Source organism: Mycobacterium sp. NGS54 (assembly GCF_059812465.1).
Window position 1 is genome coordinate 339,110 of the sequence record NZ_JCALCS010000006.1, and the last position, 226,974, is coordinate 566,083.

Genomic DNA, 226,974 nt, shown 5'->3' on the forward strand with positions numbered 1-226,974 from the left:
TTGGAGCCGGGCTGGGCCAGCAGACCGGTCCGTGCCCCGCGCACGATCGCCGGCAGGTCGGCCAGCAGCCCCGGCACCCGAGACGCGATGTCGGTCAGCCTGACGGCCGTGCGGGCTCCCCCGTCGTGGTCGGACACGTCATCCTCGATTCCCCTAGGTGCAGATCCGCAAACTCAGGCGGGTGCGCACGCCTCCACTGCGGCCCCCACCTTATCCACCAGCACCAACCGGTCCATCGCCGCTTGCGTGATGTACCCCCTGTCGAGCAGCCCGCACAACCACAGCCACAGCCCCTCGTAGTGCCCGAAGGGGTCCAGCAACACGATGGGCTTGTCGTGCACCCCGAGATAACCCGTGGTCCACGCGTCGAACAGCTCGTCCAGGGTGCCCACCCCGCCGGGCAGCACGATGAACGCGTCGGCGCGGGCCTCCATGATCTCCTTGCGCTCGTGCATGGTGTCACTGACGATCAGCTCGTCGGCGTGGCGGTCGGCGACCTCGAGGCGCATCAGGTGCTGCGGAATGACGCCGACGGTCCGCCCGCCGCGGGCCCGCGCCGCGCTCGCCACCGCGCCCATCGCCGAAACCCGGCCCCCGCCCCACACCAGGGTCCAGCCGCGCTCCGCGATCGCATCACCGAGTTCCGAAGCCAGCTCAAGCAATTCGGCATGCTCGGGACCGGAGGCGCAGTAAACGCACACCGCCCAGTCGGAGCTCATACAACGAAAGGTAGACCACGCCCGGTGCGGCCCGCACACCGCGCGCAATAAACTCCGGCGGGTGCCGATTCGTTGGAACGTCCCCCAACACGCGGCGGCGTTGGAGCGGCTGAACGACGCGCTCGGGAACGGGCGCGGGGCCGTCGCGCTCGGGCCCGACGGCTGCGGCAAATCCACCCTGGCCCGGCTGGCCGCCGAAGGCTACGACCGCGAACACCCGGGCACGCTCACCCGCTGGGTCACCGGCACCCCGACCGAGCGCGCCGTCCCGTTCGGGGCGTTCAGCCACCTGGTGGCGATCTCCGACCTCGGCAAGCCGGCCGCGCTCCTGCGGGCGGCCCGGGCCTCGCTGGGTGACCCAGACCGCCCGGAAGATCTGCTGCTCGTCGTCGACGACGCCCACGAGCTCGACGTCCTGTCGGCCACGTTGGTGTACCAGCTGGCGCTGGCCGGCACGGCCCGGATGGTCGTCACCGCCCGCGCCGAGGCCGCGCCCGAGGCCATCGCGGCGCTGTGGACCGACGGCCTGTTGGAGCGGATCGACGTCGAGGCGCCCGGGGGCGCGACCACGCCCGCCCAAGTCGACGCGTTCCTCGCCGAGTTGCCCGCCGCGGCGCGGGCGGTGCTGGACTACCTCGCCGTCGCCGAGCCGCTGTCGCTGGCCGACCTGACCGCCCTCGCCGGCGCGGGCGCGGTCGGCGCGGCGGAGGACGCCGGCGCGGCCGAAACCCGGGCGCGCGGCGGCAGTTCGGATGTTCCTGACGAGCCGGTCGTGTACACCGCGCACCCGCTGTTCGCCGAGCGGGCGCGCGCCGCGCTCGGTCCCGACGACGCGCGACGACGGCGCAGCGAGGTCGTCGAGCTGCTGTCCCAATGCGCCTCGGACCACCTCAGCGACCGGCTGCGGCTGGCTTCCCTGGCGCTGGACAGCGACACCCCCCAGCGCGTCGCCGACGTCGCCGCCGCCGCGCAGCAGGCGCTGCGCCTGGGCGACCTCGCGCTCGGCGAGCGGCTGGCCCGCTGGGCGCTGGAGCGGTCCGGGAGCCTGGTCGCGCGGCTCTCGCTGGCGCACGCCCTGGCGTGGCAGGGCCGCGGCCGCGAGGCCGACGCGCTGCTCGCCGAGGTCGACTCCGCCGCACTGGCCGAGCCGGCGCTCATGGACTGGGCGCTGCTGCGGGCCGCCAACCAGTTCTGGATGCTCAGCGAGCCCGAGCGGGCCACCGCGTTCCTGCGGACCGTCCGCAACCGGATCGCGGATCCCGGCCCGCGCACCACGCTCGACGCGCTGAGCGCCACCTTCGCGATGAACGCCGGCAACGTCGGATACGCCGTCAAGGTCGCCGGCGAGGTGCTGGACTCGCCGTCGGCCGACGACCAGGCCGTGGCCTGGGCCGCCAGCGCCGCCGCGCTGTGCGCGGCCCGGCAGGGCCGGTTCGGCGACGTCGAACCGCTGGCGCAGCGCGCCCTGTCCGCCGAGCACCCCGGCCTGCTGCGGTTCACCATCGGGCTGGGCCAGACCACCGCGTTGTTGATGGCCGGCGAGCACGCCCGGGCGCGCGAATTGGCCCAGCAGTTCACCGATTTCGCTGAGCTGCAGCAGCCCGGCCGCGCGATCGGCGAGGTGCTGCTGGCACACGTGCTGATCGCCGACGGCGAGTTCGCCCAAGCCGCGGCGCTGCTCGGCCCGGCCGCCGCGACCCTGGAACGCACCGGCTACTCGTGGGGGCCGCTGTCGCTGACGCTGCTGGCCACCGCGCTGGCCCAGCAGGGCGACATCGCCGCCACGGCGAAGGCGCTGAGCCGAGCCGAGTCTCGGCATGGAACGAAGTCGGCGCTGTTCGGTCCGGAGCTCGGCATTGCGCGGGCCTGGCGGCTGGCGGCCACCCGCGACGGGCCCGGCGCCGTCGCGGCCGCCCGCGAGGCCGCCCGGATGGCCGAACGCGGCGGGCAGTCGGCGGTGGCGCTGCGCGCCTGGCACGAGGCCGTCCGCCTGGGCGACACCCGCGCGGTGGACCCGCTGACCCGGCTGTGCGGCGAGGTCGACTGCGCGGCGGGCGGCCTGGCGCTCGCCCACGCGCGCGCCTTGGCGGCCGGCGACGCGGCGGCGCTGCGGGCCGTGGCGGACGAGCTGGCGGCCGTCGGGATGCACGCCGCGGCTGACGATGCCGCCGCGCAGGCGCGCCGCATTGTGCGCCAACCGTGACTCCCCCGAGTTACCACAGTGACTATTGCGCCTCACTGTTTCCCAGAGTGACTTCGCTCGGGGCTTGGAGGCTGCATGCGTATCCGCCCTTCGCGCGCGGCCAGGCTGCTCGCGGCCGGTTTGCTGATCGCCGCGCTGACGACTGACGCGTCGTCGGTCGTCGCCCCGCTACGCGCCCTGGCGGCGCCCACCGGGCCGACGCTACCGCTCGGCCACGCCGGCCGGTGGATGACCGACGCCGACGGGCGCGTCGTCATCCTGCACGGGCTCAACCAGGTGTACAAGGTGCCGCCCTATACGCCGTCGGCCGACGGGTTCGGCGACGACGACGCGGCCTTCCTGCAGGCCAACGGCTTCAACGCGATGCGGGTCGGCGTCATCTGGGCCGCCGTGGAACCCCAGCCGCTCACCTACGACGACAACTACCTCACCTCGATCGCGCAGACCGTGGCCACGCTGGCGTCGCACGGCATCGTCAGCCTGCTCGACTTCCACCAGGACCTCTACAACGAGGCGTTCCAGGGCGAGGGCGCCCCGGCGTGGGCGGTGGCGCAGGCGGGCCTGCCCAACCCGCAGCTGGGCTTTCCGGGCAACTACTTCCTCAACCCCGCGGAGGAGTTCGCCTGGAACGCCTTCTGGCGCGACGCCCCGGCGCCCGACGGGATCGGGCTGCAGGACCACTACGCGCGCGCGTGGGCGCACGTCGCGGGCTTCTTCCACGGCAACCCGGGCGTCTTCGGCTACGAAATCCTGAACGAGCCGTGGCCCGGCTTCATCTGGGAGGGCTGCTTCAACTTCGTGCTGGGCTGCCCGATCCAGGACCACAAGCTGACCGTGTTCTATCGGAAGGTGGTGCCGGTCATCCGCACGGCCGACCCCACCACGCTGGTGTTCTTCGAGCCGAACACGCTGTCCGACGAGGGCGTCCACACCGACATCGGCGGGGTGGCCGACCCGAACACCGGGTTCTCGTTCCACGACTACTGCGCCATCGAATCGGTGCTGCACAAGAACATCACCTGCCGCTTCGAGGACGGCCTCACGATCACCAACGCCAACCTCTACTCGGGCTTCCACCACGTCCCGCCGCTGCTGACGGAGTTCGGCGCCACCAACGACCTGAACAACCTCGCCGAGGTGACGCGCCACACCGACCACCAGCGGATGGGCTGGCTGGAGTGGGCCTACACCGGCAACGACAAGACGAGCTCGTCGCCGACGGACCAGGCGCTGGTCTTCGACCCGAGCCAGCCGCCGACGGGAGCCAACGTGAACGCGGCCAAGCTCGCGGTGCTCGCCGCGCCGTACCCGCAGGTGGTGGCGGGCACGCCGAGGGGGTGGTCGTTCCGATCGGGCGTCTTCCGGCTGTGCTACACGATCGAGCGGGCCGACCATGCGGGCAATTTCGCCCCCGGCGCGCAGACCTTCATCTCGGTACCGCCCGTCGAGTATCCGAACGGCTACCAGGTGAGTATCACTGGCGGACAAGTGGTTTCGGCACCCAACGCACCCGTGCTGGCCGTCGTGGCCAGCCCGGGCGCGGCCAGGGTCGACGTGGCCGTGGCGCCGGCGTGACGCCCCGACGTTCCGCCGAACGTCGCGCTAGCGCGGCCGTCGGCGCCGAACGCCACGCCGGCGCGCGACTCGGCCACGTCAGCCGCTCAGATACCGCCGCAGCGTCTCCACCGCGGCGGTGATGTTGGCGACCGGCACACGTTCGTCGCGGGTGTGCGCCAGGTTGGGATCGCCCGGCCCGAAGTTGACGGCCGGGATGCCCAGCGCGGCGAACCTCGCCACGTCGGTCCAGCCGTATTTCGCGCGCACGCGCCCGCCGGCGGCCTCGACCAGCGCCTTGGCCGCGGGCTGGGACAGGCCGGGCAGCGCGCCGGCCGCCGAGTCGGTCATCTCGATCCGGACGTCCAGCCCGTCGAACACCTCGTGCACGTGCCGCAGCGCCGCCTGGACCGACCGGTCCGGGGCGAACCGGAAGTTGACCGTCACCGCGGCCGCGTCGGGGATCACGTTGCCGGCCACGCCGCCGTCGATGCGCACCGCCGACAGGCCCTCGCGGTACTCACAGCCGTCGATGTCGACGCTGCGCGCCCGGTAGGAGGCCAGCCGGTCCAGCACCGCGCCGAGCTTGTGAATTGCGTTGTCGCCCAACCAGGATCGCGCCGAATGCGCGCGCGTCCCCGCGGCGCTGACCACCACGCGCAGCGTGCCCTGGCAGCCGGCCTCGATGTAGCCGCCGGTCGGCTCGCCCAGGATCGCGACGTCGGCCGTCAACCACTCCGGCAGCTCGCGCTCGATGCGGCCCAAACCGTTTGCCGCCGCGTCGATTTCCTCGCAGTCGTAGAAGACCAGCGTCAGGTCGTGCACCGGCTCGGCGACGGTGGCGGCCAGGTGCAGGAAGACGGCGTCACCGGATTTCATGTCCGCGGTGCCGCAACCCCACAGGTCGCCGCCCTCCAAGCGACTCGGCAGGTTGTCCGCCACCGGCACGGTGTCGAGGTGCCCGGCCAGCAGCACCCGCGACGGCCTGCCCCGCGAAGTACGCGCCAGCACGGCGTTGCCGTTACGGACGATCTCGAACCCGTCGGTCTGGGCGCGCAGCGCTGCCTCCACCTCGTCGGCGAGGCGCGCCTCGTCGCGCGATTCGCTGGGGATGTCGACCAGCGCCGCGGTCAGCTCGACGGGGTCCCCGCATAGGTCCAGCACGCCCCCAAGGGTAATGGGTCGCCTTCATTCGGCGAGCAGACGCAGAATCGCACTATCCGCCTTGGGATGCGATTCTGCGTCTGCTCGGCGGCACAAGTAACCTGGCCGCCGTGACTGGAGCTGCAGGCATTGGGTTGGCGACGCTGGCCTCCGACGGGTCGGTGCTCGACACGTGGTTTCCCGCACCGGAACTGACGGAATCGGGCGCCGGCGGCACGTCGCGGCTGGCGTTGTCCGACGTTCCGCCGGAACTGGTCACCCTGGTCGGCCGCGACGACGAGCGCGGCACCGAGACCGTCGCCGTGCGCACGGTCATCGGTTCGCTGGACGACGTGGCCGCCGACGCCTACGACGCCTACCTGCGGCTGCATCTGCTGTCGCACCGGTTGGTGGCGCCGCACGGGCTGAACGCCGGCGGCTTGTTCGGGGTATTGACCAACGTCGTGTGGACTAACCGCGGTCCGTGCGCGATCGAGGGTTTCGAGGCCGTGCGCGCGCGGCTGCGCCGCCACGGGCCGGTGACGGTCTACGGCGTCGACAAGTTCCCGCGGATGGTCGACTACGTCCTGCCCACCGGCGTGCGCATCGCCGACGCCGACCGGGTCCGCCTGGGCGCGCACCTGGCGCCGGGCACGACGGTGATGCACGAGGGCTTCGTCAACTACAACGCCGGCACCCTGGGCGCGTCGATGGTCGAGGGGCGCATCTCGGCCGGGGTCGTGGTGGGCGACGGGTCGGACATCGGCGGCGGGGCGTCGATCATGGGCACGCTGTCCGGCGGTGGCACCGAAGTGATTTCGATCGGCAAGCGCTGTCTGCTCGGCGCCAACGCGGGCCTGGGCATCTCGCTGGGCGACGACTGCGTCGTCGAGGCCGGCCTGTACGTCACCGCGGGCACCAAGGTCACCATGCCCGACGGCAAAGCGGTCAAGGCCCGCGAGCTCTCCGGCGCCAACAACCTGTTGTTCCGGCGCAATTCGGTCACCGGGGCGGTCGAGGTGGTGGCCCGCGACGGTCAGGGCATCGCGCTCAACGAGGACCTGCACGCCAACTGAGTCAGCGGGGCGCATCCTCCAAACCCAGTGCGGTGCCGTTGGTTTCCGGCAGCAGGTAGGTGCAAAGAAGGCCGACCGTCGTCAGCGCGGCCAGCATGGCGCCGATCGCCCAGCTGCCGTACGTCGCGACCAGCGTCCCGGCCAGCAGCGGCGGCAGGGCACCGCCGACGACTCCGGCGAGGTTGAGGGCCAGCGCCGACCCGCTGTAGCGGTAACGCGTGGCGAACAGCTCCGGGATGAAGGCCGCGGTGGGCCCGGCGCCGATCGCCCCGCCGACGGCCATGCCGACGACGGCGACCACGTACAGCGCCGGGTTGCGGGTGTTCAGCAACGGCATCACCACGAACGCCCACGGCAGCAGCAGGGACCAGCCCAGCAGCATCAGGCGGCGGCGCCCGACCAGGTCGGAGAGGGTGGCCGACGCCGCGACCGTGGCGATGCTGACAAGCCCGGTCAGAGCGCCCACCGACCAGATGAAGCCGCGCGTATACCCGAGGTGCGAATTGGCGTAGATGAGCAGATAGGTGTGACCCAGGTAGCCGAAACCGAACCCGCCCAGCAAGCTGCCGCCGGCCAGCAGGATCTCGCGGCGCTGCAGGCGCCACACCTCCCCGAGCGGCGCCTTGGGCACCAGGTCGCGCGCCTTCTCCTCGGCGAACACGGGGGTCTCGTCGATGTTGAGCCGCACGTAGAGCGCGATCCCGATCAGCGCGGCGCTGAACAGGAACGGCAGCCGCCATCCCCACTGCATGAACGCGGCGCTGCGTTCCCCGATGCTGAAGTTGACGCCCAAGAAGGTCAGGCTGGCCAGGACGGCCGCGGTGCCGGCGCCGAGCAGGGTGAACATGCCGTAACGGCCCCGCCTGCCGGGCGGCGCGTACTCGGCGCTCAGCAGCGCCGACCCCGCCCATTCGCCGCCGACGGCGAACCCCTGCATGAGCCGCAACACGATCAGGATCAAGGGGGCGGCCACCCCGATGGCGGCTGTGCTGGGCACCAGCCCGACGCTGACGGTCGAGACGGCCATGATCAGCAGCGTGGCGATCAGCGTCTTCTTGCGGCCCAGCCGGTCGCCGAAGTACCCGAACACCGCGGCGCCCAGCGGCCGGGACAGGAAGGCCGTCGCGAACGTCGCCAGCGAGGCGATGACGCCCAGCGTCGAACCGAGCCGCGGGAAGAACACCGTCGGGAACACCAGCGCGGCCGCGGTGCCGTAGATCAGGAAGTCGTAGTACTCGATCGCCGAGCCGACGAGGCAGGCGGCCGCCACCCGCCGCATGGGGGTGCGGGCGGGTGCGGGCGCGACCGTCGGCAGTTCCGTCACGCCTACGACGGTAGGTGAAGGTTCACCGTCCCGCTCGATGGAAAACCTGGCAAAACGCTGCGTGTCGCCTAAGCGCTCAGCGCTCAGCCCTCGGACAGCAGCTGCTTCTTGAGGACCTTGCCCATGGCGTTGCGCGGCAGCGCCGCCACCAGGCGGACCTCCCGCGGCCGCTTATGGATCGACAGCTCCTTGGCGACGTGCTCGATCAGCTCGTCGGCGCGCAGCTCGGACGAGCCGACGACGTAGGCGACGATGCGCTGGCCCAGGTCCTCGTCGGGCAGGCCGACGACGGCGGCCTCGGCCACGCCGGGGTGCCCCAGCAGCGACGTCTCGATCTCGCCCGCGCCGACGCGGTATCCGCCGGACTTGATCAGGTCGACCGACTCGCGCCCGACGATGCGGTGCATGCCGTCGCCGTCGATCACCGCGACGTCGCCGGTGCGGTAGAAACCGTCCGGCGCGAACGCCTCCGCGGTGGCCTCGGGCCGGTTCAGGTAGCCGTCGAACATCATCGGCCCGCGAACCTGAAGGCGCCCAACGGTTTCCCCGTCCTGCGGCACCGGGTTGTCGTCGTCGTCGAGCAGCCGGGTTTGTACGCCGGCGACGGGCAGGCCCACCCAGCCCGCGCGGCGCTCGCCGTCGGCGCGCGTCGAGATGGTGATCAGCGATTCCGAGGCGCCGTAGCGTTCGATGGGCTGATGCCCGGTGAGCCCGGCCAGCCGGTCGAACACCGGGACCGGCAGCGGCGCGCTGCCGGACACCAGCAGCCGCGCCGGGCGCAGCGCCTCGGCCGCCGAGCCGTCGGCGACCACCCGCGACCACACGGTGGGGACCGCGAAAAACAGCGATCCGCCCCATTCCGCGGCCGCCTGCGCGTAGCCGGCCGGTGTCGGTCTTCCGGTGTGCACGAAGCGATTCCCGATCCGCAGCGACCCGAGCAGGCCCAGCACCAGCCCGTGCACGTGGAACAGCGGCAGGCCGTGCACCAGCACGTCGTCGGCCGTCCACTGCCAGGCCTCGGCCAGCGCGTCGAGGTCGGCGGCGACGGCGCGGCGGCTCAGCTGCACGCCCTTGGGCAGCCCGGTGGTGCCCGACGTGTAGATGATCATCGCGGTCGCGTCCGGCGGGGGCTCGGGGTAGCGGTGCCAGGAGCGGGCGTGCAGGCGCACCGGGATGTGCGGCAGCCCGTCGCGGTCGTCCGGCTCGGGGCCCAGCCAGGCTTCCGCGCCGAAGTCGGTGAGCATGTGCCGGCGCTCGGCCACGCCCACGTCGGACGGCACCGGCACGAAGGGCACGCCGGCGATCAGGCAGCCGGTGACCGCCAGCACGGTGGCCGCGCTCGGCGTGGCCAGGACCGCGACCCGGTTGGCGCCGGCGACCCGCTCGGCCACCGACGTTGCGGCGCCGACCAAGTCGCTGCGGCTGAGCGTGGCGCCGTCGATGCGCACCGCGTCGGCGATGTCGGTGGTGGTAACGGCCGAGGGGTCCAGCGACGCGAGCAGCACGTCTGCAGGTTACCCGGCAGCGTCAGGGCTGCTCGTCCCAGATCTTCGTCAGGGTGGCCAAGATCTCCTCGCCGCGGCCCAGCCCGGCGAGGTGGCTTTCGCCGGGCAGCACGATGAGCTCGGCGTCGGGCAGCAGGGACACCACGTGCTCGCCGTGGGCGAACGGAACGATGTGGTCGCTGTCGCCGTGCCACCAGCGGACCGGGACTTTGACCTCGTCGAGCCGAAAGCCCCAGTCCCGGGTGAACAGGATGACATCGTTGAAGGGTGCCGCCAGTTGCTTGCGGCTGCCGTTGAGCAGGTCGTCGAGGAACATCGCGGCGAACTCCGGCCGGGTGAGCAGTCGCCGGTCGCCTTCCGGCGACACCGCTGCATACAGATACAGCGCGGGATTCGCGACGGGACGGATCATCCGGATCACCAGGCTCGCCCCGATTCGCAGCGGGTCACCCCCCAGTTTCAGCAGCGGCGCGGCCCGCTTGCCCAGGTTCATCAGGCCGCTGGTGATCCCCTCGTCGCCGAGGAACGGCGCGACGCCGCCCAGCACGCCGGCCGCCACCACGCGGTCGGACAGCACCGCGGCGGACGCGAGCGCGTACGGGCCGCCGCCGGACAGGCCGATGACCGCCATCTTGTCGATGCCCAGGGTGTCGGCGATGGTCCGCAGGTCGTCGCCGAATGCCCGGATGTTCTTGTACCGATGCGGCGTCGACGACCCGATGCCCGGCCGGTCGATGCCGATCAGGCGGATGTCGTGCTCTTCGGCGTAGACCCGGGCCTCGATGGGGATCTGCCGACGGGCGCCGGGAGTTCCGTGGAACCAGAAGAACGCGCGACCCCAGGGGGCGCCGAACTCGGCGAAGCCGATCTGGCGATCCTCCCCGACCGCGATGTTGCCTTCGAGCTTGGGGCGGGCGATCTGGATGACCATGCCAGCAGCTTTGCATGTGACGGGCCGTTTACCAAAGGCTCACGACCTACCCGTTGAGCGGCCGCTCCCCGATGACCCGTTCGGCCCGCAGGGCGGCCAGCTCGTCGGCGGAAAGGCCAAGCCCTGACAGGATCTCGTCGTTGTGCTGGCCCAGCGTCGGCGTGGCGCCGCGGTGGTGGCGTGCCGGCCCAGGGGTGATACGAAACGGCCAGCCGGGATAGCGGTGCGATCCGGTGACGGGGTGCGCGAGCTCCTCGTAGAACCCGCGCGCGTCGAGCTGGACTATGTCGTACATCTTCTCGCCGGTCATCACTTGCTCGACCGGGATGCCCTGGACCCGAAGGGTTTCGACGATCGCCTCCGGCGGCTGGGTGCGGGTCCACGCGGCGACCAGTTCGTCGAACGCGTCATGGTCGATTCCCGGGTCCCCGGGTAGCGACAGCGCCACCCACGCGTCGTCGACGTTCGTCGGGTAGACGCCCTGCAGGTAGCCGCGCCGGCGGTTGCCTTGCCGCGCCTGCACGACGCCGTTCATCGAGTACTCGATCACCGGTTCGGCGGTCACGGCGGCCGCGACCTCGATCTGTGCGATTTCGATGAGCTGACCTTCCCCCGTGCGGCGCCGATGCTCGAGCGCGGCCAGCAGCGCGACGCCGGCATGCACGCCGACGATCGGGTCGGCCGGTCCCTGCGGGTTGCACGGCGGCCCGTCCGGATATCCGGTGACGGCCGACATCCCCGCGGTCTGCTCGAAGTTCAACGCCCACCCGACGTAGTCGCGCCAAGGGCCCTGCAAGCCGAAACCCGGCATCCGGATCATGATCACGTCGGGTTTCAGCTCCACCAGCGACTCGTAGCCCAGGCCGAACTGCTCCACCACCCGCGGTGAGAAGTTCTCCACGACGACGTCGGCCCGCGCGGCCAGCCGCCGGACGATTTCCCGGCCGCGCCGCGAGGTCAGGTCCAGCGTGAGGTCCTTCTTGTTGAGGTTGGTGGCCTGCCACAGGCCGCTGCGCTCGTACCAGTCGTCGCCCTCGAAGGGAAACGCGCCCGAGTAGCGAAAACCGTCGGGCCGCTGGATCGACTCGACCTTGATGATGTCGGCGCCGAACGCGCCCAGGTAGCAGGTCAGGTAGGCGCCCGCCCAGAAGGTGCTCAGGTCGAGCACCTTCAGCCCCGCGAACGGCAGGGTCGCCGGCTTCCGGGGTAGCTCCGAATACCGCTGTACCGCAGGGCCTTTCGTCAGCCGAAACGCCTTCCCTGGGCGTCGGAAGCCGGCCTGTTGGACGAAGAACTCGCGCTTGACGTATTGCGGACACTCCAAGACGGTGGCGCCGTCGTTGACCGGGGTGGCCGGAATGCGCATCGCCTGGGCGAGTTCAACGATCTCGGCGACGGTTTGCTCGGCGAGCAATGGCTCTGTGCGAGCATAGAATTCGGCGCGTTCGGGGCCGCCCAGCATGATCGCGATCTGCTGCTCGCCGAACTCGGGCAGGCCCAGCATCGCGCACACGTCCAGCCAGTGCTGGCCCGTCAGGCAGTTGATGCCCACCCAGCCATCGGCGGCGCGGACCACCCCCAGCATGGGAGCGCTCCGGGCGTTGGCGGGTAGGCCCAGGCCGACCATCTTCTGCGCCATCAGCATGGGATACGGCAGCGTCGACAGCAAGGATTCGAATTCCGAAACATCCACCCGCACAACTTCATCGGACGCGCACCGCAGCGCGGTCAACGCGCCCAGTGCGCCGTAGCCACCCGCGACGTACTCGGCGATGCGCGCGCCGACCTGCACCGGCGGGCGGTCGGGATCGCGGGCGCTGACCCAGCCCGACGCCGCCTGCAACGTCAGTGACGTGGCCGGCCGGTCGCGCCACGGCCCGGACTGCCCGAACGCGGAAATGCGCAGCAGCACCACGCTGTCGAGATCGAAGCCCAACGCTTCCAGCTCTCCCGGGCCGAGGTTCTCCACCAGCACGTCCGCTTGCGCGATCAGGTCCGGGGCGTCCTCCAGTGCCACAATTCGCTTGCCCGCGTTGAGGTATTCGAACAACCCACCGCTGCCCCAGTGGCGCAGCGGATCCCCGCCCGGCGGCTCGATCTTGGTGACCTCGGCACCGAGGTCGGCCAAAAGCTTTGCCGCATAAGGGCCGGAGATTTCCTTGGTGATTTCGACGACGGACAGCCCCGCGAGGGGTCCGCTCACGCGGGAACCCCGATCGCCATGGCCTCCATGTACTGGTGCAGGCCGCTGAGGCCGCCGCCCTCGCGCCCCAACCCGCTCAGCTTGAACCCGCCGAACGGCGCGCCGCCGGGACCGACCCCGTTGACCGCGACCTGTCCGGTGCGGATGCGTCGCGCGACACCGACGGCGCGGTCCACGTCGCCGCCCCATACCGCCCCGGAAAGTCCGTACTGGGAGTTGTTCGCGATGGCGACCGCGTCGTCGTCGTCGCGGTAGCGCAGCACCGTCAGCACCGGCCCGAACACCTCCTCCTGGGCGATGGTCGAATCCGGATCGACGCCGGTGAGAATCGTTGGCTCGAAATAGAATCCGACGTCCAGGCCGGCCGGGCGGCCACCGCCGGTCGCCAGCCGGGCTCCGTCGTGGACCGCGCCGTCGACGTGCGCCTGGACCCGGTCCCGCTGCGCCGCGCTGATCAGCGGCCCCATCTGCACGTCGGGGTCGGCGGGATCGCCGACTTTGACGTCGCGGGCTAGGGCCACCAGCCGGTCGACGACGTCGTCGTGCAGCGAATCGGGGAGCAGCATCCGGCTGTGCAGGATGCAGGCCTGCCCGGCGTGCAGCGAGCACGACTCGAACAGCATCTGCCGCAACATCTCGTCGGTGACCGTGGTGTCGTCCAGGACGATGCTGGCCGACTTGCCGCCCAGTTCCAGCAGGATCCGCTTCATGGTGTCGCCCGCCGCGGACATGACCTGGCGCCCGACGACCGAACTGCCGGTGAAGCTCACCATGTCGATGCGCGGGTCGGTGGTGAGCAGCCGGGCGGCCTCCACGCCCGACGGTGTGACGACGTTGACCACGCCGGGCGGGATGTCGGTCTCCTCGTCGATGATCCGCGCGAGCGCCAGCCCCGCGAGCGGGGTCAGCGGCGAGGGCTTGAGCACGACGGTGTTGCCCGCGGCCAGCGCGTGGTTGAGCTTCATGACGTTGAGGCAATGCGGGAAGTTCCACGGCGTCAGGACCGATACGACGCCCAGCGGCTGGTGGCGCAGCAGCGTGGTGCCGGCGCTCATTCCGGTCACCGCTTCCTCGCCCAGCTGCGCGGCGAGCTGGGCCGCGACCATCGACATGTAGCCGGCCCCGTCGATCTGCATCATCCGCTCGTTCGACACACAGCCCCACTCCGCCTGCGACAGCGCGAAGAATTCGTCGGCGTGCTTCAGCAGCGCCGTGCCGAGCTGGTTGAGGCAGGCGGCCCGCTCGTCGGGACCCGTGCGGCCCCACGGCCCGCTGTCGAAGGCCCGGCGCGCGGCGTCGATCGCCGCGCCGACCTGGGCGATGCTGGCGTCGGGCGCGGTGCCGATCGATTGTTCGGTGGCCGGATTGATGTCGTCGTAGCGACCGTCCTCGGCGTCGACCCAGCCGCCGTCGATGTAGAGCTGGTAGGTGTCGACAAGAGATCCCGGAGTCTGTAGCTCGGTCATGCGCGCTTCCTCACCCGAACGTCGGTCATCTAGTCAGCCAGTGTTCACCCACGGCCCCCCGGCGTCAATCACCAATTGAACGAATTCCGCGCTACTGCACGGCGTTGGCGGCGCATTGACAGACACGGCCGCACCGGAGTAGACACAACGTCGCAAGACACATCGGTGTGATGTGTCGGATCGCCTGCCGAGGGAGGCCCGCCATGCGGACCGCTGTTCCACTGCATTCCCCGGACTTCTACGCGGGCGACCCGTACCCGGCGTACCGGGAGCTGCGCGCGTCGTCGCCGGTGTGCTGGAACGACGTGACGAACTTCTGGGCGTTGCTGAAGTACGAGGACATCCGCTTCGTGTCGAGCAACCCGGCGCTGTTCAGCTCCACCGAGGGCATCACCATCCCCGATCCCGCCCAGCCGAGCCCGGTCCAGCAGGGCAGCCTGATCTTCACCGACCCGCCGCGGCACCGGCAGATGCGCAAGCTGATCAACTCCGGGTTCACCCGGCGCCGGGTGGCCGTCCTCGAGCCGAAGATCCGCGAGATCGTGCGGGGCATCCTCGACGACGTCCGACCCGACTCCGTCCACGAGTTCGCCGAAGAGATCGCCGCGCCGCTGCCCACCCGGATGATCGCCGAGCTCATCGGCGCCCCGCCCGACGACTGGGAGCAGTTCCGGGCGTGGTCGGACGCCGCCACCGGCAGCGCCGACCCAGAGATCGAACTCGATCCCTTCGTGGCCATCGGGCAGCTCTTCGAGTACTTCCAGAAGCTGATCGCCCAGCGGCGCGTCGAGGCGCACGACGACCTGTTGTCGGTACTGGCGGGCGCGGAGATCGACGGGGTCCGCCTCACCGACGAAGACCTGCTCAACTTCGCGTTCCTGTTGTTGGTCGCCGGCAACGAAACCACCCGCAATCTCATCGCTTTGGGCACGTGCGCGCTGATCACCCACCCCGACCAGTGCCGGCTGCTGGTCGAGGACCCCTCGCTGATCCCGGGCGCCGTCGAGGAGATGCTGCGCTGGAACAGCCCGGTGACGCACATGGCGCGTACCGCGACGGCCGACGTCGAGATCCGGGGGCAGCGGATCGCCGAGGGCGACTCGGTGGTGATGCTGTACGGGTCGGCCAACCGCGACGAGGACATCTTCGGCGCCGACTCGGAGGAGTTCAGAGTGACCCGCCATCCGAACCCGCACATCGCGTTCGGATGCGGTGAACACTCTTGCGTCGGTGCACAATTGGCGCGCCTGGAGGCCGCGGTGATGTTCGACGAGCTGCTGCGGCGCTTCCCCAGGCTGGAGCTGGTCGGGGAGGTGGATCGGATGCGGGCCACGATGGTGCCCGGCGTGAAGCGGATGCCGGTGCGGCTCGGGACGGCCCGGTGATGGAGCTCGACTACACGCCTGAGCAGCAGCAGCTGCGCGCCGAGATCCGCGCCGCGCTGGAAGAGGTGATGACGCCCGAACGCACCATGGCCCTCAGCGAGCGCATGGAGGGCGGCCCCGAGGTGCGCGAATGCGTGCGCGCCCTGGCGGCGGCCAAGCTGCTGGGCGTCGGCTGGCCCAAAGAATATGGCGGACGCGGTTTCTCGGAGATCGAGCAATTCATCTTCGCCCAGGAGGCGCAGCGGGTCGGCGCACCGATCCCGCTGGTGACGCTCAACACGGTCGGCCCCACCCTGATGCAATGCGGCACCGAGGAGCAGAAGCGGAAATTCCTGCCGGCCATCCTCGACGGCAGCGTCGAGTTCGCGATCGGCTACTCCGAGCCGGGAGCGGGCAGCGACCTGGCGTCGCTGCGCACCACCGCGGTGCGCGACGGCGCGGATTACGTGATCAACGGCCAGAAGATGTTCACCAGCGGCGCCGCCTACGCCGACTACATCTGGCTGGCCGCCCGAACCGACCCGAACGTCAAGAAGCACAAGGGCATTTCGATTTTCATCGTGCCCACCTCGTCGCCCGGGTTCTCCTGGCAGCCGCTGCACACCATGCCGGGCATCTCCACCTTCTACACGTTCTACGATGACGTCCGGGTCCCCGCCAGCGCCATCGTGGCCGGCGAGAACCAGGGCTGGCAGCTGATCACCACCCAGTTGAACTTCGAACGCGCCGCCCTGGGCAACCTCGGCGCGCTCGAGCCGCTGTTCGAGAAGACCCTGGACTGGGCCACCACCACCGAGCTCGACGGCGGACGCGTCATCGACCAGCCGTGGGTGCGGCTCGCGCTGGCCAGGGTGGAGGCCCAGGTCGCCGCGTACAAACTCGTCAACACGCGGATCAACGCCGCGATGACGAAGGGCGTGCTCAGCATGGGAGAAGCGTCGGCCGCCAAGGTCTTCGGCACCGAGCTCACGCAGCAAGTCGCCCGCGAGCTGCTGGAGGTGCTCGACGGCAACGGGGTGCGCCGCGGCGACGACGCGCCGTTGCGCGGCGCCCTGGAAACCGCGTATCGCTGGGCCGTCATCAACACGTTCGGTGGTGGCGCCAACGAGATTCAGCGTGACATCATCGCCATGGCCGGGTTGGGGATGCCGAGAGCGCCCCGCGACCTTCGCCCCCAGGAAACAGGAGGATCATGACCGACCAAGATTCCGAGGTGCTTGCGAAGCTGCGGGCGCTCGTCGGCCAACCCACCGGCGGCACCGGACTGCCCACGGTGGCACCGGATCCGGTCAACCAGCCGATGATCCGGCACTGGGCCTACGCGCTCGACGACATGAACCCGGTCTACCTCGACCCGGAGTTCGCGGCGTCGTCGCGGTTCGGCGGCATCGTGTCGCCGCCGGTGATGCTGCAAACCTGGACCATGCCGTCCCCGAAGCTGGAGGGAATCCGCGAGCGGGGCGGCGCCCCCGTCGAGATCCTCAGCAACCCAACGGCATTCCTGGACGAGGCCGGGTACACCAGCACGGTGGCGACCAACTCGGAATTCGAGATCGAACGCTATCCGCGGCTGGGTGACGTCATCAGCGCGACATCGGTGTTCGAGGACGTCTCCGACGAGAAGAAGACGGCGCTGGGCACCGGCTTCTTTTTGACCTGGTTGATCACCTACACCGACGAGACCGGTGAGGTACTGGGGCGACAGCGATTCCGCGTCCTGCGATTCAGGCCGGCAGCCTGATGGCCCCCCGGCTGGCGCCGGCGATCAGCCCGGACACCGAGTTCTTCTGGAACGGCCTGCGCGAGCACAAGCTGTTGATCCAGCGCTGCGGCGGATGCGGCGCGCTGCGCCACCCGCCTCGCCCCATGTGTCCGAACTGCCGGTCCCTGCAGTGGGAGCCGATCGAATCCTCGGGCCGCGGCACCGTGTACAGCTATGTGATGCCGCACGAACCCCGGTTCCCGTTCTTCGAATATCCCTACATCGTGGCGCTGGTGCAGCTCGACGAAGGGGTGCGGGTAGTGTCGAACCTGTGTGGCATCGACCCCGCCGACGTGACGGTCGGAATGCCGGTCGAGGTCTACTACCAGGCCTTCGATGACGACCTGGTGCTGCACCAGTTTCGGCCCGTCCGGTAGGTGGGGCGATGGATTTCACGTTCACCGAAGAGCAGGAGACGATCGCCAAACTCGCCCGGGATATCTTCGAGCGCCGGGCCACCCCCGAACGGCTGACCGAACTGGAGGCCGGCGAAACCCGTTATGACGCCGCGCTTTGGAGCGAGCTCGCGGCCGCCGACCTGTTGGGCACCGCGCTGCCCGAGGCGGTCGGCGGCAACGGCGGCGGGTTCCTCGAGCTGGGCGTGCTGCTGGCCGAGGTGGGTTGGAGCGTCGCCCCGGTGCCCGCCTACGCGACGCTGGTGCTCGGCGCCGACCCGATCGCCCGACACGGATCCCCCGAGCAACGGCAACGGTTCCTGCCCGGCGTCGTCGCCGGAACCCGCGTCCTGAGCGCGGGCCTGCAGGAGCCCGGCCGATCCGATCCGGCTAGCCCGGCCACCAAAGCCTCTCGCGACGGGGCGAATTGGCGGCTGGACGGGGCCAAGGAGCTGGTCCCGGCCGCCCAGCTCGCCGACACCGTCCTGATCCCCGCCGCTACGGACGACGGTGAGGTCGGCCTGTTTTTGCTGCCCACCGACGCCCACGGCGTCGAGATCCGGCCGGTCGCGACCACCAACCGCGAACCGCATGCCGACGTATTCCTCGATGGTGCAACGGTTTCCGCGCGGGACCGGCTGGACGGACCGATCGAATCGCTGCACATGCGGGCGCTGGTCGGCCTGTGCGCGATCCAGCTCGGCGTCTGTGAGCGAGCCTTGCGCATCGCGGCCGACTACACCAGCGGCCGTGAGCAATTCGGGCGGCCCATCGGCAGCTTCCAGGCGGTGCAGCAGCGGATGGCCGACGCCTTCATCGACGTCGAAGCGATCCGATGGACCACCTGGCATGCGGCCTGGCTGATCGCGCGGGAACGAGCTGCGGACCGGGCGGCTCGCATCGCGAAGTTCTGGGCCGCCGACGCCGGCGCCCGGGTCGCCGCCACCACCCAACACGTCCACGGCGGCATCGGGATCGACGTCACCTATCCCCTGCACCGCTATTTCCTGTGGGCCAAGCACAACGAGCTCGCCCTCGGTCCCGCCACTGCGCAGCTGGCCAGTATCGGCAGCACCTATCCGAAAGGAAACCGATGACCAGCCGCACCACCCTCAAGTGGGTCGACATCAACGTCGGCGACGAGGCGACCCCGCTCGAAATCCCCATCACCACCACGATGATCGTCGCCGGCGCCATCGCGTCGCGGGATTTCATGCCGGTGCACCACGACCGCGACTTCGCCAACAAGCAGGGCTCGCCGAACCTGTTCATGAACATCCTGACCACCAACGGATACTGCGTGCGCTTCCTGACCGACTGGGCCGGTCCCGAGGCGATGGTGAAGAACCTGTCGATCCGCCTCGGCGTGCCGTGCTTCCCCGACGACCCGCTGCGCTTCACCGGCAGCGTGACGTCCAAAACCGAGGGCTCCGACGGCGAGAACTTCGTCGAGGTGACCTTCAAGGGCTCCAACAGCCTGGGCGATCACGTCTCCGGCACCGCGGTGCTGAGCCTGCTCGACGGGGCCCGCGCATGAGCTCCTCGCTGCCCGGCAGCTGCGCCATCGTCGGGATCGGCCAGACCGAGTTCTCCAAGGAATCCGGGCGCAGCGAGCTCCAATTGGCCTGCGAGGCGGTCAGCGCCGCTCTCGACGACGCCGGCCTGACGCCCGCCGACGTCGACGGCATGGTCACCTTCACCATGGACTCCAGCGACGAGATCGACATCGCCCGCAACGTGGGCATCGGCGACCTGAGCTTTTTCTCCCGCGTCCATCACGGCGGCGGCGCGGCGGCCGGCACGGTCGTGCACGCGGCGATGGCCGTCGCGACGGGGGTCGCCGACGTGGTGGTCTGCTGGCGCGCGTTCAACGAACGGTCCGGCTTCCGGTTCGGCGGCAGCGGGCGCGACATGACCGCGACCCCGCTGTTCATGGCGCACTACGCCCCGTTCGGATTGCTCACCCCCGCGGCGTGGGTCGCGATGCACGCCCAGCGTTACATGTCGACGTACGGGGTGACCAACGAGGACTTCGGCCGCATCGCCGTCGTCGACCGCGCGCACGCGGCGACCAACCCCGACGCCTGGTTCTACCAGCGCCCCATCACGCTCGAGGATCACCAGAAGTCGCGCTGGATCGTCGAACCCGTGCTGCGCCTGCTGGATTGCTGCCAGGAAAGCGACGGCGGGGTCGCCCTGGTGGTCACCAGCGCCGAACGCGCGCGCGACCTGAGGCAGCCGCCGGCCATCATCACCGCGGCCGCCCAGGGCGCGGCCGCCAACGGCGAGATGATGACCAGTTACTACCGCGACGACATCACCGGGCTCCCGGAGATGGGGGTGGTCGCCAACCGGCTGTGGCGCGACTCGGGCCTCAAGCCCCAGGACATCCAAACCGCGTTCATCTATGACCATTTCACGCCGTTCGTGTTCACGCAGCTCGAGGAGCTCGGCTTCTGCGGGCGCGGCGAGGCCAAAGACTTCGCCACCGTCGAACGGCTGTCGCTGGGCGGGGAATTTCCGATCAACACCAACGGCGGGCTGCTCGGCGAGGCCTACATCCACGGCATGAACGGCATCACCGAGGGCGTGCGACAGGTGCGCGGCACCTCGCATAACCAGGTCGACAACGTAGAGCACGTACTCGTCACGTCGGGAACCGGCGTGCCGACCAGCGGGCTGATCCTCGCGCCCGCCGACTAAGGGGAAGCTCATGCCCAAGATCGCGGTGTTGACCGCACCGGGGGGGCCGATCGAGCTGGCCGAATTCCCGCTCACCGCGCCCGCGCCGGGGACCGCGGCGCTCAAGCTGCGGATGGCGGGCATCTGCGGATCCGACCTGCACATCTTCCGCGGCGAGCTGCCGTTGCCGTGCCCCTTTGCCCTGGGCCACGAAATGGTCGGCAAGATAGCCGAACTCGGCGAGGGGCTGACCTCCGACGCGACCGGCAAGCCGCTCGCCGTCGGCGACCGCGTCGTCACACCGTACTTTTGGACCTGCGGGCAGTGTCATGCGTGCGCGCGGGGCCGGTCGTATGCGTGCCAGAACCTGATGGCCGGCGAATACCGCACCCACGAGCAGGCCCCGCACTTCGTGGCCGCGCACGGCGAGTACTACTACACCAGTCGGCGACAACCGGTCTACAAGGTGCCCGAGGAGCTCTCCGACGAGGCCGTCACGCCGCTCAATTGTGCGCTGGCACAGGTGCTTTTCGCGCTGCGCGACGTGCGACTGGGCGACACCGTCGTCATCCAGGGCGCGGGCGGGCTGGGCATCAACGCCGCCGCCGTGGCCCGCACCGCGGGCGCGGCGGCCGTCATCGTCATCGACAAGATCGCCGAACGACTCGACGTCGCATCCGATTTCGGTGCGACCCATTGCATCGACGCCAGCGACATCTCCTCCTACGAGGTGACGGAGCGGGTCCGCCAACATACCGACGGCATCGGCGCCGACTGGGTGCTCGAGGTCGTCGGCGTGCCCGGCGTCATTCCCGAAGGCATCGGCTTTCTGAACAACGGCGGCACGCTGCTCGAGGTCGGCAACGTCGGGATGGGACGCACCTTCGAGCTCGATCCCAGTGCCCTGGTCTACGGCAACAAGTCGGTGCGCGGCGTGATGCTCTACGACCCGGTCACGCTGGCGATCGGGTTGTCCTTCCTGCGGCACACCAATTTTCCTTTCGGCCGGCTGATGCCCAAACCGTTCCGCCTGGACGACGTCAACGACGCCTTCGCCGCCGCCGACGCCGGGCTGGTGCCGAGGGGGGCGTTGGTGCCGTGACGACCCAGGCGGCGCAGACCACCGACACGCGCGAACTCATCGTCGAGTCCGCGTTCATTTGTTTCGGCAGACAGGGATTGGACAAGGCGACCATCGTCGACATCGCCAAGCAGGCCGGCGTTTCGCGCAGCACCATCTACGAGTACTTCAGCGACAAGGGCGCGATCGTCGAGGCGTGCGCCGAACACGCGTCCGAACGCTTCTACCGCGAGATGTCCAGGGCGATGGAGGCGGGCAGCTCGCTCGAGGACAAGCTGAGCCGCGCGGCGGTGTTCGTCACCCAGGCGCGGCAGGTCCTGGCCTCCGAGAAGTACTTTGACGAGGACGCCACCAGCCTGCTGCTGACCAAGGACGCCGCGGTGTTGTTGCGCGAGTGCGTCGAGTTCTTCGCGCCCTACCTTTCCGCCGCCAGGCTCACCGGCGAGGTCCGCAAGGACCTCGACGTCGAGGCCGCCGGGGAATGGTTTGCCCGCATGCTCTTTTCGCTCTTCAGCACGCCGTCGTCGACGCTGGACATGAACGACCCCGAGGTGGTGGCGGAGTTCGTACGCGCGCACGTGGTGCGGGGATTCGCCGGCGATCGCCCGCGGCCCCGGCGCGGCTAGGGCTCAGCGCCGCTGTTGCGGCCAAACGGTTTCGGGGGCGTGAACCGGTCGGCCGTGGCCAGGCAGGAGGTGGGCGACCGGCAGCTCCTCGAGGCGCCGGCGGGTGGCGGCGGCACTCGACGCGTCGACGATTTCCGGTGTGTGCCAGGCCTTGCCGCGCACGGTCAGCACGGCATCACCGGACAGCAGCGTCCGGGTGCTCGGATTCCACAGCGCGATGCTGTCGTCGGTGTGACCGTAAGCATTGACCACGGTCCACTGCGACGCGCCGGGCAGCGGCCGGCCGTCGCCGAGCCCGCCGGCCGGCGAGGGACCCCTCCAGCGCATGCCGAGCGGGGTGCCATATCCGGCCACCCGGGCGCCGCCCAGCAGCCCCGCCACGCCGACCCGATCGAGCGGCTGGTCGATCATGGTGGGCCAGATGCTTGCGGCCTTGGCCGGCGTCGGCGTCCGCGGCTTCACCCCTTCGAGGTAAGTGAGCGTCGCCTCGGGCAGCCAGATCGGCGCGCGGTGGCGTGCCGCCAGTTCCACCGCGCCGGCGACGTGGTCGCTGTGGCCGTGCGTCGCCACCACAGCCTGCAGGGTCCCGCCGCGGCCCAGCACGGCCGCGAGGTCGCCGGCGACCCGCGGCAGTCCGGCGTCGACCACCACCATGCCGTCGTCGCCCCGCAACACGTAACAGTTGAAGATCCAGCGCGACACCCGCGTGATGCCAAGCTCGGGCATCTCGTCGACAACCAGGCTCATAGCGCAGAGGCTACGCCCTAGTGCGTCAGCGCCCGCAGGAAGAACGCCAGGTTGGCCGGCCGCTCGGCGAGCCGCCGCAGGAAGTATCCGTACCACTGCGTGCCGAACGGTACGTACACCCGCACGCGGTTGTCCGCGTCGGCCAACCGCCGCTGTTCGCGGTCGCGGATGCCGTACAGCATCTGGTATTCGAAATCGCCGGCGCCACGACACAATTCCCCGGCGATGCCGGGAACCGCCTCGATGATCGCCGGGTCGTGCGACGCTACCATCGGATAGCCCGACCCGGCCATCAGCACCCGAAGGCAGGCCAGATAGGACTCGGTGACCTCGGCGGCGCCACGGTAGGCCACCGACGCGGGCTCGTCGTAGGCGCCCTTGCACAACCGAATCCGGGCCCCGGAAGCGGCGAATTCCTCGCAGTCGCCGAGCGTGCGCCGCAGATAGGCCTGCAAAACCGCGCCAAGCCAGGGGAATTCGGCCCGCAGGTCGCGCACGATCGACAGCGTCGAGTCGGTCGTGGTGTGGTCCTCGGCGTCCACCGTCACCCAAATCCCGGCCCGCCGCGCGGCGGAGCAGATCGACCAGGCGTTCTCCCGCGCGATCTTCTCGCCATCGCGCTCCAGCGACTGCCCCAGCGCCGACAGCTTCAGCGACACCTCCAGCGGCCGGATGCCGTCATCACCGAGATCGCCGGACCGGCTCAGCACCTCGATCAGATCCAGGTAGGTTTGCGTCGCCGCGTCGGCGTCGTCAACGTCGGTGACGTCCTCGCCGAGGTAGTCGACGCTGACGCATCGACCCGATTCACGCAGCGCGGCAACGCTGTTCAGCGCCGAATCGATGGTCTCCCCCGGCACGAACCGGCGCACCACCCGCCGGGTGATCGGCAGCCGCTCAGCGGCCCGGCGCAACCCCTCGCGTCGCCGGGCCGCCATGATCGCCGGACGAACCGTGCGCGCAAAGACGCCGGCCATCAGTCGCCCTGCATGTGCGGGTAGGTGTGGTCGGTGGCCGGGATAAATGTTTCCTTGATGGTGCGGGCCGACGTCCAGCGCAACAGGTTCAGCACCGATCCGGCCTTGTCGTTGGTGCCAGATCCGCGCGAACCCCCGAACGGCTGGCGCCCGACCACCGCCCCGGTCGGCTTGTCGTTGACGTAGAAGTTCCCGGCGGCGAACCGAAGCCGGTCCTGCGCGGTCAACACGGCCGCACGGTCGTCGGCGATGACGGCGCCGGTCAGCGCGTAGCGGGAACCGGTGTCGACGACGTCGAGAATCCGTTCGTACTGGTCGTCGGGATAGACGTGGACCGACAGCAGCGGGCCGAAGTACTCGGTCGCGAAGGCCTGGTCGGTGGGGTCGTCGGACAGCAGCACGGTGGGCCGCACGAAATAGCCGTCGCTGTCGTCGTATTCGCCGCCGACGGCGATCGTCATTCCGGGCGCGCCCTTCGCCCGCTCGATGGCGTCGACGTTCTTGATGAAGCCCCGCCGGTCGATCAGCGCGCCGCCGTAGTTGGTCAGGTCGGTGATGTCGCCGTAGCGCAGCGCGGCGGTCCGGCCCAGGAAGTCGTCGCCCATGCGCTGCCACACCGAGTGCGCCACGAACGCCCGCGACGCGGCCGAGCACTTCTGCCCCTGGTAGTCGAACGCGCCGCGAATAAGCGCCGTGGTCAACACATCCGGGCGCGCCGAGGCATGCGCGACGACGAAGTCCTTGCCGCCGGTCTCCCCGACCAGCCGCGGATAGCTGTGGTAGCGGCCGATGTTGGCGCCAACCCGCCGCCAAAGTTGTTGGAAGGTGGCCGTCGACCCGGTGAAGTGAATGCCGGACAGCCGCGGATCGTCCAGCGCCACATCGGAAACTGCGAACCCGTCGCCGGTGACCAGGTTGATCACACCGGGTGGCAGGCCGGCCGCCTCGAGCAGTTGCATTGTCAGGTAGGCCGACAGGGTTTGGGTGATGGACGGCTTCCACACCACGGTGTTTCCCATCAACGCGGGTGCGGTCGGCAGGTTGCCGGCAATCGAGGTGAAGTTGAACGGCGTGATCGCGTAGACGAAGCCGTCCAACGGCCGGTAGTCGCTGCGGTTCCACTCGCCGGGCCCGCTGATCGGCTGCTGCGCCAGGATCTGGCGGGCGAACGCCACGTTGAACCGCCAGAAGTCGACCTGCTCACAGGGCGAGTCGATCTCGGCCTGATAAGCCGACTTGGATTGGCCGAGCATCGTTGCGGCGGCGATCTTTTCGCGCCACGGCCCGGCCAGCAGGTCGGCCGCACGCAGGAACACCGCAGCGCGCTCGTCGAAAGGCATTGCCGCCCAGTCTTTCTTGGCGGCCATCGCGGCCTCGATGGCCGCAGCCGCGTCGGCGTGCGCGGCGTTGGTGAGGGTACCCAGCTTCGCGGCGTGCCGGTGCGGCTGCACGACGTCGATCCGCTCGCCGTCGCCCATCCGGTGCTCGCCACCGATGACGTGCGGCAGGTCGATCGGGTTGCCGGCCTGGGCGCTCAACTCGGCGAACAGGCGGATTCGTTCCGGGGATTTCGGGGCGTAGTCGTGGACCGGCTCGTTGGCCGGGGCGGGCGGTTGGGTGATCGCGTCCATGCCGCTAAGGGTCCCCCGGGCGGGGCGCGATCCTGTTAGCCGATTGGACAGGATCCACCGCGTTTAGTAGTAAGATCGGACAATATGCAATCGCCGCCGGTCGGCCTCGGCCAGCTGCTGCTCGCGCTGGACGCGACGCTGGTCAGGCTGGTCGACGCCCCCCGGGGCCTCGACCTTCCGGTGGGATCCGCGGCGCTCATCGACTCCGACGACGTGCGGCTGGGCCTGGCGGCCGCGGCCGGTTCGGCCGACGTCTTCTTCCTGCTCGGGGTCGCCGAGGACGAGGCCGTGCGATGGCTCGCCGGGCAGGCGCGCGCGCCGGTGGCGGTCTTCGCCAAAGAGCCGTCGAACGCGCTGGTGACCAAGGCGGTCGCGGCCGGATCGGCGGTGGTGGCCGTCGAGCCGCGGGCGCGCTGGGAGCGGCTCTACCAGTTGGTCAACCACGTCCTGGAACACCATGGGGACCGCGGTGAGCCGGTCGACGATTCGGGCACCGACCTGTTCGGCCTGGCCCAGTCGCTGGCCGACCGCATCCACGGCATGGTCAGCATCGAAGACGCGCAGTCGCACGTGCTCGCCTATTCGGCCTCCAACGACGAGGCCGACGAACTGCGCCGCCTTTCCATCCTGGGCCGCGCCGGCCCGCCCGAGCATTTGCAGTGGATCGGCCAATGGGGCATCTTCGACGCGCTGCGAGCCAGCGGCGAGGTGGTGCGCGTCGCCGAACGCCCGGAGCTGGGGCTTCGGCCGCGGCTGGCGATCGGGGTCCACCAACCGCCGGCCGGTGCCCGCCGGCCGCCGGTGTTCGCCGGCACGATCTGGGTGCAGCAAGGGTCGCAGCCCCTGGCCGACGACGCCGACGAGATGTTGCGCGGCGCAGCGGTATTGGCTGCCCGGATAATGGCCCGCCTGGCCGCCCGGCCGTCCACGCAGGCGCGGCGGGTGCAGCAACTTCTGGGTCTGACGGACGAGCCGGCCGACGTGGGCGCCATCGCGCGCGACCTCGGCCTCGCCGCCGATGGCGCCGCCGCGCTGATCGGGTGGAATACCATCGGGGACCCCCATCCACGGCTGCCCGAGGTTCTGGCCCTGAGCGCCAGCGCTTTTCGCCGGGACGCCCAAATCGCGTCGCACGATTCGCGAATCTACGTGCTGTTGCCCCAGACCCAGATGCGGTCGGTCGCCTCCTGGGTCCGTGGCACGATCGCCGCGCTGCGCGCCGAGATCGGCGTAGAGCTTCGCGCCGCCATCGCCGCGCCGGTCGCCGGCTTGGCGGCGGTCGCCGCCGCGCGCGCCGAACTGGACCGCGTGCTCGATAGCGCTGAGCGACACCCGGTTTCGATCGGACGTGTGACATCGGTGGCCGAAGCGCGCACCACCGTCCTGCTCGACGAGATCGTCACGCTGGTCGGCGCCAACGAGCGGCTGGTCGACACGCGCATACGCGACCTGCGCGCGCGCGACCCCGTGCTGGCGGAGACCCTTCGGGCGTACCTGGACAGCTTCGGCGACGTCGCCGCCGCCGCCGAGTGGCTGCAGGTGCACCCCAACACCGTCCGCTACCGGGTGCGGCGGATCGAGAAGCTGCTTGGCACCTCGCTGTCGGACCCCGAGGTGCGGTTGGTGTTTTCGCTGGGATTGCGGGCGGCCGAGCGCTCGGCCTAGTTATCCACAGTTGGCGGTTTGTCCACAATTGCGGTTCTCGCTAATGGCTCACGTCAGCGGGCATCACTAGGTTCGAAAGTATGTTCGATGCCCAGACGCCCGACGCCGACGTGGTGGACGCGATCACCGACGGCGCCCGCGCCGAGGCGGCCGCCGCGGCGCGCCGGCTGGCGGCGATCGCCGAGTTGGTGACCCGGCGAGCCGACGGCCCGACGGATCGCGCGCACTGGTCGTGCGACAACTGGGACGCGATGGCCGCCGAAGTCGCTGCCGCCCAGGGCATCAGCCACGCCATGGCCTCGGGGCAGATGTATTTGGCGGTGACGCTGCGCAACCGGCTGCCCATGGTCGCGGCCCTGTTCGCCGAGGGCACGATCAGCGCGCGGCTGACGTCGGCACTGGTGTGGCACACCGACCTGATCAAGGACCCCGACACGCTGCGGTTGGTCGACGAGACGCTGGCCGCCGACGCCAAGCACTTCGGTCCGATGTCGGTGAGCCGGACCGCCCAGGCCATCGACGCCATCGTGGATCGCCACGACCCCGCGGCCCTGCGCCGCGCCCGCACCGGCGCGCGCGGGCGCCACGTCACGATCAGTCCCGCAGACGACCAGTCCGGCACCGCATCCCTTTGGGGTTCGTTGTTGGCCACCGACGCGGCCCTGCTGGAGCGCCAACTGACCCACATGGCCGAGCAGGTCTGCCCAGACGACCCGCGCACCCTCGACCAGCGTCGCGCCGACGCGCTGGGCGCCCTGGCCGCGGGAAGCCAGCACTTGGCCTGCGGCTGTGGGAGCGACGAGTGCCCCGCCGCGGTGGAGATCGACCCGCGCGCCGGCGCGGTCGTCGTCCACGTCATCGCCCGCGAGGACACGTTGGAGGCCCAGCCCGATCCGCACACCTCCGGGGAGCGCGCGTCGCGGCCCGTCACCCCGGGGATGCCCCTGGCCGAGGCCCTGGCCCCCGATCCCGAACCCGACCTGCCGCCCGGACCGCGGCCCCCGGCCGCGCATCTGCTCGGCGGCGGCACGCTGCCTGCGTCGATGGTCGCCGAGCTGATTCGCGGTGGGGCCAAGGTCAGGCCCGTGCGCTTTCCCGCCGATGCCCCACCCGAACCGGGCTATCGGCCCTCGGCCCAGCTACAGCGATTCATCCGCTGCCGCGACATGACATGTCGCTTCCCGGGCTGTGATCGTCCCGCCGAATGCGCCGACATCGACCACACCATCCCCTATCCGCTGGGGCCCACCCATCCGTCCAACCTCAAATGCCTGTGCCGAAAACATCACCTGCTCAAGACGTTTTGGCCCGGCTGGCGCGACCGACAGTGGCCGGATGGCACCATCGTGTGGACCTCACCTGCCGGGCGCGAGTACGTCACCCGGCCGGGCAGCCGGCTGCTGTTTCCCGCCCTATGCCTGCCCACCGGCGAATTGCCCAGTGCCCCAACCGCATACCCGCCCCTCGGCGGTCGCGGCATCATGATGCCCACCCGGCGCCGCACCCGCGAACAAGACCGCAACCGTCGCATCGACGCCGAACGCGCCCTCAATGACGACCGCGTCGCCGAACGCAACAAGCCCCCGCCGTTCTAGACGGCGGCAACTGGGGTGGCCCTACTGCCAGTCGACCGGCAGATCGCCGGCGTGGTTGGGGCACACGTCAATCGTGGCGGCCTTGAGCACGTGCGCCGCATCCAATGGCGGCATTTCGTGGGACAGCACCACGAAGGCGTACTGCCCCGCGTACGACGAGTACCCGTTGATCATCGCGCTGGAGTGGTCGTCCATCAGTGCGCACGCCTCGCGTTCCCGATTGGTGTCGGCGTGCGCAATTCCGGAACCAAACCAGGCGGCCAGGCAGACGGTCGCCGTGGCGGTGAGCAATTTATAGTGGCGTGTGTGCAATTTCCCGAGGGGCATGTGGAATTTTACCCAAACATGCCCGGCATTAAACCGGTTAAACGAGCCGAATATCTTTAAATAATTGTCGCTCGCGCCAATTAACGCGTATTAATACAGGCGTCAAATAACTGCCTCAACCCAATTCATACGACTCGCGCGATACCCGGAAGAAATGCCCGGTCCCGGCGTCGGTGCACGTCACCCCGGCGGGCTCGCTGCTGCAGGTGAGCGTGCCCAGCGATCTCGTCTGGCCGAAGCCGAGCGCCGGCCACGCGCCGGCCCCCGAACCGAGCGCCGAGTAAGTGCACGTGACATAGGGCGCCTGGCCCTGGTCGAGACGAAAATCGCGACCCAGATCCGATCCGGGCGGACACGGCCCCCCATTCTTGTCCCGGCCCAATCCCGGTGGGACCGGGTAAGTGTGGTCCCCGATCTGACACATGACTATCGGCAGCGGAGCGTCTTGGCCGTTGAGAATGCACCGTATGTTTCTCGATGCCGACGCGAACTGCTGGTAATTGTCGTCGGCGTGCGCACCCGCCGCACCGAAAAGCAAGACCGCGGGGGCGGCGACCCCGACCGCCGCACCCAATGCCGAGATGGTGTTCATTCGATGCTCCTTTCTTTTTCTACCGCGATCTCGTCGGGCGGCCGGTCACCCCGGCGCCCCGCTCGGCCCGCCAGATGTTCCGGCGGGCCGCCTCTTTGGCGGAGTTTTGCACGCCGGTCATCATCGCATCACCGTGCCGCAACCGCGAAAGAGCGGCCGCCGCCCGCAATGGTTAGGCTCAGTGTGAAGCCAATTCAAAGTGTTGCAGCGGATTTTCGGCCGGATAGGCTTCCTTGGTGACAGAAAAGCCGTCGTCGTATTTGGTGCTGGCTTCCCAGCGCAGCGGCAGCACGCTGCTCGTGGAATCGCTGCGCGCGACCGGCGTCGCGGGCGAGCCGCAGGAGTTCTTCCAGTACCTGCCGAGCACCAGCCAGGCCCCACAGCCGCGCCAGTGGTTCGCCGACGTGGACGACGAGTCGGTCCTGCGGTTACTCGATCCCCTGGACGAGGGGACGCCCGACCTCGCGCCGGCCGAGATCTGGCGCGACTACATCCGCACGGTCGGGCGTACGCCCAACGGCGTGTGGGGCGGCAAGCTGATGTGGAACCAAACACCGCTGCTGTTGAACCGGGCGAAAGATCTGCCGAATCGATCGGGCGACGGCCTGCGGGCGGCGATCCGCGACGTCATCGGCGAGGAACCGCTCCTCATCCACGTGCATCGCCCCGATGTGGTGTCGCAGGCGGTCTCGTTCTGGCGAGCGGTGCAGACGCGGGTGTGGCGGGGCAGGCCCGATCCGGCGCGCGACGCGCGCGCCACCTATCACGCCGAGGCGATCGCACACGTCGTCCGCATGCTGCGCGCACAGGAGGAGGGCTGGCGGACCTGGTTCGCCGAGGAAGACATCGAGCGGATGGAAGTTCCGTATCCGGTGTTGTGGCGCAACCTGACTCAGGTGGTCGCCAGCATCCTCGAGGCGTTGGGGCTCGACCCGCGGCTGGCGCCCGAGCCGGCCCTGGAGCGCCAGGCCGACCAACGCTCCGACGAATGGGTGGAGCGCTACCGAACGGACGCCGAACGGGACGGGTTACCCACCTAGATTCAGCGCGAGCCAATCGCTTGGTCGCGGTCGCCGGCCGGACAACGATGTCATCGTGAGCGAAAAGGATTCCAAGCCGCCCGGTTGGCGCGAACGGGTCAGCTCGGTGTCGGTGGACTGGTGGGCGACCCTGCTCGCCGGTGCGATCGCGGCATTGGCGGTAGCCAATGTGCTGCCGAAGATTCCCTGGTGATCGCGTGAGTACCACCGAGGTGCGGTCCACCGAGCACGACGAGGCGCTCGACGAGCCCGCCTTCACCAGCGGGCAACCGCTGGACTACCTACCGGGCATCCTGTTGCTGATCGGCGTGGGTCTGCTCGGCAAATACGCGCAGACCTGGTGGAACACGCTGGCCAAACACGAACACTGGCGAGTGCCCGACATCGAATACGTGTTGTGGGCCATCGTGATTGGGCTGTTGATCACCAACATCGTCGGCCTGCATCGGATATTCCGTCCCGGCGTTCAAACCTACGAGTTCTGGCTCAAAGTCGGAATCGTCTTGCTGGGGGCCCGATTCGTGCTCGGTGACGTCGCCAAACTCGGTGGGCTCAGTCTGGTCCAGATTCTGGTCGACATGGCGGTCGCCGGCACCATCGTCATCGTCGCCGCCCGCGCGTTCGGGTTGTCCGGCAAACTCGGCTCGCTCCTGGCGATCGGCACCTCGATCTGCGGGGTGTCGGCAATCATCGCCGCCAAGGGCGCGATCCGGGCCCGCAACTCCGACGTCGGCTACGCGATCGCCGCGATCCTGGCGCTGGGCGCGGTGGCGCTGTTCGTGCTGCCGCCGTTGGGGCATTCGATCGGCCTCACCGATCGCGAATTCGGCATCTGGGTGGGGCTCGCCGTGGACAACACCGCCGAAACCACCGCCACGGGCTATCTGTTCTCCGACCACGCCGGCAAGATCGCCGTGCTGGTCAAGTCGACCCGCAACGCGCTGATCGGGTTCGTCGTCCTGGGCTTCGCGCTGTATTGGGCCGCGCGGGGGCAGGCCGACGAGATCGCGCCGGGCGCAAAGGCCAAGGCCGCGTTCGTCTGGAAGAAGTTCCCGAAATTCGTGCTCGGCTTCCTGGCCGTCTCGGCGATCGCCACCGCGCACTGGCTGACCAAAGGCCAGAGCGCCAACCTCGCCAACGTGTCGAAATGGGCGTTTCTGCTCACCTTCGCCGGGGTCGGGCTCAACACCGACATCCGCCAAATCGCCCGCACCGGATGGCGGCCGCTGGTCGTCGCGGTCATCGGGCTCACCGTCGCGTCGGTATCGCTCGGCATCGTCCTGCTCACCTCACGCGTGTTGCATTGGGGCGTAACGGCCTAGCGCATAGGCCAGCCGGTAACCTGGCCGGCAATGTGGATCACCATCCTGGTGATGGCCATCGCCGTCAGCCTCGAGCCCTTCCGGGTCGGCATGACGGTTCTGATGCTTAACCGGCCACGGCCCATGCTGCAACTGCTCGCCTTTTTGTGCGGTGGCTTCGCGATGGGCCTGACCGTGGGCCTGGTGGTGTTGTTCGTGCTGCGCCGCAGGCTGCTGGGGTCGACGTACTTCACGTTGCCCAGGGTGCAGATCGCCATCGGCGCGCTGGCGCTGGTGGTCGCCGCCGCGGTGCTCGTGCGACCCGACGCGAGCCGCGCCGCCGTGCACCAACGATTGGCGACACACGCCCGGCGCCTGTTGAAGGGGCGCTCGTTGTGGGTGGCGGGAGCCGCCGGGCTGGGGATCGCGCTGCCGTCGGTGGACTACCTGGCCGCGCTGGCCGTCATCCTGGCGTCGGGCGCCGCGGCGGCGACGCAGGTCGGCGCGCTGCTGATGTTCAACGCCGTGGCCTTCGCGCTGGTGGAGCTCCCACTGCTCGCCTATCTCCTGGCGCCGCGAAAAACGCGCACGGCGATGGGCGCGCTGCACGACTGGATCCGCTCGCGACGCCGCGTCGAGGTCGCCGCCCTGCTGGCCGCGGTCGGCAGCGTTCTGCTCGTGGCCGGGGTGGCCGGCGCGTAAAAGGCTAGGCGGGCGTCGGCGCTTGCGGTGTCGCCACCTCCACGGGTTCGCTCGCGTCGTCCGACTTCAGTAGCGGCCAACCCTTGCGCAACACGTGGTCGAGCCATGCGCCGGCGAGCTGCGACGTGAGCACCGCCGCGACCACCAGCGTGGTGTAGAACTTCGAGCTGATGATGCCGGCGTCGAAGGCGACACTGGCCAGGACGATGCCCGGACCGCCGCGGGCGTTGGTGGTGATTCCGAGGTTGACCAGTTCGAGGCCCCTGAAGCCGGCGAACCGCCCGGCCAGCGCGACCGACGCCATTTTGACCGCGCACGTGCCGACGATGAAGATGACCATCATCGGCAGCGAGACGCCGCGGATGAGGTCGAGCTTCAGCCCCACGATCGCGAAGTACACCGGAATGAAGAACGCGAAGGACACTTTGCTGATCGCGTCGATCGAGTCGTCGAAGATCCTGCGCTTCCGATGCACCAGGGCGAAACCTGCAAGGAACGCGGCGAAGACGAGGTTGACGTCGAGCGCGCCGGCGACCGCACAGTACGCCAGCAGGACCGCGATCGCGTAGCCGGTCGGCGAGTGGCGCGCCAGGGCATTCCAGCGAGCCGTGTTGATGCGCTTGATGAGTCGCGGCACCACCGTGAGCCCCAGCCCGAAGTAGACCACCGTCACCAAGAGGTGCAACGACATCTGCCACGGACTCAGATGGGATTTCGCGGCGATCGACGTGGCGATCGCGAGCGCGAGCCACAGGACGATGTCCTCGAGCACGGCGACGCCGAGGATCAGCCGCGCGAACCGCGTGTCCAGGATCTTGAGGTCGGCGAAGATCTTCGACACCACCGGCACCGACGTCACCGCGACGCCGACCGCGAGAATGATGATCAACGACGCCGGATTACCGTGCGGTCCAGCCAGACTCGGGGTGATCAGGTGGGGCGCGAAGATCAGGCCGAGGAGAAACGGGATGCCGGTCCCGACGATGACGAGCCAACTCACGGTGCGCCGGTCGCCCCTGCCGAACAGCTGCTGCACCTCGGCGCCGGACACGAACATCAGCAGCAGCAGCCCGAGCCAGTAGACGAAGCTGAGGATCTGCGTGTTGTGCCTGGCGGTGCTCACGACGTGCTCGACGAACGGGAATCGGCCGAGCAGCGCCGGGCCCAGCACCACGCCGGCCAGGATTTCGCCGACTACCTTCGGTTGCCGCATCTTCACGAATACGTAGCCCAGCAATTGCGCGAGACCGACGAGCGCCAGTAAGACGAATATCACGGCGGTCAATTGGTTGTTTGACATCACGCACTCCTCAAGTTATCGGTCATGTTTCGGCCGGCGTGGCTCTGGCGGACGACCCACCGGCGGTACAGCTTGAAAGTGAGCGTCAGTGCTCCTGTCCCGATGGCCACGGACACTGGGTATGTGACTTCGGGGGAATGGATGACGAGGGGAAGAAGCCCTACGGCCAGCGCTGGTGCCATGTGCAGCCTCAACAGCCGAAGCACGATGACGCCCAACGCCATTGCGCATGCCGCCGCAATACCGCCGTTTCCGAGGAGGTCGACGGCGACGCACCCCGCGGTCGCCGTCAGAAAGCACGCAACGGGCAGGGTCGCCGGCTTTCTCGCCCACGGACACACCGTGGGGTGGGCGAACATCTCGTAAGCGATGACGATCAGCGGAGGGAACAGGACGAGCCGCAGTCCCGAGGTCGCCGCGAACAAAGCCATGGCCGCGACGAACGCGAAAAACGCTAGAAACCAGGAACTTCCGCTGGGCCGCGCTTCCAAGCCGTCGTCAAGGTCCTGAGACGTCGGTCGGCAACGCCTTCGCCAGGGCAGCAAAATGACGACCAACACCACCAGGCTGACCCCTATCGACGCCGGATACACCCAGGTCTTGATGCCAAGGAAGAGTGGCAGCAACCCCGCCGCGATCCCCGGGGCGATATTCGACCTGAGCGCAACGATCAGCAGCACGCACAGCGCAACGACGAGTAGAACGCTCAGGACGCCGTACGGCAACGTCGCGGTGACCAGCGTGCCGATGGCGGCGCCCAGAACCGGCGTCACGATGAGCCGCCCCGGTTGACTCGCCCACTTGCCCCACGGGCGGGTCAACACGTCGTGCGAAAGTGCCGTCAGCCCTGGGAAGAACAGGTAATGCCAGCCGTTGCACTGCGCCGCCACCGCGACGTAAGCCAATGCAACGGCCTGCATCAGCCATGGGCTCGGCGAAGCCGCACTTCGCCCGAAGGGGAACCGGCTCAGGGCCTTTGCCCGGTTTCCAGCCAGTGGGCGCATTCGCTGCCAAGCTTTTCCAGGGCCACCCGGTCGAAGCGCTCGACCTGCGCCGGCGTCAACTCATTGCGGTGATCACGCTTGAGCCCCTTGTGGAAAAAGGCCTTCGCGCTCGACATGTGCGATCCGCCGAACGGCGCCATCTTTTCCGCCCGGGCGCTCATGTAATCGAACGAGCAATGCTCGACGATGGCGTCCATGCGCAGCGAGGCGGGATCGATGGAGAAGAACTCCGCCAGTCGCGCGACCTGGCCGCGTAGGTCCCTCTTGAGCTGCGCGTAGTGCAGGAGAAGGATATTCGGCTCGTCCCGCAGCTCCCACCACGACTTCATGATGTCGAGGAGGTCGCAGCACTGGTACCCATCGTTGTCGAGCCACAGGTCGAAGAACTCCTGCATGTCCTCAGGGATCACCAGCGGCGTGGGGTCGCCGGACCACTTGGCGTGGATCCGATTGATCTGCGACATCGTGGCTTCGGAGAAGTTGTAGAGATAGTTGTGGAAGCTGATCCCAAGGTCTTTGCCGTTGCGGCCGACGAACACGTAGCGCGCCTCCGGGGCGATCGGCAGAGCGTCCGCGGGCAGGTGCGACTTCATCACCCGCCGCATTCCCGACTCACGCTGCTCTCCAAGCACTTTGAGCATGCCGGCATGATCACCCCAGCTCGAGTCGAGCCAGGGCGACGTGTCCGACAACCCCCCTTCCGGCTCCTCGCCGTTGTGAAGGATCTGCTGGACGATCCTTTGGGTCCACGTCGTGCCGGCCTTGAATGGATCCGCAACGACGATGTCTCCCTCGACGAAGCCGCCCTGGGCGAGAAAGTCTTCCCACACCATCGAATTGGAGAGGTAGTCGCGCAGGACTCTCGTCGGAGCGAGCAGCTGCTTTTCCATAAACTAAATGCCTTCCGTCAGCTCGGTCGCGCATGGCGCGAACGAGGGCTTTGCAAGAAAAATTGAGGTCGGTTTAGAAAAGAATCTTTCTAAACGCAGCCCTCCCTTCCCATAATCTCGGCAAGCGGTAGCGATAGCCCGCGCGGCGGTCGGTTATAAGCCGCCTTCGCGGCCCGCAAAAGTCCGCCTGAGCTGGAGCTTTCTATCGCGATCGGCGCGTACCCGAAGTACCGACCACATCGCCGTGCGTATTTTACTCAGCATGATTCTTATTATGGTGACGCAAGCTTATGACTGGCTGTGTTTAAGTTGGACGCTTCCTGTTGCTTGGGCGGATCAACCGCGTTTCGGATATACCGGAGTTCCTTGGCTGAATTGCTCAGATTTGTTTATCCGGGGACACCAAAACTGGCCCCTTCCGCGAAGGGGCCGTTTTATCCGAAACTTAGGAGCCCGCTTTTGCCGCGGTGGCTTCCTCCGAAATGATCGGGATGCCCGAATCCAACGCTTCCAGGTGTTGGGCAATGTGGCGATGCGCCGCCAAGTCGGCGTCGGTGACCGGGGAGGAGTCCGCTTTGGTGGCGACGACGGGGCGCCGTTGATGTTCGAGGATCAGCTTTCCGGCGTCGACCGCTATCACGATTACGTTGTCCAACAGCTCACCGGTCGAATCCTCGGTTTTCAACGCGGTCATGTCTTGACGACCTCCTCCGCGTCAGCTCGTGTCGATTCCGGCATTGCGGTGTCGTCGGCGCCGGGTCGCACGTAGCGGTACCAGACCAGCGCCCCGGCAGCGATGTAGCACACCAAGAAGGTCCACAAGGCCGGCGTCTCCGTGCCGGTGGTGTCATAGGACTGCCGCAACGCCAGGTCGATCCCCACGCCGCCGAGCGCCCCAAAGGCGCCGGCTACCCCGATCAGCGCCCCCGACCGGACGCGGGCCCAGTGACCGCGCTCGGTCGCGCTGATCCCCAGGGCGCGGGCGCGCTCCTCGAAGACAGATGGGATCAGCTTGTACACGGCGGCTTTGGCCGCGCCGCAGAAGATAAACAACGCGATGAACCCGACGATGTAGCCGACCATCGTAAAGCCGGTGACCGCAGCGCCCCGGTCCTCGGCGGCATCGGCGCGCATGCTGACGCCCACCAGGAACCCGCCCGCCACGATCGATGCGGTGAACACCGCGAGCGTCACCTGGCTGCCGCCGAACCGGTCGCTGACTTTTCCACCGACGATCCGCGCCAACGAACCCAGCAGAGGACCGATGAAGGCAACCTCCGCGGCATGCAGGGACGCCTGTCCATGGCTTTCCCCGGCGGCGATGAAGTTGTGCTGCAAAATCTGACCGAAGGCGAACGCGAAACCGAGAAACGAGCCGGAGGCGCACAGGTACAAAAACGAGATCGACCACGTATCGGGAACCGCGACGATGGCCCGCAAGTTGTGCAGCGACAAGCCGGTCCGGTGCGCGACGACGTTGTCCATGAAGAAAGCGGCGCCGACACCTCCGATGGCCAGCAGCACCAAGTAGATCGCGCAAATCCAGTACGGCGCCTCGTGGCCCGCGGTGGCCACCGCCACCAGTCCGACCGCCTGGATGCCCGCCGACCCCAGGTTGGCCATCCCGCCGGTGAGGCCCAACGTAAAGCCCTTGAGCCGCTGCGGAAATAGCCCGTCGACCTTGGCCAGCGACGCCGAGTAGTTGCCGCCGCCCAGGCCGGTCAATGCAGCACACACCAGATACGGCCACAGCGGCAGGCCGGGGTGGGCCAGGAGAAAGATGGCCCCGGCCGTCGGAAACAGCAGCACCGCGGCGGAGAACATTGTCCAGTTGCGGCCGCCGAACCAGTTGGCCGCCATGGAATAAGGGATTCGTGCGAGCGCCCCGACCAGCGACGCTGTGGCGCCCACCAGCAACTTGTCACCGGTCGAGAAGCCGTAGACGGACTGGGGCATGAACAGCACCATCACCGACCACAGGTACCAGATCGAAAACGCGACATGCACGTTGACGACCTGCCAGACCAGGTTGCGGCGGGCAATGGCGTGGTTACCGGCTTGCCAGGCCACCGCGTCTTCCGGATCCCAAACGACGATGCGATGCGAACGGCGCACGCGATATCTACCTTTCACCGGCGACGGAGACACGGCCGTCGAGCCACCCCGTGTGCATACGGAGTCAGATTCCGTTGGGCCTCTGTACAATTCAGAAACCGCCGGCATCAATCACGATATCGAGCGAATATCGAACCGCCACTTACGATCCTCCGCGTCACATAAGGCTGCACAATCGGCCAGCCGACCACTTGGTGTCTGTTCCGCAGGGACCGTTGGCCGTCATCAGCGACGCGCGGTTATTGGCGAGCCCCACCGCCATCGTGCGTCGACAACCCGGTACCCCGCCCCGCCAACGCACGTCGTAGATCATTGGAGCCGAACGGAAAACGCTCGACAAGTTAACTTGGCTGATTTACAGGAGATTTCCAGCCAATTCGGTTATTACGTCCAGCCGGCTGTGACGAATTCGTGCTCCCGCGGCGGCGCTCGACTTTGAGCATCTTCACAGATTGCTGGGATTTTCCGCCCAAGCATCTCGCTGTACAGTGCTGCCACTGTGGAACCTCGGCTCGCCGGTGCGACTCGGCGATGGCGGCTAGCCATCGCGATCGTCGCCGCGCTGAGCGTGTTCGTCGCCCTGATCGCGGGATCGTCGTTGCGTCCCCAGTTCTCCGCGGCCGCACCGCCCGAGCCGGCCGCCTGGACCCATGCGGCCCCGGATGTCCAAGCCGATGCCGGCCAGGACGAGCTTCGCGTTGCCGCCCACGATTTTTCACCCGGCTCCACGCCGACAAACAAGAAGCCCTTCCACAGCATGTGGATGACGCGCGACCGGCCGGCCACGGTGACCCACTTGTCGCCACAATCGGCCTGGTTCGCCCTACCGGCGTCGTTTGGCGCGTCTGTGGTGCCGCCGGATCGCGTCCGATGGGACGCATCGGCGAAAGCGCCTGACGAAAGAGACGTGTTGACGCGACTCTGCATCGCACGCTGCTGACGGGCCGTTAAGGCCCGCACACATCAAAGCACGGCACTCGGCCCGTTCATGCCGAATTACCCGCGGCTGCTTCGGGACAGGCCGTCGACCCCTCTCGAGGAAGCACCCATGGATTCCGTTGCGCAACAAATAAATTCCACACCTGGCTACCCTGTCCTCGGCGGCAACCAGCCACCCGCCTTCCACCTGCCCCGGCTGGAGCATTCCACCTTACCTTTGGCCGCCGACCGCGGCGTCGGATGGAAGGCGTTGCGGGACGCCGGGCCGGTCGTGTTCATGAACGGCGCCTATTACCTCACGCGCCGCGAGGACGTGCTGAGGGCACTATGCGAACCCAACCTGTTCTCGGCTCATCTGGCGCTTCAGCCCCCTGGCAGCCCGGTGCCGGTGCTGCCATCGGCGTTCGACCCCCCCGAGCACACCCGATACCGCAAGATCCTGCAGCCCCATTTCAGCCCGCACGCCCTGGCCAAGTCCCGACCCGTGATGAGGCGCCACGCGGTCGAGATGATCGCCGCCCTCGCGGCGGAGAGCGAGTGCGAGGTGATGTCGGCCTTCGGCCGCCTCTACCCGTATCAGGTCTTCATGGACCTCTACGGGCTGCCGCTCGAGGACCGCGACCGCGTGATCGCCTGGAAGGACGCCGCGGTGGACGGCAGCCCCGAGGGCAACGATCTGCTGACGTATTTCACCGAGGTCATCCGCCAACGCCGGGAGAGCCCGGGTGAGGACATGTTGTCCGAAGTGATGACAGGTCCGGGCGATCTCACCGACCTGGAGTTGCTCGGCATGAGCCACCTGTTGATTCTGTCCGGTCTGGACACGGTGGCCGCGGCGATCGGTTTTTCGCTCTTCGAATTGGCGCGCCGACCGCAATTGCGCAAGGACCTTCGCCGCGATCCGGAGCAGATCAAGATCTTCATCGAGGAGATCGTCCGGCTCGAGCCCGCGGCGCCGCTGGCGGCCCGGGTCACCACCGACTTCGTCAAGGTCGGCGGCATGACGCTGCCCCCGGGCACGCCGGTGCGGTTGTGCACCGCCGCGATCAACCGCGACGCCAGCGACGAGATCTCCACCGACGAATTGGTCATGGACGAAAAAGTGCACCGTCACTGGGGATTCGGCGGTGGGCCACACCGTTGCATCGGTTCCCACCTGGCACGGATAGAACTGGCCATCGTCATCGACGAGTGGCTCACCCAGATCCCCGACTTCGAATTGCCGGAGGGCTATACGCCCGAAATCAGGTTTCCGTCGAAGAGTTTCGCGCTCAAGTCGCTACCACTGAGCTGGGGGCGCTCTGGCTAGCCCCCCGCCCATGGTGCGGAGTTGCGTAGGTCTCGGCGAGGAACTGTTCGACGGCCACCGCGGCGTGCGCCGCGCGCGCGGAGCCGAAGATGTCGAAAGCGTGCTGTGCGCATGGCAATTCGGCGTACACCACGGGCTCACGGCTGACCTCGCGCAGCCGCGCCGTGAAACTGCGGGCCTGCTCGACGGGGATCAGCGAATCGTTGGTGCCGTGCAGCACGAAAAACGGTGGTGCGTCCGCAGACACGTGGGTGATCGGCGAGGCCATCCGGAACGGCTCGGTCACGTCGGCGTGCCTCAGCTTGAACACGCGCTTCGCCACGATCGGCGCCATCAGCGGATGCATCTGGTCGTTCGAGGTGAAGTCGTAGACGCCGTAGAACGGGACCGCCGCCTGCACGCGGGTGTCGGCCTCCTCGAAACCCGGCTGGAAGTGCGGATGGTTCGGCGTCAGCGCGGCCAGCGAGGACAGGTGCCCGCCGGCCGAGCCCCCGGTGATCGCGATCCAGTCCGGGTCGCCGCCGTATTCGGCGATGTGCTCCTTCGTCCACGCGATCGCGCGCTTGACGTCGACGATGTGATCGGGCCAGGTGGAGCGCGGGCTGAGCCGGTAGTTGATCGCGACGCAGATCCAGCCGAGCTCGGCGAGATGGCTCATCAGCGGATGTGCCTGTCCCCGTTTGTTTCCCACCATCCAGGCGCCGCCGGGAACCTGCAGGAGCACCGGGGCCCGCCCACCGCGGTCCAAATCTGGCCGGCGCCAGATGTCGAGATGGTTGCGCGAGCCGCACTCCCCGTAGGCGATGTCGCCGTCGTGGGCGTAGTCGCGGTAGATCCGTAGCATGCGTGCGGGGCCGGGTTTCTTCACGGTCGCGCCGCCCGGCGCGGGTCGCCGCCAGAGGTCGCCGGATTCGGTGCGCCGGGCGGGGCCCAGGCCGGCGTCCAGCGCCGCGGACAGCGGCTGGTGCGCGCCGTGCCCCACGCGGCGCAGGCCCAACAGCCCCAGCCAGGACGCCGCCGCCGCCAGCCAGCTGAGACGGCGCAGCCGCGGCGGCAGCAGGCGCGACACCACCGCTTGCGCTGCCACCTGGACGGCGAGGGTCTGCATCGGGAGCTCCGACGCGAACAAACCGTGGGCGAACGCGAAACCCGACCCGACGCGATCCCGCGTCAACGGCCGGTAGCCGTTGGCCGTGTACGCCAAGCCCGACGCCGAAACCAACACGGCCGCCGCTCGTTTCACGACCCGGCGGCCTTCGCGGGGTCCTCGACGACGTGATACGCGGGGTCGACCAACACCATCGGCTGGGTGCCGCTCTGCCGGGGCTTGCCGGTGATCCGCAGCAGCTGGCCGGGCTGGATGTCGGCGCCGCCGCGCCCGTGCCGGAACGTCACGCAGATCTCGCCGCTGCTGTCGCCGACGACAACCCGCCGGACGGTGCGCCGGCGTTCGTTGATGTCCTGGACCTCGTTGACCCGCCCCTCGAAGGTGGCGCGCTGCCCGGGGATCAGGCCGCCGACCGTGATCACCGACGCCGACCGGTCGGGGTGTTCGTAGGCCTCGACCTCTTGTTCCTCGTCCCTCGAAACCCAGGCCTCGATCTTGTCGAGTTCGCGGGAGATTCGTTGCTCGAACCCCTCGGGATACGCCTCCTTGATGCGGGACTCCACGTCATACGGAACTATCGTCGCCGCGGCGTCCGGGATCAGGCTGACCGCCTGGGCCACCTTGTCCGCGGTGCGGTCGTGCAGCAGGCGGCCCAGCAGCGGAGCGTAGGTCCGGCGCGGCAGCAGCACGGTCACGTTGGTGTTCTTGTGTTCGTCGCGCGCCTTGGCGACCAGCACCTGCGCGGCCCGAGTGACCCTGCGGTCCGGGCAGTCGACCACCCGCAGCGGGGTGTCGAGATCGAAGGCGTCCCAACGCTTTCGCAACGCCTTCGCATGGGCTTCGTCGACCATGAAATGCACCGCGACCAATTCGTCGGCCCGCAACCCCCGGCCGTAGCGCAGCGCCTCGATGACCGCGAGGTCGAGCGAGTTCACGAACACGAACACCTTGTGCCGGGCGTACTTCACCAACTCGGGGCGGTCGGTGCGGAACATCTCGAGGATGGCCGCCTCGGCGCGGTACTCCCGGTTCAGGCGCATCAGCACGAACACCAGCACCGGAAAGACCACGACCACCAGCCACGCACCCTCGGTGAACTTCGCCACCGCGAAGATGCCCACCACGATGGTCGACAGGATCGCCGAGGACAGGTTGATCGCGAGGCGACGTCGCCAGCCCGGCTCCCGATGGGTGAGATGGTGTTTGGTCATCCCGTAGCCGGCCATCGAGAAGCCCGTGAACACGCCGATCGCGTAGAACGGGACCAGCGCGGTGACCGAGCCGCCCGTCGTCACCAGCAGCACCACCGACAGCGCGGTGAGCGCGATGATGCCGTTCGAAAACACCAGCCGGTGACCGCGTTTCATCAGCTGACGCGGCAGGAAGCGGTCTTCGGCGACGAAACTCGCCAGCGCCGGGAAGCCGTTGAAGCTGGTGTTGGCGCCGGTGTACAGGATGGCGGCCGTCGACGCCTGGACGACGATGTACAGGACGTTGCCGATTGTCCCGTGGCCGAACACAGTTCGGGCGACCTGCGACAACACCGACGGGTATCCGGCCTCGAACGGCGTCGCGTGGGTGACGAACGTCAGGTAGGCGACGCCGGCCAGCAGGAACCCGAGGATGCAGGCCATGATCGTGAGCACCCGGCGGGCGTTGCGGCCCTGCGGCTTCTCGAAGACGTTGACCGTGTTGGAGATCGCCTCGACCCCCGTCAGCGACGAACCGCCGTTGGCGAACGCGCGCAGCAGCACCAGCACCGTCGCGCCCATCACCAGGCCGTCGCCTTGATGAACCGGCACCGCTCCAGCGATGTGTTGGGCATCGTAAACCGGTAATCCCCAAAAGATTTCGCGGATGACGCCGACCACGATCGTCAACGCGATCATGCTGACGAAAAAGTAAGTCGGCAGCGCGAATTGCACGCCCGCTTCCCGCAATCCGCGCAGGTTCGCGTAGCAAATGAGCAGCACCACGGCGACGGTGACCGCCAGGCTGTAGGGGCCGACGGCCGGGATCGCCGACGCCACCGCCACCGTCCCGGCCGCCGCCTGCACCGCCACGGTGACCACGTAGTCGATCAGCAGCGCCGCGGCGGCGACCTGCGCCACCTTGGGTCCGAAATTCTCCCGCGCCACGATGTAGGAGCCGCCCGCCCGCGTGTAGGCCATGACGACCTGCCGGTACGACGCGGCCACCAACACCAGAATCACCAGGATCGCGGCGTTGATGGGCAGCAGCAACGCGAAGGCCGCCAGGCCGGCGTTGGGCAGCAGCTCGATCAAGATCTGCTCAGAGCCATAGGCCGTGGAGGAGATCGCATCGGGCGAAAGCGCCCCAAGCGCAATCCCGTTGGACAACTTCTCGTGCGACAGGTTCTCTGTGATCAACGGCTTGCCCAGAAACACCCGCCTGGCGATGTCGCCGACGGACGTCGGGATGGGAACCTTGCCCGTCGAAGTTGTCACGACCTGCATTCTGCCGCCCCGCCATTCCACGCGGCAGGCGGACGGGCTAAGTCAGCCGCTCGACCGCGGCGGCGACGCGCTCGTCTGTGGCGGTCAGCGCGACCCGGATGTGCCGGGCACCGCCCGGGCCGTAGAAGTCGCCGGGCGCCACCAAGATGCCGAGGGAGGCAAGCCAGGAGACGCTGTCCTGGCACGGCTCGCCGCGGGTGGCCCAGAGATAGAGGCCGGCCTCGGAATGGTCGACGGCGAAACCGGCCGAGCGCAGTGCGGGCAGGAGGGCGGCCCGCCGCCGTTCGTACCGCTCGCGCTGCTCCCGCTCGTGGGCGTCGTCGTCGAAGGCGGCCACCATGGCGGCCTGCACCGGTGTCGGCACGATCATGCCGGCGTGCTTGCGCACGGCGAGCAGCTCGCCGACCAGCGCCGGGTCCCCGGCGACCAGGCCGGCCCGATAACCGGCCAGCGACGAGCTCTTCGACAGCGAGTGGATCGCGAGCAGCCCGGTATGGTCGCCGTCGCAGACCGAGGGATGCAGCACCGACAGGGGCGCGGCCTCCCAACTCAGGCCCAGGTAACACTCGTCGGAGGCGACGATCACCCCCCGCTCGCGCGCCCATCCGACGACCTTGCGCAGATGGTCGACGCCCAGCACCCGCCCGGTCGGGTTGCTCGGCGAGTTCAGGTAGAACAGCGCCGGGGATTGCGGGCCCACCTGGGTCAGCGAATCCGCGCGCAGCACCGGGGCGCCGGCCAGCCGCGCGCCGACGTCATAGGTCGGATAGGCCAGCTCCGGCACCACGATCAGGTCCGCGGAGCCCATGCCGAGCAGCGTCGGCAGCCACGCGATCAGCTCTTTGCTGCCGATCACCGGCAGCACGGCCGCCTCGGTCAGCCCGTTGATGCCGAAACGGCGGGCCAGCGCGGCCACCGCCGATTCGCGCAACCGCGCGGTTCCGGCGGTGGCCGGGTATCCCGGCGCGGCGCTGGCCGCGGCCAGCGCCTCACGGATAAGCGGCGCGACCGGGTCGACCGGGGTCCCGACGGACAGGTCGACGATCCCGTCCGGATGAGCCGCGGCCCGCGCCTTGGCGTCGGCCAGCGTGTCCCAGGGAAACTCCGGCAGGGACGCCGACACTCGCTCGCTCAGTCGCCTTCGCCCTGGGGCGGCAGGTCCTTGACGACTTGTGGGTCGTTCTCGGTCATGCCAACCTTCGCGGCACCACCCGGCGACCCCAGCTCAGCAAAGAAGTCGGCGTTGATCTGTGTGTACTGGCTCCACTGCTCGGGCACGTCGTCTTCGTAATAGATCGCTTCGACGGGGCAGACCGGCTCACAGGCCCCACAGTCGACGCACTCATCGGGGTGGATGTACAGCATCCGGGCACCCTCATAGATGCAGTCGACCGGGCACTCCTCGATGCAAGCCTTGTCCTTGATGTCGACGCAGGGTTCGGCGATCGTGTACGTCACAGACATCTCCTCCATGTACTGCGTGTGGGCTGCGGTTCGGCTCGCCGCGGCGCTCCGGCCGCGACAGCGCAAGCATTCGGTTACTGATACTAGACGTTGCACATACACGTCAACCACCCGGCACGGGTGCGCCGGGCCGGGCCGCATTTCACCGTGGGCGAACAGGCGCGCAAAACGCCCTGACCTGCGCATAGTTACGATTAGAAGATCCTGTGCGATAACCGTTCCGATAGATGAATGCTCACGGGGCCTGGTAACCTCGACCGCAGACGGCAACCGTTGGGCAGATGTCGTCGCCGTTAACCGACGGTGCATTGAATTGGGGAAGGTGTCCACAGATGGTGAAGCTGTCGTTGACCAAATTGGCTGCTGCCGCAGGGGGCGTTGCTTTTGCGTTGACCGCCGGCGCCGGGATCGCGTCCGCCGATCCGCTGGATCCGGTCGTCAACACGACCTGCAACTACGGACAGGTGATGGCAGCGTTGAACGCGACGGACCCGGCGGCTGCCGCGCAGCTCACCGCGTCGCCGATCGCGACGAGCTACCTGCGCCAGTTCCTGGCCTCGCCGCCGCCGAAGCGGATGCAGATGGCCCAGCAGATCCAGGCCATGCCGCAGGCCGCGCCGTACTTCAACGACGTGTTGTCGGTGGCCGGGAGCTGCAACAGCTACTGAGCGTTCAGTAGCCGCTGAGCAGCCGGCGCACCTGGCCCAGGAGTTTCGGCCCGGCGTCGCTGCAAATTCGCGACGGGTTTCCGGGTCGGCGACCCCAGAGCAGCAAAACCCTTGCGGCGGAATCGGTTTCGAGAGTGGCCGGGCCTTCGGGCCCGGCCATTCCGATCGAGGTCCGCTCCGCGTCCGCGGTGATCACCACGTCGTCGCTGCCGAAGACCCGCAACCGCGCCTCGATTCGCTCACCGGGCCCCAGCGACTTGGCGCCCTTGGCGAGCAGCGGCCGTCCCACCGCGACGACGCTGTGCGTCGTCATCCAGGGTTCGGCGAGGCGGGCCTGGGCCGCCCCGTCATCGCCGGTGACGTCCCAGCCGTGCAGGACGAGTTCCTCTCGCATGTGCTCGGCGAACCAGGGCACCTTCATGATGCGCCCGGTCCACGCCACGTCGGTATCGGCGGGGACGCTTTCGGCCGCGGCAGCAACCTCGTTGAGGGTGGCCATCCGGTCGTGCAGCGCATCCCAGAGGTCCGCGTCGTTCATGGCGCGCAGCGGAGCCTCCCGTTCCTCGAAGCCGCGCGTGCCGACGGGTTCGCCCTCCAGATGCGCCGCCAGCACCCGGGCGAGCTCCTCGGCGTTTCCGGCTTGATGGATGACGATGTCGCGGACCGTCCACGCTTCGCACCAGGTGCCGGCCTCAGGTGGGCGCTGCTGCACGGCGTCCACAAAAGGACGCCATTCGGGGAACCGGTCGTCGTCGATATGTCGCTTCACGGCCTCGGGTGTACCCGCGGCCGGTGACGATTACGCGGCGAGCGGGGCGTACGTGGTGGTGCGCTGGCGCGCCGGGCGGCCGATGCCCTCGGCGATCGCGGCCAGCTCCGCGGCGGTCTTCGACGACCCGTGTTCGGACCCGGCCATCCGCGAGATGGTCTCCTCCATCAGCGTCCCACCCAGGTCGTTGGCGCCGCCGTTGAGCATCACCCGCGTGCGCTCGACGCCGAGCTTGACCCAGCTGGTCTGGATGTGGGAAATGCGGCCGTGCAGCATGATCCGCGCCAGCGCGTGCACCGCCCGGTTGTCCCGATGGCTGGGGCCCGGGCGCGCCGCGCCGGCCAGGTACAGCGGCGAGTTCTGGTGCACGAAGGGCAGCGGCACGAACTCAGTGAAGCCGCCGGTGCGGTCCTGGATGTCGCGCAGCACGTTCAGGTGGGCCACCCAGTGCCGCGGGGTGTCGACGTGGCCGTACATCATCGTCGAGCTCGACCGCAGGCCCACCTCGTGCGCGGTGCTGACGACCTCGATCCACATCGAGGTGGGCAGCTTGCCCTTGGTGAGCACCCAGCGCACCTCGTCGTCCAGAATCTCCGCGGCGGTGCCCGGGATGGTGTCCAGGCCGGCCTCGCGCAGGCTGATCAGCCACTCGCGAACGCTCAACCCGCTCTTGGTCACCCCGTTGGCGATCTCCATCGGGGAAAACGCGTGCACGTGCATCGACGGCACCCGGGCCTTGACGGCGCGCACCAGCTCGGCGTACCCGGTCACCGGCAACTCGGGGTCGATCCCGCCCTGCATGCACACCTCGGTGGCGCCCTCGACGTGCGCCTCCCACGCGCGGTCGGCCACCTCCTCGGTGGACAGCGAGTACGCGTCGGCGTCGCCCTTGCGCTGCGCGAACGCGCAGAAGCGGCACCCGGTGTAGCAGATGTTGGTGAAGTTGATGTTGCGGTTCACCACGAAGGTCACGTCGTCGCCGACGGCGTCGCGTCGCAGCGAATCCGCCAGCGCGGCAACGGCTTCCAGCGCAGGGCCCTCGGCGGTCGCCAAGGCCAGATACTCGTCGTCGGTGCAGCCGGCGGGGTCGCGTTCGGCCGAACGCAGCGCGGCGAGCACGTCGGTGTCTAGGCGTGCCGGCGCTTTGGCGCCCTGCGCCGCCAGCTCAAGCACGTGCGCGCGGATCGATTCCCAATCACCGAACGCGCTGTCCAGGTCGCTGCGGGCCGCGGTGTTGCGGCCCTCGGTGTCGATCGCCGCATTGAGGTCGACCCGGCCGGCCGACTCCACGTCGTCGGGCTCCTGCCAGGGCATGCCCACCGGGTTGACGTCGCGGGCCAGGCCGGTCGCCGGATCGGCCAGCGCCAGCACGTGTCCCCGCACCCGCGGGTCGATCCACGCGGCGCCGGCCTGGACGTATTTGGGTTGCGCGGTCAGCCGCTGCACCAGGTCGTATCCGCCTTCGGCGGTGACGGCGGCCAGCTCGTCCAGCGCGGGCCAGGGCCGCTCCGGGTTGACGTGGTCGGGCGTCAACGGCGAGACGCCGCCCCAGTCGTCCACCCCGGCGCGGATCAGGGCCAGGCACTCGTCACGCGACACCAGGTTGGGCGGCGCCTGGATGCGCATGCCGGGGCCGAGCACCAGGCGCGCGACCGCCACCGTCGCCAGGTAGTCCTCGATCCCGGCGTCGGGGTACGCCGCCATCGCGGTGTGTTCCTTGGCCCGGAAGTTCTGCACGATCACCTCTTGGACGTGCCCGAACTCCTTGTGCGACTTGCGAATCGCATGCAAGGTGTCCGCGCGTTCGGCCAGCGTCTCGCCGATGCCGACCAGCAGCCCGGTGGTGAACGGAATCGACAACCGGCCGGCGTCGGTGAGAGTGCGCAGCCGCACCGCCGGGTCCTTGTCCGGGCTGCCGTAGTGCGCAAGCCCTTTCGTCTCGAAGAGCCGCCGCGACGTCGTCTCGAGCATCATGCCCATCGACGGCGCCACCGGCTTGAGCCGCGACATCTCCGACCAGCTCATCACGCCGGGGTTCAGGTGCGGCAACAGCCCGGTTTCCTCCAATACCCGGATCGCCATCGCCCGCACGTAGGACAGCGTCGAGTCGTAGCCCCGTTCGGCGAGCCAGTCCTGCGCCTCCGGCCACCGGTCCTCAGGCCGGTCACCGAGGGTGAATAGCGCTTCCTTGCAACCGAGTTCGGCGCCGCGGCGGGCCAGGTCGAGTATCTCGTCCGGCTCCAGGTACATGCCGGCGCCTTGCGCGCGCAGCTTGCCCGGAACGGTGACGAACGTGCAGTAATGGCAGCTGTCGCGGCAGAGGTGGGTGACAGGCACGAACACCTTGCGCGAATAGCTGATCGGCAGCCGGCCGCCCGCGCCGCGCCGGCCCGCCGACTCGAGGCCCGCGTCGCGCACCCGCGCCGCGCTCGCGGACAGATCCGCCAGGTCCCCCCCGCGCGCGGTCATGGCGACGGCCGCCTCTTCGACGTTGAGCGCGACCCCGTCCCGGGCCCGCCGCAGTACGCGCCGCAACGCCGACGCGCTGGCCTTAGGCGGAACGACAGGGCTAGGCAGAGCGCTGGGCGCCGGAGGCTCCGGTGTCAGTGGCACGTTGGTGTAACTTCCCCACGATCGAATTTCATCCGCCAGCCTGTGCAGCTCTGGGCAGCGGTGCCATACGCGCAACAGTAGCGCCAGGCTCCCGCCGGCCTGCGGTCGACATCCCGGCCTCGCGCCCGCCCGCGGAGCCGCAAGTTAAGTGTTTGCCCAACTTGCCCGCCAGCCAGCGGCGATCGAGATAGCATCCGTCGTATCCAGGGAGGTACCGAATGTCGTTCCTATTCGCCACCCCGGAGGCGCTGGCGGCAGCGGCTTCGGATTTGGCTGGCATTGGTTCGACCATCAACAGCGCCAGTGCGGCGGCGGCGGCCCCGACCTCCGCGGTGGCGGCCTCGGCGGCCGACGCAGTGTCGGCCCAGGTCGCGGCCTTCCTGTCCGAGCACGGGCTGGGATATCAGCAGTTCAGCGCGCAAATCGCGCAGTTCCATGAGCAATTTGTCGAGAGTTTGAGCTCCGGCGCGAACGCGTTCGCGGCGGCCGAGTCCAGTGCGGCGCAGAACCTCGCCAGCGCCGCGGCGCCGGCCGCGGCGCTGCCCGGCGCCGCGCAGAACCTCGCCAGCGCGGTGAACGCGCCCGCCGCCACGCTGCTCGGCGGCGGGGGCGGCGGCGTCGCGGGCGTGGTCGGCGGCGCGGTGTCCAACGTGGTGAGCCGCGTCGAGAGCGCCGTGGCCGGCTCCAGTTTCCTGGGCGGTGCCGGGCTGGTGGGCGGCGGCGGCGGCGCGGTCATGGTCGGCGGCCTGTCCGGCGCGGTGACCCAGGTCGAGAGCGCCGTGGCCGCCTCCAATTTCCTCGGCGGCGCCGGGCTGCTGGGGGCCGGCTTCCCGGGTGGTCTTTCGGCGCTCGCCAGTGAGGCCGGCGCGCTGGTGCCGACCGGCGGGATCCGCGCCCTGACCGCGGCCAGCTCGCTCGTCACACCGGCGGCCATGACCAACGCCGCGGTCGTGCCGGCGGCAACCGGGTCGATCGGCGATGCCATCAAGGCCGGGTACCTGCTCGTCGAGCCCTACGTCCAGTACGGTTTCGACCTCGCCGCGTACGTGGCCGGTTACCTGCCGTATATCAGCTGGGTGGCCCCCCAGATTTACTTCTTCTACGACCTTTTCGAGCCCATGGTGCAGGCCGCCCTGTTCAACACGATCGACTGGCTGCAGGGCAGCATCAACTTCGCCCAGGGGCTGGCCGACTTCTGGGATGCCACCACGGCGTCGATCAACCAGTTCATCAACACCGAGGTCTACTGGGCGCTCAGCTTCCTCCCCCCGCTGCCGCCGCTGCCGCCCTTCTTCCCCTAACCCGGGCCGTCAGCCCCGCTGGCCGCGCCGCCACAGCACCCAGACCGGGGGCGCGACGCCCAGTGCGATCAAGACCAGTGCCCCGTACGCCATCAGTCCGCGGCCGCCCAGGATCACGTCGTCGCCGGGACCGCCCATGCTCAGCACGGCGACCGTCAGCAGCCACGTCCACAACGGCAGCGCTGCCACCCGCGCGGAGCGGGTCCACAGGCCGGCCGCCCACACCAGCGCCGCGTTGACCAGACCGCTGGCCAGTGCGCTGATGGGGAAGGGAGTCGCGCCTATATAGGAAGGAAGCAGCAGCGCGCCGGCCAGGGCCGAGAGAATCCCGTCTACGGCCAGCAGCGCCAAAACGACGAAACGAATCGCGGGATCCGTCGCGCCGCCGTCCTGGATGGACGCGGCGCGTGGCTTGGTTTCGGTCAGGTCGGGACGCTGTCGACGTTCGCGAGTATCGAGCCGATGACCCACTGCAGGCTGTCGAGCCGGTCCTGCCAGTGCTGCATATTAGGGTCCAGGTCGGGGTCCATTCGAATTCCTTCCGTGGCTGCCTGTTTGGCAGCCTACCGCGTCGCGGCGGCGGTCAAACCGAGTCCCGCGAGCAGATCCGTCTCCCAGCCGCGCGCGTCGCGCTCCCCCGCGGAACCGGCGACCAGGACGTAGTGCTCCTCGGCGAGGATGGGCAACGCCAGGTTGTTCGACAGCGCGAGGGCCCGGCCCGTCGGGCCGACGACGAGCTGGGTTTCGTGCGCGGCCAGGGCGGCGATCTTCGCCGCGAGCGCATCCGGGGCGGCCTGCACGACGGCGTCGATGTCGGAATCCGCGTATCCGAAGTCGAATTCGTCTTGCGGCGGGACCATCCAGTCGAGCAGCAGGTCGTCGCGATCCAGCTGCTGCCAGCCCGCCTGGAACGCGCTGGTGGCCAGGACCGTCCAGTAGAACTTCGGCACCGCCCAGGGCCGGCCCGGGTAATCGTCGGTGGGGGCGGCGGCGACCGCGGCCGTCGTGACGGTGTGGGTGTGGATGTGGTCAGGGTGCCCGTAACCGCCGTTGGGGTCGTAGGTCACGACGACGTGGGGGCGCTGCTCGCGGATGATGTCGACCAGCGCGCCGACGGCCTCGCGTTCGTCGGCGTCGATGAACCTCTGGCGGCCCCGCCTCGGGGTGCCCTCCATGCCCGAGTCACGCCAGCGGCCCGCGCCCCCGAGGTAGCGGGGCGCGTCGACGCCCAGCTCTCGCAACGCGGCCGTGAGCTCACCGATCCGGTAGCCGCCGAGTTGGTCCGCGCGGTCGACGGCGAGCTCGGCCCACCGGTCGCCGATCACCTCGCCCTCCTCGCCGAGCGTGCAGGTGACGACGCGCACCTCCGCCCCGCGGGCGGTGTAGTGGGCGATGGTGGCGCCGTTGGCGAGGCTCTCGTCGTCGGGATGCGCATGGACGAACAGCAGCCGTGGAGTCTCGGGCATGGAGGCACCCTACCTCCGCGTCGCCGACCCGCAGCGAATAGGAACGCGGGCGGCTACTATCGAGAAATGCCGCAGCTAACCCAGGATCGGAGCAGCACCCGGCGCCGCCGACGTGGCGAGGTGCTCGAACGTGCGCTCTACGAGGCGACGCTGGCGGAGTTGGCCGAAGTCGGCTACGGCGGGCTGACGATGGAAGGCATCGCGGCGCGCGCGCACACCGGCAAGGCGGCGCTGTACCGGCGCTGGTGCAGCAAGCATGATTTGGTGCACGCCACCCTGGTGTACGCGCTGCCGCCGGTGCCCGAGCTGCGACCCGGCCGGTCGCCGAGGGAGAACCTGCTGACGCTGTTCACCGCGCACCGCGACATGCTGGCCGGTAAGACCACGTTCCCCGGCCTCTACGTCGTCCAGCAGCTGCTGCACGAACCGGAGATGCGCACCATCTTCGCCGATGCCGTGGTCGCCCCTCGCCTCAAGATCGTCGAGTCGATCCTGCAGGCCGCCGTCGAGTGCGGCGACCTGGATCCGGCCACGATCACGCCGCTGACCGCCCGGGTCGGACCGGCGTTGCTCAACCACCACTTCCTGCTCACCGGCGAGCCGCCGAACCGGCGGGAACTGGCGCTGGTGGTCGACACCGTGATACCGCCGCGGTCGCCCGCGGCGGCCGGCAGCTAGGCCACGAACAGGCCGGCGAAGTCGGCACCCGCGGCCAGGGTCTGGTCGAAGATGCCCTCGATGCCGCCGATGTTGCCGCCGTTGAAGACCTGCGCACCGGTGCCGGTCAGGACCGTGCCGACCGCCGGGAACTGCACACCGCCCAGGAAGCTGTTGAGCGTTTGCTCGCCGGTGAGCACGAACAGGTTGGGGATGTTGAAGAGCCGGTTCAATCCGCCGTTGAGAGCGGTGTTGCTCCCGAAGGTGGCTGTCTCCCAAGCCAATTCGTTGTTCATCAGGTTGGCGTTGAAGCCGAGCTCCGCGGGGATCAGGTTGGACAGGAAGTTGAGCTGACCCGAGGCCAGGCCCTGCAACCCCGCGGTGGGCGCCGCCACCAGCGCCACCCCGAGGTTGGGCGCCCCAGCGAGCAGCGACCCGTTCAGGCCCCCGTTCAGTGAGGCCTGCAAGCCTGCCGCGTTGATCCCCGCCGTCAACGCGGCTTGAAGGGACCCATTGCCGGTCGCCGAGGTCGCGACTGCGCTGATGGCGTTGAGGTCCCATAGGAACTTGGTGTCCAGGGCGCCCAAGAACCCGCCGAGGGTGCCGCCGGCGATCAGGTTGGCCGGGGTGCCGACGGCAAGGCTGGCCAGGATGGCGCCGCCGGTGGGCAGCTGCGCGCCCAGCAGGCTGTCGAAGGTCACCTCTCCGGTGCCCAGCACCGTGTTCCAGAAGTTGAAGAAGCTGTCGATCGAGCCGCCCAAGGCGCCGGTGCCGCCGAAGAGCGCAGTCTCGAGCGCGGTCTCCTGGGCGACCAGGGCCGTGTTGAGGCCGAGCTCGTTGGTGATCAGCGCCGTGTTGAAGCCGACCTCCATCGCCTGCAGCTGGGTGAGGAACGCGGGCACGTTCGGCGCCGTCAACAGCACCTGCCAGGGCGCGACCAGGTTGGCGAACAGCGTGGGAAGCCCGGCGATCCCGACGCTGATGCCCCCGTTCAATGCGGCGTTCAGCTGGGCGCTGAGCCCGTTGAGCCCGGCCATGATGTTCACGCCCAGGCTGGGGCTCAAGCCGAGGGCGCCGCCCAGCATGTTCAGCGCGGCGGTCAGGTTGGCCGGCAGGGTGATGCCGCCCGACAGGGCCGGCAGGCCGGCGGTCAGGTTGCCGATCAGCGACCCACCGGTCTGCAACGCACCGGACAGTGCCGCGCCGAGGCCGGACAGGCTGCCACCGAAGCCGCCCGAGAGCGCGCCGTTGATCGCACCGTTCAGCCCGGCGAGCCCACCGGTGAGGCTGGCCTGCAGCCCCGGGAACCCGGCGGTCAGGCTTGTCACCAGCGCATTACCGGTCTGGGCCAATCCCGACAGCCCGCTGCTGATGTCCGCCGCCAGGGTGGCGCCGAGGGGCCCCAACCCCGAAAGGCTGCCGCCGAGGCCGCCCGACAGCGCGGCATTGATCGAGGCGCTCAGGCCCCCGAGGCCGCCGCTGAGGCTGGCGGCGAGGCCCGGCAACGCGAGGCTCAGTCCGCCGGCCAGCCCGGCGCCGAGGTTCGCAGCGAGCGTGTTGGCGGCCTGGATGAAGCCGCCCAACTCATTGCCGAAGTCGGTGGCGAACGTCGCCACGAGGGGCCCGAACCCGCCAAAGCCGGCACCCAAGGTGCCCGACAGCGCGCCGTTGAGGGAGGCGTTCAGCCCCGACAGCCCGCCGCTCAGGCTGCCCTGCAGGCCTGGCAGCGCGGCGTTGAAGCCGCCCGCCAGCCCGGACAGCCCGGTGCCGATGTTCGTGGCGATCGCCCCGCCGGTCTGGGCCAGGCCCGTCAGCCCGCTGTTCACGTTCGTCGCGATCGACGCACCGAGCGGCGCCAGCCCGAGGACGTTGGCGCCAAGGCTCCCCGATACCGCGGCGTTGAGCGAAACCCCGATCGCGTTGAGGTCGGCGCTCAGGCTGGCCGCCAGCCCCGAGATCCCGCCGCTCAGGTCGATGCCGAGCGCGGGCACCGCGCTCGCCAGTGTCTGCACGACGTTTACCTCGGCGGCCGCGTAGCTGCCCGCGCCAGCGCTCAAAGTTTGAACGAACTGCTGATGAAATAGCGCGGCCTGCGCGCTGAGTTGCTGGTAGCCCGAGGCGTGCGAGGAAAACAATGCGGCAATTTCCGCCGAAACCTCATCGGCGGCGGCGGGCAGCAGGCCCATGGTCGCGACGGCCGCTGCGCTGTTGGCCGAACCGATAACGGCAGCAAGGTTCGCCAAATCCGTTGCCGCGTCGGCAATCAGCTCTGGCGCTGCAATGAGAAACGACACTATGACCTCCCCGGTTCACCCCACGACGATCGCTATCCGACTGTTTCCCGCGCAGTCGCTTCGCGATGGCCGGAGCGTATCGAAATGGCGCAGCGAAAACGCGTGTTTGCACTAATGAATTTTGTGGGTATTGACACCGATTGATTCGTAGTGAATTCGTTACTTTTGGTTCGCCCGGGGCGGCGTCGCGACCATTTCTAGAAAATGGTCGTTTTCATTATCTGGAACGGGCGCTTACGGCCCTGTTTTGATCCATTGGCCGGCGTCTCCGACGATGCCGACGGGGACCGCGCCCGTCATGCTGACGTTTTGCACGCTCGGCCCGGCCGCGACGATCGTCGTGTCCTGCAAGATCGGCAACACCGTGGACATGTTCCACAGCCGCGGTTCGACCGCGGTGATCACGTCGTTGATGCTCTTGGCGCCGTTGAGCGCGGCATCGATGTTCGACTGAATGCTGCGGTCGCAGATTCCGGTGAGGTTCGACGGCGCCTGCACCAGGGCGCCGGGCTCGGGCGGGCGGCTGGGCGGCGTCTGGGTGGGCGTCGTCGTGGCGGTGGCGGCCGGCCCGGTGGACGGTGTGGGCCCGGCCGTGGGGGTCGTCGTTGCCACGTTCGAGGTCGGGACCGTCGTCGTCTGCAGCGCGGGGCAGCCGTAGCGCGAGGCCAGCAGCGTCGCCAGGTTTCCTCCGGCCCGATGCCAGCCGACGATCGCGTCCACCTGGTTGTTGGCCAGCGCGTCGCGATACAGCGTCACCGGGTCCAGCGCCAGCACGGTCGCGCCGATGCCGACGTTGCGCAGCTGGTCGGCGGCGGTGTTGGCCACCGCGACCGAGGTCGGGTCGTTCGTCGCCACCCCGATGACCAGCGACAGCTGCTGGCCGTCCTTGCTGATGCGGCCGCGGGTGACTTCCGGCGGCCCGGTGCTCGCGGGGGTCGGCGTCGGCGACGCCGTCGTGTTGGGTTCGACCTTGTATCCGGAGCTCTCCAGCAACGCCAGCGCTGCGGGCGTCGTCATCGCGGGCGGCGCGGTCGGCTCGTAGCCCGGGTCGCTGGGCGCGCGGATCTGGGCCTGGTCCAGCGTGACCGTGTTGTCGCTGCCCGCGCCCACGGCCGCCAGCAGGTCGACGTCGAGCAGGCCCAGGATCGCCTTGCGGACCTGGGAGTCGGACAGCTTGGACTCGTTGGCACGCAGCGTGAGCTGCATGACCCGCGGCGTCACGATCCGCGCGGTGCGCACGTCCGGGATGGCCGACAGCTGCGCGAAGGCCGCGGAGCCGCCGTGCACCTGGGCCACCTGGGTGTCGCCGTTGCGCACCGAATCCGCCAGCGCGGCCGGCGCGCCGGCCCGGCGGAAGAGGATCAGGGCGGGTTTGGCGGGCGGGCCCCAGTAACGGTCGTTGCGGGCGATCAGGATCTCGTCGCGCTGCGGGTCGATGCTCTCCACCCGGAACTGGCCGCCGGTGACCGGCAGGGCCCGCGCCAGCCCGGCCCCGAATCCGCCCGGCACGTCCTTGACGATGTGGGCCGGCAATATGTTGCTGAACAGCTCTTTCCACGCCGGATACGGTTGCGCGAAGGTGACGACCGCCTGCTTGCCACCCTCGAGCGACTGCACCCCGGTGATCAGGTCGTAGCCGGCCGGATCGACCACGCCGGGCTGGCTGACCATCTGCCGCCACAAGTACCAGAAGTCGTCGGCGGCGATCGGCGCGTTGTCGGTCCACTGCGCCTCGGGCCGGATCTTGTAGGTCACCGTGAACGGATTTTGGTTGGTCACGTCCGCGGACACCAACAGGGTGGGATCCATCTCCCAGCGCGAACCCGTCGGCGTGGCGGGGTCCGGCACCGGCCGGAACGCGCTGGGCAACACCAGCGCGCTGATCGCCGCGTTCACCGGCGACAGGTCCGACAGCAGGTGCGGGTTGAACCCGGCGCCGATCGAGTCGATGCCCATGATGATCTGGGTGGGCCGCTGCGGCGGCGGCGCCGAGTTGTGCGGCGTGTCGGTGCTCTGCGGCGCCGGCGGCGGGTTGACCGTGCACGCCGCCAGCACCAGCCCCACCAGCGAGACCAGCACGCCGACCCTCAGGAACAGGCGGCTGGCTCGTCTCGGCACGCCCATCAGGGTATCGAGCAGCCGCTCAGCAGCCCGCCCAACCACGCCCTCGACGCGGCCCGGCGCCAAGCCACTAGCCCCGGGCCTTGGCCCGCGCCCGGCTGCGGGCCCGGGAGGTGGCGTCGAGCTCGACCTTGCGCACTCGCACGATCTCGGGGGTCACCTCGACGCATTCGTCCTGCGCGCAGAACTCCATCGCCTGTTCCAGGTCGAGCTCGAGCGGCTTGGCCAGCGTCTCGATGACGTCCGCGGTCGACGACCGCATGTTGGTCAGCTTCTTCTCGCGGGTCACGTTGACGTCGAGATCCTCTGCGCGCGGGTTGATTCCGACGACCATGCCCTCGTAGGTGTCCTGTCCGGGCTCGACGAAGAACTGGCCCCGGTCGGCGAGCTGGATGAGGGCGAACGGCGTGATGGCGCCCGACCGGTCGGAAACCAGCGAGCCGGTGTGGCGGGCCCGGATCTCCCCCGCCCACGGGCGGTAGCCGTCGAACACGGCGTTGGCGATGCCGGTCCCGCGCGTGATCGTGAGGAAGTCGGTGCGGAAACCGATCAGGCCGCGGCTGGGCACGACGAAATCCATCCGAACCCAGCCGGCCGCGTGGTTGGCCATCTCCTCCATGCGGCCCTTGCGGCCGGCCATCAATTGGGTGATCGCGCCGACGAATTCCTCGGGGCAGTCGATGGTCATCGCCTCGAACGGCTCGTGCAGCTGGCCGTCGATGGTCTTGGTGACCACCTGCGGCTTGCCGACGGTCAATTCGAAGCCCTCGCGGCGCATCTGTTCGACCAGCACGGCCAGGGCGAGCTCGCCGCGGCCCTGCACCTCCCAGGCGTCGGGCCGGCCGATGTCGACCACCCGGATCGACACGTTGCCGACCAGCTCGGTGTCCAGCCGGCTGCGGACCATTCGCGCGGTCAGCTTGTGACCGGACACCTTGCCCGCCAGCGGCGACGTGTTGGTGCCGACCGTCACCGAGATCGCCGGCTCGTCGACGGTGATGCGCGGCAGCGCGTGGGCGTGGTCGGGGTCGGCCAGCGTGTCACCGATCATGATCTCGGGGATGCCCGCCACCGCCACGATGTCCCCGGCGACCGCCTCGTCGGTGGGACTGCGCTCGACGCCCTCGGTGGCGAGCAGCTCGGTGATCTTGGCGCTGGTGATCACCGGCACCCCGTCGACCTCGCGCATCCAGGCGACCTGCTGGCCCTTGCGCAGCTTGCCGTTGTAGATGCGGATCAGCGCGAGCCGCCCGAGGAAGGCCGACGCGTCGAGGTTGGTCACCAGCGCCTGCAGCGGGGCCTCGGGGTCGCCCGAGGGCGGCGGGATGTGCTCCATCAACACGTCGAACAGCGGGTCGAGGTTGTCGCCGGCGGGCACCTCGCCGTCGGCCGGCTGTTCGGTGCTCGCGATGCCCGCCCGCCCGGACGCGTACAGCGTCGGCAGGCCCAGGGCATGCTCGGCGGCCTTGGCCGCCTCGTCGTCGAGGTCCGACGCGACGTCGAGCAGCAGGTCGTGGCTGGCGTCCACGACCTCGGCGATGCGCGCGTCGGGCCGGTCCGTCTTGTTGACGACCAGGATGACCGGAAGATGGGCGGTCAGCGCCTTGCGCAGGACGAACCGGGTCTGCGGCAACGGGCCCTCGGAGGCGTCGACCAGCAGCAGCACCCCGTCCACCATGGACAGTCCGCGCTCGACCTCCCCACCGAAGTCGGCGTGGCCCGGGGTGTCGATGACGTTGATCACGGTCACCGTCCCGTCCGGGTGATGGCGGTGCACGGCGGTGTTCTTGGCCAGGATGGTGATGCCCTTTTCCTTTTCCAGGTCACCGCTGTCCATGATGCGTTCCTGGGTGTCGTCGCCCCGGTGCGTCAGGGCGCCGGACTGCCGCAGCATCGCGTCGACCAGGGTCGTCTTGCCGTGGTCGACGTGGGCGACGATGGCGACATTGCGGAATGGCACGTCGGTGATTCTGGCAGCGGGGGCCTCAGATAGCGAACCGGGCTACCAGCCGCGACGGCGCGGCGCCGACCCGATCAACTCGTGGGTGTCCACCGCGTCACGGGTGCGGTACACGATGTACGGCCGGAACAGGTAGCCGATCGGGGCGCTGAACGCGTGCACCAGCCGCGTGAACGGCCACAGGGCGAACAGCGCCAGCGCGATCGCCACGTGAATCTGGTAGTAGAACGCCGCGTGCGCCATCAGGTCGCCCCGCGGGTCGAGGATCCAGATCGACCGGAACCAGACCGACACCCTCTGGCGGTAGTCGTGCAGCTCGCCGAAGTGGGTGGCGCCCGCCAGGGTGCAGCACAGCCCCGCCACCAGCGCGCACCCCAGCACCGCGTACATCAGCTTGTCGTTGCGGGTGGTGGCCGCGAAGACCGGCCCGTGGGTGCGCCGCCGGTAGATCAGCAGCCCGATGCCGACGATGGTGGCGAAGCCGGCCGGCACGCCCAGCAGCAGCGCCTGCAGGTGATAGAGGTGGTCGCTCATGCCGAGCGCCCGCGTCCAGGATTCCGGGACGAACAGGCCCATGACGTGGCCCATGATGACCAGCAGGCTGCCGAAGTGGAACAGCGGGCTGCCGATCGAGAGCAGTTTCGACTCGTAGAGCTGCGACGACCGCGTGGTCCAGCCGAACTTGTCGTAGCGGTACCGCCACCAGGTGCCCACGGCGGCGGATGCCAGCACGACGTAGGGCACGTCGTCCCAGAAGATCTCGATCAGCTTCATGTGAACCATCGTCAGGCCCCCTTGCTGCGCTTCGGCGGGACGGTCAGGGTGAACGGTTGCAGCCCAACGGCTTCCGTCGGGGGGCCGGCCTGCGCGAGGCGTTCGGTCCGGCGCGCCTCCTGGTCGGTCGCGGCCGGCAGCGTCGCGCAGACCGCCGCGACGGCGTGTTCGTAGGGCGACTCGATCTCCGCCAGGGCGCCGCGCAGCACATCGATCGGAATCCGGTGTGCCGTCAGCAATCTGCGCCCGGCGTCGGGGTCGACGGTAGCGGCGAATTCGAGCACGACGGGCAGGTGATCCGGCGCCTCGGAGCGGGGCGGGTCGACGCCCGCGTCGCGGTAGGCGGTGGCGAACGCCAACATCTCCCGGCCGCGGTTGCGGGTGTCCCCGGCGGTCCAGTACGTCAGGTACATGGTGGTGCGCCGGCGCATGTCGAAGGTCTCGACGTAGCGCGTGGCGGCGGACATCGGCTCGAGGGCGCGCAGGGCCGCGACCGTCCCACCGAGCAGCGCGGCCGCCGGTTCGCCGATGTGGCTCAACAATTCGTCGACGGTGTCCAGCCGATCGGCCAGGCCGTCATCCGGGTAAGCCAGCAGCAGCGACGCCGCCTGCCACACCAGCCGGTCGGCCATCACCCGATCGCTCGACCGTTCCCGGACCCGGGCCAGCAGCCTCATCGCTGCTGCCCCTCGGGAAACATCCCGGCCAGCGCCTGGCGGCCGTCCCAGTTGAGCAAGTTCACCCGACCGTTCCCGTTGCTGCTCTCGCCGCGCTGCCGCTGTTTGAGGGCGTGAAAGGTCTCCACGGCCACCGGGACCGGGTGAGCGCCGCTGCCCTCGCCGAACGGACCGGATTCGTACATTCCCGGGCCGCCCTCGCCCGACAACGAGCAGCCCATCTCCTCGAGATCACGCGCCTGAGCGCTGACGGCGGACGGAATGACATACCGCTCTTCGTATTTCGCGATGGCGAGCAGCCGGTACATCTCGTAGATCTGCTCCTCGGTCATCCCGACGGACTGCGGGATGTGCGGCTGCGTCTCGCGCCCGAGGTTGATGTCGCGCATGTAGGAACGCATCGCCGCCAGCCGCCGCAGCACGCCCTCGACGACGTTCGTGTCGCCGGCGGTGAACAACTCGGCCAGGTATTGCATGGGGATGCGCAGCGCGTCCAGCGCGCCGAACAGGTTGCCCAGGTCCTCGCCGTCGTGACCATCGCGGCTGACCGCGTCGACGACCGGCGACAGCGGCGGGATGTACCAGACCATCGGCATCGTCCGGTATTCCGGGTGCAGCGGCAGCGCCACCCGGTAGGTGTTGATCAGCGCGTACACCGGTGATCGTTGCGCCGCGTCGATCCACTCGTCGGAGATCCCGTCGGCCCGCGCGGCGGCGATCACGTCGGGGTCGTTGGGATCCAACAGGATCCGGCGCTGCGCCTCGTAGAGGTCGGTGTCGTTTTCCACCGACGCCGCCTCCAGCACGCGGTCGACGTCGTAGAGCACCAGCCCGAGGTAGCGCAGCCGGCCCACGCACGTCTCCGAGCAGATCGTCGGCAGGCCGACCTCGATGCGCGGGTAGCACAGCGTGCACTTTTCGGCCTTGCCCGTCTGGTGGTTGAAATAGACCTTCTTGTAAGGGCATCCGGACACACACATCCGCCAGCCGCGGCAGCGGTCCTGGTCGACCAGCACGATGCCGTCCTCGCTGCGCTTGTACATCGCGCCGGACGGGCACGACGCCACGCAGGACGGGTTGAGGCAGTGCTCGCAGATGCGGGGCAGGTAGAACATGAAGGTCTCTTCGAGCTTCAGCTTGATCTCGTCGCTGACCTTCTTCAATATCGGGTCGCCGGAAAGGATCTCGGGTGACCCGGCCAGGTTGTCGTCCCAGTTCGGTCCCCACGACACCTTCATCGGCTCGCCGCTGATCATGCTCCTCGGCGCGGCCGTGGGGAACGTGTCACCCGCCGGCGCCGTGGTCAGGTTCTCGTAGTCGTAGGTCCACGGCTCGTAGTACTCGTCGATGGTGGGCAGCTTGGGGTTGGCGAAGATCCGCAACAACTTGCGGATGCGGCCGCCATCACGCAGCCGCAGCCGCCCCTTCGTGTCGCGGATCCAGCCGCCGCGCCAGCGCTCCTGGTCCTCGTAGGTGCGCGGATAGCCTTGTCCCGGGCGGGTTTCGACGTTGTTGAACCACACGTACTCGGTGCCGCTGCGGTTGGTCCAGGCCTGCTTGCAGGTGACCGAGCAGGTGTGGCAGCCGATGCACTTGTCGAGGTTCATCACCATCGCGAGCTGCGCCATGACTTTCATCGCCTCAGTACGTCACTTCCTGGTTGCGGCGGCGCACCACCGTCACCTCGTCGCGTTGGTTGCCGGTCGGGCCCAGGTAGTTGAACGCGAAGGCGTGCTGGCCGTAGCCGCCGGCCAGGTGGCTGGGCTTGATCCGCACCCGGGTCAGCGCGTTGTGGTTTCCGCCGCGCTTGTTGTTGGTCTCGGTGCGCGGGGTGTCCACCGTGCGCTCCTGGACGTGATAGACGTACACCACGCCGTCGGGCATCCGGTGCGACACGATCGCCCGGCACACGTAGATGCCGTTGGCGTTGACCGCCTCGACCCAATCGTTGTCGTGCACCCCGATTTTCGCCGCGTCCCCGGGGCTCATCCACATCGTCGGGCCGCCGCGGGACAGCGACAGCATGTACAGGTTGTCCTGATAGGTGGAATGGAACGACCACTTCGAGTGCGGCGTCAGATACCGGACGGTGAGCCCGATGCCGTCCCCCGTCGGGCCGAGCTCCGGCTGGCCGAACAGCCGCGTCATGTCCAGCGGCGGACGGAAGACCGGCAGGTGCTCGCCGAGCTCCTCGACCCAGTCATGGGCCAGGTAGAAGTGCATCCGCCCGGTCAGCGTGTGGAACGGTTTGAGGTTCTCGATGTTGATGGTGAACGGGGCGTAGCGCCGCCCGCCGGTTTCGCTGCCCGACCATTCCGGGCTGGTGATCACCGGCACCGGACGCGCCTGGGTGTCGGCATAGGAGATGCGGCGCTCCTCGCTGCCCTCGGCCAGGTGTGCCAGCCGCTGGCCGGTGCGCTTTTCCAGCTCTCGGAAGCCCTCGACGGCGAGCCGGCCGTTCGTCGTCCCGGACAGCAGCAACAGCACGTCCGCCATCCGCTCCGCGCTGGTGACGGCCGGACGGCCGGCCGCCACACCGGAATTCATCACGCCGAACTTGGCGGCCAGTTCCTCCACCTCACGGAACGGCTGCACCGTGATGCCCTTGGCGGTCACGCCGAACGTGTCGACGAGCGGACCCAGGGTCAGCCACTTGTCGTAGACGGCGGCGTAGTCGCGTTCCACCACGGTGACTTTGGCCATCGTCCGCCCCGGCACGGGAGTGCCGCCGTCGTGCAGCCAATCCCGTTCGGTGCCATCGGGATACACCATCGCGTCGGGGGTGTCGTGCTGCAGCGCGGTGAGCACCACGTCGCTGCGAGTGCCCAGGTGGTCCTTGGCCATCGCGCTGAAGGCGCGGGCGATGGCGCCGAAAGCGTCGAAGTCCGAACGGGTTTCCCAGGGCGGGTCGGTGGCGGCGCTGAAGGCGTGCACGTACGGGTGCATGTCGGTGCTGGACAGGTCGGCCTTCTCGTACCAAGTGGCCGCCGGAAGCACCACGTCGGACACCAATGTGGTGGAGGTCATCCGGAAGTCGATCGACATCAGCAGGTCGAGCTTGCCTTCCGGGATGTCGCCGTGGCTCGCCGGCTCGGCCTGCGCGTTGGAGTCCGTGCCCAGCAGATGCCGGAGGAAATACTCGCCGCCCTTGCCCGACGAGCCAATCAGGTTGGCACGCCAAACGCTTAGCACCCGCGGCCAGTTGGCCGGGTTGTCCGGGTCGGTCACGGCCAGCTTGAGCGTGCGCTGCCCCAGCTGCTCGGCGACGTACTCGGCGACGTCGCGACCGGCGGCGCGGGCCTCGTCGGCGACCTCGAGGCTGGATCGGTCGAACTGGGGATAGAACGGGCTCCACCCCATCGCCACCGACGAGGCCAGCAGGTCCATCGTGTGCCTGCCCGCGAACCTGCCCCGCCCCACCGGGCTGGCCAGCTTGTCGGCGCCGTGGCCGTCGTAGCGCCATTGGTCGGTGTGGGCGTACCAGTAGGAGGCGCCGGGCACCTGCCGCGGCGGGCGCGACCAGTCGGTGGCCATCGCCATCGTCTGAAATCCGGTGAGCGGACGCACCTTTTCCTGGCCAACGTAGTGCGCCCATCCCCCGCCGTTGCGGCCCATCGACCCGGTCAGCATCAGCAGCGCCAGCACTGCGCGGTAGATGGCGTCGCTGTGGAACCAGTGGCAGATGCCGCCGCCCATGATGATCATCGATCGGCCACCGGATTCCTCCGCGCTGCGGGCGAATTCCCGGGCCACCCGGATCGCCTGTGCCGCGGACACTCCGGTGATCGGCTCCTGCCATGCCGGGGTGTTCGGCCGGCTCGGGTCGTCGTAACCGGTGGGCCAGTCGCCGGGCAGCCCCGGGCGGGCCACTCCGTAGTGGGCGAGCATCAGGTCGAACACCGTGCACACCAGGTTGTCACCGACGCGGCGCACCGGCACGCCGCGCGCCACCGTGCTGCCCTCGCCGTTCACGGTGTCGAAGCTGGGCAGGTGCACCAGCGCGGTGTCGCCCGACCCCAGGACGGTGAGCGCCGGCTTCAGCTCGCCGAGATCCAGGTTCCACTTCCCGACGCCGTCCTCCCCGTACCGGAATCCCAGCGAGCCCTGGGGCACCGCAACGGAATTCGTCGCCTCGTCGAACACCGTGGGCTTGAGCGCGGCGTTTTCGACGACGTCTCCGATGTCGGCCGCGGTCAGGTTCTTGCCCGGCACCAGCATCTCGCCGCGCCGTTCCAGCTTGATCAGGAACGGCAGGTCGGTGTAGCGGCGCGCGAAGTCGACGAAGAACGGAACCGGCTTGCGCACATAGCATTCCGACAGGATCACGTGGCCCATCGCCATGGCCAGCGCCCCGTCGGTGCCGGCGGCGCACGGCATCCACTCGTCGGCGAACTTCGTGTTGTCGGCGTAGTCGGGGCTGACGGTCACCACCTTGGTGCCGCGGTAGCGGGCCTCCGCCATCCAGTGCGCGTCGGGGGTCCGGGTGATGGGGACGTTGGAGCCCCACATCATCAGGTACGCCGCGTCCCACCAGTCGCCCGACTCCGGCACGTCGGTCTGGTCGCCGAACACCTGCGGCGAGGCCACCGGCAGGTCGGCGTACCAGTCGTAGAACGACGTCATCGCGCCGCCGATCAGCTCGACGAACCGCGAACCGGCCGCGTACGACACCATCGACATCGCCGGGATCGGCGAGAACCCGGCGACCCGGTCCGGTCCATAGGCCTTGATGGTGTGCACGTGGGCGGCCGCGATCAGTTCGGTCGCTTCGGCCCAGCCGATCCGCACCAGACCGCCCCTGCCCCGCGCCCGCTGGTAGCGGCGCCGGCGCTCGGGGTCGGCCTGGATGTCGGCCCACGCCAGCACCGGGTCACCGAGGCGCGCCTTGGCCTCGCGGAACATCTCGACCAGCACGCCGCGGGCGTACGGGTAGCGCACCCGGGTGGGCGAGTAGCTATACCAGGAGAACGACGCACCCCGCGGGCACCCGCGCGGCTCGTATTCGGGCCGGTCCGGGCCCACCGAGGGGTAGTCGGTCTGCTGGGTTTCCCAGGTGATGATCCCGTCCTTGACGTAGATCTTCCAGGAGCAGGACCCGGTGCAGTTCACCCCGTGGGTGGAGCGCACCACCTTGTCGTGGCTCCACCGGTCCCGGTAAAAGACGTCGCCTTCGCGGCCGCCCCGCCGGGTGACGGTGCGCAGATCGGCGGAGAACTCGCCCGGGGTGAAAAATCGCCCACTGCGTTCCAGTAGCTCCTCGAGCGGTCCACCAACGTGAGGTGTCACGGTCAAGAGAAAAGCCTCCTAGTAGATCCACGTTGTACTTCGCCGTCGGGTTCGAATGCCGGCCGGGCGATGACGGGCATGTTAGCGAAATCCATTGTGGCAAAGTGATTTACAGGATAAAAATTCGTCGAGACCCGGCGTGGCAGGTGCGGCCACACCGTTCGAACAACCATCGGGATCGCTACTGGCATGCAAATCGCAGGTTACGGTGTTTCGGGACTATTACCTTCCGATTTCACGCGTGTCAGCTGCGATAGCGCTGTACGTTGCCTGCATGCAGGCTGTGGGCTTGTTATGAGCCTGCTCACAGCGCCCGGGTCAGGTCCGGCAGCCAGCCGCGATCGGCCGGCACCCAGTCGACGTCGGGCAGTTCGGCGGCGGTCACCCAACGCAGCGCCCGATGGTCGCGCGGGTGCGGCTCGCCGTCGAGCAGTCGCACGCGATACGCCCGCAGCGTCATCGTTTCGTTCAGCGGAATGTCGGCGCCGAGCCGGTCACCCACCTCGATGTCGTTCGCCACCAGGCCGAGCTCTTCGGCCAGCTCGCGGGCGAGCGCTGCGCGCTCGGTTTCGCCGGGAGCGACCTTCCCGCCGGGCAGCTCCCAGCGGCCGGCCAATTCCGGCGGCCGGACCCGCTGCGCGACCAAGACCCTGGAGCCCGAGATGACCGCTGCGGCGACGACGATCTGGGTCGGCATGGCCAGGACGGTATACCGTCGGTGCGCGGCTCGCCGGGGGTGGCCATCGTCCCGAGAACGGTTTCATGCATCAGGGGAGCCGCTCGGCATCGAATTCCATTGGGGCACAATGCCTCTATTACAGTTTGAGCGTCATCGTGGAATACTTGACTCTGTCGGTCACGACCTCTACCGGGCACTTTCTGAGAATCGGGGTTGGCAATGATCACCGAATCCGCAACGACGTTCTCCCGCACGTTCAGGGGCTACGACACGGCCGCGGTCGATGCCTACATCGAGATGTTGTTCGCCAAGCAGAAATTGCTGATCGACGAGGTTCAGAACCTAAGAGCCGAGCGCAAGGAATGCAGCGACGAGGCAGCCGCGCTGCGGATCGAAGTCGCCTGCCTCAGTGATGAGGTCGCCATGCTGTCGGACACCTCGCCGTCGCCCTACGCGATGCAACACCGGATGGCGAAGATGCTGCGGCGGGCGCTCGATGAGGCGTCCCGGATGCAGGTCGAGGCGCGAGCCGAGGCCGACACCCTGGTCGCGGCGGCGGAGGCCGGGGCCGAGGCCGCGCAGCGAGAGCACCGAGAACTGTTGGCGGACATAGCCTTACAGCAAAAGGCGCTGGAAACGCAGTGTGCGGAAACCAAGAGAAATGTCGACGCCGAGATCGCCGGGAGGCGCGCTGAAGCCCAATCGTCGATCGATCGCGCGTGGGAGGAAGCCCAGCACCAGCGTGAGCAGCTCCTCGCCGACGCAAAGCAGCAAGCTCGGCTATTCCATGAGCAGGCCCGGCAAGCGGTGGCCGAGGCGAACCAGCAGCGCATCATGATCCTCGAAGAACTGATGGGTGTTGCCCGCGACCTGCAAGCGGTTCCGGCCAGCCTTGAGTCCGCATACCAGCAACTGAAGAACCTGCCGGAGGCGAGCGTCGTGGTGCCCCTGGACCAGAGAAGTCAAGCGCCGGCCGGTCCCGCCGTAGCCTCGTAGGTGACCGCCTATCCCAGATGAGAGGATGCCTTCGGCATGGCTGTGTTAACGGATGAGCAAGTGGACGCCGCACTGCCCGAACTCAACGGATGGGAGCGTGTCGACGGCACCCTGCGCCGGTCGATCAAGTTCCCCGCGTTTCTCGACGGCATCGACGCCGTGCGGCGGGTGGGCGAGCACGCCGAGAGCAAGGATCATCACCCCGACATCGACATCCGTTGGCGGACGGTGACTTTCGCGTTGGTCACCCATTCCGAGGGCGGCATCACCCAGAACGACGTCGACATGGCGCGCGACATCGACGGGATCGTCGGGGGCTAGACCCTCGAGGCGTCCCGTCGCCCGGCGACCGCCATCCAGATCAGCGTCGCCATCGCCGCCACGATGTAGATCAGCCCGGCCCAGGCCAGGTACCACGGTCGGCCGATCTGCCAGATCGTCGGTTGCGCGAAGCTCAGCAACCAGGGCACGCCGACGATCGTAAGGGCCAACCAGCCCCAGCCGACGAGACGGGCGCCGGGCCACCCGCGCGGCGGCCCGTGAATCGCCCAGATCATCAGCGGCACCAGCCACACCCAGTGGTGGGTCCACGAGATCGGCGAGAGCAGCAGCCCGAACAGCTCGACCACCAGCAACCTGCCCAGAAGGTCGGTCGGGCCCAGCGCCCGCCAGGCCAGGATGGCCAGCGCCGCCGTCACCGCGAGGGCGACCACCACCAGCGGACCGAAGCCGGCGTCGTGGCCGAGGATCCGCGAGATGCCGCCGCGCCAGGATTGATTGAACGACGTGGCGATCGGCCCGACTCGGTGCGCGTCGCCCAGCAGGTCGGTGAAGTAGTAGCGGGCCTGATCGCCGACGACCAGGACCGACACGCCGACGGTGGCCAGGAACACCGCCGCCGAGAACACGGCGGCACCCCAGCGCCGCGCGCCGAGCAGGTAGACCCCGGCGATCGCCGGCGTCAGCTTGATCCCGGCCGCCACGCCGACCAGCAGCCCCGATAACCACCAGCGCGTCGACCAGGCCGCCCACAGCACCATCAGCATGAGCAGGACATTCACCTGGCCGTAGTCGAAGGTGCTGCGCAGCGGCTCGATCCAGATGGTGATCGCCGTCCACAGCATCGCGACGCGGTGACCGGCCCCGGCCGGCACGCCCATCAGGCGCTGGGCGATCCGGATCGCGCCGTACAGCGCGGCCATCGTCGCGACCTGCCACAGGAACGCCACCAGCCCAAACGGCAGCAGATGCAGCGGGTAGAACACGACCGCCGCGAACGGCGGATACGTGAACGGCAGCGGGAAGTCCGGCGTCTGGTCGGCGTAGACGTAGCTGTACAGGGTGCCCGGATGGTCGATCGCGGCGGCGCCGCCGAGGTAGACGTGCAGGTCGACGAAGTTCGCGCCGTTCGGCGCCAGGTAGGTCCAGGCGAGCCGCGCGGCGACGCTCGCGATCAGCAGTGCCGGGGCGGCCGCCTGAAGCGGGCTGGCCAGCCGCCGGGTGCGGGGCGCCGCCGGGGCGGCGGGGATGGTGTCTATCCGCCCGACTTTAGCCATCACCCCGGGTTCTGTGGCCGCTCGGTCACCGCCGTCACTCGTATCGGTAACGATCGAATAAATGCCACACGTGTCACTTGAGTCACACCAGCATCAAAGTAACTTCGGCCCCGGACCCGTCATCGACAACCAGGGAGAGTCATGCCAACCATCTGGACCTATTTGCGAGCGGCCGCCGTCGTGGTCGGTTCGTCCGCAGCGCTACTGACGGGCGGTATCGCCCACGCCGACCCCGTGCCCGCCCCGCCGGTGCCGAACATTCCGCAGCAGCTGATCGCCTCTGCGGCCAACGCGCCTCAAATCCTGCAGAACCTCGCTACCGCGCTCGGCGCCACGCCGCCCGCGGCGCCGGCGTCGCCCGGCATCACCTTCCCGGGAATGCCCTCGGCGGGCTCGCCGGTCTCGCCTTCGGCGGGCATCCCGTCCATTCCGGGGCTCACCCCGCCCGCTGCGGCCACGGCCCCGGCGGCGACGCCGACCATCCCGGGCCTTGGCCAGATCCCGGGCCTCGCCCAGGCGCCGGCGGCACCCGCCGTCCCGACCGCGCCGTCGATTCCGGGGCTGCCCGCCATCCCGGGCCTGTCCTCGCCGGCGGCTCCGGCCGCGCCGGCCACCCCGCAGATCCCGCAGGCGAAGGTGGACATGCCGGCGCTGCCGTCGGGCCTGCCGATCAACGTGCCCGCGCAGCTGACGATTCCGCAGGATCTGCAGGCGCTGGCCGCGGGACAGGCTCCGGCGGCACCGGCCGCACCGGCCGCACCGGCGCCGGTCAGCCCGATGTCGCCGCTGCTTTCGGCCCTGCCCTGAGCAGTTCGTTAGCCGACTAAACCGCCACCAACGACCGGAGGACATCGTGGCAACCACTCGGAATCTGTCCAAGGGTTTGGCCGCTCTCGTCACGGCGTCGGCTGCCGCGTTCGGGTTCTGCCCGAGCGCGGTGGCCGACCCGGCGGCGCCGCAGCCGACACCGCAGGCGAACTCGACCCAGCAGCTGCCCGGCCTGCCGGCGCTGTCGGAGCTGAGCCCGATAATCCAGCAGGCGGCCAGCAATCCCGGGCAGGCTACGCAGCTGCTGATGGCGGCCGCTCAAGCTTTCACGCACAACCCGACGGCGCCCGACGAATCCAAAAACGTTGCGGCGTCCGTGAATAAGTTCGTGGCCGAGCCGGGTGCGCCGGTTTCCGGGGCACCGGTGCAGCACGTGCCGCCCTTGGGCATCGAGCCCGGGCTGCAGTCGCACCTGCCGCCGGGAATCGATCCGGCTCGCGCGGCGGGCCCGGGGCCCGTTACGGCACCCCAGGCCGCCCCCTCCGCGGCCACGCCGCCGGCCGCCACGCCGGGCACCGAGCCCGTCGCGGCCGCCGTGCCGCCACCGGCACCCGCCGCGGCACCGGCACCCGCGCCGGCTCCCGCCCCGGACGCCGCACCCGCGTCCGCGCCGGCTCCCGCGCCGGGTCTGGGCCCTGACGCCCCGCCCACGCAGGACTTCATGTATCCCTCGATCGGCACGAATTGCCTTGCCGACGGCAGTAGTTCGATCGCGACCGCGCTATCGGTGGCGGGGCCGGCCAAGATCCCGACGCCGGGACCCGGGCCGGGCCAGACCGCCTACGTGTTCACCGCGGTCGGCACGCCGGGGCCCGCCGAGGTGCAGAAGCTGCCGTTGAACGTCACCTGGGTCAACCTGACCACGGGCAAGTCGGGGACGGTGGCGCTCAAGCCGCGCACCGACATCAACGGGGACGGGCCGACGACGCTGACGGCGATCGTCGACACCGGCTCGGGCAGCATCATGTCGACGATCTTCGGCCAGGTCACCACCAAAGAAAAGCAGTGCCAGTTCATGCCCACCATCGGCTCGACTGTGGTGCCCTAGAGTTTCCAGCCGGGCGAGCGACCGAGATGGCTGACAATGCGGTCGAGGTCGCTCGCGCCGTCGGGCGCGGTGAGGGCCGGGCCGAACGGGGCACCCTGCGTCGTGCGGTACTCCCCGTCCGGAACGACGAACACCAGCGGTAGCACGGCGGCCACCACGTCGTCCGAAAGCGCAAGGGGCGCACCGATGCTCCGCGCGACGTCCCAGCCGTGCACCACGTAGTCCACGAAGTGGAAGCCGATCGCGATCGCGCCGGGGAACGCCGCCCCGGGGCCGAATTCGGGCAACGAAAAACTCGCCTCGAGCACCCCGTCGGCGGCGAACGCGTCGAGCACGTCGGCCGCCGCCGCGGCGTAGCTGCCGCCCGGATCGGCCGCGACGGCGTCGACCACGCGGTCGGTCGCCCAAACCGTCTCGCTGGCGCCGCCGCCACGCGCCGCGGCGGCGAACCCGTGATGCTGCGCGGTCATGTGGGCGAGCAGGTCGAGCAGGTTCCAGCCCGCGCAGGGTGTGGGCCGATTCAGATCGTCGCGGGTAACGGCCGCGACGATCTCGACGGACGCCTGCACGGCCGCGCGGTGGAACGGTCGAACGTCAGATATCGTATGCATGGGCAGATCGTATGCATGCGCATATCGTCTGTCAACGCTACGCTTCCAGCATGGCGACCAGGCGTCCCGATCTCGCGGCGATGATGGCGCCGCTGGTTCGCGAGATGATGGCGGCCGAGGTCCCCGTGCTGCAGGCGCACGGATTGTCGATGTGGGGCTACGTGGTGCTGAGCGCGCTGGATCGCTCGCCGGTACGCAGCCAGGCTGCCCTCGCGGAGGCGATCGGCGCCGACAAGACCCGCATCATCCCCACCCTCGACGACTTGCAGGAGCGGGGCTACATCGAACGCCGGCCCGACCCGGACGACCGGCGCGTGCGGCTACTGGCGCTCACCGAGGCGGGCCGTGCCGCGAAAGATGGTGCGCAGGAAGACATCCAGCGCGGCGAAGAGCGCTGGCTGGGGCGGCTGTCGGCCGACGATCGCCGCGCGTTCCTGCGCGTCCTTCGTCAGCTGTCGGCCGCCGGGGGTGGCGTGTAGCTAGTACGCCATGAAGAGGATGGCGTCGCGGTCGTACTCGAGGCCCGGATGGGCGCTGGCGAGGTGAGCCTGGGTGAGCTCGACCAGCTCGTCCTCGTCCTTGCCCGTGATGGCTTCGCCGCAGGGACACGTTATGTGTGTCTTCACGTTGCCGCCTTTCCCTTCGCTGCTGCCTTCATCTGCTTTTTATACGATCGCACCTTCCCGAGGGACTGCGCGTCGACGATGTCGGCGACGGACAGGTGCGCGCCCGCCTTGCCGAAGTCGCCGGCCGCCGCCCGCCAGCCCGTCGGCGTCACGCCGTACTGCTTGCCGAGCAGCGCCAGGAAGATCTTCGCCTTCTGCTCGCCGAAACCGGGTAGCCCCTTGAGCCGGCGCAGCAGCTCTTGCCCGTCGGGCTTGCCGGCCTTCCACAACCCGGCGGCGTCGCCGTCGTAGCGGTCCACGATGATCTGCGCCAGGGCCTGGATGCGCTTGGCCATCGATCCCGGGAAGCGGTGCACCGCAGGCCTTTCCGAGCACAAGGCGGCGAACTTGTCCGGGTCGTAGTCGGCGATCTTGGCCGCGTCCAGGCCGCCCATCCGGTCCGCGATCTTCTTCGGGCCGGCGAAGGCCGTCTCGAACGGCACCTGTTGGTCCAGGAGCATGCCGACCAGCAACGCGAACGGGTCATCTTCCAGCAGCGCATCGGCCCCGGGCTCCTGCGCCAGGCAGAGCTTCGACATACGCCGACTCTAGCGCCCGGGCTATCGTGGCGTGGTGGTGGATGAGGCCAAGTTGGAACTGATGCTGGCCCGGGACGAGTTGCATCAGCTCGTCACCGCCTACTGCCGGGCCGTCGACCGCGCTGACTATGCAGCGCTGCGGAACCTGTACCACCCCGACGCGACCGACTCGCACGGCTCGTTCTCCAGCGGCGGCGTCGAACAGTTCATCGGACAACTACGGGTTGCCGAGCCCTATGTGCGCGTCTCCCAACACAACGTCACCACAACGAATTTCGTGATCGACGGCGACACGGCCCGCGGTGAGATCTACTGCCTGGTGTTTCACACGTTCGCCGGTCCCGAGCACGACATCGACGTCATCATCGGCGGCCGGTATCTGGACCGGTACCTCAAACACGACGGCGCCTGGAAGTTCAGCCACCGCACGATCGTGGCGGATTGGGCGTACCAGAAGGACCCGTCGGAATTGAACTTCGGACACCCGAGCACCCGGGGCAGCCTGCGCGGCCAACCCGGCCAGGCCGACCCGTCGATCGGCCTATTCACAGTCGACTGAACCGGTGACATCCTTTCGGGATGAGCGTGCGGGACGAGTCGACCGCCGGGCGGCAGTTCGTGGCCAAGCTCCCGTTCCCGATGTCCAAGGCGATATCCCGAATGATCACCGACGAGGCGCGCCCCAACTGGATCTACTTCATCGTCATGGGGGTGGCGCTGGCGGCGGTCTACGGCGGCTTCTATGTGGCGGAGCACGCCCCGGCGGGCTGGGAACACAGCACCGCGACCGTCGTGGTCGGGATCGTCCTTGTCGTGATGGCGCTCGCCTACGTCGGGTGGCGCGCCACCGGGGAGATCCCGATTACGGTCGCGGCCGACGGGCTGACCGTCAATAAGGGGCACGCGGTGGTGTTCTCGTTCAGCGATGCGACGCTCGGCCTCTGGGCCTACGGTGGCAGGACCAAAACGATGGGCAGCGCGCTGCACCTGCGCTCCGGTGCCCATCACTTTGTGCTCGGCGGACGGGATCATCGCGTTGGTGCCGGGACCCTGCTCGACGAATCGCCCCAGGGCTACGTCGACGCGTGGTTGTGGGCCTCGGATTTCGACGAGCTGCTCGCCATGGTCGGCCGCCGAAGTCGCCTGGATGCGCACCGACTAGGGGCGGCGGAACTGACTCGCTGCCTGCTGTATCCCAACATGGAATTGGCGCAGCAGATGTCGACGTGGTCCGTCGCGGGCAAGCAACGACTCTTCGCATCGTCGTCGCAACCACTGGTGGCCCTGGAGCTGGGCGCGGATTGGATCCGCGTGGTCGACGCGAGCAACGGGGCCGTCATCGCCACGGCGCCGTGCGCGCAGGTGAGCGCGACGCCGGAAACCTACAGGTGCCGGCGGTGGCGAAACGGCCCGCCCTACAAGCAACCCGAGCCGTCGCCCGTTGTCGTGCTGTGCGTTCCCGGCGTGGAGCCCATGCCCATCGGATGTCAGGAGTACCGCGGCCTCCTGGACTACTCAGCGCGGTTCGCGTGGCGCGGCACCGTTCCGGATCGGGTGAACCGGCCGGCCGACTACTCCGTCGCCGCCGGCGATTGGTTGTTGCTCGTCGACAAATTCGGCTTGACCCCGCAGCTGGTGGACAGGGCCCACACGAATTAACCGCTCTTGCGGCGGAATTCGCGGCGGCTCTCCACCGGACCGTGTGCCCGCGAGTGCTTGTCGCCGCCGTCTTTGTGATCGGATGCGCCCGCCGACTTGGCCTTCTTGCGGTCGAGGGCTTCGCGGAACTTGCGCTTCGTGTCGTCCTCGTGTTCGGAGTTCGATTCGGCCATACCGGCAGCCTAGCCTGGACGGGCGCGCGTGGCTCCTGGTTTTACCGCTTACCCGGCGGCATGCCGTAGACGTGCGAGATCCGCAGCGTCATCAGCACCCGCCGGTCGGTGACCATCGCCTCCCGGAATTCATCCCAGTCCGGGTGCTCCCCGGCGATGTTGCGATACAAGGCAATCAGCGCCTCGACGGTGTCGTCGCCGGGCGCTGCGGCCGGGGGCGTCAGCTCGGCCGTCCCCTCGGCGACGGCATACGACCATCCGTCGTCGGCGTCGACCAGGATCGAGGCACGCGGATCGCGGCGCAGGTTGCGCGTCTTTGCCCGCGGCTCGGTGATCGACACGCGCACCACCAACTCGCGCGGGTCGAAGTGATAGCTCACGTTCGACAGTTGGGGCCGCCCGTCGCGCTTGATGGTGGCCAGCACTCCGAGGGAGTTCCCGCTGATCACGGCCAACAGCTTGTCGTCGAAGACTTGGCGTCCCATGCACCGAGCCTACGTCGTGGTGAAATCGAGGTATGACCACATGCGCGGCGTTCCTGCGCGGGGTCAACGTCGGCGGCGTCAACCTCAAAATGGCCGAGGTGGCCGCCGCGTTGACCGGAGCCGGGTTCGCCAATGTCCGCACGATCTTGGCCAGCGGCAACGTGCTGCTGGAGTCGTCCGGCGGGGCGGCCGCGGTGCGCAAGAAGGCCGAGGCCACGCTGCGCGAGCGGTTCGGCTATGACGCGTGGGTGCTGGTGTACGACATCGATACGGTGCGTGCCGTCGTCGACGCCTACCCCTTCGAGCGCGAGGTCGAGGGGTACCAGTCCTACGTCACGTTCGTCGCCGACGAGGCGGTGCTCGACGAGCTGGCCAAGCTGCGCGCGGGCCCCGACGAGAAGATCAGCCGCGGCGACGGCGTCGTCTACTGGCAGGTTCGGAAGGGCAGCACGCTGGACAGCACGATCGGCAAAACGATGGGCAAGCCCCGCTACAAGTCCTCGACAACCACCCGCAACCTGCGCACCCTGGACAAAGTGTTGCGTTGATTGCCTTGCGCGCCAACGTCAGTCGTCGGGCACGTTGGTCAGGTAGCGCATCGCGTCGGACTTGTTCAGGCCCAGCGCCTTGGCCACCTCCACGTACTCCTTGGCGGCCGCGGCCATCGCGGCGTCGGTCGGATCGAAGCGGGAGATGAAAGTGCCGAAGCGCCCGCGCGTTTCGACGATCGCCGCCGACTCGAGCTCGCGGTAGGCCCGCGCCACGGTGTTTGCCGCGACCCCGAGCTGGCCCGCCAGGTCACGCACCGTCGGGAGCCGGGAACCAGGAGGCAACGCACCCGCCCGGACCCCGTCGATGACCTGGGTTCTGAGCTGGTCGAACAGCGGTTTGCCCGCCTTGACATCGACCTTCAGCCAATCCCGCAGCTCCACTTCTTCAGTATGTCCCAAGCACGACTATCTTTGTGGGATGCGAGTAACTGTGCTCAGCGGCGCGGGGATCTCCGCGGAGAGCGGCGTGCCGACATTCCGGGACGACAAGAACGGATTGTGGGCCCGCTTCGATCCCTACGAGCTGTCCAGCACGCAAGGGTGGCGCAAGAACCCCGAACGGGTGTGGGGCTGGTATCTGTGGCGCCACTACCTGGTCGCCGACGTCGAACCCAACGCCGGGCACCTCGCCATCGCCGCGTGGCAGGATCACGCCGAGGTCACCGTGGTCACCCAGAACGTCGACGACCTGCACGAGCGCGCCGGCAGCACACCGGTCCACCATTTGCACGGAAGCCTCTTTGAATTCCGTTGCGACCGTTGCGATATGGACTACACCGGGCCGCTGCCCCGAATGGCCGAACCGGCGGTCGAGGTCGAGCCTCCGGTGTGCCACTGCGGCGGCCTGATCCGGCCGGACATCGTCTGGTTCGGCGAGCCGCTACCCGATGAGCCGTGGCAGCGGGCGGTCGACGCGACGCAGTCCGCCGACGTGATGGTGGTGGTGGGTACCTCGGCGATCGTCTACCCGGCGGCCGGGCTGCCGGACCTGGCGCTGTCCCGCGGCACCGTCGTCGTGGAGGTCAACCCCGAGCCGACGCCGCTCACCCGGAACGCCACGATCAGCATCCGCGAGAGTGCGAGCCAGGCGTTGCCGGAGCTGCTGCAGCGGCTGCCTGCCCTGCTGAATTCTCCTTAGCCCATCGAGACTGCGCACAGATCGCGGTTTGTCCACAAAATCGCGCACTGAGCGCAGTCTCGATGCGTCTCTGTCCGCCTGATCGGCGAGCGTGCGCTCATGACGCGCGGCGAACCTTTTGTAGGTAGCGAGGCGGTGAAGGCCGGGACGCTGCGGAAGCACCAGCTGCGCTCTGGATTCCGCGCGGTGTTTCCCGACGTCTACGTGCGACGGGATCGACAGTTGACACTGCGCGACCGCGCCGTGGCGGCTTGGCTGTGGTCGCACCGGCAGGGCGTGCTCGCCGGGCTGACCGCAGCTGCGTGGCACGGGGCGAAGTGGGTGGACGAGGACCTACCCGTTGAGTTGGTGTGGTCGAACGCGCGGTCGCCACGCGGCCTGCATACGTTCGACTTCGAGCTACCTCCGGAAGAGATCCGGGTGATCGCGGGCATTCCCGTTACCACGCCTGAGCGCACGGCATTCGACATCGGTCGGCGCAAGGCCACGGGAATGGGAATCGCATATTTGGACGCCCTCATGCGGGCGACCGGCACCAAGACGAGCAAAATCCTCGAAATCGCGGGCCGACATCGCGGCGCGCGGGGACTCAGGCGGCTCCAAAGAGCGCTGGCGCTAGTCGATCCCGGTTCGCAGTCACCGAAAGAGACGTGGCTCCGCCTGCTGTTGATCCGCGCGGGCCTGCCGCGGCCCACGACCCAGATCCCTGTAATCGCTGGGCGCAGCTGTATTACCTCGATATGGGATGGGACGACGTCATGGTTGCCGTCGAGTATGACGGCGAGCAGCATCGCATAGACCGTTGGCAGTACACCAAAGACATTCGGCGCAGTGAGGCGCTGGAGCGGCTCGGCTGGATCGTCATCCGGGTGACGGCATCGGACCGTCCCACCGACATCATCGGCCGGGTTAGAGACGCGTTGGCTTTTCGCGAATGCGCCGAGACTGCGCACAGATCGCGATTTAACCCCCGACCCACGCGCTGAGCGCAGTCTCGGCGAAAAGACCTACGGCCGCCGCGCCCGGCCCAGCGCCAGCTCCGACACCGGCAACGGGGCCCACACCGGCAACGTCCACTCCCGCCGCGACGTGTCCACCTCGAAACCGCCGTCGACGATCGCGCGCTCGGTGTCGCGATGCGTGTGGCAGTTGCCGAACAGCCTGGGCCACAGCGTCGCGTCGGCGAACCGCTGCAGCCGGCCGCGCCCGCCGGCGCTGGCCACATGCTCGAGATACCGCAGCTCCCCACCGGGCCGCAGGAGCGAATACATGCGCCGCAGTACGCCGGGGACGTCGCGCACCGAGCACAACACCAGCGAGCACACCACGGCATCGAAGAGCTCGCCGTCGCTGAACGCCTCGGCGGTCTCCCCGATCACGACGACGGGCACGGGCGCCGCCTCGGCCGCGGCAAGGGCATGGGTCCTCAGCCGCGGCTCGGGCTCGACCGCGACCACCTGCTCGACCCCCGGCGGGTAGTTGGCGAAGTTTGTCCCGACGCCCGCGCCGATTTCCAGCACCCGGCCCGACAGGCCGGCCACGTTCTCCCGGCGCAGCGCCCGAACCGCCTCGGCCTCGTGGGCGGCGACGACGGGCCAAACACGCGCGAAGAACGGGTTGTCGATCGCGCGCTCGGCTGCCTGCGTCATCTCCGCGACTCCTCCTGCGGCCGATGCGCCGCCACCCATGACGCCAGCATCTGGGGTGTGGCGTCCCGGCCGCAGTATCCCATTACCAATTGTCCGCAGAACACCGAGGACAGCACCCGGTCGGCGAACGCCTCGGCGTCGCCGAACGGCAGGTGCGGCTTGGCGATCAACATGGCCGCGACGCCGTGCAGCGCGGTCCACAACTCCAGCGCGAGGGTGGTCGGGTCGACGGGGCGGTAGGTGCCGTCGTCCATCAGCCGCTGCACGGTGGCGCGGATGTGCTCGAACGCGGAGTTGCTCAGCGTGGCGTCGACGCTGCTCCCGGACCGCCACTCACCCATCGTGGCGATCCGGTACAACTCCGGGGTCTGGACCGCGAGCCGGACATAGGCCAGCCCCTGCGCACGCAGCACCGCCACCGGGGAGGTGTGTTCGGCCGCAAGGCGCCGCATTTCGGGGTCCAGCTTTTCGAAGTAGCGCGCGCACACCGCGTCGAGCAGGGCGTCCTTGTCGGAGAAATGCAGATAGATCGACGGCGGCGTGACGCCGACGCGTTGTGCCACCGAACGGATCGACACCGAGCGGGCGTGCCCGGTTTCCAACAGCAGCTCGGTAGTGGCGTCCAGGATCTCGTCGCGCAGGCGCTCGCCGGAGCCGCGAGGCGCCCTCGCGCGACGCAGACCTTCGGCCGATACGTCAACCACTGTGGGTCACCGACTCCTCGATCGGGCGCCCGTTGTGCTGCACCGGCCCCTCGGTCGGCTCGGCGTGCAGCGCGATCTCCGACGGCGCCTCGCTGATGCCGAACCGCTCGTGCAGCCACACCAAAGGCCTTGGCGCCCACCAGTTCCAGCGGCCCATCACGTGCATGAACGCGGGGACCAGGACCATCCGCACCAGCGTCGCGTCCGCGAACACGGCGAGCACCAGCCCGAGACCGAACATCCGCATGAACGACACGTGCGCGGCGATCAGCGCGGCGAACGACATCGACATCACCAGCGCGGCCGCGGTGATCACCCGTCCGGTGCGGGCGACGCCGTGCGCCACCGCTTCGTCGTTGGCGGCGTGCGCCTCTCTTGCGGTCGGATTCGCCGGTCGGTACTCGAGCCAGTACTCCCGGATGCGGGAGATCAGGAACACCTCGTAATCCATCGACAACCCAAAGGCTATGCAGAACAACAGCACTGGCATGTTGGCCACCAGCGTTCCGCTGGGGGTGGTGCCGAGCGCGCCGAGGTGGCCGTCCTGGAAAATCCACACCAGCGCCCCGAACGCCGCACTAAGCGACAGCACGTTGCACACCAATGCCTTCAGCGGCAGCACCACGCTTCCGGTGAGCAAGAACAGCAACACGAACGTGACGGCGGCCATCAGTCCCAGCACCAGCGGGAGCCGGTCGGTCACCGCGTCGACGCTGTCCCGGTTGATTTGTGCGACACCGCCCATTTCGACGGCTCGGCCGCCCGGCCCGGGCACCTCGTGCAACCGTTTGAGCTGAGTGTCATTGGCCTGGGTGAACAGCGGGGCCGTGCTGTTGACCGTCAGGAAGGCGCTGCCGTCGACCAGCCCGGTGGCCGCGGCGGGCGGCCCCACCGGGTTTCCGTTCACGAAGGTCCCGCCCGGCGCCGATACGCCCGACACTTCGGGCACCCGGGAGAGGTCGGCGGCGTACTTGTCCAGATCCGCCGGGTTGAGCCCGCGGACGTCACGGACGACGACGGGCACCGCCGTCGCGGAGTCGTGCGCGAACCCGGTGCGCAACTCGTCGCCGACCTGATGCGACGACGCCGAACGCGGCAGCACCCGGTCGTCGGGGAAGCCCCACTTCACCGAGAAGAACGGCAGCCCCAGCAACAGCAGCAACGCCATGACGGACAGGCCGACCGGCGCCCAGCGCCGCATCACGAACTTGCTCGACCGGTACCAGAACCACTGCTCGACCGGCCGGTGCAGCGGGTCAGGCCGGCGCAGGGCGTGGCGGATCAGCCGGCGCACGTCCAGCGCGTCCAGCCGGTCCCCCAGCAGCACGATCGCGGCCGGGGTCACCACGATGGACGCGGTGGCGACGAAGGCCACGGTGGCCACACCGGCGTACGCGAACGACTTGAGGAAGTACATCGGGAACGCCACCGTCGCCGACATCGACAACGCCACGGTGACGGCGGAGAACAGCACGGTGCGGCCGGAGGTGGCCATCGTTCGGATCAGCGCGTCGTTGCGGTCGCTGCCCTCGGCCAGTTCGTCGCGGTATCGGCTGACGATCAGCAAGGTGTAGTCGATCGCCAGCGCGAGGCCCAGCGCGGTGCTGAGGTTCAGGGCGAAGATCGACACCTCGGTGGTGAAGGTGATGAGCCGCAACACCGTCATCGAACCGACCACCGCCAGCGCGCCGAGGGCCATCGGCAGCGCCGCCGCGAGCAGCCCACCGAACACCCAGATCAGCACCAGGAAGCTCAGCGGCAGCGCGATGATCTCCATGACGACGAGGTCTTCCTGGTTCTGCTTGTTGATCTGGGCGTACTGCATCGCCGGGCCGCCGGCGCGGACGGTGACACCGTCACGGTCGTGGACGAATTGGTCCGCCAGGGTTTGGGCGTTGCTCTGCGCGAAGTTCTCGCCGCCCTTGAGGTTGATGACGATCAGCCCCGACTTGCCGTCCTTGCTGACCAGATCGGCGGCCGCCTGCGGCGGCGCGGTCCAGGCCGAGGTCACGTTGTAGACCAACGTCGAACCCCGCAGATCGCGGACCAGGTCGGTGCCCACCTTGCGCGCCTGGTCGCTCTGGGCGCCCGCGGGCGAGGTCACCATGACCAGCATCTGCTGGCCGCTCTGCCCGAACTTGTCGGTGAGGATTTGGATGGCGTGCGCTGATTCCGAGTTCGGATCCTGGAAGCCCCCGGGTGCCAGGCTCTTGGCGACGGGGATGCCGAAGACCGCCGCGCCGATGAAGACCAGGACTGCGATCGCGATTATTCGTCGTGGTGCCGCTATGGCCAATCGAGCGATCGCTTGCAGCATGTCCCCGGTCCTCCCGCCGCCGTGCCGGTCACGCTGGACCGCAACTGACCCGGCGGTAACTTATCAGCGATAACTAACAGGTGTCAAACAACACTATCGATAAATACGGCTCCCCGCGGGCGGATGGTTCAAACCCTCTGGAACCGGTTCCAACCGGCACCTACCCACCGGAAACCTACCCGTCGGTAAATTGCCATTATTTTCCGAATCGTGACTCACCGATTCCTTAGAGGTGACCCATACGCTCATAGTCATGTGGATCGACGACTCGAGTGCCGATGTCATCAAGGCTGACTTCGAGGCTCTCTACCACGGCGACGTGCTGGTGGAAGGCGAGACCTCCGAGCAGTTCGAAGACCAGCACACGCTGCCTACGGCAAGCTGACCGCCCATGAGCGTGCTAGCACGGCTGCTGATGGCCGAACCCGCCATCACCCGATGGTTCCGTCGATAGCGATCGATCTTGCTTGAGACGAAAACCCCCCGCGCACCGCGGGGGGTTTTCGTTTCCCCGCCTTAGCGGGGCGCCATGCGAATGGCACCGTCCAGGCGGATGACCTCCCCGTTGAGCATCGGGTTCTCGATGATGTGCACCGCGAGCGCCCCATACTCGTCGGGGTCACCGAGCCGGGCCGGGTGCGGCACCTGCTTGCCCAGCGACTTCTGCGCCTCCTCGGGCAAGGATCCCAGCAGCGGGGTCTTGAACAGCCCGGGCGCGATGGTCACCACGCGGATGAGCTCGCGGGCCAGGTCGCGCGCGATCGGCAGCGTCATGCCGACCACGCCGCCCTTGGACGCCGAGTAGGCGGCCTGGCCGATCTGGCCGTCGAACGCGGCGACGGAGGCGGTGTTGACGATGACGCCGCGCTCCTCACCGAGGGGTTCGGTTTTCGCGATGCGCTCGGCGGCGAGCCGCAACACATTGAAGGTGCCGATCAGGTTGACCTCGACCACCTTCTTGAAGCCGGCCAGCGGGAACGGGCCGTCCTTGGACAGCGTCTTGATGGCGTTGCCGATGCCGGCACAGTTGACGTTGATGCGCAGCGGCCCAAGCGATTCGGCCACATCGAGCACCTTGGCGACGGCGGCCTCGTCGGTGACGTCGGCCTCCACGAATCGGGCGCGCTCCCCCAGCTCGCGGACGGCCTCCTCGCCCCGCAGGTCCAGCACCACCACCTGCGCCCCGGCGTCGAGCAGCCGCTTGGTGGTCGCCAGGCCCAGCCCCGACGCTCCCCCGGTGACGACGGCTACGGCGTCCTTGATCTCCATGCGAGTCCTTCCAATCGTCCAGCCAACCAGTTGGTTGGCGACTATACCCAGTCCCTGAGCACCGATTCGATGTCGGCCGTCGGCTCCGCCGGGCGGGGGGTGTCCGGCGACGTGCGGGAGAACCGCGGCGCCGGCAACGGCTGCAAGCCCCCGTTCACCTCGTAGAAGGTGTTGCGCTCGGTGATGTGCGGCTCGGTCTGCACCTCCCCGAAGGCCAGCACCGGCGTCACGCAGGCGTCCGAGTCGGCGAACACCTTGGCCCAGTGGTCACGGTCCCGGCTGGCGAACGTCTCGGTCAGCACCGCCCGCAGCTCGGGCCAGCGGGCGGCGTCGTTCTGCGGCGGCAGGTTGGCGGCGTCCAGGCCCAGCCCGGCCAGCATCGCCGCGTAGAACTGGGGCTCGATGGCGCCGACGGCGACGTAGCGGCCGTCGGCGCACTCGTAGGTGTCGTAATAGGGAGCGCCGCCGTCGAGCATGTTGGTGCCGCGCACGTCGGTCCACATGCCCGAGGAGCGCATCTGCCACATCATCTGGATCAGCACGCTGGACCCGTCGACCATGGCGGCGTCGACGACCTGCCCCTTGCCGGAGCTCTGCCGCTCCCACAGCGCGGAGAGGATGCCGACCAGCAGGAACATCGAGCCACCGCCGAAGTCGCCGACCAGGTTGAGCGGCGGCACCGGCCGCTCGCCAGCCCGGCCGATGGCGTGCAGGATCCCGTTCAGCGAGATGTAGTTGATGTCGTGGCCCGCCTGCTGGCTGCGGGGGCCGGCCTGGCCCCAGCCGGTCATGCGGGCGTAGACCAGGCGGTCATTGACCTTCGCGCAGTCCTCGGGGCCCAGGCCGAGCCGCTCGGTGACCCCGGGCCGGTAGCCCTCGATCAGCACGTCGGCCTTGGCGACGAGCCGCAGCACCAGGTCGCGTCCCTCGTCGGACTTGAGGTCGGCCGTGACCACGCGCCGATTGCGACTCATGGAGTCCTTCACTGAGTCCCTGCCGCCATCCGCGGCATTACCCGACGGCCGGTCGATGCGCACCACATCCGCACCGAGATCCCCCAGAATCATCGCGGCATGCGGGCCGGGCCCGATGCCGGACAACTCGACAACACGCAATCCCCGCAGCGGTCCCGCCATTGGCGCACCGACCTTTCGTCGTCGAACAACCGGTTGTTCGCATCTTCGCAGCCGCGCCGAACGCCCGCGCAGCCCGGTCACCTAGTCTGGGGCCCATGCCGGATTCTGGGATCGCCACGCTCGCACCCGTCGCGGGTCTCGACGTCACGCTGACCGACGGGGTGCTGTCGGTGACCATCAACCGCCCCGACAGCCTGAATTCCCTGACGATCCCGGTGATCACCGGCATCGCCGACGCGATGGAACGGGCGGCCACCGACCCCGACGTCCGGGTCGTGCGCCTCGGCGGAGCCGGCCGCGGCTTCTGCTCCGGGGCGGGCATCAGCGCCGACGACATGTCGGGCAGCGGCGGGGTCCCGCCGGACGAAATCGTCCTGGAGATCAACCGGCTGGTGCGGGCCGTCGTCGCGGTGCCGCACCCGGTGGTCGCCGTCGTCCAGGGTCCGGCGGCCGGCGTGGGCGTGTCCCTCGCGCTGGCATGTGACGTCGTATTGGCTTCCGAGAAAGCGTTTTTCATGCTCGCGTTCACCAAGATCGGGTTGATGCCCGACGGCGGCGCGTCGGCGCTGATCGCGGCCGCGATCGGCCGGACCCGGGCGATGCAGATGGCGTTGCTGCCCGAACGATTGCCGGCCACCGAGGCCTTGTCCTGGGGACTGGTCACCGCGGTCTATCCCGCGGACGACTTCGACGCCGAGGCGGACAAGGTGATCGAGAGGCTGCTGGCGGGCCCGGCGGTCGCGTTCGCCAAGACCAAGCAGGCGATCAACGCGGCCACGCTCACCGAGCTGGACCCCGCCCTGCAGCTCGAATACGAGGGGCAGTCGCGCCTGCTGGTGTCGCACGACTTCAAGGAGGGCACAACGGCTTTCCAGGAGCGCCGCGCGCCCGGCTTCACCGACCGCTGAAGCGCTTACTCCCGGCCAGAACCGGCAATCCTCCCTCGCGTTGGTTCCGAATACACAGGCGAGGAACGGAGAGACGATGGCGCGCTGCCTGGTCACCGGGGCGACCGGCTACATCGGGGCCCGGCTGGTGCCCCGACTGCTGGACGACGGCCACCACGTTCGCGCCCTGGCCCGCGACCCGGGCAAGCTGGCCGGCGTGCCGTGGCGCGACCGGGCGGAGGTGGCGCGCGGCGATCTCGGCGACGTCGAGTCGCTGACCGCGGCGTTCGACGGCATCGACGTGGTCTACTACCTGGTCCATTCGATGGGCACGTCGAAGAATTTCGCCGCCGAGGAAGACCGCGCCGCACGCAACGTGGTGACCGCCGCCCGCCGCGCCGGCGTGCGCCGGGTGGTGTACCTGAGCGGGCTGCATCCCGAGGGCCGCAAGCTGTCCGAGCACCTCGAGTCCCGTGCGGCCGTGGGCGAAGCCCTGATCGACTCCGGCATCGAGACTTTGGTACTGCAGGCAGGGGTGGTCGTCGGGTCGGGCTCCGCGTCGTTCGAGCTGATCCGGCACCTCACCGACCGCTTGCCGATGATGACCACGCCGAAGTGGGTGCACAACAAGATTCAGCCCATCGCAGTCCGCGACGTGCTCCACTACCTCGTCGCGGCGGCGACGGCGCCGGTGCCGGAGTCTCGGACGTGGGACATCGGCGGACCCGACGTCCTCGAGTACGGCGACATGATGCGCGGCTACGCCGAGGTCGCGGGGTTGGGCAGGCGCTACCTGATCGTGCTGCCGTTTCTGACGCCGACGATCGCCAGCCTCTGGATCGGTACCGTCACGCCGATCCCCCCCGGGCTGGCGCGCCCGCTGATCGAATCGCTGGAATGCGATGCGGTGATGCGCAATTCGGACATCGACGGCATCATCGGGCCACCGCCGGGCGGCCTGACCGGCTACCGGCACGCCGTGGAACTCGCGCTCGATCGCGGGACCCGCGGCCTGACCGACGCCACCTGGGCCTCGCTGGGCTCGGACCCCGCCGAGCCGCTGCCCAGCGACCCGGACTGGGCCGGCGAGATCATCCACTCCGAGGTTCGGACCGCCGAGATCCCCGCCGAGCCCGGCGAGGTTTGGCGCGCGATCGAGGAGGGGATCGCCCGGCGCCGGCCGTTCAAGGGTTGGGTCGTGGAGCACCGCGAGCCCGGCGGCGCGCTGCGGTTGCGCTCCCGGGCGCGCGCGGTGGGTCAGGAGTGGCTGGAGATCGGCGTCGCGCCCGGGGACGGCGGGGGCAGCCGCTACACGCTGCGGGCGATCTTCGTGCCGCGCGGCCTACCGGGACGGCTGTATTGGATCGGGTTGCGGCCGTTGCGGATTGCCGCGTTACGCGCGTTGGCGCGCGATGCGTCGGGACGCCTCAGACGCCGAACAGCGGGGGCAGAGCGAGCACCATGATCAGGCCCCACACGAAGTGGGTCAGCACCGGCGCCAGCACCCCGCCGCTGGCCCGGCGTTCCAGCGCGCACACCGTGCCCAGGATGACCGCGGCGAACCCCAGCATCGGGTTGCCGCTGACCAGGGTGGCGCAGGTGTAGAGCAGCGTCGAGATGACCACCGGGCGGCGGCGGCCCAGCGCGGTGTAAAGCGCGCCGCGAAAGAAGATCTCCTCGGCGATGCCGTTGATCACGGTGATCGCCACGATAAACGGCAGGTACCCGTGATGGGCGAACAGCAACACCCGGGTGATCAAGTCCGCCACGGGCGGTATCTCCCGGACGATCAGCCCGCCCGCCAGGAAAACACCACCCAGCAGCAGGCCGACGGTCGTGCCGGTGATGACGGGCCGCTGGTTACGCCCGCGCCAGCAGATGCCGCCCAGATGCAATGGGCCCGAGAGCAATCCGCCGGCGATCCACACCGCGGCCAGCACCAGGGTCAGCCAGTAGAAGCTCGACTCGCCCGGATGGCGGCGCAGGGAGAATCCGAGCACCACGGCGCCGATTGCCAGCGTGATCGCGACGACGACGCGCCGGCGTCGCACCACACCGGGCGGTTCGTTATGGGGCACAGCGACATTGGTGATCGCCCGGCGCAATTCGGCGGCGACGCTGGCGTGGTACGGAGCGGTCGACTGGCTCATGCGGGGCGAACCTTCGCGTTGAGGGCGAACAGGATGTCGAGGCCGGTGCGCAGCGCACCGGCCAGCGGGCCGGGCACGCGGTTGACCAACCGCAGCGTGGGTCGCGCGATGGGCGGCGTGATCGCGCGGGCGACCCGCCGGATGCGCAGGGCGTCGCCGCCGGCCCAGGCGGGGTCGCTGTCGGCCAGCTGATGGGGATCGGTCAGCGCGTTGACGGGTTTGGGCCGGCGGTTGGACCGGTCCGCCAACGCCAGGGCAATGGCGTCTTCGACCCCGAGCAGTCCCCCCGGCGGGTCGGGCACCCGATCGCGCAGGCCGCTGACCGACGCGACCATCGGATGGTCCAGCGACTCGACCAGGTCCGCCGCCAGCCCGGGGGGCACCGGCAGCGCGACCCCGGTGACCAGCGACGCCAGCCCGGTGTCGACCCTGCCAACGGGTACGGCCGCGTGCCACCTGCCGGAGATGCGCGCATACGTCTTGAGCAACTCCCGGTAGGAGGTGGTGGTGGGCCCGGAGATGTCGTAGGCGCCCGCGGACACCGCGTCCGGGTCCGCCGCGGCGACGAGATAGTGCAGGACATCGCGGATGGAGATCGGGTCGATCGGGTTGTCCATCCAGTTCGGTATCGGCATGAGCGGGAATCGGTCGCCGACGTAGCGCATCATCTCGAACGAGGTCGAGCCGGCCCCGATGATCATCGCCGCGCCCAGCCACACCAATTCCGGGCCGCCCTCGACCGTCAGGGCCTCGGCGACCTCGGCGCGGCTGGTCAGGTGCTCCGATAGCGCCTCGTCGGCCGGCACGAAACCGCCGAGATAGACGATGCGCGGCACACCCGCGTCCCGGGCGGCCACCGCGACGTTGGTGGCCGCGGCCTCGTCGGCGTCACGGAAGCCGGGCTGACCGATGGCGTGCACCAGGTAATACAGCACGTCGATCGGGCCGGCGGCGGCCAGACCCGCCCGCACCGACTCCGGGTCCGACGCGTCGAGGGTGACCGGCGTGACGTCGTCGAACCACCCTAAACGCTTGAGACGCTCCGGGTTTCGGGTGGCGGTCACGACCTGATGCCCACCCGGCAGCAGCGCCGTGACCAGGCGCGAGCCGACATAACCGGTGGCGCCGGTGACCAGAATCCGCATACTCCCGACACTACCGACGATGCGGGCCGGCCCGGGAACACGCACGCGACGGTCAGTCGCGGCGATCCCGCTTTCTGCCGAATGGTTGGTCTCGAAATGAAACTCGCCTGTCGGCCGAAAACCCGCGTCGGTATTTCCAATGCCGGCACCCTTATTCGACTCGGGTATAACGCGCTATTCGACTCGGGTATAAAAGGCCGGGATTACAACAATGGTTCCGTTGGCTTCAACACCGGGTCTCGGCAACGTAGAACCGTTGCGCAACTGTCTCTTTGGAGCCCGAGGCGAACCTCGGCCCTCGTTTTCACAGAGCCGCGTCGATGCCGGCGCGGGCCTCGATCACCTGCCATCCCGGCGCTGTGGCGCACCACACATTGAACCTGCCAGGCGGCGGTGACGTAACCCCCCACATGGAGGAAATAATCGGGGGTAATTCCGCACGGTTAGCGTCGAGAACAACCACAGCCGCCGCGGATCCGTCAGTCGCAGCAGTTTCGGTCAAGTTCCCGCCAAACCGGTACAGCCAGGATGAGACCATCGGGGCGCTGACCGAGTTCGCCGGGCCGGAATTTCAGAAGTTCGCCCGCACCAGCGGCGTCGAATTCCGGAACATCGCGCTGCCGGTCTCGCGATACGGCGAGCTGAGCAGCTTCACCGAGGCGAACGACGCCTACCTCGAAATCGCCCTTGACCTGGCCGAACAGGCGCTGCGCGCGGCGCTTGACCAGGCGAAGGTCGAGCCGTCGGATGTCGACGTGGTGTTTTCCACGACGGTCACCGGGCTCGCGGTGCCGTCCCTCGAGGCCCGGCTGGCCTCGCGGGTCGGGTTGCGCCAGGACGTCAAGCGCGTCCCGCTGTTCGGCCTGGGCTGTGTGGCGGGCGCGGCCGGCCTGGCGCGGGTGTACGACTACCTGCGGGCCTACCCCGATCAGGTGGCGGTGCTGCTGGCGGTCGAACTGTGCTCGCTGACCGTTCAGCGGGAGGATCATTCGATCCCAAACCTGGTGGCGTCCAGCCTGTTTGGCGATGCGGCCGGGGTCGTCGTCGCCACGGGCGCCGACCGGGCTTCCGGATCGGGGGCCGGGCCGAGGCTGCTGGCGACCCGCAGCCGGACCTACCCGGACACCGAAGACGTGCTGGGCTGGAACATCGGCAGCAGCGGGTTTCGGATCGTCCTGTCCGTCGAGATCTCGGACATCGTCGAGAAGTACCTCGGCGACGATATCCGCGATTTCCTCGCCGACCACGGGTTGAGCACCACCGACGTCTCGACCTGGCTGTTGCACGCCGCGGGACCGAGGGTGATCGACGCCGTCGGAAAAGCCTTGGACCTACCGGCGGATGCGTTCGACAGCACCAGAAACTCGTTGCGCGACAACGGAAACCTCTCGTCGGTTTCGGTCCTTGATATACTGCACGCCACCATGGCCGACCCACCGCCGCCAGGTTCCATCGGGCTGATGATCGCGATGGGGCCGGGCTTCTCCGCCGAACTCGTCCTGCTGAGCTGGTAGGGCGCGATATGGCTATGTATTACTTGCTGATTCTCGCTGTAGGCGTCGAACGGCTCGCCGAACTGGTGGTGGCGAAACGGAACGCGCGATGGGCTTTTGCCCAGGGCGGCAAGGAGTTTGGCCACGACCACTATCCGGTGATGGTGACGCTGCACACCGCGCTGCTGCTTGGTTGCCTCATCGAACCCTGGGCGCTGCACCGGCCGTTCATCCCGTGGCTGGGCTGGCCGATGGTGGCCGTGGCGGCCCTGAGCCAGATACTGCGCTGGTGGTGCATCACGACTCTCGGTAAGCGATGGAATACCCGGGTGATCGTGTTGCCTTACGCGCCGCTGGTGGTCAAGGGCCCCTACCGCTGGTTCCACCACCCCAACTACGTCGCAGTGGTGGCCGAGGGGTTTGCGCTGCCGTTGGTGCACACCGCGTGGCTGACGGCGATCACCTTCACGCTCGCCAACGCGGCGTTGCTGCGGGTGCGGCTGCGGGTGGAGAACTCGGCATTGGGATACAACACGACCCCGGGATACGCATGACCGACTACGACGCCGACCTGCTGGTCGTCGGCGGCGGCCCGGGCGGCCTCGCCACGGCATTACACGCTCGACGTCTTGGGCTTTCGGTGATCGTGGCCGAGCCACGCGAGGGCCCGATCGACAAGGCGTGCGGCGAGGGGCTGATGCCCGGGGGGTTGGCCGAACTGACGTCGCTCGGCGTCGACCCGGCCGGCATGCCCTTCCGCGGGATCGCCTACGTGAACGAACAACGCCGGGCGGAGGCGCGGTTTCGCACCGGGCCGGGCAGGGGCGTGCGCCGCACGACGCTGCACGCGGCGCTGGCCGCGCGGGCCAAAGAGGAAGACACCGATTGGATTCGGGCCCGCGTGACGAGCCTCCAGCAGGACGCGCACGGCGTGACGGCCGCGGGGGTGCGCGCGAAATGGCTGGTGGCCGCCGACGGGCTGCATTCGCCGGTGCGCCGCGCCGTCGGGATCAAGGCCACGGCCGGAACGCCGCGGCGCCACGGCGTGCGGTGGCACTTCAAGGTGCCGGCGTGGTCGGAGTTCGTCGAGGTGCACTGGTCCCGGTGGGGCGAGGCGTACGTGACGCCGGTCGAGCCGGACCTGGTCGGCGTGGCGATCCTGTCCGGTGGGCGGCCCGACCTGGGCTGGTTCCCGTGGCTGGCCCGTCAGCTGGAGGGCGCCGAGCGCGGGCACGCCCGCGGCTGCGGCCCGCTGCGCCAGGTGGTCTCCCGCCGCGTCGCGGGGCGGGTGTTGCTGGTCGGCGACGCCGCGGGCTACGAGGACGCCCTGACCGGCGAGGGCATCAGCCTCGCGGTCAAGCAGGCGGGCGCGGCGGTCGAGGCCGTCGCCAACGACGCCCCGTCGTCCTACGAGGCCGCCTGGCACCGGGTCACCCGCAACTACCGGCTGCTCACCCGGGCGCTGGTGCTGGGCAGCGCGCCCCGCGTGGCCCGCCGCGCCATCGTGCCGGCATGCACGCTGCTGCCGGGGGTATTCGAACGCGCGGTGAACACCCTCGCGCGGTAGCTAGCGCGCCTTCCAGACGGGCTCTCGCTTCTCGGCGAACGCCAAGGGTCCTTCCTTGGCGTCCTCGGATCGGATCAGGGTTCGCATCTCGCGGATGGTGCGCTCCCAACCGGGTTCGTCGCCGACAATGACACCGTCGTCGACCCCGCAGGCGATGCGCTTGCTGGCCTGCACGGACAGCGGCGCGTTGGCGGTCACCCGCGCCGCCAGGGCCAGCGCGGCCTGCAACACCGTGCCCTCGGCGACCACCTGGTTGATCAGACCCCAGTCCAATGCGTCGGCCGCGGTGATCGGTTCGCCGGTCAGCAGCAGCTCCATCGCCACCTTGCGGGGCAACTGGTCCATGATCCGGAAGACGCCGCCGGCGGCCGCGATCAGCCCGCGCTTGACCTCCGGCAACCCGAATTTGGCCCTCTCGTCTGCCACCACCAGGTCGCTGGCCAACGCGAGCTCGGTGCCACCGCCGAACGCGGTGCCGTTGACCGCGGCGATCGTGGGCTTGTCGATGAAGTGGTGCACGTAGCCGGCGAAGCCCCACTCGGGGTGGTCGGGGTGATACAGGTTCTCCCGGCGCGAGATCGCCTTGAGGTCGGCCCCGGCGCAGAACGACTTGTCGCCGGCGCCGGTGATGACCACCGCCCGCACGTCCGGGTCGTGCTGCGCCCGCTCGAGGGCGTCCCCGACACCGACGCTCACGGCCCCGTTGACCGCGTTGCGGGCCTCCGGCCGGTTGATGGTTATCACCAGCACGTTGCCGCGGAGCTCGGCGAGGGCCCCCGGCTGGCCGTCTTCGGTTTGGCTCACAGGAGTTCGACGATGGTGGCGTTGGCCTGGCCACCGCCCTCGCACATGGTCTGCAGGCCGTAGCGAATTCCCTTGTCCCGCATGTGGTAGAGCAGCGTGGTCATCAACCGCGCCCCCGAGCCGCCGAGCGGGTGGCCGAGCGCGATCGCGCCGCCGTTGGGGTTGAGCTTCTTCTCGTCGGCCCCAATGTCTTTCAGCCACGCCAGCGGGACGGGCGCGAACGCCTCGTTGACCTCGTAAGCGCCGATGTCGCCGATGGAGAGCCCGGATTTCTTAAGCGCCTTCTGGGTCGCGGGAATGGGCGCGGTCAGCATGATCACCGGGTCGGCGCCGGCCAGTACCGCGGTGTGCACCTTGGCGATCGGCGTGAGCCCCAGTTCCTTGGCCTTCTCGGCGGACATGAACAGCAGCGCGGCCGAACCGTCGGTGATCTGCGAGGAGTTGCCGGCGTGGATCACGCCGTCCTCCTTGAACGCGGGCTTCAGTGACGCCATCTTTTCCATCGGGGTGCCCCGGCGGATGCCCTCGTCCTTGAGGATCACTGATTTTTCCGAGCCGTCCGTTACCGTGATGCCGACAATCTGGTCATCGAACGCGCCGGAATCCTGTGCAGCGGCGGCCTTTTCGTGCGATCCCAGGGAGAACTCGTCGAGCGCCAGCCGGTCGAAGCCCCACTGCTCGGCGATCATTTCCGCGCCGATGCCCTGGTTCGGCGTGCGGTCGTAGCGGTCCTTGAACGCCCGCGGGTACGGGTTGCCGCCGTTGGCGAGCGACGATCCCATCGGGGTCCGCGACATCGACTCGACGCCGCCGGCGACGACCACGTCGTAGTGCCCGGCCACCACGCCGGCCGCGGCGAAGTGGATGGACTGCTGGCTCGACCCGCACTGGCGGTCGACGGTCACGCCCGTGACGGTCTCGGGCCAACCAGCGGCCAGCACCGCGGTGCGGCCGATGTCGAGGGCCTGCTCACCGGCCTGCATCACGCAGCCCCAGATGACGTCGTCGACGATTCCGGGGTCGATGCCGGCCTTGTCGACCAGCCCGTTGAGGACCTGCGCGGACAGGTCGGCCGGGTGCACCCCAGCCAGGCCGCCGTTGCGCTTCCCGAGCGGTGAGCGGACGGCCTCGACGATGACGGCTTCAGGCATGGTGGTGTCTCCTTTGACTGGGTCCCTTCCGTCGATTGTCAACCAAGGGGTTGGACGGGCGAGGGGCGGGGTGGTGTCAACGAGCTGGACAGCGGATATCAATCGGTCGCAATTGTTGACGAATCACGCTGAAATGCGTCCTGCCTCAATCGAAATCGGCGCCAGAAATCAAGCGAATCCGTTGCAAGCCCGCAAATTTCGCACCAAAGGTTTTCAGCGTCCTTTAGCATCGAACGATAAGACCGTCATGACGGACTGCCGCAAGCCAGTCGAAGGATCGCGCGTGTCGTACCTGAGTTTCGCACCGGATGCATCCGCTGCGGCGGCGAGCGATATCGCGGACCTCGGCTCGAACCTAGCCACCGCGAACGCGGCGGCGGCCGGTGCGACGACGGGGGTCGCGGTGGCGGCCGGCGATGAGGTGTCCGCGGCCGTCGCCGCGTTGTTCGGCGCGTTCGGTGACGAATTTCAAGCCTTGAGCGCCCAAGCCGCGGAGTTTCACACCTGGTTCTTGCAGGTGCTGGTGCAAAGCACGGGGTTGTACGCGCTGGCCGAGTCGGCCAACGCATCGCCGTTGCGTAGCCTCGCCCGGGAAGTGCTGGGCCTCTTGAATGTGCCTTTGGGCGACAACGCCACGGGCGGCGGTCCCGGCACCGGTGCGGGCGGAACCACGACCGGCACCGGGGGAACCACCACCGGCACCGGGGGGACCACCACCGGGGGCGGGCTGACGGCGACGTACGCGCTCACGTCGCAGTGGAACAACGGTTTCACCGCCGGCTATACGATCACGAATTCGAGCGCGGCCCCGCTGGCCAACTGGCAGGCCCAATTCACCCTGCCGGCAAACGAATCCATTACCAGTGCGTGGAATGCACAGGTCGCCCAATCGGGGACGCAATACACCCTCACGCCCGTCAGTTATGACGCGACCATTGCGCCGGGCGGCTCGGTCACCATTGGATTCCAGGCGAGCCAGACCGGCACCTACTCGCCGCCGACAAATCTGTTGGTGAACGGGCAACCGGTGACCGTCGGCGGTGCCGGCACGGGCGGCACCGGCGGCACTGGGTCAGGCACAGGCACCGGCGGCGCGACCGGTGGGACCGTCATCTCCACCCAGTACGGAACGACGACGATCCAAAACGCGTACGTGGTGCAGAACAACGCGTGGAACAACCCGGGCGGACAATCGATCAGCGTCAGCCCCACCGGGTTCTCCATCGCCACCGAGAACGGCTCGGCCCCCACCAACGGCGCCCCTTTGGGGTACCCGTCGATCTACGACGGCTGGCATTACGGCACCGGTTCGCCCGGGACGAATCTGCCTCTGCAACTGACCCAGATCCAAACGGCCACGAGCAGTATCAATTACACGTATCCCGGCAGCGGAATCTATGACGCCTCCTACGACATCTGGCTGAATCCCACACCCATCACGACCGGTGTCAACCAGCAGGAGATCATGATCTGGTTCAACCACGTCGGCCCTATCCAGCCGGTCGGCTCCGTGGTCGGCAACGCCACGATCGACGGGCGGAGCTTTGTCGTGTGGGAAGGCGGCAACGGCCAGAACAACGTCGTCTCCTATGTCGCCACCGCGCCGATCACGTCGTGGAACAACATGGACGTGCTGGCCTTCATCGACAACACGGAAACGCTTGAGCCGGTGACCAACTCGTGGTACCTGACCAGCATTCAGGCCGGCTTCGAGCCCTGGACCGGCAGCGTCGGCGCGTCGGTCGACTCGTTCTCCGCCAGCGTCAACGGCGTCAGCTAGCGGCCCGGCCTAACCGGCGGGATACCCCACCGACTTCACCTCGGTGTACTGGTCGAACCCGGCGACGCCGTTCTGGCGGCCGACCCCGCTGTACTTGTAACCGCCGAACGGGGTGTCGGCGCCGTAGGGCGCTCCGCCGTTGACGCCCATGAAGCCGGCCCGGATCCGGCGGGCCACCGCCAGCGAGCGCTCCAGCGAACCCGACATCACGTTGCCGGCCAACCCGTAGCGGCTGTCGTTGGCGATCCGGATCGCGTCCTCCTCGTCGTCGAACGGGATGACGGACAGCACCGGCCCGAAGATCTCCTCCTGGGCGATCGTCATGGAGTTGTCCACATTGGTGAAAAGCGTTGGGCGGACGAAGAATCCCTTGTCGAAGCCGGTGGGCGCGTCCGGCCCGCCGACCAGGGCGGTGGCGCCCTCCTCGACGCCCTTGCGGATGTAGCCCATCACCCGGTTGCGCTGCACCTCGGAGATCACCGGGCCGCACAGGGTCCCCGGGTCCTGCGGGTCACCGCACGTGACGTTCTCGTAGATGCTCTTGAGGATCTCGACACCCTCGTCGTAGCGGGACCGCGGCAGCAACATCCGGGTGGGGTTCGCGCAACCCTGGCCCGCGTGCATGCACGGCGCGATGCCGATCGCACAGGCCATCCCGAAGTCGGCGTCCTCCAACACGATGGTGGCCGACTTGCCGCCGAGCTCCAGGAACAGCCGCTTCATGGTGGCCGCACCCTTTTCCATGATCCGCTGGCCGACCACGGTGGAGCCGGTGAACGAGATCAGGTCGACCTTCGGCGACAGCGTGAGCTCCTCGCCCACAAAGTGATCCGACGCCGTGACGACGTTGACGACACCCGCCGGGATGTCGGTCTTCTCGGCGATCAGCCGGCCCAGCCGGGTCGCGTTGAAGGGCGTGTTGGGTGCCGGCTTGAGCACCACGGTGTTGCCGGTGCCCAGCGCCTGGCCGAGTTTGTTGATGGTGACCTCGAACGGGAAATTCCACGGCACGATCGCGCCCACCACACCCACCGGCTCACGCCAGACCTTGACGGAGGTGTTCGTGCCGGTGAGGCTGATCACCCGGTCGCCGAGGTCGGTTTCCCACGCGTACTCGTCGATCAGCCGGGCGGGGTACTTCAGCCCGTCCTGGAGCGGGGCGTCCAGCTGGGGGCCGAACGTGATGGCTCGCGGCGAGCCGACCTCCAGGATGAGCTCCTCGCGCAGCTCTTCCTTCTCCGATTCGATCGCCTCGTGCAGCTGCAGCAGGCAGCGCTTGCGCAGCTCCCGGTTGGTCGACCAGTCGGACTCGTCGAACGCGCGCCGGGCGGCGTCGATGGCCCGGTGCATGTCCTCCTTCGAGGCGTCCGCGACCTCGCCGAGCGGCTCCTCGGTCGCGGGGTTGATGTTGGTGAAGGTGCCGGCCTGGCCGTCGACGAGCTGGCCGTCGATCATCATCTTGGGCTCGAAGCGGACCTTTACAGCCTCGGTCATGTTTGTCACTCTCTTCTGAGTCGTTGCGGGGCTACAGAGAGCCTTACTGGAAACTCGCCGATTGACAAGGTGCAACCGCCGCCGGGCTGGTCACTGGGGGTCGAAGAGCACCGGCAGCGACGTCGGCGACCGGAAAACCTGCCCGCGGATGTGCGGCTCGTCCCCGTCCGGATCCAGCCGAAGGTTTCCCAGCCGGTCGAGCAGCAGGTTGACGGCGGTCCGCATCTCCAGCCGCGCCAGGTGCATGCCGAGGCACACGTGCACGCCGTGGCCCCACGCGAGGTTGGGCTTTTGCTGCCGGTGGATGTTGAACGTGTCCGGGTCGGGATAACGATCTTCCTGCCGGTTGGCCGAGCCCAGCATCGGCATCACCGTCGCACCGGCCGGGATCGCCACCCCGCCGAGTTCGGTGTCGCGGGTCGCGACCCGGGTGATGGTCAGCAGGGGCGGCTCCCACCGCACGCCCTCCTCGATGGCCTGCGGCAGCAGCGACCGGTCCGCGCGGATGGCATCCAGCTGCGCGGGGTCCGACAGCAGCCCGAAGAGCAGGCTCCCCAGCGCGCGGTAGGTCGTCTCCACGCCGGCGGGCAGCAGTAGCCGCAGGAACGAGAAGATCTCCTCGTCCGCCAGCTTCTCGCCGTCGATCTCGGCCGCACCGAGCGCGCTGATCAGATCGTCCTTCGGTTCGGCCCGGCGGGCCTCGAGTATGGGGGCGAAGTACTCACACAGGGCGGCCGAGGCCGCAAGCCCGCGCTCTGGGTTCATCAGCCAACTCAGCAGCGAAATCGACCACCGCTGGAACTGTGGGTAGTCCTTTTCCGGCAGACCCAACAGGCCCGCGATGATCTGGCTCGGATAGTCGAAGGTGAACTCCTTCACCAGGTCGGCCTTGCCATTCGGGGCGAAGTTGTCGATCAGGCTGTTCGCCACCCGACCGACCAACTCGTCCTGCCAGCGCGCCAATGACTTCTGCGAGAACGCCTTTGACACCAGCGAACGCAGCCGGCCGTGGATTGGTTCGTCCATGCCGAGCATCACGCCTTCACCCAGCACCGGGCCGAACGCGGCGATGACGGCGGCCGAGGAGAACGTCTCGTTGTCGCGCAGCATCTGCTGGACATCCTCATGGCGGTACACGATGAACATCGGCAGCGATTCCTCGTGTGGAAGCGCTCCAGAAGTCTCGAGTCGCTGCACCGGCTCGTCGCGGCGTAGCCGCGCCAATTCGGTGTACGGGTCACGCACGTCACCGGAGATCGCGTCGTCGAAGGCGCCGAAGTCCTCCAGGTCGTCGAAAAGCTGTTCCATCGCGCTCCTTAGGATTCTTGACGTCGTGCGGCCACCCGCCGCAGCAGTGGCTGCGGAAGGACCCGCGCGAGGCGCACCATCGCCTTTTGGCTCGCCGTCAGCGGCCACGCCCCGCCCCGCATCGAGCCCTGTTTGGGTATGCCCAGCACGATGCGCGACAAGTGGTGCATGCCGGAAGCGGGAAGGATCCTGTTGGCGGCCAACAGCATTGACGCATCCCGCCCCACGCCGCGGCGGCGGAACGGACGCCGGTCGTCGAGCGCGGTGAGCAGTCCGTCGGTGAAGCGTTCGGGCGGCCGGGCGAAACTGATCGCGAAGCGCCCGCGGGTGTTCATCGTGTTGTGCAGCCGGGCGTATGGGCCGCCGAAGTCGCGATTGTCGGTGGTGCCAGCGTCGGTGATGATCTCGGTGTCGTACATGCCGGCCACCAAGACGGTGACCCCGAGGCCGAAGGGCGCGATCTCGCACGCCATCGACTCGCCCCAGCGTTCCAGCGCCCCCTTGGCCGCGGCGTAGGGTGCGGTGCCCGGTTGGCCGCGCACGGCGGCCGCGCTGGATACCAGGATGACGCGCCCCTCGCCCGCGGCCCGCATCGACGGCAGCAGCGCCTGCGTGAGTGCGACCGGCCCCATGACGCTGGTGGCGAACATCCTCTGCCACAACGCCATATCGGTCTCCTCCACCACGCCCGCGGCGGAGATCCCGGCGTTGTGCACGAGCGCGTAGGGGGCGCCGACGGCTTCCTCGATCGCCTTGGCGGCCGCGGAGATCGACGCGGCGTCCATCAGGTCGAGCTGCACGCCGATCAGCCGATCGTCATCGGGTGTCGCGCCGGTCGCGTCGCGCAGCAGCGGCATTCCTTTGTCGGGTGTCCGCATGGCAGCGACGACGCGCCACCCTTCGCCATACAGGCGCACCGCGGACGCGAACCCGAGCCCGCGGGACGCGCCGGTGATGACGACGGTGCGGGGCTCAGCCATTCTGGCTCGGGGTCGCACAGGCGCCTTGCCCGCGCGGTGGCGGGTCGACGTGCGGCCGGCCGTTCGGCTCCCCGCTCGCCCACGTCGACCAGATGCCGACCGAGTACGGGCCCTGGGCGCCGGCCTTCTCGTAATAGCCCTGCGGGTCATAGACTTTGGCTTCGGGGTAGGGCCATGGGCAGGCGACAGAGGTCGCGGCGTGGCTGGCCTTGATGACGGCAAACCATGCGCCGTAGGCGAAGTAGGAAACGTTGATGATGGCGAACATCACCAGGAACGTGCCGAGCACCGGACGGCCGGGGAAGATCCGTGCCTTCGCGGCCAGCTTCTCCGCCACGGATTTACCGGTGTCGTCGCGATAGCAGAGGATCGCCGCGGGCACCATCACGAACGTCACCGAGAACGACTCCCAGATCAGCGGGAACTGGAAGGTGGTGCCGGTGAACACCGAGCCCCACGGAATGACCTGCGAGTAGATGTACATGCCCATGTGGACCAGCTGGATCTCCAGCCAGGCATCGAAGACGAAGCCGATCGCACAGGTCAGCACGCCCAGGCTGACCAGCGGGTGCCGCGACACGAAAGCCGTCGGCCCGTACTTGGCCTGCAGTTTGCGCAGGATCCAGACGGCCGGGAAATATGGCCCGAAATAGAAAGTGACGTAGCCGAATACGACGAACGGTTCGACGGTCGGCGACAGCGACACCAGCGGCCACGACTCCGGCCAGTGGATGAGGTCGGGGTTGTAGACCGCGAACGGCGCCCAGTTCATGATCGGGTCCTGCCAGACGATCAACGTGGTGCACAGGAACATCAGCATGACCGGGCTGCCGGGATTGCGGCGCCAGCCCCGGACGAACACCACCAGCAGGACCAGCAGCATGATCACGGTCGAGATGTGCAGGAACGTGATGTAGTCCAGGCCGAAGATGAACCTCACCGGTCGCGGCCGGCCTCGCACGTTGGGGTTGGCGACCCGCGGGTCGAGCGCGACGCGGCAGTTCGCGATGAAGAAGAGCGCGAACGCCGCCAGCGCCGCGCCGGCGATCCAACCGCCCCAGCCGCGCTTTTCGCGTCGCGGTGCGGCCGGCGGTTGCTTGTTCGCGACGGGCGGTGTGGACTGTTCCGTCGACATCAGCCGTCCTCTCCGAAGCGATCGACAAGGTGCGAGTTGGTGCCGTCGGCGTCGAGGGTCCGCGCCACCAGGTAGCCGGCGCCCATCCACGCCCGCCGCGTCCACTTGCCGAACGACACCCGGGTGCCGGGCGCGCCCGAGGCGGCGGGCATCATCTTCACCCGCTCCAGCGCCTCCTTGACGCCGCGCGGGCTGAGCGGGTGGGCGTCGGAAAATGCGCGCACGAGGGTGGCGCCGACATCCCGGTTGACCACCGGCACGCAATATTCGGGACGGCTGCCCTCATACCTGGCGGCGTAGCGATCGAGGAAGTCCTGGCCGACCCGATTCGCCTCGTCGTACTGATCGACCCCGACCCAACCCATGAACGCTTTCCACATGATCGGGTTCACCCACGCGTTCTGGAAGGCCGTGGTGGTGAAGCGCGGCGGGTCCCAATCGACGGCCTCGAGCGCCGGGTTGATGAACACGATCCCGAAACCGAAACCCAGGTGCACGATCGCTTCGGCCTTGGCGTCGTGCAGGGTTCGCACGGCCTCGTTGATGTCCTGTGCGGTCTGCGCGATCGCCGCCTCCGCGACGATGCGGATGCCCTTGCGCCGGCAGGCACTTCGCAGATTCTTCAGGTAGGTCTCGCCGATCAGGTTCTGCTCGACGAGCACCCCTATCTCGGCGTGCCCGCGTTTGGCGACGAGGTCGGCGATGAAGATCGGCTCGTCGGTCAACGAACCCTGCGGGAAGGAGAACGTCCATTCGCCCAACCAGTCGTCGGTGCCGGTGACGCTGATCGCGGGCACCTTGAATCGCTCCTCGATCGCTTCACGGGTGGGCACGCAGTTGTCGGTGATGTGGGGGCCGAACACCACCAGGCAGCCCTCGTCGACGAGTTCCCCGAAGGCGTCGATCACCGCTTTGACCGATCCCTTCGGCAACCCCTCCACCTCGCGGTAGATCATTTGCACCGGGCGATCGATCATGCCTTGTTCGCGGGCTTCTTCGAAGACCAGGTCGAAGCACCGCGTGAAACTCGCCAACAGTTCCTCGGGGAATCCCGGTGGCAGCTTGAAGTCCATCAGGTAGCCGACCTTGATCGGTTCCGCGGTGCTTTCGTAGGACATCTGACCTCCCGGGGTGGCATACCTACGCGCCCGATTTCATAAACCTAATATTTGTTCTGACCCTAGCGGCGGCCGTTTGTAGCGTCAATCGCCGGGTGCGCCGGGCCCGCCCAGATAGATGTCGATCATCTCGGCCAGGCCCTGCCCCACCGCGACGTCGTCGGTGAGCGGCCCGGCGATCGCGGCCCGGGCCGCTTCCCGCATCGTCAGGCCCTCCGCCACCAGCCTGGCCGCCGCGATCAGCACGCGCGTCGACGCGACCTCGCGCAGCCCGCCGGTCTCCAGCCGGCGGATGGCCTGCCCGAAACGCACCAGCTCGGCCGCGGTGGCGCCGTCCACCCCGGCCTCGTGCGCAATGATCGACTCCTCGACATCGGCTGCGGGAAAACCGAATTCGATGGCGACCATCCGCTGACGGGTCGAGTCCTTGAGGTCCTTGAGCACGCTTTGATAGCCCGGGTTGTAGGACACCACCAGCCCGAACCCGGGGGCCGCGTCCAGCGTGACCCCGAGACGCTCGATGGGCAACTGGCGGCGATGGTCGGCAAGCGGATGCAGCACCACGGTGGTGTCCTGCCGCGCTTCCACCACCTCGTCGAGATAGCAGATCGCCCCCTCGCGCACCGCGCGGGTCAGCGGGCCGTCGACCCACACCGTCTCGTCGCCCTGCAACAGGTACCGGCCGACGAGGTCCGCGGTGGTGAGGTCGTCATGGCAGGCGACGGTGATCAGCGGCCGGCCGAGATCGTAGGCCATCGCCTCGACGAATCGCGTCTTGCCACAACCCGTGGGCCCCTTGAGCAGGAGCGACAGCCCCTGGCGGTACGCCGCCTTGAAGATGGCCTCTTCGCCGCCGATCGCCTTGTAGTAGGGCCGTGCCATCTCAGCCTCGGGGATCGCGCCGTTCCGGTATCCAAGCCCGGACGCCTCGGCCATAGCTTCCCTTCCACCCGCGTTGACCGGAGCCTATCCGGAACAGATGTTTGTTTCAACGACTCGACGGCGGACCTCGGCCGAGCGCAGCGCGGACCGGAACAGTGGCCCGATCACACCGGAGAGTTGATCCGGACGCGCGATCGTCGCGTGCGCGGCGCTGCCGAAGACCCTGCGCAGCGCCACCACGTTGGTTCCCGCACCGATCGTCAGGCACACGCAGCCGGTGCCGCGGCGGCGGGCTTCGGTCAACGCGCGGCGTGCGTCCGCGGCGCCGTAGGGGCGTTCGTATCCGTGGTCGTACGCGAGCCCGTCTGACAGCACCACCAGCAGCCGCCGTGACGTACCCCCGCGCGCCTCGAGGACCGCCGAGCCGTGGCGGATGGCCGCGCCGAGTCGGGAGAAGGCGCCGGGTTCCAGGCTGTTCAGCCGCCTCATGACGAGCGAGTCGAGGGGGTCGTCGAAGCGTTTGACGGGCACCATGCTCACCGCGCGCCGGCCCTGCGAGTAGTAGGCGTACAGAGCAACGCGGTCGCCCAGATCGTGCAGCGCGACGGCGAGATTGGCGACCGCCGATCGCTGTTGCTCGTGCACCGTCCGCCCGACCGTTCCGTGCTCCGCCGCCGACCCCGACACGTCGAGCAGGAGCAACACCGACAGGTCGCGCCGGCGTCGCAGGCTGTCGAGGTAGACCGCCTCGTCGGGCACCGACCCGGCCAGTACCTCAACGCGAGCCTCCACCGCCGCGTCGATGTCGATGTCGTCGCCCTGCGACTGGCGGTGGCGGCGGTGCAGGCCCATCCCGAGGCGGGACAGCGGGCGCCGCACGCCGATTGCGGCTCCCCTATCTGGGATCGATTGGGTCACCAGGGCACTGATGGTCGGCTCGACCTCGCGCACGGTGCACCACGCGGGCCGGTAGCTCCTGCGGACAAAGTCCCATTCGGGATACGTCACGCCGTCCTTGGGCGTCGGGGCGCGGTGGTCGGCGCTGTCATCGGGCGACGTGGACGCCAGCGTGGCGACGGCGTGCGGCCCGCGTTTCGCCGAATTCGTCCGGTGCGTCGGGGTATCCGCGCCGGGCGGTCCGCCGCCGCTGCCGGTCTTGCGCGCGGACGACAGCATCTTCTTCAGCCACTTGCCGATGAAGCCGCCCCCGCCGACGGGGCTGGTGAACACGTCCGGGTCGTCGGAATCGTCGGTCTGCGCGTCGTCGTCGAGCTCCGCGAGTGGCCCCGCCCGGTCTCGCGGCACGTGCGGTGGATTGGCCTCCTCTTGTTCGGCCGCCCGGGCAGACAAGGCCAGCACCTTGCCCGGCCGGATCACGCCGAACTCGGGCGGCGGATCATCGATCGCTTCTCGTCCCCCGGCGATCGTCAGCGACGCGGCGGGCGAGTCGGTGCGGCCCGCGATCTCGCGGTTGCCCAGCGCCGCCAGGCCGCCCGGCAGCAACGCGCCGTTGGCCACCAGCGCGCGGTGACCCTCGACCGCCAGATAGCGCCTGGCCAGCCGGGGACGGCGGACCAGGGCGCGCACCACGTCGGGCTCGAGGCTGCCGGCCGCGATCATCGAGGCCTGCACGGCGATCGCCCCGAGGGCCCCGGCGGCGCCGACGTGGATCGTCTGGCCGTCGGTCCACGAGGCCTCACCCGGCGGCAGTTCCATGACCGTGACGGGGTGGCCCGCGAGTGCGGAAGCGAACATGCCGAGTGCCTGCGATCGATCGCCACGCGCGTCGTTCGTCATCGGCCCCCGCATCGGTGCAGATTGTCGACCAAATATCTGTTCCAGCGTAGGGCTCGGTTCCACCCGCGGTCAATTACGCTGGGAGGTTGGTCGTACTTATCAAGGAGCGCACCATGATTGACTTCACCGACCGGGTGGCGGTGGTCACCGGCGCCGGGCGCGGGCCTCAGCCGGTGACGGGGCCGACGCCACCGTCGCATTGCCCGATCCCCGCGCGGGGCTGACTGCATAGTTGACCTAATATCTGCTCCAACGTAGTGTCCGGAAAAATGGACTTCTCCTACCCCGCCGAAGTGGAACAGTTCCGCACCGAGCTGCGGGACTGGCTGGCGGCGAATCTGACCGACGAGCTGGTGGCGGCCCGCCGCCCGGCCGGGCGCGACGACGCGGGGATCGAGTTGTTGCGGGGCTGGAGCGCGACGATGGCCGACGCCGGGTGGGCCGCCGTGTCCTGGCCGCGCGAATACGGTGGCCGCGGTGCGACCGTTCTCGAGCAGCTGGTCTACACCGAGGAAACCACCCGCGCGCGGGCACCCATGCCGCTCAACGTCATTGGGATGAACAACATCGCCCCCGCGATCATGCAGTATGGCACCGAAGAGCAGAAGAGGACGCTGCTCCCCCGTATGATGCGCGCCGACGACATCTGGTGCCAGGGCATGTCGGAGCCCGAAGCCGGATCCGATCTCGCCGCGCTGCGTACCCGGGCCGTGCGCGACGGCGACGACTTCGTCGTCAACGGCCAGAAGATCTGGACCTCGCTCGGGCATCGCGCGGACTGGTGTCAGCTTTACGTGCGCACCGATCCCGACGCCCCGAAGCACAAGGGGATCTCCTGCCTCATCGTCGACATGTCGCTGCCGGGCATCGAGGTCCGCCCGCTCGTAACGCTCAACGGCGACGCCGATTTCGCCGAGGTGTTTTTTCACGACGTCCGCGTGCCGGCCGACGCGTTGCTCGGGCCGCTGAACGCCGGCTGGCAGGTGGCCACCACCACCCTGAGCCATGAGCGCGCCGGGGCGGCCCGGCTGTACGCCGAGATGCAGGTGCGGCTGGAAGAGCTCGTCGACGACTTCGCCACCCAAAGCGACGCGCTCGAGGACCCGGTGATACTGCGGCGCCTCGGCGAAATCGCCGTCCGCATCAAGTATCTCGAGGTGCTCTGCCAGCGGTCGATCTCCGCGACGCTGCACGGCGGCGACCCGTTCGCGTCGGCCAGCCTAGCCAAGACCGTGTGGGGTGAGATTGGGCAGGACATGGCCGCCCTGGCTTTCGACGTGCTCGGCAGCCACGGCGGCGGCGCCCCGTGGGCGAGCTACCGCCTCACGTCGCGCTCGCTGACCATCGCGGGCGGAACGACCCAGATCAACAAGAACATCACCGCGCAGCGCGTGCTGGGGTTGCCGCGCCGATGAACCTCGAACTCACCGACGAGCAGGTCGCGCTGCGCGACACCACGCGGCGCTTTCTCGCCGAGAAGGCACCGATTTCGGGGCACGTGCGCGCGCTGCTCGACGACCCGACCGGCGTCGACGAGGCGGTCTGGCGCGGCCTGGCCGACCTCGGCGTGACCGGCCTGCTGGTGCCGGACGAACACGGCGGGGCCGGGATGACGATGGTCGAGGCCGGTGTGGTCGCCGAGGAGCTCGGCGCGGCGCTGCACCCGGGTCCGTGGTTGTCCAGCGCGGTGGCGGCGGCGCGCGCGCTGACGCGGATCGCCGGCAATGGCAGTGGCGCAACGATTTTGGCCGGAATCGCCGACGGCAGCACCGTCGCCACCGTTGGCCTTCCGTTCGAGGGCGCCCCCGTCGAGGCGGCCGGGCAGGTCCTGCGGGGCGAGATCGCCGGCGTGCCCGACGCCGCGGCGGCCGACACCTTGCTGGTGCTCGCCGAGGATCCGGCCGGCATCGGTCTTTACGCGCTGAAAACCGGCTCGCCCGGGATTTCCGTGGCACCCGAGCGCGGTATCGACCCGACCCGCAAGCGTTTTCGCGTCGAGCTGGACGGGGCGTCCGCGCACCGGCTGGCCGCAGCCGCGCCGGACGACGTTGGCGCGGTGATCGACGACGTCCTCATCGCCACCGCCGCCGACGCGCTGGGCGCCGCGCGGGCGGTGATGCAGCTGGCCGTCGAATACGCAAAGGTGAGAAAGCAATTCGGTCAGGTCATCGGCTCGTTCCAGGCGGTCCAACACCTGTGCGTCGACATGTACGAGACCGTCGAGCTGGCCCGCAGCGGCGTGATCCACGCGCTGTGGGCCTCCGACAACGCCGGCGCCGAGGAACGCCACCTCGCCGCGCTGCGGGCCAAGGCGTTCGCCGGGCGACTGGCCACCGTGGGCGACACCGCCATCCAGGTGTTCGGCGGCATCGGCTACACCTGGGAGCACGATGCCCATCTTTACCTCAAGCGCCTGCTGAGCTGGAGCGAACTTCTGGATAGGCCCGATCGCTACCTGACCGAAATCGGTGCGCGCCTTGCCAACAGGGGCCCGTGATGGACGTCGAGTACCTCCTGACCGCGACCCGTTCGGCCCGTAGGTCGCTCGACCTCGATGCGCCGGTCGACCTCGCGGACGTCCGGGAGTGCCTGCGCATCGGCATGCAGGCCGCCAACGGCTCGAATCAGCAGTCCCTGCGGTGGCTGGTGGTGACCGACCCCGCGACGCGGGACAAGATCGGCGAGCTGTACCGCGAGTCGACCTGCTTCGCGTCGGCGGGCAGCTGCTGGCTGACCTGCTACCCGCCGGCACACCGGAAAGTCGCATCACGTCGTCGGCGGAGTGGCCGGTACGAGGAACATGGCCCGGGCGCCGGTGCTGGTGATCCCGTGCCACCAGCCCTACCTGCCCCGCATCGACGGCGACGAATCGTTCCACCGGGCCACGCTGTACGGCTCGATCTTCCCGGCCGTCTGGAACTTTCAGCTCGCGCTGCACACCCGCGGTTACGGAACTGCCGGTGGGCCGGCTGGCGGCCGGGCACACCTTCCGGCCGGCTCGTCGGCGCCCGGTCGACCAGGTGGTTGCGCGCGACGCGTGGGCCGGCCCGCGGCTTTAGAATGGGCCGCTAAATGGCAGCGTCGGCAGCTCTGTGCAGCGCGTTTGCTCTGCCCGGTCTGATAGCCTCTAACAAAGATTTGGTTCGGGCGGGAGGACGAATGCGCAGGGCCGCGAATCCTGCCAGAGCCCGCTCGCCCGTGGCCGAGCGGCCGAGCGCCGACGACTCCGGCACCCGCCGAACCGAAATCCTGCAGACCGCGGCGTCGTTGATCGCGTCCTCGGGGTTGCGGACCTCGCTGCAGGAGATCGCGGACGCGGCCGGCATTCTGCCCGGCAGCCTCTATCACCATTTCGAGTCCAAAGAGGCGATCCTGGTCGAGCTGACCCGCCGCTACCAGGAGGACCTGACCCGAATCGGGCAGGCCGCCCAGGTGCGGCTGGACGAGCCCGGTTCGCGTCCCGCCGCGGAGCAGATCGTCGAGCTCGGATCGGCGATCGCCAACTGCGCCGTGCGGCACGGCGCCGCTCTGCAGATGTCCTTCTACGAGGGCCCGGGCGACGATCCCGAGCTGATGACGCTGACGCAGCAGGCACCCACCGCCGTACAGCAGGCGATGCTGCAAACGCTGCGCGCCGGCAGGTGGAGCGGCTACATCAAACCCGACATCGACCTGCCCACGCTGGCCGACCGCATCTGCCAGACGATGCTGCAGGTGGGGCTCGCCGTCATGCGCCACAATTCCCCGGCCGACCAGGTCGCGGGGCTGCTGTGCCGAATCATCTTGGAGGGATTGGCGGCCCGGCCGCCCACCGACGCGGCGTTGAACCGGTCCAAAGCCTTCGCGGCGGCAAACGCCGTCATCGGCACGTGGGCCGACGACGGCGACGCGGATCCCGACGACAAGGCGGCCCACGTCCTCGCGGTGGCGCGAACGGAATTCGGCCGCAAGGGGTATGAGGTCACCACCATCCGGGACATCGCATCCGCGGCGGGGCTGGGCACCGGGACCGTCTATCGGGTGATCGGGTCCAAGGACGAACTCCTCGCGTCGATCATGGAGTCCTTCGGCAGGAAGGTGGAGGCCGGCTGGGTGAGCGTCCTGCGCTCGGACGCCACGGCGGTCGAGAAGCTGGACGCGCTGTCCTGGGTCAATGTCAACGCGCTCGATCGGTTTTCCGACGAGTTCAGGATTCAGCTCGCGTGGATGCGCCAGTCGCCGCCGAACACGCCGAACCCGGGCTGGTTGTACGCCACGCGGCTTCGGCAGATGAAATCGCTGCTCTCGGAGGGCATCCAGTCGGGACAAATCCGCATCGACGCCCCGTCCACGGCGATGCTGGCTCGATGCGTCATCGGCCTGCAGTGGATACCGGAGAACATCCTGCGCGCCATCGGCAAACGCGCCGCACTGGTGCACGCCCGCGACACGGTGCTGCGTGGCGTCGCGGTCCGCGGCAAGTAGGTATTGAAACCCAATAACCGTTACCCATACAGTTGGGCAGTTAGAACCGCGTTGGCAGTGAGCGAGAAGAGGATTTCCATGACTATCGTCGATCGGTTGCGTTACGACGGCAAGCGCGCACTCGTTGTTGGCGGCGCGACCGGCATGGGCGCCGCGGCGGCCAAGTCGGCGGCCGAACTCGGCGCCGAGGTCATCGTGCTGGACTACGCGCCCGTCGGCTACGACGTCGCCCAGTCGGTGCAGGTAGACCTGCGCGACCCCGCGTCGATCGATGCCGCGCTCGCACAGGTGGACGGTCCGATCCACGCGTTGTTCTCGGCGGCCGGCATCGCCGAAGGGACGACCGACCTGATGGCGATCAACTTCATCGGCCACCGCTACGTCATCGACCGCCTGCTGGAGAAGAACCAGCTTCCGTCGGGCTCGGCGATCTGCTTCATCTCCTCGGTGGCCGGCATGGGCTGGGAGAACGACCTGGAACTGCTGACCGAGTTCCTCGCCAACGCGGACTTCGCGTCGGCGCAGGAGTGGGTGAAAGCGCACGAGGCCGAGGGCATCATCCACTACGGCTTTTCCAAGAAGGCCGTCAACGCCTACGTGGCGACCCAGGGTTACCCGCTGCTGAAGAAGGGCATCCGGATCAACGCGATCTGCCCGGGTCCCACCGACACCCCGCTGGCGCAGGCCAATGCCGACCTGTGGCTGACGTTCGCCCAGGACTACCGCGACGAGACCGGTTCGAAGGTGCACACCCCCGAGCAGATGGGTGACGTGATGGCGTTCCTGAACAGCGCCGCCGCGTTCGGCATCAACGGGATCACGCTGCTGGTGGACTACGGGCACACGATGGCGTCGCTGACCGGCGCCTACCCGCCCGGCAAGCCGATCATCGATCTGATCATGGGCCGGGTGAAGCTCTAGTCCTCGTCGACACCGATGAGTAGGCGTTCCGGGCTGCGGCCCAGGACGCGGCGCCACGCGATGTCGGCGGGGTTCTGCCCCAGGTGCAGGGCGGGGCGTGCGGCCAGCGCGGCGCGAACGCACTCCTCCACGGCGACTTTCGCGAGCGAGGTACCCAGGCAGTAGTGCGCGCCGGCCCCGAAGTTCATCAGCCGGGGCGTACCCGCACGGGTGAACCGCTCGGGAAGGAAGCGGTCCGGCGACGGCCACGCCGAGGCGTCCCGGCAGGCCGAGGCGATGCACAGCAGAACCATCGCCCCCGCCGGAATGGTGGTGCCGTGCAACTCGATCGGCGCGACGGCGGTGCGCGGGATGAGGGGGATGCTGGGCTCCAAGCGAATGGTCTCCGCGGCCGCGCTCGCCAGCCGCGCGTCATCGTGCGCGACCCCGGCAAGGCGGTCGCGGTACTGCAGCGTCACCAGCAGGCTGCACGGTATCTGACTGCCCATCGTGTCGTGGCCGGCGACAAGAAGATTCGCGATCATCGCCACGGTCTCGTCGCGGGTGAGCCGCTCCCCGCCGGCCTCTGCGGTCAGCAAGCCGGTGATGAGATCGGGACCGGGATCTTCGGTTCGGCGCCGCGCCAGCGCCGCAACATAATCCTGCAGTTCGATGATCGCGCGCGTTGCCTTCGCGATCTGGTCGGGGGTCATCACGTAGAACACCGGACTCAGGGCGTCCGCCCATCGCGAGAATGCACCGACATCGCTGTCCGGGACGCCGAGGAGGCGACAGATCAACCGGGTTGCCAGGCCGGCGCAGGAAGCCACCAGGTCTCCCCCGTTCACCGTTGCAGAAGCGATGGCAGCGGCGGCCATGTCCGCCGCGGTCGACCTCAGCTCCTCGACCGAGCGCGGGGTGAAGGCGCGGGAAACCAGCGACCGGAGGCGGCGATGGTAGTCACCCTCGGTGGTGAACATCAGCTTGCTGTACCAGTCACGCAGCGGACCGTCGCCGATGCCCATGGCGTCGAACAGGGTCAGCCCGATTCCGTTCAGCCGCGCGTCGCGGGCCAGGGCTTCGACGTCGTGATGGCGCAACACCACTGTGGCGCCGGTGATCTCGTCGGTGGCCAACGGTCCGCGCCGCGCGGCCTCGGCGAGCACGTCGTGCATCCGGGTGGTGAAGCTACCGGTCAAATCCACCATGGATTTCATCCCCATATCCCCTCCCACCCGGTTCACAGGGCGTGCTGGTGGCGCAGAATCTGCCCGGCGCGCTCGCCGATGATGACGCAGGGGGCCATGGTGTTCCCCGTGGTGACCCGGGGCATGATGGACCCGTCGGCGATTCGAAGTCCCTCTACCCCATACACTTTCAGCGACCCGTCGACCACCGACATGTTGTCGTGGCCCATCTTCGCGGTGCACGTCTGGTGGTGATAGGTGGTGACCTCGTTGCGGATGAAGCGCACCAGGTCGGCGTTGTCGAGCTTGCCCGGCATGACTTCTCGCTTGTTGAAGGGACGCAGCGCCGGTGCATTGCCGATTTCACGGCACAGTTCGACGCACGCAACCGCGGCCTTGAGGTCCTCGGGGCGCGACATCAAACCGTCGTGGATTCTCACGGGGTCGCAGGGATCTGGCCCGGTAAGGGTGATGTGCCCGCGGCTCTTTGGCCGCACCACCGCGCCGTACATGGCCCAGCCCTCCTCGGGCACGCCGAACTTCTGCGCGTTCTCCGCGCTCGAGAACGGGAACTCCAGCTGGTAGGCCTGCAGATCCGGCGCATCGAGACTCGGGTCGCTCTTGGTGAAAAAGGTCACCTCGCCGCCGCTGTTGCGCCACGGCAGGGGTTCGCGATACTCCCAGACGCACGAGAACCCGGGGTGGTCCTGCAGGTTTCGACCGACGCCGGGCAGATGCTGCACGACCCCGATGCCGTGTGACTGCAGGTGAGTCTGATCGCCGACACCCGATTGCATGAGCACTTTCGGGGTGTGAATCGCGCCGAGCGACAGCACGACCTCGGACCCCGCACCGACGCGCCGCAACTCACCGTCGTGCAGGAATTCCACTCCGGTGGCCCGCGACCCCTCGAACGTCACGCGGGTCACCAACGCGCCCGTCAGGACCGTCAGGTTGGGCCGGTCCATCAGCGGGAAAAGGTAAGAGCGAAAGACCGATTCGCGGCGTCCGTCGCGGATGCGCAGATCGACGATCGATGCGCCACCGTCGGCCTCCATGAGGCTGCCGTTCGGGCTTGCGAAGGCTGGAATGCCAAGCGACTTGCCGGCTTCAAGCCCGGCGTGCGCGATCGGGCTCGGTTCGGCGGCGGGTTCGACGTAAACGGGTCCGCCGATGCCGCGATGCTGGGGATCGGGAGCCCCGTGCCAGTCCTCGATGGCGCGATAGATCGCGAGCACCGAATCATAGTTCCACCGTTGGTCTTTGGCTTCGGCGGCGAAGTAATCCCAGTCACTTTTGTGGCCGCGCGCCCACACCATGACGTTGATGCTCGAGCCCCCGCCGAGGACCTTGGCCATCGCGTACGGGATCGCTCGCCCGTTGAGGTGGCAGTTGCGCTCGGTGATGAAGTTCCAGTCGCGCTCACTGCCGAGGTTCGCCAACCACATTCCCGGTTCGCTGATCTCGGGTCCTTCGTCGGGGCCGCCGGCCTCGAGCACCAGCACGCTCACGTTGGGGTTTTCGGCGAGGCGCCGGGCCACGACCGAGCCGCTCGATCCCGATCCGCACACGACGAAGTCGTATTGCGGCTTCAACTCCGCACCAAGCCGTCGCTGGTTGCGGCGGACCCGCTCGGCGAATATCGCTGTGGAACGCCCGATCTCGACGGGGGTTGATGTCATGGAGCTTCTCGCTTCCAGGGCTGGGTGGCGTCTCGGATGGCCGGCCACGGATACTTCAGGGTGACGCCGCCGGCACCGCCCGAGCGACCTCCGGAGCCCTGGAGCGCGGTTTTCGGCTATCGGTCCGCGCTGCCCGGATAGCCCCCGCGATCACGCGGCCCGCGCAGGGTCTGCAGCGGCGACTCTCCGTACATCGCCCTGTAGGCGGCCGCGAACCGACCGAGGTGCGCGAATCCCCAGCGATGCGCCACAGCGGCGACGCCGGTGTGCGAGGGGTGGGCCGAGCGCAGCTCACCGTGCGCACGACGCAGTCTGACCGCGCGCAGGTAGGCCATGGGTGACATCCCGACGTGCCGGCGAAAACCCTCCTGCAACGCGCGCACGCTGATGTGGCACTCGAGCGCCAACCGCGACGTCGTCAGCGCCGATTGCGGGGCGCTCTCGATGATGTCCATCGCCTCGCGGACGGCCGCCGGCCGGACGGGCCGGACCGATGATGCGAGGGCCTCGCGGTGGGGATGGTCGGCCACCAGCAACAGGCCGTACACCAGGCTCTCCAGCAGTGGATCCAACACGGCCGGATGCCACATCGGGCTTTCCGAATGGGCGAGCTCCCGATTGAGCCAATGCACTTGGGTCACCCAGCCCCGCGCGGCATGGTCGGCCAGCGGCAGCGCCACGGCGAAGGGAACGGATGACCTTGCCGGCTTGCCCAACAGCGTTTCGAGTGCCGTGTCGACGACCAGTTGGTCGAGCTTGACCCCCAGGTGCCGGCTGGCCGCGGGCCAGCGGGTGACGCTCATCTCGGCCTGGGGGCCGTAGATCGTGGCCGTCGCAGGAGTCGAAACCCAGCGTTGCCCGAGGTATTGCGACTCAAGCCGGCCGTCGACCGGGACGTGAACGTAGTAGCTGTCGCGATCCGCCGAAAAGCGCAGCGACACGTCGGTGTCGTAGCTCAGATCGGCCAGCGTGATGGGCCCGGCGTGTATCAGGCGCTGGCTGAAGCCGAACCCGTCAGCGGGGCCGAGCAGCCGAAGTTTGTGGGGGTGAAAAGCCGATTCGCAAAGGTGGATAGCCTGCTCCGGCGATCGCGTGCGAAACCAGTTGTACGCCATGACGTCATCGAGTCCGTTCGGTAGGTGCTAATCGCGCGCGGGGCAACACGTGGTAGACGTCGTCAACGTTCATCCGGTTCGATTCCCATCCGTTTTGATAACCGGAGAAGTCTCCGGTATCTTTCGAGCGTACCGGAGAATTCTCCGCTACGTTGCTCGCGAAGGAGAGACCATTGCGATACATCAAGCTCGGCAACTCAGGCCTGGACGTGTCCCCCCTGGCGATCGGAGCCATGACGTACGGCGATCCGCGGTCCGGACATCCCGTGTGGTCCCTGCCCGAAGACGAATCGCGGCCCCTGATCAAGCATGCGGTCGAGGCCGGGATCAATTTCTTCGACACCGCCAACATCTATTCGCAGGGAAGCAGCGAAGAGATCCTCGGACGCGCGCTGCGCGACTACGCCAACCGCGACGACGTCGTCGTCGCCACCAAGCTGAGGCATCCGATGCGTTCGGGGCCCAACGGAAAGGGCCTGAGCCGCAAGGCGATCATGGCCGAGATCGACCATTCGTTGCGCAGGCTCGGCACCGATTACGTCGACCTTTACCAGGTTCACCGCAACGATCACACCACCCCGCTGGAGGAAACCCTCGAGGCGTTGCACGATCTGGTGAAGGTCGGCAAGGTCCGCTACCTGGGGGCGTCGTCGATGCCGGCATGGGAGTTTTCCAAGGCCCTTCACCTGCAGCGCGCGAACAACTGGGCGAGGTTTGTCTCCATGCAGGATCATTACAACCTGCTGGCCCGCGAGGAGGAGCGCGAGATGATCCCGCTGTGCCTCGACGAGGGCGTGGGCACCATCGTGTGGAGTCCGCTGGCGCGCGGAAGGCTGGCGCGATCGTGGTCGGACGCCAAAGTCACCGCGCGGGCATCGAACGACGGATTTGCCGACATGCTGTACGCCGGTGTCGGTGACGGCTCCGACAAGGCCATCGTCGACGCGGTCGGCGCCGTCGCCGAGGGGCGCGGCGTCAGCCGGGCCGAAGTGGCGCTCGCCTGGTTGCGTTCCAAACCCGTGGTGACCGCGCCCATCATCGGGGCCAGCAGCATCAGCCAGATCGACGAGGCGATCGCATCGCTTGACCTCGAGCTCAGCGAGGCCGAAACGCGCCGGCTGGAGGCCCCCTACACACCGCGCTACGACTTCCAGGGCGTCTCCGACGACACTCTGCTGCAGGCGGTGGCGGAGCGGATACCCCAATTGTCCACGGCCAGTTAGCCATCTCCCCTTATCCTCGTGCTACGACAACGGGGTTTTGACCAGAACCAGGAGGTGGCGGTCTGTGGCCGACGACGGTGTCGCCCGGATTCGCTCCGACGCCCTGCGCAATCGAGAGCACATCATCGAGGTGGCGCACGACGCCTTCGCCGAGTCGGGAGCGACGTCGCTCAACGAGATCGCCAAGCGCGCGGGCGTCGGGGCGGGGACGCTGTACCGCCACTTCCCCACCCGGGAAGCCTTGATCCTCGCCGTATACCGCCACGACGTGCAGCGACTGGTGGATTTGGTGCCCAGGCTATTGCGCGCCCATCCGCCGCTGGATGCGTATCGCATCTGGTTCTTCAAGGCCGCCGACTACGTTCGCGTCAAACACGGCCTGGGCGATGCCCTGCACAGCGCGGCGGTCCAGGACGCGATCAATGAGACGTACGCACCCTTCGTCGGCGCGGTCGGCGAGCTGCTCGATGCCTGCGCGCGGGACGGTTCCCTGCGGCCCGATCTCGATCCCGCGGATGTCGTGTGGCTCATGAGTTCGCTATGGCGGGTCGGTGACGGAGCAGCGGGCAAGCGACAGGCGAAACGAATAATGGAGCTCGCGATCGAGGGACTGCGTCGCAGATAGCCTGCGGTCCCGCCGGGTACGGTCGGGGCATGGCACGAGTCATCGTCTTCGGCGGCCACGGCAAGGTCGCGCTGCAGCTGGCCCGCATCCTGACCGAGCGCGGCGACGAGGTGACGTCGGTCTTTCGCAACCCCGACCACACCGACGACGTCGCCGCAACCGGCGCCGCTCCGGTGGTGGCCGACATCGAGCGACTCGACACCGGCGCGCTGGCCGGCCTGCTCGCGGGTCACGACGCCGTCGTGTTCTCCGCCGGCGCGGGCGGCGGCAACCCGGCGCGCACCTACGCCGTCGACCGCGACGCGGCGATCCGGGTGATCGATGCCGCCGCGGGGGCGGGCGTCAGGCGGTTCGTGATGGTGTCCTACTTCGGCGCGGGGCCGGATCATGGTGTGCCGAGCGAGAATTCGTTCTTCCCGTACGCGGAGGCCAAGGCGGCGGCGGACGCGCACCTGCGCGCCAGCGACCTGGATTGGACGGTGCTGGGACCGGGCCACCTCACCCTGGAACCGGGGACCGGCCGGATCGTCATCGGCAAGGGGAAAGGCGAGGTCTCCCGGGCCGACGTCGCGCTCGCGGTGGCCACGTCGCTGCACGAGGTCTCGACCATCGGCCGCACCATCGAATTCAACAACGGCGCCGACGGGACCGGCGTCCCCATCGCCGACGCACTGGCTCACCAGGGACAGGGCACGTGAAGCTTGCCGACTGCCCGGTCTTTCCCGCCGAGGCGGGAGCCGCCCTGAGCACGGACCGCGGGGTGGGTTGGCGCCTGGCGCGACAGGCCGGCCCGGTTTTGCGAGATCCGGCGGGCAACTGGGTGTTCGTCGTCGGGCGGGATGAGGTGTTGGCGCATCTCGACGACGCGAGGCTGGATCGGGCCCGCGCCCTTCCCGAGAGCGATCTCGACGTTCATCAACGGCTGTTCGCCCCGAAAGCCGCTCACGAGATTGCGGCGGCGTTTCGCCCGACCGCCGCCGCGCTGATCGATCGTTTCGCCGCCGCCGGTGGCGGTGACGCCGTGGCCGAGGTGACCGCGCCGATGGCGGACGCGCTTTTCGACATCGTGGCGCGCCTGCGGCTGTTGCCCGCCGAGCACCTGGCCGGGCAGTCCGGCCACGTCTTCGCCGAGGCGTGCCGCAACCTGTTCAAGCACGCCGGCTGGCATTTACTCGTGCTGGCGGGCGAGCCCGAATTGTGCGACGCGCTTCGACGCCAGCCCGAGCTGATCCGCGGGTTCGTTGAAGAGGTCCTCCGGTTGGAGCCGATGGTGCAGGGCTGCCAACGATTCACCACCCAGCCGACGACCGTCGGCGGGGTCGAGCTACCCGCCGGCATGGTGGTGATGTTGTGCATCGCCGCGGTGCAGCGGGACGGCAGCGACACCATGTCCACCGACGATCTCGTGATTGGCGTTAGGGCGCACCGGCATTGGAGCCTGGGTGCTGGGTCCATGCGTTGCCGTGGCGGCCACATTGTCCGGCAGGTGTTGCGCGTGCTGGTCGAGGAGTGGGTCGGCCGGGCCGGGCGTCTCGGGCCCGCCCCCGGTTTCCGGCCGACGGCCGGGTTCCCGAACACCGAGAACTCCTTGTGGCTGCCGAAGCTGCCGCTGGTGACGAGGGCCTTGTAAACTCCGCTGCGCAGCTGGTTTGCCGTCGCCGCAACCGTGGCGCCGGCATCGAGCGAGGCATGTTAGACACGCTTCGCGAGAGGGAACCCGGTGGGAGTCCGGGACTGTCCCGCAGCGGTGAGCAGGAACGACCGCCGTCACACGCACTGATCGAAAGATCGGGAAGCGACGGCCACTAGGAGCACCACTCGGTGCGCGCCTGCGAGTCCGAAGACCTGCCGGCTGTGCCGGGCGCGCCGCGTCCGGCCGGGTCATCGCCTCGTGGAATGGGCGTTTGGTCGTTGCCGTTGCGGCTTGTGTGCCGCGACGGACTCGGCTGTTGCGTCCGCCGGCGGTGATCCACCCGTCGAGTGTTAGGACGAAGAAGTGAGCACCTCTCAACCATTCACCGCCACGGTTACCGGCTCCCCCCGCATCGGCCCGAAACGCGAACTCAAGCGCGCCACCGAGGGCTACTGGGCCGGGCGCACCGACCGCACCCAACTGGAGTCCGTCGCGGCTTCGCTGCGCCGCGACATGTGGACCCACCTGGCGGCCGCCGGCCTGGACTCGGTCCCGGTGAACACCTTCTCCTACTACGACCAGATGCTCGACACGGCCGTGATGCTCGGCGCGCTGCCGGTGCGGGCCACCGCAGTCGCCGACGAACTGGACCGCTACTTCGCCCTGGCGCGCGGCAACGACGACATCGCGCCGCTGGAGATGACGAAGTGGTTCGACACCAATTACCACTACCTGGTCCCCGAGATCGAACCCGCGACGCGATTCGCACTCAACCCCGACAAGGTGCTATCGGAGCTGAAAGAGGCTTTTGCGCAAGGGATTCCCGCGCGTCCCGTCCTCATCGGCCCGATCACGTTCCTGTTGCTGAGCAAGGGCATCAACGGAGGCGGCGCGCCGATCGAGCGGCTCCGCGAACTGGTGCCGATCTACTCCGAGCTGCTCTCGCTGCTCGCCGAGCACGGCGCCCGGTGGGTGCAGTTCGACGAGCCCGCCCTGGTGACCGACATCTCCCCCGACGCCCCGGCGCTGGCGGAGGCGGTCTACACCGCGCTCGGGGCGGTGAGCAACCGGCCGGCGATCCATGTCGCCACCTATTTCGGCGACCCGGGCGCGGCGCTGGCGGGCCTGGCCCGCACGCCCGTCGAAGCCATCGGGATCGACCTGGTGGCCGGCGCCGGCACCGCGGTGGCGGGCATCCCGGAACTGTCCGGCAAGCTGCTGGTGGCCGGCATCGTCGACGGGCGCAACGTCTGGCGCACCGACCTGGAATCGGCGCTGGCCAAGCTGGCCACCCTGCTGGGTTCGGCCGGCAGCGTGGCGGTTTCGACATCGTGCTCCACCATGCATGTGCCGTATTCGCTGGAGCCCGAAACGGGTCTGGACGAAAACCTGCGCAGCTGGCTGGCGTTCGGGGCCGAAAAGGTCAGCGAGGTGGTCACTCTCGCCCGCGCACTGCGGGACGGGCGAGACGCCGTCGCCGAGGAGATCGCGGCGTCCAACGCGGCCGTCGCCTCCCGTCGCAGCGATCCGCGGCTGCACAACAGCGCGGTCCGCGCCCGGATCGAGGAGATCATCGCGTCGGGCACGCACCGCGGCGACGCGGCGGGGCGCCGCGCCAGCCAGGAGGCGCGGCTGCACCTGCCGCCGCTGCCGACCACGACGATCGGCTCGTACCCGCAGACATCGGCGATCCGCAAGGCGCGCGCGGCTTTTCGGGCCGGCGAGATCGACGAGGCCGAGTACGTCGCCAAGATGCGCAAGGAGATCGCCGACGTCATCGCGTTGCAGGAGGAACTGGGTCTGGACGTGCTGGTACACGGGGAGCCCGAGCGCAACGACATGGTGCAGTACTTCGCCGAGCAGCTGGAGGGCTTCTTCGCCACGCAGAACGGCTGGGTGCAGTCCTACGGCAGCCGCTGCGTGCGACCGCCGATCCTTTATGGCGACGTCGCGCGGCCCCGCCCGATGACCGTCGAGTGGATCAGCTACGCGCAGTCGCTGACCGACAAGCCGGTGAAGGGCATGCTGACCGGGCCGGTCACGATTTTGGCCTGGTCGTTCGTCCGCGACGACCAGCCGCTGGCCGACACCGCCAACCAGGTGGCGCTGGCGATTCGCGACGAGACGGTGGACCTGCAGGCCGCGGGCATCGCGGTGATCCAGGTCGACGAGCCGGCGCTGCGCGAGCTGCTGCCGCTGCGCCGCGCCCAGCAGGAGGACTACTTGCGTTGGGCCGTGGCGGCTTTCCGCCTGGCGACGTCCGGCGTGGCCGACTCGACGCAGATCCACACCCACCTTTGCTACTCGGAATTCGGTGAGGTGATCGGCGCCATCGCCGACCTGGACGCCGACGTCACGTCGCTCGAGGCGGCCCGCTCGCACATGGAGGTGCTGGACGACCTGAACTCGGTCGGCTTCGCCAACAGCGTCGGCCCGGGCGTCTACGACATCCACTCACCGCGCGTGCCGAGCGCAGGAGAGATGGCCGAGTCGTTGCGGGCGGCGTTGAGAGCCGTGCCGCCGCAACGGCTTTGGGTCAACCCCGACTGCGGGCTGAAGACGCGCAACGCCGACGAGGTGACCGCGTCGCTGCGGAACATGGTCGCCGCGGCGCACGAGGTGCGAGCCGGTACGTGACCGCGAGCGTCACGCTGGCGTGGCTCTCGACGCCGAGCGTCACTCTGGCGTGACGTTCGGCGCCTCCTCCGTCAGCACCTGGACCGGCACGTCGTCGGCCCAGGGCTGGCGGGTCACCATGTCGGCGACCCGCACGATGCCGCGCTCGAACTCGCCGGTCGCGGCGTCGACCAGCCGGTAGGCCTGCGTCTGCTTGTGGATAGGCTGCGCGTCGAGCAGCACGACCCGTACCTCGCCCGGCTCGAAATGGCAGCGCTGCTGCATGGCGGTGATGAGTTGCTCATTGTGCATGTGGCCGTCGCCGAAGTTCCAGCCGATGGCGGTGCTGCAGATCCGCTCGCCGTCGGTGATCACGTAGTCGTCCTCGTTCTGGCCCGCCATGGCGCGATGCGCCAGGGTGAACAGGGCGCGGCCGTGGGTGTTGAACCCGCGGAACGCGTACCCCATGTAGATGGGGATCTGCGCCGCTTCCGGGCTGCCGTAGAACCGCTCCAGCTGGGCCTGCGGCATGCTGGCGATCGCCACGATGCCCCGGCCGATCTTGTCGTTGGCCGACGGCTTGATGCACCACAGCGTGGTGTCCCAGTTGCCGGCGTAGTAGCGCATGCCCGGCAGGAACGAGATCTTGCGCGGAAACATGTTGCCCAGCACGACGATTCCCGCGACGACGACGAACAGGATCGCCACCGCCACCGGATGCTTCAGGTCGGCCAATCCCAGCCGGGCGTGCGCGACGAACAACGACAGCACACCGAAGATCATGAAGACGTTCCACTCCAGCGGCACCCCCATCGGAATGGACAGCAGGATGCCCAGGTGGAAGCAGACCATGACGATCGCGGCCACCGTCGTCGGCCAGCCGCCGTGGCAGAAGAACAGCGGCAGCGGCACCAACATCTCGATCGCAGTGCTCACGTGCGCGAGGAAGCGTGACAGCCGCCCGGGCCGCAGGTCGTCGGGGAACTTCTCGAAGAACTGCCGCTTCAGCCAGCGGGGGCGCACCAGCGGGTTGTTCGACATCATCGTCGAGATCACGAACGGGAAGTGCTTGTTGAGCTTCGACGTCGCCGCGCCCATCCAGATGATCAGGAACACCACCTTGGAGCCGACGATCATGTCGGGCCCGCCGAAGAGGAACGTCACGGCCATGGTCGCGTAGACCTCGCCGCGGGCGGCCAGGAAGATCACCTTGTCACGCAGGCCCGCCGCCGCGAGGAACAGCAGGATCCACACGATCTCCCACGTCGGCAGCAGCCCCACCCTGGTGCCCAGCTCCGGCACCGGCCCGGTGCCGTCGGAGAACAACGCCCACAGCGTCATCACCAACAGCGCTGCGTAGAGGAAGACGTCCACCGGTTTGCGGGTGGTGCCTCGGGTCAGCGGGACGCGGTCCGGCCACGGTGGCAGCCGGATGGTGCCGAACCGCATCCAGTACAGGATCGAGCCCATGGGCGGGAAGAACCGGTTGTTCAGCGGACCGAAGCCGCAGCCCAGCCCGATCACCTCGAACAGCATCGTGTAGAGCACGACCTTCTCGAAGACGATCGGCTCGGACCACCAGTGCGCGACGTTGGTGAACCCGCCGAGTCCCTTCGTGGCGGAGGCGAACAGCCAGCCGCCGAGGATGTAGAGCAGGATCTTGACGACGTAGAACAGGTGCAGCGCGATCGGCGTGCCGAAGCCCACCTCGGCCCAGTGCCGGGCCATCGGACGGATCTTCTCGCTGCGGGTGCCCTTGTTCCATTCCTCCATGTCGAGCTGCGGCAGCTCGGGCTTGAGAAATCCCATGGTTTGACAGATTAGAACGCGTTCTAGGCGCGTGGCTTGGGAAGGGGCAAAGAATCCTTTGCCTGGGAGTTAATGCCCGGATACCGTGAAGTCGCTAGGAGGACTCCACCATGAACAGACTTCGATTCCTCGTCGCGGCGCTGATGGCTGCCGTCGCGCCGGTGGCCGGGGGTGTGGCCCGGGCGGACACCCCCGGGCCGGGTGACTCCTGCACGGTGCTGCACGCCACCACCCAGGACGCCAACGGCCGCACGATGTGGTGCAACCCCACCATGACCGGCGCCCATTCGTTGGTGTGGCAGTACGGCGGACCCTCCACGCCCTAGCTGCGCTCTCAGCCGAAGATCCCGGGCGGCGTCGGCGGCGCACCGTCCAGCACCCGCTGATCGATCACGATATTCAGCGCATCCACCGACTCGAGCCCGGCCAGGGCGTCGACGGCGGAGAGGAACCGGCGCTGCTCGGCCGGATCGACCACCCCGTCGGCGAGCCCGGTGAACTTGTCCATGTACTGCGGGCGCCGGAACGGCAGGGCGCCCAACGGATGCGCGTCGGCCACGGCCAGCTCGTCGCAGATCACCTCGCCGCTCTTGAGCGTCACCTCGGCTCGGGCCCCGAACGCCTTTTCGGCCGGGTCGGTCGAGTGGTAGCGGCGGGTCCAGTCCGGGTCCTCGACGGTGGAGATCTTGCGCCACAGGTCGACGGTGTCGCGGCGGTGGGCCCGTTGCGGGGCGTAGGAGCGCTCGTGGTGCCACGCGCCGTCCTGCAACGCGACGGCGAAGATGTAGGGCAGCGAGTGGTCGAGCGTCTCCCGTGACGCGTCGGGGTCGAACTTCTGGGGATCGCCGGATCCGGTCCCGATCACCACGTGGGTGTGGTGGCTGGTGTGCAGGACGATCGCCGCGACCTGGTCGAGGTCGCCGATCCGCCCGCGCAGCCGCAAGGCCAGATCGATCGGCGCCTGGCTCTGGTACTCCGCCGAGTGCTCCTTGGTGTAGCTGTCCAGAATGGCGCGCTTGGGTTCGCCGGGAGCGGGCAACGGCACGCGGTATTCGCGCTCGGGCCCGCCCAGCAACCGGGCGATCACCCCGTCCTCGCCCTCCCAGATCGGGGCCGGCGACCGCTCGCCGCGCATCGCCCGGTCGACCGCCTCGATGGCGACCTTTCCGGCGTGCGCCGGCGCGAACGCCTTCCAGCTGGAGATCGCGCCCTTGCGCGATTGGCGGGTGCTGGTGGTCAGGTGCAGGGCCTGCCCGATCGCCTGGTAGATGGTCTCGATGTCCAGCCGGAGCATGGTGCCGATGCCGGCGGCCACCGAGGGCCCGAGATGCGCGACGTGGTCAATCTTGTGCTCGTGCAAGCAGATTCCGCGGGCCAGGTCGATCTGGACCTCGTACGCGGTGGCCACGCCGCGGATCAGGTCGGCGCCGCCCACGCCGAGCTGCTGCGCCACGGCGACAAGCGGGGGGATGTTGTCGCCCGGGTGGGAGTACTCGGCGGCCAGGAACGTGTCGTGGAAGTCGAGTTCGCGCACAGCGACGCCGTTGGCCCACGCCGCCCATTCCGCCGAATAGGCGCCGGCGACACCGTAAACGCGCGCCCCCCGCTGGGCTCGGTGCGCCTGCGCCTGCAGGCGGGCCACGGTGACGGGCCGCCGCAGCACGGCGGCGGCGCTGACGGCGGCGTTGTCGATGATCCGGTTGGCCACCATCTCCGCCGTTACCGGCTCGACGGCCACCGGGTCGGCCGCGACCTCCGCGATCTTGGCGGCCAGGTGTTCGGAGCGCGGGAAGTCGTCGGCGCTGCGCCGGGCCCGGACCGTGTGCACCAGCATGACCGCACCCTATGCGGGGCGGTCATGCTGGTTTCGTCGGATTCGCAACGCTGTCCGCCGTTTGATGCTGAGCTATCCCCTGAAGGGAGGTGCGCAGCATGTCCGCGTTGAAGTCGTGGCTGGGCGAGCCCGATCACTTCGACTGGATCACGGCCACCTTGCGCGAGCGCGGGCTGCTTCGCGCGGCACAGGTGACCCTGGCCGTCATCTCCTCGATATCGGCGCTGGTACCGGTGGCCACCATGCTGAGCCTGCGTCGCCCGACGGTCGAGGTGGTGCTCGTCGACGCGGGCGCGGCGGTCTTCGTCGTCGCGGTAAGCGTCTACTGGTTGACGCGCTGGCCGACCCGAATCCAATCGGAGATCTTCGGAGTCATCGCCGCGACATGTATCGCCGGGTGGAGCCTGACCCAGCCGACCGCCGCCCTGGCGGCCGTCGGCTGCTGCGCCATGGCCACGAATAGCGGGTATGTCGCGCTGTTCCACAACAATAGATTTCTGGCGTTCAGCGCCACCTTGGCGGGCATCGTCACCGTCGCGACGGCGGCGCACCTGGCGCGTGAGGTCGACGTGGGCACCGGGCTCGCCGCGTTTTGGGTGATCGCGATGCTCAACGTGTCGTTTCCCGTGGCGATGCGAGGGATGTCGCGGGCCATGGGGACTTACGCGGAACGCGCCGACGAAGACTCGCTGACGGGGCTGTTCAACCGCCGAGCGTTCGCCGCCGCCCTCACCCGCAGACTCGCCGATCCGCGCGCCGACGACACCCACTTGACCATGACCATGGTCGACCTGGACGCGTTCAAGCGCATCAACGACACCCACGGCCACGCCGCGGGGGATCGCGCACTTATCGCGGTCGCCGAGGTGCTGGCGCAGCAAGCCGCGCCGACAGCGGTGCTGTGCCGCGCGGGCGGAGAAGAGTTCCTCATCGCCACCATCGGCCCCGCCCAGGACGCCGAGGCGGTCTCGGCGCGATTGGGCGCCGCCATCGCCGCCCTCCCGCAGGGCCTGACGGCCAGCATCGGCACGGCCACCGCCGAGCTGTCCCCGATGGGCACGTCCGACATTCCCGGGCTCATCGAGAAACTCATCGACGTCGCGGACAGCGCGATGTACACCGCCAAACGCCGCGGCGGCAATCAGGCCCATCACCTTTGACCCCGTCGCGTCAACGGATTTGAAGCGCGCGAGAAATCGGGGTGAACCCGCTACTGCCCGCCTTCCGATCGGTGTAGTTTGCTGCTTTGGGGCTGACCAGTGAAGGAGCCAGTCGTGTCAGATGTCGATTACTGCGTGGTCGGGGCCGGGTTCGCGGGTTTGACGGCCGCCCTGCGGCTCAGGCAGGCCGGTCGCTCGGTGGCCTTGCTGGAGGCGCGTGACCGGGTCGGCGGTCGCACGTTCACGGTCACTCGCGACGACGGCACCTGGATCGACCGCGGCGGCGCCTGGGTCGGGCCGGGCCAGGATCGCATCTACGCGATGATGGACGAGTTCGGCGTGCCGGAATACAAGCAGCACAACGACGGCGACGCGATGATGATCGTCGACGGAAAGAAACACCGCTACGGCGGCACCATCCCCTGGTCGATGAGCCCATGGGCGGTCGCCAACCTCGGCGTGGGTTTGCTCTCGATCGAGAACATGTGCAAATCGGTCCCGCGCGAGGCGCCGTGGGAGGCGAAGAACGCCGACGAGTGGGACCGCATCAGCCTCGGCGAATGGATCGACAAGAACACCATGTCCAAGCAGGCCCGCGAGATGCTGGACATGGCGCTGTCCGGCGTATACACCTCGGCCGGGTCGGAGACGTCGCTGCTGTGGGCGCTGACCCAGATGGGGTCGGGCGGGGGGCCCACCTTCGTCATCTCGGGCAAGGGCGGCGCCCAGGACGCGCGGCCCGTCGGGGGGATGGGCGCCATCTACCGGCAGATCGCCACCGAACTCGGTGACGCGCTGCACCTTTCGCGCCCCGTGCGACAGATCACCCAGGACGCCGACGGCGTGACGGTCGCCGCGGACGGCCTGATGGTGCGGGCGCGGCGCGCCATCGTCGCGATCCCGCTTGCCATCGCCAGTTCGATCGTGTACGAGCCGATGTTGCCCGTGGACCGGACACTGCTGCACCAGCGCATGCCAAGTGGCGCTGTCATCAAGATATCGATCCTCTACGACGAGCCGTTCTGGCGCGCGGCCGGATTGTGCGGCCAGTCGGCCGCGCCCGGGTCCCTGGCCACGCTCACCATCGACGCCTGCACGAACACCGCGAACCTCGGGATCATGTGCGTGATCACCGAGGGACCGGCCGCACGCCGCCTGACGAAAATGGACGAGGCCGATCGGAAAGCGGCGGTCATCGCCGAGCTGGTCGATCGGTTCGGCAGCAAGGCCGAGTCGCCGCTGGAATTCCACGAGCAGAACTGGACGACCGAGCGCTATTCCGGTGGCGGCATGATCAGCCACGCGCCGACCGGCGTGCTGACCGAATTCGGTTACACCCTGCGGGAGCCCTGCGGTCGCGTGCACTGGGCCGGCACGGAGAGCTCGGCGATCATGTGCGGGTGGATAGACGGCGCGATCCGATCGGGCGAGCGTGCGGCCGCCGAGGTGATGGCGACCGAAACCACCGCTGCCGCAGTCACTTAGGCGTGTGAAATCGGTCAGGCCCAGCCGGAACCCACCGCCGAATCGGTGCTGGCCATGTTGCTGCCCGCGGACTGAACCTTGGCGCCGTGGGCGTTGGCCTGCTCGTAGATCACCTGGAAGTTGCGGCCCAGCTGCGTGATGAATTCCTGGCAGGCCACCGACCCGGCGCCGCCCCAGAAATCCCCCGCCGCCAGTACGTCTCGCACGATCGCCTGGTGCTCGGCCTCCAGCGATGCCGCCTGGGCGCGGATCAGGGCGCCGTGCGAGTCCACGTCACCGAATTGGTAATTGATCGTCATTGCCGAATCTCCTAGCTGCTCAGCGCCTGCTGCGAGGCCTGCTCTTGGTGCTCGTAGTTGTTGGCGTCGCGGACCAGCCCGTCGCGCACGCCGTGCAGCATGCTCACGATGTTGCGAAAGGCCTGATTCATTTGTCCCATCGTGTCGTAGGACGTCGCCTGCGCAGCCCCACTCCAGCCGGTACCCGAAATGCTTTGCGACGACGCCCACATGCGTCGCGCTTCGTCCTCGACCGTCTGCGCGTGCACCGAGAAACGGCTCGCCATTTCCCGCATCGCGTACGGATCGGTCATAAGCCGACTAGTCATCATTTTGCTCCTTTCATGAAAGTTCTTGTTGCCGAACATGCTTGGTAGAAGTAGATCACCCCCGCCCTATCCGACCCCGACCCGCGGCACCACGCTGGGCCGCGACTGCACCACATGCGGGCTGGCCCCGCCGCGGCCCAACATCCCGCCGGGCGCTCCACCGCCCATGCCGCCCATCGGCATCGGCATCATCGGCATGCCGCCCGCCGCGGGGCCGACTCCCCCAGCGCCGCCGGGTATTTCGCCGCCCAGCCCCGACATCGCCGCACTGACCATCCGCGCCGGCGTGGACCCCGGCCACGTCGCAGGCACCGACATCGACCCCACCAGCTGCGCCTTGCCCAAGCCCGCCGCCACGGGGGAACCCGGGCCGCCGCCGAGCGGCGTGGTCACCGGCGCGGTGCTACCGACGAGCTTGGGGACATCGGCCCCCACCACCGCGGCGTTGGCCAATCCCGCCGAGCCGGCGTTCGCCCCTTGCGCCAGCGACATGATCGGAGACATCAGCATGCTGATCGGCAACGTCGCGACCTGGGCCAGCGACGAAAGCGACTGCAACGGCGCCCCGGAGACTAGCGACTGCAACGCGGCCACCAGGGCCGAGAGAGGATCGGCGGCTCCGCCTCCCTGCGCCGCCGCGGCGGCCATCTCGACCGGCGGCACCGCGAACGGCGCCAAGGACGACGCCACCGACATCGCCCCGGCGTGGTAGCCGACCATCGCGGCGACGTCCTGCGCCCACATCTGGCCGTAGTGGAATTCCGTCGCCGCGATCGCCGGGCTGTTCTGGCCGAGAAAGTTGCTCGCCACCAACATCATCAGTTGCGCCCGGTTCGTGGCGACGGCGACGGGATGCACGGTCGCCGCCTGCGCCGCCTCGAACGCCGTCGCCGCCGCCCGGGCTTGCGCCGCCGCGCCTTCGGCCTGCGCCGCCGACCCGGCCAACCACGAAACGTAGGGCGCCGCCGCCGTCGCCATCGCCTTCGACGCCGGACCCGTCCACGGGCCGCCGATCAGCGCCGAGACGACCGAGGCGAACGACGACGCCGACGAGCGCAGGTCGGCGGCCAGCCCCTCCCATGCCGTCGCCGCCATGAACAGCGGGCCCGGGCCCGCGCCGGCATACATTCGCGCCGAATTGATCTCCGGCGGCAACAACGAAAAGTCCGACATCACAATCCCAACTATGCGAAGCGGTGGACCGAACAACGTCGGTCAGAACTCGTAGATTTGCGGGGCACGGGGTCGTAGATCGTCATTCGGGCACGCCTCGCTAGTGGAAGAACCCGGCCTGGTTGCTGCCGTGGTTGAAGCCCCCGGAGCTGAAGTTGCCCAGGTTCTCGATGCCCGACGAGAGCAGGCCCGTGAGCCCGATGCCGGTGACGTCGGCGCCCGCGTTGCCGATGCCCACGGCGAAGACGCCCGAGTTGTTGATGCCCGCGTCGACCCCGCCGCCCGTGTTGTGGAAGCCGGAGTTGAAGCCCGCACCGGTGTTCATGAAGCCGGAGTTGTCGAAACCCCCGTTGAAGAACCCTGAGCTCCCAGCGCCGGTGTTACCGAAACCGGAGCTTGTGATACCAGCCGGGGTGATCGCGCCGAAGAAGCCGGTGTTGAGGTCGCCGGTGTTGAAGGCGCCCGTGTTGGTGTTCCCCGCGTTCGCCCAGCCCGTGTTCAACATGCCGTTGTTGAAGTCGCCCGTGTTGTCGAGACCCGTGTTGAAGTTGCCCGTGTTGTTGCCGCCGGAATTTCCGAAGCCGAAGTTGGAGCTGCCCGCGTTCCCGGCGCCGAAGTTGAAGGACGCCCCGTTGCCGAAGCCGAAGTTGACTTCGCCGGCGTTTCCGAATCCCGTGTTCGTGGCGCCAGCGTTCCAGAACCCGGTGTTGGTGTCGCCCGCATTGCCGAAGCCGAAATTGCCGTTGCCCGAGTTGAAGAAGCCCACGTTTCCGGTGCCCGAGTTGAAGAAGCCGACGTTGCCGGTGCCCGAGTTGCCGAAGCCGAGGTTGCCGCTGCCAGAGTTCAGCGCGCCGAACCCGACCTGGTTGTCGCCGGTGAGCCCGAAGCCGATGTCGTTGTTGCCGGTGTTCCCGACGCCGAAGTTGTGGCTGCCCGCGTTTCCGAAGCCGACGTCGTTGCTGCCGCGGTTCCCGGAGCCCATGTTGAAGCTGCCCCGATTACCGGAGCCGACGTTTCCGGCGCCGAGGTTTCCGCTGCCGACATTTCCGGTGCCGCTATTGCCGTTGCCGAAGTTGTTGTTGCCGGCGTTCCCGCTGCCCACGTTTCCGGTGCCGAGGTTTCCCATGCCCACGTTCGTGTTGCCGACGTTTCCGGCGCCCACGTTGGCGTCGCCGACATTGCCACCGCCCACGTTCAGGCCGCCGATGTCGCCGAGGCCGAGGTTGATGTTCGGCAAGGCCGTCTGGGCCAGCTGAGCGGCCACCGCCGACGCCCCGCCGTGATAGCCCACCATCGCCGAGACGTCGGCAGCCCACATCGCCTCGTACTGCGCCTCGGCCGCCGCGATCGCCGGCGCATTGAGCCCCAACAGGTTTGAGCGCACCAAAGACACCAACTGGCTCCGGTTGGCCGCCACCGCCGCCGGATGCACAGTCGCCGACACAGCCGCCTCAAACGCCGACGCCGCCGCCCGCGCCTGCCCCGCCGCCCCCATCGCCCGCGCCGCCGCCGCCGACAACCACCCCGCATACGGCGCCGCCGCCTCCGTCATCGCCACCGCCGCCGGACCCTGCCACGCCGCCCCAACCAACCCGGACGTCACCGACCCGAAAGACGAAGCCGCCGAGCCCAACTCGCCCGCCAACCCCTCCCAGGCCGCCGCCGCATTCAACATCGGGCCCGGCCCCGCACCCAGATACACCCGCGCCGAATTGATCTCCGGCGGCAACACCAAAAAACTCATCACATGTCCTTACTGGAAGAAGCCCGACTGCGCGTCGCGCCGGTTGAAGAAGCCGGAGTCGTCGTTGCCCGAATTACCGATACCGGAGTTGAAGACGTTCGAGTTGCCGATGCCGATGTTGTCGAAGCCGGTGTTTCCAATCCCGGCAAGGAAGCTGCCCGAGTTGCCGATGCCGACGTTGTTGCCATTGCCGGAATTTCGGAAGCCCGACTCGAAGGCCAGGCCTGCATTTTGGAAGCCGGACGTGTCGCCGCCCGAGTTGAAGAAGCCGGAGCTGTCCAGGCCGGTGTTGCCGAAGCCCGAGTTCTTCACCCCGGCCGGGGTGATGGCGCTGCCGAAGCCGGTGTTCAGGTTGCCCGAGTCGAAACCGCCGGTGTTGCTCGCGCCCGAGTTTCCCCATCCGGTGTTGAAGTTGCCGGTGTTGAAGTCACCGGTGTTGAGGGAGCCGGCGTTTCCGCTGCCCGTGTTCTGGAAGCCGGAGTTCCCCATCCCGAAGTTCTGGGAGCCGGCGTTGAACATGCCCATGTTGTTGGCGCCGCCGTTGCCCGCACCGAAGTTGCTGAATCCGCTGTTCAGGAAGCCGGTGTTGCCTTGACCGGAGTTGGTGAACCCGGTGTTGAAGCTGCCCGAGTTCTCGAAGCCGAAGCTGTGGTTGCCGGAGTTGAAGATGCCGACGTTTCCAGTGCCCGAGTTGAAGAAGCCGATGTTCCCGGTGCCCGAGTTGCCGAAGCCGATGTTGCCACTGCCGGAATTCAGTGCGCCGAAACCGATCTGGTTGTCACCTGTGAGCCCGAAGCCGATGTCGTTGTTGCCCGTGTTGCCGAAACCGATGTTGTGGTTGCCGGTGTTCGCGGCGCCGACGTTGTTGCTGCCGCGGTTCCCGAAGCCCATGTTCGCGTCGCCGCGGTTCCCGCTGCCCATGTTGCCGGAGCCCAGGTTCCCGTTGCCGACGTTGGTGTTGCCGAGGTTTCCGGCGCCGACGTTGCCGATGCCGTTGTTCCCGAAGCCGGTGTTGTTGTTGCCCGCGTTCCCGCTACCCAGGTTTTGGCTGCCGCGGTTCCCGTCGCCGATGTTGCCGACGCCGTTGTTTCCGTTGCCGACGTTGGTGTTGCCGACGTTGCCGCTGCCCACGTTCTGGTTGCCGGCGTTGCCGCTGCCCACGTTCCCGTTGCCGTGGTTGCCCCCGCCCACATTGCCGGCCCCGACGTTGCCGATGCCCAAGTTGGCCAGGACGTTCTGCGCCGCGGCCTGCGCGGGCGCCCCAATCATCGAAGCGTTGGCGGCCTCGGCTTCCGCGTAGAGCGCCCCGCCGGCGCTCATGGCCCGAACGAACTGCTCATGAAAGCTCGCCGCCTGCGCGCTCAGCGCCTGATACAGCTCGGCGTGCCCGGAAAACAGGGCCGCCACCGCCGCAGAGATTTCGTCGGCGCCGGCGGCCAGCACCCCGGAGGTCGGAGCCGCCGCCGCCGCGTTTGCCGCGCCCAACGCCGAGCGGATGCCCTCCAGATCCGCCGATGCGGCCGCCAGCATCTCCGGGGCCGCTACCACGTACGACATCGCTGTCCCTCCCGCTCGCTTGCCGTCGGGCGAAGGGTGAAACGCAGCGAATTGCGAACCCGGCCCCCGACGTTCGTTGGAAACGAGTCAAATATGCGCGGGATTGCGTCGAACTAACGTCGGTCGAATCGCGTAGATACAGAGCATGAGGGGTCGTAATTGCGGCAAGGCCCGGGGTCGTAGGACCGCCCCCGGCAAAGCGGCAGCCCGTGTCTGCGGGCCGGCCGTGTCAGGCTCCGCCGCCGCGATGACCTCAATGATTTTCGATGGATATCGGACCCTTGAAATATGCGGTGGGTGGCATGAGCGAAACTGATGTGCGCGGGGGCATCCGGTCACGGAACAGGAGTGACCCTGGGGTCAGGGAGTTTATGCCCACAGGAACGGTGACCCTGCTGGTGGCCGATTTCGAGGGCTCCGAGCGACTGTGGCAGTCCCAGCCGGAGCAAATGACGGCCGCGCTCGTGCGGCTGGATCGCGCCGCCGCCGAGCTGGTCCCCGTCCACGACGGCGTGCTGGTGACCGAGCCGGGCGCCGGTGACAGTTTCATGGCCGCGTTCGCGCACGCGACCGACGCGGTGGCGTGTGCGGTGGAGTTGCAGCGCGCGCCGCTGGCGCCGATCCGGCTGCGGGTCGGCGTGCACACCGGCGAGGTCCAGCTCGACGACGCCGGCGACTACGTCGACTCGACGCCCGAGCGGGCGGCCCGCCTGCGCGAACTGGCGCACGGCGGCCAGATCCTGCTCTCGGGCATCACCCGCGACCTGGTCGTCGACCGATTGCCGGCCGACGCCTGGTTGACCGATCTCGGCACCCATCAGCTCGGCGACCTTCCGCGCCCCGAGCGGGTGGCGCAGCTGTGCCACTCCGACCTGGACGTCGAGTTCCCGCCGCTGCGCACCACCGGCAGCGTCGTTCCGCACGGCCTCCCGGTGCAGCTGACCCGGTTCGTGGGCCGCGTCACCCTGACCAACGACATCGCCAAGGCGCTGTCCGAGAACCGGCTGGTGACCCTGGCCGGCGCAGGCGGCGTCGGCAAGACCCGCTTGGCGGTTCAGGTCGCCGCGCAGGCGGCGGCCGAATTCGACGGCAACGTGTGGTTTGTCGATCTGACGCCGGTCACCGACCCCGAGGTGGTGCCGGTCGCGGCGCTGCGGGCGCTCGGGCTGCCGGACCAGCCGGGCCGCTCGGCGACGGACACGCTGGTGCGGTTCCTCGGCGATCGTCAGGTGTTGCTGGTGCTGGACAATTGCGAGCACCTGATCGACGAGTGCGCTGACCTGACGGTCCGGCTGCTGGGGGCCTGCCCACAGCTGACGATCCTGACCACCAGCCGCGAGCCGATCGGGGTCGCCGGCGAGGTGACCTGGCGGGTGCCGTCGCTGTCGCTCGCCGACGAAGCGATCGAACTGTTCGTCGACCGCGCGCGCCTGGCCCGGCCCGACTTCGGCATCGCCGTCAACGACACCGCCGCGGTGCGGGAGATCTGCGACCGCCTGGACGGCCTGCCGCTTGGGATCGAGCTGGCGGCGGCGCGGGTGCGGATGATGTCGCTGACCGAGATCCTCGACGGGCTGCGCAACCGCTTCCGGCTGGTCACCGGCGTCCGTCCCGGCACCCGTCGCAAGCGGACGCTGGGTGAATCGGTCGACTGGTCCCACGAGCTGTTGAGCGAGCCGGAGCGTGTCCTGTTTCGCCGGCTGGCGGTTTTCCCGGCCGGGTTCGACCTCGACGCAGCGCGGGTCATCGGCGACGGCGACCCCGCCCAGCAACTCGAGATCTTCGATCGGCTCGCCCAGCTGGTGGACAAGTCCCTCGTCGTGGCGGAAAACGCCGGTGACCGGACGCGCTTCCGGCTGCTCGATACGGTGCGCCACTACGCGCTGTCCAAGCTGCTCGAATCCGGTGAAGCCGACGAGGTGCACGCGCGACACCGCGATTACTACTCGGCGCTGGCGGCGCTGCTGGACAGCCCTGCGGACCCCGACCATCAGCGCCGCATCGAACAGGTCGAGCTCGAGATCGACAACCTGCGGGCCGCGTTCGCGTGGAGCCGCCGAACCGGTGACGTCGAGCGGGCGCTGGAGTTGACGTCGTCGCTGCAACCGCTCTGGCAGACCCGCGGCCGCATCCAGGAGGGGCTGGCCTGGTTCGACGCCACCCTGCCCGAGGACAACGCGGGGATCTCGGCCGTGGTGCGCGGGCGCGCCCTCGCCGACAAGGCGGCGCTGGACGCGTCGCGCAGCATCGGCGACAACCTCGAGCAGGCGCAACAGGCCGTGGCGATCGCACGCGAGATCGACGATCCCGCGCTGCTGGCGCGCGCGCTCACCGCCTGCGGGGCGATCGCTTCCTACAGCGCCGACGCGGCCCGGCCGTACCTGGCCGAGGCCATCGGCATCGCGCGCACGCTGGGCGACCAATGGCGGCTGACCCAGATCCTGACCTGGCAGGCGAACGGCGCGTTCTACGCGGGGGAACCCCTCGCCGCCGAGGAGACCTCCCAAGAGGGTTGCGAGCTCGCCGCCTCGCTCGGCGACCGGTTCCATGCGCGCTCCTGCCACTGGACGCTCGGCCTGGCGCACATGATGAAGGGCGAGTTGGGCGAGGCCGTCGAGCAGTTCGACGCGGTGACCGCCGATGCCGACGCGGCGCACGACGTCCTGTTCCGGTGGGGCGCGCGGCTGAGCCTCGGCCTCGTGCTCTCCTTCCAGGGCGAGGTCGAGGCCGCGGCGGCCGCGGCCTCCGCGTCGCTGGAGGCGGCGTCCGATTTGTGGCCGTACAACGAGGGATTCAGCTACGCGGTGTTGGCCACCGCGGCGCTGGCCGCCGGCGATGTCGACACGGCGGCCGCGGCCACCGAGGCTGCGCAGCAGCGGGTGACCGTGGAGGGCGAGCTGGGTGCGGCGATCGCCAACCCGATCGTCGAGGTCGCCCTGGCGCGCGGCGATCTCATCGAGGCCGGGCGCTGGGCCGATCACCAGGTCGCTTCGTCGGCGGGCTGGCACCTGGCCCGGGCGCTGACGCGGCGCGCGCGCGTCGCGATCGCCAAGGGCGAGCCGGATCAGGCGGAGCGCGACACCCACAAGGCGCTCGCCTGCGCCGCGGAGTGCGGAGCGCACCTGGCCGTCCCCGACATCCTCGAATGCCTCGGCCAGCTGGCCGCCGACGGCCTGAGCCATCGCGACGCGGCGCGTCTCATGGGCGCCGCGGACACGATCCGACGGCAGCTCGGCGCGGTCCGGTTCCGCGTCTACGACGCGGAACATGCGCGCACGCTCGCGGCGCTTCGCGACGCGATGGGCGAGCAAGACTTCGACGGCGCGTGGGCGGAAGGCGCCGGGCTCTCGCTCGGCGAGGCCGTCGCCTACGCGCGCCGCGGGCGCGGGGAGCGCAAGCGTCCGACGAGCGGCTGGGCCTCCCTGACCCCGACCGAACGTGACGTCGCGCGGCTGGTCGCCGACGGGCTGGCCAACAACGAGATCGCCGCCCGGCTGTTCATCTCCCGGCGGACGGTGCAAACCCACCTCACGCACGTGTACGCGAAACTGGGCATCACCTCTCGCGTCCAACTCGCCCAGCAAGTGGCCGGCCGCAGCTAAGCACGGCGAACGCGCAAATCTACGACCCCCGGTCGCACGAGATCTACGAGCTTTGACCGACGTTCGTCGCCCCGATCATTCGGATCCTTGAGTCGATTACTCGAGGACGATCGGGAGGAAGCGATGTCGTTCGTGATAGTGGACCCCGGGCTGGTGGCGGCCGCGGCGGCGGATGTGGAGAACATCGGATCGGCGCTCAGCGCCGCCCACGCGGCGGCCGCGGGCCCGACGACCGCGGTGCTGGCCGCCGGCGCCGACGAGGTGTCGGCGGCGTTGGCGGCGCTGTTTTCCGGCCACGCCCAACAGTTTCAGGCGCTGGGCGCCGAGGCGGCGCTGTTCCATCAGCAATTCACGCAGACGATGAGCACCAGCGGGGCGATGTTCGCGGCCGCCGAAGCCGCCAACGTGTCGCCGCTGCAGAGCCTGCTCGACGCGATCAACGCGCCGGTCCAGGCCGCCACCGGGCGCCCGCTGATCGGCAACGGCGTCAACGGCGCCCCCGGGACCGGGCAGAACGGGACGGACGGCGGCTGGTTGATCGGCAACGGCGGCGCCGGCGGATCCGGCACCGGCGGCGGCAACAACGGCGGCAACGGCGGGAACGGCGGGAACGGCGGGCTGATCGGCAACGGCGGGGCCGGCGGCGCCGGCGGAACACCCTTGGCCCTCGGCGGCAACGGCGGCAACGGCGGTCACGGCGGGTCGGCGGGAATGTTCGGCTCGGGTGGCGTCGGCGGGGCCGGCGGCAGCTCGGACGCGGGAACCGGCGGCAACGGCGGGGCCGGCGGCAACGCCGGCATGCTCTCCGGCGCGGCCGGGACGGGCGGCCTCGGCGGACGCAGCGACAGCATCACCCGTCCCGGCGGGGACGGGGGCGCCGGCGGCAACGGCGGGCTGTTCTCCAGCGGTGGCGCCGGCGGGCTCGGCGGATCCAGCGTGAGCGGAACCGGCGGCACCGGCGGGGCCGGCGGCACCGGCGGGATGTTCGGAGCCGGCGGCAGCGGCGGAGGCGGCGGAGCCACCAACGGCGGCACCGGCGGGTTGGGCGGAGCCGGCGGGGCAGGCGGGATCTTCGGGGCCGGCGGAGACGGCGGGACCGGCGGGCACGGCTCGACCTTCGGCGGGGCCGGCGGCGCCGGCGGCAACGCCGGCCTGCTCAGCATGGGACCCGGCGGGGCCGGTGGCGCGGGCGGCGAAAGCATCACCCCGGTGGTCGGCATCGGTGGGGCCGGCGGCGCCGGCGGCAATGGCGGCCTGCTCTTCGGCGACGGCGGGGTCGGCGGCAACGGCGGGTTCGGCCCGCAGACCGGCGGGCGCGGCGGGGCGGGCGGTGCCGCGGGCATGCTTACCGGCTCCGGGGGCGCGGGCGGGGCCGGCGGCGACGGCGGCACCGCCCAGGGCGGGGTCGGCGGCGCCGGCGGCAGGTCCGGCCTCATCGGCAACGGCGGTAACGGCGGCAGCGGGGGCACGGCCGAGGGCGCGGTCAGCAGCGTCGGAGGCGCGGGCGGAGCCGGGGGCAGCGGCGGGCTGATCGGCGACGGCGGCAACGGCGGCAACGGCGGCCTCGGCCAGACGCGGGGCGCGACGGGCGCCGGCGGCATCGGCGGTCAACTGCTGGGTCTCGACGGCTTCAACGCTCCCGCGAGCGCCTCACCGCTGCACGCCGCGCAGCAGCAGGCGCTCTCCGCGATCAACGCGCCCGTCCAGGCGCTCACCGGGCATCCGCTGATCGGCAACGGCGCCAATGGTGCCGCCGGGACCGGCGCGGCCGGCGGGGACGGCGGACTGTTGTTCGGCAACGGCGGGATCGGCGGCTCGGGGGCCGCGGGCGCCGCCGGCGGGCACGGCGGGGCCGGCGGAGGCCTGTTCGGCGCGGGCGGCGCCGGCGGCACGGGCGGCGCGTCGGCGACCGGCAATGGCGGCGCCGGCGGGGCCGGCGGCAGCGGCGCGCTGTTCGGCGCGGGCGGAACGGGCGGCGCCGGCGGACGCGCACCGAGCGCCAACACCGGAGGAGCCGGCGGCGCGGGCGGCAACGCCGGCCTCTTCGGGGGTGCCGCCGGGAACGGCGGCGCCGGCGGCGTCGCCTTCACACCGGGCGTCAACGGCAACGGCACGGGCGGCGCCGGCGGGGCCGGCGGCGCCGGGGGGCTGATGTCCAGCGGCGGAATCGGCGGGGACGGCGCGTTCGGTCAGACCAGCGGCGCCGGCGGCGCCGGCGGGGCCGGCGGCATGCTGTCCGGCGACGGCGGGGCCGGCGGCGCCGGCGGGTTCAGCAACCTCAACGGCAGCAGCGGAGCCGGCGGGGCCGGCGGCAACGGCGGTCTGTTCGGGGCCGGCGGCGCCGGCGGCACCGGCGGAGCCGCCCTCTCCACCGCCGGGGCCGGCGGGCGCGGCGGCAACGCCGGCCTGCTCAGCATGGGCGCGGCCGGCGGGGCCGGCGGTGGCGGCGGCAACAACCTCGGGTCCGGCACCGGTGGGATCGGCGGCGCCGGCGGCAACGGCGGCCTGCTCTTCGGCGACGGCGGCGCCGGCGGCCAGGGTGGCGGCGGCGGGTTCAGCGGCGCGACCGGCGGGGCCGGCGGCAACGCCGGCCTCCTCAGCGGCTCCGGCGGCGCCGGCGGCGCCGGCGGAAACTCGGGCGACAGCGCACTCACCACCGGTGGCGCCGGCGGGGCCGGCGGCAAGGGCGGGGCGATCGGCGATGGCGGAAACGGCGGCGCGGGCGGGGCCGGTACCGGCAACACGGGCGGCCCCGGCGGGAATGGCGGCAACGCCGTCGCGATCGGCGACGGCGGCAATGGCGGCAACGGCGGAACCGGCACACCGCCCGGCACGCCCGGCACCGGCGGGACAGCCGGGCTGGTCCTGGGCCAGAACGGGAAGAACGGGACGCCGTAGCCCGGCAGCGCCGCGCGAGCCGAACGTGGCTGCGAAAAATCGGGCCGATTCTCGCAGTGGCATCCGGCTCGCGGCGCCGGGAGCTATCCCGCCTGCTTGACCGGCGGCCGGTAGAAGATCACCAACTGCCCGACGGCGCCGGCCAGGCCGAGCCCCGCCGAGATCACCAGGCCGGGCCAGCCGGGGAACCACAGCTTGTCGCCGAAAATCAGGTAATCCAGGCTGAGCTTCCCGGGACCCAGCGTGGCCACCGCGACGGCGCTGACCGCCAGCACCAGGTTGTACTCCCAGCCCTCCTTGACGATGAAGAAGCCGTTGGCCCGGTGCACGGTCCACGCCGCGACCAGCATCAGCGAGACGAAGCCCGCGGCCGGGATCGGCGTGAGCAGCCCGGCCGCCAGGCCCAGCCCGGCGGACACCTCGGTGATGGCGGCCACGGTGGCGTGGAACTTGCCCGGCTTCATGCCGATGCTCTCGAACCACCGAGCCGTTCCCGGAATCCGGCCGCCGCCGAAAAACTTGTTGAAGCCGTGCGCGGCGAGCGTCAGTCCCAGCACCAGCCGCAGGAGCAGTAACCCGACGTCATACACATTCATAGGTGCAAACCTAGCGGGTAGCGGTCCGAAATCCGGAGAGGAGCCCGACATCAAGATCGCGATCATTGGGGCCGGCAATGTCGGGAACGCATTGAGCACCGCGTGGGCCAATCGAGGCCACCGGATCATGTTCGGCGTGCGAGACCCGGACGACCCGAGATATGCGTCGCTCAGTTCCGTCGAGACGAACGAATTCGCCACCGCTGCGGCCGATGTCGTGGTGCTCTGCACGCCGTGGCACAGCACCCGGGCGGCGGTGCAAGGCTGCGGCGACCTGTCGGGCAAAGTCCTCATCGATTGCACCAACCCGCTGACACCCGACGTCACGTCCCTAGAGGTCGGGTTCGAGAACTCCGGCGCCGAAGAAGTCGCGAAGTGGGCGACCGGCGCCCGGGTCTGCAAGGCGATGAACCAGATCGGCGCGCCAATGATGGACGCGCGTCGCATGCCGGGCCGACCGGTCATGTTCGTCTGCGGCGACGACGACGACGCCAAGGCGGTGACCGCCGGGCTGGTCGGCGAGCTTGGCTTCGAGACCGTCGACGTCGGCGACCTGACATTGGCGCGGCTGCTCGAGCCTTACGCGCTGCTGTGGATTCACCTGGCGCTGCGCCGCGGGCTGGGCACCAACTTCGGCTTCGGGCTGCTGCGCGGACCGTCCTAAAGGATTACCTGACCGCAGAGGCAAGCGCGCCAGAAACCGCGCAGCATAGGACTCAGTGCGCGAATCGAGCCGTGACAAGTGTCTTTTCGTATGCGCGGCTGCGCACGACTGTTAGGAACCGGTCGATTGCCCGCACCGTCGCCGCGGTGCGCGCCGAAGGCATCACATCGAAGGAGTGCTGGGCGCCGGGCAACTCCGCATAGGCGACCGGGCTGGCGGACACGTCGCGGAGCGCGTCGGCGAAAGCGCGGGCCTGCTCGTGATTGGTGAAGGTATCGATGCTTCCGTGGATGACGAAGATCGGCGGCGCGTCCGGTCGCACGTGTGAAAGGGGCGAACCCTGGTCCCAGACGTCGTACGCCTCATCCTGCGAGGCCCCGATCACGATTCTGCTGAGAAACTCTTCCTGCTCCGGAGGTGAGTCGCCCGCTCGATCCAGGAGGTCGTAAACCCCGTATAGCGGGACGGCCGCACGTACCGAAGTGTCCGCATCCTCGAAACCCGGCTGGAACACGGGGTCGTTGATGGTCAGCGCCGCCAGCGCTGAAAGGTGACCACCGGCGGAGCCGCCCGTCACAACGACGAAGTCGGGATCACCGCCATGCTCGACGATTTCGCGTTTGACCCACGCAATCGCGCGCTTGACGTCGATTACGTGGGCCGGCCAACGCGCGGCGGGCGCCAAGGAGTAGTTGATCGCCACACATACCCAACCCTTTTCCGCCATGTGTGCCATCAACGGGTAGCCCTGACCGCGTTTGCTGCCCTTGGTCCAAGCGCTGCCGTGAATCTGGATCAGCACGGGAGCTCGCGCATCCAGCGGCAGATCCTTGCGCCGCCAGATATCGAGGTGGTTCCGCACCCCTGACTCGCCATAGCACAGGTCTTCATGCTGCAGATATCGGCTGCGTTCCGTGAAGCGGGGCAGCCAGATGTCGCGAAGCGAAAGACGGGAATCCGCGGGCCAATCGGTGGGCAGCTCCCCGCGATAGTCTTCCCCCAGCGCCGACCGCAGACTTGCCTCGAGGACGTCCCCGGCACGAAGCGCATCGCGCCGCGCGGCCAGCAGCCGAGACCAAGCGCCGAGCGCCAGAAGAAGGCCTAACGCGCCGTGGGGACTTCGGAGCGCACCGCGACGGAGCGGGGCTGCGGTCGACGCCGCTTGCGCGACGAGGGTGTGCAGCGGGAACTCGCTGACGACCAGACTCACCAAAGTGAGCGGGACTATGCAAGCGGCGGAACTCAGTCCGGGCAACGGCTGAGCCAGCAATCGGGTGAGGCGCCTGGACCGCGCTATGGCACTGATCAGCGCCCAGACGACGGCGCGTCGCAGGAGCGCGCGGCCGGAAGACCGATGGGTTACAACCGCCGCCATAGAGCGATCTGGCCGCAGTCCAATAACGCCGCCGCCCATAGAAGGCCTAATCCTCATCCACCTGCCCCACCAACGCCTCGTAGTCCGCCAGTGGAACCAGCCCCTCCCCGGCGAAACGATCGAGCAACACGTTTGTCGCCTCGACGGCCGACCAGCCGCCCAGCCGCGACGCTTGGATGTTGTGCTCGGACAGCGCATCAGCCAGCGCTTTGCGTGGACGTGGGAGTGTGCCGGCGTCGGCACGTATGGCGGCGGCGACGGCGGCAGCGTCGTCGGCATGCGAACCCTCGCCGGACGGCGATCGCCCCGCCCAACCGGCGACGTAAAGCCCGGCGCTCGGCGTCGCGTCGATCAATATGCGACCCTCACGATGCGCGATGCATCCTCGGTCCTCATCGAGACCGTTCCAGCAGAACAACTCGGTGCGGGGGCGAAACAGCAATTGCGCCCGCAGGTCTTCGCTGACCACCCTGCCGTGCTTGTCGGGGCTGCGCACGCACCGCAGCGCGCGGGCCCGGTTTCGTCCGACTACGCCGACCGGTGTCAGCCCGGTCCGAAACTCCAGATTCGCGAGACCTCCTGGGGGCACGCACATTCCGGACCGTGGGAGCGGGTCTACCAGCCGCACATGGCGCAGTCTGCTGGTCGCCAGCCGGGAAAACACCCCCTCTGGGACACCGCTGGGTACACGCCCGCAGAGCACTTGGGCGACGCGCAACGTCTCCGGGGAAATTCCGATCATCACCGCGGAGTCCATCGCGAGGTCGAGCTCGTCCACCTCCACGTCCCTACTACCGGTAAGCCACGCCTCGACGTGGCTTACCGTCCCGATACCCACCGAGTTGCCGCCGGCAAGCGCCAACGGCAGGTCGCGAGGTGCGCCGGTCGCCAGCACCACTGCATCAGCGGCGGAACGCAATTCGTGCAGTCGTAGTGCCGAACCGATCACGACATTGCCGAAGTAGGTCACGCGGCTGTCATTGAGCACCGCATCGACCGCGCGCGCAACCCTGCGCAGGCGCTCTGCCCCCGCGGCCGGGCCGTGCCGCAGCAGACCGTCGGGCAGCGAGGCCCGATCGACGAGGTCCACCGTCACGTCGAGCGCGCCGTCGGCGAGAAGTGCCGATGTCACGGCGAATCCGGCCGGACCGGCGCCCACAACCGCGACGCGAAAGCCATCGCCCAGTTCAGTCACATCGTCGCCGCCTGTTTGAGCGCATCGGTCCCGATTCGATTTCTGACGCTTACGTCGCTTCGAAGACGACCGGAACCTTGTTGGGTGCGCGCAGGCCTATGCCCTGAACCCTTGCCTCGTGGCCGGTTTCCGGGTCGAGCCGCAGTCCGCGCAGGCGGTCGAACAGCGCGGTCAACGCCGCCGACATCTCGGCGCGGGCAAGGTGTGCGCCAAGGCAGGCATGCGGGCCCCAGGCAAATGCGATGTGCGGCTTCTTCTCCCGGAAGATGTTGAAGGAATCAGGATCTTCCCAGCGCGTGTGGTCGCGGTTTGCCGCTCCGATCGACACCTCCAGCACGCTGCCGTTGGCGATTGTGACACCGCCGAGTTCCAAGTCCTCCAACGCGATCCGACTGATGGACATCAATGGTGGCTCCCAGCGCAGGCCTTCCTCGATCGCCTGGGACATCAGGCTTCGGTCGGCGATCAGCGCATCGAGCTGCTCGGGGTTCGCCAGCAGACCGAGCAGCGTGCTGGCGGTCGAACGCGCGGTGGTCTCGCCTCCCGCCGGCAACAGCAGCCGCAAGAACGAGACGATTTCGATGGTCTCCAGCCGGCCCCCGTCCAGTTCGGCGTTCGCCAGCAGGGTGATCAGATCCTCGCCGTCGCCGCCGCGGCGCTCTTCGATCAACGGGGACAGGTAGTTTTCCAGATTGCGGGAGGCCTGCAGCGCGCGCTCCATGTCGTAAAAAGCCCCGACCGTCTCGCCCGCCCAGGTGTTGAAGCGCTCGATGTCTTCGTAAGGCAGGCCCATCATCTCGGTGATGATGTAGACCGGGAACAAAAGCGTGAATTCGCGGTATAGATCGGCCAATCCTTTGTGTTCGAAGCGGTCGATAAGCCCGTGTACCGCCGGTTGGATCGCCGTTTCCTGCCAGCGGTCGAGGGAACGGCGGGTGAAGGCCTGCGAGATCAGGCCGCGGTGTCGTCGGTGTTCGGCGCCGTCCATTCCGATGATGTTGCGGCCCCACACGCGACCGATCGTGTCCAGCCAGAATTTTGAAGACAGCCTTTCATCGGTGAGCGCCTGCTGGCAGTGCTCATAACTGAGGGCGCAGGAGAACGCCGCCTTGAAGGCCTCCTCCTTGCGGTAATCCTCCTGGCCCAGCAACTCGGCCTGTTTGACGGGATGCACCGGGGCGCGTCGGCGCGCCTCCCCTAAGGGGCCGTAGAGATCCACGATCCGTGAGCGTGGTGTCTCCGCCGCGGCGGACGCCACGTATGCGCTGTCATCGGCGCCGCGGATGTACTCTCGCAAATCGGAGCCGGTACGGGTGGTCATGATGGCTGCTCCCAAGGTAAGGCCTCAACCGGCATGAAACTGAATCGCTTTCGTCTCGGTGAAGTCGTCGAGCACCTGGGCACCGAGCTCACGCCCCACGCCCGACCGCTTATAGCCGCCGAAGGGCGCCCACGGACTCATCCCACCCGTGCCGCCGTTGATGCTGATGTTGCCGGTCTGAATCTTCTGCGCCATCGCGAACGCCACACCCGGATCGGCGGTCCAGATCGAACCGGACAGACCGTAGACGGAGTCGTTCGCGATCCGCACGGCCTCGTCGTCATCGTCGAACGGAATCGCCACCCCGACGGGCCCGAAGACCTCCTCCTGAGCAACCGTCATGCCGCTGTGCACGTCGGCCAACAGCGTCGGCTCGTAGTAATAGCCACGGTTCAGGTGCGGGGGGCGACGCCCGCCGGCCACCAGCCGCGCGCCTTGTTCCAACGCGCCCGCGACGTACTTCTCGGCACGGGCGCACGCAGATTCGCGGATCAACGGCCCGACGATGGTGCGCGCATCGGTGGGATCGCCGACCGGGAGGCGCTGCAGCACCGCGGTGACGCCTTTGACGTAATCGTCATAGATCGAGCGCTGCACCAAGTGCCGCGTCCACAACGCACATCCCTGGCCGGAGAACAAGGTCAGTTCCTGAGCGCCCCTGGCGGCCGCGGCGTCGAGGTCGGCGTCTTCACGGACGATCATCGCCGACTTTCCGCCGAGTTCGAGGGTGACGTGTTTGAGCGTGGCCGACGCCTGCGCCATTACCTTGGCGCCGACTGCGTCGGATCCGGTGAACGTGACCATGTCCACCCGTGGGTCGGAGGTCAGGTATTCGCCGACTTCGACTCCGCCCGTAATCACGTTGAGCACACCCGGCGGCAACTCCGCTTCCTGCACCGCGGCACCCAACAGGAGTGCCTCCAACGGCGTGAAATCCGAGGGCTTCAGCACGACAGTGCATCCCGCGGCCAGCGCGGGGCCGACCTTGAGCAGGTTGACGAAGAAGGGGGCGTTGAACGGCGTGATCGCGGCGACGACCCCGCGCGGGGAACGTTGCACGACGCCCGCCCCTAGCACGGTGGAGCCGCGGCGGTTGCGGAAGGTGGTGACTGGCAACGGTCGCAGAGCCTCGAACGCCGCGCATCGCTCGACGAAGAAGTCGAGAAGCTGCATCGGCGCGTCGAACTGACTGGGACGCGCCACCGATACCGGGATGCCGGCCTCCGCGACCACCAATCCCACGATGTCGTCGGCCCACCCGGCGAGCACGTCACGCAGCCGGCCCAGCGCTGCCGATCGTTGCGCGGGCGTCATTGTGGGCCATGGCCCGTCGTCGAACGCGCGGCGCGCCGCCGACACGGCGGCGTCGGCGTCAGCGCCCGCCCCCCACGGGGCGGCGGCGAGGGTCTCCCCGGTCGCCGGATTCACTACCGGCGCCACCGCATCGGTTGGTCGCCACCCACCGTTGACGAACAGGCCGTCGTACTGAGATCTCATTCGACCCTGGTCACCACTCCCGACGCGCCGTCCACCTCGACCACATGGCCCGTCCTCAGCACCTTGCTCCCAGTTAAAGTCCCTACTACACAAGGAATTCCGAATTCACGGGCTACGACAGCAGCGTGCGACATTTCTCCGCCGGTGTCAACGATGACGGCGGCCGCGTACGCAAAAAATGGCGTCCACCCGGTGTCGGTGAACGCGGTCACCAACACCTCACCCGGTTCCAACTCGTCCATGGAATCGACGGTGAGCACGCGCACCGGGCCCTTGGCCAGTCCGGCCGAAACGGCGGTCCCGCGCAACATTTCGCCGGGCATCAGTTCGGTGTCGGCGCCCGCGTCTGGCGTCCATTGGCCGACGAAGTTCAGCGGCGGGCGTTGGGTCTCGAGCCGTTTGCGTTCGGCGCGTCGCCGCGCGATCACCGCCTTGGCGTCGGCCGGTGGGTTCTTCAACTCGGCCCGAACCAGATAAAACACGTCGTCGGGGCTGTCGATCACCCCACGCGCGGCCAACCGGGCACCGATTTCACGCGCGATCAGCCGGTACTGGTGTGTTTGGCGAATGGTGGCGTCGCGAGCTGTTTCCCGCAACCGCTGAAATCGCGAACCCAAGGACGCCAAGATCCGAAGGGGTAGACCAAAATCCGGCGAATCGTCGCCGGCGCGTTCGCGGCTAGCGAGGAGCTTTGCCACCACGTCGAGCAGCCGGTCGGGCGCGTCGGCGAACATCGCATTGGCCAGCTCGGTTTCCCGCGGGCCGCGGTGACCGTATTCGGCTACCACGTCGTCCAGTTTGGCGATGAACCCGGGACGCTCACGACGCAAGATCTCGGACGCCACCGCCGCCGAATTGTTGCGCAGCGTCTGCTCGATCAAGGGGTCCGCCTTGGCGAGCCGCGCTAAAGCGTAGGCGCCGCGCGCAACCCCGGCACTGGCGAGATCGTCTGTGCCCCCGCGGATGCGGGTCGCGAAACCCTTTCCGCCCTGCGACTGGATGAGGCCCATCAGCGGGACGACGAAGGATGAGGCCTGCGCTGCGCCGGCCCAGGCATTGGCCGCTTCGTCGCGGGTTCGTTCCAACCCTGCGTACAGCTGGGCGTCGGAGAGCTTCGCATAATACGCACTGTCACGCGCCGACCGGCGGGCCTGGGCGTCGATATCTCGGATCGCCCTCCCGAAGCCGGTGATCTGGATCGCCGCCAGCGGCAGCCTCCTGAGCATTTCCCACGCGCCGGGCTTGTCGAACGACGGAACGTCCGCGCCGCCCGTGCCGAATAGCATGTCCTGCCAAGCGGATGCGCCCCCACCCGGCATCAAGGTCCCCATCGCATAGACGATGGAGAGGTTCGCGTATACACCGTGCCCGAAGGCGCCGACCGGCTCCTGGCTAAGGGCTCGCTTGAGTTCACCGTCGATCCGCAACACGTCGGCGGCTTGAGCGCCGGCGGCGCGCAGCGCGTCGATCGCCAATTCCACCGACAACGGCGTCATCGGGCCCGGAAACGCCTCCGATGTATTCGCCGCCGTGAAAACCTGCCAGTTCGGATGGACGGACGTGTCGAATTCACCGGCCACACCCTCGGGCGCTGCCGGGCGGCGGTCGCCGTCGGTAGGCGGCTCAGGCACCCAGCCCCACGGCCAGCGCCACGGAATCTGTATCTGCCGGGTGCCGAGAAAAATGTGCGCCCGGTTGGTGCGTCCGAAGTCTTCGACGCATTGCCGCGACGACCACGCGCAGTGAAAACCGAATTCTTCGGTCAGCCGGGTGGTTTCAACCAACGGGAAATTGAGGAAGGCCTCGACCGCCCCCGGGTCGAGGGAGAACCACCCGCGCTCCCACAGAAAGCTGAGTACCGCATCGGCGCGCTTCGGCGAGACTTCCACGTAGCGCTTGCCTAGGATTTCGGCGATCTCTCGCATCTTGATCGTGTCGGGGGCCGCGAGGTTGACCGGCCCCGACCACTCCGGGTGGTCGAGCGCATCGGCGAAGAACCGGGCGAGGTCGTCGGGATGGACGAACTGAAACAGGTTCCGGCCGCCCTTCATGCCGAGGATCACCGGGGTGGCGAATCCTTCCTGGGTGACCCCGGTGGTGCCGCGGCCCATGATGTTGGTCGCACGGATCATGACGGCGTTGAGTGGCGACGCGGCGACCAGCGCCTCGGCTTCGGCCTTGTGCATGGAATAGAGGTGTTTGGCGGACGGCCGCAGCGGGTCGCCCTCCTTCAACAGCGGCGGGTTGTCCGCGTTGGCTCCGTAGGACAGCACCGAGGAGGCCGTAACCAGGCGTGCGACCCCCGCGCGCTCCATCGCCGTGACTACCGCCTGTGTCCCGCCGACGTCGATCGCGCGTGTCGCTTCCGCGTCATGCATCGGGTGCGTCGTCCAGGCCAGGTGCACGACGGCATCGATGCCGGACATCGCCGCAGTCAGCGCGCCGGCGTCGCGAATGTCGGCACTCACGTGACGGTAGCGCGGCGACGACAGGGAGTGCGGACGCCGCGAAAGCCCGACAACGTCGTGACCTCGAGCGAGGATTTCCGGGATGATGCACGAACCGAAGTCCCCGGATGCGCCCGTCACCATCACATGCATAAAGTCGCCTGTCTACGTCAAGTCCGTTCCCCGAAAATCTATGGTGCACGACGTCTCGGTGTCAATGCTCCGAGTAGAGATTCTCTAGATTCTTGCGGCTCCCGGCGGCCTACGATTGGCGAACCGATCCCGCATCTAGATAATCTCAAGCTATGAGTGACCGCGTGGGCGCCCTTCCAGCCCTTTTGGTCGACTTCGGTGGCGTCCTGACCGGATCGGTTTTGGGCTCCTTAGAGCGGAGCTGTCTCGCCTATGGCGTCGACCCGGCCGGATTCATCGGCGAGGTGTTCGCCCCCGACCACGCGGAGGACAGCCCGTTCGCACTGATCGAATTGGGCCAAATCTCCATTCCCGAATTTCTCGACCGGATCACCCCCATACTTACCCGGCATGCCGCCGGGGACGTCGAGGGTGCGGCGTGGTTTCGCGGGGTCCAGCAAACGACGCTAGGGATCGATCTGCAGATGGTCCAGGCGGTGCAGGAGCTGACGGATCGAGGGGTGCAAACGGCATTGGTCAGCAACTCGTGGGGTCCCAGCGACGGTTATCCGTGGGATCGCCTGCCGCGTTTCTCCGAGGTGGTGGTGTCCTCGGACGTGGGAATCCGCAAGCCTGACACTGCGATCTACGAACTCGCCGCCGAGAAGCTCGGGCGGGCGCCGGCCGACTGTGTGTTCGTAGACGACGTCGAGGTAAACCTGGTCCCGGCTCGCGCCCTCGGCATGCGCACGATTTTGCACTCACATCCGGACGACACCTTGGCTCAGCTGCGCCGAATCTACGGCTGAGCCGCGGAAAGTCAGTAGAGCACGTCGAGAGTCCGGCTCTCGCCGTGTGTGCCGCCGAGATAGCGCCGGGCGGTGGTCATGTGCTCGCGCCACGCCTGCTCTGCGCCCGGGCCGTTGCGCGCGCGGATGAGCTCCGTGACGTTCTCATACCCGCGCAACGCTCGCCGGTTCGCGCGCCGGACCTCGCCGCTGTCGGGTCCGATCTCGGCCACCGCGTCGGCGAGCTCACGCTCGATGATCTCGGCGAGCATGCCGATCAGGGCCGTAAGCGTTCGACTGCCGGAGAGCTCGACGAGTCTGACGTGAAAACGCACGCCGGCCCGGTGAAAAGACCGGGGATCGAGTGCCGCGGCCGCGCGCACCTGGTCGAGCTCGCGGTCAAGAGCGGCAAGCTGTATATCCGAGGCGTTCTCGGCCAGCCGCCGGATCGCGGCCGGCTCGATGGTCAGGCGCGCATCCCAGACGTCGCCGATAGACGTGCCGGCAAGCATGAGCACCATGCCGAAGAGACCGGCCACGGCGTCGGGCCCAGGCACGGTGACCTGCGCGCCGCCGGGAGGCCCCCGCCTGATGGTGACCAGCGAATCGCCTTCCAACAAGCGGAAGGCCTCACGCAACGTCGGCCGGGAGACTCCGAACTGACGAATAAGTTCCGCTTCGGTGGGCAGCCAGTCGCCGTCTGCGAGTTCGCCGCGCGCGATCATCCGGCGGATTTGCGCGGCCACCTGGTCCGACATCTTCAAGGGCCGCACCCGTCGGTCAGATCCGGTGGGCGAGAAGTTGTGGTTGGTCACCGGTGCTGGGCTCCCGCTCGGGCGAATCGTCAGGTCGCAACGAAGCATAAGACTAATCGATAGATCCTTTAGATTAATTCTCAACGTCCGGAGCTCGGGTCGCTGCCGAGGACCGATCGGCGGCCCACCTTGATTCGGCAGAGTTTATCTAGATAAACTGTACCCTGCGTTTCACCACAGCGAGGAGACCGAGTGGATCTGTCCTTCACCGACGAGGACTGCGCCTTCAGACGAGAAGTGCGTACCTGGCTGCGGGACAACATTCCGACCCACGAGCGCCCGCACGATTTCGACGGCGCTCGGGCCTGGGACATGGCCTGGCAACGCCGACAGTTCGACGGCGGCTACGGCGGCATCGCATGGCCCCGCGAGTACGGCGGTCAGGGCCTGCCCCTGATCCGTCAACTCATCTGGTTCGAGGAATATGCCAGGGCGAAAGGGCCCGACATCGGCTGTGGATTCGTCGGCATGAATCACGGCGGCCCGACCCTGATCGCCCGGGGCAGCGAGGCGCAGAAATTGCGCCATCTGCCCAAGATCCTTGCGGGCGAAGAAGTTTGGTGTCAGGGATTTTCGGAACCCGGGGCCGGCTCCGACCTCGCCGGCATCTCCACCAAGGGCGCCATCGAGGGCGATGAATTGGTGGTCAACGGCCAAAAGATTTGGACCAGTTACGCCCACATGGCCGACTTTCAGGAACTGCTGGTACGGACCGATCCCGAGTCGTCCCGGCACCGCGGACTGACGTGGGTCATCTGCGACATGCACAGCCCGGGGATCACCGTTCGGCCCATCGTCTCGATGGATGGCTTGGCCGAGTTCTGCGAGGTGTTCTACGACGACGTGCGCATTCCCCTCGACAACGTGGTCGGCGAGATTGGCGACGGGTGGTCGGTGGCGATGTCCACCCTCGGCTTCGAACGCGGCACCGGCTTCATGAAGTTGCAGACCGAGCTGTCGGTGGCCCTGGAGCGGCTGATCGAAGACGCCGCGCGCCACGGTGCCCTCGAGAATCCGGGGGTCCGCGCCGAACTTGGAGAGCTGCGCGCCGACGTGCTGGCGATGCGGGCCATGACCTACGCGACCGTGTCCTCGGCGGCGCGCACCGATGTTCCCGGCCCCGAGGGGTCGATGATCAAGGTCTTCTATGCCGACCTGGCACAGCGGATTCATCGCACCCGCATGGAGGTCATCGGCGCGCAAGGTCTCGACCGCGCAGGCAGGTATGGCCACGACATCGACGAGTACCTGTACTCCTACGCAAACACCATGGGCGGCGGTACATCTGAAGTCCAGCGCGACATCATCGGCGAGCGCGTCCTGGGCCTGCCGCGGAACCGCTAGGAGTTACCGTGGACTTTCTTCCCGACCCCGATCAAAGCGCCCTGATCGACGCCACCCGGCAGTACATCCAGTCACGGCTGCCGCTAAGCGATTCGCTCGCCAGGCTGGACGACGTTCGCTGGAAGGAAATCGCCGAGCTGGGGTGGCTTGGGCTGGCCACCGAGGAGGACGCCGGCGGCGCCGGGGCCACGCTGCTCGACGAGGTCTTCGTGTTCCGGGAAATCGGCCGCGCCCTGGTGCCGGGCCCCATCCTGACGACGCTGGCAGCTGCCCGGTTAGCGGCGTGGACAGGGAATGCGGCGCTGTCGAAAGACTTGGTTGGCGGCCAGACGCGGGTGGCGCGGGCCATCCCATTGCCGCGCGAGAACGACCGGTTATTGGTGCTCGACCCCGAGGACGCCGGTTTGGTCCTCGTTGTCGACGGTGACCGGGCCGCCGTCCACGCCAGCCCGCGACGTCTGGAACAAAGCGCCGGCCTCGAGGACGGAACGGCTGTGGGCCATGCGTGCCGCGCGGACCTCGGCCCCCCTTTGGTTGCCACCGATGACGGCCGAACGGTAAGCAGGCTGCGACGTGTGTTGACCATCCTGACGTCGGCGCAGCTGGCCGGGATCTGCGGAGCTACCAGAGATCTGGCAACCGAATACGCCAAGACACGGGTTCAATTCGGCAAACCTATCGGCGCGTTCCAAGCGATCAAACACAAGTGCGCGGACATGGCCACCCACGCGCTTGCTGCGGACAACGTCACCTTCTTTGCCGCGCTAACGGACCAATCCGATTACCATGCCCTGGCGGCCGCGGCTTGTTGTCGCCGCGCCGCATTCGCGAACGCCCGGGCCAACGTCCAAATCCATGGAGCCATGGGTTTCACCGTCGAAGACAGCGCCCATCGCTTTGTCAAGCGAACCCACACCCTTTGCACCACAGAATCTTTCGCCCGGGCAGCGGAGCTGCTAGGTGGGCTGCCCAGTGTGGACACAAGTGAGGAAGCATGAACGACACCGAGCTGAAGACCGAACTCGTCGACAGTGTGGGCGTAGTGTCGTTCAACCGACCGCACCGTCACAACGCCATCACCGACGCGCTTTTCGACGAGATGTGCTCGGCGCTGCGGGGCTACCTCAACGACCACTCGGTGCGGTGCGTGTTGATCCGTGGCGAAGGCCGCTCGTTCTGTTCGGGGCGGGACAAGGCGGAGTTGGGCAAGCGCGCCAACGGCGAAGACGACTTCACCTTCGTTCGGGAACACCAACGGATTCGCTTGGATGTGCTCGAGTCGACAAAACCGGTCGTCGCGGCGGTGCAGGGCGCCGCGTTGGGAGGTGGCTTCGAGATCGCCCTGTCCGCCGACATGCGCATCATTGCCGAGGACGCCATCTTTGGGCTCCCCGAGGTCGGGCTGGGCCTGATCCCGGACACCGGGGGAACGCAGCTGCTGCCGGCCCTGGTGGGCCCGGCGCGCGCGAAATATCTGGTACTCAGCGGTGCCCGTATCGACGCCCAAACCGCTTACGCGTGGGGGCTTGCCGAGGAAGTCGTTGCCGTTGACGAACTCCACGAACGCGCGATGACCTTGTGCCGCTTGCTGGCGGCGCAGCCAAGACTCGCGATGTCGATGGGCAAGATGCTGGTCAACCAGGCCACCGTCGGCGACATCCGCAACGGCCTTAATCAGGAATTGCTCGCTCAGACGGCGTTATTCGCTTCCGAGGAATACCTGAGCCTCAAGAATGAAGCGCTGCGCAAACGCCGAATCGACGAACCATCCGAAAGCGACGTGAACTGACATGCCGCTACCAGCGCCGCCTCCAGTCGGCAAGGCCATGCTGCCACCGGATACCTATGCCGGCCAGGTGGTCGTCGTCACCGGTGGCGGCACCGGGTTGGGCAAGGCGATGGCCACCGAATTCGCGCGGCTGGGGGCGGCAGTAGCCGTCGCCAGCCGCAAGCCCGAACACCGTGAAAGCGGGGTACAGGCATTGAAAGCGCTGGGCGCCGGGGCCGTCGGTGTCGAGCTAGACGTGCGGGACGAGGGCGCCGTCGCAGCGACATTCGAACAGGTCGAACGGGAACTGGGCCCCGCCGACGTCCTGATCAACAACGCCGCAGGAAATTTCCCGTCGCAGGCCGTCAAGATGTCCCCCAACGCCTGGCGCAGCGTCGTCGATATCGTGCTCAATGGCACCTTCCTGTGCAGTGCCGAATTCGCCCGCCGGGCCATCGCGCGCTCGGCACCCGGCGCCATCCTCAACATCGGTGCCACCTACTCGTGGACCGGCGGGCCCGGCACCGCGCATTCGGCGGCGGCCAAAGCCGGCGTCACGAATATGACACAGTCGCTGGCGGTCGAATGGGCGCCCAAGGGTATCCGCGTCAACTGCCTCGCTCCCGGCCTGTTCCCGCACCGGGACCTGCCTCCGGTGCTGCTGGCCCGCCAGGACCCTGAGGCCGACGGGAAACGGATTCCGGCCGGCCGAGTCGGCCAGCCGCACGAATTAGGTTGGGCCGCAACCTATCTTTGCTCGCCCTATGCGGCGTATCTGACGGGCCACACCCTCGTCCTCGACGGCGGAAACTGGCTACGGCGGGGCCTCACGATGCCCGAGTTCGTGCCCATCGACGAACAATTCCCGTGACGAGCGGTTCGACCTTTCGAAAGGACCAAGGATCAGTGACGATCGCTGCGACCTCAGCCGACGTGTCCGGCGCGCCGTCGGACGTGTCGCCGGTATGGGCACCGGGGCAGGCGGACACGGTGACCCATGTGCTGGCCCGTGCGGTCAAACAGTCACCCGGCAAAGTGTTCCTCGACTTCGCCGGCGAGACGTACACCTACTCGGAGGTATGGGACCTATCCCTGCGGCGCGCCGCCGGTCTGGAGCGCCTCGGCGTCGGCCCCGGGCAGACAGTTGTCTGCATCCTCGACAACAACATCGACGCCGTCGTTTCCTGGTTTGCAACCAACTTCATCGGAGCGGTCTGGGTTCCCGTCAATACCGCGCTCAAGGGGGAATACCTGCGCCACCAGATCGGTGATGCGGCCGCGACGGTGGTACTGGCCGAATCCAACTACGTTCAGCGCATCTTCGACATCGCCCACGAACTTGCTGACCTCAAGCACTTAGTGGTGCGTGGGACAGCGCCCGAGTCGTCCGCATGCTCCGTGACGTCGCTGGATGCCCTCACCCCGGACAAACGATTGGCCGAACCCGTCGCGGTGGCCCCAAGCGATCTGGCGATGCTCATCTACACCTCGGGCACGACGGGTCCTTCCAAGGGTTGCATGATCAGCCACAACTACATCTGCAACGTCGCGAGAAACACCGCCGTGATGCGGAATCCCGCCTTCGCGTTGTGGACGCCGTTGCCGCTGTTCCATCTCAACGCCGCGGGCACGTCGGTGCTAGCCACCGCGGTGAACCAGACGACCGTCTCGGTCGCCGAGCGTTTCTCGCTGTCTCGGTTCTGGCCGGAAATCAAAAGATCTGGCGCTCAACAGGTTTCCATACTCGGCATTATGATCACCCTCATCGCGACGATGCCCGACACGCCCGAGATGGCGGAGTGTTTCGGGCAGATCAAGCACGTGGGTGGCGCGCCGTGGACTCCGGAACTGATTGCCACCTGGAAACAACGGTTCGGTGTCGGCAGCGCCGGTAATTCGGTGTTCGGGCTCACCGAGGCGTCATTCATCACCAGTAATCAGCAAGGTCTCGCGGCACCGCTGGGCGCCTCCGGACGCCGTAACGGCGACTTCGACGTCCGCATCGTCGACGACAACGACGTCGAGGTTCCGGATGGACAGACCGGCGAGATCATCGTTCGGCCACGCAAACCGCACGTCATGTTCGAGGGATACTGGCGTCGACCCGAAGCGACCATGGCGGTGCTACGCAATCTGTGGTTTCACACCGGCGACATCGGACGATTCGACTCGGACGGATGGTTCTGGTTCGTCGACCGCAAGAAGGACTATCTCCGGCGGCGCGGCGAAAACATTTCCAGCTACGAGCTGGAACGCACCTTCCGCACCCATTCCGACATCGCCGATGTTGCGGTCCACGCCGTGCCGTCGGACCTGACGGAGGACGACGTCAAGGTGACGGCGGTCCGCCGCGAAGGCGCCGATCTGACCGAAGAACAGTTGTGCCGTTGGTGCTTGGACAAGCTGCCCTATTTTGCCGTGCCCCGCTACATCGAGTTCCGTGCTGAATTACCCCGCAATGCCACCGGCAAGGTGCTCAAGCATCAGTTGCGCGACGAGGGCGTCACCGCGTGCACGTGGGACATCAACAGCTCCGATATCGAGGTAGTGAAACGATGAGTGGACAGCTTGTGGTCGGCAGAAAGGAGTCGGCAGGAGTGGCCGGATTTGCAGGCTTCCAGCACCCACCCGTCGTCCTGCTCGACGGGACGGCAACATTGCCGCGAGAGATCCTGGGCAACAAGGGCTACGGCATCAACGCCATGCGGCGCGAGGGCCTGCCGGTCCCGCCCGCGTTCTGCATCACCACTGAGGTGTGCGCACGGTACTTCTCCGAGCCCGACGCCACCACCGCTTCCATTCGCGGCGAGGTACGAGACAAGCTGCGCTGGCTGGAAGCCGAGACGTCGCGAACATTCGGAGCTGGACCGCGGCCATTACTGGTGAGCGTCCGCAGCGGCGCCGCGCTGTCGATGCCGGGGATGTTGGACAGCGTGTTGGATCTCGGCATCGACGACGCGGTCGAGTCGGCGCTCGCGGAGCTGCACAGCCCCGAGTTCGCCAGCGACACGCGGAATCGCTTTCGTCACATGTACCGGCGAATCGTGCTGGGTGACGAGAACGGCGAAGTTCCCGACGACCCCTTCGCCCAGTTGGGCGGCGCGATCGGCGCGGTCTTCAGGTCGTGGAATTCCCCCCGCGCCATCGCGTATCGAAAGCATCACGGCCTCAGTGAGATCGGCGGCACCGCCGTCGTGGTGCAGGCGATGGTGTTCGGCAATATGGAATCCAAATCGGGTACCGGCGTGTTGTTCTCGCGTAACCCGATGACCGGCGCGAATGAGCCGTTCGGTGAGTGGCTGCCCGGCGGTCAGGGCGAGGATGTCGTTTCCGGGACCTTCGACGTGGAGCCGGTGTCCGCGCTCCGCGACGAGCAGCCTACGGTCTACGCCGAGTTGATGAGGGCGGCCGACACTCTTGAGCGCATCGCCAAAGATGTTCAGGATATCGAGTTCACCGTCGAGCAGGGCAAGCTGTGGCTGCTGCAGACCCGGGTGGCCAAGCGATCGGCACAAGCCGCGGTGCGGTTGACCCTCGCGTTTCGCGACGAAGGCTTGATCGACGATTTGGAGGCGCTGTGCCGCATCGATCCCGGACAGGTCGAGATGCTCTTGCAGCCGTCGTTGCAGCCCGAAACCAGGCTCGCCGCACCGCTGCTGGCTAAGGGCCTGCCCGCATGCCCCGGGGTGGTGTCCGGCACGGCCTACAACGACGTCGACGAGGCGATCGATGCGGCCGAAGATGGCCAGGACGTCATCCTGGTGCGCTCCAGCACCAGTCCGGATGACATCCACGGAATGATGGCCGCCCGCGGCATCGTCACCGAAATCGGCGGTGCGACAAGCCACGCGGCCGTGGTGTCCCGCGAACTCCATCGGCCTTCGGTCGTCGGGTGCGGTACCGGGATCGCCCAGGCCCTCGCCGGCAAGCAAATCACGATCGACGGTACCGAGGGTGAAGTCCGCGAAGGCATTCTCGAACTGACGGCGTGGTCCGAGGACGATACCCCCGATCTGTCGAAGCTCGGCCGGATCGCGCACGAACACAGCCCGCTGCGGGCGCACGCCGGCGGTGACTACCCCGCAATTGACAACACCGAGGTGGGTGTGCGCGCCGCGCTGGATGCCGGCCTGACCGACGTCGTCTCACCGCATCCGCTGGTCACCATGCTCATCGCGGCTGGTTTACGGGCCAACCCCAGCACGGGTTAATTCAGAGGAGGAAAGCATGGGTCGTGTCGAGGACAAGGTCGTCTTCATCACGGGTGCCGCGCGCGGCCAGGGCCGCAGCCACGCGGTGCATCTCGCGGAAGAGGGTGCGGACATCATTGCGGTGGACATCTGCGCGGACATCGCGAGCAACGACTATCCCCTCGCCCGCCGCGAGGATCTTGACGAGACCGCACGGCTCGTCGAAAAGACCGGACGTCGCATCGTTTCCATCGAGGCGGACGTCCGTGATCGCACGGCGCTTGCGGAGGCACTGCGCACCGGCGTTTCCGAGTTGGGCAAGCTCGATGTCGTCGTGGCCAACGCGGGCATCTGCCCCCTCGGCGAAGGTAAATCGGTGGACGCGTTCGTCGACGCGGTCGATGTCGATTTGATCGGTGTGATGAACGCCGTCCACGTCGCGTTGCCGCATCTGCACGAGGGCGCGTCGATCATCATGACCGGTTCGGTGGCCGGCCTGCTCTCAAGCTCGTCCTCCGGTTCCGGACCCCAGGGACTGGGCGGCGCCGGCTACAACCTCGCCAAGCGGGTGATCGTCGAATACAGCACCACCCTCGCGGTGAAGCTGGCACCCAAGTCGATTCGCGTCAACGCCGTTCACCCAAGCAACTGCAACACCGACATGCTGCAGAGCGAGCCCATGTACAAGACGTTCCGGCCCGACCTTGCCAACCCCACCGTTGAAGAAGCCGAAGTTGGCTTCCGGTCGATGCAGGCAATGCCGATCCCGTGGGTGGAGCCCGCCGACATTTCTTACGCCGTACTGTATTTGGCGTCCGACGAATCACGGTACGTCACCGGCATGCAGCTCAGGGTGGACGGCGGAGCCACCATCCAGCGGGGCCTTTAGGGTTGTCCATCAGGTCGATGAGCTGCGTGTGGCCGGGCTAGCCGATGCTATGGCGGAGTATGGATTACCCGCGGCTGTGGCGAGCCGATATTCTCGACTCTCGCTCGCCGGCCTCGTCGACCCTCAGATGACCAGGACGCCACTCACCGAGGACTATCTCAATGACATCTTCGCGCTTCAGGGCACACGACGGTGCAACCTCAATTACACAGAGTTATCGGCGATTAGCGAAACTGCCGAGAAGCGTTGACTTTCCCGCCGCCGACGCAGATGTCTGAACCCTCAGCGTCCGGTCCATATCGGAGCCCGCTTTTCCATGAAGGCCCGGGCACCTTCGAGGGTATCGGCGCTGTTTTTGACGGCCGGAAGTTCGGCGTCGATCACTCGCCAGCCTAGTTCCTCCCCGCCGAATTGACCGTCGCTGATGATGCGTCCGACCGCCTTGGTGGCCCGAACCGCCGACGGCGCGTTTGCCGCGATGTGTGCGGCTGTCGCCATGGCGCGCGGCAGCACCTCCGCGGCAGGCAGGACTTCGTCGACCAAGCCCCACCGCTCGGCCGTGAGCGCGTCGATCGGATCGCCGGTGAGCATGGCGTACATCGCGACCTTGACCGGCACCGCGACCGGCAGACGAAGCGGACCGCCGGCGGCAGCCAACAGGCCCCGTTTGACCTCGGGCACCCCGAAGGTGGCACCGACTGATGCGACCGCGATATCGCACGCGAGGACGACCTCGAATCCTCCACCCAGCGCAAAACCGTTGACCGCAGCGATAACCGGGGTCTTGACCGGTTGTCGAACCATGCCCAGAAAGCTCCGCTCCGGGTGATCCGGGTGCAACGGCGGCTCGCCGCCGCCCACCTCAGGCACCCTACGCTTTACTACGTATTATTTAGATTAATCATATGTACTGGCACGGAGGAATCGGCAAGTGACGACATCAGCATTGGCCATCTCCGACGAGCACGTCGAGCTCGCGGAGGCCGCGCTCGGTCAACTAAAGCGATGCCAGGCCTTGGCGGCTGCACGCGCCACCGCAGATGGGGCCAGCGCACACCAAGTGGAAATCTGGAATGCCGCGGCAAGTCTCGGGTGGAATGGCCTGGCGGTCGACGAACAGTACGGCGGAACCGGGTTTGGGCTGGCCGAGCTGGCGATCGTGCTGGAGGTCATGGGGCACGAGCTGTGCCCCGGACCGTTCCTGCCCAGCGTGGTGGTGGCAGCCGCGCTGAACGCCGGCGGTTCCGAGGCATTGCGGTCGGAATACCTGCCGGCGCTGGCCAGTGGGTCTGCCGTCGGGGCCGTCGCGCTCTGCGGCCCGGTGCACGTCGACACCGACGGCACCCTCACGGGACGCTGCCCGGCGGTACTGGCGGCACCAGACGCCGACGTCATCGCGATCGTCGCCGGCGACGACGTTCTGGTCTTGGATGCCTCGACCGGCGGCGTCGCGGTCACGGCCGCGCCGGCTGCGCTAGACACCACGCGGCACATCGGTGACCTCGCCCTAACCGGTGTGCGGATCGAGGACGACCGCGTCATCCGTAACGGCGCGCGCCCGCTGCGAACGATTTGGCGCATCCTGGTTGCCGCCGAAGCGCTGGGCTCGGCGCGGGCGGCGCTGGAAATGGCGTGCGAGTACGCCAAGGTGCGGGAACAATTCGGGCGCACCATCGGCACCTTCCAGGCGGTCAAGCACCACGTCGCCAACCTGCTCGTCGACACCGAGATGACCACCGCCGCGGTGTGGGACGCGGCCCGCGCCGAGGACATCGAAAGCGCTTGGTTCGCAGCTGCAGTCGCTGCGTGGCACGCGACGCGCACGGTGGTCAGCGCGGCCGAAATGAACATTCAGCTGCACGGCGGCATCGGCTTCACCTGGGAGCACGACGCCCACCTCTTCCTGCGGCGGGCCCGCACGGTCGCGGCGCTGCTCAACCATGGCGACGACGCGCTCGCCGACATCGTCGCGGCCCACCGATCCGGCCAGGCGACCGGGCCGTCATTCGAGCTGCCGCCCGAGGCCGAGGCATTCCGTGCGGAGGCGCGGTCGGTCGCCGCCTCGGTGCGCGGCCTGCCACTCGACCAACAGCGCGACTTCCTGGTCGACTCCGGCTATTTCGTCCCGCACTGGCCCAAGCCCTGGGGGCGTGCCGCCGAAGCTACCGAGCAGCTCGTGATCGACGAGGAGTTCGAGGGCATCGACATCCCGGACATGGGCATCACCGGTTGGGTGATGCTGACGATAGTCCAGGCCGGCAACGACGATCAGCGGGCGCGTTGGGTCGAGCCGGTGCTGCGGGGCCGCGAATTGTGGTGCCAGCTGTTCAGCGAGCCCAATGCCGGATCCGACGCGGCCGCGGTGCGAACCTCGGCGGTCAAGGTGGACGGCGGCTGGCGGGTGACCGGCCAGAAGGTGTGGACCAGCGCTGCCCAGAAATGCCAGTGGGGTCTGGCGACGGTGCGCACCTACCACGCTGCGCCCAAACACGCCGGGGTCACGATGATGGCGATCGACATGCGTGCCACCGGCGTCGAAGTCCGGCCGCTGCGCGAACTGACCGGGGAAGCGCTGTTCAACGAGGTGTTCTTCGACGATGTGTTCGTCCCCGACGCCGACGTCGTCGGCGAGGTCGGGCAGGGTTGGCGGGTGGCGCGCGCAACGCTCGGCAACGAGCGGGTGTGCATCGGCGGGGGAAGCGGGTCCATCAAGATTGGCCCCAATGACGTTGCCGCACTTCTGGATAGGGCGTCAGGATTGGCGCGCGAGTCGCGGTTGCGCCGCGCTGGTGAGGTCTTCGCCGAGGTTTACACCTTGCGACCACTCAACCTCCGCATCGCCGCGCGTGCGCTGGCCGGCGCCGGAAGCGGCCCGGAAGCCAACGTCACCAAGCTGTTGAAGGCCGAGAGTTCTCAGCATCTGACGGAACTCGCGATGGAACTCGCCGGGCCTTCCGGGGTCACCGGTGATGCTTCCGAGGTGACGAACGACTACCTCTTCGCTCGTTGCCTGACCATCGCGGGCGGCACCTCCGAGATCATGCGCAACACAATCGCCGAGCGGATCCTTGGACTTCCGCGTGACCCGCTATTGAAGTGAGCGCATCAGGTATCGACACCAAAGGGGTTGTAAGGGCGCGTTTTTAGATCAGGAAGCAGCCGCGCCCAGCCACTTGAACCGCGGCTTGGTCCTACCCGGTCAAGAATATAGATAATTAAAACCCCGCCGCATTGACTTTCCGGTGTGATCGGACTTACAGTCGTCGCGAGCATCAAGCAAATGCGAGGAGACGCCATGCGTTCGTCCGCCGACCCAACACCCGGCGGGATGTGCTGAGACGTGGCAACCGTTTACCACGGACGAGCCATCGAGCCCTACCGCCTAGGGGTGCTGATCGATTTGCCCGACCACCCCGGGCTCAGCGACTGCTGGCCCGACGCGGTCCGGTTGGCCTGCGAGGAGGCCAAGACTCGCGGATTGCTCGAACGCGACGTCGAAGTGACAGTGCGGGAGGTCTACGCACAACCATGGTCCTCTGCCCATGGATTGATCAGGGCGTATCGCGAGCTAGTCGAAGAAACCGACGTGCTTGGTGTGCTGGGACCGTTCACCTCCGACAACTGCCTGGCGTTACTGCCCGAGATCGAGCGGCTGAAGGTGCCGACCGCGACGATCTGCGGGTCCACCCGCTTCGTGGGCGACTACGCGTACGCCTTCGCCAACGGGGGGTTGGCGGACGAGCCCGCCGTGATGGCGGCGTGGCTGGAGGCGAATGGACACCGTCGGATCGCCGTGCTGCGCGAGCGCACCCAGATCGGCGAGGAGTATGCCGAGTTCTTCCGCTACGAGCTGCAGACTCACAATTTGGTCGTCACGGCCGAGCCTCCGGTGTACCCGGCGACCAGCGTCGAGGAGCTGACAGAAGCCCTCAGCGTGTGCCGAGACTCCAAGCCCGATGCGCTGGTGTACCTCGGCCTCGGCGGCGTCAATCAGTGGGTACGCCCGGCCCTCGAGCAGATCGGATGGGATCCGCCGCGCATTCAGACCACCGCGTTCGTCAGCGCAACCTACAGCGAGGAACGCGCCCAGCGGCTCGAGGGCTGGGTCGGTGTCGACCAGTACGACGAACGGAACGAGGTGTTCGCGGCCGTACGCCAACGCTTCCTCAAGCGTTTCGGGTACGACTACGCGACCTCCGGGTTGTCGACGGGATACGACATCGGCCACGCCTTCGCACTAGCACTCGGCAGGATGCGCTACGCCACGCCGACCGCGCTGCGCGACGCCATGGACACCCTGCGCCGCATTCCCGCGTGCACCGGCGGACCCGGCACGATCATCACGCTCGGGCCTTCCGACCACCGCGCCTACAAGGGCGCCGACTTCCTCTTGCTGCGCCGCGCGCAGGGCGGTTCGACGACGCTAGAAGGTGTGGCACCGGTCGTCCCGTGGCAGCAGCCGTCATGAGAATCGCGGTCACCGGTGCTAGCGGCGTCTTCGGGCGCGGCATCGCGGCGCGGCTGCGTTCGGAGGGGCACGAGGTGGTGGGGCTGGCCCGGCACCGACCCCGAAACTGGTTGCCTGGCAGCGAGTTTGTCGAAGGTGACATCCGGGATGCGGCTAGCGTTCGCCGCGTTGTGGACGGCGCCGAAGTGGTCGCGCACTGCGCGTGGGTCGTCAATTCCAACCCTGACGAGAAACTCACCCGCGAGATCAACATCGGCGGCACGCAGAACGTCCTCGACGCGATGGACCAATCGGGAACGCGCCGAATCGTTTTCGCGTCCTCTGTCCTCGCTTATGGGGCCCGGCCAGGGGGTGGGAAACGCCTCAACGAGGAGGACGCCCTGGCGCCCTCGCCCGATCACTTCTACGCCTTCCACAAGGCACATGTTGAAGGCTTGCTCTCGAAGTGCGGCAAGGAGTGGGTCGCGATCCGTCCCGGCATCGTGGTTGGGCGCGACGTCGACAACACCGTCATGCGTCTGCTGGGTTCGCCGGCGTTCCCGAATGTCGACGGTTCTGCCGACCGACCGATCCAGATCGTGCACACCGATGACGTGCACCGGCTTTTCGTGCGGGCAGTGCTCGGACATGAGACGGGGCCGGTCAATCTGGCCGCTCCGGGCGAACCCACTGTTCGCGACATCACCACGAAACTCGGCCGTCGACTGTTCCCGGCCAGCAAGTGCCTGATCGATGCCGGACTCGGCGCGCTCTACCGCCGCGAGATTGTCGAGGCGTCTCCGGCCGAGTTCGAGCTGTTGCTGCATTTCCCGATCATGGACACCACCAAGCTGGTGGACGAATGGGGCTACCCGCCCGCGTGGACGGCCGAAGAGTGCCTGGACGATTTCGAACTCGCCGTGCGCGGCCGAGTCGTCCTCGGCAAGAAGGTCTTTACCCTGCCCTGGCGGATGCCGCTGGTGCACGACGTGCCCTCGGTTGACGAGCCACCGGCCGACGGAGTTCCGCTGCACCCCGCCGGGCCAGAGGGTCTCAACGGCGAATTCGACAGTCCAATCGATCCCCGGTTTCCCACCTACGTCGCCACGAACCTGTCCGAGGCGCTGCCGGGACCGTTTTCTCCGGCGTCCGCGTCGGCCACCGTGCGCGGCCTGCGTGCGGGCGGGGTATCGATCGCCGAGCGGCTGCGGCTGCCCGGGGTAATCGGACGCGAAATCGCCACCAGGTCCGTAGGCACGTTCGCGCACCGCGTCTACGGCGGCGTGACCTCCGTCTACTACATGGCCAGGTCAATGCCGGGCACAGATCCCGAGAATATGACCGACCAGTTCTTCGGACGCGAACTTGGCGATACGCCGGTGTTCGGTCCCCAACGACCTCCTTTGGAGCAACCCGGCCTCGGCCGCCGATTGCGGGACCTACTGGTCGTCGGGGTGACCGGTGTCGGGCTGGTGGCCCGATCGACGTTCGAGTCACACGTCTACGTCGCCGACATCGATCGTCTCGAGAGCATCGTGCCCACCGACCTGGCGGCGCTCGAAGACAATCGGCTGGAGAGCCTCATCCTGTTGGCCCGCGATCTAGTGGTGCACGGATGGGTCCTGTCGTCGTGGGGCGCGCTGCTGTGCACGGCGACCGCGACAGCCGCAGCGCGCTTTGGCGGCGGTGAACTGCCCGCCCCCGGACGAGAGGTGGCCAGCGGCCGAGCGCTCGTGAGCCTTCGACGCCTGACAGACCTCGCACGCACCAATCCCCAGGCAGTGCAGGCGCTTTCGGCTGAGCACGCCATGCTCGCCACCATTCGCGAGAACGCCCCTGAGCTGTACCGGGCGATCGGAGAAGAGCTGGCCAGGGTCGGGCATCGTGGCCCGGCGGAGTGCGAGTTGCGCTCTGCCAGCTATGGTGACGACCCCGAGCAGTTCGTCCGGATGCTGGCGAAGTCGCTGACCCACCATAAGGAATCGCTTGTCGGACGCGATCTGGTGTCTGTGGCGACCTCACGCAGCCGGCTGGCTCAGCGGCTCGCGGCGCGCCAACTGCGTGACCGAGAAGTGCGCCGCGACAAAGTGGTTCGAGCCACGGCGACATTACGCCGGTTGCTGCGCGAACATGGCAGGCGCCTCGTCGAGCGCGACGTACTCGATCAGGACGACGATGTCTTCTTTTTCCAGGTTGACGAATTGGAGGCATTGCCGCCCGACGCCCGGGGATTGATGACGCGCCGCCGCGCGGAGATGGCGCTGCTTGCCGATGTTCGGCCCGCGTCGGCGTTCAGCGACTCATGGACCGCGGTGGCCGACGTGTCGGAACTTCGGCCTGGCCAGGTGCTGAAAGGCCTCGGGGTGAGCGGCGGGCGCATCAAGGGGCGCGTACGCATCGTCGATCAGCACACGATCGACGACCTGCAGCCCGGCGAAGTGCTCGTGGCCGAGGTCACCGATGTGGGATACACCCCGGCATTCGCCTACGCCGCCGCCGTTGTGACCAATCTTGGCGGCCCCATGTCGCATGCGGCCATCGTGGCCCGGGAGTTCGGGATCACCTGCGTGGTCGACGCCCATAATGCGACCCGTCGGCTGCCGGCGGGGGCGCTAGTCGAGGTGTCCGGGTCGACCGGCGAGATAAGGGTTTTGGAGGCGGCCGTCGAGAATGCCGCGCCCATCCCGCTATGAAACCAGCCATACCCCACCCCCAAAGGAGATGCGATGCCACATGATCATCTGAGCACCAGCGGGCGCTATGGATTCCAGCCGGTGGGGGCATTTATCGAGCCGGTGGCCAGCGCACATTGGGGCGACGTGGCCGGGCTCAAGATGGACATGCAGTACTTCTACGGTTCGGTGCGGTCGAAGGCCGGCGACTACTGGTGGCCGATCCGCGGCTTCTATGCCGATCGGGCACGCTTCCTGCACCTTTCGGAATCCAAGGTCGGCGGCGACTTCAGCTACGCCACCGACGAAACCAGCTCGTACGGCGGTCCGGTGGAACACCGCCAACGCGACGGCCGCTACGAGGTCGTGACGCCGGAGGGCCAGACGCTGATGGCGGTCGACGACTCCCGGATGGAATGGAACGACGGCACCGAACTCTCGATCACCGGTGAACTGATCGGCCCCGGACTTCAATTCTTCGCTCCCGACGAAGACGACCCCCTCCTCTACACGTCGCGCCTCTTTCGGACTACGGGGACGATCAAGGGTATTCCTGTGACGGGCTTGGTTTTTCACGACAGCATGCACTCCAAGCCCGGCCGGCAATTCATGAGGGGGCCGGTGATCACAAGGCTGGAAACCGCATGGGTGGCCTTCGCCACCGAGTTCGAGGATGGCGAGGTGCACTCCGGGCACCTGGTGCACGGCACGGAGGGTTTCAACCTGATGATCGTCCACCGCACCGACGGATCTTCGTTGATCGCGCGTGACATCGTGGTGGAGGCCGAACTCGACGGTGAACCCATGTCGGACACCACCTATCCGGCCAAGGTTAGCTACACCGGCGGCGGCGAGACCTGGGTGTGGGAAGCGGCGCCCGGCGGTCGTTGCCCGGTTCGCAAAGATTTGCCGCCCGGGCACAGGTGGCGTCAGGGCTGGGCTCACCATATCGATGAGAGGCGCCGTCCCAAGACCACGGAGGCGCTGATGGAGACGTACAACGGACGGCTGCTGGAAACCGGCGCGCTACGCGAGAAGGTGGCCCAGTGAGCGCTGGCGCCGCCCGCGGGTGGAAGTGGCCGTCACGGCGGCGGGGCAACTTTGATTTCCGAAGCCTGGTCAGCACTTGCGAATTCGCCGCCCGCGACGCCTGGTGCGAGCGCGAGTTCTTCGGGCTGCGTCCGATGGCCACCTACTGGTGGAGCTGCCTGACCGACGACGACGGCAACTTCCTGGCGCCGATGCGCAAGGTGAACACCGAACTGTCCGGTGGTCTTCAGCTGTCGTCCAACGTCGACGCGGACAATCTCGAGATCGCGCCGGAGGCCTTCGAGGCGTCCCAACGAGGCGCCGGGGCGAGATGGACGTTGAGCGAGGACGAGACCTCGTTTCGCGTGGCGGCGCCGCCCACCCCCTCCACTCAGCCGTTCGAGATCACGGTATCCGACGACGAGCTGGCATGGACGGAAGGCGACCTGCTTGATCTGCGCGGCCCCCGGCTCGAGCTCGGCTACCAGTGGTACACCCCCAACATCGACGAACGCGGCGGAAATCTTTACGCATCGCAGGCCTTTCGTGTGACGGGTCATGTGCGGGGCCGCACGGTCCGCGGGTTCGTCTCGATGGACAACTTCTACGGACCGACCGGTCAGGTCTACAACAACGGCCCGATCTTCAACGTGGTCGAGCTGGCGTGGGTGACGTTCGCCAACTTCTACGGCGACGGCTCGCACGAGTTCGGCGCGCTGTGCTTGGGCAAGGAACACTGGGGCTTTGCCGTCGTCGCCGACCACACCGGCCCGATCGTCGAAACCACCGAACTGCACGCGGAAGTGCAACTCGACCCCGACAAGTACGTCGAGGCGGCGGTGTACACCGCCGGCGACACCGAATGGCGCTTCACCGCGGCCAAGCGTGGCCAGATGCGGTCACTGGCCGCGGCCCGCGGCGACGCCTACCACGGTCAGGCCGGGTCGGTGCGGCGGGTCGGAGACGATCGGGTGCCCGAAACGTCGCTCGGGTGGATCGAAACGTTTCCGCTCAACGGTCTGGACCCGCGTTACCACGGCGAGCGACGCTAACCGCTTGTGACGCCAAACCCGTTGTCGTGGAACGCTTCACCTACGCCCTTGCTGCTGCACAACGGATCAGCTATCGTCGATATTAAATGTAGCGTGCGATATATTTAGCCCAGGAGGATAGATGTCGATCTCGACATACGGTGACTTCGACTTTCAGACGGTTGTCGATGCCTACGAGCCCAAACTGGCCGATCTGCAGCCGCATCATGCAAGGCATGGGCTTTCGCTGCAGGTGCAGTATTTCTATGGCGGCCTTCAAGATTCCGACGGTGTGATGTGGGCGGTGGAGCGAAAGTTCATCGGCCCGATGACGGGCGGCTTGTGGTTGATGAACGACTCGAGCGGTGACCTCAACCTGCACCCCAGCGCGCTGACGTCCGCGCGCGGTGAGTCGATCAGGCAGATCGAGCCGTCCAAGCGCGTCTGGCGGAATCACCTGATGCACACCATGGCCGAGAAGTTCGGTATCGCCAGCGAGCCGCTGGAGCTGGCCATCGACGACGAGGGCATCCGGTGGTCGGAGGGCTCGCTGCTCGACGTTGCCGGTGCCCTGCAGGGACCGGGCTTTCAGTTCTATGCGCCGGCGCGCGAGGAACCGCTGTTCTACACCACCCAGGTCTACTGGGTCACCGGCACGATCGACGGCAAGCCCGTCGAGGGCTTCATCGGACTCGACAACGGCTACTGGACCCACGGGCGCGAATGGAAGGAATATCGCTACTTCGAAGATCTCGAGATCTCCTGGGAAGTCTTCGGCAACAAGTTCGCCGACGGCGCCGTGGAGTACGGCGTGATCGTCAAGGGACGCCGGGGCTGGTCCGGTGCGGCGACGTTCGAGTCGGGCAAGCTCATCGCGAAAACCGATGAGGTGTCAGCCGCTTACGATCTCGACGCTGAGGGCTTCATCAACAGGGCGAACTTCGACATCGGCGGCCAGGGCTATACCTTTACCGGCAGCCAGACCGGAAAAATGCGCCATTTCGGGGAAGCGCGCTGGGGCAACTACACCTCCCAGGGAGGTGTCACCCGACGCGACGGCGACAATCGAGAGTTGCAAGTCGGGTACAGCTGGATCGAGTTCTTCCCCGGTCGCATCATCGCGGACGGGCTCGCCTCTGCGTGAGTGCTGCCACCGGGAGCGCGCGGCGTAGTTCCGGGCGGCCGCGGGGCGGAGCGGCGTCGGTTCGAGATGGTCTGCTGCGAGCCGCTGCGACGCACTTCAGCGCGTCCGGCTACGCCGGGGCGAGCACCCGCGCGATCCTGGCCGACGCGGGTGCCACTGCTCCGGCGTTATACCACCATTTCGGCAACAAGACGGGGCTGTACGTCGCCGCCGCTGCCGCGGCTCAAGAACACGTCCTGAACACACTCACTGCAGCAACAGCGCCAGATCAGACGATCGCGCAGCGTGTTTCCGGGCTGTTGAAGGCCGCAACACTGCTTCGGCGCGAGCATCCGAATGTGGCCAAGTATCTGAGCGTCATCCAGCAAGATGTTTCCCGCCACCCCGACCTCAGCGAATTAACCTGCTACGAAGCGCGATTCGACACATTCTGGCACTCAGTCGTCGACGGCGCGCAGTCGGGAATCGGCCTGGCCCTGGGACTGCGCGCCCTTATCGAAGGCCTCCTCGCGGTAGGCGGGACACATGTCCCCGACGAGGCCATCGCCGCTGCGGCTGCAGCGCTGCAAGACATCACCCAAACGGGGCTCGACGCCCTTCCGCATCGTTCGAAGGGGAAAGCGCAGTGGTAGACGGCACCGCCGAACCTTCGGCCGAGCAGTACGGCGTACTCACCGACGAAGCAATCGAGCGATCGCGGCTACGGCTGGGTGTGCCTCAACCGCAACTCAACCCGCCACACAACTACGAGGTCACCGCCGACGGAACGCGTCACTTCGCGTACGGATATGGCGACGACAACCCGCTGTACTGCGAACCCGAATACGCCACGGGGACCCGCTGGGGGTCGCTCATCGCGCCGCCGAACTTCTTGTACACGATGGGCGAGGACGCCGCGCCGAAGCCCGATCCCGAAACGAAGGCGCTGCTGAGGGGAGACCCCTTCGCCGGACTCGGCTCGTACCAAGCGGTTATGGAATTCGAGTGGTGGCGTCCGCTGCTACTGCACGACCGCTGTAAAGTGCTGCAAGCTCAGGTGGGTGTGCAGCCAAAACGGAGCAGCTTCGGCGGCCGCACCGTCCACATCACGCACGACTATCTCTACACCAACGGACGCGGTGAGATGCACGCCGTCCGGCGAGGCACGTGGATCAACGCGGAGCGACACACCTCGCGCAAACGCGCCAAGGAGAAGCTCGAGCAGGTGCCCTACACCGATCAGCAGATATCCGAATTCGAGGCAGCGTATGCCGCTGAGAGCCGCCGGGGCGCCGAGCCCCGCTATTTCGAGGACGTGCGCGTCGGCGATCAGCTGCAGCCGCGCGTCAAGGGTCCGCTCACCACGACCGATGTTGTTGTCTGGCACCTGGGTTGGGGAATGCAGCTCACTCCCCCGGGCACCTTCGGCATTGCCGCCAGGATCCGCCGCAAGGCACCCGGGTTGTATCCACGCAACGCACTCAACATTCCCGACACGGTGCAGCGACTGCACTGGGAACCGGAACGGGCCCGGGAACTCGGGCTGCCCAACTCCTATGACTACGGCGGAATGCGCGAAACGTGGTTGACCCATCTCATCACCGACTGGATGGGCGATGACGCTTGGTTGTGGAAGCTGCGTTGCGAGCACCGGAAGTTCAACTACATCGGTGACGTTACCTGGGTGCGCGGCGAGGTCGTCGACAAACGAAACGCCGACGGGCGCAACGAGGTCCATCTCAAGGTCTGGTGCGAGAACCAACGCGGCGAAACAAGCACGCCTGGCGCCGCTGTGGTATTGCTGCCGACCCGCGAAGTTCCGGTCGCTTTGCCCGAACCGCCGGCGGCCGACCTGGACGGCATGGTCCAGCACGAGTTAAGGCGATTCAGCATCGACGACTGATGACGACGCGCGCGTTTCCTCGAGCAACGTGGTCAGGCGCCGTCGATCCACTTTAAGCGCCGCACCGCGCGGCAATTCATCGACGATGTGGACCTCCGCCGGCACTTCGTACGGTGTCAGCGAGGACCTGCAGTGGCTTCGCAGCTCCTCCGGCGTCACCGCTACGCCGGGTCGCAATTCCACCGCCGCGATGGGGATCTGGCCCAGCCGTTCGTCGGCGAGCCCCGCAACCGCGGCGTCACGCACGGCGGCGTGCGACCGCAGCGCGCGCACCACCGTGTCCGGTGCGACTTTGAATCCGCCACGCACTATGACGTCGTCCGCGCGGCCGTCGATGTAGAGGTAGCCGTCCCCGTCGAGGTGCGCGAGGTCGCTGGTGGTGACCCACCGATCCGCCGAACCGCCGGCCTGCACCGAAGCCACTTGTAATCGGCCCGTTTGGCCGGCCGGGAGCACGTTGCCGTCGTCGTCGATGACCTGGAGGCGCACCCCTGGAAACGGCTTGCCGACGCTGCCTTTCTTGTCCGCCCAGTGCGCGCGGAAGTCCCTCAGTGTCCATCCCGCAACGGCTCCGGAGAACTCCGTGGCGCCATAGACGATGAGGACGGCTATCCCGAACTTCTCATCGAACGCGTCGACGAGTGCGGGCTCCACCGGACTGGTACCGGCGTTGACGGCGCGGACACTGCTCAGCTCGTCACGGGTGATGTCGGAGTCGAGAACCGCCCGAAGGGCGGGCGGCGGCAGGGAGACCAGGGCCGGTCGGTGCTCGCTGACCGCGGCGCGCCAGCCCGGCAGGGTGAAGCGCTCCAGCAGGACGAACGGACGCGCGGTTACCAGATTCTGCAGCAGGCCCCACAGTCCCCCGATGTGGACGATGGGCAACGTTACGAGCCCGACGCGTCCGGTCAACGGCGCACGCTCGGTGCCGTCAGGCCGGTCATTGTGTCGGAGCGCCGCGGACAGTGACGCCTCTAACTGGCTGCGGTGTAACGGAATTCGCTTGGGCGCGCCGGTGGTCCCGGACGTCGGCATCTCGACTGCCACGGTCGGGTCACCCGGTGTCGGCTCGAAGGCCAATGTGGACCGCTGAATGAGCGCTCCCTCGTCCAGGCTCCACGCGGCGGCGCCCAGCCCGGTTACGGCCGACACAAAGGCGTCTTCCGACCACAAGGCGCGGGGCGCCAGCACGAACGCGGTTCCCGTGTCCACCAGATCGGCGCTGAGCCGCTCGACGGGTTGCAGCGGGCTGATCGTGACCAGCGTACGTTCGCCCCGCATGATCGCGATCAGTGCGGCAACGGATTCCATCCGGTTGCCCAGGACGACCGCAACCCGGTCCCCGGGCCCACAGCCGGCGCGGCCGAGCCGCTCGTCGAGCTGCTCGGAAAGGGTGCGCATCCTGCCCCAGGTAACCCAGTGGCCGTCCTGTTGGACCATGTTGGCGTCGTCGTCTGCCTGCCACAATCGGCCCAGCGCATCACCGATGCTCGTCATTCTCACTTCCCGGTCCGAACCGCGGGGATGCCGCTCTCTCGGCCAACAGCTTTGCCACGGCACGGTCCCGGAGCGCGTCGGCGCGACCGACGGCAACGGCATTGGCGCGCGCCCGGCGCAGCAGCAGATGCGCCGGATGCTCCCAGGTAAAGCCGATGCCGCCGTGTATCTGGATCGATCGTTCCGCGGCGAATACCGCCGCGTCGAACGCGGCGGCGGCCGCCAGCATGCAATCCACGTCGCTTGGTTCATCGGCCTGGGCCGCCGCGAACACCTGGCTGCGCGCGCCCTCGAGCGCGACAAGCATGTCGGCACAGCGGTGCGAGACGGCCTGGAAGCTTCCGATCTTTCGGCCGAACTGTTCGCGCTCGCCGGCCCACTCCACCGCCATGGCGAGGGCCGCCGAAGCGACGCCGACCGAGTCGGCGGCCACGGTGAGCAGCGCCCGGCAGCGGGCATGGTCCAGGGCTAGACGTAGCTCCTCGCCGTCGGCCAGCACATGGCCCGCCGCCCCGGCGAAGGTGACCGATCCGACGGTGGCGGTCAGGTCGAGCGGTTGATCGGCCACGACCGTGATGCCGTCGCCGCCAGGATTCACCGACACCAGCGCCTCACCGTTGCCGAAGGAAGCCAGCACCAACAGCACCTCGGCATCCGGCGCCCCGGCCACAACGGGAACCCGCCCGCTCAGCGACCCAGTGTTCAACAGGGGCAGCCGGTCGCCTCTCGTGACCCAGCCGGCGTCACCGAGCGGTACGGCGAACGCCGCAGGCGCTCCGCCCGCGATCCGTTCGGCGACCGAACCAGCGCCCGCTGCGACAGCGATGTCGAGCGCGATCACGCTGGGCACCAACGGTGTCGGCGCCAGGGCCTTGGCCGCTTGCTCGATCGCGGCGTAGAGCATCCTCGGTGGTGCGCCCGCACCTCCGAGCGATTCATCGAGCGCCAGGCCGGGAAGACCGAACTCCACCAGCGCCGACCACACGGCCGGATCTCCCTTGTCGGCAACGCGTTTCGGATCCAGTAGCGCCTCGACGTCGACGCGCGCATCGAGGGCTTTGCCCAGCACCTCGCGCAGCTCCGATTCACTCTGATCCACAACAGCGAGTGGTGCGCCGGGCCGGACGCTGGCCGACCGGGTCCCCTCACCGCGGTGCGACGGTAGGCCCAAAACGCTTTCGGCGATGGTGTTGCGCTGAATTTCCGCCGTACCCGCACCGATTGTGCTGGCGCGTGTCTTCAGATAGCCGTACGTCCAGCGCCCGCCGTCCACCGCACCTGCCGCCCTGCTACCCAACATGCCGCAAGGCCCGGCTCCCCGGAGGGCCAGTGCATGCATTTGTTGCTCGAACTCTGACTTCACCAGGCGGTTCACCGAGGCCACGTCCCCCGGATCCTCACCGCGCAGGACCGCCTCGAGAGCCCGCGTGCTGTTGGCCGCGATCGCCCGCACGCCGGATTCCATTCGCGCGATCTCTTGTCGCACAAGAGGATCAGAATCGAGACTCTGTTCAATAAGGAGGTCAAGCACCCGGTCGGCCGTGCGACGGTGCTTGAACTCGTCGGCCAGGAAAGCGGTGGCCCGCTCGTGGCCCAGCGAGGTGCGCATGATCGACCAACCATTGCCCTCCTCGCCGACCCGGTGCCCGACCGGCACCTCGACGTCGTCGAAAAACACCTCGGCGAAGTGCGTGCCGCCGCTGATGTCACGAAGCGGTCGCACCGTGATGCCGGGACTGTGCATCGAGATGAGCAGGTAGGTGATGCCGTCCGAGCCACGGCCGGGAGCACCCATGCGGACCAGCGCGAACATCCAGTCCGCCAGATTCGCCATCGTCGTCCACACCTTCTGCCCGTTGACGCGATAGACGTCGCCGTCGCGGACCGCGCGGGTGGACAGTGACGCCAGGTCGCTGCCCGCACCGGGCTCGGAAAACCCCTGGCACCAGAACTCGTCGGCCCGCAACAAGGGACGCAGGAATCGTTGCTTTTGCCGTGGGGCGCCGAATTTGATCAGCACCGGCGCCACGATGAACGACACCTGGCACGGATGCGCCGGCACCCCCGCGGCGGAAGTCATGCGGTAGTAGTCGAGCTGATCTTCGAGTGACAGCTCCAGGCCGCCGGCCGACCTCGGCCAGCCGGGTCCCGCCAGACCGTTGTCGACGAGTTCCGCTTGCCAAGCGCGCGCGACCGCCAGGCGATCGATTTGGGTCCCCTCGGCCCTCGCCTCCGCCTCGGCCTCGGATCGGCGCCGGATGAAGTCGGCCATCAACTCCTGCAAACGCCGGCGCCAGTCATCGGACGACATCGCAGGACCCTTAGCTAGATAGTTAACTTGGTTATTTATGTTTGCAGTCTCTCCTGACCGCAGGCCCCTCGTCAAGCCGGGACATCGCCGCGAGCAGTGTTTGCAAAATCACGTCAAACGGTCAACCTGGCCACGTTGGGCCACTCGTGGTGGCGGTACACCGTGCTGTCTTACCCAGTCTTAATTGTTAGACTTGCTGATCGCCTTTCCCGCGGCAAGAGGTCGCCGGCACATTGCTTGAGCGGGTGATCGGCAGAACGTACTGGGAGGTCTGGTGTCGTCACTTCCGCCGCTCGCCCCGATGATGGCCGTGAACCCAGCTGGGCCGGGTAGGCAGGGTGTGCGCGCACCGAAGACCGCCGAGCTCGTGGCGGGGACGCTGCGCCGGATGATCGTCGACGGCAAGCTGAAGGACGGCGACTTCCTCCCCAACGAGCCTGAGCTGATGAACCACTTCGGCGTCAGCCGCCCGACTTTGCGGGAAGCCGTGCGCGTACTGGAATCCGAACGGCTCGTCGAGGTTCGCCGCGGCTCCCGCACCGGCGCTCGGGTCCGGGTACCGGGGCCCGAAATCGTAGCCCGGCCGGCCGGCCTGCTGCTGGAGTTGTCGGGCGCGACGATTGCCGACGTCCTCATTGCCCGTTCTGCGATCGAGCCGGTCGCCGCGCGTTTACTCGCAACCGACGGGAAGACCAAATCGTTCGACGAACTCGAGCAGATATTGGTCGAGGATCTTCCGGTCTCCACCGAAGCCGCGCGATTTGCCGCGGCCACCGCCCGATTCCATCTCCGGCTCGTTGAGCTGTCGGGCAACGCAACCCTGAGCATGATCGCGGGCATGCTCCATGAGATCACCGAACGGCACACGGCGGTGGCGGTGGCGCGCAAGCGCAGCGTTCCCAAAGGGGACTATGACAAGCTCGTGCGTTCGTACCGCCACCTCATCGAGCTGCTGCGGGCGCGCGATGGCGACGCCGCCGAAGCCCACTGGCGCCGCCACATGGACAATTCACGCAAGACCGTGCTGTCGTTGCTCCCGACAATCAAGGTCCGCGACGTGATGGATTGACCGGCTCATCTCGGCATCGTGCGGGCAAGAAGCCTGGGCGACAGTTCGATTGGGGGTGACGCTGCCCGCGTTGGCTGGCGAATTGGTGAACCGGCCGGAAGGGCTCTGCGTCAGGCGGTTGGCTGCCCGTACATCGCGACCAACACCGAGCGGTTGAGGCTGTTCTCTGACCAGATACCGATGGCAGTGTTGGCGCAATCCTGCATGAGGGCACGTGACGGCGGGTCCCACCACCACTGGCCGAGGATCTGGATGCCGTTGATCGCCATCGAGGGCACAATCGCCACGGTTTCGGCGGCCTTGCCGTTGAATCCGGCGTCGCGAGCACGGTCCTGAGGATTGGACCCGTCGGATCCGATGTCTCCGTTGATGTCGGGATTACCAAGGACGTCTAGGGTGTGCCGGCGGGCGGCGTTCGTCAGCCGGCCGTCCATCTTGGAATCGGTCGTACAGCCGTTTTGGCGCTGAGCGGTGTTGATGTTCACGTAGACGCTGTTGTTGAGCCGGGCATTGTTCGGTACAACGGTGTTCCCGTTGTCGGCGTGCGCAATCGGCACTGACCATGCCACTGCGCCAAGCAGGAGCGCCAGCCCCGAATGCGGTCGCGCGGCGCGGGCCCTGATGCTCGCGATTGTCATCGCATGCCTCATTCCTCGCCTCCTTTCGGAGTCGGCTGCCAACGTTCGATGCTGGTCCCATACTTGCGACGTTGGAGTCAAAGAATTATAACTTAGTTGAAGTTCTTGGGCTAACGCTCGCACAACTAGTCGGCCGACGCCGGGGTGGTGACATGAATCGGTACCGTTCTTGCGGCCGCACGCGGCGGATTGGGCAGCGCCCCGGAACATTCGTCGGCATGTTGGTCGCTGCCGCCGCGATCGGCGGAGCCACACTGCCGCTGGCCTCGCCGGCTCACGCCGCCCCAGATCCCCGAGTTGAGTACCTGTATGACGTTGCGGTCCGGCGTTCGTACAACTTCCCGAACAACGATGCGGTCGGCTATGGCTATGCGATCTGCGACAAGGTCAGCGGCGGCGAGGGCTTCGCACAAGTGATGGGTGACGCGAAACGGGACGTCACCCCCAATGACGAGTTCGCGGCCAATTACCTCGTATCGTATGCGGTCAACTTGCTGTGTCCTGCGCAGGTGTGGCAGCTGCGCAATTCGGCGGCCGGCTATCAGCCCCCCGCCGGAGCATCGGACCTGAAGCCCTGAATTCCTTTGTGGCGCAACGCCACGACACACTTGACGCAAGGATGGAGCCATGTTTCGGTCCTATTCATCTCTCCCCGTGATGGTGGCGATGTCGTTCGTTGTCGTCGGCTCCGCGGGCGTCACAAACGCATCGCCATCGGACGGAGCTTCGTCCGACTCGTGCTCATGGGTTCTGACGCCACCGCAAGTCGTTCAAGTGAGCAGTACTCAGATGGTGCTGGCCTCCGTGAAATCGGGGCCGTGCACCATGGACGCCGTTCCCAACGACACGGTCGTGTGCTTGTCGATCCAAGGAGAGGACTCGCAGGCTCAGTGCCACCACAAAGCCGGCTCGGGCGCGTCGTTTGTCTACTATCCGTACCGACCTGGAGCGACGTACATCGTCAAGGGCCAGGGTTGCGCCGACGTGTTCGAAGATCCCGTCAATCACAGCACCACCGGGCCGGTCACAAAGCTCTGCCAGTCCGTCGGGCCGACTGCGTTCGCGATGTGAAATGCCGGCGGCCCGAGGGCGCAGGATTTTGTCCGACGGGCTGACCCTAGATGGGGTCGAAGCCCCCGATCAGCCATCTGTCGCCAACCTTGTCCAGCGTCACCCGGACCGCCGATGCGGTGGCGCTCGGAGGATCCGTGCCGACCACGACGGTCTGGTTGACGAACACCAGGGCCACAGCGTGATTCGCGTTGGCCGATACTGAGGCCACCGCGGGGACGGTGGCGACCGCCGAGATGTGCCTTTGTTTCGCGCCAGGGATCACCACGTCGTGTGTCAGCTGCGTGTAGGAGTCCTTGAACGTGCCGGTCAACCGGTCCCGAGCAGCCCCCAAATCCTTGTCCACGGTGTCGGGCCGATACGACAACATGGCGATGGTGCCGTCCCTGGCGGCCGCGACGGAGTCCACGCCGCTCGTCTGCGAGGCCCGGATCGACATGGACTGCCACTTGAAGTAGCCCCCCGCCCCCGCGAGCAACAGCAGCAGGAACGGAAGCACTGCGAAAGCGAATAATCGCGAAAGGCTGATCCTGCGCTTCGTTTTCGGGCTGCCACTGCCTTCGCCGGCCTGCCCGTCTCCGGGCTCGTCGGGTACGGTCTGCGACTCCGCCTTCGCATCGCTGGCGGCCACCTCGGCCACCGCGGCGGTATCCTCGCCGGTCACGGATTCGGTGTCAACGGGCACGGCGACTGATTCCTTTTCTTGCCGGTTCGTTTCGCCGCCGGCCAAGCCGGTCCGCGGCGTCATGAAGGTACGAACAATACGTTCGAAACTTTGGCTCCGTCGCCAACCTTTTGCACGTCGATCCTCATTCGCCAAGCCCGCGGCGGTTGATCCTCCGCGCCAAGGTTGGACGTCTTGACCGAGATGGCGACGAGGACCCGAGCTTCGTTGCGCGACACCGATTCCAGACCCGCCTCGGTGACGGTTCCCACCGATTTCGACTGGACCTTCTTGACCACGTCGATGAAAGGTTGTGAGCGTTTCGAGAAGTCGTCGTAGAACGGGCCCGTCGCCGAGTCCAGTATGCGTTGGATGTCGTTGTTGACGTTTTGCCAGTCGATGGTGGTCAAGTTGACCGCACCCTGCCGTCCCACCCGGAGAAACAGCTCGTGTTGTTCCTGCTCCTGACGCAACTGATAGGTGCGGAACCCCAGCCATCCGACCACGCCGCCCAGGGCGAGAAAAGCGACAACGCCGATCACCGTGGCCAGCCGCACGGGTGACATCGAAATCCGGCGTCTCGCAGGCTTTGCCTGCTTGTCTTCGCCGACGTCGGCAGCGTCGGCGCCCTGGTCTTCGGGTGTTGACGAAATTGAACCTGGCGACGTTTCCGACTCGGCTGCAGGCGGTTTCGCGGTCTCGGTGTCGGTCAGTTCGGCTTCGGCGGCATCAGCATCTGCTGCCATGTGTGCTCCTGATCAGAGGGATGGGCCAGGTCGGTTTGTCGGTATTCTCGCCCGTCCGGTCCGACGTAGGTGCCGGTGGCGGGATCGTATTCGGCGACGGCGATGGGGGGCGGGGCTGCCGCGGGCGGAGCCGGCGATGCGGCCCCGGCCGCCGACGGCTTGGCCGATGGGGCGGCCGCCGGGGCGCCCGGCTCGAGCTGCGGAATGTCCTGCCCGGACAGCGTCGAGTTAGGGTCACCCTTCCAGTTGTAGCCCTCGTTGAGGGGCACGTACTCCTCGTCGCTTTCGCACATCTTCACCGTCGGGGCGCGTTTGCCCGGACGCGTCTCGCACGGGTAGTTGCGGGCGCCGCGCACGTTGAGGGCGGCGTCTTGAGGTACCCGACAATACAAGTCGCCGGGGGGACGATCCGGATGGTCCTCGAAGGTGGGTGACCGGATCTGTTGGGCCGGTAGGTATCCCGTGGTGCACGCCGGCGGAAGGTTGAGGTTCAAGTTGAAGCTCAGGTTCAGGCCCGGGTAGCTCGATTTGATGTTTCGGTCCGGCAGTAGTGTCGCCTGACCCTGAGCCGTCGCCGCCGGTAGTACTACTAGGATCTGCTCGAGGTCGGCGCGATAGGCGACCCCGACGTCTCCCACGCTGACCAAGTTGGCGAGCACGATCGGCAGAGTCGGCTGCAGTCGATCGAAGAGTTGACGGGTCTCCTCCGCGGCCGCGCCGCCCTGGTTGATCACGCCGCGGACGGCGACGTCCTGGGTTTGCAGTTGCCGGGTGACGTTGGCCAGGTTGGAGGCCCAGGCCTGCACGGCATCCGACGAGTCGGTCTGGCTGTCGAACACCGGCTTGGACTCGTCGATGAGACTGGTCAGCGAATCCAGGTTCTTGCGGGCGTCGATCGCAAGGCTGGTCGTTCCTTGCAGCAGCCGCGAAAGCTCCGGGCCGAGTCCCCCGAACGCGACATAGCTCTCGTCGACCACCGTCTTCAGATTGTCGCGCGGGATGGCTTGCAGACCGCGGTTGGCCGCCGCCACCAGCGAGTTGATGTCGGGGGGAATGCTCGAGTGGTTGACGGGGACAACGTCGCCGTTTCTCAGCTTGGGCCCGCTTCGGCTGTGCGGTGTCAAAGCGAGGTACTGCTCGCCGACCGCCGACACGCTGTGTACCTCGGCGGCGAGGTCCGTGGCGGGAATGTCGACGTTCGAGTTCATCTGAAGCACCGCCTCGGCGCCGGTTTTGGTCAGCCGCACCTCCTTTACCCGGCCGACCGTGACGCCGCGGTAGGTGACGTTCCCGCCGGCGTATAGGCCGCCGGCCTGCGGCAGCTCAACCCTTACCGTGTATCGACCGATGCCGAAAAATGCGCTTTGAACGTGAAGGTAACCGACAAACACGGCCGCGATCGCGCCCAACGCGACCGCCGTGAAGACCGCGATCTGGATCTTGATCCGCTTTGTCAGCATGTCACGCTCCCTGGTCGAGATGGTATGGAGCGACCAACGGATTCCGTGCGGTGTAGGGGCTGGGTAGCTGGCCGATGGTGCGGCCCCACTGCAACTCCAGCTCCGTTAAGTTGCCCTCCCACCGCGTGCCGATGAAGTAGTCATTGTCGATCCGGCTCAGCGTCATATCGATGATGGCGGTCAGGTTCCCGTAGTCGCCTCGGATCCACTTGCTGATAGTGGGTTTCGGGAACGGGTAGGTCGCAAAGAAGTCCAGCGAGCGGGTCAGGGCCGGCCCCGAATCGGCCAACGACTGCAGCACCGGTCCGAGGTCTTTGAGCTCTTGAACCAGATTCTTCTTGGTCTGGTTGACCGAGTCGGCGGCGAGCGCGCTGAATTTGCCAAGTTCACCGAGTGCGTTCACGAGGTTTTCGCGCTGATTCTTCAGCACGGCCAGCGCGTCGGGGATGGTCTTGAGCGCCTTGTCGACGACCGGCTTCTGGTCTGCGAACTGGCCGACCAGGTTGTTCAAACTGTCGGTGGCGGAAATGATGTCGTCTTTCTGGTCGTTCAGGTAGCCGACGAACTTGTCCAACTGCCCGAGCAGGCTTCGCAAATCCTGTTCGCGGCCGGAAAACGCGGTGCTCAACGCCTTCGTGATGTCCTGGACGTTGCCCAGCCCACCGCCGTTGAGCACCATTGAAACGGCGGCCAGCGTTTGTTCGGTCGATGGGAAGGCCCCCCCGGACGATAGGGGAATCAGCGATCCGTTTCTGAGCTTGCCCGTGGGCGGGATGTCTTTGGGCGCAGCCAGTTCGACGTGAACCGAACCGAGCAGGCTTGTTTGACCTATCGTGGCCGTCGCGTTGGCCGGTAGGTCGACATTGCCGTCGAGCGTCATCGTGACGAGCGCGTGCCAGCCCTGGAGTTCGACCTTCGTCACGTTGCCGACGGTCACATCGTTGACCCGGACCCGGGAATTCTCCTTCAGATTCTGGACGTCGGGCAACTGCGCCTGGATCGTGTAGGCGCCCGGGCCGCTCCCGGCGGTTCCTGGTAGCGGCAACGAGTTTGCGCCGTGGAAGTCTCGCAGGACACCGCAGCCCGACACAGCGGCCGCGAGCAGCGCGGTCAGGGCGGCGGCGCCGGCGCGGCGCCAGTGTCCGGATCTCACTGTCCACCCACGGGGGGCACCATCAGTCCGCGAAGACCGTCGGTCGGGTTCGTCGGTATGGGGTCGGGCAGCCGGGCGGGCACGAAGGGGGGATTCGCGTGGTTAGGGTCGACCATGCCGTTGCCGAAGTAGTTGTAGATCCGGTTCGCCGGCGGCAGTGGCCCGTTGGGCGGCGGCGGCACCGTGCGGAACGGTTCGGTGGGTGGCGGGCCCGGCGGCGGGACGTAGTCCGGCCGCAGCCAGTCTTCGCTGTAGGTGACTTCGTTGGGCCGCGCCATCACGCCGACGAATGGGTCGAAGCCGAGCAGCGGGAAACTGTATTGGCGGTTTTTGAGGATTGGTGCCAGGTATTGCACGCAGAGCTTCGCGGACTGCTCGGCGCCCAACCGTGACGCCGCCTGCACGGCGGAGCACAGGAACTGGATCGGGTTGGCGAAGTTGCTGAGCGCGATGCCGCCGGTCAGCGCCACGTTCGCGGGCTGGTAGATGTTGGCGAAATTCTGGAACGCCGGCGTTCCGATGTGCAGCGTCTGCTTGATGTCGTCGAGGCTGTCGACCACTGCCTTGGATACCGACGCGAGTTTGTCTGAGGTGGTGCCCAACGCCTCACGATTGTCGGCCACAAAGCTCGTGACGTCGCCGGCCACGTCGTTGAGGTCCCGCACCGCGTTTGCAACCTCGTTCGGGTCGTTGGCCAGCAGGCTCGTCACCGAGGCCAGGTTCTGGTTCAGGTGCGCCAACAAGTCGCTGCTGTCGTGCAGCGCCGACACCAGGACCGACAGGTTCTTGAATGTTTTGAACAGGTCGCCGCTGTGGTCACCGAGCGCCGAGATCGCCTGCGACAGTTTGATGATGGTGTTACGGATGTCGGGCCCCTGGCCGCGCAGGTTGTCGGCGGCGGTGTTGATGAATGCACCCAGCGTGCTGACCCCTCCGGGTTGGGTGGGCTGCAGTGTTTGGGTGAGCTTTTCGAGTTGCTGGCGGAAGTCGTCCCACTCTACGGGGACGGCGGTGCGGTCCTGCGGGATCGTCGCGTGATCCCGCATTGCCGCTCCGCCGTTGTAGGCGGGCGTCAGCTGGATAGCCCGGACAGTCACCAGGGACGGTGAAAGAATCACCGCTTTGGCGTCGGCCGGCACCTTGTATTTGTCCTTGTACCAGAAGGAAACCTTGACCCGGTCGGGCTGCGGCTCGATTTTTTCGATCTTGCCGACCGGCACTCCCAGGATCACGACGTTGTCGCCCGCGTAGATCCCGTTGCTGTTGTCGAAATATGCGGTGACGTATGTACGCCCGGCGCCGGTCGCGGCCCGCACCATCGCGACGACGCCGCCGATGAGTACCAGCACCAGCAGCACGCTCACGCCGAGCCTGGCTTTTCTGGAATGCCTCACTGTCCGCCCCCTGGTGCGTGCGGGCCCGGTGCCTCGCCGGGCGCCGGCTGCTCAAGCGGCCCCTGCGGAGTGGGTACGGACGCCCGCGGTCCCGGCGGCGTCAACGCCGGCGGTCCCGGCGGCGGGCCGCCCGGTGGCGGCGCCGGCGGCGGCTCCCGGTAGGGGTAGCAACCCGGCCCGGGCAATGGCACCGGACCGCACTGATGGTCATTCGGGTTGCCCGTAATGGCATCGGGCAGCGTCAATCTCGGGTCTCCGCCCTGGCCTGTCCGCGGGTACGGCACCGGCAGGGGCGGGGTCGCCCGCTGGCCGGTCTGCGGATCGTTGAGCTGCGAGGGCAGCAGGACGTGCGGATCCAGGCCGAGGTCGGAAAAGGCCACGTCGATGAACGGTTGCAGGAACTGCCCGGGCACCAGGTTGGCCAGGTAGGCCTTGAAATAGGGTCCCGACGACACCGATTCACCCAGCGACAATGCGTACGCATTGAGTCCCTTGATCGCCTGTTGCACCCGCTCCTTGCGCTTGTCGACGATGCCCAGAGCCGAGTTGAGCTTTTCCAGAGCCGGTTTGAGCGATTGGCGATTTTCGGCGATGAACCCCTTGACCTGCTGCGCCACGGCCGACAGATTGTTCGAGATTTGATCCAGCGCACTGCTCTGGGATCTCAACTGGACCAATAGGGCATTGGTGTTGGACACGAGACCGACCACTTCGCTGCTGCGCTCGGCCAGCACGGTCGTGGCCTTGTTCGCGTTCTCCAGCAAGGTCCGCAGCTGCGCATCGCGCTTGTCCAGGGTTTCGGAGAATCGCGCCACACCGCGCACGGCGGCCTGCAGGTCGGGTGGCGTGTTGGAGAAAGTGTCCGACAGCACCTGCAGCGAGCGCGACAGCTGGTCGGTGTTCAGCCCGCTGATGGTGGTCGAGAGATCGCCGAGCGCGTCCGGAAGTTGGTACGGCGACGTCGTCCGCTCAACCGGTATCGGGTGGTTCAGCCGTCCGTCTCCCCGTGACGTGATCTCGAGGAGTTTCGAGCCGAGCAGGGTCTTCAGCTTGATCGCGGCCTCGCTGCGATCGCCCAGCCGCACATCGCTGTCGACCTTGAACTTCACCCGCACCCGGGGACCGTCGAGGTCAACGGACGAGACGTCGCCGACCCGGAAACCCGAAACCTGCACCGGGTTACCCTCCGCCAGTCCACCCGCTTCGGCGAAGTAGGCCGTGTATTCGTTCGTCCGGTCGAAGAACGGCAGCTTCTGGTAATTGAGCGAGAGCCACATGACGGCGAGGGTCAGACCGATGCCGACGGCGCCGACGACCAGCGGATTGCGTTCGGAGAAGGTCTTTTTCACTTCGGCGTGCACCTCCCGGTGTCCTGGCCGGCCAGCTTCACATATACCGGCTGGCCACCCTTGCCGTTGACCTTGAGGAGGAGATCGCACAGGTAGAAGGTGAAGAAGTCGCCGTAAATGCCCAGCCTGCCAAGCATTTGGTACGCGTCGGGAAGTGTATTGAGCAGGTTGTCGAAGAAATCCTTGTCGGCGTCGATGAGTCCGGCCGTCCGGTCGGTCTCGTCGACCACTTTCTTGATGGCCGGGCGCCCTTGCTCCAGCATGTCGGCGATCGATCCGGCGGCGGCATTGCCGTACGCCACGGCGTTCGTGATGTCCTGCTTGCGCGCTTCGAGGCCCTTCATCAGCTCGGCGAGCGAGTCGACCGCCTTGGCGAATTGCTTGCTTTGGCTACCGAGCGAGCCGAGCACCGTGTTCAGGTTGGTGACGACCTGACCGATCAGCTGATCGCGATCGGCCAAGGTGTTGGTCAAAGCGGCTGCCTGGCTCAGGAACGAGCTAATCGTTGGCCCCTGCCCCTGGAAGGCGGCGATCAACTGGCCGCTCAATGCGTTGACCTGCTCGGGATTCAATGCGCGAAACAAGGGCCGGAAGCCGCCGATCAATGCGTCCAGATCGAGTGCCGGCTCGGTCTGGGCCAGCGGGATCGTATCGCCGGGACGGAGCCGTTTGACGCCGCCTGCTCCTTCGTCCAGGGCGAGGAACCTGCCGCCGATGAGGTCGTCATAGCGAACGGCGGCACGAGTGCCCTCGGTGAGCACTGCGGACGGGGTCACCGAGAACTGGACGCGCAGAGTCGAATCGGCGTCGAGCGAAATCTTTTTGACCTTGCCCACTTCGACGCCGGCGATGCGGACGAAATTGCCGTTGCGCAGCCCGGAGACGTTCGCGAAGTGGGCGTTGTAGATCGTCTCGTCCTGGAAGCGAAACTGACCGAAGATGAGGAACATAAGCGCCACCGCGAGCAGGCACACCGTGGCATAGATGGCGAGACGCCACAGCGAGCCACGCAAATTCTCTCGCATGTCTGCCTTTCTCTATCGTTTCCGGCGGTCAGTGGTCGGGCTCGTCCGGCGGAGCCGGCGGCGGAGGGGGAACGGTAGGCACCGGTGTCGGCTGCACCTGCGCCGGGTGCGCCACAACTGAGGGCTCCGATCCCGGCGGCGGCGGCCCGGGCTCCCGCGGCCTACCCGGAATGGCAGGCGGTAGACCGGGATACAACGGCGTTCCGTCCGGCAGGTACCACGGTGCTCCGTAGGGCGGCGCGCCCGGGTACGGCACCGGGCCCGGCGCCGGCCCCCCGTTGAGGGTATAAATGCTCGGGGGTTTCGGCGTCCCGCGCGTCACCGGACCGTAATTGGCGAACCCGGGGAAGCCGATGCCGGGGTTCGGCCGAACGTCCATCCCGGAGCCCCATCCGGTGTCGGTCACGAGGTAGCGCACGGGGAAGTTCTTGCCGACGTCCGGCAGCGAACCGCAACCGGGCGCTCCGCCCGGTCCACCCTTGGCCCCGTTGACGGGCAGGTTGTCGGGGTAGCGGTACATGTCGTCACCGAGCAAGATGCCGGCGTCACCGATGAGCGATTTCCCGTTGTGACCGGCGACCGCTTCCATCAGATCGTTGAGGCCGTTGTACCCGCCGACAAGCAGGCAGGTGAGCTCCGGGTTGTATTTCATCAGTAGGCGCGTCGTCGGCTCGAGCACATTGATCCCGTGAATCAAATTGCCCTTGGCCGGGCCGATGACGTTGATGCCGCTGTCGGACAGCCCGATCACGTCGACCAGCAGCGAGTCGAGCGCCTGGGCGTTGTCGGTGATCGTCTTGCTTGTCGTGCTGGCTGCGTCGAGCACCGACAGAATGTTCGGGGCTGCCGCGCTGTAGGTGTCGCTGAAACCCTTCAATGCGCGGTAGTCGGCGCGGATGGCGTCACTGCGTGGGTTGAGCGCCATCAGCACCTGGTTCAGGTCGGTGGTGGCCTCGCCCAGAGCTTCCCCCTTTCCGCGGAAGCCCTCACCCAACGCGGAAAGCACCGCGTTGAGTTTCGCGGGGTCGATCTGGTTGAGCACGCCGACGAGGTTCTGGAAAGTGGTATTCGCCTCGGTGCTCACGTTGCGCGACCTAAGCACCGCCCCCGCCGCCAGCGTCTTCGTACTCGGCTGCGCCGGCATCACCAGCTCCACATACTTGGCGCCGAAGGCGGTGGGCGCAGTGATCTGGGCCTCGACGTTGGCAGGAATGTATTGGAGCTGATCCGGATACAGCTCCAGCTGCAGCCTCACCCGACCATCCGGCTCGATCGACGAGACCCGGCCGACTTCCACGCCGCGCAGTTTGACTTTCGCCCCCCGATCCATGACCAGACCGGCCCGATCGGACACCAACGTCACGTCCGCGTACGGCTGCAAATCCCGGTTGAACGCGAGCCCAGTCAAGACACCAGCCGCGGCGATGACCACGACGAGGATCAGGGTCCACAGGCCCGGGTGCAGGCCGGCTTCACGCCACTTCTTTTGCGTCACTTGCTATCCCGACAGGTGGAAGTTGCCGGACCGTCCGTAGAGCGCCAGGCCGGCCGCGGCCGTCACAAGTGTCAGCACAACCAGCGAGGCGCGGACGGCACGCCCGGTCGCCTCCCCGACACCGGCCGGACCGCCCGAGGCGTTGAACCCGTAATAGGTGTGGATCAGCATGACGACGATTCCCTGCAGAACCACCTGCAGCATTGCCCAGATCACGTCGGTGGGCTGCAAGAAGGTGTTGAAGTAATGGTCGTAAACGCCACTCGACTGCCCGTAGGCAAATTGGACGAGGAACTGTGTCGACAGAAATCCGACAAGCAGGGATATGCAACAGAGCGGGATCGCCAACGCGATGCCGCCCAATATGCGTGTCGACACCAGATACGCGATCGCGCGAACGCCCATGACCTCGAGGGCGTCGATCTCCTCATTGATCCGCATCGCGCCCAGCTGCGCCGTGGCCCCGGCGCCGATCGTGGCGGCCAGCCCGATGGCGGTGATCAGTGGCGCGGCCAAACGTGGGTTGACGTACGCGGAGAAGAAGCCGACCAGCGCCTCGACCCCAAGATTGGCGGTCTGGCTATACCCGACGATGGCGACCAGCAGTCCGACGTTAAGGAGCAGGAAGCCAACTACCGCAATGGTTCCGCCGATCAGGGAGAGTGCGCCGACGCCGAGAGCCATCTGGGCGATGACGCGGATCGTCTCCGTCCTGTAGTAGATGAGCGCGTCCTTGATGCTGCCAATCGAGCGGACATAGAACGCCGTTTGTACTCCGATGCGATTCCAGCCGGCAACGCCCGCGTGAAATGTGCGGGTCAGCCGTGGCGCTCGCGCGCTGGGTGCGCTCATTTGAATTGCACCTGCGCGAGCACGGCGCTGAGTAGCGTGTTGATCACGTACAGGGACATGAAGGTGTATACGACGGTCTCGTTGACGGCGTTGCCGACACCCTGTGGACCACCGCCCACGGTGAATCCCTTGTAGCAGGCGATCAGCCCGGCGGCGAGACCGAACAACGTCGCCTTGATGACGGCGATGATCACGTCGGGTAGGCCGATGAGCAGGGTCAGGCTGGCCGCGTAGGCCCCGGGGTTGACGTTGCTGACGTAGACGGCGAAGCAATAGTCGGCAAACAAGCCGACCATCGTCCCGAGCCCGCTGAGCAGGAAGCTGTTGACGGTCAGCGCGGCAACCCGCGGCACGACCAGGCGCTGAATTGGGTTGATGCCCATAACCCGCATCGCGTCGATCTCTTCGCGGATGGTGCGCGCACCAAGGTCGGCGCACATCGCGGTGGCGGCGGCGCCGCCGATCACCAGCACCGTGATCGCCGGTCCGATCTGGGCAACCACTGCGAGCGCCGCGCCCGTCCCCGAGTTGTCGGCGGCGCCGATCTCGAATATCAGGACGTCGAGAAGAAAGATGACGAACGCGTTGAACACGATCGCCAGCAGAATCGCGGGCACCAGGGACACCCGAGCGGTGAACCAGCTCTGGTGGACGAACTCCCGCCAGGCGAACGGCGGCCGAACGAACTGCACCATGGTGTCGAGGGACATCGCGAAGAATCCGCCGATCTCCCTCAGCGGCTTCGCAATTGGGCTCGTTGCAACCACTAGCGGGCACCTGCGCGACTGCTCGTGACCGGCATGGCGACGATCCCCTCCTGTGACACAGCTTCGACCTCCGCATGTTTGTGACCCCCAACACGGGAGGATGCCGGAAGACGGTACCCCAGCATCCGGCCCTCTGGCAACAATCTAGGGCACCCCGCCAGCGTAACTACTAAGACTACCTAGTAGACCAGGTGCTCTTTGCTGTATCGTTGGCCAAAGCGGTCTTTTCCCAGAAGCCTCGTCAGACCCGAGGCGGCGGAAACTTGTCGCCCGGTAGGCGGCCGCGACCATCGTCGCAATAACTCATCGTTACGGTGTCTTACCTGCCTACCCCCATAAATTCGGCGAGACTCCAACGGTATTCTCGACCCCAGCGTCAGCGCGCCTCAATTCGCACTGTGAACCACCTGCGAGGCGCCTGTCGGCACGACCGTTATCTGTTTGCTATGAGGATTAGAATGCCACAGCTGAACCGACGAAGCGGTACGTCTAGCAACTAAATTTGGAGGCCGATAGTCGCCCGTCGGCGGGTCAGGCAAGGTCCGTGAGAGTGCGGCGGCATCCTCGGATCGCCGCCTGAAACTGTCGCGCCTTCATGACCTGCCGAAAGTCGACGCGACGGGACGCTGGCGCCAGCGCAAACACTTAATATCGCGCGCAGAGTGTATACACATGGTTTGCTGAGTTATATATGTGGGAGTCGGACCAGGAGGTCGCCTTGAGTCAACCGGATGCGCTGGCGCCGCTGGCCGCCGACAGCGCATCGGGCGCGGTGCGATCGCCGAAAACTGCTGAGCTGGTTGCCCGGACGCTGCGTCGGATGGTGGTTGACGGTCAGCTCGCCGACGGCGACTTCCTTCCTCGTGAAAGCGAGCTGATGGCACACTTCGGCGTCAGCCGGCCCACGCTGCGTGAAGCGGTCCGGGTATTGGAGTCCGAGCGCCTGGTGGAGGTCCGTCGCGGCTCACGCACCGGTGCGCGAGTGCGCACACCCGGCCCGGAAATCGTGGCCCGCCCTGCCGGGCTGCTGCTCGAGCTCTCCAGCGCCACGCTCGCGGATGTGCTGAGCGCACGAGTCGTGATAGAGCCCCCGGCCGCCAGAATGCTCGCCGAAGGCGGGACGGACCACGCGCACAACGAACTTGACCGTCTCGTGGGTGAGATGCCTCGCGCCCTCGCGGCGGGGGACCTGGCACGCGCGTCGGCGAACCTGCATCGGCGAATGGTGGAGCTCTCGGGCAACGTGACGCTGGGCGTCATCGCCGGGATGCTGGACGAGATCTCCGTGCGGCATGTCAGCGCCGCGATGGTCGAAGCGCACAACACGATGTCAAAGGCCAAGGCAGACAAACTGTTGAAGTCTTACAACCTGCTGGTGGTCCTGGTAAGGGCACGCAATGCCGTCGAGGCCGAAGCACATTGGCGCAGACACATGGAAAGCGCTGCAGCAGAATTGCTGAAGGCATGCAAGAAAACGAAAGTCCGCGACGTGATGGACTGATTCACCTGATGGATCCGGCCAAATCGCCGGACATCGCACCAAGTTCGGGTCCCCAAGACGACCAGCCGTGGTCACCGCCGGCGGGAAGGTCAAAGTGTGCGTTGGTGCCGCCGACCTGCTTGTAATACGCGAAGAACGAACTATTGGTGCCCTGCGCCTGGTCGGCGTACCCGATCATCGCGGCCGGGTCGCTGGCCGTCAGCGACTGCGGGCTGAAGATCCACAACCGGGTGCTGTTGCTCACCAAGTCCCCCACATGCACGTAGGGGTCGTGCCACTTCCACCGGCCCAGTTGGGCTGCGCCCCACATGCGCTGCGTGTCGACGCCTCCAAAGCGCATCATGCCATCGGTGATCGCGCCGTTGACGGTCGTGTTCGATGGGTAGAGGAAGCCCGACATCGAACCCGCATAGCGGAATCGGTCGGGGTGAAACTCGGCCATCATCAACGCGCCGGTGCCACCCTGTGCTGCGCCGACGATCGCATGCCCACCGGGTGCTAACCCCTTGTTCGCGGCGAGCCAGTTCGGCAGTTCATTCGACAGGAACGTCTCCCATTGGCGACTGCCGTCCTGCTCCCAATCGGTGTAGAAGCTGTACGCGCCGCTCGCCGGCGCAACGACGGAGATACCCTTGCCGGCAAGGGCGTTCATCGCGTTGCCCGCGGTCACCCAATTGCTGACGGTGTCACCCGCGTTGAAGGCATCAAGCAGGTAAACCGCGTGTGGGCCGCCGGCCATGAACGTGACGGGAATGTCGCGACCCATCGCGGCCGAAGGGACCATCAGGTTTTCCACGGCCGCAGCCTTGGCTGCACCCGTCGAGACCGGCATCAGCAATCCCAGACCAAGCACCGCCCCCAACGCGCCCCGCAGCATCATCAGACCGAACTTCATCGTCCCGCCCTCCCTACCGTCGCCGGCCGTCATCGAGGCGACCCTTTTAACCAAGTTATGTTAGTGCAATAATCGGCGGCATGGATCCCAGTCTTGACTACGACGCCAGCGACGAGCTGGAGTACGGCATTAAATGGTTCGGGTGGATCCTCAGGGGCGTCTACCCGCCCCCGGCGTATTCACCAGAGATCCCGGCGACCGGCGGGTAATTCCCTACGGCTCAGCCCACGACGCCCGTAGCGTTCACATCGACGAGCTAGACCGCCTGGTCGTCCACAGCGACGTCATACCGCGAGACAACACGGAACGCTGGGTCGAAGCGGCGCACCGTGAAAGCGAACGCCACCGCGATGAAGGGACCGATGGCTGCGTAAATGACGGCGGGGCTGGCCATTTCGGCGCTATTCAACAGCTGCGGACTCAGCGCCACGCCCATTGCCACCACGGCGTTGTGCATACCGATCTCCAGGCTGGCGGCGATGGCTTGGCGTGGCCCGAGTTGCATTACCCGGGGCATCAGATAGCCGACCGTCAAACTCACGACGCAGAACGAAACGGCGGCGCCGATCAGTACGCCGATGTTCTGCCACAGCGTCGCACCGCCCTTGACGATCGCCGTGACCGCGACCACTACCAGCAGCACCGCGGCGGCCACTTTGATCGGCCGTTGAAGTCGGCGGGCCAGCTGGGGGAACCGGTGACGCACTGCAACGCCTATAGCGGTAGGTATCAGAATGAGCCCGAACACCCCAAAGAACTTGTCCACCTGTAACGGGATGAACCGCCCTTCGCCCAGGAACCAGGTCATCGATACCGCCAATATCGCCGGCAAGGCGACGATGGACAGCACCGCGTTGACGGCGGTCAGCGTGAGATTGAGTGCTAAGTCCCCGCCGACCAGGTGACTAATGATGTTCGCCATCAGGCCGCCCGGGGTTGCAGATACCAGCATCAGCCCGACCGCCAACTTCGGATCGAGGTGCCAGGCTTCCGCGAGCAGCAGGCAAAGCGTCGGCAGAAGCAGGGATTGACAGAGCATTGCAACCGCAATGGGGCGCCGCAGCATGACCGCCCGCCGGAAGTCGGCGACGGTGAGCGTCAACCCAAGAGCGAGCATGAAGACAACAACGACCAACGGCAAGTACCGGTTGTCCATAACGCTCCACAGTGTCGGTGTGCATCGATGCCGTCGGCGCCACAAGCAACTTCGACTCGCCGTCCACGGCAGTATCGCAGTCTATGGATGTCAGGTGTCAACCAGATCAACGCAGTGAAACTGGTAGGTGCAGTCCACATGCATTGCATATAGATGAACTAGACTCTTGTGAATCATTCTGGCAGCCCTGCGGCGCGGTTCGAAGGGACGATATGGATTCATCGTTAATTGATGACCTTGCCGCCGAGCAGTCGGTGCTCGACGACCTCGTCGCAGACTTAGACGAAGAGCAGTGGGACACGGCGTCGCCGGCCGCGGGCTGGACCGTCCGCGACGAGATCGCCCATCTGGCCTTCTTCGACGACGTCGCGCTGGCCTCCCTCACCGGACAGGGCGAATCCCGTTTCGCCGAGCTTGAAGGCGCGCTGCGCGCCGGTGCTGCCGACGGTGTTCACAACCCGGGCGCGGGCCAGTCCGGTCGCGAGGTGCTCGGGTGGTGGCGACAGGCGCGCACCGCCGAAGTCGAGGCGTTCCGGCGGATCGACCCGAATGACCGCGTTCCCTGGGGTCCTAACCGAATGGCGGCGGCGAGCTTGTGCACGGCTCGGCTGATGGAAACCTGGGCGCACGGCCTCGACTGCTTCATTGCTCTCGACGTGCAACCGGTGGACGGCGAGCGGTTGCGGCATGTGTGTCACATCGCGTACCGCGCAATACCCAACGCCCTGCTGCAGGCCGGGATTGCCATGCCCGCACCGCTCCACGATCTCGTGGTAGAGGTTTGTTCGCCCGCGGGCGAGCGATGGCGCTTCGGCAGAAAGGACGCATCCAACCGCATCCAGGGCAGCGCCTCCGAGTTTGCTCGGGTGGGTGTCCGCCGGATGAGCCTCCGCGAAGCGACCACATTGCGGGCAACCGGACCGCTTGGCCAAACAGCCCTTCGATATTTGAAGGCGTACCTGTAACCGATCGGGATTGAGGTAAGTTCGTGAACAACGCCGACATGCTGATCGGCGACATTCTCGCCAGAGGCCGTACGCAGCATCCGAACAAATCCGCAATCGTTAGCGAGCACATGTCTCGCACGTATGGCGAGCTTGCCGATCGTGTCGAGCGCATCGCCGGTGGGTTCGCCGCGGCCGGGATGCGACCGCGCCACCGCATGGCGATTCTTGCCGCGAACCACCCGGGAGTGGTGGAGGTGTGCCTGGCGGCCGCGATGATTGGCGCGGTCGTCGTGCCATTGAACCCGCGCGCCACTGCCGACGACATCGCCTTTCAATGCGACGATGCCGATGCCGGATTCGCGTTCGTGCAAGCAGAACTCGAACCGCTCGCGCGGGTGGCCGGCTTGTTGGACCGACCCTCGTGGTCTTCGGGCGAAGATCTGGAAAAGCTTGTCACCCTGGGACACTCGTACCAGGGTCCCCGCCCTTGTTGTGATGATGTCCTGGTTCAGCTCTACACCTCGGGCACGACGGGACGCCCGAAGGGCTGTCTATTGACCCACCGCGGGTGGCTATCGAGCATCAGCGGCTGGGCCCACGCGACGGGCCTGTCCGGCCGCGACGTGGTCTGGCCTCAGCTCCCGCTGTTTCACGTCGCCGGGCTGCACTTCTTGTTCAGCACGCTGGCCACGGGTGGAACCTTCGTGGTCGACGGTCCCGGGGATGCGGCGCGGTTTTGGGAGGTGGTTCGGGCGCGGACGGTTTCGGTGGCGACGCTGTTTCCCAATCCGTCCGATATCGTCGAGCACCCCGAGGCCAGCCAGTCTTCGGATAGCATCCGGCTGGCCTTGTCGCAAGAGACCAATGACATGCTCATGCGATCGCTTCCCGGTGTCACGATCGGGACATCCTATGGTGCAACGGAATTGGGCGGCATAGCGCTTGCCGCCTTCGGGGACGAGTGCCTTCGCCCAGGAGCTGTGCTAGGACGACCGCTGCTCGGCCTGGTCGCCGCCGTGCTCGATGACGATGGCGCGCCGGTGCCGCAGGGCGAGGTCGGTGAATTGTGCTTCCGCGGTGCGTCGACGACACCTGGCTATTGGAAGCTGCCGGACGCGTCGGCCGGGGTCTTACGCAACGGCTGGCTACACACCGGCGACCTCGGGCGCGAGGATCCGGACGGGCTGATCTTCTTCGTCGATCGAAAGAAGGACATGGTGAAGCCCGGTGGTGAAAACGTGTATTCGGTCGAGGTCGAAGCCGCGCTGGTGGCTCATCCCGCGGTGGTGGAGTGCGCGGTGATCGGGGTGCCGGACGTGCGCTGGGGCGAAGCGGTCAAGGCCGTGGTCGTTACGCGCGAGGAGGTCACCGCCGAAGAGCTCGACCAGTGGTGCCTCGACCGCGTGGCGGCATTCAAACGTCCGCGTTGGTACGACTTCGTCGACGCGCTACCCCGCAACGCAACCGCGAAGGTCGTGAAACCCGACCTCCGCATGGCGCATGATCCCTCGACGTCGATCCGGCTGCCCGAACGAACCTGACCTCGACTGCGTTACCTCACCGGTTGGCGGCGGGCCGTCGACGGCGCCGCGTTGGTGAAGACTTGGCGCGGCCGTAGAGAATCTGCTGGACGAAGTCCGTCAGCTGACGCAGTGTTGCCGAATCGAGCAGATCATCATCCCCGTCGACGGCACCCGGCCACGGCGCCGTTGCCAGCGCATAAATCATGACCGCGCCACCGAGAGCTTCGATCACCGAGGCGCACGAGGTGTCCGGATGGAGCTCTCCCCGGTCGCGGGCGCGCTCCAGGACACTGACCGCCTGCCTAATCTGCGGCTCGACCACGCGAATGCGGTACTGCTGCAGAACATCCGGGTATTGCGCCGCGTCGATGTGGACCCGCAGGTTGGCGTACCCATTGCCGCCGGCGAAGTAGGTGAAGATGTCGCCGGCCAACGCGATAAGTGCCTCCTCGATCGGCCGGTCCTCGGCGAGCAGTGGGACAGCTTGATCTGAGAGCGCCTCGAGCAGCAGCGAGCGAGCATCGGAATAGCGTCGGTACACCGCGTCCTTGCTGACGCCGGCGGCCTTCGCCACCCCCTCGAAGTGGAATCCCACCCACCCTTCCAGCGCATACAGCATGCGGGCCGCCCGCCGGACCTTGTCGTCGATCGTCGGATCACGCCGACGTCCCGCCCCCGGCTTCCTTTGCTGAGCAGGCCGGACCATAGCCATCGAAGTCCTCTCCTTCGCTGCAGCGTATGCGGTCACTAGCGGCCAGCCTATTGCCGACGCAATCCGTCGGTATTACACTCCGCTACATCACAGTAGACATCCCGATGTTGAGGGGACCACATTTTCACCTCCCGATTTCGACGCGTGAACGGCTGATGGCCTGCTGCGTGCTGGCATCGGCTCTCTTCGGGGCAGCGTTTCGCAAGATCTCACGTCGCGGCGGACGCGAGTCGCCCGTCGCGGTGGCACGGTGGTCACCGCCTCCGTCGAGCCGAGAGGCACATCCATGACTACTTCGACCGTCCAACCCGATGAGGACACCAGGGTGGGATACAAGTTGACGATTCCCGACGAGCCCAGCGGTCCCGCCGTTCGGGCACTGTTGCGCCGCACTGGAATCGGCGCGGCGTTCGTCGTCGGTGGGGCAATCGTGGTGTCAGCGCTGAGCAAGCGTCCCGGTACCCGGGCGCTGGCCCTCGGAACACTTTGTCCCGGTGCCGGCTATATCTACACGCGCAGCCCGCTGCGGTTCCTTGCCACGGTGGCGGGTTTCGCGACCTCGTTGGTGGCGTGGTTCGGCAGTGGAAACATCGTGCTGCCGCCGTTGCTCTGGGCCGCAACCGCATTCAATGCGCGCAAGCAGGCCAGCCGCGGGGACAAGACGTGGAACGGTGCTCGGGTAGCGGTGCCTACGGCACTATTCAGCGCGGCCGCAGTCGGCACCGTAGCCCGGCGTCGCGCCTTCCGCGCTGCACAGCACCGGGGCCGCACCCGGGCTCGATATCTCTTGGGTGTTCCTCGAATCGATCCGCGCCCCAAACCATCTGTCGGTAACGAACTTTCGACACAAGATCTCGCGACTCTGCGAGCGCTGTTAGATCGGGCTCTGCAGCCGCTGGACAAGTTCGACGGCTTCACCAAGTTGGACCAGTTTCAAACGTCGGCGATCCGCTATCAGCTGAATTTCATGCAATGGGCGCTTGCAATGGCTCAATTGCACTACACGCCTTCCTTTCACGGCTATTTGTCCGCGGCTCAGCGCAACCTGATCGACAAGCTGACACTGCCGCCGATCTGGCGCTACTGGGCTTTCGAGCAAACGTGGGGCAACCTCAGCCTCGACTGGGACCCGATGAAGCGCGACAACATTATGCTGTCTGGCTACCTCGGAACGATGCTGGGCGCTTACGAGTCCAACACCGGCGACGACCGCTACCGCCGCAGCGGCGCGTTGCCGTTCCGGCTCGGCAAGCGCACCTGGCCCTATACCCACGACATGGTTGCCGCAGCCGTCCACGACAACATGCAGCGGTCGGACATGACATTGTTCCCGTGCGAACCGAACTGGATCTACAGCGCCTGCAATATGACCGGCATCAACACGCTGATTCTGTCGGACAGGCTGCACGGCACCAGGTTCGTCGACTCGATTGGGGAGGAATTCCGTCGCCGACTCCACGAGGAGTTCATCACGCCGGATGGACGAGTGACCGCGATTCGCTCCGCACGGCTCGGTGTGACCATCCCGATGCTCACCTCCACGATCGCCGATTGCGGACTGGCCAGTATGTTGCATGCCTTCGACCCCGAACTCGCGCAACGATGCTGGGTCATCGTCCGCCGCGAATTCGTTGACACGGCAGGGCCCGAGCCAACCATCGCGCTGCGCGGGTGGGATGCCATCGATACCGGGAATTACCGCAAGTCGACGGCCGCAGCCATCGCTCCGGTGATGTGGGCGGCGGCCGAAATGGGTGACACCGAGCTGTGCGAAATCTTGGCAGCATCACTGGACCGCCAACTGCCGCCCACGCAGGCCGGCGGCACCCGCTGGTACGACGAATTGTCGACCAACATGAACGCCATGCTGGCACTCGCCCGGTTCAACCCGCCGGGTGGTCACCGCGCCTTGATCACCGAGGGGCCGGGCAAGGCAGTGTTGACCGGCCCCATTCTGACGGGTGTGAGCTATCCAGAGGTAATGGTGGCCTCCACCCGCACCGACGGCACTGATCTCCGCCTGGTCTTGTGGCCGGGTGACGGGCCTGCCCGCGTAGAACTGGGCGTCGAACGCCTCGTGCCCCACGGGCGGTATCGCCTGCGCGGCACCGTCGATGACGAATTGGACGCCGATGAACGGGGCCGCCTGGTCATCGCCGCCGATCTGGGAGGACGCACCGAGGTCGCGCTCGCGCCGATCCCTTGATGGAGCCGCCCGATTTCCCGGGCGGTTGAAGCACAAGACGAACGAGAACCAGGAGATTTCAGCGAATGAAAAAGGTAGTCGTGACGGGCGCCGGCTCCGGCATCGGCAAGGAGTTCACCAAGTTGTACCTCGAGGACGGTTCGGCGGTTCTCGCGGTGAGCCTACTGCAGGCCGAACTCGACGAGCTGAGCGAGGACTTCCGGTTCGGCGCGCCGCGGCTGCAAACACTTCAAATGGACCTGTCGAAGCCCGACGCAGCCACCGCCCTGCTGCAATGGTGTCAGGAGAACGACTGGATTCCGGACACACTGATCAACAACGCGGGCTTCGCCTGCTTCGGTGATGCCGTCGACCTGTCGCCCGAGCGGGTGGCGAACATGTTGGAACTCAACGTGATCACGCTGACCACGACCTCGATGCTCTTCGGCCGCCAGATGAAGGAACGTGGGCACGGCGCGATCCTCAACGTGGGCTCGACGGCGGGCATGGTCCCCTCGATCCGCATGGCGTCCTACTGTGGCAGCAAGTCTTATGTGAACACATTTACCTACGCGCTCGCCGCCGAGTTGAAGCCCCACGGGGTCACCGTTACCTGCTTGACGCCCGGCGCGACACAAACCAAGTTCGCACAGGCCGGCGGCATCGATACCTTCACGGGTAAGTCTTTCCTGCACAACATGTTCGAAAAGAACAAGGCCGGCTCGCCAGCCAAGGTTGCCCGCGCGGGATACGACGCGCTGGCCGCCGGCAAGAGGCAGGCGCTGGTCGGCAAGGGAGCCACCGCTGCCGCCGTCTTGTCACGTGTGTTTTCGCAGAAGCGTCTGCCTGGGCTGATCAGGACTCCGTGATGCCGCCCGGGGCGGTTGACGCCACACCGGTCGCCAAAGGTCCGCGGCTGTCGGCCCGGTTGTGGATCGCGGCGGGCGCCGAGATCGCGGTCGCCGTGGCGGTGGCGGCGCTGCTGCTGAAAACTGGCGATACGACGCCGACGATGGAAGATGGCGCTCGCGCCACGCCGAGCATGCAACCACCACGTTCAGCCCAATTTGGTTGGCATCCAGCCATATTAGTGGCGGCGGCAATTACCGCGGCGCTGCTAATCTGCTGGCTTGCCGGTCGGATGCGGATCGCCGCGATCCTCGGAGCCGCCGGTCTTATCATCGTGGGAACATCCGAGACGGTACGAGCAATGGCTCTGCAATCCCACCTAATAGCCATGGCGGCGCTCGAGGCTCTGATGGTTGCCGCGCCGCTATTGCTCATCTCCGTGAGGCGCCCCGGTCGGCCGGCGGACCTTCTCCGACATTCCCGACCATGGACGGCATGGGTGGTCATCGCCGTCGCCCTCAACTCGGCCCTGTTGATCGCGGTGCATTTGCCCAGCGTGCACAGTCGGGCCGCAGAGCTCGACATGGTCCCACTCTGGCTTGCGTTGCTCGTCGTCGTGATCGGACTGAGCTACTGGGCCGCCATACTGGTCACCGCCGGCCACGTCCGGCCCGCCGTACGGCGCAGCGCACTGATCATCGGTCAGGAAGTCGCGGCCATTCTCGGCCTGGCTGCGCTGCTCCAGCCTTCCACGTCCATGCATCAGCCCACCGCACTTGGGCTTTCACCCCCGGTTGACCAGCGACTGGGCGGCCTCCTGATGCTCGTCACGTGTGCCGCCGTGACGCTGCCGCTTGCCAAACGTCTGCAACAACAGTAAATACCCCGACAAGTTCGAACGGAGAGCGATGTCCACTGACGTCGAGAGTGCGGCGCGCCAATTCACTGACGGCCAGTCGGCGACGTTAAACGCGCTGTTGGACGCTCAGCGATCCGACTTCCTCCAAGCCGGGCCCCCATCGGCTGCGGTGCGACGTGACAGGATTGACCGGCTGATTCTGCTTCTGACCGAGAACGCCGACGAATTCTCCGCCGCGCTCAACGCCGACTTCGGCAACCGGCCTCACGCGGTCAATATCTTGTCGGAGATCGCGGGAATCCTGCCGGATATCAACGCAACTCGTCGCCACCTGGAGTCGTGGATGCGCCCGCAGCGGATCCGGTCCGCCACGCTGCTCGGACTGCCGACCACGGTGGAGAAAAAGCCGTTGGGGGTGGTGGGCATCATCGGCCCATGGAACTTCCCCATCGGCCTGGTCGTCCAACCCGCCGCCTCGGCATTCGCCGCGGGGAACAGGGTCATGATCAAATTCTCGGAGGTAACCGCCCGCACCGCAGAACTGTTCGCCGCCACGGCGGCAAGGTATTTCGACCCGACCGAGCTGACAGTCGTCACCGGTGGAGCCGAGGTCGGCGCGGCGTTCAGCGCACTGCCCTTCGACCATCTCTTCTTCACCGGGTCACCGAAAGTCGGCGCGCTCGTCGCCGCGGCGGCGGCCAAGAATCTCGTTCCCGTAACCCTCGAGCTCGGGGGCAAGAACCCCGCGGTCATCGCTCCCAATGCCGACGTGCCGGCCATGGCGCGGCGCGTGATGGCAGCACGGCTGGGCAACGGCGGCCAGATTTGTCTTTGTCCCGACTACGCGTTCGTGCCCCGCGGCCGCGTGGAAACCTTCGTCGCGGCGGCAGTCGAGCACGGCCGAGTCGCCGCCTCTGCGGATGGCGAGGCAGGGTTGGTCAGCATCGTCGACGACAAGAACTTCCAACGAGTGACCGCATTGATCGAAGACGCCCGATCGCGAGGCGCGACGGTCCGCGACAGCGGTACCCCTTCGGATCCGAGGCGTCGGCTCATCCCGCCGACCGTCGTGCTCGATGTCACCGATGACATGCACATCGCTCGGGAGGAGGTCTTCGGACCTGTGCTGACGGTGCTGCCCTACGACACGATCGACGATGTGTGTGACTATGTCGCGGCGCGACCCTCGCCGCTGGCGGCGTATTGGTACGGCCCGGGCGATTGCGGCCTCGACGAGTTCCGCGCGAGGACTTTCAGCGGCGGCATGACGATCAACGACTTCGCTCTGCACTGCGCGGTGATGGCCGCACCATTCGGGGGGGTGGGGCACAGCGGCTGGGGTGCCTACCACGGCAGGACGGGATTTGACACCTTTACGCACCACCGCACCGTCACGATCAGCCGACTGCCGATGAGCTTGGCGGCCCTGATCACCCCGCCCTATCCGGCGGGGTTGTCGCCGGCGATTTCGGCTTACGTCCGCTTCGAGCGTTTCCGTGCGCGCCGGCGCAGGAATCGCACCAGGCACTAGCATGCCGCGGTGAAGCAGTTCTCCGGAGAGGTCGCATTTCGATCGCCTGCCGCCCCTGAATCGTTGTGGCAGCTAGTCAGCGATGTCACCCAAATGGGTCGTTGGAGCCCGGAATGCACCGGTGGACGCTGGCTCGGCGGCGCGTCGAAACCGGTTCTCGGCGCGCGGTTCCGCGGCGCAAACCGCCTCGGTCCGTTTCGGTGGTCCACCACTTGCGAGATCGTGGAGGTCGAAGAGGGTCAGCGCTTGGCCTTCGACGCCCGGCATTGGAGCGGTGCCGCAACCCGCTGGTCTTTCGAGCTGGTCGCGGACGGCGACGGAACTGTGTTGCGAGAACGCTTCGAGACGCGTGACTCGCCGGGTTGGGTTCTGCTGCTCGACCGTCTGGCCGGCCGCCCTGATCGGCTGGTGTCCTCGATGACAACGACGCTGGAACGCCTCAGCGAGGCGGCTTCGCGAACCCGACTTTGACCGCCGGCCCACCTCCCGCAAAAGCTCCCATAATTGCCATCCAGTAGTTTGCACCTGACATCGGAACCGGCGAGGACAGTCATGGCACGATCGGCGAATGCGGGCACCGGGCGCCCCCGTGACCCAAATGTGGAGGAACGCGTACGCCAGGCCGCGTGCGACCTTTACGGTCGTGTGGGATGGAGTGGGTTCAGCATCGACGCCGTGGCCAGGGCGGCGCGGGTCGGCAAGTCGTCGATATACCTGCGCTGGCCCGATCAGACGTCGTTGCTGCTCGAAACGCTCGAAGCCCGCATTGCCCTGCCGTTGGATACCGACACCGGAAGCCTTCGTGGTGATCTAATCGTGTTGAGCCGCAGCATCTTTGATCTGCTAGTCAGCGAGATCGGTGACGTTGTCGTCCGGCTGAGCGCCGAAGCGCGCGCGGTGCCCGAATTGGCCCCGCGCTGGGCGGATTTCGTGGGCGCTCAGGCGACCGCCATGCGAGCCATCACGAAACGCGGGATCGCCCGCGGCGACCTGCCGGAAAACGCACCGGTGACCCTGATGCTGGATGCCCTGTTCGGCGCCTTGCTGATGCACTACATGGCGACACCGCCATCGCGTATGCGACGACTTGCGAAGGGCGCTAACGACTACACGGAAGCGCTGGTCGACATGGTGTTGGCGGCCCTGCCGACGAGCTGAGGACTGGCGGCGAGCGGAGCAAAATCCCGCTGCGGCAATGCCAGTCGCGGCACCGCCGCCTTCTCGGCGATCTTTCATTGTTGTGGTGTCAGATCGGTGTGAACTCGGAGATCAACCAGCGCCGGCCTACTTTCTCGAGGGTCACCCGCACACTCGATGCCGTGCTTGTCGGTGGATCGGGGTCGTGCATGAAGGTCTGGTTGACGTAAAGCAGCACGACGGCGTGGTCGATCGTTGTCGATACGGACGCGGCCGCCGGGACGTACACCATCGACGAGATTTGTTTTTGCCGCGCGTCGGGGATCACCGCCTGATGGGTGAACAGCGTGTAGGAATCTTTGAACTTGCCGGTGAGCCGATCCCGCGCCGCACTGAGGTCCGCGTCCACGGTGCCGGCCCGGTAACTCAGTATCGCCAAAGTGCCGTCTCGGGCCGCACGGAGGGAATCGACGCGCGCCGAGTGTAAAAGCTGCGCGGACACGACCTCCCACGTCAAGAGCCCGGCGCCGCCCCCGAGTCCGACCAGGAGTGTCGGCAGGAGGCCGTAGGCGACGGCGCGTGTCCGGGGCCGGCCCCGACGAGGGGCGCAGGCGCCCGCCGCCTTCCCATCGCGCGGCCCGTCCATGTCATCCGGAACGTCACCGCCAAGTGCGCGCAGCGGTGCGCCCAAGTCATTCGCGTCATGCTCGGTCTTGCCGGGCAGCCGGTGCCGGCCCGCGGGCGCCGTCGTCGCGAGACGCAGTTGCATGGGACCACCCCGCCTCCTGGCCGCACCGTTGCCCTGTGGTCCGGCGCCCATATAACTTACTAAGTTATACATCTGCGGCCGCGGTTGTCCTATGGGTGGCGCCGGTCAGCGGTCGGCGGAGAGTCGCCGGACGACACCGGCGAGCAGCCGCGGCGACAGCCGGCGCGCTCGCCACAACACTTTGGCCGCCGCTCCCGGAAACACGTATATCCCAGTGTGCCGCCGGCTCAGCGATGCCTCGATCGCGTCGATCACCAGTTCCGGGGGCGCGACCGGCGACATGTTCTTCAGCCTTTCGGAAATTCCCTGAGCCATGATGTCGTCGAGCATCGGCGTTTGGACCCCCGCGGGGCATACGCACCGCAAACTGATCCCGCAGCCGTTGAGCTCCAGTGCCAAGGTCTCCGCAAAGCCCACCACGGCGAACTTGGTCGCGGTGTACGCCGCCATCGCCGGCGTGGGCATCCAGCCGGCCAGCGACGCGAAGAGCACCACCTCACCCGCGCCGCGCGTCCACATGCCCGGCACGACCGCCCGCACCCAGCGGACGGTTCCGAGGTAGTTGACGTTCATCGAACGCTCGAAGGCATCGCCCGCCAAATCCTCGATGCGGCCCGAGAGCGCGATACCGGCGGCGTTGACCAATCGGTCGATGCGACCGAAGCGCTCCATGACCGACTCCGCGGTGGACTTCACCTGGCGGTCGTCGGACACATCGCACGGGTACGGGGTCGCGCCGGTCTCGGAAGCGACAGCGTCTAGTCGCGGCCCGGGCAGATCGACAGCAGCCACTGCCCATTTCGCCTCCCGTAGCCTGGCCGTCATCAGCCTGCCCATTCCGCTGGCGGCGCCCGTCACGACGGCGATTCTGGCAGCCATCTTTCGTCTCCTCCTGCGCCGGCATGCGGGGCGGCGGTCCGGTTCCCAGATCGAACGGACTAGTATGGGCACGCTATACATCTGAAGGATATATATTCAGGGTCACGGGTTAGGGCCTCACCCCCAGTTGGTCACACCACGATCGGGGCATCTAAATAGCCGGAAGGACGGGTGATGATCGAGTTGAAGGTGCTGCAAGCGGTACGCCTCAAAGGGCGGATCCCGGCGGCGGACATCGCATCCACCCTTGGCGAGGACCCCACCGCCGTGGCCGACGCGGTGGCGGCGGCCACCGAAGCAGGATTGCTCGTCGAGGGTAAGACGGTCCGGCTCTCCCCGGAGGGCCGCGCCCGGCTCAGCGAGCTACTCGCGGCCGAACGGGAGACGGCAGACCCGACGGCCATCGCCACCGCTTATGACGAATTCCGTGCCGTCAACGCTGATTTCAAGGCATTGATCGCCGATTGGCAACTCAAGAACGGTGAGCCGAACACCCACGACGACCAAGAGTACGACTCGGCGGTATTGGCCCGGCTCAACGACGTCCACGAGCGGGTCACGCCCATTACCGCGCAGGTCGCGAACCAACTCCCCCGCCTGGCAAGCTATCCGGAGAAGTTAGGGGCCGCGCTGGCGAAAGTTCGGTCGGGAGATACGACCTGGCTGGCGCGTCCGATCATCGATTCGTATCACACCGTGTGGTTCGAGCTGCACGAGGAGCTGATCCTCGCCGCCGGCCTCACCCGCGAAAGCGAAGCACAAGCAGGCCACGCACATTAGCCGCGAGGACTTGAGGAGCGCCGTGACAGACACGACCGGCTTTGACACCATCGAATTCGACGTCAGCGGCCACGTCGCGACACTGACGCTCAATCGGCCCGAGAAGCTGAATTCGTTCAACGAACGCATGGCCAACGAAGTGGCCGCGGCCTGGCGCCGGACGCGCGACGACGAGGAAATCCGGGTAGCGGTTGTCCGCGCCAATGGAGACCGGGCCTTTTGCACCGGAATCGACGTCGGCGAGGGCAAATGGTGGGACCACGAACCGATCTTCAACCAGGAGGATCCGGGGATCATGCTGGGCCCCAAGGCGAACTGGGTGTGGAAGCCGGTCATCGCGGCGCTGCACGGCATGGTGGCGGGCGGCGCGATGTATTTCGTGAACGAGTGCGACTTCGCGATCTGCTCCGAGTCGACGGTGTTTTTCGATCCGCACGCGAACGCCGGCATCGTGTCCGCACTCGAGCCGATGGGGATGCTTGCGCGAGGGGTCCCATACGGCGACGTGATGCGTTGGGCATTGCTCGGCAGTGAAGAACGCATTTCCGCCCAGACCGCCCTGCGCATCGGGTTGGTTACCGAGGTCGTGTCCGACGACCAGTTGCGCTCCCGGGCAGCGGATTTGGCAGCGGAGATCGCGACGCGCCGGCCGAAGGCCATTCAGGGAACGGTGCGGGCGCTGTGGGAGGCGCGCGATCTGCCGCCCAGCGTCGCGCAACGGCACGGGCTGTCGTACACGCATCTCGGTAACGCGGGCGCCGAGAGCGATTCGCGCACCAACAAGCGCGCACCGCGCACCCGTTAGGCGACCTCGATCACCATCGCTGCGCCCATGCCGCCTCCGGCACACATTGACAACACGCCGATGCCGCCGCCACGCCGGCGCAGTTCATAGATAGCGGAGGTGACCATCCGGGCTCCGGTCGCGGCAATCGGGTGGCCCAGGCTGATGCCCGAGCCATAGACGTTAACGATCTCTTCGTCCAGACCCAACTCACGAGAGCAGGCCACCGCCTGGGCGGCGAAAGCCTCGTTGATTTCAAACAGCGCAACCTCTTCCAGCTGGCGTCCCGCCAGCTCAAGCGCCTTGGGAATGGCGGTGATCGGGCCGCTGCCGGTGTGGTGGGGGGGCACGCCCACCTGGGCCCAGGACAAGACGTTCGCGAGGACCTCCTGCGCGGTGTCGGGCGCAGCCAACGCCACCACGGCCGCGGCATCGTTGATGCCCGACGAGTTGCCGGCGGTGACCGTGAATCCGTCGATCTCGGGATGTAGCACCTTCAGCCCGGCTAGTACCTCGATTGAGCTGTCACGGCGCGGATGCTCGTCCTCGGCGAACGTAACGGTCGAGCCGTCGGGCTGGGGAACCTCGATCGGCACAATCTCTTCGATGAAGGATCCCGCGTCGATCGCCTTGATCGCGCGCTGGTGGCTTCGCAAGGCCCACGCATCCTGATCTCCGCGTGTGATGCCGTACTGGACGGCGCAGTTGTGCGCCACCGTGATCGACATGTCCAGTGCCGGAGCGTCGGGAGTGGGGGGATGCGAAAGCGGGGTCCAGTCGTCGTAATCCTCCGCCGTCTTGCCCGCGGTGAACGGTTTGCGCTTGCGGAAGCGCGGCGAGGTCGAACAGGACTCCATGCCGCCGGCGATGATCGCCCGGCTCATCCCGGCCGCGATCTGTCCGGCGCCGACCGCCAGGGCAGTCAGACTGGAGGCGCACTGCCGGTTGACGGCCATGCCCGGGACACCGGTGAGGCCCAGATCCACGGCGATATAACGGGCGCTGTCGCCGCCGCCCTGCAGGCTCTCCGCCAACACCAAATCGTCGAAATCGCTTGGGTTTAGGCCCGAGCGGTCGACGACGGCGGCCACCACCGGCTTGGCCAGCTCGATCGCCTGCATGTTCGCCAGGGTGCCCCGGCGCGAGGTTCCGATCGCCGTGCGCGCGGCCGCCACGATCGCCGCCTTGCTGCTGCCTGCCATCACGCGTCTCCTTGGTTCGTTAAGTCTTGTCGTCCGACGACATTTCGAGCACGCCTGCGGCGACCAGCTCGTCGAACTCGTCCTCGGACATCTCGAGCAGCGTCCGGCAGATGTCCCGGGTGTCCGCCGCCATCGCGGGCGCCGCGCGAAGTACGGGCGCCGGGATGTTCTCGAACAGCGCGGGACCCATGAAGACCTCCAGCGGCTCCGCGTGGCCCGGCTGCGACAGCTCGCCGAGCTGGTGGCGCGCCGCCAGGTGCGGCTCGGTAAGCAGGTCTTTGACGTGGACCGCCGCGCCCGCCGCCACACCGCCGCCCTGCAGGCGCTCCTGCGCTTCGCGTGGCGTCAGGGGCGTGATCCAGTCCTGTACGAGGTTGTCGAGTTCGTCCCGGTGGGCGACACGACCGGCGGCTGTCGCGTATTCGGGCTTGTCGGCGAGGTCGGGCCGGCCGATGACCTTGGACAGGTTGGTCCAGTCGTCATCACCCTGCACCGTCACCGCGCAATAGGCGTCCTCCCCGGCGCACCTGAAGATGCCTGCGGGAGCGTCGAACTCGCTGCTGTTTCCTTTCGCGACCATGGTCCCGGGTTCGAGCGATTCACGAACGTATTCGGTGGCCAGCTGGCAGAAAACCGTCTCCATCTGCGCGACACCGATCCATCGCCCCACTCCGGTCCGTTCGCGCTCGATCAACGCGGCGACGACCCCAGCGGCGCCGACCCGCGCCGCCGCGTGGTCGGGGTACACGGTCTGGTCGTCGCCGAATCCCTCGGGGGCGTCGGGGTGACGCCACAGCGTGGTCAGCCCGACGGTAGCCCGCACCAGCGGGCCGTAACCCATTCGCCGAGACCATGATCCGGTGCTGCCCAGCGCGCTGCTTTCGATGACGATGATGCGCGGGTTGATCGCTTTGAGCTTTTCGTAGCCCAGCCCGAGTGACTCCAGCGTTCCCGGCTTGAAGTTCGTCAGCACCACGTCGGAGCAGGAGACCAACCGACCGAACAACTTCTTGCCCGCTTCGCTGCGCAGGTTCAGCCCCAAACTGCGCTTGTTGCGGTTGCCCAGCGCGAAAGAGTAGCCCACTTTGTCGGGCGCGTCCGTTTGGCGCGCGCCATCGAGGAAGGCGCGGTTCTCCACCTTGATGACGTCGGCACCCTGATCGGCGAGCTGGCGCCCGGTTTCCGCCCCCACCACAATGACACCGAGATCGAGCACCCGCACTCCCGCCAGCGGGCGCACGTCCACCTCCGCGCCACCGACCGCCGCCGGACGCCGAGGTTCGCGCAGCACTTCCTGGGTGTGCTCACCGAGTTCCGGTGCGCGGTGGCGGAAGCCGGCCCGATCGTCATCGAACTCGAGGTAGCCGTTAGGGATGGCGGCGCGGACGCCGGGCGCGATTTCCGCGTGGACGAACGCTTCGCGTTCGCGCACGTGGTCGCTGGTCAAGATCTCGTGAGCGGTGTTCAGCGGGGCGACCGCGATTCCCAGTTGTGATCCGTGCGAAACGATTTCGTCGCGGGTCTTGTCGGCGAAGAAATCGACGAGCACCGGCCGGATCTTTCCCCAGTTCATGAAGCGGCCGAAGAGGTGCTCCAATGCGGGGTCGGCGAGTTCTTCGGGTTCGTCGATCCAGCTGAATAGTGCCCGCCACTGCTTGGCGGAGGCGACGAACATCCTGACGTGGCCGTCGGCGCAAGGCACGATCGGATACATCATGCGGACGTCGGGCCGTCCCGGCGCTGCCGTGTGCAGCGGTTGGCCCATGGTCGCGGTTCCGGCCATTCCGAACCCGGGGTCAAGATCCTGGGCGACCAGGTCGAACAACGAGCAGTCCAGGTAATCCCCACCGCCGCCGCGCCGGGCCCTGAAGTATGCCAGGAGCGCGGCGTAGGCGACGTCCACGGCTGCCGTCTGGGTGGCCAGTTCGCCCGGCGGCAGCAGGGGTTCGCGCCCGGGCGCCCCGGAGCGGGTTAGCAGCGACGACATGGCGGTGAACACCGCCTCGCTGGCCTTGTAGTCGCGATAGGGACCGGTCTGCCCGAAGTTGGTGATTGACGCCACGACCAGTCGTGGGTTTCGTTCACGCATGATCTGTTGCCCGACGCCCAATTCGGTGAGGCGGCCCGCCGGGTGCGATTCCAGGAAAATGTCTGCGGCGTCCGTCAATTCAAGCAGCGTTTCGCGTCCCTCGGCGTTGCTGACGTCGATGACGACGCCGCGCTTGTTGGCGTGTGCGGTCGCGAATTGCAGACCGTGGCCGTCGTGTTGGGGCTGGGCCCGGCGTGAGGCGGCGCCTTCCGGTGGCTCCACCAGTACCACGTCGGCACCGAGGTCGGCCAGGAATCGGCCTGCGAAACCGGCTGCGCCGTCGGTGAAGTCGATGACACGTACACCCTCGAGGGGAAGTATCTTGTCGGGCATCGTTGCCGTCCTTTCCATTTAGCCGGCTAGCGAGGCAGTCCCAGACCACGGGCTATCAGCCCGCGCTGGACATCGTTGGTCCCGCCGCCGACCACGTACATGATCGATTGGCGCAGACCGTATTCGAAGGCTCCGCCGCCGGGAATCTCGTCGTTCCCCGGGCCGCCGCTCAACGCGGCGGCGGGCCCGAAGATCGCCAGCGTGGCCTCGCCGAAGTCTTCGGCGAGGTCGCCTCCCATCACCCCCGCCATCGCGGCGTCGAACATCGCGCCGATATCGGTCGAGCTGGCCCGCACGGCGGCGGTCACGAGCGCTCGGGTGGCCTGCACCCGCACAGCGAGGTCGGTGATCGTTGCGCGTCGGGCCGAGCCGCGCGGGCCGACCAGGCGCACAGGATCGGGCCGCACGAAGTCGAGCAGGTCGTCGAGTTGGCGATGCAGCGCCGCGGCGATGTTGCCCATCGTGATGCGTTCGCCGGCAAGGGCGTCAACGATGACCGCCCATCCGCCGTTGACCGCACCGACGCGCGCCGAGTCGGGAACGCGGACGTTGTCGTAGAAGACGGTGCACGAGACCTCGCCGGAGAGCGCGGTGTGTTGCTGGATCGTCACGCCGGGCGTGTCGAGGCGAAAGAGGAACACCGTGATGCCCGCGTGCCGCGGCTGGGCGTCGGGATCGGTCCGCGCGGCCAGCCATACCCAATCGGAGACCTGCGCGCCCGTGGTCCACAGCTTTTGCCCGGTGATGACCCACTCGTCGCCCTCGCGGACGGCACGGGTACGCAGCGACGCCAGGTCGGAGCCCGCCTCCGGCTCCGAATAACCAAGGCAGAAGTTCATCTCGCCCGCGCGGATGATCGGCAGGAACTTTCGCTTCTGTTCTTCGCTGCCATGCCTCAAGATCGATGAGCCGAGCAGCATCACGGCTCCCAAAGCCTTGGCCGCGCCGACCCGGTTGTAGGTGGTCTCCTCGTTGAGCACCACCTGCTCGGCGAGGGAGGCGTTGCGACCGCCGTACTCGGGAGGCCAGCCGAAGCCCAACCAACCGTTGTGCGCCATGGCGCGGATGATGCCGAGGTCGACGTTCATCGGTGTCGGCGCCTCGTCGCGGGCGCCGCGTTCGGCGATGAACCGAAGGTACTCGGAGCGGAAGGCCTCGCCGGCCTCGCCCAGATCTGCGGCGGGCAACCGTGATTCGGTCTCCACCAGCGCGTCGCCAACGGATCCCTGCGCCAGCTCGATTGTGGAGAGCAGGGTGACGTCGCTATGCACGCGCCGGAAGAGCCAGGGAGCGGGGTGTTCGTTGAAGTAGCCGATGGCGGCCAGCGTGTGGTGGGCGCCGAGTTGCACTTTCGGCGCGATGGCCGCAATGTGGGCGACCGCGATCTCGGCGGCCAATACAGCGCTCTCCCGACCATGCCGAAGGGCCGAGACGGCATCCGCCAGCAGCAGATTGGCTGACCGCACCTCGATCTGGCACTGCGCGGCGCGCTGTTGCACGGCACCGAAACTGCCGATCGCCTTGCCAAACTGCTTGCGAGCCTTGGCGTGCTCGATCGCCATCTCGTGTGCGTACTCGGCGGCGGCCAAAGCGCGCGCCGCCTTGCCCAGGCGCGTCAACACCAGCGCCCGGCCGGCCTGGTTGCGGTCAATGTCGCGCTCGGCATCCGTCTCGCCCAGACTTGCGCGAGTCCACGATGGCACTGCGAGGCCGGGCAGGGCCGTCTGGTGGGCAACGGCGTGGAGGCGCGCCTTGCCGCCCTCTTTCGGGATGACGAGCACGTGCGTGGCCGCCGCGCCGGCGTCGACCGGGGCGGCCGGGTCGCCGGTGAGGACCAGGCGAATCTCGCCGCTGGCGATGCCGGGCTCGTCGAACAGCTCTGTCGCGGCGTAGCCGTCGAGTACCGGAAGCGGACAGGCGGCTCGGCCAAGCCGGCGCGTGGCAGCGACCGCGAGCTCGAGGGCGCCGGCGTCACCCAGTTCGAACCAGCCCTGTTCGGCGGCCGACCCCCAAAGCTCGCCGACGTCGCCGCTTTCGGCGGCGGTGGCGTCGCCCCAGACCTTTTCGATGACCCCGCTGACGGAATCTTCGAAGGCCAGCAGTTCGGTTGTCGCGCCGTCGATCACCGATTTTTCCATTGCGGTTGGCGCTTCGTCGCGAAGGCCGACATGCCCTCGATGGCGTCGGCGCTGATCATCAGCTCGTCGACGATGTCGTTCGGGGCGGTCACCGCTTCGACCGTGTCGGCGATGCCGTGCGTCTGCTCCATCAGCTTCAGCGACAACCGGACCGATGTCGGTGACGCGTCGAGAATCTCGGCGGCCAGCTCCCGGGCGGCGGCCAGCGCCTGCCCCTCGGGGGCGATCCGGTTGACGACACCGAGCGCCCGCGCCTCGTCGGCCCCGATGCGCCGGCCCGTCAGGATCATTTCGTTGGCGACCTTGGGCGGGATGGAACGCGGCAAGCGGATCGCCCCGCCCGCGCCGGCGATCAGGCCTACCTTGACCTCGCTCAGCGCGAACCTCGCTGCCTCGTCGGCCACCACAAGATGACAGGCCAACGCGATCTCGAAGCCACCACCCATGGCGAACCCGTTGACCGCGGCGATCACCGGCTTGTGCATGTTTCGCCGACCGGTCAGACCACCAAACCCGTTGAGCGGCACGTATATCGGCTTCCCGCCGGCGCTGTAGACCAGGTCGTTGCCGGCGCAGAACGCTTTTGTTCCCTCCCCGGTGATGATCGCCACCCATAGCTCACGATCGGCGAAGAACGCATCGAAGATCCCGTCCAGCTCCTCATGGGCGGGCGGATGCAGGCAGTTGCGCACATCGGGCCGGTTGATGGTGATCTCCAGCAGATGCCCGTCGCGGTGAATCTTGACGAACTCATAGTCGTCGCGCAGCACCGGCGCCGTCTTGGGAAACAGCTCCGCCGCGACCCTATCGGAGCCGGTGACCCGGTTGCCGTATCCGAAGGCCGTGACGTACACGCGTTCCCCGATGGGCTGCTCGGCGTTCTCGAGCAGCGCCAACAGCTGGTCGTCGCCCGGCGCGACCTGGGACAGGAAGCGCCCGCCGCCGTCCTCGAGGCGCCCGATCACGATTCCGGTCTTCTCCACGCCGCGGCCGTGCGCCACGGTGTGGGTTTCGATGGCCGCCCAGCCGTTGGGGTGGACGACATGCGGCGGGTTATCGATTGCGTTGATCTCGAGCTGCAGTTCGTCGCTGCGATCCGGCTTGAGGACCGTCGGTGTCGCGCTGTAGATGCCCACCGAGGTCTTGGAGAGGATCCCGCCGTTGGCCGACACCAGCGCATAACTGCCGGGCTTGGCGCGCACCCGCGCGACCGCTTCGGCGATCGCATGCATCGAGTAGTTGTTACCCGCGCCGCCGAAAAACGGCAGCCCACCGGTGAGGGTCAATCCGCGAGGGTCGTCGGGCGAAAGGCCAAGAGCATCGGTGATGTTCGCGACCGCGATCGGGAAGCACGAGTAGAAGTCAAAGAAGTCGACGTCGTCGAGGCTCAGCCCGGCAACCTCGAGGGCGTGCTTGACAGCGGTGACGGCCGCGGGCCCCTCGCCCAAGTTGGCGCGATCGAGGAGGTCGCGCTCCCTAAGGTCGGCTTGACCGTGCAGAAACACCCATTTGCTCTCGTCAATCCCTGCTCGCCGGGCGGCTTCCACCGACATCATCAACACGGCGGCGCCCTGGTTCACCTGGTCTCGGGCCACGAGGAAGCGCGGATACGGGTCGGCGATCATCCGGTTGCGCTCGGTGACCGCGATGAGTTCCTCGGCGCCGCGCTTTTCGGGGGCCGCCGAGAAGGGGTTAGCGGCAGCGACTTTGGTGAATGGGGCGAACAGCGCACCCATGGCGGCCGAGTACTTGTCGCGACTTTCGCCCCGCGCAGCCCGCCGAGCGTTCTCCAGCAAGGCGTACTGGGTGGGCGCGTTGGTCAGGCCGTGGGCCGCCTGCTCCATGCTGATCAGGCCGTGCAGGCCGAAACCGCGATCCTCGTAGATCCCGTCGGGGTCCGCCGGGTCGTCGGAGAAGTCGGGCCGGTGTTCCGATTTCACGAGATGGCGGATGGTCGACATTGCCTCGGCTCCCGCGAGCAATACGACGTCCGCCGCGCCGTTGCGGATCTCCCGACCGAACTCGGTGACCAGGTGCTGCGGTGACTGCCCGCCGGCAATCTCCAGCACCGCGCGCTTGGGTGCGGCCCCGAGCCGGTTACCCACCGAGACCGGGTATTTCGTCGACTTTCCCAGGGGCGCCGGGGCGCCGGGAGTCGAATTCTCGAATTGACGCGTGCACGCGATGGTGTCGATCGCCGCGATCAGCGCCTGCGCGTCCGCGCCGGTGTCCTCGACCGCGGCACGGGCGGCGGCTACGGCCAGATCGATGGGCGACCGGCCCCGGTAGTCCGGGTCTTCGACGCGCTCGGCGGCCTGCCCCACGCCGACGAGGATCGGTGTGCGCGGATCGATGGCGATGGTGTCCGTCGTCGTCGGCATGTCAGTCCTCCAGTGACCCCGCGACGCGCTCCACCGCATCCAGGTAGTCCTCAATCATTTCCCGCACCACCTCGCGGGCCGGCTTGACCTTGTTCATCAATCCCACGCCCTGACCCACCCAGTAGGTGGCCAAGTCCTGGGCTCCCTTGTTGCCGTTCTCGGCAAGAACGTCGAGCCGGCGCAGCACGTTCTCGGAGACGATGGACTGCAACGGCATCGGCAACGCGCCGGGTCCATTGGCCTCGGCCGTCCACGCATCCGTCCAGGCCGACTTCAGTTGCCGTGACGGCTTTCCCGTGCGACCTTTCGACCGGACCGTGTCGCGCGAGGACGCCGCCAGCATCTTTTGCACTGTGTAGGGCGCGGTTTCAGCCTCCTCGGTCGTCAGCCACACCGAACCGGTCCATGCTCCCGCCGCGCCCAAGGCGATGGAGGCGGCCACTTGTCGTCCCGTGACGATGCCGCCGGCTGCCAGCACGGGTACGTTTCGGATCGGCCGGATGGCCTCGATGACCTCGGGGACGAGCACCATGGTGGTCACCTCACCGCAGTGGCCTCCCGCCTCGGTGCCCTGGACCACCAACACGTCCACACCGGCCTGCACCTGCTTGACGGCGTGCTCCCTCGCACCGACCAGCGCGGCGACCGGCACACCCTCGGCCTTCGCCCGGTCGATCATGAACTGCGGCGGAACACCCAACGCGTTGGCGATCAGCTTGATGGGATGGCGAAACGAAACATCGAGCAACTCTTGGCCGACGGTGTCGGACAGCGATGCAAACATCCGGAACGGCTCATCGCCGATCTCGTCGAGGCTCAATCCATGTTCGGAGAGCAACTTCGCCACGTAATCGCGGTGCTCCCCGGGGACCATCGCGGTGATCTGTTCGGCCGTCAGATCCAGACCCTTGCCCTCGAACTTCTCCGGACAAACGATGTCGACACCGTACGGCTTGCCGTCGACGTGATCGTCAATCCAGGCCAGTTCCTGCTCGAGGTCTTCGGGACTGTGCGAGGAGGCGCCCAGCACACCGAAGCCGCCGGCGTTGGTCACCGCGGCGACCACGTCACGACAATGGCTGAACGCCAGCAGTGGAAATTCGACGCCGAGCATCTCGCAGATCGGGGTTTTCACTAACACTCGATTCACTTGATGATCTATTACCGACGGTTTCCGTCCGTTAATTGGCTAGCCTACCTTAGCTATCCGACCCTGACAAGGTCGGTCCGCGAGAATCGCCAGACGTTCAGTCGTCGGTGATCGACAGCGCGGCGACGGGGCACGACTCCACACCTAGCCGGACCCGGGCCTCTTGGCCTGGCGGGACCGGCTTGCCGGCCCCGATCGAGCTGTAGCCTTCCCCATCCAAAGTGAAGTACTCCGGTACCGTCGCTTCGCACATTCCATGTGCCTCGCACCGCGACGGGTCGACACTGACTTTCACCGCTCGCCTTCCTTCCTCCGTTTTGTTGTGATGTTCACCGATGTCGGGTAAGCAGCAGCGCACCGCCCAGGTATCCGCCCCCGGCGGCGACCACGGCAACCTCCGGGTTCCCCGGCACCTGCCGGTTCCCCCCTCGGCCACGCAGCTGCAGGCATGCCTCATGGAGATGACCGAAACCGTGCAGCCGTCCGCCCGAGAGCTGACCGCCCCCGGTATTGAGCGGAAGCTCTCCCGTGTGCGCAATCCTGCTGCCGCCGGCCACAAACGGGCCCGCCTCGCCCTTGCCACACAGCCCCAGAGCCTCCAACCAGATCAGGGCCAGGATCGAGAAGCCGTCATACAATTGGGCGATATCGACATCCCGCGCGGTCAGTGTTGTGTTGCGCCACAAGGCCTCCGAGGCATCGTGTGCCGCCATCGAGGTCAGGTCCTCGTACTGATCCCAATAAGGACGGCCGTGTAAGGCCGAGCCCACCGCCTCGATGTGGACCGGTTGCGCCGCGAGATCCGCCGAGGCCTCGGCGGCGGAGACGATCACCGCGGTCGAGCCGTCGACCGGGATGTCGCAGTCAAACAGGCACAGCGGCTCGGAGATCATCCGCGCGTCCAGGTAGTCATCGACGCTCATCGGATCCCTCAGCACCGCTTTGGGATTCAGCGCAGCATTCGCACGCAGCGTGGTGGCCAGGCCGGAAAGCTGTTCGCGCGTCGTGCCGTATTCGTGGAAGTGGCGAGTGGCCAGCAGACCGGCCCAGTTGGTGGCCGAGACCGCACCGAACGGCACCATCCACTGGTGAGACCCCTCAATTCGGCCCCCGTCCGAGCCGATCACCGACGCCCGCCGCCCCGCCGTCTGGGCGGTGCTTTCCCAGACGGTGCGAAAGCAGAGCACGTGGGTCGCCAATCCGCCCCGGATCGCGGCGACGGCATTGACGATCGCGCCGAGTTGACCCGCGGTTTCGCTGCCTCCCGAGAACCATTCCAGGTTGAGATCGAGCGCGTCCTTGACGTCCCATACGCCCGCTCCGGTAAAGCCCGGTGCGGGTCCCGATCCGCCCGGCCACGTCGACAACCCGTCGATGTCGGCCCGGTCGAGGCCGGAGTCGGCCAGCGCGTCGAGCACGGCGTCGACCGTCAGTGACAACCCGGAGCGGCCCAGCCGCCGGCCCACGTCGGATTGCCCGATCCCACTGATCACCGTGCCCGTACCGCCTATGGTCATCACGGATTCTCCGCAGACCGGAACAACGGCAGCCATACGTCGCCGGCTTGCTCGAAGCAGACACTGACCCGCATCCCGATCGACACCTGCTCGGGTTGCACGTCGACCAGGCGTGACGTCAGGCGCAGATCCGGGTCGTCGTCCAGTGCGATGACGGCGATGACATAAGGCGGTGGCAGCGAGGGCAGCCACGGCTGGCGGTTGATCGTGTAGGTCAGGACTTCCCCTCGGCCGCTGCACGGTTCCGGCGTGATGTCGGCGCAAAGGCAAAAGCGGCACACCGGTACCGGCGGATGCAACCACCGCCGACACGAGCCACACCGGCAGATGAGCAGTTCTTCCCGGCCACCGCCGGTCCAGAACGGCGTATTACCGGGGTCCAGCGCCGGCAACGGCGCCTTCGCGTCCGCCATCGCCAATCTCCTTGCTTGCCACAGACTTTAGCTCGATGCTGGGTCCAGTTGCTCCTGCGCCACGGTCAGGGACCCGGGTAGACGTCACGCCGTTCAACCGCGGCCGTCGTTGAAGGCGTCGATCCAACCGAAGGACGCAACGACGGAACGGGTTTCGCCCGCACGCGCGCACCAGCCGTCGGCGGGCCGGTAATGGGGATCGGCGGCATACCCGGGCATCACGCCATCGGGATGCGCCTGCCAAACCCAGTCGTCGCCGTCGATGACGTAGTCGACCCGGGTGGGGAACTCGTCCGCGGCGAAGACGGGCTTGCCGGTCACGTCGCGGGTCAGCTTGAAAGGACCGTCCTGGTTGGCCATGATGGCAAATCCCCAATCGTCGCCGCCGTGGCAGAGCTGGCCGACTTCGATTGTGCCGTCGTCGTATTCGACACCCATGGTGAACCATGCCACCTCCAGACGCCGGAAGTAAGGCGTCTGCCGCCAGATAGTTCCCGGCAGCAGGTGCTGCTGGTCGACCGCGAAGAAACCCTCGACGTGACGGCCCAGCAGGGTGCCGCTCGCGCGCAGGATGTGCGACACGTAGAGGTCTCCGCCGTCGCGGCAGGGGTCGTACCATTGCAGTCCGCAATCACCGATGAGCCGGCCCTCGACGCGCATGACGTCGCCCTCGTCCCACACCGTCAGGTCGCGGGTCATTTCCAGGCTGAACGGCTCACCCAGGCTGCCCTTGACCGACGATGGCCGGATGCGAAATCCGGTGTCGTCGGCCTGGTACCGCAATGTGCCGCCCCGCATGGTGTCCGCCGCGCGTCGGCTCGGCGCCAGCCGCTGTCCGTCCGAGGCGTTCAGGACCAGGCCGGCGCTGAGTTCTCCGCTTACCTTGCGCAATACCGTGTATCGGCGCCCCGCCTCATCCGCAAAGCCGCCGTACAGGTAGGTGCCGTCCTGCACGAGGTGGTGGTATCGAAACGTCGGCAGCATATCCGCGAAGTCGATCTCCACGGCGGAAAGCACGGCCTGGTGATTGAAGTCGCCGCGGCGTTGCCTGGCAAGCGAAATGGACAATCAGCCTCCCGCCCGCTCGGCATGTAGATGCGGTGAAATCGTCCAGTTGTCGTCCTGGTGGCGGCCGCCGATGTTGCGGCATCCGGTGACGGCCAGCTCGAACGGGGTGCGGATTCCCGGTTCGGCAGCGATCAGGGCCGGCAGGATGTTGATGTTGTACATCGCGGTACCGAACAACGCGGGCCGGTCCTGCTTGCCCGCGGGATGCCGAGTCCGGAACGCCACCGCCCGCCACGGTAGCTGCCGACGTTCATCGCTTCCTGGACATGGATCCGGGTGATGTCTCGCGACAGGCTGGTCAGATGCAACACCAGAGCATCGGCCGTGTAACTGACGCAGTCGGGCGCGGTCGCCAGCACCGCCTCACGATCGTTGGTAACGGCCCCGCCGATTGCGCGATCCGCTCCCGCCAGGTGTCCGGCGTCCTTTCCCGAACGATCAGCGTTGTGCGCCCACACCCCGACAAGGTCGAGGCCCGGCGCGTTCAGGATTGCCTGCAGCGCAACGGCACCGGTGTTACCGGTACCCCACTGAACGACCCGCAACGGCTTGGCGCCGGTCCGGGTCATGAGGCCCAGGGTCGCCATCCCAGGAGTTCGCACGCGTTGAGCTCAGCGATGCGGTGGGCCTCGTCGTCCGGGACGTTGGCCAGCATCTCGGCCATGCCCTTCCGCGAGTGCGGCCACCGGGAATCAGAGTGCGGGTAATCGGATTCCCAGGTCAGCCGGTCCACCCCGATGCGGTGCCGGAAGTCAATGCCGGCCTGGTCGAAGATGAAACACCCCCAGACGTTCTTGGAAAACAGCGTCGAGGGCCGCGTCTCGATGTCCACATGGGCATACCAGCGGTGCTTTTCCCACACCTGGTCGATTCGCTCGAGCATGTAGGGCAGCCAGCCGGTTCCGCCTTCTGCCAGCGCCACCTTCAGCTCCGGGAAAGCATGAAACGTTCGCGAGTACAACAGGTCGGCCAGCGCACCCATCGAATTCAGGCCCATCTGGGACACCACCACCGGCGTGGGGGCGTCGGGACTGGTGTACGGCGTGCGCGACGACGTGCCGAAATGCAGCATCAACGGCATCCCATTGTCCTGCGCGATAGCGAGCACCGGGTCCCAGTGCTCGGTGTGAAACGACGGCAAGTCCAGCGGCGACGGGTTCTCCGGGAAGCAGATTGCGCGCGCCCCCAAGCCGATCGCCCGATGCAGCTCGGTAACGCACAGATCGACATCCCACAACGGCAGAATGCACAGTGGCACATAGCGATCCGGCGCGGTGCCGCACCACTCCTCGAGCATCCAATCGTTCCAGGAACGAACGCAGTCCAGAGCCATGTCGCGATCGGAGCCCTCGAGAAACCTGGTGCCGGCAAACCGGGCGAAGCTCGGGAAGCAGAGGTGAGCCCATACTCCGTCTTCGTCCATGTCCCTGAGCCGCGCCACGGGGTCATAACAGCCGGGCCGCATGTCGTCGTAGCGTGCCGGCTCGACGTCCCACGTACGGGGATCCTTGCCCGCCACCGCGTTCAATCCGATCTGTGGATAATTCTTTCCCGCGTACACCCACGACTGAACCCGACCATGCGCAGTCGCACCTAGCTGCAACCGCGCGGCATCGACCTCGACCTCTTCCACATGGGGGATCTCATTCCGGTCGTACTTCGCAGGCATCCGTGATGTCCACACGTCCGCCGGCTCGATCGCATGATCATCCACCGACACCAGCTTCATGTAATCCTGAAGCGGCATAATCCAAACTCCTTCTCGAACGGGACTGATCCTGATCCGTAACCCGGAAGTCAAAGGCGCGCCCTAGCCGCCCTTTGTCAATGCCTTCCTAGCCGCGAGAGCTCCTGTCACACCGCTCCTTGCCGATCCGGAGGGGCGAGCGGAGCTCAAATCGCTCGAGGTGCTGTTGACCGTCGCACGCATCGCGATTCGCCTGTCGTCGTTGTTCCTACCTCGCGAATGTAAGCGCCGGCACCCGCGATGTCAACGAAAGAAGTAGATTCTCTATATTCTTAGGTTCCGGCCCTCGGGCAGCATACGAACAGCGATCCATGCGAGCTGGCCTATCGATGCGGTTTTCGCCGGAACTAACGCGGAACGAGGCCAGGGGCGTTAGTAGAGCAAGTCGATGACGCGATCCTGCTTCTGAGTCTTCGCGACGAAGCGGCGCGCGCTCTTCATGTGGTCCCGCCACGCTTGTTCGGCGCCCTCGCCGTCACCGGCGTGGATGAGCTCGGCAATCTTCTCGTAGCTGCGAAGCGCGCGGCGGTTGGCGCGGCGAACCTCGTCGCTATCGGGTCCTATTTCGGCCAAAGACTTCGCGAGTTCACGTTCGACAATCTCGGAGAGCATTCCGATGACCGCTGTGAGCGTGTGGTTTCCGGACAGCTCCACAAGTTTGACGTGGTACCGCACACCAGCCTTGCCAAACTCCCGCGGATCGTCGCTGACGGCCCTGACTCGGTCCAATTCCGCGTCGAGATCCTTTAATACCTCTTTGGTCGCCGATTCAGCCAATCTCCGAACCGCCGGCGGCTCGATTGTCAGCCGTGCATCCCAGACGTCCCCGATAGTCGTGCCCGACAACATCAGGATCATCCCGAACAGGTCCGCGACGGCGTCCGGGCCGGGCAAGGTGACGCGCGCGCCACCGGGCGGACCGCGTCGGATCGTAACGAGGGAATCCCCTTCCAGCAGCCGAAAGGCTTCCCGCAGGGTTGGCCGGGAAACGCCGAACCGTTCGATGAGCTCGGCCTCGGTCGGCAACCAGTCGCCGTCGACGAGCTCACCCCGCGCGATCATCCGCCGGATCTGGGCCGCAACCTGATCCGACATTTTCATCGGACGAACTCGCTCGTGGTTACCGGCCAGGACAAACGATTCTTTTCCAGCCACGCACGTTCCTTCCAGCCCCGCTCGGTTCGCCGGATTTAAACGATACAGGAGATACAGCTAATCTAACTAAGCTAGCTCAAGGCGAGGAATTCTCGGGGTCACGAGGTTGATCCACATCATTTAGACTTTCGCGTGTCGCCCTGCAGGGCGATCCCGGGCCGCTAATCATCGCCAAGCACTGGTCGCCACGAGGGAGAACATCAGTTGTCTTGCCACCCCGGCTATCATCGACGCGTCCGTCAAGTCATCGTCACCGCAAGAGTTTTCGTAGCCGCTGCTGCCCTAGCGCTGTTGGTCGCCGGTTGTGGCTCCGCACGGGCGGCGGGTCCGCACACCATCACTTTGACGCTGGTGCGTCACGCCCAGTCGGCGGGCAATGCGTCGGGCTTGATCGACACCTCCACTCCCGGTCCAGAGCTCACACCGGTTGGATGGTGTCAGGCAACGCTCGCCGCCGGTCAGTTGAGCTCCAACCACTACGACGGCGTCTACGCCTCGACGATGATCCGCACGCAGGAAACCGCCGCAGCAACTGCGCAGGCGCTGGGTGATCCCGTCAACGTGCTGCCGGGTCTGCGCGAGATTGAAGCGGGGGAATACGAGGGCCAACCAGAGGCAAACGCGAGGGCCTACCTGGCCGCCCCGATGAAATGGTTGCGGGGTGACCGAGGCGCCCGCATTCCGGGCTCCTTGGACGGCAACGAATTCGACGCGCGATTCGACGACGCCGTCCAACTCATCTATGACAGCGGCCAACAGAATCCGGTCGCATTCTCGCACGGCGCGGCCATCATGCTCTGGGTCCTGATGAACGTCCGGAATCCCGACGACTCATTGCTGACCAGCAAGCCGCTGCCCAACCTTGGCCGGGTCGTGGTGACGGGAAGTCCATCCGACGGCTGGACATTGACCGAATGGGATGCCGATCCCCCGCCCTGCTGATCCACCTCACAGCACGGCATCCAGCAGCCGGACATATTCGTCGATATCCGGGATGGCGGACTCGGCGGCGTGCACGCTGATCGCCACTGTGTCGCCGATGCCGTGCACGCCATGAGTCAGGCCCATCGCCGGCGACAGCGCCGGGTACCCGGCCGTGAGTACCACCCGGGCGCCACCCAAGGTCAGGTCGGCGGCGCCGCGGTTGACGCTCGACACCACGGTGTTGCCGGCCACCTGGGTCGGACGGATGTCGGCGTCGAACTGCGCTACGCCCCACCGCAGTAGCGCGGCGGGCACCGCGGCGAACGCGCGGTCGGCCGCACGGGTGGCCGGATGTTCGAAGCGGCGCCGGCCGTTGGCCAGGTCGGCGGCGATCCGCTCGACCCGGGCATCGACGCCAAGCTTCGGGTAGAGCCCGACGACCACGTTACCGAAGTGGTTATGCGCCTGTGCCACAGCCGGTTTGGCCATCGGTACTTCGGCGGCCAGCGAATCCGTCCCCTCGCCGAGCAGCGTGGACAGCGCGGTGGACACCGCGGCCAGCGCCCCGACGGTGACCGTGGGGCCGCGCAATTGCGAGCGCCGCCGGACCAGCGTGCGCGCCGATCGCGCGGCGCCCGGACGGGCGTTGGTGGCCTGCAGCGGACGGGGCCCGAGCGCCGGCGCCAGCAACCCGGCCCGGGTATCGCGAATCAGCCGCCGATGGGCGCGCGCCGCATCGACGGCCCGCCAGGGCAAAAACCCCGCCACCGGCCTTGCTACCTCCGGCGCCGGCGCGCCGCGGCCGAACAGCCAGGCCGCCAGCGCCGCAGCGCGCGCGCCGTCGGCCAGCGCGTGCGCGATCTGCAGGACCGCGACGGTGCCCGCTCCGCGCACCCCCGGAACGCCCCGCACCGGGGTGAACAGGTGCAGCCGCCACGGCATCCGGCGCGCGTCCAGCTGGTCCGCCGCGAGGCCGGCCACGGCCGTCAGGCATTCGCTCCAATCCCGGACGGCCGGGTCGTGACGGACCACCGATTCCGGATCGACCACCGCCGGCACCCACCGCGGATAGGCCAGCCGGCCGCGCTCCTGGATCCGAACCGTCAGGCCGGGGCACTCGCGTGCCCGCCGGCACACCCGCTCGACCGCGCCCGCGAGATCCGCGGGTTCGCCGTCGAACGCGTACAGCAGGAACTCGTCGTTGGGAACCTTGGCCGACATCCAGTAGAACTGCGCATCGACGGCCGCCATCCGCCGCCCGGACACCATCAGGCCATGGCCTCAGCCGGGCGAGCCGATGAACGTGAGCACCAGGTTGGCGACCTTGTCCGGCTGTTCGAGCTGCAGGAAATGCCCCGCGTGGTCGACGATGGCGGCCTCGCTGCCCGCGGGCAGCGCCTTTTCCGTCCACCGGGTGAAAGCCGATGTCATGCAACCGTCTTCGCGGCCATGCAGGTAGAGACAGGGCAGCAGCGGCGCCTCGGTCCACAGCCGGTTCAGCTCGGCATACCGCTCCGGCGGCCGCGGCGCGCGGATGGTGGCACGGTACGGTCCCAGCGCCGCCCGCCAGCTCTCCGGCGTGCCGATTGCGGCGTCGACGTGGCGCAGGTCCTCATCGGCGTGGTAGCCCGGCGACCACCGCCGCCACAACAGTGGCAGCACCCAAGACGCGGAACGCTCGGGCAGCCAAGGCAATTGAAAGTAGAGGATGTACCAGCTGCGCAGCAGCTGCGGCGGTAGGTGGCCGATGAGCCGCGCCCGCTCGGCCACGCCGCCCCGGCGACGGAAGCCCGCCGTGACCGGGACCGACATGATCACCGCCTTGGCGAACGGGCTGTCGGGCATTGCGGCGAGGCCGGTCGCGGCCATGGCCCCCCAGTCGTGGCCGATCACGACATCGTGCTCGGTGCCGCCCGCGGCCGAGCGCACCCGCAGGGCGTCGTCCATCAGCGCGCCGACGTGAAAATCGCCGTCGGTCGGGATTGACGAGGGCGCGTACCCCCGCATGAACGGCGCGATCACGCGCCAGCCCGCCTCGGCCAGCCGCGGGGCGAAGTTGCGCCAGCCGTAGGGGGTGTCGGGGAAGCCGTGCAGGCACAACGCGATCGGGGCATCCGGCGGCCCCCAGGTGAGGGCCTTCAGGTCGCCGGCCGGACCGGGCACGTCGATCCAGCCCGGTTTACCCACCGCAGGCTCGCAAGGTTTCGTCAGCCATGTCCACTCCCCTGGTCGGCGCGCGTCCGCACCGACCAACCTAACGCCTGCGCGTCCGGCGGGGCGGGACCGACCGGCCTACCGGGCGGGCTCCCCGGCCACCGCCCGCTCCAGGTCGGCGATGATGATCTTGCGCATGCCGTACATCGCGGCGGTGGCGGCCGCCGCGCGCGCCCGATCCGGGTCGCCGATCAATTCGTAGAGCCGGTCGGGGACGATCTGCCAGCTCAGGCCGAACCGGTCCTTACACCAGCCGCACTGCGATTCCTCGCCGCCGTCGGTCAACCGCTCCCAGTAGTAGTCGACCTCGTCCTGGTCCTTGCAGTGGATCGTGAAGGACACCGCCTCGCTGAACGTGAAGTGGGGCCCGCCGTTGATGCCGATGAACCGGGTGCCGTCCAGCACGAAACTGCCCGACAGGACCGTTCCCGGCTCCCCGGGCCCGGCTTCTGTCGTCCGGTTGAAGCCCTCGATTCGCGAGTTGGGGAACACCGAGGTGTAAAACTCCGCCGCCTCCTCCAGGTTGTTGTCGAACCACAGCGAGGGCGTGATCGATGGCATGGCCGTCTCCTTGCATTTGTCGTTGGGATGTCCCACGGGTAGACCGAAGCGGCGACCAGAACTCACCGGCCCCCGCAAAAGAATGTTGCCACCGGGGGCCCAGCGCCCGACTGAATAGATTGCCTAGGTAACGTCGAGGGGCGATCTACGAAAGAGGACGCCCATGAGCGCCGTGAGCAGCAGTTATCAGACGGTCGAGTTCACCGGCCACCAGGGGATCACCCTGGTCGCCGACGAATGGAACCGCGGCTCGGCAGCCGACCGGCCCACGATCCTGATGTTGCACGGTGGCGGCCAGAACCGGTTTTCCTGGAAGAACACCGGCCAGATCCTGGCCGACGACGGGTTTCACGTCGTGGCGCTGGATTCCCGGGGCCACGGTGACAGCGACCGCGCGCCGGACGCCGACTACGACGTGGAGACGCTGGCGGCCGACGTGATGCACGTGCTGGACGCCATCGGCCGGCCCGTCGTGATCATCGGGGCGAGCATGGGCGGGCTGACCGGCATCCTCGCCGCCGACCGGGCCGGCCCCGACCGGGTGACCAAGCTGGTGCTCGTCGACGTGGTGCCCCGGTTCGAGAAGGGCGGCAGCGCCCGCATCCGCGACTTCATGTTCAGCGGCCTCGACGGGTTCGAGTCGCTCGAGCAGGCCGCCGACGCCGTCGCCGCCTACCTGCCCTACCGCGAGAAGCCGCGCAGCCCCGAAGGGCTGAAGAAGAACCTGCGCCTGCGCGACGGGCGCTGGTACTGGCACTGGGATCCGGCGTTCATGACCAAGCCCGGCGACGACCCCGAACTGCGCACCGAGAAGTTCGAGCACGCCGCGACCAACCTGTCGATCCCCGTCCTGTTGATCCGCGGCAAGCTGTCCGACGTCGTCAGCCCCGAGGGCGTCCAGCACTTCCTCACCCAAGTGCCCCGCGCCGAGTTTGTCGAACTGTCCAACGCGGGACACACCGCGGCCGGCGATGACAACGACGCGTTCAGCGAAGCCGTCGTCGCCTTCGTCGAGAGGGCTAGTTAGCGGGCTTTTCCGCGTGGCCGCCGAACTGCTTGCGCATCGCCGATAGCGCCTTGTTGGCGAAGTCGTCGAGCTGGCGGCTGGCGAAGCGGGACTGCAGGGCGGTCGTCAACACCGGCGACGGCACCCCCTCGTCGATCGCCGCGATGGCGGTCCACCGGCCCTCGCCGGAGTCCGAGACCCGCCCGGAGAACTCCTTCAGCTCCGGGGATTCGTGCAACGCGATCGCGGTCAGGTCCAGCAGCCACGAGCCGATGACGCTGCCCCGGCGCCATACCTCGGCGACGTCCGGGATGTCGAAATCGTATTGGTAGAACTCGGGATTCGACAGCGGCGCGGTTTCGGCGTCCCCCTGCTGTATCTGCTTGCCGATGTCGGCGTTGCGCAGGATGTTCAGCCCCTCGGCGAGTGAGGCCATCATCCCGTACTCGATGCCGTTGTGCACCATCTTGACGAAGTGCCCCGCCCCGGACGGGCCGCAGTGCAGGTAGCCCTTTTCCGCCTGGGCGATCGCGCCGTCGCGGCCGGGTGTGCGCGGTGCCGCGTCCACCCCGGGTGCGACGGTGGCGAAGATCGGCTCGGCAAGCTCGAACGCGTCGTCGTCGCCGCCGATCATCAGGCAGTAGCCGCGCTCGCGGCCCCACACCCCGCCGCTGGTGCCGCAGTCGAGCAAGCGAATACCCTTCTCGCCCAACGTCTTCGCGTGGCGGATGTCGTCGCGGTAGTACGAGTTGCCGCCGTCGATCACAATGTCGCCGGAGTCCAGCGTCTTGGCCAGCTCCTCGATCACCCCCGTGGTGATCGTCCCGGCCGGCACCATCACCCAGACCACCCGCGGGGCGCTGAGCTTTTCGGCCAGCTCCGCCAGCGAGGACACCCCGGTGGTGTTGTCCTCGCCGGCCATCGCCTGCACCGCTTCGGGGCTGTGGTCGTACACCACGCATTCGTGGCCGCCCTTGGCCACGCGCCGAACGATGTTCGCGCCCATGCGGCCCAGGCCGATCATCCCTAGCTGCATTTGTCCCGTCTCCTTAGTTGGTTGCCTGCGTGCGGTGGGGTAGCCATGGTTCCTGCCAGCTGCGGTGACCGTGCAGCAGCGATTGTGCGGCCTCGGGTCCCCAGGAGCCGGGGTCGTAATGGTGGATGCGGCCCGGCCTGTCCAGCACCGGCTGCACGATCCGCCACGTCTCCTCGATGGCGTCCTCGCGGGCGAAGAGCTGGCGATCGCCGGTGAAGGCGGCGTAGAGGAGCCGTTCGTAGGGCCGCACCGCTTCGCCGAGATCCTCGGCGAACGACGAGTCGAGGTGAACGTCGTGCCAGGAGTTTCCCGCCTGGGCGGACAGCTGCAGGCGCAGCCCGGGGTCGGGGTCGATGCGCAGCACGATCTGGTTGGGCTCGGGCGGCCGCCGGTTGGGCAGGAAGGAAAACCCGGGGACGTGGTGCAGGAACATCCGCACCTCGGTGACCCTCTCGGGCAGGGCCTTGCCGGCGCGCAGGAAGATCGGCACCCCGGCCCAGCGCCAGTTGTCGATCTCGGTCCGCAGCGCGATGTAGGTCTCGGTCTGCGAATCCTTCGCCACCCCGGCCACGTCGGTATAGCCGCGGTACTGGCCGCGCACGCACCGCTGTGGATCCAGCGCCGGCATCGCCCGGAACACCTCGGCCTTCTTGTCGTTCAGGTCGTCGTCGCTGGGGCCGACCGGGGGCTCCATCGCGACGAGCGCGAGCACCTGCAGCAGGTGGTTCTGCACGACGTCGCGCAGGGTGCCCACGGCGTCGTAGAATTTGCCGCGGTCCTCGATCCCGAAGTCCTCGGCCATGGTGATGTGGATTTCGGAGATGCTGTCGCGGTCCCACACCTTGGCCAGGCCGTTGTTCGCGAAGCGCAGGTACTGCAGCTCCTCGACGGGCTGTTTGCCCAAAAAGTGGTCCACGCGCAGGATTTGGTCCTCGTCGAGCACCGCGCGTAGCCGGGCGTTCAGATCGCGCGCGGAGGCCAGGTCGTGGCCGAACGGCTTCTCGACCGCGACGCGCGCGCACTCCAGCAGGTCGACCTTCGCCAGGTTTTCGACGATCGGCGCGAACAACGACGGCGGCATCTCCAGGTAGTACAGCGGGCGGCGGTCCTTGCCGATCCGCTCGGCGAGCTGCTGGTAGAGACCCGGATCGGTGACGTCGCCGTGCAGGTAGGACAGCCGGGCCGCGAACCGGTCGAACACCGCGTCGTCGAGTTTCTCGCCGGAGTCGCCGATCGCCTGCCGCGCCCGCTCGACCAGTTTCTCGAGGGGCATGTCGTCACTGGCCACACCGACGATCGGGTACTTGAGCAGGCCCCGCGACTCGAGCCGGTACAGCGCACGGTAGGTCATCTTGCGGGCCAGATCACCGGTAATGCCGAAGATCACCAAAAGATTCGACGAGTTAGTCTCACCGTCGGCCAAGACGCGCACCTCCCTTGAGATTCGCTACCCGCGGCGACCCGTGCTCAACCCTAAACATTGCCTATGGGCCCGACAACCCGAATGAATCCCGGCCTTTGGCAGGATGCCAAGCGTGGGTGACATGCTGCATGTCGCGGTCTACGTCCTGGCCGGGGTGGCCGCGATCGAAGCCGGCGCCATCGCCGTGCTCTCGACGCTGCTGGTGCGCGGCCGCCGCGAACTCGAAGAGTTACGACAGCGGACCGACGCCCGCAATCAGCTGCTGTCGGGCGGCCGCGAGGCCGTCAAACGGGTGTGGAACGCCGCCAACGTGATGCGCAAGGAGGGCTTCGGCGCCGCCGTGCGCAGCTCGATCGAGGACCTCGCTGACTGGGCCGAGGTCGAGCGGCCCGACCTGGCCCGGGTCACCCCCGACGGCCGGGTGGTGATCCTGTTCTCCGACATCGAGGAGTCCACCGCGCTCAACGAGCGCATCGGCGACCGCGCCTGGGTCAGGCTGATCAGCTCGCACGACAAGCTCGTTTCGGGACTCGTGCGGCAACGCTCCGGTCACGTGGTCAAGAGCCAGGGCGACGGCTACATGATCGCCTTCTCGCGCGCCGAGGAGGCCGTGCGCTGCGGCATGGACGTCCAGCAGGCGCTGCACCAAGACGCAAAACGCAAGCGGCACCAGGAGATTCGGGTCCGGATCGGCATCCACATGGGCCGGTCGGTGCGCCGCGGCGACGACCTGTTCGGGCGCAACGTCGCGATGGCGGCACGGGTCGCCGCACAGGCCGTCGGTGGGCAGATCCTGGTCAGCGAACCGGTGCGAGACGCCCTGCGCGACTGTGACGGCATCCGATTCGACAAGGGGCGCGAGGTCGAGTTGAAAGGCTTTTCGGGCAGCTACCGGTTGTTCTCCGTCGAACCCGAGGCCGATCCCGCCTTGGAGTGAAAGCTCGCCGCGTCCGATTCGGCCAGCCGCTCGTGCAGCCGCGCGCGGATCTCGTCAGGTGTGTAAGCGCGTCGCCTGCGTTGGTCGCGGGCCACCAGCACTCCCCCGGCGACGACGCCGGCGGCGCCGGCAAGCCCGATCCACTTCCAAACCCTGCGCATACCTGACAGGCTATTACCACGCAAGGCCGCCCGCGAAGTCCTCCCGGGCCCATAATGACTGCAATGGTGAAACCCGAAGCGACGAGCGGACTTACATGCTGACACTGGACCAGGCGCTGGACGAGACCCGCACCGGCGACCTCTGGCTGTTCCGCGGCCGCTCACGACCCGACCGGGCGATCCAGACGTTGACGAATGCTCCGGTGAATCACGTCGGCATGACGGTGGCGATCGACGACCTGCCCCCGTTGATCTGGCACGCCGAATTGGGCGACAAACTGGTCGACTTCTGGACCGGAACCAACCACCGTGGGGTACAGCTCAACGACCTGCGCCAGGCCGTGTTGCAGTGGACCGATCGCTACCAACAGCGGTGCTGGCTGCGTCAGTTGACGCCCTACGCCACCCGCGAACAGGAGAACCGGCTGCTGCAGACGATCGCACGGATGGATGGCACCGCGTTTCCCACCACCGCCCGGCTGACCGGCCGGTGGTTCCGCGGCCGGCTCCCGACAATCAACGATTGGGTGCGCGGAATCCCCTTGGTGGACAAAAAGGTTCGCGAACAGACGCAACGTCGCAGGCAGGAGCGCAAAATGAGCCTGGAGACGGCGTACTGCGCGGAGACGGTGGCGATCACCTACGAGGAGATGGGTCTGCTCGTCACGGACAAGGACGCGAATTGGTTTGACCCGGGCTCGTTTTGGAGCGGTGACACGCTCCCGCTGGCCCCGGGGTATCAGCTCGGCAGCGAAATCGCGGTCACCGTCGGCTAATCGACCGTCATTTCGCCCAGCTCGGACCACCCCGTCACGTCGATGGTCTGGCTGATGATTTTGGGCGTGGACGTCAGCGCCTGCGGGAGCTCCTGCATCGCGCGCTTGAAGTGATCGCTGTTGACGTGAACGTCCCCCGCGCCACCGTCCCGGAACGCCTCCACGAGGACGTACTCCGCCGGGTTGTCCAGGCTGCGCGACCACTCGAACCACAGGTTGCCGGCCTCGGCACGGGTGGCCGCGGTGAACGGGGCGACCAGTTCCGACCAGCGGTCGGTCCACTCGGGCTTGGTCTCGAACTTGACGACGATGAAGATCATGGCCGCAGGATACGTGCCGCGCGCCTACCGGCCGTCAGCGGTTCTCCAGCAAAATTCGCCTGGGCGTCCACTTTGACGCCTAGACGAATTTCTGCTAATGGCTAATCTCCCGCCATTTGCGCGCAATCAAGTGACGCACGTCACACATCTGACGATTATCGCGACCGGTTCACAAACGCGGGGAATGGGCTCCTATTCGGATAATGAGACCGGCGCGAATCCAATTCTTTATGGATTGGGAATTGCGGGATCCGCGGGCGGCGGCGCGTCCGGGGCCGGCGGCGCGGGCGCCGTCGCGTCGACCAGAACCGCGGGCGGGGCCGGCGCCTCCGGGGGCGGCGGCGGAGCGTCCGGCGGGGGCGGCGGC

General features: G+C 67.7%; 202 protein-coding genes, 3 pseudogenes and 1 riboswitch (2 of these 206 only partly in view). Of the genes and pseudogenes, 91 read left to right on the plus strand and 114 right to left on the minus strand.

Annotated elements, in window-relative coordinates:
* Both fadD6 and log read right to left on the minus strand, forming a co-directional pair.
* Nucleotides 1-137, minus strand: partial view of a long-chain-acyl-CoA synthetase FadD6 gene (fadD6, locus tag AC5Y5E_RS20805; protein WP_499904653.1) — the start only. It extends 1,648 nt beyond the left edge of the window; the window shows 137 of its 1,785 coding nt (coding positions 1-137); the start codon lies at nucleotides 135-137; the stop codon falls past the left edge of the window.
* A gap of 36 nt (nucleotides 138-173) precedes the next feature.
* On the minus strand, nucleotides 174-719 hold the full coding sequence (gene log, locus AC5Y5E_RS20810; protein ID WP_499904655.1) for a cytokinin riboside 5'-monophosphate phosphoribohydrolase: 546 nt from the start codon (nucleotides 717-719) through the stop codon (nucleotides 174-176).
* A gap of 61 nt (nucleotides 720-780) precedes the next feature.
* Between log and AC5Y5E_RS20815 the strand changes: the two genes are divergently transcribed.
* Both AC5Y5E_RS20815 and AC5Y5E_RS20820 read left to right on the plus strand, forming a co-directional pair.
* Entirely contained in the window at nucleotides 781-2,922 is a 2,142-nt protein-coding gene (locus AC5Y5E_RS20815; RefSeq protein WP_499904657.1) for an AAA family ATPase, read from the plus strand.
* A 75-nt stretch (nucleotides 2,923-2,997) separates the two neighbouring features.
* Complete coding sequence (locus AC5Y5E_RS20820) at nucleotides 2,998-4,497, plus strand: cellulase family glycosylhydrolase (protein ID WP_499904659.1); 1,500 nt, start codon at nucleotides 2,998-3,000, stop codon at nucleotides 4,495-4,497.
* 78 nt (nucleotides 4,498-4,575) lie between these two features.
* On the opposite strand, the gene dapE is transcribed toward AC5Y5E_RS20820, so the two are convergent.
* The gene (gene dapE, locus AC5Y5E_RS20825; protein ID WP_499904661.1) at nucleotides 4,576-5,640 is read right to left on the minus strand and encodes a succinyl-diaminopimelate desuccinylase; all 1,065 of its coding nucleotides are present in this window, start codon (nucleotides 5,638-5,640) and stop codon (nucleotides 4,576-4,578) included.
* 101 nt (nucleotides 5,641-5,741) lie between these two features.
* Between dapE and dapD the strand changes: the two genes are divergently transcribed.
* Entirely contained in the window at nucleotides 5,742-6,695 is a 954-nt protein-coding gene (dapD, locus tag AC5Y5E_RS20830) for a 2,3,4,5-tetrahydropyridine-2,6-dicarboxylate N-succinyltransferase (protein ID WP_499905029.1), read from the plus strand.
* A 1-nt stretch (nucleotide 6,696) separates the two neighbouring features.
* On the opposite strand, the gene AC5Y5E_RS20835 is transcribed toward dapD, so the two are convergent.
* The 5 genes from AC5Y5E_RS20835 to AC5Y5E_RS20855 all read right to left on the minus strand — a co-directional run bounded on the left by AC5Y5E_RS20835 (nucleotide 6,697) and on the right by AC5Y5E_RS20855 (nucleotide 14,124).
* Nucleotides 6,697-7,974: an MFS transporter gene (locus AC5Y5E_RS20835; protein WP_499905030.1), complete on the minus strand. Its 1,278-nt coding sequence runs from the start codon at nucleotides 7,972-7,974 to the stop codon at nucleotides 6,697-6,699.
* Between the two features lie 128 nt (nucleotides 7,975-8,102).
* The gene (locus AC5Y5E_RS20840; RefSeq protein ID WP_499904663.1) at nucleotides 8,103-9,524 is read right to left on the minus strand and encodes an acyl-CoA synthetase; all 1,422 of its coding nucleotides are present in this window, start codon (nucleotides 9,522-9,524) and stop codon (nucleotides 8,103-8,105) included.
* Between the two features lie 22 nt (nucleotides 9,525-9,546).
* Complete coding sequence (locus AC5Y5E_RS20845) at nucleotides 9,547-10,455, minus strand: alpha/beta fold hydrolase (protein ID WP_499904665.1); 909 nt, start codon at nucleotides 10,453-10,455, stop codon at nucleotides 9,547-9,549.
* 46 nt (nucleotides 10,456-10,501) lie between these two features.
* Nucleotides 10,502-12,658 carry a CaiB/BaiF CoA transferase family protein gene (locus tag AC5Y5E_RS20850; RefSeq protein ID WP_499904667.1) on the minus strand — a complete coding sequence of 719 codons (2,157 nt, stop codon included), beginning with the start codon at nucleotides 12,656-12,658 and terminating at the stop codon, nucleotides 10,502-10,504.
* Nucleotides 12,655-14,124, minus strand: coding sequence for an aldehyde dehydrogenase family protein (locus AC5Y5E_RS20855; protein ID WP_499904668.1), 1,470 nt, complete (start codon nucleotides 14,122-14,124; stop codon nucleotides 12,655-12,657). The genes AC5Y5E_RS20850 and AC5Y5E_RS20855 overlap by 4 nt, the downstream gene beginning before the upstream one ends.
* A 203-nt stretch (nucleotides 14,125-14,327) precedes the next feature.
* Here AC5Y5E_RS20855 and AC5Y5E_RS20860 point away from each other — a divergent pair, with 203 nt between their 5' ends.
* Genes AC5Y5E_RS20860 through AC5Y5E_RS20900 form a run of 9 tightly spaced genes read left to right on the plus strand, consistent with a single transcriptional unit; the run spans nucleotide 14,328 to nucleotide 22,055 of the window.
* Nucleotides 14,328-15,509 (plus strand): cytochrome P450, encoded by a 1,182-nt coding sequence (locus AC5Y5E_RS20860; RefSeq protein ID WP_499904670.1) that lies wholly within the window; start codon nucleotides 14,328-14,330, stop codon nucleotides 15,507-15,509.
* Entirely contained in the window at nucleotides 15,509-16,705 is a 1,197-nt protein-coding gene (locus tag AC5Y5E_RS20865; RefSeq protein ID WP_499905032.1) for an acyl-CoA dehydrogenase family protein, read from the plus strand. The genes AC5Y5E_RS20860 and AC5Y5E_RS20865 overlap by 1 nt, the downstream gene beginning before the upstream one ends.
* Nucleotides 16,702-17,250 carry an FAS1-like dehydratase domain-containing protein gene (locus AC5Y5E_RS20870; protein ID WP_499904671.1) on the plus strand — a complete coding sequence of 183 codons (549 nt, stop codon included), beginning with the start codon at nucleotides 16,702-16,704 and terminating at the stop codon, nucleotides 17,248-17,250. The genes AC5Y5E_RS20865 and AC5Y5E_RS20870 overlap by 4 nt, the downstream gene beginning before the upstream one ends.
* Complete coding sequence (locus AC5Y5E_RS20875; RefSeq protein ID WP_499904673.1) at nucleotides 17,250-17,648, plus strand: Zn-ribbon domain-containing OB-fold protein; 399 nt, start codon at nucleotides 17,250-17,252, stop codon at nucleotides 17,646-17,648. The genes AC5Y5E_RS20870 and AC5Y5E_RS20875 overlap by 1 nt, the downstream gene beginning before the upstream one ends.
* A gap of 8 nt (nucleotides 17,649-17,656) precedes the next feature.
* A complete protein-coding gene (locus AC5Y5E_RS20880) occupies nucleotides 17,657-18,763 on the plus strand; it encodes an acyl-CoA dehydrogenase family protein (RefSeq protein ID WP_499904674.1) in 1,107 nt (368 codons plus the stop codon).
* Complete coding sequence (locus tag AC5Y5E_RS20885; RefSeq protein ID WP_499904675.1) at nucleotides 18,760-19,203, plus strand: MaoC family dehydratase; 444 nt, start codon at nucleotides 18,760-18,762, stop codon at nucleotides 19,201-19,203. Before AC5Y5E_RS20880 ends, AC5Y5E_RS20885 begins: the two co-directional genes overlap by 4 nt.
* Nucleotides 19,200-20,369 carry a lipid-transfer protein gene (locus AC5Y5E_RS20890; protein ID WP_499904677.1) on the plus strand — a complete coding sequence of 390 codons (1,170 nt, stop codon included), beginning with the start codon at nucleotides 19,200-19,202 and terminating at the stop codon, nucleotides 20,367-20,369. Before AC5Y5E_RS20885 ends, AC5Y5E_RS20890 begins: the two co-directional genes overlap by 4 nt.
* A 10-nt stretch (nucleotides 20,370-20,379) precedes the next feature.
* Entirely contained in the window at nucleotides 20,380-21,450 is a 1,071-nt protein-coding gene (locus AC5Y5E_RS20895) for a zinc-binding dehydrogenase (protein WP_499904678.1), read from the plus strand.
* Nucleotides 21,447-22,055: a TetR/AcrR family transcriptional regulator gene (locus AC5Y5E_RS20900; protein WP_499904680.1), complete on the plus strand. Its 609-nt coding sequence runs from the start codon at nucleotides 21,447-21,449 to the stop codon at nucleotides 22,053-22,055. The genes AC5Y5E_RS20895 and AC5Y5E_RS20900 overlap by 4 nt, the downstream gene beginning before the upstream one ends.
* A gap of 3 nt (nucleotides 22,056-22,058) precedes the next feature.
* Here the strand turns inward: AC5Y5E_RS20900 and AC5Y5E_RS20905 are convergent, their stop codons facing one another.
* The 3 genes from AC5Y5E_RS20905 to pruA are packed head-to-tail and all read right to left on the minus strand — an operon-like array spanning nucleotide 22,059 to nucleotide 25,410.
* Nucleotides 22,059-22,802: an MBL fold metallo-hydrolase gene (locus tag AC5Y5E_RS20905; RefSeq protein WP_499904681.1), complete on the minus strand. Its 744-nt coding sequence runs from the start codon at nucleotides 22,800-22,802 to the stop codon at nucleotides 22,059-22,061.
* 17 nt (nucleotides 22,803-22,819) lie between these two features.
* Nucleotides 22,820-23,779 (minus strand): proline dehydrogenase family protein, encoded by a 960-nt coding sequence (locus tag AC5Y5E_RS20910; RefSeq protein WP_499904683.1) that lies wholly within the window; start codon nucleotides 23,777-23,779, stop codon nucleotides 22,820-22,822.
* Entirely contained in the window at nucleotides 23,779-25,410 is a 1,632-nt protein-coding gene (gene pruA / locus AC5Y5E_RS20915) for an L-glutamate gamma-semialdehyde dehydrogenase (RefSeq protein ID WP_499904684.1), read from the minus strand. The genes AC5Y5E_RS20910 and pruA overlap by 1 nt, the downstream gene beginning before the upstream one ends.
* An 84-nt stretch (nucleotides 25,411-25,494) precedes the next feature.
* Between pruA and AC5Y5E_RS20920 the strand changes: the two genes are divergently transcribed.
* Together AC5Y5E_RS20920 and AC5Y5E_RS20925 are read left to right on the plus strand one after the other, a co-directional pair.
* Nucleotides 25,495-27,075 (plus strand): PucR family transcriptional regulator, encoded by a 1,581-nt coding sequence (locus tag AC5Y5E_RS20920; RefSeq protein WP_499904685.1) that lies wholly within the window; start codon nucleotides 25,495-25,497, stop codon nucleotides 27,073-27,075.
* A gap of 80 nt (nucleotides 27,076-27,155) precedes the next feature.
* On the plus strand, nucleotides 27,156-28,670 hold the full coding sequence (locus tag AC5Y5E_RS20925) for an HNH endonuclease signature motif containing protein (RefSeq protein WP_499904687.1): 1,515 nt from the start codon (nucleotides 27,156-27,158) through the stop codon (nucleotides 28,668-28,670).
* A gap of 21 nt (nucleotides 28,671-28,691) precedes the next feature.
* Here AC5Y5E_RS20925 and AC5Y5E_RS20930 read toward each other — a convergent pair whose 3' ends face one another.
* Together AC5Y5E_RS20930 and AC5Y5E_RS20935 are read right to left on the minus strand one after the other, a co-directional pair.
* Nucleotides 28,692-28,961, minus strand: coding sequence for a hypothetical protein (locus AC5Y5E_RS20930; protein WP_499904688.1), 270 nt, complete (start codon nucleotides 28,959-28,961; stop codon nucleotides 28,692-28,694).
* Nucleotides 28,962-29,112: 151 nt separating this feature from the next.
* Nucleotides 29,113-29,589, minus strand: coding sequence for a hypothetical protein (locus AC5Y5E_RS20935; protein WP_499904689.1), 477 nt, complete (start codon nucleotides 29,587-29,589; stop codon nucleotides 29,113-29,115).
* A gap of 236 nt (nucleotides 29,590-29,825) precedes the next feature.
* On the opposite strand from AC5Y5E_RS20935, the gene stf0 reads away from it, so the two are divergent.
* Genes stf0 through AC5Y5E_RS20955 form a run of 4 tightly spaced genes read left to right on the plus strand, consistent with a single transcriptional unit; the run spans nucleotide 29,826 to nucleotide 32,632 of the window.
* The gene (gene stf0, locus AC5Y5E_RS20940) at nucleotides 29,826-30,629 is read left to right on the plus strand and encodes a trehalose 2-sulfotransferase (RefSeq protein ID WP_499904691.1); all 804 of its coding nucleotides are present in this window, start codon (nucleotides 29,826-29,828) and stop codon (nucleotides 30,627-30,629) included.
* Between the two features lie 55 nt (nucleotides 30,630-30,684).
* Complete coding sequence (locus tag AC5Y5E_RS20945; protein WP_499904693.1) at nucleotides 30,685-30,822, plus strand: hypothetical protein; 138 nt, start codon at nucleotides 30,685-30,687, stop codon at nucleotides 30,820-30,822.
* Between the two features lie 4 nt (nucleotides 30,823-30,826).
* Nucleotides 30,827-31,951, plus strand: coding sequence for a YeiH family protein (locus tag AC5Y5E_RS20950; protein ID WP_499904694.1), 1,125 nt, complete (start codon nucleotides 30,827-30,829; stop codon nucleotides 31,949-31,951).
* Nucleotides 31,952-31,981: 30 nt separating this feature from the next.
* Nucleotides 31,982-32,632, plus strand: coding sequence for a GAP family protein (locus tag AC5Y5E_RS20955; RefSeq protein WP_499904696.1), 651 nt, complete (start codon nucleotides 31,982-31,984; stop codon nucleotides 32,630-32,632).
* 4 nt (nucleotides 32,633-32,636) lie between these two features.
* Here the strand turns inward: AC5Y5E_RS20955 and AC5Y5E_RS20960 are convergent, their stop codons facing one another.
* The 5 genes from AC5Y5E_RS20960 to AC5Y5E_RS20980 form a co-directional block, all read right to left on the minus strand.
* On the minus strand, nucleotides 32,637-33,932 hold the full coding sequence (locus AC5Y5E_RS20960; protein ID WP_499904697.1) for a cation:proton antiporter: 1,296 nt from the start codon (nucleotides 33,930-33,932) through the stop codon (nucleotides 32,637-32,639).
* A complete protein-coding gene (locus tag AC5Y5E_RS20965; RefSeq protein ID WP_499904699.1) occupies nucleotides 33,932-34,852 on the minus strand; it encodes a hypothetical protein in 921 nt (306 codons plus the stop codon). Before AC5Y5E_RS20965 ends, AC5Y5E_RS20960 begins: the two co-directional genes overlap by 1 nt.
* Nucleotides 34,853-34,899: 47 nt before the next feature.
* Nucleotides 34,900-35,826 carry a sulfotransferase domain-containing protein gene (locus AC5Y5E_RS20970; RefSeq protein WP_499904700.1) on the minus strand — a complete coding sequence of 309 codons (927 nt, stop codon included), beginning with the start codon at nucleotides 35,824-35,826 and terminating at the stop codon, nucleotides 34,900-34,902.
* A gap of 445 nt (nucleotides 35,827-36,271) precedes the next feature.
* Nucleotides 36,272-36,520, minus strand: a complete 249-nt coding sequence (locus tag AC5Y5E_RS20975; RefSeq protein ID WP_499904702.1) for a hypothetical protein — start codon at nucleotides 36,518-36,520, stop codon at nucleotides 36,272-36,274.
* Nucleotides 36,517-37,941: an MFS transporter gene (locus tag AC5Y5E_RS20980; protein WP_499904703.1), complete on the minus strand. Its 1,425-nt coding sequence runs from the start codon at nucleotides 37,939-37,941 to the stop codon at nucleotides 36,517-36,519. The genes AC5Y5E_RS20975 and AC5Y5E_RS20980 overlap by 4 nt, the downstream gene beginning before the upstream one ends.
* Nucleotides 37,942-38,509: 568 nt before the next feature.
* On the opposite strand from AC5Y5E_RS20980, the gene AC5Y5E_RS20985 reads away from it, so the two are divergent.
* Nucleotides 38,510-38,881, plus strand: a complete 372-nt coding sequence (locus tag AC5Y5E_RS20985) for a hypothetical protein (RefSeq protein ID WP_499904705.1) — start codon at nucleotides 38,510-38,512, stop codon at nucleotides 38,879-38,881.
* Nucleotides 38,882-38,989: 108 nt separating this feature from the next.
* Nucleotides 38,990-40,189, plus strand: a complete 1,200-nt coding sequence (locus AC5Y5E_RS20990; protein ID WP_499904706.1) for a cytochrome P450 family protein — start codon at nucleotides 38,990-38,992, stop codon at nucleotides 40,187-40,189.
* Here AC5Y5E_RS20990 and AC5Y5E_RS20995 read toward each other — a convergent pair.
* From AC5Y5E_RS20995 to fdxA, 4 genes are read right to left on the minus strand one after another with little or no spacing between them, the layout of a single operon-like run.
* The gene (locus AC5Y5E_RS20995; protein WP_499904707.1) at nucleotides 40,152-41,432 is read right to left on the minus strand and encodes an alpha/beta hydrolase fold domain-containing protein; all 1,281 of its coding nucleotides are present in this window, start codon (nucleotides 41,430-41,432) and stop codon (nucleotides 40,152-40,154) included. The genes AC5Y5E_RS20990 and AC5Y5E_RS20995 overlap by 38 nt on opposite strands.
* A complete protein-coding gene (locus AC5Y5E_RS21000; protein WP_499904708.1) occupies nucleotides 41,429-43,765 on the minus strand; it encodes an APC family permease in 2,337 nt (778 codons plus the stop codon). The genes AC5Y5E_RS20995 and AC5Y5E_RS21000 overlap by 4 nt, the downstream gene beginning before the upstream one ends.
* A gap of 46 nt (nucleotides 43,766-43,811) precedes the next feature.
* Complete coding sequence (dapC, locus tag AC5Y5E_RS21005) at nucleotides 43,812-44,897, minus strand: succinyldiaminopimelate transaminase (protein WP_499904710.1); 1,086 nt, start codon at nucleotides 44,895-44,897, stop codon at nucleotides 43,812-43,814.
* An 8-nt stretch (nucleotides 44,898-44,905) separates the two neighbouring features.
* Nucleotides 44,906-45,232 carry a ferredoxin gene (gene fdxA / locus AC5Y5E_RS21010; RefSeq protein ID WP_067151133.1) on the minus strand — a complete coding sequence of 109 codons (327 nt, stop codon included), beginning with the start codon at nucleotides 45,230-45,232 and terminating at the stop codon, nucleotides 44,906-44,908.
* Nucleotides 45,233-45,573: 341 nt separating this feature from the next.
* Between fdxA and AC5Y5E_RS21015 the strand changes: the two genes are divergently transcribed.
* Nucleotides 45,574-45,906: a hemophore-related protein gene (locus tag AC5Y5E_RS21015; RefSeq protein WP_499905033.1), complete on the plus strand. Its 333-nt coding sequence runs from the start codon at nucleotides 45,574-45,576 to the stop codon at nucleotides 45,904-45,906.
* 4 nt (nucleotides 45,907-45,910) lie between these two features.
* On the opposite strand, the gene AC5Y5E_RS21020 is transcribed toward AC5Y5E_RS21015, so the two are convergent.
* Both AC5Y5E_RS21020 and AC5Y5E_RS21025 read right to left on the minus strand, forming a co-directional pair.
* The gene (locus AC5Y5E_RS21020) at nucleotides 45,911-46,675 is read right to left on the minus strand and encodes a maleylpyruvate isomerase N-terminal domain-containing protein (protein ID WP_499904711.1); all 765 of its coding nucleotides are present in this window, start codon (nucleotides 46,673-46,675) and stop codon (nucleotides 45,911-45,913) included.
* A 30-nt stretch (nucleotides 46,676-46,705) separates the two neighbouring features.
* A complete protein-coding gene (locus AC5Y5E_RS21025) occupies nucleotides 46,706-49,282 on the minus strand; it encodes a bifunctional FO biosynthesis protein CofGH (protein WP_499905034.1) in 2,577 nt (858 codons plus the stop codon).
* 224 nt (nucleotides 49,283-49,506) lie between these two features.
* On the opposite strand from AC5Y5E_RS21025, the gene AC5Y5E_RS21030 reads away from it, so the two are divergent.
* Complete coding sequence (locus AC5Y5E_RS21030; RefSeq protein WP_499904713.1) at nucleotides 49,507-50,589, plus strand: PE family protein; 1,083 nt, start codon at nucleotides 49,507-49,509, stop codon at nucleotides 50,587-50,589.
* A gap of 9 nt (nucleotides 50,590-50,598) precedes the next feature.
* Here the strand turns inward: AC5Y5E_RS21030 and AC5Y5E_RS21035 are convergent, their stop codons facing one another.
* Together AC5Y5E_RS21035 and mshB are read right to left on the minus strand one after the other, a co-directional pair.
* Nucleotides 50,599-51,060, minus strand: coding sequence for a hypothetical protein (locus AC5Y5E_RS21035; RefSeq protein WP_499904715.1), 462 nt, complete (start codon nucleotides 51,058-51,060; stop codon nucleotides 50,599-50,601).
* 92 nt (nucleotides 51,061-51,152) lie between these two features.
* Nucleotides 51,153-52,055, minus strand: coding sequence for an N-acetyl-1-D-myo-inositol-2-amino-2-deoxy-alpha-D-glucopyranoside deacetylase (mshB, locus tag AC5Y5E_RS21040; RefSeq protein WP_499904716.1), 903 nt, complete (start codon nucleotides 52,053-52,055; stop codon nucleotides 51,153-51,155).
* Between the two features lie 66 nt (nucleotides 52,056-52,121).
* Between mshB and AC5Y5E_RS21045 the strand changes: the two genes are divergently transcribed.
* Nucleotides 52,122-52,733, plus strand: coding sequence for a TetR/AcrR family transcriptional regulator (locus tag AC5Y5E_RS21045; RefSeq protein WP_499904718.1), 612 nt, complete (start codon nucleotides 52,122-52,124; stop codon nucleotides 52,731-52,733).
* On the opposite strand, the gene AC5Y5E_RS21050 is transcribed toward AC5Y5E_RS21045, so the two are convergent.
* From AC5Y5E_RS21050 to AC5Y5E_RS21085, 8 genes are all read right to left on the minus strand, one after another.
* Entirely contained in the window at nucleotides 52,730-55,006 is a 2,277-nt protein-coding gene (locus AC5Y5E_RS21050) for a PE domain-containing protein (protein ID WP_499904719.1), read from the minus strand. The genes AC5Y5E_RS21045 and AC5Y5E_RS21050 overlap by 4 nt on opposite strands.
* Nucleotides 55,007-55,240: 234 nt before the next feature.
* Nucleotides 55,241-57,130: an ABC transporter family substrate-binding protein gene (locus AC5Y5E_RS21055; RefSeq protein WP_499905035.1), complete on the minus strand. Its 1,890-nt coding sequence runs from the start codon at nucleotides 57,128-57,130 to the stop codon at nucleotides 55,241-55,243.
* A gap of 67 nt (nucleotides 57,131-57,197) precedes the next feature.
* Complete coding sequence (typA, locus tag AC5Y5E_RS21060) at nucleotides 57,198-59,087, minus strand: translational GTPase TypA (protein ID WP_499904721.1); 1,890 nt, start codon at nucleotides 59,085-59,087, stop codon at nucleotides 57,198-57,200.
* 42 nt (nucleotides 59,088-59,129) lie between these two features.
* Nucleotides 59,130-59,870, minus strand: coding sequence for a respiratory nitrate reductase subunit gamma (gene narI / locus AC5Y5E_RS21065; protein WP_499904722.1), 741 nt, complete (start codon nucleotides 59,868-59,870; stop codon nucleotides 59,130-59,132).
* Nucleotides 59,871-59,872: 2 nt separating this feature from the next.
* Nucleotides 59,873-60,538, minus strand: a complete 666-nt coding sequence (narJ, locus tag AC5Y5E_RS21070; RefSeq protein ID WP_499904723.1) for a nitrate reductase molybdenum cofactor assembly chaperone — start codon at nucleotides 60,536-60,538, stop codon at nucleotides 59,873-59,875.
* Entirely contained in the window at nucleotides 60,535-62,175 is a 1,641-nt protein-coding gene (gene narH, locus AC5Y5E_RS21075; protein ID WP_499904725.1) for a nitrate reductase subunit beta, read from the minus strand. Before narH ends, narJ begins: the two co-directional genes overlap by 4 nt.
* Before the next feature lie 4 nt (nucleotides 62,176-62,179).
* Nucleotides 62,180-65,830 (minus strand): nitrate reductase subunit alpha, encoded by a 3,651-nt coding sequence (locus AC5Y5E_RS21080; protein ID WP_499904727.1) that lies wholly within the window; start codon nucleotides 65,828-65,830, stop codon nucleotides 62,180-62,182.
* 298 nt (nucleotides 65,831-66,128) lie between these two features.
* Nucleotides 66,129-66,521, minus strand: coding sequence for a (deoxy)nucleoside triphosphate pyrophosphohydrolase (locus AC5Y5E_RS21085; protein ID WP_499904729.1), 393 nt, complete (start codon nucleotides 66,519-66,521; stop codon nucleotides 66,129-66,131).
* A 201-nt stretch (nucleotides 66,522-66,722) separates the two neighbouring features.
* Here AC5Y5E_RS21085 and AC5Y5E_RS21090 point away from each other — a divergent pair, with 201 nt between their 5' ends.
* Both AC5Y5E_RS21090 and AC5Y5E_RS21095 read left to right on the plus strand, forming a co-directional pair.
* Nucleotides 66,723-67,499, plus strand: a complete 777-nt coding sequence (locus AC5Y5E_RS21090; RefSeq protein WP_499904730.1) for a cell division protein DivIVA — start codon at nucleotides 66,723-66,725, stop codon at nucleotides 67,497-67,499.
* A 36-nt stretch (nucleotides 67,500-67,535) separates the two neighbouring features.
* Nucleotides 67,536-67,820 carry a 4a-hydroxytetrahydrobiopterin dehydratase gene (locus tag AC5Y5E_RS21095; RefSeq protein ID WP_499904732.1) on the plus strand — a complete coding sequence of 95 codons (285 nt, stop codon included), beginning with the start codon at nucleotides 67,536-67,538 and terminating at the stop codon, nucleotides 67,818-67,820.
* On the opposite strand, the gene AC5Y5E_RS21100 is transcribed toward AC5Y5E_RS21095, so the two are convergent.
* The gene (locus tag AC5Y5E_RS21100) at nucleotides 67,817-69,055 is read right to left on the minus strand and encodes a mannosyltransferase (protein ID WP_499904733.1); all 1,239 of its coding nucleotides are present in this window, start codon (nucleotides 69,053-69,055) and stop codon (nucleotides 67,817-67,819) included. The genes AC5Y5E_RS21095 and AC5Y5E_RS21100 overlap by 4 nt on opposite strands.
* Nucleotides 69,056-69,196: 141 nt before the next feature.
* On the opposite strand from AC5Y5E_RS21100, the gene AC5Y5E_RS21105 reads away from it, so the two are divergent.
* Both AC5Y5E_RS21105 and AC5Y5E_RS21110 read left to right on the plus strand, forming a co-directional pair.
* The gene (locus AC5Y5E_RS21105) at nucleotides 69,197-69,862 is read left to right on the plus strand and encodes a hypothetical protein (protein ID WP_499904734.1); all 666 of its coding nucleotides are present in this window, start codon (nucleotides 69,197-69,199) and stop codon (nucleotides 69,860-69,862) included.
* Nucleotides 69,863-69,908: 46 nt separating this feature from the next.
* Nucleotides 69,909-70,931, plus strand: coding sequence for an Rv1157c family protein (locus AC5Y5E_RS21110; protein WP_499904736.1), 1,023 nt, complete (start codon nucleotides 69,909-69,911; stop codon nucleotides 70,929-70,931).
* On the opposite strand, the gene AC5Y5E_RS21115 is transcribed toward AC5Y5E_RS21110, so the two are convergent.
* Complete coding sequence (locus tag AC5Y5E_RS21115) at nucleotides 70,928-71,542, minus strand: TIGR03086 family metal-binding protein (protein WP_499904737.1); 615 nt, start codon at nucleotides 71,540-71,542, stop codon at nucleotides 70,928-70,930. The two genes, AC5Y5E_RS21110 and AC5Y5E_RS21115, sit on opposite strands and share 4 nt — an antisense overlap.
* 50 nt (nucleotides 71,543-71,592) lie before the next feature.
* On the opposite strand from AC5Y5E_RS21115, the gene AC5Y5E_RS21120 reads away from it, so the two are divergent.
* A complete protein-coding gene (locus AC5Y5E_RS21120) occupies nucleotides 71,593-72,021 on the plus strand; it encodes a MarR family winged helix-turn-helix transcriptional regulator (RefSeq protein ID WP_499904739.1) in 429 nt (142 codons plus the stop codon).
* Here the strand turns inward: AC5Y5E_RS21120 and AC5Y5E_RS21125 are convergent, their stop codons facing one another.
* The gene (locus AC5Y5E_RS21125) at nucleotides 72,022-72,168 is read right to left on the minus strand and encodes a DUF1059 domain-containing protein (RefSeq protein WP_068103058.1); all 147 of its coding nucleotides are present in this window, start codon (nucleotides 72,166-72,168) and stop codon (nucleotides 72,022-72,024) included. It lies immediately after the preceding gene.
* Nucleotides 72,165-72,746 (minus strand): HhH-GPD-type base excision DNA repair protein, encoded by a 582-nt coding sequence (locus AC5Y5E_RS21130; protein ID WP_499904741.1) that lies wholly within the window; start codon nucleotides 72,744-72,746, stop codon nucleotides 72,165-72,167. Before AC5Y5E_RS21130 ends, AC5Y5E_RS21125 begins: the two co-directional genes overlap by 4 nt.
* 31 nt (nucleotides 72,747-72,777) lie before the next feature.
* Here AC5Y5E_RS21130 and AC5Y5E_RS21135 point away from each other — a divergent pair, with 31 nt between their 5' ends.
* Entirely contained in the window at nucleotides 72,778-73,305 is a 528-nt protein-coding gene (locus AC5Y5E_RS21135; protein ID WP_499904742.1) for a nuclear transport factor 2 family protein, read from the plus strand.
* Between the two features lie 20 nt (nucleotides 73,306-73,325).
* Complete coding sequence (locus AC5Y5E_RS21140; protein WP_499904744.1) at nucleotides 73,326-74,405, plus strand: hypothetical protein; 1,080 nt, start codon at nucleotides 73,326-73,328, stop codon at nucleotides 74,403-74,405.
* On the opposite strand, the gene AC5Y5E_RS21145 is transcribed toward AC5Y5E_RS21140, so the two are convergent.
* Both AC5Y5E_RS21145 and AC5Y5E_RS21150 read right to left on the minus strand, forming a co-directional pair.
* The gene (locus AC5Y5E_RS21145; protein WP_499883646.1) at nucleotides 74,402-74,578 is read right to left on the minus strand and encodes a DUF5302 domain-containing protein; all 177 of its coding nucleotides are present in this window, start codon (nucleotides 74,576-74,578) and stop codon (nucleotides 74,402-74,404) included. The two genes, AC5Y5E_RS21140 and AC5Y5E_RS21145, sit on opposite strands and share 4 nt — an antisense overlap.
* Before the next feature lie 41 nt (nucleotides 74,579-74,619).
* Nucleotides 74,620-75,063, minus strand: coding sequence for a PPOX class F420-dependent oxidoreductase (locus tag AC5Y5E_RS21150; RefSeq protein ID WP_499904745.1), 444 nt, complete (start codon nucleotides 75,061-75,063; stop codon nucleotides 74,620-74,622).
* Nucleotides 75,064-75,095: 32 nt separating this feature from the next.
* Between AC5Y5E_RS21150 and AC5Y5E_RS21155 the strand changes: the two genes are divergently transcribed.
* Nucleotides 75,096-75,611 carry a DUF1697 domain-containing protein gene (locus AC5Y5E_RS21155; protein WP_499904747.1) on the plus strand — a complete coding sequence of 172 codons (516 nt, stop codon included), beginning with the start codon at nucleotides 75,096-75,098 and terminating at the stop codon, nucleotides 75,609-75,611.
* A gap of 18 nt (nucleotides 75,612-75,629) precedes the next feature.
* On the opposite strand, the gene AC5Y5E_RS21160 is transcribed toward AC5Y5E_RS21155, so the two are convergent.
* On the minus strand, nucleotides 75,630-75,995 hold the full coding sequence (locus AC5Y5E_RS21160; RefSeq protein ID WP_499904748.1) for an Rv1152 family transcriptional regulator: 366 nt from the start codon (nucleotides 75,993-75,995) through the stop codon (nucleotides 75,630-75,632).
* Nucleotides 75,996-76,032: 37 nt separating this feature from the next.
* Between AC5Y5E_RS21160 and AC5Y5E_RS21165 the strand changes: the two genes are divergently transcribed.
* Both AC5Y5E_RS21165 and AC5Y5E_RS21170 read left to right on the plus strand, forming a co-directional pair.
* Nucleotides 76,033-76,752: an NAD-dependent deacylase gene (locus AC5Y5E_RS21165; protein WP_499904750.1), complete on the plus strand. Its 720-nt coding sequence runs from the start codon at nucleotides 76,033-76,035 to the stop codon at nucleotides 76,750-76,752.
* Nucleotides 76,753-76,851: 99 nt separating this feature from the next.
* A pseudogene (locus AC5Y5E_RS21170) lies at nucleotides 76,852-77,738 on the plus strand (type IV toxin-antitoxin system AbiEi family antitoxin).
* A 21-nt stretch (nucleotides 77,739-77,759) separates the two neighbouring features.
* Here AC5Y5E_RS21170 and AC5Y5E_RS21175 read toward each other — a convergent pair.
* From AC5Y5E_RS21175 to AC5Y5E_RS21185, 3 genes are read right to left on the minus strand one after another with little or no spacing between them, the layout of a single operon-like run.
* Nucleotides 77,760-78,401, minus strand: a complete 642-nt coding sequence (locus AC5Y5E_RS21175; RefSeq protein WP_499904751.1) for a methyltransferase domain-containing protein — start codon at nucleotides 78,399-78,401, stop codon at nucleotides 77,760-77,762.
* A complete protein-coding gene (locus AC5Y5E_RS21180; protein WP_499904753.1) occupies nucleotides 78,398-79,105 on the minus strand; it encodes a TetR/AcrR family transcriptional regulator in 708 nt (235 codons plus the stop codon). The genes AC5Y5E_RS21175 and AC5Y5E_RS21180 overlap by 4 nt, the downstream gene beginning before the upstream one ends.
* Nucleotides 79,098-81,422, minus strand: coding sequence for an MMPL family transporter (locus AC5Y5E_RS21185; protein ID WP_499904754.1), 2,325 nt, complete (start codon nucleotides 81,420-81,422; stop codon nucleotides 79,098-79,100). The genes AC5Y5E_RS21180 and AC5Y5E_RS21185 overlap by 8 nt, the downstream gene beginning before the upstream one ends.
* Before the next feature lie 253 nt (nucleotides 81,423-81,675).
* Between AC5Y5E_RS21185 and AC5Y5E_RS21190 the strand changes: the two genes are divergently transcribed.
* Nucleotides 81,676-81,807 carry a hypothetical protein gene (locus AC5Y5E_RS21190; protein WP_142282293.1) on the plus strand — a complete coding sequence of 44 codons (132 nt, stop codon included), beginning with the start codon at nucleotides 81,676-81,678 and terminating at the stop codon, nucleotides 81,805-81,807.
* A gap of 131 nt (nucleotides 81,808-81,938) precedes the next feature.
* Here the strand turns inward: AC5Y5E_RS21190 and AC5Y5E_RS21195 are convergent, their stop codons facing one another.
* Both AC5Y5E_RS21195 and AC5Y5E_RS21200 read right to left on the minus strand, forming a co-directional pair.
* Entirely contained in the window at nucleotides 81,939-82,691 is a 753-nt protein-coding gene (locus AC5Y5E_RS21195) for a 3-hydroxyacyl-CoA dehydrogenase (RefSeq protein ID WP_499904756.1), read from the minus strand.
* Between the two features lie 41 nt (nucleotides 82,692-82,732).
* Complete coding sequence (locus AC5Y5E_RS21200; protein WP_499904757.1) at nucleotides 82,733-83,827, minus strand: CaiB/BaiF CoA transferase family protein; 1,095 nt, start codon at nucleotides 83,825-83,827, stop codon at nucleotides 82,733-82,735.
* 95 nt (nucleotides 83,828-83,922) lie between these two features.
* On the opposite strand from AC5Y5E_RS21200, the gene AC5Y5E_RS21205 reads away from it, so the two are divergent.
* Nucleotides 83,923-84,735 carry an enoyl-CoA hydratase gene (locus tag AC5Y5E_RS21205; RefSeq protein WP_499904759.1) on the plus strand — a complete coding sequence of 271 codons (813 nt, stop codon included), beginning with the start codon at nucleotides 83,923-83,925 and terminating at the stop codon, nucleotides 84,733-84,735.
* Between the two features lie 76 nt (nucleotides 84,736-84,811).
* On the plus strand, nucleotides 84,812-86,179 hold the full coding sequence (locus AC5Y5E_RS21210; protein WP_499904760.1) for a DUF2867 domain-containing protein: 1,368 nt from the start codon (nucleotides 84,812-84,814) through the stop codon (nucleotides 86,177-86,179).
* Here the strand turns inward: AC5Y5E_RS21210 and AC5Y5E_RS21215 are convergent.
* Both AC5Y5E_RS21215 and AC5Y5E_RS21220 read right to left on the minus strand, forming a co-directional pair.
* Nucleotides 86,142-86,864: a CPBP family intramembrane glutamic endopeptidase gene (locus AC5Y5E_RS21215; protein ID WP_499904761.1), complete on the minus strand. Its 723-nt coding sequence runs from the start codon at nucleotides 86,862-86,864 to the stop codon at nucleotides 86,142-86,144. The genes AC5Y5E_RS21210 and AC5Y5E_RS21215 overlap by 38 nt on opposite strands.
* Nucleotides 86,861-88,009, minus strand: coding sequence for an NAD(P)H-binding protein (locus AC5Y5E_RS21220; RefSeq protein ID WP_499904762.1), 1,149 nt, complete (start codon nucleotides 88,007-88,009; stop codon nucleotides 86,861-86,863). The genes AC5Y5E_RS21215 and AC5Y5E_RS21220 overlap by 4 nt, the downstream gene beginning before the upstream one ends.
* Nucleotides 88,010-88,383: 374 nt before the next feature.
* Here AC5Y5E_RS21220 and AC5Y5E_RS21225 point away from each other — a divergent pair, with 374 nt between their 5' ends.
* The 3 genes from AC5Y5E_RS21225 to AC5Y5E_RS21235 are packed head-to-tail and all read left to right on the plus strand — an operon-like array spanning nucleotide 88,384 to nucleotide 91,069.
* Nucleotides 88,384-89,523 (plus strand): type III polyketide synthase, encoded by a 1,140-nt coding sequence (locus tag AC5Y5E_RS21225; RefSeq protein ID WP_499905037.1) that lies wholly within the window; start codon nucleotides 88,384-88,386, stop codon nucleotides 89,521-89,523.
* A gap of 14 nt (nucleotides 89,524-89,537) precedes the next feature.
* Nucleotides 89,538-90,056 carry an isoprenylcysteine carboxyl methyltransferase family protein gene (locus AC5Y5E_RS21230; RefSeq protein WP_499905038.1) on the plus strand — a complete coding sequence of 173 codons (519 nt, stop codon included), beginning with the start codon at nucleotides 89,538-89,540 and terminating at the stop codon, nucleotides 90,054-90,056.
* On the plus strand, nucleotides 90,053-91,069 hold the full coding sequence (locus AC5Y5E_RS21235; protein WP_499904764.1) for an NAD(P)/FAD-dependent oxidoreductase: 1,017 nt from the start codon (nucleotides 90,053-90,055) through the stop codon (nucleotides 91,067-91,069). Before AC5Y5E_RS21230 ends, AC5Y5E_RS21235 begins: the two co-directional genes overlap by 4 nt.
* Here the strand turns inward: AC5Y5E_RS21235 and AC5Y5E_RS21240 are convergent, their stop codons facing one another.
* Nucleotides 91,070-91,873 (minus strand): crotonase/enoyl-CoA hydratase family protein, encoded by an 804-nt coding sequence (locus tag AC5Y5E_RS21240; protein ID WP_499904765.1) that lies wholly within the window; start codon nucleotides 91,871-91,873, stop codon nucleotides 91,070-91,072.
* Nucleotides 91,870-93,024, minus strand: coding sequence for a thiolase family protein (locus AC5Y5E_RS21245; protein ID WP_499904766.1), 1,155 nt, complete (start codon nucleotides 93,022-93,024; stop codon nucleotides 91,870-91,872). The genes AC5Y5E_RS21240 and AC5Y5E_RS21245 overlap by 4 nt, the downstream gene beginning before the upstream one ends.
* Here AC5Y5E_RS21245 and AC5Y5E_RS21250 point away from each other — a divergent pair.
* The gene (locus tag AC5Y5E_RS21250; RefSeq protein WP_499904768.1) at nucleotides 93,008-94,804 is read left to right on the plus strand and encodes a GH12 family glycosyl hydrolase domain-containing protein; all 1,797 of its coding nucleotides are present in this window, start codon (nucleotides 93,008-93,010) and stop codon (nucleotides 94,802-94,804) included. The two genes, AC5Y5E_RS21245 and AC5Y5E_RS21250, sit on opposite strands and share 17 nt — an antisense overlap.
* 9 nt (nucleotides 94,805-94,813) lie before the next feature.
* On the opposite strand, the gene AC5Y5E_RS21255 is transcribed toward AC5Y5E_RS21250, so the two are convergent.
* The 7 genes from AC5Y5E_RS21255 to AC5Y5E_RS21285 form a co-directional block, all read right to left on the minus strand.
* On the minus strand, nucleotides 94,814-96,298 hold the full coding sequence (locus AC5Y5E_RS21255) for an aldehyde dehydrogenase family protein (RefSeq protein ID WP_499904769.1): 1,485 nt from the start codon (nucleotides 96,296-96,298) through the stop codon (nucleotides 94,814-94,816).
* A gap of 90 nt (nucleotides 96,299-96,388) precedes the next feature.
* Nucleotides 96,389-97,606 (minus strand): cytochrome P450, encoded by a 1,218-nt coding sequence (locus AC5Y5E_RS21260; RefSeq protein WP_499904771.1) that lies wholly within the window; start codon nucleotides 97,604-97,606, stop codon nucleotides 96,389-96,391.
* A gap of 8 nt (nucleotides 97,607-97,614) precedes the next feature.
* Nucleotides 97,615-98,586, minus strand: coding sequence for an SDR family NAD(P)-dependent oxidoreductase (locus AC5Y5E_RS21265; RefSeq protein ID WP_499904773.1), 972 nt, complete (start codon nucleotides 98,584-98,586; stop codon nucleotides 97,615-97,617).
* On the minus strand, nucleotides 98,579-99,721 hold the full coding sequence (locus tag AC5Y5E_RS21270) for a spirocyclase AveC family protein (RefSeq protein ID WP_499904775.1): 1,143 nt from the start codon (nucleotides 99,719-99,721) through the stop codon (nucleotides 98,579-98,581). The genes AC5Y5E_RS21265 and AC5Y5E_RS21270 overlap by 8 nt, the downstream gene beginning before the upstream one ends.
* Nucleotides 99,721-100,839 (minus strand): ABC transporter substrate-binding protein, encoded by a 1,119-nt coding sequence (locus AC5Y5E_RS21275; RefSeq protein ID WP_499904777.1) that lies wholly within the window; start codon nucleotides 100,837-100,839, stop codon nucleotides 99,721-99,723. Before AC5Y5E_RS21275 ends, AC5Y5E_RS21270 begins: the two co-directional genes overlap by 1 nt.
* Before the next feature lie 84 nt (nucleotides 100,840-100,923).
* Entirely contained in the window at nucleotides 100,924-101,775 is an 852-nt protein-coding gene (locus tag AC5Y5E_RS21280) for a CbbQ/NirQ/NorQ/GpvN family protein (RefSeq protein WP_499904779.1), read from the minus strand.
* Nucleotides 101,776-101,805: 30 nt separating this feature from the next.
* Entirely contained in the window at nucleotides 101,806-103,518 is a 1,713-nt protein-coding gene (locus AC5Y5E_RS21285; protein WP_499904781.1) for a nitric oxide reductase activation protein NorD, read from the minus strand.
* Nucleotides 103,519-103,787: 269 nt separating this feature from the next.
* Here AC5Y5E_RS21285 and AC5Y5E_RS21290 point away from each other — a divergent pair, with 269 nt between their 5' ends.
* From AC5Y5E_RS21290 to AC5Y5E_RS21310, 5 genes and pseudogenes are all read left to right on the plus strand, one after another.
* Nucleotides 103,788-104,933, plus strand: coding sequence for an acyl-CoA dehydrogenase family protein (locus AC5Y5E_RS21290; protein ID WP_499904782.1), 1,146 nt, complete (start codon nucleotides 103,788-103,790; stop codon nucleotides 104,931-104,933).
* Entirely contained in the window at nucleotides 104,930-106,015 is a 1,086-nt protein-coding gene (locus tag AC5Y5E_RS21295; protein WP_499904783.1) for an acyl-CoA dehydrogenase family protein, read from the plus strand. Before AC5Y5E_RS21290 ends, AC5Y5E_RS21295 begins: the two co-directional genes overlap by 4 nt.
* Nucleotides 106,015-106,577, plus strand: a pseudogene (locus AC5Y5E_RS21300) (nitroreductase family protein). Before AC5Y5E_RS21295 ends, AC5Y5E_RS21300 begins: the two are co-directional and overlap by 1 nt.
* Before the next feature lie 100 nt (nucleotides 106,578-106,677).
* On the plus strand, nucleotides 106,678-107,982 hold the full coding sequence (locus AC5Y5E_RS21305) for a TetR/AcrR family transcriptional regulator (protein ID WP_499904785.1): 1,305 nt from the start codon (nucleotides 106,678-106,680) through the stop codon (nucleotides 107,980-107,982).
* Between the two features lie 78 nt (nucleotides 107,983-108,060).
* Entirely contained in the window at nucleotides 108,061-108,903 is an 843-nt protein-coding gene (locus AC5Y5E_RS21310) for an SDR family oxidoreductase (protein ID WP_499904787.1), read from the plus strand.
* Here AC5Y5E_RS21310 and AC5Y5E_RS21315 read toward each other — a convergent pair.
* The 3 genes from AC5Y5E_RS21315 to AC5Y5E_RS21325 all read right to left on the minus strand — a co-directional run bounded on the left by AC5Y5E_RS21315 (nucleotide 108,900) and on the right by AC5Y5E_RS21325 (nucleotide 112,866).
* Complete coding sequence (locus AC5Y5E_RS21315) at nucleotides 108,900-110,099, minus strand: cytochrome P450 (RefSeq protein WP_499904788.1); 1,200 nt, start codon at nucleotides 110,097-110,099, stop codon at nucleotides 108,900-108,902. The two genes, AC5Y5E_RS21310 and AC5Y5E_RS21315, sit on opposite strands and share 4 nt — an antisense overlap.
* Before the next feature lie 23 nt (nucleotides 110,100-110,122).
* Entirely contained in the window at nucleotides 110,123-111,751 is a 1,629-nt protein-coding gene (locus AC5Y5E_RS21320) for a GMC family oxidoreductase (RefSeq protein WP_499904790.1), read from the minus strand.
* Between the two features lie 116 nt (nucleotides 111,752-111,867).
* Entirely contained in the window at nucleotides 111,868-112,866 is a 999-nt protein-coding gene (locus AC5Y5E_RS21325; RefSeq protein WP_499904791.1) for an AraC family transcriptional regulator, read from the minus strand.
* Nucleotides 112,867-113,039: 173 nt separating this feature from the next.
* Between AC5Y5E_RS21325 and AC5Y5E_RS21330 the strand changes: the two genes are divergently transcribed.
* From AC5Y5E_RS21330 to metE, 5 genes are all read left to right on the plus strand, one after another.
* Nucleotides 113,040-114,089 (plus strand): aldo/keto reductase, encoded by a 1,050-nt coding sequence (locus AC5Y5E_RS21330; RefSeq protein WP_499904792.1) that lies wholly within the window; start codon nucleotides 113,040-113,042, stop codon nucleotides 114,087-114,089.
* A gap of 64 nt (nucleotides 114,090-114,153) precedes the next feature.
* A complete protein-coding gene (locus tag AC5Y5E_RS21335) occupies nucleotides 114,154-114,714 on the plus strand; it encodes a TetR/AcrR family transcriptional regulator (protein WP_499904794.1) in 561 nt (186 codons plus the stop codon).
* 29 nt (nucleotides 114,715-114,743) lie between these two features.
* Nucleotides 114,744-115,412: an SDR family oxidoreductase gene (locus tag AC5Y5E_RS21340; protein WP_499904795.1), complete on the plus strand. Its 669-nt coding sequence runs from the start codon at nucleotides 114,744-114,746 to the stop codon at nucleotides 115,410-115,412.
* Nucleotides 115,409-116,344 (plus strand): cytochrome P450, encoded by a 936-nt coding sequence (locus tag AC5Y5E_RS21345; protein WP_499904797.1) that lies wholly within the window; start codon nucleotides 115,409-115,411, stop codon nucleotides 116,342-116,344. The genes AC5Y5E_RS21340 and AC5Y5E_RS21345 overlap by 4 nt, the downstream gene beginning before the upstream one ends.
* A gap of 26 nt (nucleotides 116,345-116,370) precedes the next feature.
* Nucleotides 116,371-116,581: riboswitch (cobalamin riboswitch) on the plus strand.
* A 129-nt stretch (nucleotides 116,582-116,710) separates the two neighbouring features.
* Nucleotides 116,711-118,984, plus strand: coding sequence for a 5-methyltetrahydropteroyltriglutamate--homocysteine S-methyltransferase (gene metE / locus AC5Y5E_RS21350; RefSeq protein ID WP_499904798.1), 2,274 nt, complete (start codon nucleotides 116,711-116,713; stop codon nucleotides 118,982-118,984).
* A gap of 39 nt (nucleotides 118,985-119,023) precedes the next feature.
* Here the strand turns inward: metE and AC5Y5E_RS21355 are convergent, their stop codons facing one another.
* Complete coding sequence (locus tag AC5Y5E_RS21355) at nucleotides 119,024-120,772, minus strand: DUF3556 domain-containing protein (protein ID WP_499904800.1); 1,749 nt, start codon at nucleotides 120,770-120,772, stop codon at nucleotides 119,024-119,026.
* A gap of 110 nt (nucleotides 120,773-120,882) precedes the next feature.
* On the opposite strand from AC5Y5E_RS21355, the gene AC5Y5E_RS21360 reads away from it, so the two are divergent.
* Entirely contained in the window at nucleotides 120,883-121,098 is a 216-nt protein-coding gene (locus AC5Y5E_RS21360; protein ID WP_499904801.1) for a hypothetical protein, read from the plus strand.
* An 8-nt stretch (nucleotides 121,099-121,106) separates the two neighbouring features.
* Here the strand turns inward: AC5Y5E_RS21360 and prpD are convergent, their stop codons facing one another.
* Complete coding sequence (prpD, locus tag AC5Y5E_RS21365; RefSeq protein ID WP_499904803.1) at nucleotides 121,107-122,606, minus strand: 2-methylcitrate dehydratase PrpD; 1,500 nt, start codon at nucleotides 122,604-122,606, stop codon at nucleotides 121,107-121,109.
* 98 nt (nucleotides 122,607-122,704) lie between these two features.
* On the opposite strand from prpD, the gene AC5Y5E_RS21370 reads away from it, so the two are divergent.
* The gene (locus AC5Y5E_RS21370; protein WP_499904805.1) at nucleotides 122,705-123,766 is read left to right on the plus strand and encodes a GGDEF domain-containing protein; all 1,062 of its coding nucleotides are present in this window, start codon (nucleotides 122,705-122,707) and stop codon (nucleotides 123,764-123,766) included.
* Between the two features lie 114 nt (nucleotides 123,767-123,880).
* Nucleotides 123,881-125,251, plus strand: a complete 1,371-nt coding sequence (locus AC5Y5E_RS21375; protein ID WP_499904807.1) for a flavin monoamine oxidase family protein — start codon at nucleotides 123,881-123,883, stop codon at nucleotides 125,249-125,251.
* A gap of 14 nt (nucleotides 125,252-125,265) precedes the next feature.
* On the opposite strand, the gene AC5Y5E_RS21380 is transcribed toward AC5Y5E_RS21375, so the two are convergent.
* The 5 genes from AC5Y5E_RS21380 to AC5Y5E_RS21400 form a co-directional block, all read right to left on the minus strand.
* Nucleotides 125,266-125,550 (minus strand): WXG100 family type VII secretion target, encoded by a 285-nt coding sequence (locus AC5Y5E_RS21380; RefSeq protein WP_068108167.1) that lies wholly within the window; start codon nucleotides 125,548-125,550, stop codon nucleotides 125,266-125,268.
* Nucleotides 125,551-125,561: 11 nt separating this feature from the next.
* Nucleotides 125,562-125,858, minus strand: a complete 297-nt coding sequence (locus AC5Y5E_RS21385; RefSeq protein WP_499904808.1) for a WXG100 family type VII secretion target — start codon at nucleotides 125,856-125,858, stop codon at nucleotides 125,562-125,564.
* A gap of 66 nt (nucleotides 125,859-125,924) precedes the next feature.
* On the minus strand, nucleotides 125,925-127,034 hold the full coding sequence (locus tag AC5Y5E_RS21390; protein WP_499904810.1) for a PPE family protein: 1,110 nt from the start codon (nucleotides 127,032-127,034) through the stop codon (nucleotides 125,925-125,927).
* 97 nt (nucleotides 127,035-127,131) lie between these two features.
* Nucleotides 127,132-128,775 (minus strand): PPE family protein, encoded by a 1,644-nt coding sequence (locus tag AC5Y5E_RS21395; protein ID WP_499904811.1) that lies wholly within the window; start codon nucleotides 128,773-128,775, stop codon nucleotides 127,132-127,134.
* 9 nt (nucleotides 128,776-128,784) lie between these two features.
* Nucleotides 128,785-130,332 carry a PE domain-containing protein gene (locus AC5Y5E_RS21400; RefSeq protein ID WP_499904812.1) on the minus strand — a complete coding sequence of 516 codons (1,548 nt, stop codon included), beginning with the start codon at nucleotides 130,330-130,332 and terminating at the stop codon, nucleotides 128,785-128,787.
* 371 nt (nucleotides 130,333-130,703) lie between these two features.
* Between AC5Y5E_RS21400 and AC5Y5E_RS21405 the strand changes: the two genes are divergently transcribed.
* Nucleotides 130,704-133,934, plus strand: coding sequence for a LuxR C-terminal-related transcriptional regulator (locus tag AC5Y5E_RS21405; RefSeq protein ID WP_499904814.1), 3,231 nt, complete (start codon nucleotides 130,704-130,706; stop codon nucleotides 133,932-133,934).
* 123 nt (nucleotides 133,935-134,057) lie between these two features.
* The gene (locus AC5Y5E_RS21410; RefSeq protein ID WP_499904815.1) at nucleotides 134,058-136,832 is read left to right on the plus strand and encodes a PE family protein; all 2,775 of its coding nucleotides are present in this window, start codon (nucleotides 134,058-134,060) and stop codon (nucleotides 136,830-136,832) included.
* An 83-nt stretch (nucleotides 136,833-136,915) separates the two neighbouring features.
* On the opposite strand, the gene AC5Y5E_RS21415 is transcribed toward AC5Y5E_RS21410, so the two are convergent.
* A complete protein-coding gene (locus tag AC5Y5E_RS21415; protein ID WP_499904817.1) occupies nucleotides 136,916-137,428 on the minus strand; it encodes a DoxX family protein in 513 nt (170 codons plus the stop codon).
* A gap of 64 nt (nucleotides 137,429-137,492) precedes the next feature.
* On the opposite strand from AC5Y5E_RS21415, the gene AC5Y5E_RS21420 reads away from it, so the two are divergent.
* Nucleotides 137,493-138,092: an NADPH-dependent F420 reductase gene (locus tag AC5Y5E_RS21420; RefSeq protein WP_499905040.1), complete on the plus strand. Its 600-nt coding sequence runs from the start codon at nucleotides 137,493-137,495 to the stop codon at nucleotides 138,090-138,092.
* A 52-nt stretch (nucleotides 138,093-138,144) separates the two neighbouring features.
* Here the strand turns inward: AC5Y5E_RS21420 and AC5Y5E_RS21425 are convergent, their stop codons facing one another.
* From AC5Y5E_RS21425 to AC5Y5E_RS21445, 5 genes are all read right to left on the minus strand, one after another.
* Entirely contained in the window at nucleotides 138,145-139,302 is a 1,158-nt protein-coding gene (locus AC5Y5E_RS21425) for an alpha/beta hydrolase fold domain-containing protein (RefSeq protein WP_499904818.1), read from the minus strand.
* A 211-nt stretch (nucleotides 139,303-139,513) separates the two neighbouring features.
* The gene (locus tag AC5Y5E_RS21430; RefSeq protein ID WP_499904820.1) at nucleotides 139,514-140,662 is read right to left on the minus strand and encodes a ferredoxin--NADP reductase domain-containing protein; all 1,149 of its coding nucleotides are present in this window, start codon (nucleotides 140,660-140,662) and stop codon (nucleotides 139,514-139,516) included.
* 49 nt (nucleotides 140,663-140,711) lie between these two features.
* Entirely contained in the window at nucleotides 140,712-141,983 is a 1,272-nt protein-coding gene (locus AC5Y5E_RS21435; protein ID WP_499904821.1) for a cytochrome P450, read from the minus strand.
* A gap of 24 nt (nucleotides 141,984-142,007) precedes the next feature.
* On the minus strand, nucleotides 142,008-143,480 hold the full coding sequence (locus AC5Y5E_RS21440) for an aldehyde dehydrogenase family protein (RefSeq protein ID WP_499904823.1): 1,473 nt from the start codon (nucleotides 143,478-143,480) through the stop codon (nucleotides 142,008-142,010).
* Nucleotides 143,477-146,068 (minus strand): NAD-dependent epimerase/dehydratase family protein, encoded by a 2,592-nt coding sequence (locus AC5Y5E_RS21445; RefSeq protein ID WP_499904825.1) that lies wholly within the window; start codon nucleotides 146,066-146,068, stop codon nucleotides 143,477-143,479. Before AC5Y5E_RS21445 ends, AC5Y5E_RS21440 begins: the two co-directional genes overlap by 4 nt.
* A gap of 164 nt (nucleotides 146,069-146,232) precedes the next feature.
* Between AC5Y5E_RS21445 and AC5Y5E_RS21450 the strand changes: the two genes are divergently transcribed.
* A complete protein-coding gene (locus tag AC5Y5E_RS21450; protein ID WP_499904827.1) occupies nucleotides 146,233-146,868 on the plus strand; it encodes an HAD family hydrolase in 636 nt (211 codons plus the stop codon).
* Between the two features lie 11 nt (nucleotides 146,869-146,879).
* Here the strand turns inward: AC5Y5E_RS21450 and AC5Y5E_RS21455 are convergent, their stop codons facing one another.
* Nucleotides 146,880-147,605: a FadR/GntR family transcriptional regulator gene (locus AC5Y5E_RS21455; RefSeq protein ID WP_499905041.1), complete on the minus strand. Its 726-nt coding sequence runs from the start codon at nucleotides 147,603-147,605 to the stop codon at nucleotides 146,880-146,882.
* A 249-nt stretch (nucleotides 147,606-147,854) separates the two neighbouring features.
* Between AC5Y5E_RS21455 and AC5Y5E_RS21460 the strand changes: the two genes are divergently transcribed.
* From AC5Y5E_RS21460 to AC5Y5E_RS21490, 7 genes are all read left to right on the plus strand, one after another.
* On the plus strand, nucleotides 147,855-149,006 hold the full coding sequence (locus AC5Y5E_RS21460) for an acyl-CoA dehydrogenase family protein (protein WP_499904828.1): 1,152 nt from the start codon (nucleotides 147,855-147,857) through the stop codon (nucleotides 149,004-149,006).
* An 8-nt stretch (nucleotides 149,007-149,014) separates the two neighbouring features.
* Nucleotides 149,015-150,004, plus strand: coding sequence for an acyl-CoA dehydrogenase family protein (locus tag AC5Y5E_RS21465; protein WP_499904830.1), 990 nt, complete (start codon nucleotides 149,015-149,017; stop codon nucleotides 150,002-150,004).
* Nucleotides 150,001-150,795 (plus strand): enoyl-CoA hydratase/isomerase family protein, encoded by a 795-nt coding sequence (locus tag AC5Y5E_RS21470; protein WP_499904832.1) that lies wholly within the window; start codon nucleotides 150,001-150,003, stop codon nucleotides 150,793-150,795. Before AC5Y5E_RS21465 ends, AC5Y5E_RS21470 begins: the two co-directional genes overlap by 4 nt.
* 1 nt (nucleotide 150,796) lies before the next feature.
* Entirely contained in the window at nucleotides 150,797-151,645 is an 849-nt protein-coding gene (locus tag AC5Y5E_RS21475; protein ID WP_499904833.1) for an SDR family oxidoreductase, read from the plus strand.
* A 128-nt stretch (nucleotides 151,646-151,773) separates the two neighbouring features.
* Nucleotides 151,774-153,333: an AMP-binding protein gene (locus tag AC5Y5E_RS21480; RefSeq protein WP_499905042.1), complete on the plus strand. Its 1,560-nt coding sequence runs from the start codon at nucleotides 151,774-151,776 to the stop codon at nucleotides 153,331-153,333.
* A 38-nt stretch (nucleotides 153,334-153,371) separates the two neighbouring features.
* Nucleotides 153,372-154,985 (plus strand): pyruvate, phosphate dikinase, encoded by a 1,614-nt coding sequence (locus AC5Y5E_RS21485; RefSeq protein WP_499904835.1) that lies wholly within the window; start codon nucleotides 153,372-153,374, stop codon nucleotides 154,983-154,985.
* A 16-nt stretch (nucleotides 154,986-155,001) separates the two neighbouring features.
* Nucleotides 155,002-155,853 (plus strand): mycofactocin-coupled SDR family oxidoreductase, encoded by an 852-nt coding sequence (locus AC5Y5E_RS21490; protein WP_499904837.1) that lies wholly within the window; start codon nucleotides 155,002-155,004, stop codon nucleotides 155,851-155,853.
* Nucleotides 155,854-156,135: 282 nt separating this feature from the next.
* On the opposite strand, the gene AC5Y5E_RS21495 is transcribed toward AC5Y5E_RS21490, so the two are convergent.
* A complete protein-coding gene (locus AC5Y5E_RS21495; RefSeq protein WP_499904838.1) occupies nucleotides 156,136-156,714 on the minus strand; it encodes an enoyl-CoA hydratase-related protein in 579 nt (192 codons plus the stop codon).
* Between the two features lie 70 nt (nucleotides 156,715-156,784).
* Between AC5Y5E_RS21495 and AC5Y5E_RS21500 the strand changes: the two genes are divergently transcribed.
* The 8 genes from AC5Y5E_RS21500 to AC5Y5E_RS21535 all read left to right on the plus strand — a co-directional run bounded on the left by AC5Y5E_RS21500 (nucleotide 156,785) and on the right by AC5Y5E_RS21535 (nucleotide 168,058).
* Nucleotides 156,785-158,953 carry an acyl-CoA dehydrogenase family protein gene (locus tag AC5Y5E_RS21500; RefSeq protein ID WP_499904840.1) on the plus strand — a complete coding sequence of 723 codons (2,169 nt, stop codon included), beginning with the start codon at nucleotides 156,785-156,787 and terminating at the stop codon, nucleotides 158,951-158,953.
* A gap of 240 nt (nucleotides 158,954-159,193) precedes the next feature.
* The gene (locus AC5Y5E_RS21505; protein ID WP_499904842.1) at nucleotides 159,194-160,321 is read left to right on the plus strand and encodes an ABC transporter substrate-binding protein; all 1,128 of its coding nucleotides are present in this window, start codon (nucleotides 159,194-159,196) and stop codon (nucleotides 160,319-160,321) included.
* On the plus strand, nucleotides 160,318-162,993 hold the full coding sequence (locus AC5Y5E_RS21510; RefSeq protein ID WP_499904843.1) for an NAD-dependent epimerase/dehydratase family protein: 2,676 nt from the start codon (nucleotides 160,318-160,320) through the stop codon (nucleotides 162,991-162,993). The genes AC5Y5E_RS21505 and AC5Y5E_RS21510 overlap by 4 nt, the downstream gene beginning before the upstream one ends.
* A gap of 33 nt (nucleotides 162,994-163,026) precedes the next feature.
* A complete protein-coding gene (locus tag AC5Y5E_RS21515) occupies nucleotides 163,027-164,022 on the plus strand; it encodes a hypothetical protein (protein WP_499904845.1) in 996 nt (331 codons plus the stop codon).
* Nucleotides 164,019-165,053, plus strand: a complete 1,035-nt coding sequence (locus AC5Y5E_RS21520; protein WP_499904846.1) for a hypothetical protein — start codon at nucleotides 164,019-164,021, stop codon at nucleotides 165,051-165,053. Before AC5Y5E_RS21515 ends, AC5Y5E_RS21520 begins: the two co-directional genes overlap by 4 nt.
* Nucleotides 165,054-165,174: 121 nt before the next feature.
* Nucleotides 165,175-166,176 carry a hypothetical protein gene (locus tag AC5Y5E_RS21525; RefSeq protein WP_499904848.1) on the plus strand — a complete coding sequence of 334 codons (1,002 nt, stop codon included), beginning with the start codon at nucleotides 165,175-165,177 and terminating at the stop codon, nucleotides 166,174-166,176.
* Nucleotides 166,173-166,808, plus strand: a complete 636-nt coding sequence (locus tag AC5Y5E_RS21530) for a TetR/AcrR family transcriptional regulator (protein ID WP_499904849.1) — start codon at nucleotides 166,173-166,175, stop codon at nucleotides 166,806-166,808. Before AC5Y5E_RS21525 ends, AC5Y5E_RS21530 begins: the two co-directional genes overlap by 4 nt.
* Nucleotides 166,802-168,058: an FAS1-like dehydratase domain-containing protein gene (locus AC5Y5E_RS21535; protein ID WP_499904850.1), complete on the plus strand. Its 1,257-nt coding sequence runs from the start codon at nucleotides 166,802-166,804 to the stop codon at nucleotides 168,056-168,058. The genes AC5Y5E_RS21530 and AC5Y5E_RS21535 overlap by 7 nt, the downstream gene beginning before the upstream one ends.
* On the opposite strand, the gene AC5Y5E_RS21540 is transcribed toward AC5Y5E_RS21535, so the two are convergent.
* The gene (locus AC5Y5E_RS21540) at nucleotides 168,032-169,555 is read right to left on the minus strand and encodes a class I adenylate-forming enzyme family protein (RefSeq protein ID WP_499904851.1); all 1,524 of its coding nucleotides are present in this window, start codon (nucleotides 169,553-169,555) and stop codon (nucleotides 168,032-168,034) included. The genes AC5Y5E_RS21535 and AC5Y5E_RS21540 overlap by 27 nt on opposite strands.
* Complete coding sequence (locus tag AC5Y5E_RS21545) at nucleotides 169,539-171,866, minus strand: acyl-CoA dehydrogenase family protein (RefSeq protein ID WP_499904853.1); 2,328 nt, start codon at nucleotides 171,864-171,866, stop codon at nucleotides 169,539-169,541. Before AC5Y5E_RS21545 ends, AC5Y5E_RS21540 begins: the two co-directional genes overlap by 17 nt.
* Before the next feature lie 274 nt (nucleotides 171,867-172,140).
* Here AC5Y5E_RS21545 and AC5Y5E_RS21550 point away from each other — a divergent pair, with 274 nt between their 5' ends.
* Nucleotides 172,141-172,935: a FadR/GntR family transcriptional regulator gene (locus AC5Y5E_RS21550; RefSeq protein ID WP_499904854.1), complete on the plus strand. Its 795-nt coding sequence runs from the start codon at nucleotides 172,141-172,143 to the stop codon at nucleotides 172,933-172,935.
* Between the two features lie 110 nt (nucleotides 172,936-173,045).
* Here AC5Y5E_RS21550 and AC5Y5E_RS21555 read toward each other — a convergent pair whose 3' ends face one another.
* Complete coding sequence (locus AC5Y5E_RS21555; RefSeq protein ID WP_499904855.1) at nucleotides 173,046-173,573, minus strand: CAP domain-containing protein; 528 nt, start codon at nucleotides 173,571-173,573, stop codon at nucleotides 173,046-173,048.
* A gap of 218 nt (nucleotides 173,574-173,791) precedes the next feature.
* Between AC5Y5E_RS21555 and AC5Y5E_RS21560 the strand changes: the two genes are divergently transcribed.
* Nucleotides 173,792-174,151 (plus strand): DUF732 domain-containing protein, encoded by a 360-nt coding sequence (locus AC5Y5E_RS21560; RefSeq protein ID WP_499904857.1) that lies wholly within the window; start codon nucleotides 173,792-173,794, stop codon nucleotides 174,149-174,151.
* A gap of 196 nt (nucleotides 174,152-174,347) precedes the next feature.
* Nucleotides 174,348-174,644 (plus strand): hypothetical protein, encoded by a 297-nt coding sequence (locus AC5Y5E_RS21565; protein ID WP_499904858.1) that lies wholly within the window; start codon nucleotides 174,348-174,350, stop codon nucleotides 174,642-174,644.
* A 46-nt stretch (nucleotides 174,645-174,690) separates the two neighbouring features.
* On the opposite strand, the gene AC5Y5E_RS21570 is transcribed toward AC5Y5E_RS21565, so the two are convergent.
* Genes AC5Y5E_RS21570 through AC5Y5E_RS21615 form a run of 10 tightly spaced genes read right to left on the minus strand, consistent with a single transcriptional unit; the run spans nucleotide 174,691 to nucleotide 185,549 of the window.
* Nucleotides 174,691-175,392, minus strand: a complete 702-nt coding sequence (locus AC5Y5E_RS21570; protein WP_499904859.1) for an Rv1363c family protein — start codon at nucleotides 175,390-175,392, stop codon at nucleotides 174,691-174,693.
* The gene (locus AC5Y5E_RS21575; protein WP_499904861.1) at nucleotides 175,389-176,054 is read right to left on the minus strand and encodes an Rv1363c family protein; all 666 of its coding nucleotides are present in this window, start codon (nucleotides 176,052-176,054) and stop codon (nucleotides 175,389-175,391) included. The genes AC5Y5E_RS21570 and AC5Y5E_RS21575 overlap by 4 nt, the downstream gene beginning before the upstream one ends.
* Nucleotides 176,018-177,514 (minus strand): MCE family protein, encoded by a 1,497-nt coding sequence (locus AC5Y5E_RS21580; RefSeq protein WP_499904862.1) that lies wholly within the window; start codon nucleotides 177,512-177,514, stop codon nucleotides 176,018-176,020. Before AC5Y5E_RS21580 ends, AC5Y5E_RS21575 begins: the two co-directional genes overlap by 37 nt.
* 1 nt (nucleotide 177,515) lies before the next feature.
* Entirely contained in the window at nucleotides 177,516-178,667 is a 1,152-nt protein-coding gene (locus AC5Y5E_RS21585) for a virulence factor Mce family protein (protein WP_499904863.1), read from the minus strand.
* Nucleotides 178,664-180,031 (minus strand): virulence factor Mce family protein, encoded by a 1,368-nt coding sequence (locus tag AC5Y5E_RS21590; RefSeq protein ID WP_499904864.1) that lies wholly within the window; start codon nucleotides 180,029-180,031, stop codon nucleotides 178,664-178,666. The genes AC5Y5E_RS21585 and AC5Y5E_RS21590 overlap by 4 nt, the downstream gene beginning before the upstream one ends.
* Nucleotides 180,032-180,057: 26 nt before the next feature.
* Nucleotides 180,058-181,410, minus strand: coding sequence for an MCE family protein (locus tag AC5Y5E_RS21595; protein WP_499904866.1), 1,353 nt, complete (start codon nucleotides 181,408-181,410; stop codon nucleotides 180,058-180,060).
* On the minus strand, nucleotides 181,407-182,435 hold the full coding sequence (locus AC5Y5E_RS21600) for an MCE family protein (protein ID WP_499904867.1): 1,029 nt from the start codon (nucleotides 182,433-182,435) through the stop codon (nucleotides 181,407-181,409). The genes AC5Y5E_RS21595 and AC5Y5E_RS21600 overlap by 4 nt, the downstream gene beginning before the upstream one ends.
* Before the next feature lie 28 nt (nucleotides 182,436-182,463).
* Nucleotides 182,464-183,930 carry an MCE family protein gene (locus tag AC5Y5E_RS21605; protein ID WP_499904869.1) on the minus strand — a complete coding sequence of 489 codons (1,467 nt, stop codon included), beginning with the start codon at nucleotides 183,928-183,930 and terminating at the stop codon, nucleotides 182,464-182,466.
* Nucleotides 183,931-183,933: 3 nt separating this feature from the next.
* Nucleotides 183,934-184,782, minus strand: coding sequence for an ABC transporter permease (locus AC5Y5E_RS21610; RefSeq protein WP_499904871.1), 849 nt, complete (start codon nucleotides 184,780-184,782; stop codon nucleotides 183,934-183,936).
* Complete coding sequence (locus tag AC5Y5E_RS21615; RefSeq protein WP_499904873.1) at nucleotides 184,779-185,549, minus strand: MlaE family ABC transporter permease; 771 nt, start codon at nucleotides 185,547-185,549, stop codon at nucleotides 184,779-184,781. The genes AC5Y5E_RS21610 and AC5Y5E_RS21615 overlap by 4 nt, the downstream gene beginning before the upstream one ends.
* 718 nt (nucleotides 185,550-186,267) lie before the next feature.
* Here AC5Y5E_RS21615 and AC5Y5E_RS21620 point away from each other — a divergent pair.
* A complete protein-coding gene (locus AC5Y5E_RS21620; RefSeq protein ID WP_499904874.1) occupies nucleotides 186,268-187,050 on the plus strand; it encodes a FadR/GntR family transcriptional regulator in 783 nt (260 codons plus the stop codon).
* A 1-nt stretch (nucleotide 187,051) separates the two neighbouring features.
* Here AC5Y5E_RS21620 and AC5Y5E_RS21625 read toward each other — a convergent pair whose 3' ends face one another.
* Nucleotides 187,052-187,945 (minus strand): alpha/beta hydrolase-fold protein, encoded by an 894-nt coding sequence (locus tag AC5Y5E_RS21625; RefSeq protein WP_499905044.1) that lies wholly within the window; start codon nucleotides 187,943-187,945, stop codon nucleotides 187,052-187,054.
* An 80-nt stretch (nucleotides 187,946-188,025) separates the two neighbouring features.
* Between AC5Y5E_RS21625 and AC5Y5E_RS21630 the strand changes: the two are divergent.
* Nucleotides 188,026-188,154: pseudogene (locus tag AC5Y5E_RS21630) on the plus strand (hypothetical protein); the annotation flags it as partial.
* Between the two features lie 47 nt (nucleotides 188,155-188,201).
* On the opposite strand, the gene AC5Y5E_RS21635 reads toward AC5Y5E_RS21630, so the two are convergent.
* Nucleotides 188,202-189,101: a bile acid:sodium symporter family protein gene (locus tag AC5Y5E_RS21635; RefSeq protein ID WP_499904875.1), complete on the minus strand. Its 900-nt coding sequence runs from the start codon at nucleotides 189,099-189,101 to the stop codon at nucleotides 188,202-188,204.
* 212 nt (nucleotides 189,102-189,313) lie between these two features.
* On the opposite strand from AC5Y5E_RS21635, the gene AC5Y5E_RS21640 reads away from it, so the two are divergent.
* Both AC5Y5E_RS21640 and AC5Y5E_RS21645 read left to right on the plus strand, forming a co-directional pair.
* Complete coding sequence (locus AC5Y5E_RS21640; RefSeq protein WP_499904876.1) at nucleotides 189,314-190,066, plus strand: maleylpyruvate isomerase family mycothiol-dependent enzyme; 753 nt, start codon at nucleotides 189,314-189,316, stop codon at nucleotides 190,064-190,066.
* Between the two features lie 23 nt (nucleotides 190,067-190,089).
* The gene (locus tag AC5Y5E_RS21645; RefSeq protein WP_499904878.1) at nucleotides 190,090-191,589 is read left to right on the plus strand and encodes a class I adenylate-forming enzyme family protein; all 1,500 of its coding nucleotides are present in this window, start codon (nucleotides 190,090-190,092) and stop codon (nucleotides 191,587-191,589) included.
* A 16-nt stretch (nucleotides 191,590-191,605) separates the two neighbouring features.
* On the opposite strand, the gene AC5Y5E_RS21650 is transcribed toward AC5Y5E_RS21645, so the two are convergent.
* On the minus strand, nucleotides 191,606-192,190 hold the full coding sequence (locus AC5Y5E_RS21650; RefSeq protein ID WP_499904879.1) for a TetR-like C-terminal domain-containing protein: 585 nt from the start codon (nucleotides 192,188-192,190) through the stop codon (nucleotides 191,606-191,608).
* Between the two features lie 430 nt (nucleotides 192,191-192,620).
* Between AC5Y5E_RS21650 and AC5Y5E_RS21655 the strand changes: the two genes are divergently transcribed.
* The 6 genes from AC5Y5E_RS21655 to AC5Y5E_RS21680 all read left to right on the plus strand — a co-directional run bounded on the left by AC5Y5E_RS21655 (nucleotide 192,621) and on the right by AC5Y5E_RS21680 (nucleotide 198,865).
* Nucleotides 192,621-194,489 carry a linalool dehydratase/isomerase domain-containing protein gene (locus tag AC5Y5E_RS21655; protein WP_499904881.1) on the plus strand — a complete coding sequence of 623 codons (1,869 nt, stop codon included), beginning with the start codon at nucleotides 192,621-192,623 and terminating at the stop codon, nucleotides 194,487-194,489.
* 65 nt (nucleotides 194,490-194,554) lie between these two features.
* Nucleotides 194,555-195,337 (plus strand): SDR family NAD(P)-dependent oxidoreductase, encoded by a 783-nt coding sequence (locus AC5Y5E_RS21660; RefSeq protein ID WP_499904883.1) that lies wholly within the window; start codon nucleotides 194,555-194,557, stop codon nucleotides 195,335-195,337.
* Entirely contained in the window at nucleotides 195,337-196,197 is an 861-nt protein-coding gene (locus AC5Y5E_RS21665; protein WP_499904885.1) for a cytochrome c oxidase assembly protein, read from the plus strand. Before AC5Y5E_RS21660 ends, AC5Y5E_RS21665 begins: the two co-directional genes overlap by 1 nt.
* 28 nt (nucleotides 196,198-196,225) lie before the next feature.
* Complete coding sequence (locus tag AC5Y5E_RS21670; protein ID WP_499904887.1) at nucleotides 196,226-197,707, plus strand: aldehyde dehydrogenase family protein; 1,482 nt, start codon at nucleotides 196,226-196,228, stop codon at nucleotides 197,705-197,707.
* Between the two features lie 9 nt (nucleotides 197,708-197,716).
* Nucleotides 197,717-198,178: an SRPBCC family protein gene (locus tag AC5Y5E_RS21675; protein ID WP_499904889.1), complete on the plus strand. Its 462-nt coding sequence runs from the start codon at nucleotides 197,717-197,719 to the stop codon at nucleotides 198,176-198,178.
* An 81-nt stretch (nucleotides 198,179-198,259) separates the two neighbouring features.
* Entirely contained in the window at nucleotides 198,260-198,865 is a 606-nt protein-coding gene (locus AC5Y5E_RS21680; protein WP_499904891.1) for a TetR-like C-terminal domain-containing protein, read from the plus strand.
* 88 nt (nucleotides 198,866-198,953) lie between these two features.
* On the opposite strand, the gene AC5Y5E_RS21685 is transcribed toward AC5Y5E_RS21680, so the two are convergent.
* Together AC5Y5E_RS21685 and AC5Y5E_RS21690 are read right to left on the minus strand one after the other, a co-directional pair.
* Nucleotides 198,954-199,613: a hypothetical protein gene (locus AC5Y5E_RS21685; protein ID WP_499904892.1), complete on the minus strand. Its 660-nt coding sequence runs from the start codon at nucleotides 199,611-199,613 to the stop codon at nucleotides 198,954-198,956.
* Nucleotides 199,614-199,718: 105 nt separating this feature from the next.
* Nucleotides 199,719-200,492 carry an SDR family NAD(P)-dependent oxidoreductase gene (locus AC5Y5E_RS21690; RefSeq protein WP_499904893.1) on the minus strand — a complete coding sequence of 258 codons (774 nt, stop codon included), beginning with the start codon at nucleotides 200,490-200,492 and terminating at the stop codon, nucleotides 199,719-199,721.
* 174 nt (nucleotides 200,493-200,666) lie between these two features.
* On the opposite strand from AC5Y5E_RS21690, the gene AC5Y5E_RS21695 reads away from it, so the two are divergent.
* A complete protein-coding gene (locus AC5Y5E_RS21695) occupies nucleotides 200,667-201,272 on the plus strand; it encodes a MarR family transcriptional regulator (RefSeq protein WP_499904895.1) in 606 nt (201 codons plus the stop codon).
* 22 nt (nucleotides 201,273-201,294) lie between these two features.
* A complete protein-coding gene (locus tag AC5Y5E_RS21700; RefSeq protein ID WP_499904896.1) occupies nucleotides 201,295-202,077 on the plus strand; it encodes an enoyl-CoA hydratase/isomerase family protein in 783 nt (260 codons plus the stop codon).
* Here AC5Y5E_RS21700 and AC5Y5E_RS21705 read toward each other — a convergent pair.
* From AC5Y5E_RS21705 to AC5Y5E_RS21765, 13 genes are all read right to left on the minus strand, one after another.
* Nucleotides 202,074-203,258, minus strand: a complete 1,185-nt coding sequence (locus AC5Y5E_RS21705) for a thiolase family protein (RefSeq protein WP_499905045.1) — start codon at nucleotides 203,256-203,258, stop codon at nucleotides 202,074-202,076. The genes AC5Y5E_RS21700 and AC5Y5E_RS21705 overlap by 4 nt on opposite strands.
* Nucleotides 203,259-203,277: 19 nt before the next feature.
* Complete coding sequence (locus tag AC5Y5E_RS21710; protein ID WP_499904898.1) at nucleotides 203,278-205,680, minus strand: CaiB/BaiF CoA transferase family protein; 2,403 nt, start codon at nucleotides 205,678-205,680, stop codon at nucleotides 203,278-203,280.
* A 26-nt stretch (nucleotides 205,681-205,706) separates the two neighbouring features.
* Entirely contained in the window at nucleotides 205,707-207,818 is a 2,112-nt protein-coding gene (locus AC5Y5E_RS21715) for an acyl-CoA dehydrogenase family protein (RefSeq protein WP_499904899.1), read from the minus strand.
* Nucleotides 207,803-210,199 (minus strand): acetyl-CoA acetyltransferase, encoded by a 2,397-nt coding sequence (locus tag AC5Y5E_RS21720; RefSeq protein ID WP_499904901.1) that lies wholly within the window; start codon nucleotides 210,197-210,199, stop codon nucleotides 207,803-207,805. The genes AC5Y5E_RS21715 and AC5Y5E_RS21720 overlap by 16 nt, the downstream gene beginning before the upstream one ends.
* Before the next feature lies 1 nt (nucleotide 210,200).
* Entirely contained in the window at nucleotides 210,201-211,334 is a 1,134-nt protein-coding gene (locus AC5Y5E_RS21725; RefSeq protein ID WP_499904902.1) for an NAD(P)H-dependent flavin oxidoreductase, read from the minus strand.
* A 112-nt stretch (nucleotides 211,335-211,446) separates the two neighbouring features.
* Nucleotides 211,447-211,644, minus strand: coding sequence for a ferredoxin (locus AC5Y5E_RS21730; protein ID WP_499904903.1), 198 nt, complete (start codon nucleotides 211,642-211,644; stop codon nucleotides 211,447-211,449).
* A gap of 34 nt (nucleotides 211,645-211,678) precedes the next feature.
* Entirely contained in the window at nucleotides 211,679-212,866 is a 1,188-nt protein-coding gene (locus tag AC5Y5E_RS21735; RefSeq protein ID WP_499904905.1) for a thiolase family protein, read from the minus strand.
* Nucleotides 212,866-213,279, minus strand: coding sequence for a Zn-ribbon domain-containing OB-fold protein (locus AC5Y5E_RS21740; RefSeq protein ID WP_499904906.1), 414 nt, complete (start codon nucleotides 213,277-213,279; stop codon nucleotides 212,866-212,868). The genes AC5Y5E_RS21735 and AC5Y5E_RS21740 overlap by 1 nt, the downstream gene beginning before the upstream one ends.
* 93 nt (nucleotides 213,280-213,372) lie before the next feature.
* Nucleotides 213,373-214,347, minus strand: coding sequence for a hypothetical protein (locus tag AC5Y5E_RS21745; RefSeq protein ID WP_499904908.1), 975 nt, complete (start codon nucleotides 214,345-214,347; stop codon nucleotides 213,373-213,375).
* The gene (locus tag AC5Y5E_RS21750; protein ID WP_499905057.1) at nucleotides 214,348-214,572 is read right to left on the minus strand and encodes a hypothetical protein; all 225 of its coding nucleotides are present in this window, start codon (nucleotides 214,570-214,572) and stop codon (nucleotides 214,348-214,350) included.
* Entirely contained in the window at nucleotides 214,479-214,934 is a 456-nt protein-coding gene (locus tag AC5Y5E_RS21755; RefSeq protein ID WP_499904909.1) for a hypothetical protein, read from the minus strand. Before AC5Y5E_RS21755 ends, AC5Y5E_RS21750 begins: the two co-directional genes overlap by 94 nt.
* Nucleotides 214,913-216,094: an amidohydrolase family protein gene (locus AC5Y5E_RS21760; RefSeq protein WP_499904911.1), complete on the minus strand. Its 1,182-nt coding sequence runs from the start codon at nucleotides 216,092-216,094 to the stop codon at nucleotides 214,913-214,915. The genes AC5Y5E_RS21755 and AC5Y5E_RS21760 overlap by 22 nt, the downstream gene beginning before the upstream one ends.
* Before the next feature lie 372 nt (nucleotides 216,095-216,466).
* The gene (locus AC5Y5E_RS21765) at nucleotides 216,467-217,195 is read right to left on the minus strand and encodes a FadR/GntR family transcriptional regulator (protein ID WP_499905047.1); all 729 of its coding nucleotides are present in this window, start codon (nucleotides 217,193-217,195) and stop codon (nucleotides 216,467-216,469) included.
* Between the two features lie 300 nt (nucleotides 217,196-217,495).
* Here AC5Y5E_RS21765 and AC5Y5E_RS21770 point away from each other — a divergent pair, with 300 nt between their 5' ends.
* Nucleotides 217,496-218,191: a histidine phosphatase family protein gene (locus tag AC5Y5E_RS21770; RefSeq protein ID WP_499905048.1), complete on the plus strand. Its 696-nt coding sequence runs from the start codon at nucleotides 217,496-217,498 to the stop codon at nucleotides 218,189-218,191.
* A 6-nt stretch (nucleotides 218,192-218,197) separates the two neighbouring features.
* On the opposite strand, the gene AC5Y5E_RS21775 is transcribed toward AC5Y5E_RS21770, so the two are convergent.
* The 3 genes from AC5Y5E_RS21775 to AC5Y5E_RS21785 all read right to left on the minus strand — a co-directional run bounded on the left by AC5Y5E_RS21775 (nucleotide 218,198) and on the right by AC5Y5E_RS21785 (nucleotide 220,948).
* Entirely contained in the window at nucleotides 218,198-219,439 is a 1,242-nt protein-coding gene (locus AC5Y5E_RS21775) for a WS/DGAT domain-containing protein (RefSeq protein ID WP_499905049.1), read from the minus strand.
* A 15-nt stretch (nucleotides 219,440-219,454) separates the two neighbouring features.
* Nucleotides 219,455-220,360 (minus strand): alpha/beta fold hydrolase, encoded by a 906-nt coding sequence (locus AC5Y5E_RS21780; protein ID WP_499904912.1) that lies wholly within the window; start codon nucleotides 220,358-220,360, stop codon nucleotides 219,455-219,457.
* A 105-nt stretch (nucleotides 220,361-220,465) separates the two neighbouring features.
* On the minus strand, nucleotides 220,466-220,948 hold the full coding sequence (locus AC5Y5E_RS21785) for a VOC family protein (protein WP_499904913.1): 483 nt from the start codon (nucleotides 220,946-220,948) through the stop codon (nucleotides 220,466-220,468).
* 163 nt (nucleotides 220,949-221,111) lie between these two features.
* Here AC5Y5E_RS21785 and AC5Y5E_RS21790 point away from each other — a divergent pair, with 163 nt between their 5' ends.
* The gene (locus tag AC5Y5E_RS21790; RefSeq protein WP_499904915.1) at nucleotides 221,112-221,975 is read left to right on the plus strand and encodes an alpha/beta fold hydrolase; all 864 of its coding nucleotides are present in this window, start codon (nucleotides 221,112-221,114) and stop codon (nucleotides 221,973-221,975) included.
* Here the strand turns inward: AC5Y5E_RS21790 and gnd are convergent.
* A complete protein-coding gene (gene gnd / locus AC5Y5E_RS21795; protein ID WP_499904916.1) occupies nucleotides 221,968-222,990 on the minus strand; it encodes a phosphogluconate dehydrogenase (NAD(+)-dependent, decarboxylating) in 1,023 nt (340 codons plus the stop codon). The two genes, AC5Y5E_RS21790 and gnd, sit on opposite strands and share 8 nt — an antisense overlap.
* Before the next feature lie 13 nt (nucleotides 222,991-223,003).
* On the minus strand, nucleotides 223,004-224,413 hold the full coding sequence (locus tag AC5Y5E_RS21800) for a glucose-6-phosphate dehydrogenase (protein ID WP_499904918.1): 1,410 nt from the start codon (nucleotides 224,411-224,413) through the stop codon (nucleotides 223,004-223,006).
* A 103-nt stretch (nucleotides 224,414-224,516) separates the two neighbouring features.
* Here AC5Y5E_RS21800 and AC5Y5E_RS21805 point away from each other — a divergent pair, with 103 nt between their 5' ends.
* A complete protein-coding gene (locus AC5Y5E_RS21805; protein WP_499904919.1) occupies nucleotides 224,517-225,350 on the plus strand; it encodes an adenylate/guanylate cyclase domain-containing protein in 834 nt (277 codons plus the stop codon).
* Here the strand turns inward: AC5Y5E_RS21805 and AC5Y5E_RS21810 are convergent.
* Nucleotides 225,302-225,511: a hypothetical protein gene (locus tag AC5Y5E_RS21810; RefSeq protein WP_499904920.1), complete on the minus strand. Its 210-nt coding sequence runs from the start codon at nucleotides 225,509-225,511 to the stop codon at nucleotides 225,302-225,304. The two genes, AC5Y5E_RS21805 and AC5Y5E_RS21810, sit on opposite strands and share 49 nt — an antisense overlap.
* Nucleotides 225,512-225,606: 95 nt before the next feature.
* On the opposite strand from AC5Y5E_RS21810, the gene AC5Y5E_RS21815 reads away from it, so the two are divergent.
* Complete coding sequence (locus AC5Y5E_RS21815) at nucleotides 225,607-226,287, plus strand: guanylate cyclase (RefSeq protein WP_499904921.1); 681 nt, start codon at nucleotides 225,607-225,609, stop codon at nucleotides 226,285-226,287.
* On the opposite strand, the gene AC5Y5E_RS21820 is transcribed toward AC5Y5E_RS21815, so the two are convergent.
* Entirely contained in the window at nucleotides 226,284-226,607 is a 324-nt protein-coding gene (locus AC5Y5E_RS21820) for a putative quinol monooxygenase (RefSeq protein ID WP_499904923.1), read from the minus strand. The two genes, AC5Y5E_RS21815 and AC5Y5E_RS21820, sit on opposite strands and share 4 nt — an antisense overlap.
* 228 nt (nucleotides 226,608-226,835) lie before the next feature.
* Nucleotides 226,836-226,974, minus strand: the 3' end of a protein-coding gene (locus AC5Y5E_RS21825) for a peptidoglycan endopeptidase (RefSeq protein ID WP_499904924.1). The gene runs 404 nt beyond the window's last position; only the last 139 of its 543 coding nucleotides appear in the window; its start codon lies beyond the right edge, outside the window — the gene reads right to left on this strand; the stop codon is at nucleotides 226,836-226,838.

Excerpts from the sequence above, each read along its gene's own strand:
- log (WP_499904655.1), bottom strand. The coding sequence starts at position 719 with ATGAGCTCCGACTGGGCGGTGTGCGTTTACTGCGCCTCCGGTCCCGAG.
- AC5Y5E_RS20820 (WP_499904659.1), top strand. The coding sequence starts at position 2,998 with ATGCGTATCCGCCCTTCGCGCGCGGCCAGGCTGCTCGCGGCCGGTTTG.
- AC5Y5E_RS20835 (WP_499905030.1), bottom strand. The coding sequence starts at position 7,974 with ATGCGGCGGGTGGCGGCCGCCTGCCTCGTCGGCTCGGCGATCGAGTAC.
- AC5Y5E_RS20845 (WP_499904665.1), bottom strand. The coding sequence starts at position 10,455 with ATGGTCATCCAGATCGCCCGCCCCAAGCTCGAAGGCAACATCGCGGTC.
- AC5Y5E_RS20855 (WP_499904668.1), bottom strand. The coding sequence starts at position 14,124 with ATGACCGAGCTACAGACTCCGGGATCTCTTGTCGACACCTACCAGCTC.
- AC5Y5E_RS20860 (WP_499904670.1), top strand. The coding sequence starts at position 14,328 with ATGCGGACCGCTGTTCCACTGCATTCCCCGGACTTCTACGCGGGCGAC.
- AC5Y5E_RS20865 (WP_499905032.1), top strand. The coding sequence starts at position 15,509 with ATGGAGCTCGACTACACGCCTGAGCAGCAGCAGCTGCGCGCCGAGATC.
- AC5Y5E_RS20870 (WP_499904671.1), top strand. The coding sequence starts at position 16,702 with ATGACCGACCAAGATTCCGAGGTGCTTGCGAAGCTGCGGGCGCTCGTC.
- AC5Y5E_RS20875 (WP_499904673.1), top strand. The coding sequence starts at position 17,250 with ATGGCCCCCCGGCTGGCGCCGGCGATCAGCCCGGACACCGAGTTCTTC.
- AC5Y5E_RS20880 (WP_499904674.1), top strand. The coding sequence starts at position 17,657 with ATGGATTTCACGTTCACCGAAGAGCAGGAGACGATCGCCAAACTCGCC.
- AC5Y5E_RS20885 (WP_499904675.1), top strand. The coding sequence starts at position 18,760 with ATGACCAGCCGCACCACCCTCAAGTGGGTCGACATCAACGTCGGCGAC.
- AC5Y5E_RS20890 (WP_499904677.1), top strand. The coding sequence starts at position 19,200 with ATGAGCTCCTCGCTGCCCGGCAGCTGCGCCATCGTCGGGATCGGCCAG.
- AC5Y5E_RS20895 (WP_499904678.1), top strand. The coding sequence starts at position 20,380 with ATGCCCAAGATCGCGGTGTTGACCGCACCGGGGGGGCCGATCGAGCTG.
- AC5Y5E_RS20905 (WP_499904681.1), bottom strand. The coding sequence starts at position 22,802 with ATGAGCCTGGTTGTCGACGAGATGCCCGAGCTTGGCATCACGCGGGTG.
- AC5Y5E_RS20910 (WP_499904683.1), bottom strand. The coding sequence starts at position 23,779 with ATGGCCGGCGTCTTTGCGCGCACGGTTCGTCCGGCGATCATGGCGGCC.
- pruA (WP_499904684.1), bottom strand. The coding sequence starts at position 25,410 with ATGGACGCGATCACCCAACCGCCCGCCCCGGCCAACGAGCCGGTCCAC.
- AC5Y5E_RS20920 (WP_499904685.1), top strand. The coding sequence starts at position 25,495 with ATGCAATCGCCGCCGGTCGGCCTCGGCCAGCTGCTGCTCGCGCTGGAC.
- AC5Y5E_RS20925 (WP_499904687.1), top strand. The coding sequence starts at position 27,156 with ATGTTCGATGCCCAGACGCCCGACGCCGACGTGGTGGACGCGATCACC.
- AC5Y5E_RS20935 (WP_499904689.1), bottom strand. The coding sequence starts at position 29,589 with ATGAACACCATCTCGGCATTGGGTGCGGCGGTCGGGGTCGCCGCCCCC.
- AC5Y5E_RS20955 (WP_499904696.1), top strand. The coding sequence starts at position 31,982 with ATGTGGATCACCATCCTGGTGATGGCCATCGCCGTCAGCCTCGAGCCC.
- AC5Y5E_RS20960 (WP_499904697.1), bottom strand. The coding sequence starts at position 33,932 with ATGTCAAACAACCAATTGACCGCCGTGATATTCGTCTTACTGGCGCTC.
- AC5Y5E_RS20965 (WP_499904699.1), bottom strand. The coding sequence starts at position 34,852 with ATGCAGGCCGTTGCATTGGCTTACGTCGCGGTGGCGGCGCAGTGCAAC.
- AC5Y5E_RS20970 (WP_499904700.1), bottom strand. The coding sequence starts at position 35,826 with ATGGAAAAGCAGCTGCTCGCTCCGACGAGAGTCCTGCGCGACTACCTC.
- AC5Y5E_RS20975 (WP_499904702.1), bottom strand. The coding sequence starts at position 36,520 with ATGACCGCGTTGAAAACCGAGGATTCGACCGGTGAGCTGTTGGACAAC.
- AC5Y5E_RS20990 (WP_499904706.1), top strand. The coding sequence starts at position 38,990 with ATGGATTCCGTTGCGCAACAAATAAATTCCACACCTGGCTACCCTGTC.
- AC5Y5E_RS21030 (WP_499904713.1), top strand. The coding sequence starts at position 49,507 with ATGTCGTTCCTATTCGCCACCCCGGAGGCGCTGGCGGCAGCGGCTTCG.
- mshB (WP_499904716.1), bottom strand. The coding sequence starts at position 52,055 with ATGCCCGAGACTCCACGGCTGCTGTTCGTCCATGCGCATCCCGACGAC.
- AC5Y5E_RS21045 (WP_499904718.1), top strand. The coding sequence starts at position 52,122 with ATGCCGCAGCTAACCCAGGATCGGAGCAGCACCCGGCGCCGCCGACGT.
- AC5Y5E_RS21055 (WP_499905035.1), bottom strand. The coding sequence starts at position 57,130 with ATGGGCGTGCCGAGACGAGCCAGCCGCCTGTTCCTGAGGGTCGGCGTG.
- narI (WP_499904722.1), bottom strand. The coding sequence starts at position 59,870 with ATGGTTCACATGAAGCTGATCGAGATCTTCTGGGACGACGTGCCCTAC.
- narJ (WP_499904723.1), bottom strand. The coding sequence starts at position 60,538 with ATGAGGCTGCTGGCCCGGGTCCGGGAACGGTCGAGCGATCGGGTGATG.
- narH (WP_499904725.1), bottom strand. The coding sequence starts at position 62,175 with ATGAAAGTCATGGCGCAGCTCGCGATGGTGATGAACCTCGACAAGTGC.
- AC5Y5E_RS21085 (WP_499904729.1), bottom strand. The coding sequence starts at position 66,521 with ATGCCGACCCAGATCGTCGTCGCCGCAGCGGTCATCTCGGGCTCCAGG.
- AC5Y5E_RS21090 (WP_499904730.1), top strand. The coding sequence starts at position 66,723 with ATGATCACCGAATCCGCAACGACGTTCTCCCGCACGTTCAGGGGCTAC.
- AC5Y5E_RS21095 (WP_499904732.1), top strand. The coding sequence starts at position 67,536 with ATGGCTGTGTTAACGGATGAGCAAGTGGACGCCGCACTGCCCGAACTC.
- AC5Y5E_RS21100 (WP_499904733.1), bottom strand. The coding sequence starts at position 69,055 with ATGGCTAAAGTCGGGCGGATAGACACCATCCCCGCCGCCCCGGCGGCG.
- AC5Y5E_RS21105 (WP_499904734.1), top strand. The coding sequence starts at position 69,197 with ATGCCAACCATCTGGACCTATTTGCGAGCGGCCGCCGTCGTGGTCGGT.
- AC5Y5E_RS21115 (WP_499904737.1), bottom strand. The coding sequence starts at position 71,542 with ATGCATACGATATCTGACGTTCGACCGTTCCACCGCGCGGCCGTGCAG.
- AC5Y5E_RS21120 (WP_499904739.1), top strand. The coding sequence starts at position 71,593 with ATGGCGACCAGGCGTCCCGATCTCGCGGCGATGATGGCGCCGCTGGTT.
- AC5Y5E_RS21130 (WP_499904741.1), bottom strand. The coding sequence starts at position 72,746 with ATGTCGAAGCTCTGCCTGGCGCAGGAGCCCGGGGCCGATGCGCTGCTG.
- AC5Y5E_RS21140 (WP_499904744.1), top strand. The coding sequence starts at position 73,326 with ATGAGCGTGCGGGACGAGTCGACCGCCGGGCGGCAGTTCGTGGCCAAG.
- AC5Y5E_RS21145 (WP_499883646.1), bottom strand. The coding sequence starts at position 74,578 with ATGGCCGAATCGAACTCCGAACACGAGGACGACACGAAGCGCAAGTTC.
- AC5Y5E_RS21150 (WP_499904745.1), bottom strand. The coding sequence starts at position 75,063 with ATGGGACGCCAAGTCTTCGACGACAAGCTGTTGGCCGTGATCAGCGGG.
- AC5Y5E_RS21155 (WP_499904747.1), top strand. The coding sequence starts at position 75,096 with ATGACCACATGCGCGGCGTTCCTGCGCGGGGTCAACGTCGGCGGCGTC.
- AC5Y5E_RS21165 (WP_499904750.1), top strand. The coding sequence starts at position 76,033 with ATGCGAGTAACTGTGCTCAGCGGCGCGGGGATCTCCGCGGAGAGCGGC.
- AC5Y5E_RS21175 (WP_499904751.1), bottom strand. The coding sequence starts at position 78,401 with ATGACGCAGGCAGCCGAGCGCGCGATCGACAACCCGTTCTTCGCGCGT.
- AC5Y5E_RS21185 (WP_499904754.1), bottom strand. The coding sequence starts at position 81,422 with ATGCTGCAAGCGATCGCTCGATTGGCCATAGCGGCACCACGACGAATA.
- AC5Y5E_RS21190 (WP_142282293.1), top strand. The coding sequence starts at position 81,676 with ATGTGGATCGACGACTCGAGTGCCGATGTCATCAAGGCTGACTTCGAG.
- AC5Y5E_RS21195 (WP_499904756.1), bottom strand. The coding sequence starts at position 82,691 with ATGGAGATCAAGGACGCCGTAGCCGTCGTCACCGGGGGAGCGTCGGGG.
- AC5Y5E_RS21200 (WP_499904757.1), bottom strand. The coding sequence starts at position 83,827 with ATGGCGGGACCGCTGCGGGGATTGCGTGTTGTCGAGTTGTCCGGCATC.
- AC5Y5E_RS21205 (WP_499904759.1), top strand. The coding sequence starts at position 83,923 with ATGCCGGATTCTGGGATCGCCACGCTCGCACCCGTCGCGGGTCTCGAC.
- AC5Y5E_RS21210 (WP_499904760.1), top strand. The coding sequence starts at position 84,812 with ATGGCGCGCTGCCTGGTCACCGGGGCGACCGGCTACATCGGGGCCCGG.
- AC5Y5E_RS21215 (WP_499904761.1), bottom strand. The coding sequence starts at position 86,864 with ATGAGCCAGTCGACCGCTCCGTACCACGCCAGCGTCGCCGCCGAATTG.
- AC5Y5E_RS21220 (WP_499904762.1), bottom strand. The coding sequence starts at position 88,009 with ATGCGGATTCTGGTCACCGGCGCCACCGGTTATGTCGGCTCGCGCCTG.
- AC5Y5E_RS21230 (WP_499905038.1), top strand. The coding sequence starts at position 89,538 with ATGTATTACTTGCTGATTCTCGCTGTAGGCGTCGAACGGCTCGCCGAA.
- AC5Y5E_RS21235 (WP_499904764.1), top strand. The coding sequence starts at position 90,053 with ATGACCGACTACGACGCCGACCTGCTGGTCGTCGGCGGCGGCCCGGGC.
- AC5Y5E_RS21250 (WP_499904768.1), top strand. The coding sequence starts at position 93,008 with ATGACGGCTTCAGGCATGGTGGTGTCTCCTTTGACTGGGTCCCTTCCG.
- AC5Y5E_RS21245 (WP_499904766.1), bottom strand. The coding sequence starts at position 93,024 with ATGCCTGAAGCCGTCATCGTCGAGGCCGTCCGCTCACCGCTCGGGAAG.
- AC5Y5E_RS21255 (WP_499904769.1), bottom strand. The coding sequence starts at position 96,298 with ATGACCGAGGCTGTAAAGGTCCGCTTCGAGCCCAAGATGATGATCGAC.
- AC5Y5E_RS21260 (WP_499904771.1), bottom strand. The coding sequence starts at position 97,606 with ATGGAACAGCTTTTCGACGACCTGGAGGACTTCGGCGCCTTCGACGAC.
- AC5Y5E_RS21265 (WP_499904773.1), bottom strand. The coding sequence starts at position 98,586 with ATGGCTGAGCCCCGCACCGTCGTCATCACCGGCGCGTCCCGCGGGCTC.
- AC5Y5E_RS21270 (WP_499904775.1), bottom strand. The coding sequence starts at position 99,721 with ATGTCGACGGAACAGTCCACACCGCCCGTCGCGAACAAGCAACCGCCG.
- AC5Y5E_RS21275 (WP_499904777.1), bottom strand. The coding sequence starts at position 100,839 with ATGTCCTACGAAAGCACCGCGGAACCGATCAAGGTCGGCTACCTGATG.
- AC5Y5E_RS21280 (WP_499904779.1), bottom strand. The coding sequence starts at position 101,775 with ATGGCCGAGGCGTCCGGGCTTGGATACCGGAACGGCGCGATCCCCGAG.
- AC5Y5E_RS21285 (WP_499904781.1), bottom strand. The coding sequence starts at position 103,518 with ATGACGAACGACGCGCGTGGCGATCGATCGCAGGCACTCGGCATGTTC.
- AC5Y5E_RS21290 (WP_499904782.1), top strand. The coding sequence starts at position 103,788 with ATGGACTTCTCCTACCCCGCCGAAGTGGAACAGTTCCGCACCGAGCTG.
- AC5Y5E_RS21295 (WP_499904783.1), top strand. The coding sequence starts at position 104,930 with ATGAACCTCGAACTCACCGACGAGCAGGTCGCGCTGCGCGACACCACG.
- AC5Y5E_RS21305 (WP_499904785.1), top strand. The coding sequence starts at position 106,678 with ATGCGCAGGGCCGCGAATCCTGCCAGAGCCCGCTCGCCCGTGGCCGAG.
- AC5Y5E_RS21310 (WP_499904787.1), top strand. The coding sequence starts at position 108,061 with ATGACTATCGTCGATCGGTTGCGTTACGACGGCAAGCGCGCACTCGTT.
- AC5Y5E_RS21315 (WP_499904788.1), bottom strand. The coding sequence starts at position 110,099 with ATGAAATCCATGGTGGATTTGACCGGTAGCTTCACCACCCGGATGCAC.
- AC5Y5E_RS21320 (WP_499904790.1), bottom strand. The coding sequence starts at position 111,751 with ATGACATCAACCCCCGTCGAGATCGGGCGTTCCACAGCGATATTCGCC.
- AC5Y5E_RS21325 (WP_499904791.1), bottom strand. The coding sequence starts at position 112,866 with ATGGCGTACAACTGGTTTCGCACGCGATCGCCGGAGCAGGCTATCCAC.
- AC5Y5E_RS21340 (WP_499904795.1), top strand. The coding sequence starts at position 114,744 with ATGGCACGAGTCATCGTCTTCGGCGGCCACGGCAAGGTCGCGCTGCAG.
- AC5Y5E_RS21355 (WP_499904800.1), bottom strand. The coding sequence starts at position 120,772 with ATGGGATTTCTCAAGCCCGAGCTGCCGCAGCTCGACATGGAGGAATGG.
- AC5Y5E_RS21360 (WP_499904801.1), top strand. The coding sequence starts at position 120,883 with ATGAACAGACTTCGATTCCTCGTCGCGGCGCTGATGGCTGCCGTCGCG.
- prpD (WP_499904803.1), bottom strand. The coding sequence starts at position 122,606 with ATGCTGGTGCACACGGTCCGGGCCCGGCGCAGCGCCGACGACTTCCCG.
- AC5Y5E_RS21370 (WP_499904805.1), top strand. The coding sequence starts at position 122,705 with ATGTCCGCGTTGAAGTCGTGGCTGGGCGAGCCCGATCACTTCGACTGG.
- AC5Y5E_RS21380 (WP_068108167.1), bottom strand. The coding sequence starts at position 125,550 with ATGACGATCAATTACCAATTCGGTGACGTGGACTCGCACGGCGCCCTG.
- AC5Y5E_RS21385 (WP_499904808.1), bottom strand. The coding sequence starts at position 125,858 with ATGACTAGTCGGCTTATGACCGATCCGTACGCGATGCGGGAAATGGCG.
- AC5Y5E_RS21395 (WP_499904811.1), bottom strand. The coding sequence starts at position 128,775 with ATGAGTTTTTTGGTGTTGCCGCCGGAGATCAATTCGGCGCGGGTGTAT.
- AC5Y5E_RS21400 (WP_499904812.1), bottom strand. The coding sequence starts at position 130,332 with ATGTCGTACGTGGTAGCGGCCCCGGAGATGCTGGCGGCCGCATCGGCG.
- AC5Y5E_RS21405 (WP_499904814.1), top strand. The coding sequence starts at position 130,704 with ATGCCCACAGGAACGGTGACCCTGCTGGTGGCCGATTTCGAGGGCTCC.
- AC5Y5E_RS21410 (WP_499904815.1), top strand. The coding sequence starts at position 134,058 with ATGTCGTTCGTGATAGTGGACCCCGGGCTGGTGGCGGCCGCGGCGGCG.
- AC5Y5E_RS21415 (WP_499904817.1), bottom strand. The coding sequence starts at position 137,428 with ATGAATGTGTATGACGTCGGGTTACTGCTCCTGCGGCTGGTGCTGGGA.
- AC5Y5E_RS21435 (WP_499904821.1), bottom strand. The coding sequence starts at position 141,983 with ATGACCACCCGTACCGGCTCCGATTTGCGAGAGTACATCCGCGGCGCC.
- AC5Y5E_RS21440 (WP_499904823.1), bottom strand. The coding sequence starts at position 143,480 with ATGAGATCTCAGTACGACGGCCTGTTCGTCAACGGTGGGTGGCGACCA.
- AC5Y5E_RS21450 (WP_499904827.1), top strand. The coding sequence starts at position 146,233 with ATGAGTGACCGCGTGGGCGCCCTTCCAGCCCTTTTGGTCGACTTCGGT.
- AC5Y5E_RS21455 (WP_499905041.1), bottom strand. The coding sequence starts at position 147,605 with ATGTCGGACCAGGTGGCCGCGCAAATCCGCCGGATGATCGCGCGCGGC.
- AC5Y5E_RS21470 (WP_499904832.1), top strand. The coding sequence starts at position 150,001 with ATGAACGACACCGAGCTGAAGACCGAACTCGTCGACAGTGTGGGCGTA.
- AC5Y5E_RS21475 (WP_499904833.1), top strand. The coding sequence starts at position 150,797 with ATGCCGCTACCAGCGCCGCCTCCAGTCGGCAAGGCCATGCTGCCACCG.
- AC5Y5E_RS21490 (WP_499904837.1), top strand. The coding sequence starts at position 155,002 with ATGGGTCGTGTCGAGGACAAGGTCGTCTTCATCACGGGTGCCGCGCGC.
- AC5Y5E_RS21510 (WP_499904843.1), top strand. The coding sequence starts at position 160,318 with ATGAGAATCGCGGTCACCGGTGCTAGCGGCGTCTTCGGGCGCGGCATC.
- AC5Y5E_RS21515 (WP_499904845.1), top strand. The coding sequence starts at position 163,027 with ATGCCACATGATCATCTGAGCACCAGCGGGCGCTATGGATTCCAGCCG.
- AC5Y5E_RS21525 (WP_499904848.1), top strand. The coding sequence starts at position 165,175 with ATGTCGATCTCGACATACGGTGACTTCGACTTTCAGACGGTTGTCGAT.
- AC5Y5E_RS21540 (WP_499904851.1), bottom strand. The coding sequence starts at position 169,555 with ATGACGAGCATCGGTGATGCGCTGGGCCGATTGTGGCAGGCAGACGAC.
- AC5Y5E_RS21545 (WP_499904853.1), bottom strand. The coding sequence starts at position 171,866 with ATGTCGTCCGATGACTGGCGCCGGCGTTTGCAGGAGTTGATGGCCGAC.
- AC5Y5E_RS21555 (WP_499904855.1), bottom strand. The coding sequence starts at position 173,573 with ATGACAATCGCGAGCATCAGGGCCCGCGCCGCGCGACCGCATTCGGGG.
- AC5Y5E_RS21560 (WP_499904857.1), top strand. The coding sequence starts at position 173,792 with ATGTTGGTCGCTGCCGCCGCGATCGGCGGAGCCACACTGCCGCTGGCC.
- AC5Y5E_RS21570 (WP_499904859.1), bottom strand. The coding sequence starts at position 175,392 with ATGACGCCGCGGACCGGCTTGGCCGGCGGCGAAACGAACCGGCAAGAA.
- AC5Y5E_RS21575 (WP_499904861.1), bottom strand. The coding sequence starts at position 176,054 with ATGGCAGCAGATGCTGATGCCGCCGAAGCCGAACTGACCGACACCGAG.
- AC5Y5E_RS21580 (WP_499904862.1), bottom strand. The coding sequence starts at position 177,514 with ATGCTGACAAAGCGGATCAAGATCCAGATCGCGGTCTTCACGGCGGTC.
- AC5Y5E_RS21600 (WP_499904867.1), bottom strand. The coding sequence starts at position 182,435 with ATGCGAGAGAATTTGCGTGGCTCGCTGTGGCGTCTCGCCATCTATGCC.
- AC5Y5E_RS21610 (WP_499904871.1), bottom strand. The coding sequence starts at position 184,782 with ATGAGCGCACCCAGCGCGCGAGCGCCACGGCTGACCCGCACATTTCAC.
- AC5Y5E_RS21625 (WP_499905044.1), bottom strand. The coding sequence starts at position 187,945 with ATGAAGTTCGGTCTGATGATGCTGCGGGGCGCGTTGGGGGCGGTGCTT.
- AC5Y5E_RS21635 (WP_499904875.1), bottom strand. The coding sequence starts at position 189,101 with ATGGACAACCGGTACTTGCCGTTGGTCGTTGTTGTCTTCATGCTCGCT.
- AC5Y5E_RS21640 (WP_499904876.1), top strand. The coding sequence starts at position 189,314 with ATGGATTCATCGTTAATTGATGACCTTGCCGCCGAGCAGTCGGTGCTC.
- AC5Y5E_RS21650 (WP_499904879.1), bottom strand. The coding sequence starts at position 192,190 with ATGCTGTATGCGCTGGAAGGGTGGGTGGGATTCCACTTCGAGGGGGTG.
- AC5Y5E_RS21660 (WP_499904883.1), top strand. The coding sequence starts at position 194,555 with ATGAAAAAGGTAGTCGTGACGGGCGCCGGCTCCGGCATCGGCAAGGAG.
- AC5Y5E_RS21665 (WP_499904885.1), top strand. The coding sequence starts at position 195,337 with ATGCCGCCCGGGGCGGTTGACGCCACACCGGTCGCCAAAGGTCCGCGG.
- AC5Y5E_RS21670 (WP_499904887.1), top strand. The coding sequence starts at position 196,226 with ATGTCCACTGACGTCGAGAGTGCGGCGCGCCAATTCACTGACGGCCAG.
- AC5Y5E_RS21680 (WP_499904891.1), top strand. The coding sequence starts at position 198,260 with ATGGCACGATCGGCGAATGCGGGCACCGGGCGCCCCCGTGACCCAAAT.
- AC5Y5E_RS21685 (WP_499904892.1), bottom strand. The coding sequence starts at position 199,613 with ATGCAACTGCGTCTCGCGACGACGGCGCCCGCGGGCCGGCACCGGCTG.
- AC5Y5E_RS21690 (WP_499904893.1), bottom strand. The coding sequence starts at position 200,492 with ATGGCTGCCAGAATCGCCGTCGTGACGGGCGCCGCCAGCGGAATGGGC.
- AC5Y5E_RS21695 (WP_499904895.1), top strand. The coding sequence starts at position 200,667 with ATGATCGAGTTGAAGGTGCTGCAAGCGGTACGCCTCAAAGGGCGGATC.
- AC5Y5E_RS21705 (WP_499905045.1), bottom strand. The coding sequence starts at position 203,258 with ATGGCAGGCAGCAGCAAGGCGGCGATCGTGGCGGCCGCGCGCACGGCG.
- AC5Y5E_RS21710 (WP_499904898.1), bottom strand. The coding sequence starts at position 205,680 with ATGCCCGACAAGATACTTCCCCTCGAGGGTGTACGTGTCATCGACTTC.
- AC5Y5E_RS21715 (WP_499904899.1), bottom strand. The coding sequence starts at position 207,818 with ATGGAAAAATCGGTGATCGACGGCGCGACAACCGAACTGCTGGCCTTC.
- AC5Y5E_RS21720 (WP_499904901.1), bottom strand. The coding sequence starts at position 210,199 with ATGCCGACGACGACGGACACCATCGCCATCGATCCGCGCACACCGATC.
- AC5Y5E_RS21735 (WP_499904905.1), bottom strand. The coding sequence starts at position 212,866 with ATGACCATAGGCGGTACGGGCACGGTGATCAGTGGGATCGGGCAATCC.
- AC5Y5E_RS21740 (WP_499904906.1), bottom strand. The coding sequence starts at position 213,279 with ATGGCGGACGCGAAGGCGCCGTTGCCGGCGCTGGACCCCGGTAATACG.
- AC5Y5E_RS21755 (WP_499904909.1), bottom strand. The coding sequence starts at position 214,934 with ATGGCGACCCTGGGCCTCATGACCCGGACCGGCGCCAAGCCGTTGCGG.
- AC5Y5E_RS21760 (WP_499904911.1), bottom strand. The coding sequence starts at position 216,094 with ATGCCGCTTCAGGATTACATGAAGCTGGTGTCGGTGGATGATCATGCG.
- AC5Y5E_RS21765 (WP_499905047.1), bottom strand. The coding sequence starts at position 217,195 with ATGAAAATGTCGGATCAGGTTGCGGCCCAGATCCGGCGGATGATCGCG.
- AC5Y5E_RS21785 (WP_499904913.1), bottom strand. The coding sequence starts at position 220,948 with ATGCCATCGATCACGCCCTCGCTGTGGTTCGACAACAACCTGGAGGAG.
- AC5Y5E_RS21790 (WP_499904915.1), top strand. The coding sequence starts at position 221,112 with ATGAGCGCCGTGAGCAGCAGTTATCAGACGGTCGAGTTCACCGGCCAC.
- gnd (WP_499904916.1), bottom strand. The coding sequence starts at position 222,990 with ATGCAGCTAGGGATGATCGGCCTGGGCCGCATGGGCGCGAACATCGTT.
- AC5Y5E_RS21805 (WP_499904919.1), top strand. The coding sequence starts at position 224,517 with ATGCCAAGCGTGGGTGACATGCTGCATGTCGCGGTCTACGTCCTGGCC.
- AC5Y5E_RS21810 (WP_499904920.1), bottom strand. The coding sequence starts at position 225,511 with ATGCGCAGGGTTTGGAAGTGGATCGGGCTTGCCGGCGCCGCCGGCGTC.
- AC5Y5E_RS21815 (WP_499904921.1), top strand. The coding sequence starts at position 225,607 with ATGCTGACACTGGACCAGGCGCTGGACGAGACCCGCACCGGCGACCTC.
- AC5Y5E_RS21820 (WP_499904923.1), bottom strand. The coding sequence starts at position 226,607 with ATGATCTTCATCGTCGTCAAGTTCGAGACCAAGCCCGAGTGGACCGAC.